The sequence below is a fragment of the Janthinobacterium sp. GW822-FHT07A03 genome, assembly GCF_058798815.1.
Window position 1 is genome coordinate 54,834 of record NZ_JBXAKW010000006.1, and the last position, 226,556, is coordinate 281,389.

The window sequence follows — 226,556 nt, forward strand, 5'->3', positions numbered from 1 at the left end:
GGGATTTTTTACGGACGACGAACTGGGATCGATCAAGATTAACAACATGATTTTGCACGTAGTTGGAGGTGGCAACTTCGAGCCTGCGCCTGCACGTGAGGTTGAGCATGAAAGGTTTTTCCTAGACAGGATCACTAATACCGATGTCTCCCCCGTGTATAGCTTTGCCGACACGTCCGCCACGAAGGCTGAGGTTCAACGCATTTACAAGAAAGAAACGTCGTTCGAAGATGGCGCGCAAGCACTAGCCCGTGAGTTCTCTCGACTGCACGTAAAAACGAGCAGCGATGGTGCGCTCTTCATGTTTGAACTCACTGTTCGCGACCAAAACACAAAACTCTACAGCCTAATCAAGTATGACTATCGAGAAGCGATAGAGCAGCCTGAAGGTAATGGTGGGCTCCTTCGGCGCATCGTGCATGCCTTCATCGCCGACAAGAAGGCCATCCAGAAATCAGCCATCATTCGAGTGAAGGACGGAGTCGCCGATTCTGTGATTTCGACCACGGACCGAATGAAACCCGCACCAGCAATTGGCGACTATTTCGCTGCGTTCCTGGATGCAGCGCGCAGTCTGAGCGACGAGGAGCTAAATAAGAAGGTGGTAGAGATGCTTAGAGAGCTCCTTGCCGACAACAAAGAGGCCCTACCCAACAAAGACGTAGCGCTCGCATTCGGCATAGCGAAGGGCGTATTGCGGGACAGGCAGGAGATCAACGAAGACGCGATCTCAGATGCCGTTATCACTGCTGCAGGAAATCCCGAGGATGAGAATATCCAAGCGAAGTTGCGCCTGGCAACTCGGCGCAAGATTCGAGGCGCCAAGCTCGACGGACTTTCATTTAAGCCAGATCCAAAAGTGCTGAAACGCCCTATATTGCGCAAGGTGAAGACCATCGAGGGGGTAACGATTTTGTATCCAGACCAGGATGGCATGGTCACCGTTTCGCGTGAACGGAAAGGCAACGGAGGTGAGACAATTACGGTCGAGACCAAACAGGTAACGGAGGACACAGTTGTCCGAAATTGAACTAGCCACTGCTATTGATAAACTGGTGACATCCGGCGAGGCGTTCGTTTCAGAAACTGCAGACCGTGTCATAGTTTCGAAACTAGCGCTGGCCCCCGCCAAGCAGATAGTCGATCTGGTCAATAAGGCAGGTTTAGCCCCCCACGTCTATGACGGAGAAAATGCCGATTGGACGGACACGGACCTAGTAGCCGCGTTCGAACCATTTCGAGTAACCTTTTCCAAACCAACTCCAAACGACGGTGAGCTATTAATCCTCACCAACGATTCCTTTGCCGATTTCTTAAAGTCCGAGAGCACGTTTCCCGTGTGGCGAATTGCGTTAATTGGAGAGACAATAAGGACCGAAGGGCGAACATACATTAATTGGCATGAAAAGGTCGAAGCCCCTACTCCTCTGAAAAAGAAAAGCCCTCGCTCATTGGTGCGAGAGGCCACCGGCAATCGGATAGTTCCACAGGATATCAGTGCTTGGCTGCTGATCGATCCGACATTTTTACCTAAAACAGAAGCGGCCATGGTGTGGGCAGCCGAAAGTATTGCCTTGTGCCTAAAATCCTTGGCGGATGAGATTGATAGTGAAACTTCGGAGCTAAAGTTCAAGGGACCTCCGCGCTTGGTTCTTAACCTCGGCGATGAGCCAAAGGGCTACTTCGAGCACCTCGGTTCGCAGGCCTTTTCGACGCTACAACAAGCGACATCATGGGTCTTTGAAAATGAACGCGAGGCCGAGGTCCGCCATATCCTATTTGCATGCGAGGTAGCAAGGTCTAGTGGCGCTTCAGATGGAGACCTTGCGCACCTTGGAAAGAATTTGCTTCCCGCCTTCGAAGGAGCAAAAATAGCATATCAGATGTCAATCGCCGAGGTCGGCAAAGAAACTCTGAAAAGTTTGGCCGATTTACGCAAATCCGTTACCGAAGACACCTCGAAAGTTACGGAAGGAACCCGCCAACTTGCGGCCGCAGTAGCGGGCGCGCTTGCCCTTGGGTTTGGTCTCATTGCGGCTCGTTTATCGACAACAACTCCACGTTGGCTGCTCATTACCGTGATGGCTATTGTTGTCCTTTACGTGATCACAATCATTTTCTCCGGCTATGATTTTATTCGTTTGCAGCGGACTCTAAGAAAACAATGGCAATCGAGGCTGTATCGCTTTTTACCTCAATCCGAATACGACGTCATGGTGGCTCAGCCAACTGCACACGCGGAGCGCACTTTTGTTTGGACTGCAGCCATAGGGTTGTTTGCTGTACTCTTAATTGCGTGTGCAAGCGCATTCGACCTCCTTGGCGTGGAACCTCAGAAACAATCAACCGAGCCACGCAGCGGAGCCTCGCAGCCGGCGCAAAAACATCTCGCGCTGCCGCAGGCGCCTGAAATAAAGCCATTACAAGAACCCGCCAGGACCTCCCGTCAACCGATATCTAGTAGCAGAGCCGTCTTGTCTGCTTCGGTTACGTCATCAGCAACTTCATCTGCTCCGCCTGCTTCGGCTAAAGAGAAGTAAGTCGACGCCCCAGACGAGCGATCATCGCGTTGCCCCCCTTCCCCCGCTGCCTGACATATCCACCTTCATTAAAGGTAATTCGTCAACCTCCAAATGCTGGATTTCGAGGTCATCAAGCGTAAATATCGGAACATGATAGAAATAATGACCTACGACGACTTGCTGCGACGGCTCAACCAAACAATTGAGGCTCTTGGTCGCTGATCAACTTGCCATGAAATTTCAGCGACAAATTTGACTCAGTTGAGCGGCATGCCACTGACGATGTGCTTTACTGACACGTTCGGGCGAAGATCCGCAAAGTAAACCATGAGAAGGTGTAAATATGATTGGGGTACCACCCCTAGAATCGGCACGCGCAAGAACCCAGTGGGTGACGGCCTGTACCGCGGACGACTGCGCTTCCCATACCATTGATGTGCCTTCCGCTACAGTTACTTCGCTTTCGAGTGCGCTGTAGCTCGCTAAGCAAACGCTGGCAAAGATATGCGCAAGCATCCATTCCTTTCGCGCAATTGGCCATTCGTCCGGATATGGTGCAGGGCGAGCCTGCAGCCATCCCAATATCCCGTAGTATTCCTTACGCTTAGTAGCGTCGAGATATCTCGGCGTGCCGCATCCTTCCCAAAGCATGCGCCAACGAATGTACGCTGCCGCGCTCGGGCAAAAACTTGCCGTAGTGGCACCTCGCATGTCCCACCAGATATGCCTGCATGCAGCAAGAACGCAATGACGATGGCCGCCGAGTTTGTGTTTCATTCGCCGTTTTAAGGCCTGATAGACTTGCAGAACAACGCGCATCTCTTCGCTAGTCTGAAACCTATCCGGCGTTGTATTCCGCCCAAATCGCTCAAGCAGCCGGTCCTCGCTGGCAGAACCATACCCACAACCGGCCTTTGATAAAGGAGTCAGGGGCAGACAGTACTGGCCGTGATTGCTCGCCATCTCGTCGAGAACCTGCCCAACAAAAGTGATGTATCCAGTCGATTGGTGTTCGCGTTTGCCATGCAGGCCTAGGTCACCGCATTGGTCCGTGACCATCGGCACGGTCTGCGAAACAGCCTGAAGGTGGTCTATTTCGGTCACATACTTGTGCATCAGGCTAATTCTGGCGACGTGTTCCGACCGCACTTCCGGAACCCAGCTGCGCGCCGCCATGATCCTGGGTCCCAGTTCCTCTAAACACCGTGGGCATTTGAAAGGGTTGTCAAAAACAGCAGCACAGAGTTTATAGGGAATGGTTTCATTACATCGCCTGCAGCGGGAAATGAGAGGCTGGTTGTGGATTGGACATTGACTGACAGCGTTCATTTGAGTAAGGGGTAGATGCAAACCCCAAGCCATGCACTGCTCGCACCATTTTAAATTTTCGGAAGACGCACTATGGCCAGGGAACTGGCTGAAGAGAAATGCGTCGGCGAGTTTGGCCGGGCTGGTACTCATCGCAGCACCAATGGCGGATAAGTCGAAAACAGCGTCGTCACGCAGATCGATATTAACAGTTCGTAGCAGCACAGTTCGGCGCTTGCACGTCCTGCTCACGAATACGGTCGCAATCTCCTTTGCTGTTAGCGCATTAAGATATGCAAATTTCATGAGCAGGCCAAACGCTGAATCGTATCCAGTAGACCATTCAGGCCTCCAACACCACTGCGGGGTCTTGCGTGCGAATGTATCCAGAAGAATCTTCACCGCTACACCCATTTGGGCAGCGGGAGACCAAGCCTGATCTCTTCGCAAGCAAGCACATAGGTAGAGTCCAGCACTGCCGAATCCCAAATTACTGAAGAGAAGCTGAAGTCGTCGCTATCATATTCATGATACTCCGACAGAGCACATTCAACGGCCCTCGCAAAGTAGGCCATTGGAATTTCGATTGGCCCACTAAAACCAGCTCCTAGATGAGCTCGCTCGAACGCGGACCAAACCGCATCGGCCTGATCCGCGAGCCGCAATCCAGCCGCGTAGGCTCGCGGGTAAAAGAAGCGGGTAAATTGCCAGGCACTATCGGCTGGGAAGCAGGACTGATCATACGCGAGAAGACATGTGGCTACTTCCTCTGCCGATCTTATACCGCCGAATCTCATCTCGGTGACCATGAACCGCAAGACAATCTGGGTGTCAAGTGATTGGCGCAACGCTGATTTTTGATCGAGAATCTGCGGTTGACCGACCAAGATTGTGATCATCCGAATACCTTTGAGTTCAAGCTGATCGTGCACATCTCGCAACCACTCGTATTCCAATACTTGCAGCTTCTGCGCTTCATCGGCAAAAAACACGAACCAGTCCTTACCCGCGCGGTCTGCGAGCTCGCAGATTTGTTCAATCAGACGCATGCGCTTACGTGAGACTCGGCCGGCTAAGGGTTCAGTATGTCCGGCAGCAGCCAGCAGCGCAGAGAGAAACGCATCTTCCGAACCTGATTTGTGTGTTTCGCACCGGAAATTGATACAAACTGCATCCGGAAAAATTTCCATCAAATAACGAATGATGTATCTGATGGCTGAGGTTTTCCCAAACCGGGGATAACCGTACAGGATCGCACCAGGACTGCGAAGGCGGATTTGCTTGACAACGCGCTTTGTGACTTCGTCAATGGTCGGTGTCGGTACGAGGTAGCGTTTGCCGATAATCGGGTGATCATCAATACTGATAGGCCGCTGATATGTCATATCCATACTGCCTCCTAGAATGTGAACGTCTTGCGCAGCGTAAGATTGAGAGGCACCGCTTTGTCCTTAGGCAATGCTTCGCCAGTCTTCGCCGCTTTTCTCGTATTGTCGGTGGGCGGACGTTCGCCAAGCGGCGCCGGTCGCAAGGATATGTAGGGTTCCGTCTGATCGGCATCGGCAGGACTCAACTTTTCATTAGCATCCTCAAGTCTTTGTTGTTTAGCTAGTTGGCCGGCAACCAGCTTACGATCGCGCTGCCCCATTCGGAGGCGAACCCACGCTTCGACGGGGTTGTCACCTTCGCGGATTTCAAGTTTGCGTTCGGCGAGCAGGCGGAAAATTTCCTGTCGCACTTTAAGCGAGTGTGGTGGGATGCCCCACGGCCGCGCGGCAGTAAGAATGCCAAGTTCGGTACCGTCCTCGAAAAACACTTTCACTGTACGGATATCGCGAGGATCGAAGTACATTCGCAACTTTTTCCCGATCAATGCCGGACTACTCGCTAAAATCGGATTGGTATAGCGAACATTGCAAAAATTTATATGTGGCCGTAAGCCTTTGAGAGGCGTGCCTTTCACCGTGACCAGCTTTGCTTCTTGTAACAAGCATAGGTTTGTACGTGCGACGTTTGGCATCACACGTATTCGGTCTTTGTTTCGTGCCACCGAGATAGCCATAGCCTCAAGCGGTGTGTGTCCGTCTAGGCCGGGATGGGGCTCGCCGTTATAGTCGGCTAAAAGCACCTCGATCATGTCTTCGAGTTCGTCGAGCGTAACTAGCAAGCGAGTATTGCCTTTCGGGTCACTGAGCTCTCGTTCAATAGCTTGGGGATTGCTACCTAGATTGCCTGGCAACTTGTGCGCGAAATGGCGCGAAACCAAGTGAAAGAAACGTTCGATATGGGGACGGTCATTCGGCTGGCCTGGTGGGCCAAAGTGAGGCCAGCAGCCAATAGTGCGAGTTAATCGACTGATGGTGTCGGCCGCAAGATGCGACTTCGCATTATCGCATCTGAACCAGTCCCAGCAAGCAAATTGCGCTTCTTCGATCACTGCAGACGGGAATCCGCCGCCCTCGCGTATCGCAAGCGTTGGGATGCCATATTGCCGCGGCCTAAAAGGTGTGAGCGCCGCTTGAAGTGCGCAAGCAACATCATGCTTGGAGTATTCTCGACTGAGCGCCAGGTGGTAGCCGACGACGCACCGTGTCGCGATGTCGAGAATTACCAGGATCCAAATCCGGTGCATTTCCACAAGCTGCTCGATTCCCGTACTGCCGCGCAGTTTCACCGTCAGGCGGAGATCGATCTTGTGGCCATCGAATTCCACAACTTCAAACGCACGAGTCGCTGCCGGTACATGCGGCGTGATGGTGGGAACAGCGCGAGCGGACGAACCGCCAGAGTGTTTAACTGACATCTCAAATGACTCCTTTGCGAGGGAATCAAAGTAGGCGTACAAGGATCGAATGCCCAGCCTTGCCTCGGTGAACGGGTATTCGTTCGCTTTAACCCCCGCCTCTCGGCAGTGCTTCCGGAACGCCATGTGGATTGACCTCATGGACTTACGTATCTCACGTTCCGTGGTAATCTGACGACCTCGCTCCAGGAACGCACGCTTGAGCGAGGCTTCGATACTAGGGTAACGCTGCAGCAACTGCCTGAACGCGCCTGCCTTGCCCCGGCCGTTAAAGCTAACCGGAGCGTACCGCTCGTATTCCTTTATTCGCGCGTAGCGCAATGCGCCGCGGTATCCATATATTCTGCCATCCTCGTGCATGGACGTGCAACGACGAAAGATGCGGAGCAGCGTTGCACGGTCTATGCCTGTTTCCGAGCTGATCGCGGCGACCGACTTTTCGGGCACAGTAAGGTAGAGAGTGAGCGCTTTTACCCGCCGATCGAACACCTGGCGCTGCTCTTCGGAGAGCGCGGAGACGTCAACGGTCGGCCATGCATCCATAAGGCGAAAAGTATCTGGGATCGAAGCTCGATCAAATCGGTTACAACCGAATTCCAGTTCAATCTTCATATCACCACAAATGGCAAGGCCGATGAAAAGGGCTGTGAGGCCAAGCTTGGACACGTGGCCAACCCCTTATGAAGCAAGCTGAACAACGCGACTTTCAACAATAGCGGGTCGACTGACGGAAACAGCAGTTCAAGTTGCGTTAGGGTCTGAGGTACGGTGAGCTCGTGGCGGATTGCATCGACCAGTTGGACAGGAACATATCTGCCAAAAGCTGCCAGGTCACGTAGAAGCTGAGCCCAATTTTCAGTGGCCCAAGGATCGCCAAAAGTCGCTTGGGGACTGACGGTTTTGATCGCTATATTGCTCTGCCGGCACCAGTTCACAAAGCCTGGCCCGAAAGCGTCATCGACAGGCATATCTTGCGTCTCCGCTTCGGTGAGGACAAACAGTACTTCCTCCTCTCCATTTCGGATCGCATAAAAGTCGATGAGCCGCTTGAATGGTGCATCGTTGATTAGTAGAGGCCGTTCGCAATAATAGGTAACGGCCGGATCGCACTCCAACCCGATCCACGCGTTAACAGTGTTACGGTGAAACAGGGTCAGGGGACGGCAGATCTTGAGACCGAAAAGGTCGAAGCGCTGGGACTTGCCAGTGGGGCGACGAGTTTCCATCGGGAGGTCGAACCGAATTTGCATTCCGTACCGCCTTTCGTTTTCACAATCTGACCAATAGAAAATAGTTCAAGTTATCGTGATGTCAAGGAGGAAATGTCCGCTCAGTGCATCCCAGGTTTTTTTAGGGCAAAGGGAATGGTTGGAGTACCTACGGGAAGTTCTAGATTTATTGCAAATCTTCGGCCTGTATGGTAATCCCCTCACCAAATAATCGCGTTTAAAAGTAGAATTTTCCAAACTCAGATTTTTGAAAGTTCTGCATGAAGACGTCCCATTTTACCGATAGCCAGATCATCGCCATCCTCAAGCAAGCCGAGGGCGGCTCACCAGTCCCTGAGCTGTGCCGCGAGCACGGCATCAGCAACGCCACGTTCTACAAATGGCGCTCCAAGTTCGGTGGCCTGGACGCCTCGCTGATGGCCCGCATGAAGGAGCTGGAGGACGAAAACCGGCGTCTGAAGAAGATGTATGCCGAGGAGCGCTTGAAAGCCGAGATCGTCGCGGAGGCCCTGATAAAAAAATGGTAGCGGCTTCTCAGGCGGGAGATCGCGCAGTGGGCCGTGGCCCAGCGTTCAGCCACCATCGGACTGGCTTGCCAGGCGTTCGGCATCAGCCAGACCTGCTATCGCTATCGCGCCAAGCTCGATGCCGAGAACGCCCTGGTGGCCGATTGGCTGGTGCGCCTGACCAACAACCAGCGCAACTGGGGCTTCGGCCTGTGCTTCCTGTATTTGCGCAACGTGAAGGGGTTTAAATGGAACCACAAGCGCGTCTACAGGATCTATCGCGAGCTGGAACTGAACCTGCGTATCAAGCCACGCCATCGGCTGGTGCGGGAAAAGCCGCTGCCGCTGGCCGTACCTGCACAGATTAACGACACCTGGTCAATGGACTTCATGCATGACCAACTGGCCCACGGCAGAGGCATCCGATTGTTCAATGCGATCGACGACTACAACCGTGAGGGACTCGGCATCGAAGTCGATTTCTCATTGCCATCCGAACGCGTCATCCGCTCCCTCGACAGGATCATCGAATGGCGTGGCAAACCCCAGGTCATTTGCTGCGATAAACGGCCCGGAGTAAATCAGCGCCGTGACGCTGGCCTGGGCCGCCAAGCGCGGCATTCGCCTCGACTTCATCCAGCCTGGCCAGCCGCAGCAGAATGCTTATGTCGAGCGCTATAATCGCACCGTGCGCTACGATTGGCTGGCCCATCACATGTTTGAAACGCTCGATGAGATCCAGGATTTTGCAACCCGCTGGCTGTGGACTTACAATCACGACCGGCCCAACATGGCACTTGGCGGCATTACACCAGAACAGAAGCTTGCTTTGGCCACTTAACCTCTACTTTTAGCGCGCTCTAAAAATGGGGGGATTACCCAAGAAGGCACACGCACTGGGAGCACCAATGAAAGCAATTGCTCTCATTGGCTGCAGTGCTGCGTCACATCGATAAGAGAAATATGATTGCAGCGAGTAGATGGGAATGGCTGGACTTCGACGAAACCGAGGCCGAACAGGTCCGAGAATTTCTAAGTAATGACATCGATGGCGAGGGTGTGGATGCTCTACGTATCGGCTCTTCAGTCCGAGATCGCGTCGCTGAACTACTCTTCCCAGGCACATCCACACAGTACACCCGGCTACGCTATGTCATCCTGGTGGCGGCCCTGCTTCGTAAGCGCGGGACTACAACCGAGAACCTTGCGCGGGGACAGTTTGAGCTTAACTTAGCGCTAGACGCTGCTAACACTGATGAGACAGGGATAATCGGTCGTCGAACGCCAAGCCGCGACTTTGCACACCTGTACTGGACCGCGGTGCGAAAATGGAAGCTATTGGCTCCCATCACTTCGGACCAACGAGACGTCACGATAGCAAACGGAATTACAGCCATTCAATCCAAAGTTGAAAAAGACGAGGATGGTAGTGTCCTTTCGGAGCACCGCGTCAAGTGGGATGCCGAGGTAATTACACTCGCTGATCAGTTTTGGGCAGAACAAAAATCTACAGGATGGCCAAGCATTCATTGCAGTCAGGCTGAGGTTGATTTCATTCTCGGCCAATGGTCGAGCCTATCTGAGACCACACCACTTTCAGCTGTTGCGATTCAGATTCAAAATGGAAAAACGTTGTCCGATGCACGGTATCCATGGGATCTCAAAGTTGGACGTAATGATCCTGTGCGTGATGAACTGAACCGCGCAAAGATGGTCAGTCTGATCTGCTGGGCAATTCAACTCGCATATAACTTTGCGCTGCTCAAGAAAGCACGAGAGCTTGATACGCAGGGCATAGAGACAACTTGGCGCCAAAAGAACCGTAGTCTCGATACGACTGCTAATCGCATCAACAAGCTCTACAAAGAATGGAGAGCAGCGTTTGAAAAGGAAAAGTCGATGCTTCAAGAATGGGCGAGCCCTACATATTGGAAAGAGCTCGGCAGTGATGTCTCTCGTAAGTTCCTCGCCGAGTCAGCTCGTAAGCTCATTGCAGATGAGACCGACCTTGAATCGACCAATTGGTCGAAGTGGGTCGAAGAGCGTGAGAAAGTAAACCCGGCGCCCAAGTTAAGCAATCCTAATCACCTCGCGGGCTGGTCAGGCACGCCAGAGATGGCTCAGCGTTGGGATTTTCGATGGGGCGCAAGCGTCCAGCAATTTGTAAGAGATGCGGAGAATCCGCGTGGTTAAAAGACCTCTACCGCTCGACCCGTACGGACGCTCTACCCTTCGCAAGGTGCTCTCCCCGCCCGCAGGCTACAAGCTAGATCGCGCACTCGGCACTGCATACAGTCTGGATGCTGAAACGCTGGTCACCATTCCGTTATTTGCAGCTGGACTTGGGGCAGACGAACTTGATAAATCGGTCGGCATTTCAAAAATCTACGAGCTAGGTTCAAGAGTAACCTTATTAGTTCAGGGAGACCGCATTGCGATATCTCGCCGCTGGGCAACCTCAAGGCCATTGCTGAGACTTGTCGGGGATGTTGTAGTTCCCTGCTCTATTCCAGGCGGTTCATTTCATCCCAAATTGCTTGTTTTAGAATTCGTCTCCCTCGATCATCCGAGCAAGAGGCTCGTGCGTGTGGTTATCGCAACCAGAAACCTCACGACAGATAATTCATGGGACTCTATGGTGGTGCTTGACCAGTCGCAGGCAGGGGGTCATATTCCAGGACTGGCAGACGCGGTTTGTGATTTGGCGAATTTCGTGAACGATCAGGAACACGCCGCTGTTGAGCATTGCCGAGAATTGGGAAACGCTCTAAAAAACGTGCGCTTTCAACCAATACCTGGCCTCGTCGATCTTGAAGTGCGCTTGTTCCACCCAAAGAACGGAAATGCCAAATCAATTTTAGAAAAAATCAAGGGTGACGATCTCCTGGTTATTTCGCCGTTTTTGCGCAAGGGTTGGCTCGAGTCGCTCGCGACGCAGGCAGGAATCGGAGAAAAGCGGCGCTGGCTTATAACCCGACCGGTGGACATTCCTGACACCGCGTTTACGCATTACCAAGTGTACAAAATCACAGATGCTGCGTTGCCATTGCACACGTCAGACGATACTCAACGTCTGTCTGGAAAATTAATGGGGTTGCACGCAAAAATTTACCTCGCATCTTCCGCGAATAGTGGAACCCGAATCGTAGTTACCAGCGCGAACGCGACACCGTCGGGATGGGAACGCAACGTCGAGATAGCGTTTACCGCTACTACGAAATCTAAAGCGCTACAGGTCCCAGCCATACTTGCTGAAAATGCGTCCGCAGACGAAAAGACTTTCAGAAGCCTGCTTGAGCCCATCACATTAGGCGGAGTCGAAACCTCCCAGAAAGATCCGCCATGGATCACATCCGCTAGAAATGCTCTTGCTAGTGCAATCGTAACTGGCACCGTGCGCGCCGGCCCGGTGAGGCTACTTGAGGTTCTCGTGAATTTCTCTGCTTCAGGGCAAGTGTGGCCTGAGCATGTTTCGGTGACGATGCACCCCTTTGGATACGGCGCCAACTGCCAAAGTATGCGAGTTGAAAATAGCCGCATTACCGGCACTGTCGAGATTGCCGCGGGGATCGAGTTAACGCCATTCTTGTCCATAATGCTCACACACGGTGACGACGCATCAGTCGACATCGTAGTTGCAATGCAATTGAATGGTGATATCGATTGGGACAAAGAGGCAGCGCGCAAATCGCTCGCACAGTTGGCACGGCCAAATCTGTATAAAGAACTGTTGTGGTATTTCGGCTTGCGAGGTGAATCCAGGCCTACCGGAAAGGCGTCAGAAAAAAAGAAATCGCCTAAGAAAAAAACAGACGTGACTCATTTGCCTATCCTTGAAAAAGTGCTACTCCGCGTACATGGTCCGAACGCGGAAAGCGAGATTACGACAATAGATGGATTATTAGCGGGGCTAACAGATGATCCCGAAGACGCAGGTTTGGCCGCGATGTGGGATCTTGTAAAAAGGACGTTAAAGTGACCGCTCCTGACATTCTTGACGAGCTGCATCTACAGGATTTTCAGAAGCGCACTGTCCAGTACGTGTACAAACGCATGTTCGAAGCAAAACAACGCCGCTTTTTAGTCGCTGATGAGGTCGGGCTGGGCAAAACCAAAGTGGCTCAAGGCGTAATCGCCAGGGCTACGGCTGGGAAACGAGAAAGAAACGTTCTTTACCTCGCATCGAGCGGAAATATCGTTACCCAAAACCTCCAAAAGCTCAAGAGCAAAGAATTGACCCTCGAGAATAGCGGCTCACTTTGTTTGCTGGCACAGAGAGCCTATACCACTGGAGTCGAAGGTAGATTGATTGGCATCACTCCAATTAAGGATTTGCGGATTGACCATTTTGGATCCATCCGTGAGCGAGTGCTTCTGTACAGACTCGTCGTTAATCGTTATCGATCTCTGAGGGAGGACCAAGACTTACGCAAGTTCTTCATGGGCAAGCGAGATAGTGACGACGTGCTCGCACGTTTTGCTACGACCAGTTTGCCGAAGCAACTCCGGGATGATTTCGAAATGCAGCTTGGCGAGGAAACGATCGCCCAACTGAAAGATCCTCTCTTGCGTAAAAAACATAAGCGGGCCATTATCGGTGGACTGAGGGCGTTATTAAGTGCCTGTGTGCTTAAAAAGCTTAACCCGGTTTTGGTGGTGGTCGACGAGATCCAGCGGTTTTCAGAAGCGCTACTGGGAGGTTCGCCTTCGCCTCAGGTCAAGTACATTCTAGGACGTCCGATACTAGTGTTATCGGCGACGCCTTATCAGCCTGGCGACCCCGGTGACCACGGGAGCAAGGACCCGCACAATGGTTTTATCAGGCTTGTCAGTTTTTTGAATCAGGGTCAAACTGAAAAAGTAGCCAATGTGCGATTAGCCCTCACAGAGTTGCGGTCTGCTCTCACGGTTGGGAAAATTCGAAAAGAGGCGTTGCAGCAAGCGGTGGCTGGCCTCGGTGCTCATCTGCGGCAATTCATGGTTCGCACTGAACGGCCATTTGATGCTCATGTCGAACGAATCTCGGTAGATGCACCAATTAACGAGAGTGACCTTCAAGCTCTACAGCAGGCGGTGAAATTACTTAAAGAAGTTCCGTCGTCGGCCAAGAACAAACGTCACCGCTTCGGTGAACTCGTGGAGTTATGGAAATCTACTCCGTATGTAGTTAGCGCGCTGAGCAAGCGATATGTAACTGGCGCTGATTTTTCGAGGGTCGTTGGAACAAAACCTCCGTCACCGGCAGCGCTCTCGTCCGGCCAGCTTTATCGACGCACGCCCTTGGCAGCTCCTGCGAATGCGCGGTTGCGCGCCATGATCAAAGAGATGGGGACGGATGCTACTGAACGACGATTGTGGCTCCCTCCAAGCAAACCGTATATTAAAAATACCGATAGCGAACAGTGCACTCCAGCGTCAAAGACTTTGGTTTTCACATCCTGGGGAGCTGCGCCGCCAGCAATCGCTACAGCGCTCAATCTCTATATCGAACCACGGCTTGGGCGTGGTAAGGATCTTGAATTTTCTCGTGTAAATAAGCTTAGCCAGAAGCACAAACCTGTACGTTCCGTACTTGCTATTGGCGCGCCACTTTGGAAGTTTGCGGAAAACAGCGATCCCTTTGAGGTAATGAGGGGCGGTGAAAGCCCGCTGTCACAGGCTGATCTGATAGCTGGAATTCAAAAGCAACTCGTACGCGCCGGCATCATAAAAATATCTCGCTCCGCAAAGACGCAAAATACTGTCGACATTGCACTTGGGCTAAACACCAATGCGTCGTATCCCAAGCCGACATCCAATTCTGAATCATACGTGCAGCCGGCGCTGGATCTCATGGCGGAACTTGAAGAAGTCAGCCAGGTTACGCTCAGCAAATCTGACGCGAATGATTTGGCCGAAATGGCCGCAGCCGCCCCAGGCACTTGCGCGTATCGCGCCTTACGTCGTGCCATTCCAGCGTTGGATCAAGATAGACCTGCGCTGTTTGAAGCAGCGATCTCGATTGGAAGCAGCATAACGCGCATGTTTCAACGCCCATTAGCTGTGGCGATCGTTGGCGACACAAAAAAAGCACATCCTTACTGGCGACGTGTTCTTCGCTATTGCCTGCAGAACGATCTCCAAAGTGTATTGGACGAATACATATTCCTTCTAGTACGCGATAGCTCGGAGCGCCGGCCTGGAAAGTTAGCATGCGAAGTCGCCGACACAATCCATGCTGCACTTGGCACCGTCGGCACGCTGCAGGTGGCGCGCCCTCGTGCAAAGGAAAAAGCGCCATATGGTCCAGCGATGTACGCAAGATCGCTTGGTGAGAGCAACGGCCCTACGGAGGATATTGAACCGGCGCAGCAAGTCCGAAGAGATAAGAAGACACCTTTGAATCGGCTTCTTACAGCGTTTAATTCACCCTTCCCGCCTTTTGTCCTCACCACGACCTCAACTGGGCAAGAAGGATTGGACATGCATCGCTATTGCCGGCGGCTCGTGCACTGGAACCTGCCTAGCTCACCTATGGCATTAGAACAACGCGAAGGACGTGTAGACCGCTATCTCAGTCTTGGTGTGAGAACCAACATCGCCAAGCTTCAGTTCGCGCAGGAAGCGGATACAGCAGCTTCGCCGTCTCATCCTTGGGAACTCCTTCTGCAACAGGCCAAAAACCATACTGCGGCTCACACAAGCATCCTTGCTCCGCTCTGGCACTTTGGCGACAGCCAACCGATTAAAGCGATTGCCGTGAATATTCCTTTTTCAAGAGAGGCGACGGCATGGGACAGACTTCTTGAAGATGCAAGTATGTATCGGCTGGTATTAGGCCAACCCAACCCTCACGCCTTGCTTAAGCGGTTGTCCAACAGTAGTGAAGAGAACCGCCAAGAGATTGCAGGCATCAGGTTGGACCTATCCCCGCCCGTTGTCATTTAGAGCTGCTAACGCAACTGGACGGGAGTGGCGGCGACCGTGAGAATACTCAGCCAGGCGTTCGACATCAGCCAGACCTGCTATCGCTATCGAGCCAAGCTCGACGCGGAAAACGCTGTCGTGGCGGACTGGCTGGTACGCCTGACCAATAACCAGCGCAACTGGGGCTTCGGCCTGTGCTTCCTGTATTTGCGCAACGTAAAGGGTTTTAAATGGAACCAAAAACGCGTCTACCGGATCTACCGCGAGCTGGAACTGAACTTGCGGATCAAGCCGCGCCATCGGCTGGTGCGCGAAAAACCGCTGCCGCTGGCCGTGCCTGCACAGATCAACGACACCTGGTCGACGGATTTCATGCATGACCAACTGGCCGACGGCAGAAGCATCCGCTTGTTCAACGTAATTGACGATTACAACCGTGAGGGACTCGGCATCGAGGTTGACTTCTCATTGCCGTCCGAACGCGTCATCCGGTCCCTCGACAGGATCATCGAATGGCGTGGCAAACCCCAGGTCATTCGCTGCGACAACGGCCCGAATACATCAGCGCCGTGACGCTGGCCTGGGCCGCCAAACGCGGCATTCGCATCGACTTCATCCAGCCTGGCCAGCCGCAGCAGAATGCTTATGTCGAGCGCTATAACCGTACCGTGCGCTACGACTAGCTGGCCCATCACCTGTTTGAAACGCTTGAGGACATCCAGGATTTTGCAACCCGCTGGCTGTGGACTTACAATCACGACCGGCCCAACATGGCACTTGGCGGCATCACACCAAAACAGAAGCTTGCCTTGACCGCTTAACCCCTACTTTTAGCGCGCTCTAAAAATGGGGGGATTACCGGAGTACATACGGGAAGTTCTAGATTTATTGCAAATCTTCGGCCTGTATCACTTTTACTTCAAGAATTTATGAACTAAAAATGCAGCTCTCCGCGCTCAACACGGTGATTTTGGCAGGGGAATCGTACGGCAGGAAAGTTGCAGATTTACTTCAACGGACGCAGTTCCTCGAAAAAGTCTAGCTTTTTACGAAATTATGTAAAACGCCAAACACCCCTCTATTCCCCGCATTGCCGCCCCAAATCGCCGGGCAATATATCCGAATGAAAAAGACAACAACCCGCCGCAAGCCGAAGCCGCCAGCAGCTTATTTTTCCTACCAGCTACGCCAGCCAGCAATCGACCTCTTCGGAGAGATTGCCGTCATCGAGGACGATTTATACGATTGGGTGGCATCCGTCGCACCGCTACACCTCAGCCCACGAGCCTTCGCCAACTACGTGCGCGGCTACGATGTGGCCGCCAAGGTGCGCCATGCGAAGCTCCACGACCTGTTCGACGCAATCAAGGATCGCCCGTCCCGCCCATGGCATGCCCGCCTGGCCATGCACGCCATCATGTAAAAAGGCCCGCGATCTGCGGGCCATTTCTATGCTCGACGGACAATAGCCTGATTTATCGCTTCGACCACCTCGCTCACAAACGGCTTTACCTTGCTTTTCAAAGCACGGTGCTCGCCGGAAGCGCTTGCAAGCGTGACCGTATAGTGAGTTCGTTGAAGACACATCCAGATTAGCCCCGGGAGCAAGATAATGGCCCAGTGCCAGATAGACAGGTTTGCCAAGTTCTTGCCACTTGTGAGTACCAGCAATTCAAGAATTATTAGCGCTGCAGGCAAGATCCTGTTCGGCTTCTTCACGCCCAACTTGACCGATGTAATGCCACTTATTGCATGGGTTTCGCCATCGACCATGAAACGGGCATTTGTGACGGTTACCCTGTCATTCGTGTAATACGTGGTTTCTGCTGCACCGCTCATTGTTTCTCCCAAGTAATGAGATTCAATGTTATCAAGAATTCTCGATACGGCCTAGCTCTTGTACGCCATCGGGTAACGGTCGTTCAGCACGTTTTCCGCCTTGCGCTGCTTGTACATGACAGGTACCACGATGCCCTTGGAACGAAAGTAGCGTTTCTGGTCAAGCGCCCTGCACTGCATTTCCTTGCTGCAGTACTTTGCTATGTAACTGGCGATCTTGTGTGCCCCGGCCACGCCGAAGCCGAAACGGTGCGGGTTCCGGACCTGGACTTGGCCCATCTGTTCTGAACAGCTACGCCGGGCGTCTTCACACTGGTTGCGTCATACCTTCCCGAAGGCCGCCCTTCCTGCATGTCTGCACTTCCTGCGTCCCGCATGCGCTCGGCGTTTCGGAGGTCTGAATATCCAGCCTTTCACGCGGAATCACTGAGCGCTACTCATCCTGCTTGGTGGCACACGGCTTCGATGTTGTTGCCTTCTAAATCAATGACAAAGGCGCCATAGTAGTGGGGGTGATAGTCTGGACGGAGGCCAGGGGCGCCATTGTCTTTTCCTCCGGCGGTGATCGCTGCGAGGTAAAAAGCATCCACTTGCGCACGAGTTTCTGCGCGCCATGCCAGGTGGCAGCCGGTAGTCGCTGGTGAGCCCCCGTATGGTGATGGGCCATCGATGAACCATACATCGGCTTTCTTGCCGTCAGGCTCAGAGGCGTCAGGGTAAGCAAACCCCAGCATGTTCGCGCCGTAGTTGCCTTCGAAGCATAGGCTGTAGCCCAATGGCGCAAGGGCCGCGCTGTAAAACGCTTTAGCACGACCAATATCGGTCACGCGGAAAGTCATGTGGTCAAGCATGGTGAGTTACTCCCGAGGTAGATTGTTGTATCCGATTGAAGCACGTTAACTGTACATGCATACAGTACTGATAGCAAGACGTTAACACTACGGCTTGAGCAACGCTTCATCGCCCAGGACGCGCGAACTCGATACCGGATTGAAGCGGCCGTCAGCACGCAGTGCGTCAGGCACCGGTGAAAGCCGCCCGCCAGATGTTGTTCAATTTTTTATACAACATATTGCGCAATATATTGTATTCTTGAGTCTCACCGAGGAGAAACATCAGAATGCGCTATCACTCATGTCTGCTTCAAGCGCTGTCGGCGCTGTCCATCATTTGCGCATCGGGCGCTTTTGCCGAGGTACCGGGCATCTCACGGGACGAAAAAGGCGCGATCATCGCCTCCCTCGACAGCACCCTGAATACGAACTACGCGTTTCCGGACATCGCGCGAAAAATTGCGCCCGTGCTTCAGGAGCGTCTGAAAAAGGGAGATTATGATTCGGCGGCAACGAAGGCGGAGTTTGCGAGCAAGCTGACCGACGATCTCATCAAAGTCAGCGGCGACCTGCATTTCCTGGTGGGAGCCGACTCCCAATGGATTGCGGATTTCAAGGCGAAAGCCAACCCGGCGCTCAAGCCCAAGATACGAAAAGAAGAATTGAGCAGGCTGGAAGAGAGCAATTTCGGTTTCGACGAGGTCGCTCGCCTGAAGGGCAATATCGGTTATATACGGTTCAGCTATTTTGCCGATCCCGAGCTTGCCTATGATACGGCCGCGTCCGTTATGCGCTTCGTCGGCAATACGGATGCCGTCATCATCGATTTGCGTTATAACAATGGCGGACATCTGGAAATGGCGCAATTCCTGGCGAGCTATTTCTTCTCCAGCGAGAAAGACCAGCTGCTCTTCGACTACTATTACAATGAGGATGGCAAGCGTATCCAGCGCGGGCAATGGGTGCTGCCGGGCCTGCCGGGCAAGCGCATGGTGGGCAAGCCCGTCTATATCCTGACCGGCTCCACGTCGTTTTCCTCCGCAGAATGGTTTTCCTATGCGATGAAGAAACTCGGGCGGGCGACGCTGATCGGGGAGCGGACCGCCGGCGGTGCGCATCCGGTTGCGCGCAAGCCGCTGGATGACGATTTTTTCGTGCAAGTGCCGATCGGCCAGATCCAGGACCCCGTAGACCATGGCGATTTCGAAGGTGTCGGCGTGCAACCTGATATCCCTAGCCCCTCTATTCGCGCGCTTCCTCTGGCGCACAAGCTGGCGCTTGAACATCTGGCCAAGACCGATGACGCCAGCCGAACCGAACTTGCCTGGCTGCTCCCGAGCCTGACGGCAGCTATCGAGCGCCCGCACGTCGATGCCGCAGTGTTGACAAAAGCCGCCGGAAAATATGAAGGCCGCCAGATCATCCTGGACAATGGCTCGCTTTACTATCTCTGGCGCGAACGGTTCCGGGTCGCGCTTGAGCCGATCGGTCCCAACCTGTTCGCCGTGGAAGGCGTATCGGATTTTCGATACCGCCTGAATACCTTGCGCGGAAAAGTGACGGAGCTGGAACGCGTGAACAAGGATGGCAGCATCCAGAGGTACAAGCGCCTTGACTAAAGAGACACCTCACCCGGCCCCGATCGATGACGCCGTGTTTCTCGGCCGCGCTGTCGAACGGCTGAGCGTCCTGATCGCCGAGCAATCCAAGACTGTCTTCGACACGATGGGGATCGTCATCCCGGTCCGCTCGTGTTCGCTGATGACGGTTCTGGCAACGCTCGGCACGGCCTCCGCCGCGGATCTGGCGCGCGAACTCGGGCATTCGCACCAGCTGGTCATGCAAAAGATACCAAAGCTGCTCCGCCTGGGCCTCGTACGGTATCGGAACGATGACAATGATGCCCGGCGACGGCTATTGGAGCCCACGGAGGAAGGCTTGTCGCAGCTCGCGAAATTCGAGCAGTGCACGGTGCTGATCCGGGCAGCCTATGCCGGCCTGTTTGCCGAGGTGGGGGACGTCAGGCAATTCGTGGACCGGGTCGCCGATGCGCTCAACGAGAGGCCGCTGGACAAGCGCATCCATTCCCCGGCGCGTTTGACCTGACGCAAAAGCAGTTTTGTCTTCAGTTTTTACTGGCTATCCCCATGCTTTCCATGATCCTGGCTGTATTATCCTTGCAGTCCAGCTCATCGGGTTTGGCCTCGATCATCTGAATCACCGACAAAAGATGGGCCTTGTTCTGCGCCAGCCGCACTTCCAGGGACTCGATATCGGCGATCTTCTTCTTGAGCGCCACCATCAGCTCATCATGTTTCCATGATGAAATATCCTCCGGCAAGACTTGCCTGATTTCGTCCAGGGAAAAGCCCGCCTGCTGGGCGTCGGTGATGATGGACAGTACCGCCACCGCTTCCAGCGGATAGTCGCGGTAGCCGTTCGATTGCCGGTCCACGGCTTTCAGCAAGCCCTTGGCTTCGTAGAAACGTATCGTGGACGCCGCCAGGCCGCTGCGCTTGGCCAGTTCGCCGATTTTCATCGTTTTTCCTGCTCCCCTATTCTGGTGTGTTATTCCGCAAAGCCGCGAGCAGCGCTTGCGCCACTTCCTTGCCCGATCCGGGATTCTGGCCCGTGACGAGGCGGCCATCGGTCATCACGAAGCTGCCGAACGGGATGACGCCTTTGTCATACAGCGCTCCCCTGCCCTCGAGCTCGCTTTGCAGCAGATAGGGTACCTGATCCTTGATGCCGGCCAGCGATTCCTCCGTATTCGAAAAGCCCGTCACGCGGCGCCCTTGTATCAGCGGCTTGCCGTTTTCGTCCTGCAGGTCGAGCAGGCCGGCGGCGCCGTGGCAGACGGAAGAAACGATGCCGCCGTTGCGGTAGATCGCCTCGGCAATGCGCTTGAGGTCCTGGTTGCCCTTGAAGTCCCACATCGTGCCATGGCCGCCCGTGTAGAAAATAGCCTGGTAGCCGGCAGGATCGATGTCGGCCGCCGCTCGTGTCGACGCCAGCGCCGCCATGAAAGCGGAATCTTTCAAGTGGTTTTTTGCCGCGGCATCCATATACAGCCATCCCAGACTGCGCTCATCGAGCGGCACGGCGCCACCGTTCGGGCTGACGAAGTCGACGCCAAAGCCGGCGTCCTTCAGCGCGTCATACACGTGCGTCAGCTCCGTGAGCCAGAGCCCGGTATGGTCGTTTCTGCTCGGATACTGGGAATGATTGGTCATGACCACGAGTACCGTGCCTGGTTCCCGCTTTGGCGCCGCCGGTTCCGCAGCAACGATCTGCATGAACAGCAAGGGCATGAGCGCGAGGAAAAGCTGCTTGAAAACTGACATGGGATCGTCCTCCTGATGGTTGCGTGGCCTGCGCCATGTGAGCCACTATAAGCTTAAAGCCAACTTGAGTGTCAAGCGGCAGATGGGCGGTGCCAGGAGTTTGTTGTCTCAGGCTGCTGCGTTTCTTCCAGCCCGTGTTGCGAACGGGACGCAGGCAAAAAAAGTGCGTTTTAGAGCTTGACCTTCAAGTTAGCTTAAAGCTTATCGTGAGGTCATCGCAACCCTGGAGATAAGCATGAAACCTTTTACCCCACTGACGCTGCCCAATGGAAGCGTCATTCCGAACCGCCTCGCCAAAGCCGCCATGGAAGAGAACATGGCTGACAACGATCACGCGCCCTCACAGGAGCTGATCCGCCTGTACCAGTCGTGGGCCGACGGCGGCGTTGGCCTGATGATCACAGGAAACGTGATGATCGACCGCCGGGCCATGACGGGACCGGGCGGCGTGGTGCTTGATTCTGCGCAATTTGGCGCCCGCTTCGAGCAATGGTCGCGCACTGCCCGTTCACGCGGGGCGCAGATCTGGATGCAGATTAACCATCCCGGACGCCAGATGCCGGCCGCCATGGGACAGGAAACCATCGCGCCCTCGGCCGTGCCCATGGATATGGGCAACTTTTCCAAGCAATTTTCCGCGCCGCGTGCAATGACGGAAGCCGACATTGCCGACGTGAAGCAGCGCTTCATCGATACCGCCAAGCTGGCGGAGCAGTTCGGCTTTACGGGCGTGCAAATCCATGCCGCGCACGGCTACCTGCTCAGCCAGTTCCTCTCCCCTATCACGAACAAGCGCACGGACCGCTGGGGCGGCTCGCTCGAGAACCGGGCGCGGCTGTTGGTGGACGTCGTCAACGGGGTGCGGCAAGCCGTGGGCAAAGGCTTTGCCGTCGCCGTGAAGCTCAACTCGGCGGATTTCCAGAAAGGCGGCTTCAGCTCGGAGGATGCCAGGCACGTGGTTTCCATGCTCAACAGCCTGGGCGTGGACCTGATCGAATTGTCCGGCGGCAGTTACGAAGCCCCTGTCATGCATGGCCAGACCCGCGACGGCCGCACCTTGGCCCGCGAAGCGTATTTCCTGGAGTTTGCCAAGGACATCGCCACCGTGGCCCGGATGCCCATCATGGTGACGGGCAGCATACGCCGCTACCCGGTGGTCGAGCAGGTGCTGGGCAGCGGCATCGCCGTGGCGGGCATGGGAACGGCGCTGGCCATCGACCCGCACTTGCCGAAAGCATGGCGTGCCGATCAATCGGCCAGCCCATTGCTCAGGGCCATTACCTGGAAAAACAAGGTGCTGCCGTCGATCGGCTATATGGCGATGGTCAAGTATCAGCTGCGGCGCCTGAGCCAGGGCAAGCCAACGAAGCCCAATGTGGCGCCCGCCCTGGCGCTGGCGATGCAGCAATGGGAAACCGCCATCAGGAACCGGCAGTATCGCCGCCGGATGAACAGGCTGGCGCCCGGCGGCCTGTGACTCAATTAATTCCAATCCAACATGAAAGGTGCAAGCAATGAACATGAAAATTGCCGCGGCGGTATCCGCATTGATATTGTGGGGCGCCGCCGTCCCGTCGCGGGCCGACAGTCCTGCCGAAACCAAGCCGGTCATCATCAATATCGCCGGCCATGCCGTGCCGGTGGCGGCCGGCGGCCTGTACGACCGCTATCGCTCGAATCCGCCCTTGTCGGTGATCGCGGCGGAAGCGCCGGAGCTCGACTTGAGCTGGTTCAAGGGAATCAAAAAAGAAAAGGTCGCCATCGGCTTTGACTCGTATTCACCGAATTTCTATTATAAAAACAATAAAATCACGGCCGTCTTCACGGCAGACCTGGCCAGGCTGAAGGAACTGATGCCGCAAGACATACTGAAGCAGGTGCAGCCATTGCAAGTGTGGCCGGGCCGGGGCGCGGTGGCGTTGACGGCCTACGCCTATGAGTATTGCGACAACGACAGCTACAATGAAATTTCCCTGGCGATCGTGACGAACAAGCCCGGCACGTCCAGTTTCGGCCCTTTCACCTTGCTGGGGCAATCCCTGTCGAAGGATTTCTGGGGCTATGTGCTCAAGCTGCCCGTGAACACGGAACTGGCCAGGGTGCGCGGTGTCGTAGGCTACAACCTGCCGAAGTGGCTGACCGGCATCGAGCGCAAGGAAACGGACGCCGCCGTCTCCTTTGAAGTCATGGATAGCGCAACGGGCAAGCTCGATTTTGTCTTCGCGGGGAAAAAGCTGGATGGTCTGTCGCACCAGGCCGAGCTGGTGACGAACAGCTTCACCAACAAGGATCACGCCGGCCAGCTCACTTATGGCTATGCCGTTTCGCGCCAGCTCAGCCATGCAACGAGCACGAGCGCGGAAGCGGTCGACCTGGCACTGGGCGACGGCAGCTTCTCCAGCTATCTCAAGTCATTGAAGCTGGGGAAGATGATGAAATATGAATATGTGCCGGAATTCCAAAATGCGCTGTATGCGCCGAAACCCTTATTAATAGGTCAGTAACAGGCTACTTGCCCGGCGTCTCGTGCGCCATGGCCGCCGCGGCAAGGGCGCGCGCATCGAGCGGCATGGATTCCTTGCGCTCGCTGTAGCGGCTGGTCAGGTAATCCGAGCGGTCGCGCACAACCAGGGTGAATTTGTACAATTCTTCCATGACGTCGACCAGGCGGTCGTAGTACGGCGACGGCTTCATGCGGTCGTTGTCGTCGAACTCCTGGTAGGCCTTGGCGACGGACGACTGGTTCGGGATCGTCACCATGCGCATCCAGCGGCCCAGCACGCGCAAGCCGTTGACGGCGTTGAACGATTGCGAGCCGCCCGACACCTGCATCACCGCCAGGGTGCGCCCTTGCGTGGGACGCACGCTGCCCATTTCCAGCGGCAGCCAGTCGATCTGCGACTTGAACACGCCCGTCACGGCGCCATGGCGTTCCGGACTGCACCAGACCTGGCCTTCCGACCACAGCGACAAGGCGCGCAGCTCCTGCACCTTCGGATGGTCGGGGCCGACGCTGTCGACCATGGGCAAGCCATGCGGGTCGAAGACGCGTGTCTCGGCGCCGAAATGCTGCAGCAGCCGCTGCGCCTCCAGGGTCAGCAAGCGGCTGAATGAACGTTCACGCAGCGAACCGTACAGCAGCAGGATGCGGGGCGGATGCGTGGCCACCGCCGGCGGCGCCAGTTTATCGAGGGTCGGCGTGTCGAGGTGGGCTGCGCTGATGTTGGGCAAGTCATGCATGATGGTTTCCTTATTCAATAATTCCATAATAGTCGAATTATGGAATTGATGGAAGCCTGTTTTGCACCTGAGTAAACGCCTCCCTCCCGGCATATGTTGATGTAGATCAATCAATTTTTGAATCGTGTGCAGCAGAATATGATCATGCGCAAGCCGCTATTCAAGCGACGATGGTTCGGCCTGCACCCTGCACTACACGTACCCACTTCATAAGGAATACCATGATCCCCACTACCATGAAAGCCGCCGTTGTCGAGCAACTGGGCCAGCCGCTGGTGCTGCGCGACGTACCCGTGCCGGTGCCTGGCCCCGGCCAGATCCTCGTCAGGACGGAAGCGTGCGGCGTCTGCCACACGGACTTGCATGCGGCACGCGGCGACTGGCCCGTCAAGCCGACGCCGCCGTTCATTCCCGGCCACGAAGGCATCGGCGTGGTGGTGGAGTTGGGCGCGGGCGTGACCGAGGTGCGGCTGGGCGACCGGGTCGGCGTGCCCTGGCTCTATTCCGCTTGCGGCCATTGCGAGCATTGCCTGGCAGCCTGGGAGACCGTGTGCGCCGAGGCGCAGTTCGGCGGCTACACGAAGAATGGCGGCTTCGCCGAATACATCCTGGCCGACCCGCGCTACGTCGCGCATATTCCGGCCGGCTTGTCCGCCGTGCAGGCGGCACCCATCATCTGCGCCGGCGTGACCAGTTACAAGGGCATCAAGGAAACGGGCGCGCGGCCGGGCCAGTGGCTGGCCGTGTCCGGCATCGGCGGACTGGGCCACCTGGCCATCGAATATGCGGTGGCCATGGGCTTGCGCGTGGCGGCCGTCGACATCGATGAAGGCAAGCTCGAGCATGCGCGCGCCCTCGGCGCCGAAGTGACCATCAATGCGCGCCAGGGCGACCCCGTGGCGGCCTTGCGCGAAGCGACGGGCGGTGGCGCCCACGGCGTGCTGATCACGGCGCCGTCGATCGATGCCTTCCAGCAAGGCGTGGCGATGACGCGCAAGCGCGGCACCTGCGTGCTGGTGGGCTTGCCGCCGGGCGACTTCCCGACGCCGCTGTTCGACGTCGTCGCCAATTGCGTGACGATACGCGGCTCTTTCGTGGGCACCCGCCAGGACATGGCCGAGGCGCTGGCCTTTGCCGCCACCGGCAAGGTCAAGGCCGGCATCGAATTGCAGCCGCTGTCGGCCATCAATGAAATCTTCAGCCGCCTGGAACATGGCAAGGTTGCCTCGCGCGTGGTGCTCGATTTCAGCGGCAGCTGAGCGCGACTCCGGCCGCGTGGCCGCTGTGTCCTATGGTGCGACGGCAAGCAATTGCCGTTGTTATGATGGCATTTCAAAAAGACACAACAAGGACACAGCGATGAAAAAAATCCTCTCCGGCCTGCTGGCCTGCGCCGCCCTCGCCTGGCCGCTTGCCGCCGGCGCGGCCGAGCAAGCCCCGTCAACGCTGCCCGGACACTATTACCTGCAAGGCGTCATGGAAACGGGTTCCGAGCTGCTGCTGAAAAAGGACGGCACCTTCGAATGGACGCTCAGCTACGGCAATACCGACGAGCAAGCCAGCGGCGAGTGGCGCGTTGCCGGCGACACGGTGACCCTGGTGACGGGCAACGGCGGCAAGGAGCCGCAGTTCCGCGTGTTCGAGGAAGCGGAAATGCGCATCCAGAAGCCTGCCGAAGCGGGCCTGTGGGTGGCCATCGTCGGCTTCCCCAAAGTGGGGCCGATGGCCGGCGTGGAGGTAAAATTCGAGGCGCAAAGCGGCAAGACAGCCACGGCGGTAAGCGTGGCGAACGGCGACGCCATCGTCCGCATGCCGGCCTCGGAACGCTGGGTGCGCGCCGGCCTACGCCGCCAGGGCGCGAAGGCCGACTATCAATGGCTGACCGTGCCGCCCGCGCGCGCGCAGGAACGCATCGCCGCGTTCGCCGTCACCGACCCGCAATGGCTGCGGGGCCAGGCATTCCAGAAGCTGGCCTTGCGCGTCGTCAAGGGCGGCCTGAAAGTCGACGATGCGGACAATGGCCTGGCCAGGGGCCTGTACGCCAAACCGGCATCGAAGCCGTAGCCTTCTTCCCTCCTCCTTCCATTCTCCAAGCACGCTGTCCTGGTCAAGAATATCGGCCAGGACAGCGCCGTTTGCACCCGCGCACGCCCGTGCGCCGTTGACACCCTGCACCGTCTGTCCTATAGTCGCCGGGTTAACGACAAATGAGAATGAGAATCATGTTCAGTTCTATCAAGAAATGGCTCGTCTGCTATCCGCTCGTGGCTGCCAGCCTCAGCCTGTTACTGGCCGGAGGCGCGCAGGCGCAAGCGACCGATCCTGGCGCCGGCGCCAAACAATTGTGGCAACTCATTGATTATGTTGCCGTCGATTACAGCGGCGCCGTCGAGCACGGCAAGGTGGTCAGCGAGGCGGAGTACGCGGAAATGCTCGACTTTACCGATAATGCGACGACACAGATCGCCGCCCTGCCCGCCCACGCATCGCAGGCGGCCATCGCTGCCGCCATCGCCGACCTTCGCAAAGCCGTCGTGGCCAAGGCCGATGGCGTGGAAGTCAAGCGCCTGGCGCACCACGCGAACGGCTTGCTGATTGCCGCCTACCCGATCCCCGTGGCGCCGAAAGTGCTGCCGAACCTGGCGCGCGGCGCGGCCCTGTATGCGGCCCAGTGCGCTTCTTGCCACGGCGTGGCCGGCGGCGGCGACGGTCCGCTGGCGGCCAGCCTGGAGCCGAAACCGATCGCCTTCACGGATGGCGAACGGGCGCAGTCGCGCAGCCTGATGGCGCTGTACCAGGTCATTTCGCAAGGCGTGGCCGGCACCTCGATGGCCAGTTTCGGCCAGCTGTCCGAAAACGAGCGCTGGGACCTGGCTTTTTATATTGGCGGCATGTCGCACGATGCGGCGGCAAGCGCGCGCGGCGAAAAACTGTGGCAGGACGATCCGCGCAGCAAAAAACTGTACGCGGACCTGGCCGCCGTGACCACCCTGACGCAGGAAGCGGCGGCCGCCAAGCTGGGCGCGGACGAGGCGCAAGCCTTGACGGCATACCTGCGCAGCCATCCTGACAAGGCCGAAGCGCACAAGCCTACCGGCCTGGCCCTGTCCCGCCTGCGCCTGGCCGAAAGCCTGGCCGCCGTGCATGCGGGCGACCGCGCGGCCGCCACGCGCCTGGGCCTGTCCGCCTACCTGGACGGTTTCGAGCCGATCGAGCCGATGGTGGGCGCGCGCAACAAGTCCCTGCTGCTGGCCGTGGAAAACGCCATGCTCGCTTACCGCTCCGCCGTTGCCAAGGGCACGGTGGCCGACGCCGAGGCGGCCGGTGAAAAGCTGCAGCAACTGTTTACCCACGTGGAAACGGAACTGGGCGACGCCAAGGCCGACCCGATGACGACCTTTGTCGGCGCCCTGACGATCCTGCTGCGCGAAGGCGTGGAAGCGCTGCTGATCGTAATCGGCATCATCGCCTTCCTGCGCAAGGCCAAGCGCAACGACGTGCTGCCCTACGTGCATGCGGGCTGGGCCAGCGCCCTGGTGGCGGGCGGCCTGACGTGGGTCGCGGCAACGTATCTGGTGACCATCAGCGGCGCCAGCCGCGAGGTGAGCGAAGGGCTCGGTTCCGTGTTCGCCGCCCTGGTCCTGCTCAGCGTGGGCCTGTGGATGCACCAGAAGAGCAGCGCCGGGCGCTGGCAGGAGTATTTGCACGAGAAACTCACGGCAGCGATGACGCGGCGCTCGGCCTGGGGCCTGTTCGCCCTGGCCTTCATCGCCGTCTACCGCGAAGTGTTTGAAACCGTGCTGTTCTATTCCGCCCTGGCGGCGGACGGCAACGGCGGCGCCCTGCTGGGCGGCTTCCTGGTGGCCATCGTGCTGCTGGTCGTGATCGCCTGGGCCTTGCTGCGCACCAGCGCCCGCATGCCGATTGGCAAGTTCTTCTCGTGGACGTCCGCCTTCGTGGCCGTGCTGGCCGTGATTTTGATGGGCAAAGGCGTGGCGGCGCTGCAGGAAGCGGGCTGGGTCGGCGTCACCCCCGTCGACTTCATGCGCATCGACCTGCTGGGCATCCTGCCGACGGCGGAAACCCTGCTGGCGCAGGCGGCCATCCTGGCCATCATCATCGCCGGCTATGGCTGGAACCGCGTCTCCGCAGGCAAGCGCAAGCTGGCCTGAGCCTGAAGCTCCCCCTTGAAACGCGCCGGTACGGGCGTTTCCGCCAGCCCCCGATAGCAGCAGGCAGCTATCGGGGGCTGTTGCATTGCGGCAGCTTACTGCGCCATGGCGCCTGACGACTTGTTGCTGTGTACCTTCACCCCCGCCAGCCAGGTTTCTTCCACCACGATGTCGCGCAGCTTGCGCACGGTCTCGTCCAGCGGGTCTTGCGCCAGAATCACCAGGTCGGCCCGCTTGCCGGCTTCCAGCGAACCGACCAGGTGGTCGAGGTGGCAATGCCAGGCGGCATCGAGCGTGACGGCGCGCAAGGCCGCCATCCGGCTCAGGCGCTCATCCGGATTCAGCACCTCTTTCGCCGGCGCGCCTTCCATGGTGCGGAACACCGCCTGCTCCATCATGCGCAAGGGGCCCAGCGGCGAGACGAAATGGTCCGAATGCAAGCTGATGTGCATACCCGCTTGCAATGCCGACTGGCAACGATCCAGCAGCTGGGCGCGCGCCTGGCCAAAAATGGTGTGCTGGAACGTATGCCCCCAGTAGCCGACGTGGCCGATGAGGAAGCTGGGATTCAATTGCAGTTCCGCCATCCTGTCGATTGCCGCGTCATTCAGCAGCGATGCGTGCTCCACGCGCAGCCGCAGCTGGCGCCGCTTCCGCGCTTCCTCTTCGCTGGGGCCGCCCGGCCGTGGCGTCAAGACCTGCGCGTAGCTGTCCAGCACATATTCCACCGCCTTGTCGCCGTTGGCGTGCACCAGCACGGGCCAGCCGTGCGCCACCGCCTTGTCCAGCATGCGGGCGAACACGGACGTGTCGGGATAATTGCTCAGGCCGGTGTCCGGGACCTCGGGGACGGAGTGCTCGTGCGAACAGGCATAGGGCTCGCTCTGGTAGCCCGTCAAGCCCTGGTTGGAGCCATCGGCGATCAGCTTGATCGCCTTGATGCTGAAACGCTGGTCGCCGCGGCTGTCCAGATCCGGCGAGTAGCGCTGCAGCCAGTGGTCGAGCGCCTGTTCTTCGGGTTTGGTGAACAGCGCGGCGCCGATGCGCACGGGCCCCAGGTGCGCCGCCAGTTTGAGCAAGCCGATTTCCAGCTGCGGCTGCTCGGTGGCACCGAGGCCGGCGTCGAAGACGGTGGTAAAGCCCATGGCGGAGGCATTCTCCAGCACCTGCTTCAGGCAAACGACAAATTCCGCCAGCCTGGGCTGCGGCGCGACCAGCAGCGCCTTGGCGATATTGATCTCGGTCAATACGCCGGAAGGGTTGTCCGCGATGCCCGCCGCCTGCAGCGCGGCGGTATTCAGATAGGCAAGGTGGCCGGACGAGTTCATCAGCAAGATGGGCACCGTGCTGCTCAGCGGGTCCAGCTGCGTGACGGTGATGTCTTCCCAATCCAGCATCAGCGAGGGATCGACGCCGAAGCCGAGCAGCCATGGATTGCCATTCTTGTCTTTCGGCAGCGTGTCCGGCTGTGCCAGCGCTTTACCGATCCGCTGGCTGATGCTGTGGAAACTGTACTCCGGATCCAGCTCCTGTTGCCGGGGTGGCTGCTGGAAGGGCGTCAGCGGCAGCCAGCTCCTGTACAGCGCGCTGGGCAGCACGTGCATGTGGGGTTCGACGAAGCCGGGCAGCAAGGTGCGGCCGTCCAGGTCCACCTCGCGCGGCTGGTGCGCTTGCATGGCCTGGCGCACCGCTTGCAATGTGCCGGTGGCAACGATGCTGCCGCCGGCGATGCCCAGGGCCTCCACCTGCCCGCTGCCGCCGCTGGCCAGGGTATGGATGACACCACCATGGAAGATCACGGCTTGCGGCGCCAGTGTCCCGGCGTGCGGCGAATATGCTTGTTGAAACGCCGCATCCAGTTCACCGCCGAGTGCGGTTTCCGTCAACAGGCTGCTGGTCAGCGCGGGCAGGTGTGGCAGGTTGCAGCAGGCGCAACCGAGGTGGTCATGGCTCATGCAGATTCCTATCAGAAGTGAATGATTGACGAGGAAAGAATGAATGCATTCTTTATTCAAAGTCGCATATAACTTCGTCAGAGAATAACGAACTGATAATCAAAAAGACTCAAACATTGTCACGCCCATGGAAATAAGCGTCACTCGCCGCGGAAAACTCTCTGCCCCATATTTATTCTTCGCCGTATTTTACCCGCCACCTGTTTTTCCATTCGCTGCGCTCCCGTCCAGTTTCTCCGCAGAGGAAATGAAAATATTTTTTGCACGTGACAATTGGATAGTAATATTTTCAAAAACTTAACTATATTCAATATTGCGGCGATGATGCAAGTCGCCGGACACTGGCCGTATCACGCAGCATCTCCATTGCATGGACCACTAACGAAAGTTTATCGATGAACGCTCAACGCACAACAATCTGGTCGCTGGGTCTTATTGTGGCAGGCGCCCTGTTCTCAACCCATGCCTATGCGGCGAAAATCCCCGACTGCGGCAAAAGGGAACCGAGCAAGACCCTGCCCACCCCGAAGAACAGCGAATATGACGCATACCGCAATGCGAAGACGAGCGCGGTGGCCGGTGGTCCGGGCAATACCGTCTTCAATAACAATGAACGCCGCCTTCCCGCCGCCGGCAAGGACGAGGTTTATTATGAATACTATCTGGGTATCGGCGGCGATGGCGGGGCCGGCTCGCATCGCGCCGTATTGCTGGTACAAACACCGGCGGGCAAACGCAAGCTGGTGGAACGCTATTACACGCAGGACCACTATACTTCCTTCTGCAGCCTGAAAAGCTAATCTGTTCATTTAAAAATCAAACGGCGCCGGAAAAATACCGGCTGCCGCTTGAAATTCCTGCGTATCGGGTTCGATATTGTGCCGTGCCTGTTTCCCTGGCCTGGCCATATTCCGCGGAACAGGTTTTTTTATTCGCGGCAGTTGCGTGGCCGCCTATCGCCGCCGTCCCGCTTCACCGCAGCGCATCGCGCGCATCCACGTAGGCCCAGGCATGCATGCCCGACGCCAGGGTGACGCGCTCGCGCCGGTAGTCGGCCACCTCGTAGCCATCCGCCTGCCGCAATTCCTCGGGCGAAATAGCCAGCACGGCGCCCGGCACGCTATCCGTCGCTGCGCCGCGCGAGGCGATCGGATGATGCGTCTTGCCGCTGGTCGCCACCACCTGCGCATCATGGATGGCCAGCATCGCCAGACGATAGCCGGGCAACTGGTCGGGCCGGCTGTCGAGCAGGCGCCCGAAGGTGGCCAGTCGCACCTCGGGCTGCTGCAAGGTACCGTAGGAAAACAGCTGTTCTGTCGCTGCCGCTGGAATAATTGCCATCTGTCTCTCCTGTTCGCATGTCGATAGCGTGCATCGTAACGCCTTTTGCCGGCACAGGTCCTGCACGGTTTTGAAAACTGCGATATGATGACCATCATGCAAAACTCATCCAACAAATCATCTGACAAGAAACCTTCGGCGCAAAGCCGAAAGGAAGCCACCCATGAACGCATTGTCGAGGTGGCCACGCGCGCCATCCGCCGCAGCGGCTATGCGGGCACGGGCGTGGCCGACATCATGAAGGAAGCGGGCCTGACGCACGGCGGCTTCTATGCGCACTTCGCCTCGCGCGACGCGTTGCTGGCCGAAGCGGGCGACCGCGCGGGCGCCGAATCGGTGGCGCTGGCGGCCAGGGTGGCGGCAGCCGCCCCGCCCGGCCAGGCGCTGCGGGCGATGCTGGCCGCCTACCTGTCGCCCGAACATATCGCCGCCATCGAAGTGGGCTGTCCCGTCTCGGCGCTGGGCTCGGAAATGCCGCGCCAGGCGCCCGAGGTGCGGCGCGCCGCCACCATCCACATCAAGGAAATGATCGACCTGTTCGCGCGCCAGCTGCTCAACTGGGGCCAGCCCGAAGCGCACGCGCAGGCGATGGCGACGGTGTGCGCCATGATCGGCACCACCATCCTGGCGCGCGCCGTCGACGAACCGGCCCTGTCGGACGCCCTGTGCGCGGCCACCCTGGCGCAGTTCCAGGATACAAGCCAGCCGTAACGCCCATGGCCCGGGTCCGCCCCGGGCTTCTTTTCAAACAAAAATATGACGATCATCATATTCAACACTATCAACCACTGAAGGACTGCCATGAACGATAACAAGATTGCCCTGGTCACCGGCGCCTCATCCGGCATCGGCGCGGCCACGGCCCAGCGCCTGGCGCAGGCGGGCTACACGGTATACGGCACCAGCCGCCGCGGCGCGCAAGCCGATGCGGTCGGCTACACGATGCTGGCGCTCGACGTCACCAGCGATGCATCCGTCGCGGCAGCCGTGGCCGAGCTGATACGGCGCGAAGGTCGCATCGACTTGCTGGTGAACAACGCCGGTTTCGGCGTGGCGCCGGCGGGCGCCGAGGAAAGCAGCATGGCGCAGGCGCAAGCCATCTTCGACACGAATTTTTACGGCGTCGTGCGCATGACCCTGGCCGTGCTGCCGCACATGCGGGCTCAGGGCGGCGGGCGCATCCTCAATATCGGTTCCGTCGTCGGCTTCTTGCCCATGCCCTACGGCGCGCTGTATTCGGCCACCAAGCACGCCATCGAGGGCTACACGGAATCGCTCGACCATGAAGTGCGCGGCTGGGGCATCCGCGCCAGCGTCATCGAACCGGCCTACACGAAAACCACGTTCGAAGCCAATCTGCTGGCGCCCGATGCCCCGCTGTCCGCCTACCGGCAAGTGAGCGCGGCCGTCACGCGCCGGCTGCAAACGCTGATGGCCGGCGCCGATGACCCTGGCGTCGTGGCCGAGACGGTGTTGGCGGCGGCGCAGGCGCGCCAGGCGAAGTTGCGCTACACGGCCGGGCCTCTGGCGGCACGCTTGCGCCTGATGCGCCGTTTCCTGCCCGCCGCGCTGATGGACGCCGGCTTGCGCAAGGACTTGCGCCTGGCCTGAACGCCGGCCCCCTTTTCATCCTTCAGCGAGAACATCATGCAAGCATTGCAACTCAAACAATACGGCGGCCTCGATCACGTCGCGTTTGCCGAACTGCCCCGCCCCACTCCCGGCCCCGGCGAATTGCTGGTGCGGGTGCACGCCGTGGGCCTGAATCCCATCGACTACCTGATCCCCAGGGGCGACTTCAAGCCGATCTTGAAAATGCGCTTGCCGGCTACCCTGGGCAGCGACCTGGCCGGCGTGGTGGTGGAAGTCGGCAGCGGCGTCACGCGCTTCAAGGCCGGCGACGCCGTGTATGCGAGTATTTTCGACACGCCACATGGCAGCCTGGCCGAATTTGCCGTCGTGCCCGAACAGGCGGCCGCCCTGAAACCCGCCAACCTCGATTTCGTGCAGGCGGCGTCGATTCCCATGGTGGGCTTGACGGCGTGGCAAGCCATGCACGAGCGCATGCGGCTGCGGCCGGGCCAGAAAGTGTTCATCCCGGCCGGTTCCGGCGGCATCGGCACGTTTGCCATCCAGCTGGCCAGGCACCTGGGCGCCCGCGTGGGCAGCACCACCAGCACGGCGAACGTGGCGCTGGTGCGCAGCCTGGGCGCCGATGAGGTGGTCGACTACAAGCAGCAGCCGTTCGAGGACGTGCTGCGCGATTACGACGCCGTGCTGGGTACGGTGCGCGGCGACGGGCTGGAAAAGGCCTTGCGCATCGTCAAGCCTGGCAGCCGCGTCGTCTCGCTGATCGGCCCGCCGGACGCCGCTTTCGCCCGCGCGCGCGGCATGAATGTGGTGCTGAAACTGGTGTTCGGTTTGCTCAGCCGCAAGATCATCGGCCTGGCACGGCGGCGCGACGCCAGCTACGCCTTCCACTTCGTGCGTCCCGACGGCGGCCAGCTGGCGCAGATCGCCGCCCTGCTCGAAGCGGGCACCATCCGCCCCGTCATCGACCAGGTGTTTCCTTTTCTGGAGGCAAAACAGGCGCTGGCCTACCTGGCGCAGGGCCGCGCGCGCGGCAAGGTGGTGGTACAGCTGCCCGTGCCGTGAAGCACCTGTGAATTGCTTTCCACGCCGTGACTATGTGTGAGTTTTTTGTTGGCAATTTCCTCCATACTCGTTGTCAACCCCATACCTATTGATACCGGTCAACTTCAATAAAGGTAGCTCATGCGCTTTTTCCCGGAATGCTGCTGGCTCGCTCTCACCCTTGCGGCCGGCATAGTCCAGGCCGCCGAACCGGGCGTCACCGATACGCAAATCCGGCTGGGCATGGTCAATGCCCAGACGGGCGCGGCCTCGGGGCTGGGGCGGGCCATGCTCGATGGCGCCACGGCCGTGTTCCAGGAAGCGAACCGCAGCGGCGGCATCCACGGCCGCAGCGTCGAGCTGGTGGTGGCCGACGATGGCTACGATCCGGACCGCGCCATCAGCGAAACGCTCAGGCTGGTCGAGGAAAAACAGGTATTCGCCCTGTTCGGCAACGTGGGCACGCCCACCACCAACGCCGTCATCCCGATCGTCCAGGAAATGAAGGTGCCGCTGGTGGGCGCATTTACGGGCGCGATGACCTTGCGCCGTCCCGTGGTGCATGAAATCATCAACTTTCGCGCCAGTTACGACGATGAGTCCGATGCCCTGGTGCAGTACTTCGCCAGCCGCGGCATCCAGCGCTTCGGCGTGCTGTACCAGGACGACGGTTTCGGCAATGCCGTGCTCGACGGCACCGTGCGCGCCCTGCAGCGGCGCGGCATGGAACTCGTCGCCAAGGGCTCGTTCCAGCGCGGCACGACGGCCGTCAAGGCGGGCCTGGCGGCCCTGATCGGCCACGACCTGCAAACGGTGATCATGGCCGGCCCCTACACCCCGGTGGCCGCATTCGTGCGCGAGGCAGGCCAGACCGGGCTGAAGGCGGCGCTGGCCACCGTGTCCTTCGTCGGCACCGACAGCCTGCTGCAGCTGCTGGGCACGGAAGGCAACAACATTGTGATTTCGCAAGTGGTGCCCCTGCCGGAAGACCGCCAGCTGCCGATCGCCGCCGACTGCGCCGCCCTGCTGGCCCGGCACGTGCCGTCGGCCAGGCTGTCTTTCGTCAGTTTCGAAGGCTGCATCTCGGCCACCCTGATGGTGGCGGCGCTGCGCCGCACGGGCGCCGACCTCACGCGCGAGCGCCTGATCCAGAGTTTCGAGACGTTCGACCGGTTCGATCTGGGCGGCTTGCGGGTGACGCTGCGGCCAGGCGACCACCAGGCGTCGACGGCCGTTTTCCTGACCCGTATCGCCGACGGCAAAATCGTTCCGGCGGACCTGGCGCCTGGCGCCAAGTGATGCGCGCCCACTTTTCCGGCCTGCCCTGGAGCCTGGCATGAAAATCAGGACCAAGCTGATCATCAGTACCACCGTCCTGCTGGCCGGCGTGGCGGCCATGGCGGCGGCCGGCCTGCTGCTGGTGAAAGGCATCGAAACCCATGTCCACGGCTTGACCGACGAGACGGTGCCGCTGTACACGGACGTATTGCGCCTGCGCTATACCGTGCAGGATATGGCTTCGGACTTTTTCGAGCTGGGCAAGGCGGAAGACATGGCGCAGCTGGAGCAGGTGTCGAACAAGATCGTCGCCAATATCCAGGCCGCCGAGAGCATCAGCGACGATTTGCGGCACCATGGCGAATTGCAGGCGCCCCGCTACCACGCGGCCTTCGAGCGGGAATTCCAGCGCATGCGCGTCGCCGTGCGCAAGCGCCTGGAAAACGAGGCCTATTACAAGGCGCAGGCGACGGAGATGCGGCAAGTGCTGGCCCAGATCAAGGCCGCCGCCAAGGGCGCGCGCAGCAAGATCCGCGTGGTCGACAGTCAGGCCCAGGCCACGGCCGCCGAGGTGCAGCTGCAAAGCCAGCGCCTGAACCAGAATGCCCGCTACCTGACCGACCTGCGCAAGAGCATCCACGACATGCAGATTGCGCTGGCCGAAACGGAAGCCGTGAAGAACCGTTTCCGCATCGCCCCCCTGCGCGAGCGGCTGACGGCGGCCGTCGCGCACCTGGCGGGAACCAGCGAGCGCGACATCAGCCCGGCCCAGCAGGCGCTGCGGGCGAAACTGCTGGCCACGGCGCAGCAGATGCTCGATCCCGCCGCCGGCCTGCTGGCCTTGCGCGCCGGGCTGCTGGCCGAGGGCGGCGCCGGCGCGGCGCAGCAGGCGCAATATGCGGCGCTCAAGGAACAGATCAGCACCGCCCTGGCCACTGCCCACCTGCGCCTGGCCGAGGAACTCGACCCCATCGAGCTGCAGCTGGCCGTGGGGCGCGACCGGCTGGCCGAGGCGGGCCGCTACATGCGCACCTCGGCCCGCATCGAGGATGCCAGCGGTGAAATCAACCTTGCCGTCGACGCCATCAGCATCGACGTGGGCGAAGTCATGCTGGCCACGGCCGCCGGCGACGTCACGCGCCTGGGCCAGGATATCGCCCGGCGCATCAGCGCCCTGCACCGCGACATGGCCACCATGCAGGCCTTACAGCAAAGCATAGGCCAGCTGGGCTTGCTGGCCGAAACGAAGGCCGTCAACACTTACCTGGACGCGGTGGAGCGCTCGGGACAGCGGCTGGTGCAGGCCAAGGGCAGCGTGCTGGACAGCCAGACGGCGCTGAACGACGTCATTGACCATGTGCGCGCCTTCGAGCGCGAACAGGCTGCCTATTCCGCGCAGCAGGTGGCGCGCATCACGGGGCAGCAGCAGGATGCGGTAGCCAAGGTGCGCGACGGCGTGCGGCGTGCCTTCGTGCTGATCCTCGGCATCGCGCTGGTCCTGCTGCTGGCCTGCGTGATCATCACGGGCCTGATCAGCGCCTCGATCGCCAGGCCGCTGGCGCGGTTGTCCTACGCGATCGCGCATATCCGCGACGGCAAGGCGCTGTCGGTGCGCGTGGCGCAGCACGGCAGCGATGAGCTGGGGCAGCTGATCACGGGCTTCAACGGCATGCTCGAGCACGTCGAACAGCGCGACCTGGCGCTGACGCAGGCCAAGGCCGAGGCCGATGCCGCCAACCGCGCCAAATCCGAGTTCCTGGCCAAGATGAGCCACGAAATCCGCACGCCGATGAATGGCGTGCTGGGCATGACGGAATTGCTGCAGCGCACGGAACTGAGTCCCAAGCAGCAGCGTTTCGTGCACACGGTGCACCGTTCGGGCGAAAGTCTGCTCAGCATCATCGACGACATCCTCGACTTTTCCAAGATCGAGGCGGGCAAGCTGGTGCTCGAACACATTCCGTTCGACCTGCGCCAGGTGATCGACGACGTGGTGGCGCTGTTTGCCAACGGCATCCAGCGCAAGGCCATCGAATTTACCTGCCGCATCGCTTCCGACGTGCCGCAGCACGTGCGCGGCGACCCCGTGCGCCTGCGCCAGATCCTCACCAACCTGCTCAATAACGCCACCAAGTTCACGGAACGGGGCGAAATTTCCGTCGATGTCAGTTGTCCCGCTGCCGGCCAGATCCGCCTGGAAGTGCGCGACACGGGCATCGGCATGGCGCCGGAAGCGGCAGCGGCCGTCTTCCAGCCGTTCCGCCAGGCCGACAGCACCACCTCGCGCAAATACGGCGGCACGGGTCTGGGCCTGGCCATCATCAAGCAGCTGGCGGAAATGATGGGCGGCAACATCGTGCTCCAATCCGTGGCGGGACAGGGCTCCAGCTTCGCCGTCACCGTCGTCGTCGGCGAGGTGGCGCCCGAGGATGCGCCGGCGGCGCCGCCGCCGCGCGTGTCGCTCCATGCCTTGAACGTGCTGATCGTGGACGACAACGCCACCAACCGCAGTATCCTGCTGCAGCACGCGATCGAATGGCAGATGGCCACTGCCAGCGCCGCCGACGGCGCCGAGGCGCTGGACCTGCTGCAAGGGGCGCTGCGCAGCGGGCGCCCGTTCGATCTGGCGATCATCGACATGCGCATGCCCGTCATGGATGGCGCCGAGCTGGTGCGGGCAATCAAGGACGACGCGCGCATGGCGGCGCTGAAAATCATCATGCTCAGTTCACTCGACGCCTCGGCCGATCTGCGCCAGATGACGGCGTTGGGCGTGGAATACTGTCTGACCAAGCCCGTGCGGGCGCTGGAATTGCGCCACTGCATCGAGGCCGTCGGCGGCTTCGGCACTCTGGCGCCAGCGACGGCTGCCATGCCTGCCCCGCCCGCCGCGCCGGACATGGCTGGCGCAGCCCCGGGCCAGGCCCCGCTGCGCATGCTGCTGGTGGAAGACAACGCGATCAACCAGGAAATCGCCCTGGCCATGCTGGAAGATACTGCTTACGAGGCCACGCCGGCCGACAACGGGCGGCGCGCGCTGGCCCTGTGGGAGCGCTACCCCTTCGATGTGATCCTGATGGATTGCCAGATGCCGGAAATGGACGGCTTCGAAGCGACCCGGTGCCTGCGGCGGATGGAAACCCAGCAAGGCCGCAGCCGCACGCCCATCATTGCCCTGACGGCCAACGCCATCCTGGGCGACCGCGAACTGTGCCTGGACGCGGGCATGGACGACTACCTCGCCAAGCCGTACACGCGCGCCGCCCTGCTGGCCATGCTGGCCCGCTGGCGCCCGTCGGCGGCAGCGGAGACGGTGGAGACGGCGGCGGAAGCCGTCCCGGCGCAGGCTGCCCCGGCAGCGCCGGCTGAAACAAGCTCCATCCTCGACGCCGCCGCCCTGCAAAACCTGCGCGCCATGCGGCGTCCCGGCCGTCCGGACGTCCTGGGCCGCATCATCGACCTGTTCTACAGCGATGCCCCGCGCCTGCTGGGCCAGCTGGAAGTGGCGGCCGAGGCCAGCGACGCCGCGGCGCTGCAGCTGGCCGCGCACACGCTCAAGTCCAGCTGCGCCAACGTGGGCGCGCTGGGCCTGTCGGCCACCTGCCGTGAAATCGAACAATATGCGCGCGGCAATGACGTCGGCAGCGCGCTGCACCATATCCGCGGCATCCAGCAAGAACTCGACCGTGTCCTCGCCGCCCTGGCCATTGAGAAGGAAGCCATATGAATACCGCACAAGCCCCGCAAGCACTGGTCCTGGTGGTCGATGACGACACCATGACGCGCATCCTGGTGACGGAAGCGCTGGAGCCGGAAGGCTTCCGCATCGAGGAAGCGGCCAGCGGCCTGGAAGCGCTGGCCGCCTTCCAGCGCGGCGTGCCCGACCTGATCCTGCTCGACGTCGCCATGCCCGGCATGAGCGGCTTCGAATGCTGCGCGCAGCTGCGCCGGCTGCCCGGCGGCGCGCACGTGCCCATCGTCGTACTGACCGGCAACGATGACGATGACTCCATCAAGCAGGCGCTGGAAGCGGGTGCCAGCGATTTCATCTCCAAGCCGATGCAATGGCGGCTGCTGGCGCACCGCTTGCGCTACCTGCTGCGGGCCAGCAGCGCGCTCACCGAGCTGAGCCGCATCCAGGATAGCCTCAGCCACGCGCAGGCGCTGGCCCGCCTCGGCAACTGGGAATACCGGGGCACCGGCGGCGACGGCTACTGGTCGCCGGAACTGCTGCGCATCCTGGGGCTGGACGCCGATTCCGGCCCCACCAGCTTCGACCGTCTGCTGCAATGCCTGCCCGAAGACCAGCGGCCCCTGCTGCTCGAAGCCTTCATGGAACTGCATGCCAACGGCACCAGCTACAGCCTGGAGCACAAGGTGCTGCAGCCCGATGGCGGCGAGTGCATCGTCTTTCACCAGGCCGAGGCCGTGCGCGAAGGAGGCGAAGTGCAGCTGATGCGCGGTACCGTGCAGGACATCACGGAACGCAAGCTGCAGGAATTGCGCATCGAATACCTGGCCAACCACGATGCGCTGACGGACTTGCCCAACCGCCAGTTGCTGAACGACCGCATCGGCCAGGCCATCGCCCATGCCCGCCGCACCCGTTTGCACCTGGCGACCCTGATGCTGGACCTCGACCGTTTCAAGTTCGTCAACGACAGCTATGGCCACCCGGTGGGCGATGCGCTGCTGCAGGAAGTGGCCCGCCGGCTGAAGCTGGCCGTGCGCGAAGGCGATACCGTGGCCCGCCAGGGCGGCGACGAGTTCGTCATCCTGCTGACGGACTTGCCCGACATCGAGACGGCCGAAGAAATCGTGAAAAAAATACTCGAGGTGTTCACCGAGCCCTTCTTGCTGGGCGAGCATACCTTGCACGTCAGCACCAGTATCGGCGCCAGCGTCTTTCCCTCCGACGGCGACAGCGCCGACATGCTGCTCAAGACGGCCGACGCGGCCCTCTACAGCGCCAAGGACAAGGGCCGCAACGGCTACCAGTTCTACAACCACAAGATGGGTGTGCTGGTGGAAGAGCGGGCCGAAATCGAACATGCGCTGCACCAGGCGCTGGCGCTGGGCGAGCTGGAATTGCATTACCAGCCCAAGGTCGACCTCACCAGCGGCAAGATCTACGGCATGGAAGCGCTGCTGCGCTGGCGCCGCGACGGCATCGGGCTGGTGCCGCCGGACCGCTTCATTCCCCTGGCCGAGGAAACGGGCATGATCGTACCCATCGGCGAATGGGTGCTGCGCACGGCTTGCGCGCAGCTGGGCGTCTGGCATGCCTACGGCTTTACGCATCTGACGATGGCCGTCAACGTGTCGGCACGCCAGTTCCGCCAGGCCGACATGCCGCAACTGGTGCGCGAAGTGCTGGCCGACAGCGGCGTGCCGGCCCACTGCCTGGAACTGGAGCTGACGGAGAGCGTGCTGATGCAGAACCGGGACCTGGTGGTGCGGGCGCTGGAACAGTTGAAGGAAATCGGCGTCATCCTGTCGCTGGACGATTTCGGCACCGGCTATTCCAGCCTGTCCTACCTCAAGCAATTCCCCATCGACGTGGTCAAGATCGACCAGTCGTTCATCCGCGACGTGACCGACAGCGTGGATGGCGCTTCGCTGACCCGCTCCATCATCGCCATGGCCAAGTCCCTGCACATGACCACGGTGGCCGAAGGCGTGGAAACGGAGGGTCAATTGGGGTTTCTCAATACCAACCGCTGCGACGCCATGCAAGGCTATTACTTCAGCCGCCCGCTGCCCGGCGCCGAGATGGACCTGATGTTGCATGCAGGCACTCATTTGCCGCCCGACAACTGCCATGCCGAAGCGCCCCAGCGCGTGCTGCTGCTGGTGGACGACGAGGAGCATATCCTGTCCGCCCTGCGCCGCTCGCTGCGCAAGGAAGGCTACCAGATACTCAGCACCACCAAGCCGCAGGAAGCGCTGGAACTGGTCGCCTCCCATGCGGTGGGCGTGATCCTCACGGATGCGCGCATGCCGGGCATGTCCGGCAACGAACTATTGCGCCGCATCAAGGGCATCTATCCGGAAATCGTGCGCGTGATGCTGTCCGGCTACCCTGAGCTGCATTCGGTCACGGCCGCGATCAACGAAGGCTCGGTGTACAAGTTCATCACCAAGCCGTGGGACGAAACCCTGCTGAAGGACCACTTGCTGGAAGCCTTCCAGCGCTTCGAATCGGGCGTGCAACGGCCGCCGCGGGGCCCCCATGGCATCGAGATCAGCAACCGCGCCGCCTAGCGCGCCACCAGGAGCCATCATGCAGGAGCAGCTGTTCTTCGAAGGCTTGCGCGCCCTGGCCGAAGCCGCCTTTCCCAAGCATTGCGCCTGCTGCGGGCGCGTCTTCGCCACGGCGGACGAGTTCATTTTGCAGACGCAGGCGATGCGCAAGGATGTCTCCGGGCTGAAGCAAAGTTTCGATGACAACAACGTCGCCATCGTCGAGGTCTACCGCAATTGCCTGTGCGGCTCGACCCTGATGGATTTCTTTTCGGACCGCCGCGACACTTCCGAGGCATCGCTGCAGCGGCGCCAGCTGTTTGAACGGCTATTGCCGCTATTGCAAGAAAAAGGCATGGAGCGGGCCGCGGCGCGCAACTATCTGCTGCAAGTCGTGCGCGGCCAGTTGCCATAACGGCGGTGCTTGCATATATGATGCCGCCTGCACACACAAACAGCGAAAGGCAGGCGGCGGAGAATGACAACGATCACTGGGCGATTGCAGGAAGCGGGCTTCGATGCGGCACAGGCCGCTGCCCTGGCGCAGGATATTGAACAGAAGAAATATGGTCCCTTGCTGCAGCAGTTGCTGCTGCGCGGCCTGTGGGCCGATGTCGTCGATGACAGCTTGCCGCGGCCCCAGTGGCTGGAACGCTGGCGCGCGCTGGGCGAGTCGGGCTTTCCCTTCATCAACGCCCCTGCCCTGCAGCGTCTGCTGGACGCGGGTGTCGACGTGCACGACCTGACGGACGTCGTGCGATCCGCGCAGGTGTTGACTATCTACAATATCGCCCAGCTGATCGACGAACCCTGCCGCGACCTGGGCTACGACCTGGAAGAAACGCCCGACCTGGCGCTGGCGGCCGTCGATGACGGCGGCGCCCTGCACCGTTACGGCAGCCTGCACGACGCGCTGGAAGAACTCGACCCGGCGGGCCGCCACGGCCAGCCCCGCACGCTGGAACTGCGCCAGTTCGGCGGCTTGCCGGCAGCGCAGCAGGAAGAACTCCGGGACTTGCTGGCGAAAAAAGCCTGGTCGCAGGCGGCCGTCCTGTGGAAGCGCGCCGTGGGCGGCGAGCTGGCGCACTGCCTGGCGGCTATGCGGCAGCTGGCGCCGCAGCTGTAGCAGCCTCTTACCAGTAGCCGAGCACCTTCCACCAGGTCGTGCCGACGACGGCAAAGATCAGCAGTTCCACCACGCACATGATGAAGCCAACCCGCCACCAGTTGCCCATCGTCACGAAGCCGCTGCCGAAGATGATGGGCGAGGTGCCCGTCGCATAGTGGGTCAGGGTCATCATGATGGCCGAGCCGGCCGTCATCATCAGCATGAACGGCACGTGGTATTCGGCCGGGATCAGGTGCAGGCCCACCGTCAGGAAGGCCAGCAGCATGGCGCTGATGTGGGCCGTCGTGCTGGCAAAGAAGTAATGCGAAAAGACAAACACCAGCACCAGGACACCGGCAATCGGCAGCCAGTCCATGCCGCTGGCAACAATCGCTGCCTTCATGCCGGCCGAAAACCAGGCGATCACGCCCGTCTTGTTCAATTGCTCCGCCATCATGACGAGCGCGCCGAACCACACGAGAGTATCCCAGGCGCTCTTTTCCGACAGCACGTCGTCCCAGTCGATGGTGCCCGTGATGATCAGCACGAACAAGCCGACAAAGGCGACCACCGTCGCATCGAGCGAAAACGCGGGGCCGAACAGCATGGCCGGTACGTTCGCCCACAGCAACAGCAACAGGCCGAAAGTGCCCAGCATGACTTTTTCCGACGGCGACAGCGGGCCCATGCCTTTCAGCTCCGCCTTGGCGTAGGTGACGGCGTCCGGTGTGGCCTTCAGCTCCGGCGGCGACAGCCAATAGATAATCAGGGGCATCACCAGCAGGCAGACCAGGCCCGGCAGCAGCATGCACAGGGCCCAGGTGGTCCACGTCAGGTGGAAACTCTGGCCGCTGGCCTTGGCCACGAAATCGACCACCAGCGGGTTGGGCGCCGTGGCCGTGAGGAACATGGCCGAGGTGATCGGGTTGGCGTGGTAGTTGACGAGGGCCAGATACGTGCCCACCTTCTTTTCCGTGCCCTTGGCCGGGTCCGAATCGAAGGCGTTGGCGATCGATTTCATGACGGGGTGGACGATGCCGCCGCCGCGTGCCGTGTTACTGGGCGTAAATGGCGCCAGCACCAGTTCGCAGATCGCCAGGCCATAGCCGATGCCCATGGTGCGCTTGCCCAGCAGCGAGATGAACAGCAGCCCGATGCGGCTGCCCAATCCCGTCTTCTTCAGCCCGCGCGATATCAGAATCGCCACGACGATCAGCCAGATCAATGGATTCGAGAAACTGCTGAGCGCATCCGTGATGGCGCCCTTGGACGAGGTCGACGTCACTTGTGACAAAGAAACAATGACGATGGCCATCATGGCCATCACGCCGATCGGCATGACTTTTAATATGATCGCCAGAATCGTGGTGAGGAAGATCGCCACCAGGCCCCAGGCCTTGGGCGTCAAGCCTTCTGGTGCCGGCAGCAATAGCATGCCAACAAGCAAGGCGGTGCAGATCAGGGCGGGAACGAGGCGGAATGGGACGGCTTCCTTGAAATGCAGGAACAGGTCGCGCACTGTTTTATACATCATGATTTCCTTTTGCTGGACAGGCATCCGGGCGGGCAATCGCGCCCGCACAGATTGTGATAATTCTTTTTAGCAACATCATACAAGCTCATACGCCAGTGCCCTGCTCCATTACGCCCGCACGCGCCTGGAAATTCCGGAATCGTTGACTTGAGCGCTATCACAGGAGAAGAAAATATTGCTGGCAAGTGACAATGGGTGACTTTTTTGTCAATTTTCCTCTGTATCGTTCCCCGTAGCTGCCGCCAGATGTGCCACCAGGATTACCAACCTTTTAAGGGGAAAACTTGATGAATAGCACGGAACAGTACTCGATCCACCCGTCCATCGGCATTGCCCGCGTGGGCAACAGCCATGATTCGTTTTACCTGGCGCCGGAGACGATCGGCGGGCTGCCGATCGAAGCGGACGGCAATAACGATCCCGTGCTGGCCAATGGCAAACCGGTCCACGTTGCCCAATTCAAGGATGCGGCCGGCCGCGTGCGGCGCCAGGCAGCCAGTTTCCGCATCTACAAGTCCGTGGCCGGACGTCCCGGCGAAAAAGTCCTGGTCGACCTGCAAGACCCGAGCATTGCCAAGATCGAGTGGACAGTGCACGTGGCCAACAAGAAGGCGGCCTGGTGGAACTTCATTCCCCTGCTGGGCGACTTGATGTTTGGCCCATACAACAGCTATGAAACCTGGGAAAATACGCCGCCCGCCTGGAACCTCACGCCCACGTCCTGGACCAATTTGCGCAACGGCGATGTCACGGACCCGGCGGCACGGCAAAAACTGATCGTCGATCCGGGACCGCGCACGCTCGACGCGCCGCTGGGCAAGGCCCATTTCGACAAGGATGGCGCCGGCGCGTACAAGCACGTGTCCTTCCCCGATCCGCAGGGGATCACGCAAGGCTATCCGGTGCGCACCCTGGGCGAAATGCGCACGGATTCGCGCGGCAACCTGCTGGTGATCGGCGCCTATGGCCGCGCCGGCGGCTCCGAAAGCATCACAGGCTTCGGCGGCGGCGATACGTGGAATGACGACGTGGGCGACGGCCCCGTCAGCGCGACCATCCATTTCAAGGATGGCAGCACGCCCGTCGTGCTCAAAGCCTGGGTGGTCATCGGTTCGCCGAAGTTCGCGCCCGAACTGGTGAATATTTCCACCTGGGATGATGTCGTGGCCGACATGGCCATCAAATACAAGAATGCGCTGCCCGAAGCCTACGACGCGGCCCGCTGGAGCGCCAGCGATGGCTGGAACCCCGACTATGTCGTCAATTACGCGCAGGATATCCAGCCATTTCTCGCAAGGATAGGCGATTACCAGTGGGTGGCGACGGTGCCGTCGATGACGGCCTTCATCCGCCCCGCCTTCGACGTGGCCGATGCCTCGGAAGCGAACCGGCCCCAGCGGGAAAAATTCCTCAGTTATTTCCGCAAGCCATCGGCCATCCGGCCCGGGACCAACGAACAGGTGCCGGGATTCACGGGAGGCCAGGGCGGACAATTGTTCAGCGCCGCCACCACGGACAATCCCGGCGCCGGCATTCCCCTGGTGCCCCTGAATTCGGGCAGCAATTCCGTGCGCAACAACGTCATCAGCAAGTTTTCGGTATTGACGGATACGCAATATTTTGCCTTGCAGCAATGGGCGGCCGGCAAATTCTCGCCGGAAGCGCCGGGCCTGGCCTTGCCGGGCATCGACCCGCTCGACCACGCGACCATCGGCAATTGCGTGGGCGAACCGATGTGCCCCGGCATCGAAGTGACGTGGAGCGTGCGCAATCCCGTCATCTATGAAAAACCGTACGCCATCCTGCACCGCGTGGATGCCGACTACGCGAAAAACGGCCTGTCGCCGGGCCGCGACGAGTGCGAACCGCTGGACTGGAACCATCCGACCGTCGGCACCGGCTGCGAACCGGGCGACCTGACCAAGCGCATGGCGATTCCATGGCAGGCCGATTTCTATGACTGCTCCGTGCAGATGATCAACTTCGACAATCCGGACATCGTCAAGAATCCCGACTCGCTCATTCCCGTGCCGCCCACCTACTACGCCTACTGGTGGCCGCCGCAAAGCCCGTGGAACGTGATCAACGGCGCCACCACCAAGGAAGAACAGGCGCTCGCCGGCGTGCCGGCCGGCATGCAGGTGATGTACAGCCGCGGCATGAACAGTTTTTCGCAGATGATCAGCTCCTGGCACTATCTGGGTTTCATCGTGAACCAGAACGAGGATGCCGAATCGGGCCGCCAATACCCGTACTTTGTGGAAAAGGAGCGCAATCACGCGAAATTCATGGCAGCCAGCGTCGGGGTCGGCAATGCCAGCAGTTTCGTCACGGGCGACGATGCCAACTACCTGCCCGCCTGGTTCCTCAAGGACGAGGATCCGCAGACGGCGCCCGAGAAGGCCTCGCAGCTGTTTGCCAGCGGCGGCGCGCAAGTGGCGCTGCATGACACGCCGAAGAAAATCATGCCGGCCAACCGGCGCCGGTTTTCCCATTGAGCATGCCGATGAGCGTGCCGTCATCGCGCGGCTATGACGTGGCCATTGTCGGCGGCGGTGCCGCCGGCACGGCCGCCGCCCTGACCCTGGCCCGCTACACGGGCTTGCGCATCGTCTTGCTGGAAAAGCAGCTGTTCGACGATTACCGGGCCGGCGAAACGGTCTCGTCGTCCATCTTCTCGATGCTCGATTTTCTGGGCGTGGGCCGCGACCTGCTGGACGGCGCCCAGCTGCCCGCGTTTTCCCATGCGGCCGCGTGGGGCAGCGCGGAACTGGTGTCGCGCGACGCCGTCTTCAGCAGCCATGGCCACGGCTTGCACCTGGACCGCCGGCAGTATGACGCCATCCTGCTGGAGCAGGCGCGCCAGGCCGGCGTGGAGCTGTTGCGCCCCGCGCAACTGGTGCAGCTGGAACACGGCGACCCGTGGCGTTTGCGCGTGACGGCCGGCGGGCAGGAAGTGGCCCTGACGGCCCGCTACCTGATCGATTGCAGCGGCAAGCAGGCGGCCATCGTGCGCCAGCGCAAGCGCCCCATCCACACGGAAGACTCGCTGGTGGCGCTGTACGCCTATTATCAGTTGCAAGAACCGCAATTCCTGCCGCACCGCACCCTGGTGGAAACGACGCAGCACGGCTGGTATTACGCGGCGCCCCTGCCCGGCGACCGCGTGGCGCTGGCCTTCATCACGGATGCCGACATCCTCAAGCGCCTGCGCCTGAAGGAAGCGGCGCCCTGGCGCGACGCCGCCATGCGCACGCAGCACGTGCGCGATATCGTGCCGCGCCTGCCCGCGCCGGGCGCCCTGCGCCACTACGCCATCCACAGCCGGGTGGCCTCGCTGCCCGCCGACGAGAACTGGACGGCGGCGGGCGACGCGGCCGCCTGCTTCGATCCGATCTCCTCGCTGGGCATCGGCCAGGCCATGGCGTCCGGCATCCATGCGGCGCGGGTGGCGGAAGCCTGCCTGGCGGGCGACCGCGGCATGGCGGCGGGCTACCGGCGCAGCATCTTCGCCTCGTTTGAAACCTATCTGCAGATGCGGCGCGGCTTCTACGGCGCCGAACAGCGCTGGCAGGAGGCGCCATTCTGGCAGCGCCGGGCCGCGTCCTGATGCCGCTGGCGAAAAACTGAGCCAGGTCAAGAGTCCGCATGTCCACCGCCCGTTTCCGGGCGAATTCCAGCCCGAAATTACCATCCGCACTATAATGTTGGCACCGTGTGCGGCAGCATTGGCGGCGATAGACGGTAACAATTTCGTGTGGAGGCCGGTACAATAGCGTCTGGGCCTACACAGGGTTTCACTTTTGCCAGCAGTTGCCAGCAACTAACCATTTTTTTGACCAGCCAACAAACACTATGAGTTCGATGAATGAAGAGCGCGTATTAAGCGTGCACCACTGGACGGATACCCTGTTCTCCTTTACCACCACGCGCGACCCGTCGCTGCGTTTCTCGAATGGCCATTTCACCATGATCGGCCTGCGCGTCGATGGCAAGCCATTGCTGCGCGCCTACAGTATCGCCAGCGCCAATTACGAAGACCACCTGGAATTTTTCAGCATCAAGGTGCCGGGCGGCCCATTGACGTCGCGTTTGCAACACTTGCAAGTGGGCGACACCGTCATCGTCGGCCGCAAGCCGACCGGTACCCTGGTCTCCGACTACCTGCTGCCAGGCAAGCGCCTGTACATGCTGTCGACGGGCACGGGCCTGGCCCCTTTCCTCAGCATCGTGCGCGATCCGGACATCTACGAGCGCTTCGACCAGCTGATCCTCGTGCACGGCGTGCGCCAGGTCGACGAGCTGGCTTACCACGACTTGCTGGAAGAGCACCTGCCGAAGCATGAGTTCCTGGGCGAAATGGTCAGCGACAAGCTGCGCTACTACCCGACCGTGACCCGCGAAGACTTCCGCAACATGGGCCGCATCACGGAACTGATCGAGAACGGCAAGCTGGCCGAAGACCTGGGCGTGCCGGCGCTGAACCCTGCCGAAGACCGCGTCATGATCTGCGGCAGCTCGGAGATGCTGCGCGACCTGAAAGAAATGCTGGAAGCACGTGGCTTCAAGGAAGGCAATACCTCGACGCCTGGCGACTTCGTGGTCGAGCGCGCATTCGCCGAGAAGTAATCCAAAGCAAATCCGCAGCAAATTCAGGGGCCCGGCCCCGCCGCTTCCCGCGGCGGGCCGGGCCTTTTCATTGCCGGCTCAGCGGGCCAGCGCAGCCCCGCGCTGATACTGCAAGCCATTCATGAAGCGCTGCACGGGCGTAAAGGCGCTGCTGAGGATATCGTCATGCGCCGCGTAATAGCGCGTTTCGATCTTCAGCAAGCCCAGCACGGTCGCATCAAGCTTGTCCGTCTGATACGGCCGGCTTTCCAGCGCGGCGCGCGCGGCCGTCGACTGCGGCGCTTGCTGGTTGTTCCAGATCAACATGGGAATTTCATAGCCGCTCTTGTCCGACGCGGAATGGCCCGCGTGATTGCGGCTGTAGCCCACCTCCTGCCCATGGTCGGAGACGAACAGCAGCGAGGCGGCGCGGCCGGTCTTGGCTTGCTCCGCCATGCGGATCAGGGTGCCCAGCACGTAATCGCCGTAGCGGATGGCGTTGTCGTACTCGTCGCGCTGGTTGCGTATCCAGCTGGACCTGCCCTGGCTGGCCATCTGCGCGCTGACGGCGTCATGCGCCCGGTCGAAATGGGCGAAGCGGCGGGGATAGCGCATGTCATAGCTGGGATGCGCGCCCAGCAGGTGCACGACGATGAGCTTTTTCGGCGCCGCGTCGCGCAGCGCATGGGCGAACGGCTGGAACAGGTTGCCGTCAAAATTGTTTTCGCCGCGGCCAGTGCCGTAATTGATGAAATCGCTTTCGTCGGCCTCGCCCGCCAGCAGCCCGATCCAGCCGTCGTTGCGCGTCTGGTTCGAGACCCAGAACGTCTTGTAGCCGGCCGCCTCGGCCAGCATCAGCAGATTCGGCTTGGCCATCCACGCATCGGGGTTGCCGATATCGGCCGGCGTGAGCATGGTCATCATCGATTCCACCGTGCTGGACGCGGGCGAAATCACGTCATTGAATACCAGCAGCTTAGCCCGCATGGCGTCGAGCTGGGGCGTGGTGGCGCGCGGGTAGCCATACAGCGACATCGAGGCGCGGTTGGTGCTCTCGCCGATCACCAGGATGACGGTGCGCGCCTCCTCGCCCGCATAGCGCACATTCCAGTCGCGCGGCGCGGCCATGGCCGCCGTCAGCGCGTGCTGCATCGATTTCATCGCATCCAGCTGCGCGCTGTACTGCTGGTAGCGCAGCGGCCAGAACAGGGCCGGATTTTCACGCCGCATGGTGGTGTTGACGTGCAACAGCACGAGAAACACGGCCATGCCGGCGGCAAAGGCTTTGTGCGGCAGGCCCGGCGCGCTGCTGGCGCGCGCGCCCTGCCAGCGCAGCAGCTGGCGGTCGGCCAGCAGCACGGCCGCCGTCACGAGCACGAACCAGCCGGCCGATTGCGCCAGGGCGACGCTGTTGTGCAGGAAGAATTCTCCCGTTTCCGCTTGATCTGTCGCAAACATGGCCTGTAAAACGGCATTGGGATTCGGCCGCATGCCAAAATAGCCACGCAAAAAGCCCTTGATGGCGGCATCGAGGTAAAACAGGGGCACGACGACGCGCACCAGCACGCTGATCGCGCCGGCGCCGGTATTGCCACGCCACGCGTGCAGCACGCCGCCCACGCCCAGCAGGAAGGCCGCCAGCAAGACGCTCAATTTCAGGCATTCGTTCGCGCTTAACTGATCGAAGAGGAAGAACAGCAACAGGCCAGCAATGCTGAACAGGACACGGCAAAACAGAATCAGCATGGAGGCGATAGAGAGTAAGCATTGAACAGGGGCAAGCCCGCGCGAACGGGCCAGCGATTGTAGCGTAGTCCCTTGCAACTTGTACCATCATTTCATGTGCGCTCCTGACAGAAATTGTCAGTGCTTTTCGTTATGCTTTCGTCACCAGCAGGCCAGCCAGCCTGTACCATTGATATCTCCACCTGCGACAGGACTTTTCATGACACGTGCCATCACCATACTGACCGAGAACTTTGCCGATTGGGAAACCGCCCTGATCAACTCCACGGCGCGCCTGTACTACGGCTTCTACACGCAGTTCGCCACGCCGGGCGGCTTGCCCGTCACCTCGTCCGGCGGCATGCTGGTCACGCCGCAACTGGCGCTGGAAGCCATTTCACTCGAGGAACTCGATTTGCTGATGGTGTGCGGCGGCAGCCACTGGCAAAGCGGCAAGGCGCCCGACCTGGGCCCCCTGCTGCGCGCGGCGCGCGACAAGGGCGTGGTGCTGGCCGGTATCTGCGACGGCACGCGCGTGCTGGCGCAGGCGGGCGTGCTCGACACCGTGCGCCATACGTCCAACAGTGCGGACAACCTGACCGATACCGGCTATGCGGGCGCCGCCCTGTACCAGGACGTACCGTGGGCCGTGGCCGACCAGCGCGTCGTCACGGCACCGGGCACGGCGCCCGTCACCTTCACCAAGGAAGTCTTGCGCGCCCTGGGCATTCACGACGACAACCTGACGGCCTACCTGGCCATGCACGGCGCCGAGCACGGCCAGGCCGCGGCAGCGCGCTAATCGGCGGCCAGCACGCGCAAACGCGCCACGGCGTGCGTGTTGCCCGGGTCCAGCTCCAGCGAACGCCGGTAATGCGTGACGGCCAGCGCCGTGGCGCCATCGGCCTCGTACGCTTCGGCCAGGCTGTCGTGGCCATTCGCCCCTTGCGGGTACAGCTGCACGCCCAGCTGGAAGACGGCGACCGCCTGTTTCGGCTGTTGCCGGCCCAGCAGGCGGTAGCCCCAGGCATTCAGGTCGCCTTCGGCGGGTTCAGGCAATCCATGCTGGCGCCGGATGGCGGCCAGTTTCTGTTCCAGCCCTTCAAAGCCCGTGCTGGCCGCCTTGTTGCGCAATAAATGCGCGGCATACGCGCCGCCGCGCTGCTGGCGCAGGGCGGGAAGGTAAAAGCCGGCGACGGTGTCGATCAGCTGCTCCGGCTGGCCGCCGGCCAGGTTGCTGAGGATAATGACGGCCAGGCCATCGTCGGGATACACATAGAAGGCCGAGCGGCCGCCGCCGATGCCGGCCACGGCGCGGTGGCCATCGCGGCCGATGGTGGGCCAGCCCAGCGCCCACGGCGCGGGCTTGCCGTCGTTCAAGCTGGTCGGCTGCCACAGCCGTTCCACTGTGGCGGGCGCCAGCAAGCGTCCCGACTGCAGCGCGATGAGCCAGTTGACCAGTTCGCCCGCATTGCTGTTGATGCCGGCCCCGGCGCGCATGAAGACGGGAAAGTCCTCGATCACGTTGCGGTAACCGTTGCCGCCCCGGTCCAGCACGTAGGAACTGGCCTTGCCCACGACCACGTCCTTCGCGTCGCCAAAGCCGCTGTGCGGCATGCCGGCCACGTCGAACTGCCGGCGCTGGATGAAGCTGGTAAAGGGCTGGCCGCTCTGGCGCTCGATCAATTGCGCCAGCAACACGTAATTGGTCTGGTTGTAGCGGTAGCGCTGGCCTGGCGGGGCTTCCACGGCCAGCGCCTGCACGGCCGTCCACGCCGCAGCGGCATCGTCCGGTTGCGGCCCCACCAGCTTGCCGCTGCGCTGGTCCAGCACGTCGGGCAAGCCCGAGGTATGGTTGAGCAATTGAGTTACCGTCACGGCTTGCCAGGCTACAGGCAGCCCCGTCAGGTACTGGCCGATGGGCGCGGCCAGGTCGATCTTGCCCTCTTGCACCAGCTGCATCACGGCCACGCCCGCAAACGCCTTGGTGGCCGAATTGATGGAAAACAGGCTGGCATCCGTCACCGGCACCTGGTATTGCAGGCTGGCCAGGCCGAAATTGCGCTTCAGCACGACCTTGCCACCCTGGATCACGGCCAGTTGCAGCCCGGGAATCTGGCGCTCCTGCATTTCGCTGCGCACAAAGGCGGCAATTTCCTGTTCCGCGCGCGATGCCTGCGATGGGTTGGCGGGGGCGGCAATGGCGATCGAGGTGAAGGGAGCTGCCACGGCGGCAAGCGCCATGACGAGCAGGACGGACGGGAGGCGTGGCTTCAAGATGCGGCTTTCGACAGTTGAAAACGGAAGCGCAGCATCCCATACCTATTTGTCAACGTCAACGACAATCTTGCCGACTAGAAAGTTACTCTTCCAGCCACACATCTTCATACCCTTGCCGGTCGAGGATGAACTTGGCGCCGCTGGGCAAGGCCAGGTAATCGACCACTTGCGGCAGCATCTCGTGCAGGTGTTCCGCGTGCAGGGGCTGGTAAAAGCCGCTGGCATCGTCGTGTTCGCCGCAGTGGATGAACCAGCTGATGGTGCCGTTTTCCGGCAGCACGATGCGCGTGCCATAGATGGGCGATTGTTCGAGGCTGCCGATGGCCAGGGCCACCATGGCTTCCGGCGCCTGGGCGGGCATGCCGTATTTGTCGCAGATGCGCTGCTGGTCTTCGTTGATCTGTTCGTTCATCAGCTCGTTCATGGCGTCCTCAGGATCCGATGTATTTGTAAGTCAGCCGCAATGCGCCGTCGTGGCCCGCCACTTCCAGGTGCAAGATCGCTTCGCCCGGCTTGCCGTCGGCCAGCAGCAGGCATTCCAGGCCCAGCGGGCCGGCGTCGGTGGCGTACACGTCGACGGGCGGACGGCCGCCCTTGCCTGGCACAAAGGCTTGCGCCAGGGGCGCCAGCGACAGGCGCTGCTGCGCGGCAAAATAACTGTCCAGCATGTCGCAGATTTCCCCGGCCAGCGCCGGCGACATGGCCCACTCGCGTTGCAGCGCAACAGGATCGCGTAAATCGAGGGTCCCGACGAACGCGGTGGCCAGCGCATGCGCCTGCCGCCGCTGGCTGTCGCTCACTGCTGCTGCCATGGCCTGCCTCCCTTGCGAAAAGGCGACATTATAGTGCGTGATGTGCCGCATGCGCGTCCGGCTTGCCGATATCGAGCGCCTACACGCCGCGCCATACTGCGGCGCAATAATATCGCCCCCTGCGCATTTAAATCACTGCCATTATTATCGATGGCACGGAAATAATAAACACGGCCGCGTGATATTTGGTGAGTATTGCGTGAATATCAGCGCCCGTACGATTCAATTTCAAGTTGACGCCTATTTATTCCGGCGCTAATATCGGATGGCCATATACCATGGCATACAGCGCAAGCAGTACTTAACCATCACAAGAGGATAGTACAATGCAAAAACAGAACCAACCAAAATTGTTCGCGTTTAAACTGGCTGAAAAACAGGTAGAAAAACAAACGGCGCCCGCCACTGCCTGGAAAGTGCGCGACGGCGTCGCCGTGGCCGGCTGCACGGCCGTCGGCACCAATGACCAATACCGCGATTCCTCGCGCTTCCAGCCGAACGATGGCGGCCAGTACTGCTGATCACGGCATCGCGGCATCGCGGCATAACCTCGCCGCAGGCGGGGTTATATTGAATTCCCTTCCGGGTCCCTTTTGATTCGTCTGCCGGGCGTGCGGAGCAGTGCATGCTTGCGCGGAGTGCAGCGGCATTCGATCAGGCGAATACGCACGATTCACCTCACCTCGCCTGGCCAACAAGCGGTGCTGCCGCTTTTTCCTGCCCGACATATTAATATCAGGCTATTTCAACCATATATGATTCATGGGTTGACGCATTATTTTTTTAAACTTAATATTTAAAAGCCGAATCACCGGCAAATGACAAAGCAGTACTTAACCATTACAAAAGGATAGTACGATGCAAAATCAAACCAAGCTGTTCGCTTTCAAACTGGCGGAAAAAGAAGTCAAAAAAGAAGACAAGCAGCCATGGCAGGTGCGCGACGGTGTCGCCACGGCAGGCTGCACCTATTATGGCGACCCTGAAGATTACAACCTGCGTGATAGTTCGCGTTTCGCGCCCAACGATACCGGCATCTATTGCTGACCTTCGCCGCGCCATCAATACGGCGCTGAGCGGAGTTTTCATACCATCCCATATATTCAAATTGGCGCCAATTGCAGCCCGGCTTGCCGTGCGCTCGCAATGAATACGCGGGATATAACCCTCACAATAGGACAGAATCATGCACAAGCAAAAAGAAACCAGGCTGTTCGCCTTCAAACTGGCGGAAAAGAAGGAACAGGAAAAACCTGTCCGTCCCGCGCCCTGGAAAGTACGCGACGGCGTCGCCGTGGCCGGCTGCACGGCCGTCGACAGCGACGAGCAATACCGCTATTCGCGTATGGGTTCCAGTGACGGCGGAGAGTTTTGCTGATACTAACGGCCAGCTGAAAGCCTTGCCATGGCAAGGCTTTTTATTTTCTTTCGCCGCAGGGCCCTGAATGCATAAACAGATTTTAATTGTCAGCCATAGCGGCGACCTGCACGCCGACCTGGTCGCATCGATTCTTGCCGACCGCGGCCACGCCCCCATGCGCATCGATCTCGACGCCTTTCCCCGCGATTACCAGCTATGCCAGCGCCTGCTGGGCGGCCAGGCCAGCGCGCGGCTGCGCCGCCTGCCCGACGGCGACTGGCTGGACCTGCGCCAGGTAGGCGCCGTCTGGCTGCGCAAGGCGGCCGAATACGCGTATGCCAGCGGCGACCTGACACAGCAAGAGCGCGCCTACGCGCGGCTGGAAACGGAACAGGCCATCTTCAGCGTGCTGTACACGCTCGATTGCTACTGGCTCAGCCATCCGCTGGCCCTGCGCGGCGCGCAATGGAAGGGCGAACAGCTGGAACGGGCCGCGCGCATGGGCTTTCGCGTGCCCGCCACCCTGATCAGCAACGTGCCCGACGACGTGCGCGCTTTCCGCGCCGCCGTCGGCGGACCCATCATTTTCAAGAGCATGTCCACGCCCACCCTGGCGGCCGAAACGGTCGAGGATGCAGACAGAGTCAGCGGCGGCATCGGCACCACCGTCGTCGACGACGCCATGCTCGACAGCCTGGACGCCGTCAGTGAGCTGAGCTGCCAGTTCCAGGAATATATCGCCAAACAATACGAACTACGGATCACCGTGATCGGCAAGCAGCTGTTTGCCGCCCGCCTGTATTCGCAGGACGATGCGCGCACGGCCATCGATTCGCGCGACATGTCGGCGCCCATCCGCTATGAGGCGGCCACCTTGCCGGACGACATACATCAGCGCTGCCTCGCTTTCGTGCACAGCTATGGTCTCGAGTATGGCGCGCTGGACCTGATCGTCACGCCCGAGGGCGAATATGTTTTCCTGGAAAACAATCCTGTCGGGCAATTTTTATATGTGCAACAACTGGTGCCCGCCCTGCCCCTGCTGGAAAGCGTGGCAGACAAACTGATCGAAGGAGCGCTATGCCGCAGCCAGACCTGAACTTGCTGCCGGCGCAGCTGCGCGCACTGGAGCAGGCGCGCGACAGCCGCGCCATCGTCCTGGCCGCTTCGCACCTGGACATGGAACTGCTGCCCGCCCTGTATGAGTTGTGCCAGGGCATCGGCCCCGTGGCGCGCCTCGACGTGGTGCTGCACGGACGGGGCGGCATCGTCAACGCGGCGCGCCGCATCGCCCTGCTGCTGCGCCAGCATGCGCGCCACCTGAGCTTTATCGTGCCCTTCCACTGCCAGTCGGCCGCCACCCTGCTGGCCCTGGGCGCCGACGAAATCATCGCCGGCGACCTGGCCCTGTTCTCGCCCATCGACCCGCAGCTCGACGGCGTGGACGGCGGCGCCTTTTCCAGCCTGGACATCAAGGTCTTCGGCGACATGGCGCAGCAGTGGTTCGGCGTGGATGCCGGCGAAGCGCGCCAGCAATCCTTGTCCCTGCTGTGCGGTAGCATCTTCCCGCCGTCCCTGACGGCCTTTTACCGCACCACGCTGGAACTGGCGCAGATCGGCGAGGAATTGCTGGCGTGGCAATTGCCCGATGCCACGCAAGAGGCGCGGCGCGCCATCGTCGCCCAGCTGGTCACAGGTTATCACTCGCATAACTATGCGCTGACGCGCGAAGAGCTGGCCGGCCTGGGCCTGAACATGACACGCGATGCCCAGGCTGAACGGCTGGGCTGGGCCATCTCGACCCAGTTGCAGGCGCACATAGGCGGCGCCCTGCGTAGCGCGCCCGACGAGCCGTGGAATGACGCCCTGCTCGCCTCGCGCGACGGCGTGCAGCTGCGGCGCCAGCGTCCGGGCGGCTTCGCGCCCGTGTGGCGCATGGCAGCGGAGCCAGCATGCTGACGCCGCTTTTGGCGCCGGCCCTGGCGGCCTTGCTGTCCGCTACGGCACGCAATTGCATCGCCCTGTTGCTGCTGACGGCCGGCGTGGGCAAGCTGCGCGGCTACGCGGACTTTCGCGGCAACCTGTCCACCTCGTTCGGCTTGCCGCCCGCCGCCGCCGCCCTTGCCGCGCCCGCCCTGGTGGCGGTCGAACTGCTGCTGGCCGGCTGGCTGCTGACCGGCGGCACCGACGCGCCCATGCTGCTGGCGCTCATGCTGCTGGGCCTACTCACGGCCGTCCTGGCCTACCGCTATTTCACGCTCAGCGTGGTGCGCTGCAGCTGCTTCGGCGAGGCGGCGCGGCCCGTGTCGCACTACGACCTGCTGCGCAATGCGCTGGTGCTCGCCATCAACGGCGCCTACTTTGCGCTGGCGCCAGAGGCGGCCCTGCCCGTGGCCACCAGCGTGCTGGCCGCCGGCTTGGCGTCCATCGTCTGCGTGGCCGCCATTTCCCTGCACGACATCGCCACTGTGGCAAGGGCGCACTGATGGATGACACGACCCTGCAACTGGTGCTGGCGGCGCTGGCGTTTGCCCTCGCCGGCAATGTCTGGCTGAGCCTGGCCGTGCTGCGCGCCAGCCGCCGCGAACGCATCGTGCCCGCGGCGCTGGCGCCGGGCGAGCCCCTGCCCGCCGTGCCAGCCCGCGCGCTGGCTGGCGGCGCGCCTTTTCAGCCGGGCGCCGGCGGCCAGGCGGCCGTGCTGCTGTTCCTCGCCAGCCGCTGCCCGAAATGCGCGGAAAAGCTGGCCGGCATCGAACGGCTGCTGCCGCTGGCGCGGGATGCGGGCCTGGCCGTGTGGCTGCTCAGCGAGGAAGCGCCGCGCCGCCTGCGCGCCTTCCTGCCCGACGGCCCCTTGCGGGCGGCGGCGGCACGCGTCAGCCTGCGCGACTACCGGCGCCTGAATCCGCTGATGAGCTCTCCATCCTATCTTTTTGTCAACCATGAGGGCATGCTCGAGGCGAGCGGCCTGATCGGCGACGAAGACTGGCTGGCCCTGGCGCAGCAGCTGGAACAGGAAGCACGCCCCGAGGAGCAGGCGGCATGAATGCCGCTCCCCACCTGGAACGCCTGCGCCTGCTGTACCCCGTGCGCTGGCGCATCGCCGCCGGCCTGCTGTGCATGGCACTTACCGTGGGCGCGCAGCTGGCCTTTCCGCAAGCCATCGCGTATTTCATCGACCACGTGGCGGAACTGACCCGGCGCGGCGTCACGCCGGGCATGGCGGCCGCCATGCTGGCCTTCAGCGTGCTGTATGCGCTGGCCTCGGCCGCCCGCTTCTACCTGCTGCAGTCGAGCGGCCACATGGTCGTCATGGGCGTGCGCCGGCGCCTGTTCGACGTGGTGATCAACCAGCCCATCGCCTTCTTCGACAAGCACCATGGCGGCGAGCTGAACAGTCGGCTCACGTCCGACGTGTCGGCCCTGCATGAAAGCCTGACCATCGGCGCGGCCAATGCCTTGCGCTCGCTGTGCGTGTTTTTGGGCGGCATCGCCATGCTGCTGCAGCTGTCACCCATGCTGAGCCTGCCGCTGGCCCTGTTCATTCCCATCAGCCTGTATTTCGGTAAGTTGTCTGGCAGCAACTACCGGTTGCGCGCGCGGGCCATTTCCGCCAGCCTGGCCGCCAGCGGCAAGGTGGCGCAGGAATATTTTGCCCATGCGCGCCTGGTGCAGGCGTTCAACCAGCAAGGCGGCGCCATGGCCCGCTATGCGCAAGCCATGCGGCAACTGCTGGAGGTGTCGCTGGCCGGCACGCGGCTGCTGGCCGTGTTCCAGGGCGCGCAGGGGCTGCTCGCCTTCGTGGCCCTGCTGACCACCCTGTGCTTCGGCGGCCATCTGATCGGCCAGGGCCAGCTGACGGTGGGCCAGCTGACGGCCTTCGTCATCTATGCCAGCATGGTGACGGACACGGCCGGCTCCATCAGCGAATTCTGGAACACCTGGATGCGCACCATGGGCTCGACCGACCGCATCTTCGAGATCCTGCGCAGCCACCGTCCCGTGCCCGAGGCGGCGCCGCAGCCGCCGCTGGCCGGCCATATCACGCTGCGCGATGTGCGCTTTTCCTACCCGGAACGGATGCAGGCGACGGCCCTCGACGGCGTCAGCCTGTCCATCCGGGCCGGGGAAAAGATCGCGCTGGTGGGCGCCTCGGGCGCGGGCAAGTCCACCATCGCCAGCCTGGTGCTGGGCCACTACCAGCCAGGGGCCGGCAGCCTGCTGTTCGACGGCATCGATGCGCGCGTGCTGGGCCTGGCGCAGCTGCGGCGCCAGATGGCCGTGGTGGAGCAGGAACCGGCCCTGTTTTCCGGCAGCATCGCGGACAATATCGCCTTTGCCGTGCCGGACCGCCAGGTGACGCGCGACGAAATGCTGGCGGCGGCGCGCCTGGCGCACGCGCACGACTTCATCGAGGCGTTTCCGGATGGCTACGACACCGTGGTGGGCGAACGGGGCGTGCAATTGTCCGGCGGACAGAAGCAGCGTATCGCGATTGCCCGCGCCATCCTGCGCACGCCGAAAATCCTGATTCTAGACGAAGCCACCAGCGCGCTCGACGCGGCCAGCGAACAGCTGGTGCAGCGCGCGCTCGATACGCTGATGCAAGGGCGCACCACCATCATCATCGCCCACCGCTTTTCCACCATCGTCAAGGCCGACCGCATCATCGTCATGGACAAGGGCCGGATTTGCCAGCAAGGCACGCACGCCGAGCTGCTGCGCGCGGGCGGCCAGTATGCGCGGCTGATGCAGCAGCAACTGTCGCAATTCCAGCAGTTGCATGACAGTACGGCAACCCTGTAGAGTGGGCACGATGAAAAAAACCTACCATGGCAGCTGCCACTGCGGCGCCGTGCGCTTTGCGGCCGAGATCGACCTGGCGGCCCCCAGCCTGCGCTGCAACTGCTCCTATTGCCTGAAGATCCGCTGCTGGGCCAGCCAGGTGCCGCCAGCGGCCTTCCGCCTGCTGGCCGGTGAAGGGGATTTGAGCGTATACCGCTTCGGCGCCGGCCGCGAACGCCACTATTTTTGCCGCCACTGCGGCGTACGGCCGTTCGGCTACGGCGATTCGCCCCGCAGCGGCCCGTTTGTCGGCATCGGCGTGAACTGCCTCGACGATGCGGCGGTGGCCGAGCTGGCCCGGGCGCCCGTCACCTTTGTCGATGGCTGGCATGACGACTGGGACACGCCGCCGCAGGAAACGCGACATCTGTAATCATGAAATTAAGAAATGGTTGTCAGCGACCACAGAGTTTTCCTACGTGGCGACAGGAAGTGTCCCTATGGTGAAGCCAGCGACAGGCCGGGAGAATGGCCTCAACGGTGCAAGGCAGCACCGGATGTCAGGCAGGAACATCCGTGACGGGATGACCACCCATAGCGTATCAACCATAGAGGAAACCACCATGACTTCGAACAGCAACGACAAAACCGGTAGCCAATCGGACAAGCAGCAATCGGGCAGCCAGCAGTCGGACAAGCAATCGGGCAGCCGCCAGTCGTCCGGCGGCACCCAGGGCGGGACGCACGAGCAGCATGTGGAAGCGGGCCGCCAAAGCCACAAGAATGACGCCGACAAGCAATCGGGCTCGCAAGGTTCGCAGCAGTCGGGCCAGCAATCGGGCCAGGGCAAGAGCGGCAGCGGCAGCCAGCAATCGGGCTCCGGCTCCGGCATGCGCGGCGGCACGCATGAGCAGCACGTGGAAGCGGGACGTCAAAGCCACAAGAATGACGACAAATCCTGATTCCCGGGCAGTGTGATTGCCGGCAAGTCAGCCGGCCATCCGTAGCAGCATGGACGGTGCGGCATGGCCGTGCCGCTCCATGGCTATCCTGCGGACGCCCCGCCATTTTGCACTCGGCCACACAGATGGCGTGCGAAAGGCCGTTGTCTGGATCGGCATTCTGGGCGATAATTACGCCCATGAACGATACCACTACCTTACCCCCATTGCCCGATCGCCTGTCGATCGACCCGAGCAGCCCTTACCACGTTGCAGCCGTGTTCGAGAACGACGTCGGCATCCGCTTCAACGACAAGGAACGCCTTGACGTGGAAGAATATTGCATCAGCGAACGCTGGATCAAGGTCGCTTCCACCAAGTCCCTCGACCGCCGCGGCCGTCCGCTGCAGATCAAGCTGAAGGGCAAAGTCGAAGCGTTTTACCGCTAAGCAACACCTGCAGTTGTCATCGAGGCCGATTTTCATCGGCCTTTTTTGCGTCCGCCGCTTTCCGCTCACGCCTCGCCGCTGAAGACCAGCCCGGCCGCGGCCGCCATGGGCAGCCACAGCATGGCGTCGGCCAGCACCTCGTCCGGCGCCCTGCCGCAGGACTGCGCCGCCTGCTGCGCGCACTGCGCCAGCGGCGCGCCCCCGCCAAGCGCCTGCAGGCAGTCAAACTGCCAGGGCTGCAGCTCGTGCATGGCAAGCCGGTAATGCATGCGAGAAATGGCCACAAAGGCGGGACTGGCCTGCGGCTGGGCCGGCACGGCAGCGTCCGGCGCCGCCTGCACCTGTTGCCAGAATGAACACAAGGGAAATGACAGGGCCAGCAGCCGCGTGCACGGCGCCAGGCGCCAGGCCGGTGCATTTCCCAAAAGCAAGTCCAAGCCGGACGGCAGGACGGCCGGCGCCAGTTTTTCCAGCCCCGGCGCCCTGCCCGCCTCGCTGCGCGCCCGCTCCAGCTGCGCCAGTTCGACGGGAAAGCGCAAGACGTCCCCCTGCGCGCCGGAGGCACCCTGGCTGGCGGCGAGAAAATCGGCAAAGCCGCCGCCCAGGTCATACAAGGTCGGAGAAGCGGACGGGTGGCGCCAGACATAAGCGCGGGCAAAGAACGCGAACAGCTCGTCGCCCATGACCTTGCGCAAGACGGGATAGTCGGCTTGCAGGCATTCGAGCAGGCGCTGCACGTAGCCGTCCGCATGGATGTGCAGCGGCGCCGGCCCGCCCCGCGCCCGTTTCAATACCTGCTCCTGCGTCAAGCCGTGGCGCTCGCTGGCCAGCTGCGCACCGCGCGCCGCACCGCCCGGCGCCGTCATGGCCGTCAAAAACCACGCCTGCAATTGCGCCAGCGGTGCGTCCGCGCGCGCGTCGCCGTCGGCGCTACGGGGCATGGGCCGCCTCCAGATGAAAGCCCAGCGGCGCCGAGACGGCGGCGGCCAGGCTCGCCGTGGCCGTGGCTGGTACGGCATCGGAAAACTCGCCCCGCCCGGCCGCGCGCGCCTTGTCCAGTTCAGCCAGCAACTGCGGGTAAGCCGGAATGTCCGCATCCCATTCCAGCAGGGCCGAGACGCCGCCCGTCAGCTGCTGCGCCAGCGCGTACAGGCGCCAGACGGCCGCCGGCACGGGGGCGTCGTGCGTGTCGATCAGCATCGCGCCGCAGACGGTGGGTCCGGCCAGGTGGATCTGCACGATGTGGTCGTGCGGCAACTGGCGGATGTAGGCGGCCGCGTCATAGCCGTGGTTATGCGCGCTGACGTGGACATTGTTGACGTCGAGCAAGAGTCCACAGCCCGTGTCCTCGGCCAGGCGGCCCAGGAATTCCCATTCCGGCATGCTGGACTGGGCAAACTCCACGTAGCTGCTGGGGTTTTCCAGGACCAGGGGACGGCCCAGGAATTCCTGCACTTGCCGCACCCTGCCCGCCACGTGGCGCAGGCTGGCCTCGTTCAGCGGCAAGGGCAGCAAATCGTGGCTGTTGAGCGAGGCGGCGCCCGTCCAGCACACATGGTCGGAAATCCACGCGGGGCGGATCTCGGCGGCCAGTTGGCGCAGCTTGCGCAGGTAGGCCAGGCTCAGGGGATCGCTGCTGCCGATCGACAGCGATACGCCATGCATGACGATGGGCACCTGCGCCGCCACCTGCTCGAGCACGTGGCGCGCATAGCCGTGGTTGTCGATGAAATTCTCGCTGATGATCTCGAACCAGTCCACTTGCGGACCGTGTTCCAGGATGTACGCGTAATGGGGCGGACGCAGCCCCACGCCCAGGCCCAGGTTCGGCAGGCCCAGGCGCGGAAGCGCCGCTGGCTTGACGGCCGCCATCAAGTCGACGGCGGCAAGGCCAGGCGCAGGTCGGTGGGCGCCGGCGGCGCGCCCACCGGCGTGCCGCGCGCCGCCATCACCTTGCCGTAGGCTTCCCAGGCCTTGTCGTAGACATTGTCGCCGAGGGCAAAACTCATGCTCTGGCCCAGCGGAATGCTGCGGTGCTCGGGCGCGGGACCGAAATCGTACAGGGTCATGGTGGCGGGTTCGGGCGGGTCCTTCTTCGTGGTGTTCGGATACAGCTGCGAGGCCGAAATCGGCACGGCGCAGCCGCCGAAGCCGCCGCATTTGTTGTCGCTGGGCGCGCTGTAGACTTTATCGTCCTGCGGCGGCGGTGGCGGCACGTAGCACTCGCTGCCAGGCGCCGCGGCAGCCTTGACCGAGTGGCCGCAGGACGAGCCGCCCGTGTCGGCCTGGGCAAACCCGCAGCCGCCCTGGGCATGGCAGCCGTTGGAGCCGCGGCAGGTGTGGTAGACGGCCAGCGCGGCGCAGGTGGACGACGCGTCGCCTTCCAGGTGCATGCCCTGGCAGGCGTGGTACAGCACGCCTTTCTCGGCCAGCGGCACGCCCGTCGCCAGGTTCGGCGCCTGGCCCAGCACGGCCCAGCAGATGGCCATGCGGTCGCCCGCGCCCACCATCGACGGATACGGAAACTCCAGTTTCTGGTTCAGCCAGTACTTGTCCAGCACGGAAGTGATGCCATAGATGGCGCCCGTGGCCACCGTGCTCAGCATTTGCAGGGTGCCGCTGGCGTCCTTCAGGCGGTTCAGGGCGCCCGCCACGGCCGCCGGCGCGGGGATGTTCTTCGGCGCGGTGGCCGGATTGTAGCGCTCATTGGTCAGCATGGCCTCGCTCCAGCGCCCGCCTTCCTTGTGCCAGCCGGCCCAGGTCTGCACGGGCAGCATGGCCTTGACCTGGCCGAAGCGCTCATAGTGGTCGAACGGGGCGCTGTCGTGGCGCGCGGCCGCATCGCGCGATTCGGCGTCCTTGCCATTGTTCGCGTACGACGGGTAATCGCACTTCAGGGCGGCCAGGTCTTCGCGGTAGTCGGGCTGCACGGCCATCAGGCGTTGCGCCGCGTCGCGGCGGTAGCGCTGGATGGCCGTATCGCTGCCCTCGCCCTGGTCCGTGATGGCCGCCATCATGTCGATGGCCTTGTTGAACGAACCCGTCTGGCCGCCATCCTGGTCCTGCGGGCCGAAGCAGGTGTCGAACTTGGGAAACTCGGCCCGCGCATGGCCCTGCACCTGGCTGTTGAACATGTCCTGCTGCACCGAGCCGTTGACGAACAGCTTGTGCCACAAGGTCTGGCCATCCGTGTATGCGATGCTGATGTAGCGCGCATAGCATTCATACATGTAGCCGATGGTGCCGAACAGGGGCAGGTCATGCACGTGCTTGCCCGGCGTCCAGCCCACGAACGGTACCTCGGGGAAATATTTGGTGTGGTTATGCTTGTCGAACTCGGCCAGCTGGGCGCGCGCCTGCTGTTCCGGCTGCTCGATGGCGAGGAACAGGTCGCACTGGTTGTCATTCAGTTCTTCCAGGTTGACGCGCACGTGGCGGTAGCCGGCCGTGTCCTGCAAGTCGACGATGTGCGGGATCACCGTGCAGCTCTTGCCGTAGCAGGTCCAGCCGTGGTCTTGCGACTGCAGCTCCGAGCCCGTGAAGCATGGCGCCGTGCCGATGGCCGTAGCCAGGTTGGCCGCCATCTGCAGGTGCAGCATTTCCTGGATGAAGACACTGAAGATGATATTGAAAGCCTTCTGCTCCTTCAGTTCGGGCCGCGCCGTGGTACCCATGCCCGGCCACTGGCGGCCTTCGTAATAGGTGATGCCTTTCGAGTTGATCTGGTGCGTGCCGTGGATCGAATACATGGTGGCCATGTACAGGGGAATCGTGAACAGTTCCACGCTGACGGCCGCCTGGGCGATGGCGCGCACGGCGGCCGTATCGGTGGCCAGCATGTCGAGCGGACGGTTGGTGATGGCGGCCTGGGTGCTTCCTAAAACGGGCATTTTCATTCTGTCTCTCCACAGGAAGGATGCGTTTCGGATATCGGGCCGGACCGCGCCATCTGCGTGCGCTGCTCACGGCACGGAAATCATACGCCTGAGAAAGATATTTTTGCGGCAAGATTTATGCGCTGGCCGCGGTATTGATCTGCGTCAATTCAGCCGGGGTTTCAGCGCATAAATAAGCGTTTTACGCCGCCATTCGATGACAATTGAATAGAATCGGCAAAACGCGCGCGTGTATAAGCGCCGCACCGTCCAACGCCGGCGCGGCGCTTGCATGATGATAGTCAGGCGGCCGGCGGCGGCTGGAAGGCGCAAAAGCCGGGCCACTGCTCGCGGCTGTCGCACACTTTCAGGCAGCCTTGATTGCCCTTGAAGGTGGCGACGACCTTGATGGGAAAGCCATACAGTGGCGTGGTGGCCAGGAAGGCGGACGGGCAGCTTTGCTCGTTGCTGAAGCGGAAAGTGATTTCTTCGCGGCGGCCCTTGCGCGCAAAGCTCAGCATGAAGGTTTCATTGCTGTTCCACTGCGCCTTGCCCGGCACGCGGAAACGGTAGCGCGGGCTGCCCGGCTGCTGGCCGTCAAGTTTCTGGCCGAAGACGCGGCTGCTGGCCGTGGCCGTTTCCACCTTGGCGATCGGATAAGGCACGGCAAACATGTAGGTGCCGGCGAAACCCTGGTCAAAACCGAGTCCCTTCTGGTAGAACGGCACGACGATATGCGGCGCGCCCCCGTACTCCACGCTGTTGCGGGACGTGGTGCGCGACGTCAGCTTGTCATCGGGCGCTTGCCCGAAGACGACGTCCACTTCCACCAGGGCCTGGCTCTTGTCGATGTCCTGCGCCAGATAATCCCTGGGGGCGATCTCGCTGTGCACGCAGCCGGCCAGCAAGGCTGCGGCGAGGCAGCCGGCGATGAGTTGAGGGTAGCTCATGGCTGTTTTCCTTCCGGCGGCGCGGAAGCGAGGCCCAAGCCCGTCACTTGCCAGCCGCCCTTGCCTTGTTTCCATTGAAATTGCTGGCCGAACCAGGCCAGTTCCAGCTCGCGCCGGATGCGGTTGCTATCCGTGCGGCCCTGGCGCGCCTTGATGGCGGCGCCCGCCTGCGCGGAAGCGGCCTGCGACAAGGGCTTCAGCCACCGTTGATACGTGTCTGGCGGCAAGGCCAGCACACCGGCCACGCCGTCGTCGCGCGTGGCGACGATGATCCCCACCTTCGTCAGCGCATTCGTCAGATACGCGCCGCGCCGCCCGTCGGGCGAGACGGAAACCAGCATGGCGGGCGCGTAATCGCCCGTGACGCCGCCAGCCACGTCAAACCACAGCAGCTCGCCCGTGTCCGTATCGAGCGCGCGGCCGTCGCGGGCAAACAGCAGCACCTCGGGGCGGCCCGGCTGCGGCACGCCCCATTCGGGGTCGCGCTCCGTGCGCACCATGCTGTCGCGCTGCAGGGGGCTAATGGGACGCATCAGCGGTTCGCCATTCTGCACGCCGATGAGGATGGTGCCCTGGCCCGTATAGCCTTTGGTAAAGGCCAGCAGCATGGGCTGGCCCTCGCGCGTCGCTTTCAGCGGGCGCACCTCCACCACTTCGCGCGCGCCACCGGGCCAATAGCCGTGCTGGCGGAACGACAAGGTGACGAGCGCGTCGTGGCGGTCACGCGTGACGACGAAGTCGCCGTATTGCTGCATCACCGGCACGTATGATGTTTGCGCCTGCGCGGCGGGCACGATGGCGGCGGCCAGCGCGGCGGCGACCGCCAGGCGGTGTAAAGGAAAGAACAGCATGGCATCCTGTCAAGGTCGCGCTGGGCGAAGAAACGCCATCATAGACGATTCATCGCCAACAATACTGTCCAATAGGAAACATCAGCGGCGCTGGATTTCGATCAGTTCGATCTCGAACAGCTTCGGCCACAGTTTCCCCGTCACAAACAAGCGCTTGCCCCGTGCATCCCAGGCGATACCGTTGAGCACGGCGTCGGGATTGGCCGTGCCCCGCTGCTCGGGCGGCAGCAAGCCCGTCAGGTCGATCCAGCCCACGACCTTGCCGCTGGCCGGGTCGATGCGGGCGATCACATCCGCGCCCCACACGTTGGCGAACAGTTGCCCGTCGACCATTTCCAGCTCGTTCAGCCGGTCGATGGGGCGGCCCTCGGCCTTCACCTCGAAGCGGCGCACCTCGGCCATCGTTTTCGGATTCAGCACGCGGATGGCGGACGTGCCGTCGCTCATGTAGACGAATTGATTGTCGCTGGCCAGGCCCCAGCCTTCGCCCTGGTAGCTGAACTTGCGTTTCAATTTGAAGGTCTTCAGGTCGAAGACATAGCCGGTCTGCGAAATCCACGTCAGGCCCAGGATCTCGTCGCCCACGTCCGTGATGCCTTCGCCAAACACGTTTTTATCGAGCATGCTTTTCTGCAGCACCTTGCCCGTCGTCAGCTCCACCTTGCGCAGCGAGGACTGGCCATTCTGGCCCGTGCTTTCATACAGATGGCCATCCTTGAACAGCAAGCCTTGCGTGAACGCCTGGGGATCGTGCGGATAGGTGTTCTTGACGAAATAGCCATACACGGGAAGGGCGGCCTGGGCATAGCCCATTTCGCTCATCAGGCCCACGGTGCATAACAATCCCAGCAGCAATGAGCCGGCCGTGCGTTTGAGTCTGGTATTGACGTTGATGTTCATCGGGTCGGGCGGAAGTTGGGATTCGCCTATTGTAAACGTGCCGCGTCCGCCATGCGCGCCCTGACGAGCTCCAGCCAGGCGCGCGCCGCGAACGACAGCCGCCCGCCCCGGCGCCAGGCCAGCATCAAATTCCACTCCACGGGCGGGCCGGCCAGGGGGATGACGTCAAATTGCGCCGGCTCCAGGGTGTCGCAATACATCTTCGGCAGCAGGCAGATGCCCACGCCCAGCCGCACCAGCGAGGCAATAAAGTCCCACTGGCCGCTGCGGCCCGTGATGCGCGGCGCGAAACCGGCCCGCTGGCAGGCATCCTGCACGATGTCGTTCAGGGCGAACGCGGCGCCGTAGAAAATGAAGGGGCTGTCGGCCAGCTCGGCCAAGGCCACGGCAGCGCGCCCGTGCCACGGCGAGCCGGGCGCGGCCAGCAGGCACAGCGGCGAGCGCACGAGGGGCAAGGCTTCGAAATCCTGCCAGGTGGCCGCGTTGCCCGGATAGTCGAGCATGGTGCCCAGTTCCACCGTGCCGGTGCGCAAGTCGCGCTCGATGGCCTGCGTGCCGCTTTCGTACATCTTCAGTTCGATGCCCGGATAGCGCTGGTGGTATTCGGCCAGCCATGGCGCCAGGGTCGAGTGCGTCTGCGGCGACACGCCGACCCGCAGTTCTCCCCGCTCCAGATGTTGCAGGTCGCGCAATTCCACCTTCAGTTCCGCATGCAGGGCCAGCAGTTCATGCGCGCGCGACAGCACCACCTTGCCCGCGTCCGTCAGGGTAAAGCGCTTGCCGGCGCGGTCCAGCAGGGCCAGGTCCAGCGATTGCTCCAGCTGTTGCACCATCTTGCTGACGGTGGGCTGCGTCACGTGCAGCTTGCTGGCCGCGCGCGTAAAACTGTTCTGTTCGACCACTTCGACGAAGTAGCGCAGGGAGCGGATATCCATGATGCATTCCAAAATAGAATGATAATCATGAGTTTAAGTCATTTTATCTTTTGATGTGGGCTCACTACAATGAAAACCTCCCCTATCCGTTTGAAAGCCCGCCGTGAAAGCCGTCCCTTGTTCCACCGCCGCCCCACTCTCCATCCCCGTCTGGCGCCAGCCCGCGCAGACCGCGTGGCAAGTGGGCATCCTGATCGCCGCCTGGTGGCTGGCCGACGCAGCCGCGTCCGCCCTGCACTTGCCGTTTTCCGGCGGCGTCGTGGGCCTGTTCGTGCTGGTGGCCCTGCTGCTGGCGGGCTGGGTGCGCCCCGCCGCCATCGAACTGGGCGCGAACTGGCTGCTGGCCAACATGCTGCTGTTCTTCATACCGCTGGTCGTATCCGTGGTGCAATTTACGCAACTGTTGAAGTCGCAGGGCTTGATGCTGTTCGTAAATATTGGCCTGGGCTTTGCCTGCGTGATGCTGGCGACGGCGCTGACGGTGGAAGGGGTGTGCCGCTATGAACGCAAGTTGCGCCTGAATAAGCTGCTGCGCCAGCGCGCCGCGAGGGCGGCCGCATGAGCACCCTGCTGCTGTCGCTGCTGTTCCTGCTGCTGACCCTGGTGCTGTTCTACGCCAACCAGGCCGTGCACCGCCGCCACCCGCACTTCTTGCTGACGCCCGCCATCTGCACCTCGGCGATATTGATCGTCATCGTGCAGGCCACGTCGACCCCGTTCGCCACGTATTTCGGCGAGACGCGCTGGCTGCCGTGGCTGCTGGGCCCGGCCACCATCGCGTTTGCGCTGCCCATCTTCCAGGAGCGCAAGCTGATCCGCAAGCACTGGCTGGCCTTGTCGCTGGGCAGCTGCGCCGGCATCGTGGCCTCCGTGGCCGCCACCCTGCTGCTGGACCGGGTATTTGGCGTGCACGGCGACATGGCGCGCAGCCTGCTGGCCCGTTCCGTCTCCACGCCGTTCGCGCTGGAAGCGTCGCGCCACATGGGCGGCTCGGCCCAGCTGACGGGCATCTTCGTGGTGATGACGGGCTTGTTCGGCCTGATGCTGGGCAAGCCGCTGCTAAAACTGCTGCCCTTGCGCATGCGCATCGCCCGCGGCGCCCCGTATGGCGCGGCCGCGCACGGCTTCGGCTTATCCGTGGCGCGCCGGGTCGGCACGGAAGAAGGCGCCGTGGCCAGCCTGACGATGATCTTTTCCGGCGTCGTGACGGTGCTGCTGGCGCCGCTGCTGGGACATTTGCTGGGCTAGCTGCCCCCTTGCAGCGCCTGCATGCCATGCACGATCAGGTCGATTCCCGCCAAGAAATCCGCGCGGTCGTCGTGCGCGCGCAGCTGGCCCGCCACCTTGCGGGCAAACGGAAACGCCTGCGCATCGAGGCGTGACCAGGCGCCCGCCAGGGTGTCGAGGAAATGCGCGCGCTCCAGACCCTGTTCCCGGGCAATGACGGCATTGGCCGCATTCTGCCCGCTCACGCCCAGCAGATAATTGAGCAAGGCGCATGCCGCCATCCACTGCCGGTCCTGCGGCACGCCCAGCGCATCGACCTGCCGGCCCAGGCGTTCCAGGATGCGCACGGTGGGCAGCTGGCCCGGCGCGCGCGACAGGGCCGAGCCCAGCCACGGATGCGCATCCATGGCCTCGAACATGGCCAGCGCCACGGCGCGGATGCCCGCCTGCGGCGTATCGCCGGGCGGGGCGGCCTGCATGGCGCGGGCGACGATGGCGTCGCTGGCGGCCGTGAACAGATCTTCCTTGTCGGCCACGTGCCAATAGATGGCGCCCGCCCCCGTGGCCAGGCGCGCGGCCAGGGCGCGGAAGGTCAGGCCGCCCTCGCCCGCTGTGTCGAGCAGGGCGATGGCGGCGTCGATGATGGTGTCGCGCGTCAGCGAGTCGGCGCGTCGTGGTGGGTTCGCTACGGTATGGGGCATCGCTTATCTTGACACAGATGCTGGCTTGCCGCAAAATTCTTCTGGAACGGCGTTCCACTACTATTTTGAAGACCACCTCAAGGATCACCATGCATATCGCCATCATCGGCGCGGGCCTGGGCGGGCTGATGCTCGCCCGCGTGCTGCACGTCCACGGCATCGCCGCTACCGTGTATGAAGCGGATGCGTCGCCGCAGGCGCGTCGCCAGGGCGGCATGCTCGATATCCACGAGGAAAGCGGCCAGCAAGCGCTGCGGGCGGCCGGCCTGCATGACGCCTTCCGCGCCCTCATCCATGCGGGCGGCGAAGCGAGCCGCGTGCTCGACCAGCATGGCACGGTCCTGCACGACGAGGGCGACGATGGCACGGGCGGGCGTCCCGAAGTGCCGCGCGGCGAGCTGCGCCGCATCCTGCTCGATGCCTTGCCTGACGGCTGCGTGCGCTGGGGCCACAAACTGACCAGCATCGCAACGCTGGACGGCGGCAGGCACATGCTGAGCTTTGCGCATGGCGCCACGGCGGCCAGCGACCTGCTGGTAGGCGCGGACGGCGCCTGGTCCCGAGTGCGGCCGCTGCTCTCCAGCGCGCAGCCCGCCTACAGCGGCATTGTTTTCATTGAAACGTATCTGTTCGACAGCGACCGCCGCCATCCGGCCAGCGCGCAAGCCGTGGGCGCCGGCGCCCTGTTCGCGCTGGCGCCAGGCAAGGGTATCCAGGCCCACCGCGAAGCCGATGGCGTGCTGCATGCGTATGTGGCCCTGAGTAAACCCGTGGAGTGGCTGGCCGGCATCGATTTTACCGACCCGGCCGCCGCGCGGGCAGCCATCGCCGCCCAGTTTGCCGGCTGGGCGCCGGCACTCACGGCCCTGATCACGGACGCGGACACGCCGCCCGTGCCCCGTCCCGTGCACCTGCTGCCCGCCGACCACCGCTGGCAGCGCGCGGCGGGCGTGACCTTGCTGGGCGACGCGGCCCATTTGATGGCGCCGGCCGGCGAAGGCGCCAACCTGGCCATGCTGGACGGCGCCGAGCTGGCGCAGGCGCTTGCCGCGCACCCAAGCGACGTGGCGGCGGCCCTGCTGGCGTATGAAACGGCCCTGTTTGCGCGCAGCAGCGCGGCCGCGGCGGAGTCCGAACGCATCCTGCGCCTGTGCTTTGACGACGACGCGCCGCATAGCCTGGTGCGGTTCTTCACGGGCATGCAAGATGGCGGCCCGGCACGCGCAGTGTGAAAGGCGGCGCCAAAGCCCCACGCCGGCGGCCTTTATCGGGGATAATACGTCTTTCCCCATTCCAAGCAGCCGCGCCACGATGAAATACCCCGCAGTCCTTCCCTTCAGCGACATCCTGCCACGCCTGCACGAATTCGACGCCATCATCGACGTGCGCAGCCCGTCCGAGTTCGCGGAAGACCACTTGCCGGGCGCCATCAACCTGCCCGTGCTCGACGACGAGCAGCGCGTGCGCGTCGGTACTTTATATAAACAGACCAGTGCCTTCGAGGCGAAGAAGCTGGGCGCGGCGCTGGTGGCGAAGAATATCGCGCGGCATATCGAAGACGGTTTCCTCGCTCATCCGCAGCATTGGAAGCCGCTCGTCTACTGCTGGCGCGGCGGCAACCGCAGCGGCGCCATGGCGCACATCCTGGCGCGCATCGGCTGGCCCGTCACGCAGCTCGACGGCGGCTACAAGGATTACCGGCGCCACGTGAACGCCGAACTGGCCACCCTGCCCGAGCGCTTCGATTTCATCAACGTGCTATGCGGTCCGACAGGCAGCGGCAAGAGCCGCTTGCTGCAAGTGCTGGACCGGCAAGGCGCGCAAGTGATCGACCTGGAACAATTGGCAGCGCACCGCGGTTCCGTGCTGGGCGGCTTGCCCGAGGAAGAGCAGCCGTCGCAAAAGGCGTTCGAAAGCGCGCTGTGGCAGCAATTGCGCCAGTTCGACCCGGCATTGCCCGTCTTCATCGAATCGGAAAGCAAGAAAGTGGGCCGCGTGCGCGTGCCCGACGCGCTGATGGACAAGATGCGCGCGGCCGCCTGCACGGACGTGCGGCTGGCCACGGCCCAGCGCGTGCAATTGCTGATGCAGGACTATGCGCATTTCGTCGGCGATGCACAGCGCCTGAACGTGCAGCTGGCCCTGTTGACGCAGCTGCATGGCAAGGAGAAAATTGCCCATTGGCAGCAGCTGGCGACGGCAGGCCAGATGGCCGAGCTGGTGGAACAGTTGCTGGTCCAGCATTACGACCCCGTCTACCGGCAATCGATCGCCCGCAACTTCAGCCGCTACGCCCAGGCGACGCCGCTGGTCTTGCCCGATATTTCAGAACATGCCTTTGAGCAAGCCGCGCGTGCATTATGTGCTATCGTCGGCGAACCCCGTACCGCCAGCGCCGCGTAAGCGCCGGCGCAGCTTTTAGTGACCTTTTTCAGCAGGATGACGACCATGTCCGATAGCGCAGCAACATCCAATACACCCATCCGATTGACCGAATTTGCCCATGGCGGCGGCTGCGGCTGCAAGATTGCGCCCGGCGTGCTGGCCGACATCTTAAAGGGCAGCGGCGGCTTTCCCCTGCCGAAGGAATTGCTGGTCGGCATAGAAACCTCCGATGACGCGGCCGTCTACCAGCTCAACGACGAGCAGGCGCTGATCGCCACGACGGATTTCTTCATGCCCATCGTCGACGATCCGTTCGACTTCGGCCGCATCGCCGCCACCAACGCCATTTCCGACGTGTACGCCATGGGCGGCACGCCTATCATGGCGCTGGCCCTGGTCGGCATGCCGATCAACAAGCTGCCCGTGGAAACCATCGGCCTCATCTTGAAAGGCGGCGAAACCATCTGCGCCCAGGCCGGCATCCCCATCGCGGGCGGCCACACCATCGATTCCGTTGAGCCGATCTACGGCCTCGTCGTGCTGGGCCTGGTCCACCCGTCGCAGGTCAAACGCAACGCGGGCGCGCGCGCCGGCGATAAATTGGTATTGGGCAAGCCGATCGGCGTGGGCATCCTGTCGGCCGCGCTGAAGAAGAATGCGCTCGACGCGGACGGCTACGCCTCGCTGATCGACAACACCACCAAATTGAATACCCCGGGCAAGAAACTGGCCCTGCTCGACGGCGTGCATGCGCTGACGGATGTGACGGGCTTCGGCTTGCTGGGCCACACCCTGGAACTGGCGCGCGGCGCGAAGTTGCAGGCGCGCATCGCCATGGATGACGTGCCGCTGCTGCCGCAAGTGCAGCAACTGGCGCAGAATGGCAACATCACGGGCGCCTCGGGCCGCAACTGGCAGGGCTACGGCGCGCAAGTGGCGCTGGCCGACAGCCTCAGCGCCATCGACAAGGCGATCCTGACGGACCCGCAGACGGCCGGCCCCCTGCTGGTGGCCTGCGCGCCGGAAGCCGTCGAGCAAGTGCTGGCGATTTTCCGCGCCGAAGGCTTTGGCGACGCCGTCGTCATCGGCGAGATGCAGGAAGGCAGTACCGGGGTTTCCGTATTTTAATGAACAATTTTTTCAAAGGCAGTCCCATGACCACGTTCTCCAACAAGTTCCCCGCCATCCTGGCCACCGTCGCCGCCACCCTGGCCATCCACAGCGGCCTGGCGCAGGCGCAGCAAGTGTTGCGCGTGTCCGCCATCCCCGACGAAGCGCCGACGGAATTGCAGCGCAAGTTCAAGCCGCTGGGCAGCTACCTGGAGAAAAAGCTGGGCATGAAGGTGGAATTTACGCCCGTCACCGATTACGCGGCCTCCGTGGAAGGCTTGATCAATCACAAGCTCGACATGGTCTGGTTCGGCGGTTTTACTTTCGTGCAAGCCAACGTGCGCAGCGGCGGCAAGATCGTGCCGCTGGTGCAGCGCGAGGAAGACACGAAATTCCGCTCCGTGTTCGTGACCACCAGCAAGGACATCAATCAATTGTCTGACCTGAAAGGCAAGAATTTCACGTTCGGCTCGGAATCGTCGACCTCGGGCCACTTGATGCCCCGTTACTACTTGCTGGCCGCCAAGATCAACCCGGACACGGACATGAAGCGCATCGCATTCTCGGGCGCGCATGACGCCACCGTGGCCGCCGTCGCCGGCGGCAAGGTCGATGCGGGCACCTTGAACATTTCCGTGTGGGAAAAGCTGGTCGAAACGAAAAAAGTCGATCCAGCCAAGGTGCGCGTGTTCTACACGACGCCCGGCTACTACGATTACAACTGGAGCGTGCGCGCCGACATGAATCCCGTCGTGCGCAAGAAGCTGACGGACGCCTTCCTGGCGCTGGACCCATCGACGGCCGAAGGCAAGGAAATCCTGGAGCTGCAGCGCGCGACCAAGTTCATTCCGACCAAGGCCGAGAACTACAAGGATATCGAAGCGGCCGCGCGCGATGCCAAGTTGTTGAAGTAATTGCTGAAACTTGTCGGATGACGTCCTGCGGACGCATCCGGCACACTCCCCCATACCGAAACATCGCATGACATTCCAACTTCACAAGGTCTGCGTCCACCACGCGGGCGCCGCCGGCCATGCGCTGGCCCTGCGCGACGTGGACCTGGACGTGGCCCAGGGCGAGCAGATCGCCCTGATCGGCCCTTCCGGCGCCGGCAAGACCAGCCTGCTGCACACCTTGGCCTGCGCGCTGCGCCCCGAGTCCGGCAGCTTGAGCATACTCGGCAGTTCTCCCTGGCAACTTGCCAACGGCGAACGCCACGCCTTGCGCGCGCGCTTGTTCCTGGCGCCGCAAACGCCGCCCTTGCCGCCGCGCCAGCGCGTCGTCAACGCGGTGCTGGCGGGCCGCTTGCCGCAATGGAGCTTGTGGACGGCGATGCGCTCGCTGCTGGCGCCCGTCGACCCCCGCGCCGCGTGGGAAGCGCTGGGCAAATTCAACCTGCAGGATAAGCTGTACGCCAGGGTCGACCGCCTGTCCGGCGGCGAACGCCAGCGCTGCGGCATGGCGCGCGCGCTGGTGTCGGATGCGCAAGTGTTCCTCGTCGACGAACCGCTGTCCGCGCTCGACCCCACCCTCGCTTTGCAAACGATCCATGTGCTGCAGGCGGAAGCGACGGCGCGCAACGCCACCCTGATCTGCAGCCTGCACCAGGTGGAGATCGCGCGCGCCTGCTTTACGCGCATCGTTGCCTTGCGTGACGGCAAGATCGTCTTCGACTTGCCTGGCGCCGAGGTCAGCGACGCCATGATCGCCGAGCTGTACCGCAACAAGGCCGATCCGGCGCCCCAGTTCGAGGCGGTGGAGGCGAACCTGGACGCCGCGAGGCCCCTTTGCTGAAGAGCGCCGACGCCGCCATGCCGCGCGACCCCGCCTGGCGCGGCCGCCTGACCGGGGCTGCCATCGTGCTGCTCGTGCTGTGGCCGATGCTGGTGCAGGCCGAGTTCAAGCCGTGGATACTCTGGGATGCGCAAAGCCTGGCGGCCACCTGGCAATTCATCGCCAGCTTCGTGCCGCCCGCCCACTCGCTGGAATTTTTGCAGCTGGTGGCCATTTCCAGCTGGGAAACCATCGCCATGGCCACGGCCGGCATGGCGCTGGCCATGCTGGGCGCCATTCCCTTGACCTTGCTGGTGACGGAGCGTTTGTCGATTTCGCGCATCGGCTCCGGCAAGGTTTCACCGCTGGCCGCCAGCGTGCGCCATTGCGTGCGCGCGTTGCTGGTACTGCTGCGCAGCGTGCCGGAGCTGGTCTGGGCATTGTTGCTGGTGCGCATCGTGGGACTGGGGCCGACGGCCGGCGTGATCGCCATCGCCCTCACGTATTGCGGCATGCTGGGCAAGGTGTATGCGGAAATCCTCGAATCGTCGGACGCCGCCGCCTGCAACGCGCTATTGCACAACGGCAGCGGCAGATTAAAGGCATTGCTGTACGGCGCCCTGCCCGAATCGGCCGCCGAACTGGTCTCGTACACGATCTACCGCTGGGAATGCGCGATCCGCGGCTCCGTCGTCATGGGTTTTGTCGGCGCGGGTGGCCTGGGCCAGCGCATGGATGAATCGATGAAGATGATGGCAGGCAATGAGCTGGCCAGCATGCTGATGGTGTTCGTGCTGCTGGTGGCGGGCGCCGACGCCGTGTCCGCCATGCTGCGCCGGAGGCTGGCATGAAGACGGAACCGATGTTGCCCACACCTGCCCCCGTGCGCTGGTCGACCTGGGCCTTGCTGGCCGGTCTGTTGCTGCTGGTCATCGCCAGCTTCGCCACCCTGCCCCTGAAATGGGGAGAATTCTTCAGTGCCGACGCCGTGCGCACGAGCGCCGATTTCCTGCACGGCTTTGCCCCGCCCGAGCTGGCCAGCCCCTTCCTGATGAAAGTCGGCGTGGCCACCTTCGAGACCCTGGCCATGTCGGCCATCGGCACGGTGATTGCCGCTATCCTGGGCGCGCTGCTGGCCCTGCCCGCCAGCGGGCGTTTCGGCAGCCTGGCGCGCAACGCCACGCGCGCCGTGTTGAATGTGCTGCGCTCGATCCCGGAACTGGTATGGGCCTCGATCCTGCTGATCGCCGCCGGCCTGGGTCCGTTCGCGGGCACCCTGGCCCTGGCCCTGCACACGGTGGGCGTGCTGGGGCGCTTGTTTGCCGATGCCTTCGAAAATTGTCCGCCCTTGCCGGCCGCCACCTTGCGCATCAATGGCGCCCGGCCCGCCGTGGCCTTTTTGTATGCGACCTTGCCGCAGTGCGGGCCGCAGATGATGTCCTACACCCTGTACCGCTGGGAAAACAATATCCGCGCCGCCGCCATCCTCGGCGTCGTCGGCGCGGGCGGCCTGGGGCAGATGCTGAAATACCATCTGTCGCTGTTCCAGATGCAGAACGCCGCCACCGTCATCGTCGCCATGCTGCTGATGGTGGCCGCCGTCGATGGCCTCAGCTACCTGCTGCGCCGCGCCATGACCCGTTGATTTTCACTTTTCACAAGGAATGCCCATGTCAGGCTGGTGGACGATTATCTCGACGGAAACGCCGGAGCAGATGGCCGATATGACGAAAGTCAACAAGGAAGCGTTTCTCGCCAGCTGGGAAGCGGGTCTGGTCGGCGTGGACTGGATCGCGCAATTGTGCCAGCAAGGCAAGGCGACCCAGCTGACGTTCAACGGTTTTCCCAACCGCTACACGGCCTCGGCGGACGTCATCGCGCCCCTGCTGCAGGCGGGCATCGCCGAAGCGCAGGATGCAGAATTTCCGCAAGACAAGCTCACGGGCTGGCCCGGCAGCATCACCGTGCACGGGGAGCGCATCGCCGCCTGCGCGCCGGGACAGTTATTGACCATCGAAGTGTGGGACCAGTCGTAGACACGTTACGCGCACACCCGCCTTTTTAAAAAGAGCTTTGCCGGACCGGGCCTTCAGGATAATCTTGCAGACTGTTCACTACTTTCCAGAGCCGTCATGAAAATCCTCGCTTCCGTATGTATTGCCGTTGCCTTGTCGACGTCCCTGCCTGCTATGGCGCAAGAAGCGCAGGAAGTGGCGGCTGCCAAAATTGCCGCGGAAAGTTGGCTCAAGCACATGGATGCGGGCGACGACGCCGGTACCTGGGACGCCAGTGCCGCAGCGCTGCGCAGCGAAATGTCGAAATCAGGCTGGAAGATGGTCATCACCGCCGTGCACTGGCCGCTGGGCGAGTTCAAGTCGCGCAAGCTGAAGTCGGCTGCGCTGCAAAAGGCGACGGCTGGCAAGCCAGGGGTGGACAAGATCGTTATCGATTATGTGAGCCAGTACGAAAACAAGGCCAACGTACTGGAAACCATCACGACGGTACTCGAAAAAGGTTCTGGCTGGAAAGTTTCCGGGTATAACATCAACGGCTAGTCATCCACCTTGACTAACTCGCTCCCCACTGCGTACTGACTGTCCCTGGCATCCGGAGTCAGCGTATGACTACCTAAAGGCATTGCAAGATTGAACAACATTATCATCCGCCCCACCACCGCCAGCGACTGGCCGGCACTGAAAGCCACGCGCCTGGCCGCCCTGCTCGACGCCCCCATGGCCTTTGGCGCCAGCCACGCCAGCGCGGCCCGCTTTTCCGATGCCGACTGGCAAGAGCGCGCCATCAGCACGCCGCAGCGCACGTTTTTCCTCGCCTTTGACGGAGAACAAGCCATCGGCCTGGCCGCGCAAGTGGTGGCTGGCAATGGCGAATGCCACCTGATCGCCATGTGGGTACAGTCCGCATATCGGGGCCTGGCCGTGGCGCAAGGCCTGGTCGACGCCGTGAAACAATGCGCCGTGGACAACGGCCATCCGCGCATTGTGCTCGGTGTGGCGCCGGAAAATGCCCGGGCGGCCGCGTTTTACCGGAAGCTGGGCTTTGTCTTTTTACCGGAATGGGAAGCGCTGGAAAGCCATCCGCATATCCGCGTGCAGAAGATGGAGTGGCTGGCGCCGGCTAGCCGGTAGTTTGCTGATAGTGGCCCAGGCCCTGGCGCCGCTGGAACTGTCGGGGCGCGCATACAACACGATGTGAGCAAAATTGTGGGGACGGCAGCAAACGACGCAATGATCCTGTTAATATTGCCAAATACTTAAATGCCTGGCGCCATCCGACGGACAAGCGCCACGCCATTCAAGCATGACGGATGTATTTTCCTGCCCCGCAGGCCACTCTTGCATAGACTGTCAACACCATGAAAAAACTGCTCCTGGGCGCCGTCGCCGCCTGCTGCGCGCTGCATGCCGGCGCCGCCCCTGTCGAAGACTTCATCGGCACGTGGAAACTGGAACGCACTACCGTGCCAAATTATGTCGTCATCAAGCAGGAGGGCGAGCGGCTCGTGGCGCTGCGCTACTCACGCAATGTGCTGACCAACAAGATCACCGAACGGCGCTTTCCCGCCAGCTATGCGAACGGCGACGTCACCATTGCTGCGGGCGAAACAGTCATCGAGGCGCGCAGCGTGAACGACGTGGCGACCGTCACGATGCTTGCACAAGCGTACAAGAAGATATCCTCGTCCACGGCCGCGCCCGCCAGTTAAGGAATGCCGCAGCGTTGAAACCCATACTCATCCGCCCCACCACCGCCAGCGACTGGCCGGCGCTGAAAGCCACGCGCCTGGCCGCCCTGCTCGACGCACCCACGGCCTTTGGCGCCAGCCACGCCAGCGCGGCCCGCTTTTACGATGCCGACTGGCAGCAGCGCGCCACCAGCACGCCGCAGCGCACGTTTTTCCTCGCCTTTGACGGAGAACAGCCCATCGGCCTGGCCGCGCAAGTGGTGGCCGGCGACGGCGAATGCCACCTGATCGCCATGTGGGTACAGTCCGCATATCGGGGCCTGGCCGTGGCGCAAGGCCTGGTCGACGCCGTGAAACAATGCGCCGTGGACAACGGCCATCCGCGCCTCGTGCTCGGTGTGGCGCCGGAAAATGCCCGGGCGGCCGCATTTTACCGGAAGCAGGGTTTTGTCTTTTTACCCGAATGGGAAGCGCTGGAAAGCCATCCGCATATTCAGGTGCAAAAGATGGAGTGGCTGGGCGCGGCATGAAGGCTTTTCTGGAAGTCCTCGCACGTGGTGGAACTTTCAGGGTACGGTGTCTATTTAAAAACTGCACCGGATTGGTCCTGAACAGGCGTTTCATTTGCTCTGCCTACTTGCAGCAATCCGCCAGGAATACCACCGCTGGGGATTTTGCCATTGTTTTGCCCCTCCACACTCAGCATTCCCATTCATCGACATTCTTTTCCACACTCACGTTTCCATGAATGCGCAGGAAAACAGGTATTTCCTGGCGTGATAAACAGTCACTTGAGATTCAAATGAACGGGATGAATATGCGTGCAATAGCTGGTCTTCTTCTATGTGTATGCGGCGCAGCCGTCCAGGCTCGGACGGATGCGGAGCCGGCCGTCGAGCATAGCCCCTGACATGACAACGCCTAGCTGACCTTGAATCACAGGGCGGGGCCCCTACGTCAGGAGCGCGGCCACCAGTGACGCCATCCGACGCCTAGGTGCCTTGCCGATCAGTTTCAATGGAAGAGCCCGCCCGCGACCTTCAGCAGTTCGTCGTTCACGCCGCCGCTGCGGGAACAGGACTGGAGCAACGACAGGGGCTTGAAAATGGTTTTATCAATACTCAAGGAATTACATTATGCAAAATAAGAAAAACAAAGGCCACAAAATTGGTTTCTTTGGTTTCCTGACCGGGATAATCGGCTATTTGACGATCAGCTACTTATCCGAATCTTTCGGATTTTTCCTGATCTATCTGGGATTTATTCTGTCGCTCTGCGGTGTCGTCATGGTGTGGATTAACATGCTTGCCAAGGATAAATCCAACTGATGCGCCATGCCATGCCGGGCCATCGCTGCGCGATACGTGCCTACTTGACCCGTTGCTTTTCCAGCTTGCGCGCCAGGGTGCGCCGGTGCATGCCCAGCCTTCTTGCCGTTTCCGAAATATTGAAATCCGTCTCGGCCAGCATTTCGTGGATGCGTTCCCATTCCAGGGTCTTGATGTTGGTGGCGCGATTCGTCAGTTCGATGTCGGCGTTGCCGGCCACGTGGCCGAAGGCCGCTTCGATGTCGTCCGTGTTCGACGGCTTCGCCAGGTACTGGCAGGCGCCCAGCTTGATCGCTTCGACGGCCGTGCCGATGCTGGCGTAGCCCGTCAGCACGACGATCAGCATCTCCGGGTCGTGCTGGTGCAGCATCTGCACGCAGGCCAGGCCGGACGTATTGCCATTGAGTTTCAGGTCAACGACGGCGTAGTCGGGGCAATGCTGCTCCAGCAAGGCGCTCGCCTCGTCGAAATTGGTGGCCAGGATGACCTGGTAGCCACGCCGTTCGAACGAGCGGCCCAGGGTGCGGGCAAACGCGGCATCGTCTTCCACGATCAGTAACAGACGGTCATCCTGCATGGTGGTCGCTTTCTCTTTCCAGTTTGATGGCCGCCAGCGGCAAGGCCAGGTGCACCACCGCCCCGCCCTGCACCCGGTTGCGCGCCGTCACCGTACCACCTAAAGTACGCGCGACATTCACCACCAGGAACAGGCCCAGGCCGCCGCCGGGCTTGCCCTTGCTGCTTTGATATGGCTTGCCCAGGTGCGTCAGCATCGACGGCTCGAAACCGGGGCCCGCATCGGTAATGACCAGGTGCAAGGCATCCGCTTCGCGCGTCGCTTCGAAGCGCAGCCATTCGGGCGACGCCTCCAGCGCATTGTCGAGCACATTGCAGATGGTTTGTTTCAGGGTCGAATCGAAGACGACGGGCACGTCGTGCTCGATGCGGTTATCGTACTCGAAATCCTGGATCGGGCGGCTGCTGCGCCACTCGTCGACCAGGTCGTTGAGGAAGGTATTGATCGTCGTTTTCACGGAAGATTCGCCGCGCGCCTCGCCCGCCGACAACAGGATGCCGCTGACGATGCTCTTGCAGCGCTGCAACTGTGCCTGCATTTCCGTGATTTCTTCCAGCAATTCGCTGTTCTTGCTCAGTTCCGGCATGCGGCGCCAGTCGCCGAGGATGACGGACAAGGTCGCCAGCGGCGTGCCCAGCTCGTGCGCGGCGCCCGAGGCCAGCAGGCCCATGCGGATGATGTGCTCTTCTTCCGCCGCGCGCTGGCGCAAATCGGCCACCTTGGCGTCGCCGGCGCGCTGGTTGCGGTTGATGCGCGTGATGAACACCACCAGCAAGGCGGCGTTCAAAATAAAACAGATCAGCAGGCCCTGCACGTACAGGCTGGAAAAGCCCCGTTCGGGGTCGATCGGCAGGATCAGGGGGCCGGGCAGCAAGGCCAGGCCGGCCAGGCACAGGCTGGTAATGGCCACCATGATCCAGGTCGACCACACTTCCAGCAGCACGGCGCTGAGGATGACTTGCAGTAAGTACAGGAAGGCAAACGGGTTGCTGATGCCGCCGCTCAGGTAGAGCTGGGCCGTCAGCACGGTCACGTCAACCAGCAGGGCCAGAAACAGGGCCGTATTGGAAACGGGCTGGCGTTCGTGCCAGCGCAAGAGGCTGGCCAGATTGAAGGCGATCAGGCAGGACAGCACTTCCAGCATGTAGGGCACGGGCAAGGCGATGCCCAGTCCCACCCCCACGCCGAAGATGGTGCTGATCTGGCCGATCACGGCCAGCCAGCGCAGCTGGATCAGCAGCTTCATGTTCTGGTGGCCGGCCGGATGTTCCATCTCGGCCGCCACCGCGCCGCGTTCTAAGACCTCGCGGTTGGGCAGGATCTCAATCCTGCCCGGCATGGTCGCTTTCTTGCGATGGATCAAGCTTCTTGCCACGCGCGCGGCGGCGCTTGTCCTCGCGCACGATCCACCACGTGATACCGGCTACCATCAAGGCAAGCGCGAACCACGTCAAGGCATAAACCAGATGGTTGTTGTGGAACGAGATCACGGTCAGGCCGCCGACGGGGGCGTCACTGGCCGTTTCCGATTTTTCTTTCGCGTCGACGAAATATGGCGCCACGTTGGTGAGCATGTGCGAGCCGGCGATGGCGGCCACATCGCGCGAATACCAGTGCTGCGTGGCAGGACTGTTTTCGCGCAAGAAACCGCCGCCCGTCTCGCTGATGCGCAGCAAGCCGTCGACCTCGACGATGCCGGCCGGCGTGCCGGCGCCGATGCTGGCGCGTTTCGGCACGAAGCCGCGGTTGACCAGCACGGTGCTGCCATCGGCCAGGCGCAATGGCGTGATTAACCAATAACCGCTGCCCAGTGCCGTCGTTGCCTGCACCAGGGTATTGAAAATGGGGAGATAGGTACCGGAGAGTCGCACATGGCGGTATTCATCCGTTTGCTGCGTGATGCTGGCCCAGGCTGCGGGTCCAGGTGCGTCCGTTGCGGGCGCATGTACGCGTTGTTCGACGCGCTCGATCAGGTCAAGCTTCCAGAACAGGCGCTTGACTTGCCAGGTTCCCAGGACACAGAAACCGGCAAACAAGATCCCCGCCAGCAAGGCCAGTGCAATTTTTGAATAATGCACAGCCATGCCGCGTGGGCCTGGCGCGGCATCTTGCGATGCGGCGCCAGGGGCGCGCCCGGTGTTGCTTGGGCGCGTATTACTCATCATGGAGCCGTTTTCGTATGCATGTACTCAGGCATCAGATCCGGCATCATGTTGTGGTTCATGTGGTACATCACCCACAGGGAACCGGCCATGGCAATGCCCACGATCATGATCGTGAAGATCAGCGCCATCATGTTCCAGCCGCCTTCCGACTTGGTGTTCATGTGCAGGAAGTACACCATGTGTACCACCACTTGAACCGCCGCGAACGCCAGCAGGACCAGGCCCATGGTGCCCGAGTTGGTGATGGCTTTCGTCATCACCAGCCAGAACGGAATGGCCGTCAGGATCACCGACAGGATGAAGCCGATCGTGTAGCTTTTCAGGCTGCCATGATCGTGGTTGTCATGGTGGTGGCTATCGCCGTGTGTGTGGTGGTCGCTCATGGCAGCACTCCCATCAGGTAGACAAAGGTGAAGACGCCGATCCAGATGACGTCCAGGAAGTGCCAGAACAGCGACAGGCACATCATGCGGCGGCCGTTTTCCGGGGTCAGGCCATGCTTGTTCAACTGGAACATCAGGGTCACGAGCCAGATCACGCCGAACGTCACGTGCAAGCCGTGGGTGCCGACCAGGGCAAAGAACGACGACAGGAACGCGCTGCGCTGCGGACCGGCGCCTTCGTGGATCAGATGAATGAATTCATACATTTCCAGCGACAGGAAGGCCAGGCCGAACAGGCCCGTGATGGCCAGCCAGACCAGGGTGCTGCGCAATTGCTTGCGCTGCATGGCCAGCATGGCGAAGCCGTAGGTGATCGACGACAACAGCAGCATGGCCGTGTTGACGGCCACCAGCGGCAGGTCGAACAGCGCGGCGCCCGTCGGGCCGTCCGCGTAGCTGCGGCCGACCACGGCGTACGTGGCGAACAGACAGGCGAAGATCAGGCAATCGCTCATCAGGTAGAGCCAGAAACCCAGCAAGCTGCCGTTTTCCGGGTGGTGCTCGCGCACAAAGTAGCTGCGCGTGCTTGGTGCGGCGCCAGCGGCGCCGGTGTTATGGGCGATGGTATCAGACATGGCTGCTCAGCAATTTAGTATAAGCGTCTTCGGTACGGACCACTTCTTCCGCAGGAATGTAGTAATCGCGCTTGTAGTTAAAGGTATGGACGATGATCGTAATCATCATGACCACGAAGCCAACGCTGGCGACGAGCCACATTTGCCAGATCAGGCCAAAACCGACCAGTGCGGACAGTGCGGCGATCACGAAACCAGCCCAGGTGTTCTTCGGCATGTGGATCTTCGTGAAACCGGACGTCGGACGCTGGTAACCGTGTTTCTTCATGTCGGTCCATGCATCGAGTTCGTGCACTTGTGGCGTGAAGGCGAAATTATAGTCTGGCGGAGGCGACGAGGTCGCCCACTCCAGCGTACGGCCGCCCCATGGGTCGCCGGTCACGTCGCGCAGGGCGTGACGGTTGCGGAAACTGACATAGAACTGCATCAGCAGGGAACCGATGCCCAGCGCGATCGAGACGGCGCCAAACCAGGCGATGATGGTCCAGATTTGCAAGGATGGATCTTCAAAGTGGTTGACACGACGGGTCACGCCCATCAGGCCCAGCACGTACAGCGGCATGAAGGCCAGGTAGAAGCCGACGAACCAGAACCAGAACGAGCACTTGCCCCAGAACGCGTCGAGCTTGTAGCCGAAGGCTTTCGGGTACCAGTAGTTGATTGCAGCAAATACACCGAACACCACGCCGCCGATAATCACGTTATGGAAGTGGGCGATCAGGAACAGGCTGTTATGCAGCACGAAGTCCGCAGGCGGTACGGCCAGCAGCACGCCGGTCATGCCGCCGATGGTGAAGGTGACCATGAAGCCGATCGTCCACAGCATTGGCAGTTCAAAGCGGATACGGCCGCGGTACATGGTAAACAGCCAGTTGAAGATCTTCGCGCCCGTCGGGATCGAGATGATCATCGTCGTGATGCCGAAGAACGAGTTGACGCTGGCGCCCGAACCCATGGTGAAGAAGTGATGCAGCCATACCAGGTACGACAGGATCATGATGACGCAGGTGGCGTACACCATCGAGGCGTAGCCGAACAGGCGCTTGCTGCTGAACGTGGCGACCACTTCCGAGAACACGCCGAACAGCGGCAGGATCAGGATGTAGACTTCCGGGTGACCCCAGATCCAGATCAGGTTGACGTACATCATGGCGTTGCCGCCCAATTCCGTCGTAAAGAAGTTAAAGCCGGCAACGCGGTCCAGCGACAGCATGGCCAGAACAGCCGTCAGCACCGGGAAAGCGGCGACGATCAGGATGTTGGTGCACAGTGCGGTCCAGGTGAAGACGGGCATTTTCATCCAGGTCATGCCTGGTGCGCGCATCTTGACGATGGTGGCGATCAGGTTGACACCGGACAATAGCGTCCCGACCCCGGCAATCTGCAAGGACCAGATGTAATAGTCTACCCCCACGTCCGGACTGCCGACGATGCCCGACAGCGGCGGATACGCCAGCCAGCCCGTGCGGGCGAATTCGCCGACGAACAGCGAAGCCATGACCAGGGCGGCGCCCATGGTGGTCATCCAGAAGCTGAAGTTGTTCAGGAAAGGGAAAGCCACGTCGCGCGCGCCGATCTGCAGCGGCACCACGTAGTTCATCAGACCCGTCACGAAAGGCATCGCGACGAAGAAGATCATGATCACGCCGTGGGCGGTGAAGATCTGGTCGTAGTGATGCGGTGGCAGGAAGCCGGCATTGTCGCCAAAGGCGATCGCCTGCTGGGTACGCATCATGAGCGCGTCGGCAAAGCCGCGCAGCAGCATGACCAGGCCCAGGATCATGTACATGATACCGATTTTTTTATGGTCGATACTGGTGATCCAGTCGCGCCACAGGGTACCCCAGACGCGGAAATACGTCAGTGCCGCAACGAGTGCGATACCGCCCAGGGCGACCATTGCAAAGGTCGCCAGCAGGATAGGTTCGTGAAATGGAATTGCATCCCAAGTCAGACGGCCGAATATAAGCTTCGTCAGATCAATATGGTCTAGCATTGTTACTCTCAGAGAAAAAAGGGAGGCGCCAGGCAAGCGGCGCCAGTATCTGCAGCGCAATGCGCTGCGGGATTCATGCAGTCGTTACTTGGCTTGAACGCCCTTTTCAACCACTGCATCGCTAGCGACTACTGCCGTTACGGCCGCTACCGGGCTTTTTGCCATCGTCAATTTGTATGGCTCGACCGGCGTCACGCACAGGGCGTCGGAAACGATGGTGCGGTTCAGAATTGCCTTGTACAGATCGCTAGGTACGGCGCTGTAGCGGCGAACAGGGTCGCGTTCGCTAGGCTGGGCCAGCGACAGGTAGTCGTCGCGGTTCAGCGCGCCGCCACCGGCACGTGCCGATTCCACCCATTTGTCGAAGTCCGCATCATTGACGCCGTGGAACTTGAAGCGCATGCCCGAGAAACCGGCACCGCTGTAGTTCGCGGAGAAGCCTTTATAGACACCCGGCTTGTTGATGACGGCATTCAACTGCGTTTCCATGCCCGGCATGGCGTAGATCTGACCTGCCAGTGCGGGGATGAAGAACGAGTTCATGACGGACGACGCGGTGATCTTGAAGCGGATCGGACGATCGACGGGCGCGTACAGTTCATTCACGGAAGCGATGCCTTGCTCCGGGTAGATGAACAGCCATTTCCAGTCCAGGGCCACGACTTCGACGATCATCGGCTTGTGGCTGGCAGGAATGGGGCGGTTGGCGTCGATACGGCTCAATGGGCGGTATGGATCGAGGGTGTGGGTGCTGATCCAGGTCAGCAGGCCCAGCACGATGATGATCAACAGGGGCGCGCCCCAGATAATCAGCTCGAGGCGAGTCGAGTGGTCCCAGTCCGGCTCGTATTTGGCCGCGGTGTTGTTTTTTCTATAGCGCCATGCGAACAGCAGGGTCAGGGCGATTACCGGAACGATAATCAACAGCATCAGCAATGTCGAGATGACAATCAGATTGCCTTGCTGAACTGCGATGTCACCAGACGGATTCAGTACCACCGTATTGCAACCAGCCAACAATGCGAGAGGTAAAAGAAGCAGTCCGCGACGAACTTTTAATGAAAACATACAGGAAAGTCCAGTACAGGGGATGAAGATATGGTACTGTATTCTCACTGGAGCGCGTTGGCAATTGGACGTTTTGTCCTACCCCTTGCTCGGATTTTCACTCGGTGGTTGCGGAGTTTTCCTACAACTATCTATTGAATAGTCCTACTCCGGGCGTGAGACACCCGGGGTATGTTACGCGTTGGCCGAACTCGAAACTATATTGGAGACGATCATCATGTCCAGCACGCGCATACACAGCGGGGATGTACCCGCTGACTTTTCCCCCCATTCCCTGCGCGACGCAAGCGGGGCCGGCACGGTCGAATCGCATATCGACCCCGGTGAGATCGCCGTTGGCGTGATCATCGGCCGCGCTTCCGAATACTTTGACTTCTTTGTTTACGCCATCGCCTCGGTGCTGGTGTTTCCGCGTGTCTTCTTCCCGTTCGAAGAACGCCTGGAAGGTACCTTGTATGCCTTCCTGATCTTCTCGTTCGCCTTCATCGCCCGTCCGTTCGGCACCGTGATCTTCATGGAGATCCAGCGCCGCATGGGACGCAGCGCCAAGCTGACGTTCGCCCTCTTCCTGCTGGGCGTGTCGACGGCCGGCATCGCCTTCCTGCCGACCTACTCCCACCTGGGCTTTGCCGCCATCATCTGGCTGTCCGTGCTGCGCATCGGCCAGGGCGTCGCCCTGGGCGGCTCATGGGATGGCTTGCCATCGCTGCTGGCCCTGAACGCGCCGGAAAACAAGCGCGGCTGGTACGCCATGCTGGGCCAGCTGGGCGCGCCCGCCGGCTTCCTGATCGCCGCCGGCCTGTTCTGGTTCATGCTGACCAACCTGACGGATGAAGACTTCCTCGACTGGGGCTGGCGCTATCCGTTCTACGTAGCCTTCGCCATCAACGTGGTGGCCCTGTTTGCCCGCTTGCGCCTGGTGTCGACGAATGAATATGCGCGCCTGCTCGACGAACGCGAACTGCAGCCCGTGAGCGTGTTTGAAATGAGCCGCGGCCAGGGCCGCAACGTGCTGATCGGCGCCCTCGCCGCGCTGGCCAGCTACGCCCTGTTCCACCTGGTCACCGTGTTCCCGCTGTCATGGATTTCCGTCTACCAGACGCGTTCGGCCCCGGACTTCCTGCAAATTCAGATGGTCGGCGCCGTGCTGGCCGCCATCGGCGTGGTGATTTCCGGCTTGCTGGCCGATAAAGTGGGCCGCCGCACCACCCTGGGCGTGCTGGCCGTGCTGATCGCTATCTTCAGCGCCTTCGTGCCGACCCTGATGGGCGGCGGCAATACGGGCCAGGACGTGTTCATCCTCGTGGGCTTCAGCCTGCTGGGCCTGTCCTACGGCCAGGCTGCCGGCGCCGTGACGGCCAACTTCCCTGCCCGCTTCCGCTATACGGGCGCGGCCCTGACGTCCGACCTGGCCTGGCTGGTGGGTGCCGGCTTCGCTCCGCTGGTGGCGCTGGGCCTGTCGGCCAACTTCGGCCTCGCCTATGTCAGCTTCTACCTGCTGTCAGGCGCCGTCGCCTCGCTGGCCGCCCTGAGCCTGAACCGGGCGCTGGAAATCCGCGACTGACATATATATAGTGTGCAGCCCACACTGCACTGAAAAACGCCGGCACTGTCCGGCGTTTTTTCATGCCCAGGCCCGGCTTACTGTATCGCCAGCTGCCGCCCGCCCGTGCCCTCCTTCTTCGGCAAATCCAGCAGCAGCACGCCATTTTCATAGCGCGCCTGGGCGCCGGCTTCGTCCACCTCGTGCGGCAGCACGAAGCTGCGGTATTGCTGGCCATATTCGCGTTCGCTGCGCACGGTCTTGCCGCCGCCGTCGCGCGTCACCCTTTCATCCTTGAGTTCGGCACTGATGGAGACGCGGTTGCCGTCGATGGACACCTTGATATCGTCCTTGTTAACGCCTGGAATGTCTGCCTGCACCTGATACGCTTGCTCGGTTTCGGAAATGTCGACGCGCATGCGTGACGAACCCCCATCGCGCAGGCGCAAGGCGGGCGCGAAAAAGTCGTGCATGAATTCTTCCATGTCGCTGAACGGGTCGAAACGTGCCAGCGGGTTTTGCGGATCGCGACGCATCAATTGATTAGCCATGATGTCCTCCTGCATGGGCTGGTTTGCGGACGGCGGCCGTCCGCAGGGACGCCGCCACCTCCTGCATCTTAGGATGCGAACCGCTTGTCTCTTTGATCTGCCTCAATCGCGGCCAGCTTGATTTTTCCCCGACGATCATCTGTGCGCTGGCGCGCTTTGCACCGCCTCGCGCGTCGGCAATTTGGCGCAAGGCTGTTATGCTAGCGCACGCCATGCTTGACCACCAGAAACCTTGCATTTCAATTAAAATTGACTTTTTCGCGACAGCCTTACACGGACATGATGAATACCAAGACCCCGATCGACTCCTTCAGCTTTCGCCGCATCCTCGCCCGCAACGTCACCTTGCCGCTGGTTATCGGGGTCGTCACGGCCCTCGTGTTTGTCGGCCTGATCGCCTACCTGCTCTCGGCCCTGCGCTCGGTCGAGCATTCCGAACGGGTGATCGGCAACGCGAATGAAGTCATGAAGCTGTCCGTCGACCTGGAAACAGGCATGCGCGGCTATCTGCTGACGGGCGATGAAACGTTTTTGGCGCCGTATAAATCGGGCAAGGCAAAGATCGCCGTGGAAATGAGCACCCTGCTCGAGCTCGTGTCCGACAGCCCCATCCAGGTGGACCGCTTGCGCCGCATCCGCGCGCTGCAAGGCCAGTGGATGGAGTACGCGGAAGCCGTGATCGCCCAGCGCCGCAACAATCAGGAATTCCTCGCGCGCGTGCGCCAGGGCGAAGGCAAGCTGGAGTTCGACGAAATCCGCCGCGAATTTCTCACCTTCCTGTCCATGGAGCAGCGTTTGCGCCAGGAACGGGGCGACTCGGCCGAGGGCCGCACCATGCTGGCCGTGGTGGTGTTCCTGATCCTCAGCCTGGGCATGTCCGGCTTGCTCGCCTACCTGGGACGTCGCGAACTGCTGCGCCTGTCCGATATCTATAACGATGCGCTGGAGCAGCGCGGCAAGGACAACGACGTGCTGCAGGAGCAAGCATGGCTGCGCACGGGACAGACGGAGCTGGCGGCCCACACAAGCGGCCAGCTGGGCTTGCCGCAGCTGGGACGGCACGTGCTCGATTTCCTCGCCCACCGGCTGGAAGTGGCCGTGGCCACCCTGTACGTCGTCGACGAGGATGGCAGCCTGCGCCGCACGGCCGTGTACGGCTTCAACGAACAGGGCGTGAAGGAAAAACAGGTGTTCAAGCTGGGCGAAGGCCTGGTAGGCGAGACGGCGCGCGAAAAGCGCCTCAAGCATGTGCAGCAAGTGCCCGAGAATTACCTGACCGTGACGTCGAGCCTGGGCAGCGGCGCGCCGCTGGAACTGGTTTTGGCGCCCGTCAACAATGAAGGCGTCGTCAACGGCGTCATCGAACTGGGCTTTACGCATCCCGTCAGCGCCCGCGCCAAGGAATGGCTGAACCTGATTGCCGCCAATATCGGCACTTCGCTGGAAGCGGCCCTGTACCGCCAGCGCCTGCAAAATGTGCTGGAAGAAACCCAGCAATTGAATGAAGAACTGGAAGTGCAGCAGGAAGAGCTGCGCACGGCCAATGAAGAGCTGGGCGAGCAGTCGCGCGTGCTGGAACAGTCGCAAGCCCACCTGGAAGAGCAAAAGGCGGCGCTGGAGCAGTCGAACGAGCAACTGGCCGTGCAGGCGCTGTCGCTGGACCAGAAGAACATGGCCATCGGCCAGGCGCACGCCCAGCTGGAAGCGCGCGCGGAAGAGCTGCAGCGGGCCAGCCGCTATAAATCCGAATTCCTGGCGAACATGTCGCATGAGCTGCGCACGCCGCTGAACAGCTCGCTCATCCTGTCGAAGCTGCTGTCGGACAACAGCAGCGGCAACCTGACGCCCGAGCAAGTGACGTTTGCACAAACCATCTATTCGGCCGGCAACGACCTGTTGACCCTCATCAACGATATCCTCGACATTTCCAAGGTCGAGGCGGGCAAGCTGGAATTGACGCCGGAAGCCGTGCCTTTCGACGAACTGCTCAGCAGCATGAGGATGCTGTTCGGCGCCCAGGCGCAGCAAAAGAAACTGGTATTTGACGTCAAGGTGGCGCCGGACACGCCGCCGTCCTTCGTCAGCGACCGCCAGCGCCTGGAGCAGATCCTGAAAAACCTGCTGTCGAACGCCATCAAGTTTACCGATGCGGGCACGGTGTCCCTGCACGTGAGCGCCGATGCAGCCGGCCAGGTGCGCTTCCAGGTGCAGGATTCGGGCATCGGCATCGCCGACGACCAGCAGCACAAGATTTTCGACGCCTTCCACCAGGCCGACGGCACCACCAGCCGCCGCTACGGCGGCACGGGCCTGGGCCTGTCGATCTCGCGCGACCTGGCCGCCTTGCTGGGCGGCAGCATCGAGCTGGCCAGCACGCCGGGCCAGGGCAGCACGTTTACCCTGGTGCTGCCGGCCGTCATGCCGGAACGCGCGGTGGAAGCGGCGGCAGTGCCCGCCGCCGCGCCGCAAGCGCCCGCCAAAACCGCGGCCGCCGCGCCGAAGGCGGCGCCTGCCGCCAAGCCCGTGCCGCTGCCCACCTTCCAGGATGACCGCGATAGCGTGCCCCCGGCCAAGACGGGCCAGCGTTCCGTGCTGGTGATCGAGGATGAGCCGTCGTTTGCCGGCATCCTGTTCGACCTCGCGCATGAAATGCAATACCGCTGCCTGGTGGCGCACGGCGCCGACGAAGGCTTGCGCCTGGCCGAAGAATTCCTGCCCGACGCCATCCTGCTCGACATGGGCTTGCCGGACCGCCCGGGCTTGCTGGTCTTGCAGCAATTGAAGGAAAACCCGCTGACGCGCCACATCCCCGTGCACATCGTCTCCGGCAACGACCAGATCCAGGAAGCCATGCAGCTGGGCGCCATCGGCTACGCCACCAAGCCGCGCACGCGCGAACAGCTGAAGGAAGTGTTCCGCAAGCTCGAATCGAAGTTCACGCAACAGATGAAGCGCATCCTGCTGGTCGAGGATGACGAACGCCAGCGCGAAAGCGTGGTCCACCTGATCAGCGACGACGACGTGGAAATCACGGCCGTGGCGCTGGGCGAACAGGCGCTGGAATTGCTGAAGACACAGATTTTCGACTGCATGATCATCGACTTGAAGCTGCCCGACATCCAGGGCAACGAATTGCTCGAACGCATGGAACATGAAGAGCTGTGCTCGTTCCCGCCCGTCATCGTCTACACGGGCCGCAACCTGAGCCGCGAGGAAGAAGCGGATTTAATGAAATATTCGCGCTCGATCATCATCAAGGGCGCCCGTTCGCCCGAGCGCCTGCTCGACGAAGTGACCTTGTTCCTGCACAAGGTGGAATCCGAACTGTCGAGCGAGCGCCAGGGCATGCTGCAGCAGGTGCGCAGCCGCGAGCGCGTGTTTGAAGGACGCAAGATCTTGCTGGTGGATGACGACGTGCGCAACATCTTTGCCTTGACGAATGCGCTGGAACAGAAAGGCGTGGTGGTGGAAATCGGCCGCAACGGCTTCGAAGCCATCAGCAAGCTCAACAGCGTGGACGATATCGACCTGGTGTTGATGGATGTCATGATGCCCGGCATGGATGGGCTGGAAGCGACGCGCTTGATCCGCGCCGATGGCCGCTACAACAAGCTGCCCATCATCGCCATTACGGCCAAGGCCATGAAAAATGACCAGGAAGAATGCCTGCAGGCGGGCGCATCCGACTACCTGGCCAAGCCGATCGACCTGGACCGCCTGTATTCGCTGCTGCGCGTGTGGATGCCGAAGATGGAACGCATCTGATGCCACGCCACTCAATGGACAGTCGCTGATGTCCCCGCGCTACACGGACGCGCAGCTGCACGCGCTGATGGAAGCGATCTATCAGCGCTACAGCTACGACTTTCGCGACTATTCCCTGCCCTCGCAGCGCCGGCGCCTGAACCAGGCGCTGGAGCGCTTCCATTGCGCCGACTTGCCTGCCTTGCAGCAACTGGTGCTCGATGACGCGGCCAGCTTTGGCCGGCTGCTGCAGATTTTGACCGTGCCCGTCACGCAGATGTTCCGCGACCCGGCCTTTTTCCGCACCTTGCGCGAGCACGTCGTGCCCGTGCTGAAGACCTACCCGTCGCCGACCATCTGGGTGGCCGGCTGCTGCACGGGCGAAGAGGCACTGTCGCTGGCCATCGTGCTGCACGAGGAAGGCTTGCTCGAACGCAGCACGATCTACGCCACGGACATCAATCCGCAAGCGCTGGCCACGGCCGCGCGCGGCGTGTATCCGCTGCACCGGCTCGAGGAGTATGGCGCCAACTACCTGGCCGCTGGCGGCCTGGGCCGGCTGGACGAGTACTACACGGTCGAGCATGCCACGGCGCGTTTCCAGCAGCACTTGCTCGACAGGATCAATTTTGCCGACCACAGCCTGTCCACGGACAGCGTTTTTATCGAAACGCAATTGATTTGCTGCCGTAACGTGTTGATTTATTTCAACAAAACCTTGCAGGAGCGGGCCCTGGGCCTGTTCCACGAGTCGCTGTGCCACCGGGGCTTCCTGGGCCTGGGCAGCAAGGAAAGCACGCATTTCACGCGCTTTGCCGCCGACTTCGAGCCATTGCCGGGTCCCGAAAAGCTCTACCGCAAGCGTGCGCCGTCGCACGCCGCTTCCCATTACGCTGGACGGCACATGCCAGGAATGAAACATGATGAATGAAACAAGCACCAAACTGCTGATCGTCGACGACTTGCCGGAGAACTTGCGCGCGCTCAATGCGCTGATCCGCGAGAGCGACCGCAGCGTCTACCAGGCCTCGTCGGGCGAAGAAGCGCTGGCCCTGCTGCTGGAACACGATTTCGCGCTGGCCATCCTCGACGTGCAAATGCCGGAAATGGATGGCTTTGAGCTTGCGCAATTGATGCGCGGCACGGAAAAGACGCGTCACATTCCCATCGTCTTCGTCACGGCGGCCGGCAAGGAAATGAATTTCGCCTTCCAGGGCTATGAAAGCGGCGCCGTCGATTTCCTGCACAAGCCGCTCGACATCAATGCCGTGCAAAGCAAGGTCAACGTCTTCGTCGCCCTGCACCAGCAGCGCAGCGAGACGCGGCGCCAGGTGCAGGCGCTCGAGCACAGCCGCCAGCAGCAGGAAGCGTTACTGAAAGAACTGCGCGCCACCCAGGCGGAACTGCAGCGCTCGCTGCGCCTGCGCGATGAATTCATGTCCATGGTGGCGCACGAGCTGCGCACGCCGTTAAACACGCTGTTCCTCGAGACGCAGATGCGCACCGTCAACCTCGAACGGGGCAACCTGGCCGCCTTCGAGCCGGATAAGCTGAACAAGATGGTGGCGCGCGACGGGCGGCAAATCCGCAGCATGGTGCGCCTGATCGACGACATGCTCGACGTCTCGCGCATTACCAGCGGCAAGCTGTCGATCCGCCGCGAAGCGGTCGACCTGACCAGCCTGGTGCGCCGCGTGGCCGACGACCTCGGCCCATATGCGGCCGCCACGGGCAGCGTGCTGGAAGTGCTGGCCTTCGAACCCATCCAGGGGTACTGGGATGCCTTCCGCGTCGAGCAGATCGTCGTCAACCTGATCAGCAATGCCGTGCGCTACGGCCAGGGCCAGCCCGTGGAAATCAGCCTGGCGCACACGCAGAACAGCGCCGTCATCGAAGTGCGCGACCATGGCATCGGCATCAATGCGCGCGACCAGGAACGCATCTTCGACGCGTTCGAGCGCGTCATGCACCAGGACCGCACGGGCGGCCTGGGCCTGGGCCTGTTCATCACCAAGCAGCTGGTCGATGCGCATGGCGGCGCCATCACCCTGCAAAGCCAGCCCGGCAATGGCGCCCTGTTCAGCGTCACCCTGCCGCTGGCCGGCAGCTGAGGCCCGCATGAGCAGCACACCCGCCCCCCGCAGCCAGGCCGGCGCCAGCGGCGTCGCCTTCTTGCTGCAGCTGGAACGCCGGCTGCGCCTGCTGCAGGACACGGGCGAGATCCTGTCCCTGTCGGCGCAGCTGCTGGGACAACGCCTGGGCGCCCAGCAAGTGGCCTGTTTCGATATCGACCAGACCCTGCAATGCCCCACCCTACAGCATGCATGGAGCGACGGCCTGGCGCCGGGCGCCACGGGCGAGTATTTCCTCGGCGATTATGCCGCCCGCCTGGCCGATGCACTGGCCGCCGGCCAGGCGCTGGCCGTCAGCGATGTGGCGAGCGACCCGCGCACGGCCATGCCGGCCGCGCTGGCCACGTTTGCGCGCCTGGGCATCCGTGCCTTCCTGAACATTCCCATTGCCAAGGAAGGCCGGCTGGCGGCCCTGTTCGTCGTGCACAGCAGCGCGGCGCGCCTGTGGCATGCGGACGAGATCGAACTGGCCGTGCAAGTGTCGGAACGGGTCTGGTCGACCATCTTGCGGGCGCAGGCGGAATCGCGCCTGCGCGCCCTCAGTGCCAGCATGGAAACGCAGGTGGCCGAGCGCACGCGCGAGTTCGGCCGCACCTGGAACGTCAGCCCCGACTTGCTGGGCGTGCTCAACCTCGACGGCTATTTCGAGCACTCGAACCCCGCCTGGCAAGCCACCCTGGGCTGGTCGGCGGAGGAAATCCGCACGACGAAATTTTTTGAACTGATCCACCCGGACGACTTGCCGCGCACCTATGCGGCCTGGGAAGCGGCCAACCAGGGCCAGCCGGCGCTGCGCTTCGAAAACCGCTACCGCCACAAGCTGGGCGGCTGGCACTGGCTGTCGTGGGTGGCCGTGCCCGAGGGCGAGAAGGTGTATTGCAGCGCGCGCGACATCACCGTGGAAAAGAAGCTGGAAGCGGACCTGGCCGCGCGCAACAGCGAGCGCGAGCGGCTGTGGCGCAGCGCGCAAGACCTGATGGTGGCCATCGATGCCGAAGGCTGCTTTGCCGCCGTCAACCCGGCCGCCGGCGCCATCCTGGGCTGGCTGCCCGAGGAAATGCTGGGCCGCAGCCTGTTCGACTTCGTGCTGCCCGAGGATGCGGCCGCCACGCGCCAGGCGCTGGCGCAAGTGTCGCAGGAAGCCATGCCCAGCTTTGAAAACCGCTACCGGCACCGCGATGGCGGCCACCGCTGGCTGTCGTGGGTGGCGGCCACCGAAGGCGACCTGGTGTTTGCCACGGGGCGCCACGTCACCCTGGAAAAGGAAGCGGAAAGCACCTTGCGCCGCATGCAGGAATCCCTGCGCCACAGCGAGATGGCCCTGCTGCAATCGCAAAAGCTCGAAGCACTGGGCAAGCTGACGGGCGGCGTGGCCCACGATTTCAATAACGTGCTGCAAATTATCTCGGGCAACCTGCAACTGCTGCAGATGACCCTGGACGGCGACCCGCTGGCCGCCAAGCGCATCGCCAGCGCCTCGTCCGCCGTGGAACGGGGCGCCAAGCTGTCTGCCCAGCTGCTGGCCTTTGCGCGGCGTCAACCATTGAAACCGCTGGTGACGGACCTGGCGCAACTGCTGCGTTCGACGGAAGAGCTGCTGCGGCGCGCCACGGGCGAAACCATCGAGACGCGCCTGCTGCTGGCCGACGACTGCTGGCGCGCCCTGGTCGACCCGCACCAGCTGGAAAACGTCATCCTCAACCTGGCCATCAACGCGCGCGACGCCATGGCCGGCCAGGGCCAGCTGACCATCGAACTGAGCAACAGCGTGCTGGGCAGCGACTATGCGGCCCGCCACGCGGACGTCACGCCTGGTGACTACGTGCAGCTGGCCGTCTCGGATACGGGCACGGGCATTCCAGCCGAGCTGCTGGACAAGATTTTCGAACCGTTCTTCACGACCAAAAGCGAGGGCGAAGGCACGGGACTGGGTTTGAGCATGGCGTACGGCTTCCTGCGCCAGAGCGGCGGCCACCTGACGGTGGACAGCCTGCCGGGCCACGGCAGCACCTTCCGCATCTACCTGCCGCGCTCGCTGGAAGCGGAAACGGAACTGCCGCTGCAGCTGGGCGGTCCCGTGCTGGGCGGCAAGGAAACCATCCTCGTCGTGGAAGACGACGTGCAGGTGCAGACGACGGTGGTGGACATGCTGCGCGGCCTCGGCTACGTCGTGCTGCGCGCCAGCGATGGCGAAAGCGCGCTGGCCATCGTCGGCAGCGGCGTGCCCATCGACCTGCTGTTTACGGACGTGGTGATGCCGGGCAAGGTGGCCAGCACGGAACTGGCGCGCCAGGCCCGCTTGCTGCTGCCGCAGTTGGCCGTCTTGTTTACCTCGGGCTACACGCAGGACGCCATCATGCAGGGCGGCCGATTGGAACCGGGCGTGGAACTGTTGAGCAAGCCTTACCGGCGCGAGGACCTGGCGCGGCGCATCCGCCACCTGCTGGCCAATGGCCGCCACGTGACGGCCCTGCACCAGTACCGCGCGCAGCTGGCGCCGCAGTCCGCGCCGGCACGGCCGGAGGGGAGGCACATCCTGCTGGTGGAAGACAATGCCGATGCGCGCGCCATGACGAGCGAACTGCTGGCCATGCTCGGCCACACGGTGCTGGCCGTGGGCACGGCCGAGGAAGCCTTGCCCCTGCTGGCCACGCCGGGACTGGAACTGCTGCTGACCGATATCAGCCTGCCGCAGATGTCGGGCGCCGAGCTGGCCGAACTGGCCGCCCGCGAGCAGCCGCAACTGGAAGTGGTGTTTTCCACCGGTCATGCGCCCGCCAATTCCGGCGTACTGGATCCGCAGGCGCGTTTTCTGGTGAAACCATTTACCCTGGAGCAATTGCAGCGGGCCTTGCTGCCGCCAGGTCAGTAGACGTCGAGCTGGCGCGCCTTCAGGGCGCCGGCCAGCTCTTCCAGGCCAAACGGCTTGCGCAGGAAGCGCGCGCTGGCGTCCTGCATCAGGCTGGCGCCCCAGTCGTGCCCGGAAGCAAACACCACGTCCAGCTGCGGCCAGTGCGCGCGCGCATGGCGCGCCAGTTCCAGGCCCGACATGGTGGGCAGGCTGATATCCGTCACCAGCACGTCCAGGCCCGGCATGGCCAGGAGCGGCATGGCCGCTTCCGCGCTGGCCACGCCGTGCACGGTGTGCCCCAGCATATTGAGCATTTCCGTGGTCATTTCGCGCGCATCGTCATTGTCTTCCACCAGCAGGATGCGCCGCCCGGACGGGTCGGGCGCGCCCACCAGGCGGCGGTCGGCCAGCAGATGGCGGATGCGCCGCGCCAGGTCTTCGCGCTGGTAGGGTTTACTCAACAGTTCCACGCCCGGGTCCAGGCGCCCGCCCTGCATGATGGCGTTATGCGTATAGCCCGAGGTAAACAGCACGGCCAGCTCGGGCAGCAGCAGCCTGGCTTGCTGCGCCAGCTCCTTGCTGCTGACGGGACCGGGCATGACCACGTCCGTAAACAGCAGGTCGATGGCCACGCCCGTGCCCAGCAGGGCCAGCGCCGAGGCGCCGTCGTCCGCATGCAGCACGTCGTAGCCGAGGCCGCGCAGCATGTCGACCACCGTATGTTGCACGGGGGCATCGTCTTCCACCACGAGAATGGTCTCGCCGCCGCCCAGCACGGGGCCCGTCAGGCCAGGCGGCGGCTCGGCCAGCTTTTCCAGCGAACGGGGCAGATAAATCTTGAACGTCGTGCCCGCACCGGGCGCGCTGTGCACCTTGATGTGGCCCGCGCTCTGGCGGATGAAGCCGTACGCCATGGACAGGCCCAGGCCCGTGCCCTCGCCTTCCTTTTTCGTCGTGAAGAACGGTTCGAATATCTGGTCGATCACGTCGCGCTCCATGCCGTGGCCCGTGTCCGTGATGGTCAGCAGCACATATTGCCCCTCCAGCACATCGGCATGCAGGCTGGCATAGGCGGCGTCGAGCGTGACATTGCTCAAGGTGAAAGTGAGGCGGCCGCCCTTGTCCATCGCGTCGCGCGCGTTGATGGCCATGTTCAGCAGCACGTTTTCCATCTGGTTCGGATCGACCAGGGTATGCCACAAACCTTCGCTGATGAAGGTTTCCTCGGCAATCGCCTCGCCCAGGGCGCGGCGGATCAGCTCGTGCATGCGGCGCAGCAAGCGTCCCAGGTCCGTCACCAGCGGCTTCAACGGTTGACGCCGCGCAAAGGCCAGCAGTTGCGACGACAGCTTGGCGCCCCGCTCGACGGCCGAGGCGGCCGAATCGAGGCGCCTGGCCGCCTGCGGATTGTCGGCCACCGTCAGCTTCAGCAACTGCAGATTGCCAGAGATAATTTGCAGCACGTTGTTGAAATCGTGCGCCACGCCGCCCGTCAGCTTGCCGATCGATTCCAGCTTTTGCGCCTGCAACAAGGCTTGCTCGCTGCGCACGAGCGCCAGACGCGCCTCTTTTTCATCGGTGACGTCGCGGCCGATGGCGTGGATCAGCTTTTGCGCCGGCACGGCCGTCCAGGAAATCCAGCGGTAGCCGCCATCGCGCCGGCGGTAGCGGTTTTCCATGCGCAAGGTGGGTGCGCCGTGGGCCAGGCGCGACAAGTCCTGCAGGGCCGCCATGCGGTCGTCGGGATGCACGAGACTGATGAAATCCATGCCCAGCGACTCGATTTCCGGGCGCTCGAGGATCTTGCTCCAGGCGGGATTGACGGCGATGATCATGCCGGCCAGGTCGGCCACCAGCATGATGTCGGTCGACAGCCGCCACATGCGGTCGCGGTCGGCCGTGCGGTTGGCCATTTCCAGTTCCAGCGAGGAATTCAGGTAGGCCATCTTTTCCAGCACGTTCTTCTGTTCCTGCACGTCCGTGTTCGTGCCCACCCAGCGCAACACCGTGCCCGCCTCGTCGAACAGGGGCAAGGCGCGCGCCAGGAACCAGCGGTAAGCGCCGTCGCTGGCGCGGCGCATGCGGAATTCGTGTTCGTAGGCGCTGGCGGTGGCGACGGCCCGCTCCCAGCTGACCTGCGTGGCCTGCACGTCGTCCGGATGCACGCAATGGCGAAAGCCGCTCGATACGAGCGACTTCATCGATTGCCCCGTGTATTCGCACACCTGTTCGTTGACCCAGTAGGTGGCGCCGCTGCCATGCGCCAGCCAGGCCTGGTTGGGCATGGTCGAGGCGAGCGAACGGAACTGCGCTTCGCTGTCGAGCAAGGCATTGCGCGCCTGCCAGTGCTCGTCGATATCCTCGCACGAGCCATACCATTTCACGGGCTTGCCCCGCTCGTCGAGCCGGCAGTACGCGCGCGAATGCACCCAGCGGTACAGGCCGTCCTGCCGGCGCACGCGCATTTCCGCGTCAAAAGGCTGGCAACTGCCCACCGATTCGCTCCAGGCCGCCAGGGAATGGCGCACGTCCTCGGGGTGGACGGCATCGAGCCAGCTGGTACCGAGGCCGCTGCAGCCCGTCCATTCGCGCCAGCGCTGCGCCACATAGTCGAGCTTGCCGTCGATGTCGGCCGTCCACAGCACTTGCGTGTTCAGTTCTATGGCGTAATGAAAGTGTTCGCGGCTGTCATGCAGCGCCTGTTCCAGCTGGCCCCGCTCGATGACATGCGCGGCCACGCGCGCGGCCAGCGCCAGCAGTTCGATTTCGGGTTGCGTGGGATGGCACGTCGCCTGGAAAAACAGGCCCAGCACGCCCAGGATATGCCCCTTGGCGCCGAAGACGGGGGCGACCCAGCAGGCGCGGTAGCCGTGCAGCATGGCTTCCTTGCGTCCCGCGCTCCAGTGCACGTCGCGCGAGATGTCGCCGCAATACACGGGCGCGCCGGAAAAGGCCGCCGTGCCGAACGGGGACGGCTGTTCGCCGCCGTGGCGCAGGGCCAGGCACAGGTCTTGCGGCAGGCTGGGCGCGGACAAGCCGCAAAAGCGGTCGGCCTCGTCGATGAGCACCAGGCAGGCATGCGCACCGCCCTCGGCCAGGTCTTGCAGCGCCAGCAACAAGTGTTCCAGAGCATGGGCCAGGTCGGCGCCTGCCGCGATGCTGCCCAGCGCACTATGTTCGGCGTCCAGCAAGGAAAGAATGTTGTTTGCGTGCACCGTGTCGATATGGGGAAAACTGATGCCCGAAATATACCATGGGGCAACGCTCTTGCAGGAGGAAAACAGCGCGTTGCTTGATCTCCGCGGCCACGCAGCCCTATGCTAAAGTGTTGCTCTCTTCTCAAGCGAATCCCAGCATGCCTACTTCATTGCCGTCCACCCTGCTCGCCTCCGCCCTGCTTGCCTCCGTCCACGGCGCCGTCGCCGCCCCCATGAGCCTGGACGACTACCTGGCCCTGAACGGCCCCGCGCCCACGGCGCAGATCGCCTATGGTTCCGCGCCGTCGCAATACGCGCAGCTGTTCCGGCCCGAAGGCAGCGGGCCGTTCCCCGTCGTCGTGCTCGTCCATGGGGGCTGCTGGACGGTGGCCTTCGGCGGCATCAAACAGATGCGCAACGTGGCCGGCGCCCTCGTCGCGCAAGGCATCGCCGTGTGGAACGTAGAATATCGCCGGGTCGACGAGCCGGGCGGCGGCTACCCAGGCACGTATGAAGACATGCACGCGGCGCTCGACAGCCTGCAGCAGCACGCGCCCCAGTACCAGCTGGACGTGAACCGCATCCTCGCCATGGGCCACTCGGCCGGCGGCCAGCTGGTGCAATGGATCGCCGGCCGGGAAAAGCTGCCCAAGACCAGCCCCCTGTACCGCGACACCTACCTGCCGGTAAAAAACATCGTCAGCCTGGGCGGCCTGGCCGACCTGCGCCATGAGAAGGAGTTGATCAAGAGCAGCTGCGAACGCGACATCGCGCAACTGGCAGGCAGCGCCAGCACTGAGCGCCCGGACATCTACAGCGACACCAACGCCGCCGACCTGATCCCCAACGGCAGCCGCACCGTCCTGGCGACCGGAGAACTCGACACCATCTCCCCTCCCCGCGTCGCGCACGACTATGCGGCCAAGGCCAAGCTGGCCGGCGACCATGCGGAGGTGCTGATCTTGCCGGGGGCCAGCCATTACGACGAGATTGCGGCGACGTCGAATGCTTGGAAGATGATTTTGCCGGTGGTGAGGGAGATGCTGGGGATCGGCGCGCAATGATGACAGTGTTGCCTGAAGCAGGCGACATAACAAAGGTAGTGCCTCTTGCTAAGCCGTTCTGTTTTCAGCGTCGAGAAGAATCTTCCAATCGCGGCGTTGTCCCAGAAGGTTCCGCGCCTGGTGATGACTTGGCGATCGTCTATCGAAGCAGTACTGGAGAATGCATTGATTGGCACATACGAAATAACAGACTTGCACTCGATAGGCATACCTGGAGTTGAAGTTGCAGGGAGAGAGTTTCACCTGCGCGACCTGCACGAGATGATTGGTATTGAAAGGAACATGACCTGTTTTATGTTTCGGCACAACAGCAAAGCTGAAACTGACTACGGACACATGGTTACCGGGGTTCTGTTCAACAAAGTTTACATGAACGAGCAAACAAACGAGCTTGCGAATAGTAACTCAGCTTATAACGATCTAGCGGTTCTACGGATAGACTGCCGAGATCCTGCGCTAACTGTTCAACAAAGAAAGACTTTAAAGTACAAGGGCGTCGCTATCAAAGACCTCTTTAAGATATCTTACGCAACCTTTAACCGCCAGCCGCTCCGTCACCCAACAGGCAAGAAGATTGTGCCGAACATTGTTTTAGTTGAAGCTGACTTTTCAAAGCTAGACGCACAGAAGCTACTAGTAAATTATCTGGTCATGAAACATAACGGCGGAACTGCATTGATCGATTATGAAAAAGAAGACCAAGTCGGAACAATGCTGGGGATGCGAAACAATACGATCGATAGCCGCATCCTTGAAACTTTTGGCTTTACTGTGAAGTCTGCAAGCGAGAACGTCAACATTCAACTTGCATCGTTAAACGCGAAAGCTGCACGAAATGCACTGACCAAGGAAGAGCTAGAAGCCAAAGCCAGCTACGAATTCGTTAAGCGAGTAGCGGCACTTGGCGCTGTATGCGCTGAGTTTGAGAGAGCGAGATTAGGAGACCGGTCATTGACGTTAGACAGTGATGTTGCGAAAAGGATACTTGCTAACGCCATCGGGTTTAACCCGTCCGTTATACTGCACGGGAAAAAGCAAGTCTTTTGGGATTTGCAATCCTACCTGCACATCGTAATGCGACACATAGATGCCTATCAGGTTGGTAATTTTAAGGGAAAGACTGTCCTTCCTTATGAGCTGACGGACCTTAAGGACCTAATCGAGAAAGTCTTAGATAGTATTCGCGAAGAGCTTGCTCTTCACTTCGCGACGAACTCGGGAGAGTTTGTCAGATCAGGGCGCATGGCAGTACTCTTCAACGGCGATTACTTCATCTTAAGGATCGATCCTAATGGACGCCTTAGCCAGTTCTACAGTCCTTAGTACTTATTACTTTCCATACGCGACCAAGAGTAGATTAGTCAGACTTGCACAGGTAACCCGAACCTAGGCGAGTTGGACCAATTCAATTTCCGGTTTGGGGCGCAAGCAGACGTTCCTCAACCGCGAACCGGCAACGAGAGCATGAACCCGCCCGCGCCTCAACAAAGGCTCCCCGGGCCCAGCGGGCCTGAAAAATGGCCAGGGCAAGGCGCGCGGGCGAAGACAGTACGCATGTACGGCGAGCCCAAGCAACGCAGCCATGGGCATTTTCTCAGGCCCGCGGCTCTGGCCCGCTGTTCAAAACAATACCCTCACTGAACACGCGCAAGGTACTGTGCCAATTGGGCAAAAGTAGCCTTGAACCCCTGCGTCATCGACTCATGCCCTTCCAGGAAAGTCTCATGCTGCTCATCGGTGGCCTTGTGCGGTGTGGAACGCAAGGTCATCGTCGTCTTGCCGTTTTCTTCCGTGAGGGTCATGACATTGAACGATTCCAATGGCCAGGTCGCGCTGACGGGGTGCTGCACGGCAGTGCCCTGCTTGTCGGCGAATGACAAAATCGAGACGATCTTTTCCGGCGCTTCGATGGCCTGGTAGGTGAACTTGCCCCACATCTCGTAGCCATTGTCGGCGCGCATGCCGTAGTGGAAGACACCGCCCGGGCGCAAGTCCAGCGCCAGCACGCTCAATTCGAAGCCGACGGGGCCCCACCATTGGGCCAGGCGCTCGGGCTCCACCCACGACTGGAACACCAGTTCGCGCGGCGCGTCGAAGGTTTGCGTGATGACAAAGTCGCTGCTGTCGCGGTGCTGTCCATCCTGCTTCTGTTTTTCCGTCGTCATGCTGTCTCCTGATGGTGGTGGGCTGACTGTTAATGTACCAGCGGCGCCGACAAACGGAAAGGCCTGTACGCCTGTCAAACCAGCATGCTAGAATATTAGTTAGACACCTAACTATTAGACGACTCACCTTATGATTTCTATCGAAGAGCGTTTTTCCGCCGCGCTCCACAAGACGGCGCGCGGCTGGCGCCATGCGATCGACCGGCGCCTGAAGGACCTGGACCTGGGGCAAGCGAGCTGGATGGCCATTGCCATGATCGCCAAATCGCCGCAGCCGCCCTCGCAAAGCGAATTGGCCCATCAGCTGGGCGTGGAAAACCCCACCATGGTGTCGATGCTGGACCGGCTCGTGAAATCGGGCTTCGTGCAGCGCCAGCCGTCGGAAACGGACCGCCGCGTGAAACTCGTCGTGCTGACGGAAGCTGGCCTGCAGGTGTATGACACCGTGCGCAAGGAAGCGGACGGTTTCCGCAAGGAACTGCTGCAGGGCATTGATCCCGATCAACTGCGGGCCGCCACCGAACTGCTCGAAGCGCTACAGGCGGCCACGGAGAAATCCGCATGAGTTCGGCCACAGCCAGCGCCACGCCGGCGCTGCCCGCTTCACAGGACCCCACCCTGAACCGGCGCATGATCACGATTTCGATCATGCTCGCCACCATCATCCAGGCGCTCGACGGCACCATCGCCAACGTCGCCCTGCCCCACATGCAGGGCAGCCTGTCCGCCTCGCAAGACCAGATCACCTGGGTGCTGACCTCGTTCATCGTCGCCGCCGCCATCGCCACGCCCCTGACGGGCTGGCTGTGCGATCGTTTCGGCCAGAAAAACACCTTTCTCGTCTCCGTGGCCGGCTTTACGCTCGCCTCCGTGCTGTGCGGCCTGTCCGGTACCCTGTCCGAGATCGTTGCCGCCCGTTTGCTGCAAGGCGTGTTCGGCGCGGCGCTGGTGCCCCTGTCGCAGGCGGTCTTGCTCGACATCAATCCGCGCGAAAAGCACGGCTCGGCCATGGCCATCTGGGGCATGGGCGTGATGATCGGCCCCATCCTGGGACCGACCTTGGGCGGCTGGCTGACGGACAGCTACAGCTGGCGCTGGGTCTTCTTCATCAACATCCCCATCGGCGCCATGGCCTTCTATGGCATCTGGCGCTACATCCGCAAGGACCCGCCCAACCGCCGCATGAACTTTGACATGTTCGGCTTTGCCACCCTGAGCCTGTCCATCGGCGCGCTGCAGATGCTGCTGGACCGGGGCGAGCAGAATGACTGGTTTTCCTCCACCGAAACGTGGATCGAAGCCATCGTGCTGGCCATGAGCCTGTGTTATTTCGTCGCCCACACGGCGCTGCGCCCGGCCGGCAAGTCCTTCCTCGACTACCGCCTGCTGAAGAATTCGAACTATGTGAGCGGCTTGCTGTTCATCTTCATCGTCGGCATGGTGCTGTTCGCCACCCGCGCGCTGACGCCGTCCATGCTGCAAGGCCTGATGAATTACCCGGCGGCCATCGCCGGCCTGGTGACGGCGCCCAGCGGCCTGGGTACGATGCTGGCCATGCTGATCGTCGGCAGGCTGACGGGCAAGATCGATACGCGCATCCTGCTGGGCGTAGGCTTTTCGATTACCGCGTTTTCGCTGTGGCAAATGGCCAATTTCACCCTGGACCTCGTACCGAAGACGGTCGTATGGAATGGCATTATCCAGGGCATCGGCCTGGGCCTCGTCTTCGTGCCCCTGAGCGCGGCCACGTTCGCCACCCTGTCGCCGCAGATGCGGGCGGAAGGCACGGCGATCTACAGCCTGGTGCGCAATATCGGCAGCAGCATCGGCATCGCCCTCGTGCAAACCTTGTTGGTGCGCAATACGCAGATCGCCCATGCCTCCCTGACGGAACACATCACGATCGCCAATCCGGCCCTGCATGACCCCGGCATCGCCCAGGTGTTCGACCTGGGCACGAGCACGGGCATGGCGGCGCTGAATGGCGAAATCACGCGGCAGGCGTCGATGATCGCCTACCTCGACGACTTCTGGCTGATGATGTGGCTGACCATCCTCGTGCTGCCGCTCTTGCTCCTGATCAAACCACCGAAGAAAAATGCGCCTGTCGTGGTCGACCACGCGGCCATGGAATAACCCACATGCACACACCGATGAAACTCTCCCTGAGCGTCCTGGCGCTAAGTTTATCCCTGGCCGGCTGCGCCAGCATCCCGCCCGACACGCAACAGCTGCCGCAGCAAGACCTGGCCACCGTGCAATTGGCGGCCGACATCCACCTGGCCAGCGAAGGCTGGCCCGCCGCCCAGTGGTGGCGCCAGTTCCAGGACGATCAGCTGGACCAGCTAATCGACCAGGCGCTGGCCGCCAGCCCGAACCTGGCGGTGGCGAATGCCCGCATCGGCTCGGCCCTTGCCGCGTTTGACGCGCAACACGCGCAGCGCGGCCCCAGGGTCGACCTGGACGCCAACGCCAGCCGCCAGCGCTATTCGGGCAACGGCTTGATGCCCGCCCCCATCGGCGGCAATTACTACAACGAGGTCACGGTGGGCGTGCAAGCCCATTACGACCTGGACTGGTGGGGCAAGCACAAGGCGCAGATCGCCGCCAGCCTGGGCGAAGTCAACGCGCGCCGTGCCGAGTATGCGATGGCGGAACAGATGCTGGCGGCCGAGATCGCACGCCACTACTTCAGCATGCAAAACGGCTGGGCCCGCATGGACAATCTGCATGCGCTGGTGGCCCTGCAGCAGCAACTGGTGCTGGACAAGGAAAAGCGCATCGCCAACGGCCTCGGCGTCAGCGACGACCATCTGTCCGCGCAAACGCGTTTGAGCTTGCTGCAGCAGCAGATCGCCCTGCTGGAAACGCAGGTCGTCACGGAACGGGAAGCCTTGCGCGCCCTGCTCGGCGGCGACAGCTCGGCGCTGGCCAGCCTGCAGCCGAGACAGGCCCAGGCGCTGCCGCATGCCCTGCCCGGCAAGCTGGGCATGGAATTGCTGGCGCGCCGGCCCGACTTGCAGGCGTCCCGCTGGCGGGTACAGGCATCGATGAGCAAGATCGAGGCGGCGCAGGCATCGTTCTACCCCGATATCGACCTGGGAGCCTCGTTCGGCCTCGATGCGATCAAGCTGGGCAAGCTGCTCGAGTCCGGCAGCCGCACCCTGTTCATCGGCCCGGCCCTGTCCTTGCCCCTGTTCGACAGCGGCCGCCTGCAGGCGCAGCTTGCCGGCGCGCGCAGCGAACGCAACGAACTGATCGCCGACTACAACCAGAACGTCTTCAATGTCGTGCGCGACGTGGCGCAGGCGGGCGCCAGGGTGCAAGGCGTGGAAAACCAGCTGCGCCTGCAGCAGGAAAACCTGCGCGCCAGCGAAGCGCAGCTGCGCAACGCCAACGCCCGGCTGAAACAGGGATTGGCCGACCGCGCCACCCAGCTGAATGCGGAAATGACCGTGCGCGGCCAGGTGGACCTGGGCATGCAGCTGCAAAACCAGCGCCAGAACGCGGAAATCAGCCTGAGCGTGGCCCTGGGCGGCGGCTACCGGGGCAGCAGCGACTTTGCCGGCACGGCCAGCACCAACACCACCAAACAATAACAATCGATTACGGAACACATCATGAGCAGCGAAACCACAGCCACCACCACTTCCACCGAACAGCCGGGCAAGCGCAAGGCCGTCCTGATCGCCATCACGGCCGCCTTTCTCGTGGCGGGCGCCGCCTGGGCAGCCTATTATCAATTAGTGCTGGCCAAGGAAGAAGTCACGGACAACGCCTACGTGGCCGGCAACCTGGTCACCCTGTCCGCGCAAGTGACGGGCAATGTCGATGAAATCCGCGCCGACGAGACGCAGATGGTGAAAGCGGGCGCGCCGCTGATCACCCTGAACGCCATCGATGCGGACCTGGCCCTGAGCCAGGCGCAGGCGCGCCTGGGCAACGTCGTGCGCCAGGAGCGCGAACGCTATGCCAGCGTGGCGCAGTACGACGCCGTCATCGAGCAGCGCCGCCTGGCGCTGGCCACGGCGCAAGGCAACCTGGCGCGCCGCGCACCGCTGGCCGCGGACCACACGATCTCGGGCGAAGACCTTGTTCATGCGAAACAGGCCGTTGACGACGCGAAAGCAGCCTTGACGGTGGCGCAGCGCCAGGCCGAGTCGGCCAAATCGGGCGTGGCAGGCGTGAACCTGGCCAGCCATCCGGCCGTGCTGTCGGCCAAGGGCGACGTGCTGCAAGCGTGGCTGGCCGTGCGCCGCAACGCCGTGGTCGCGCCCGTCTCGGGCTATGTCGCCAAGCGCAACGTCCAGCTGGGGTCGCACGTGACGCCGGGCACGCCCCTGATGTCCATCGTGCCGCTCGACCAATTATGGATCGATGCGAACTTCAAGGAGTCCGAATTGCGCAATATCCGTGTCGGCCAGGCGGCCACGATTGAAACGGATTTGTATGGCAGCAAGGTGGTCTACCACGGCAAGGTGCTGGGCATGTCGGCCGGCACGGGCAGCGCGTTCTCCCTGCTGCCGGCGCAAAACGCCACGGGCAACTGGATCAAGGTGGTACAGCGCGTGCCCGTGCGCATCACGCTGGACCCGAAGGAACTGGCCGCCCACCCGCTGCGCATCGGCCTGTCGACCACGGTGACGGTCGATACCAGCCACGGCGAAGGGGCAACCCTGGACCAGCCGATGGCGGCGTCCACCGTCTACACGACCCAGGCGCTGAGCCAGCCCGTGGACGAGGCGGAGAAGATGGCCGATGCGATCATTGCGCAAAACCTCGCACACTAAACCCAACTGCGACGACTGGGGTCATACCCTGCAGGGTACGACCCCGGCATTTGCCATTCGGGTTTGATTACATTTACTTCGCCTTCCCCGCCGCCGCCACCTGGTCCAATATATGCTTGGGCACGGCCGCATAGTGCTTGAATTCCATCGTGTACGTGGCGCGGCCCTGGGTCAGCGAGCGCAGGGTGGTGGAATAGCCGAACATTTCCGCCAGCGGCACCAGGGCCTTGACGATGCGCCCCGCGCCGCCGGGGATGTCGTCGACGCCCTGTACCATGCCGCGCCGGGCCGTCAAATCGCCCATGACGTTGCCCATGAATTCTTCCGGCGTTTCCGCCTCCACCTGCATCATCGGTTCCAACAGCACGGGCGACGCTTTGCGCATGCCATCCTTGAAGGCGATGGAGCCGGCCATGCGAAACGCGTTTTCATTCGAATCGACGTCGTGGTAGGAGCCGAACGTCAACGTGGCCTTGACGTCCACCACGGGATAGCCGGCCAGCACGCCCGATTTGAGGGTTTCGATGATGCCCTTGTCGACGGCGGGAATGAATTCGCGCGGCACGACGCCGCCCTTGATGGCGTCGACGAACTGGTAGCCCGTGCCTGGCTCCAGCGGTTCGAGTTTCAGCACCACGTGGCCGTACTGGCCCCGTCCGCCCGATTGCTTGACGAACTTGCCCTCGATATCTTCCACCGTGCGCGTGATGGTTTCGCGGTAGGCCACCTGCGGCTTGCCCACGTTCGCTTCCACGCCGAATTCGCGCCGCATGCGGTCGACCAGAATTTCCAGGTGCAATTCTCCCATGCCCGACATGATGGTCTGGCCCGATTCCTCGTCCGTATGCACCCTGAACGACGGGTCTTCCTGCGCCAGGCGGTTCAGGGCGATGCCCATCTTTTCCTGGTCCGGCTTGGTCTTCGGTTCGACCGCCTGGGAAATCACGGGTTCCGGGAAGATCATCTTTTCCAGCACGATGATGTGGTCGATGGCGCACAGGGTGTCGCCCGTGGTCACGGCTTTCAGGCCCACGGCGGCGGCGATGTCGCCCGCATACACTTCCTTGATCTCCTTGCGCTCGTTCGCATGCATCTGCAAAATGCGCCCCAGCCGCTCGCGCGCGCTCTTGGTGGGGTTGTAGACCATGTCGCCCGAATTCACCACGCCCGAATACACGCGGAAGAAGGTCAGCTGCCCCACGAACGGGTCCGTCATGATCTTGAAGGCCAAGGCCGAGAAATGCTCGTCGTCGGCCGGATGGCGCTCCACCTCGTTGTCGTGCTCGTCATGCCCCATGATGGGCGGCACTTCCAGCGGCGACGGCAGGTATTCGATGACGGCGTCGAGCATCGCCTGCACGCCCTTGTTCTTGAAGGCGCTGCCGCACAGCATGGGCACGATCTCGTTGCGGATGGTGCGCGCGCGCAAGGCCTGCTTGAGTTCCGCTTCCGTGAACGTGTCGCCGTTCAGGTAGCGCTCCGTCATCTCGGTGGTGGCCTCGGCCGCGTGTTCGACCAGGTGCTCGTGCCACTCCTGCGCCTGCGCCAGCAGCTCGGCGGGAATCTCGCCATAGCTGAACTGCACGCCCTGGCTGGCGTCGTCCCAGGTGATGGCGCGCATTTTCAGCAGGTCGATCACGCCCGTGAAATGCTCTTCGGCGCCGATGGGCAGCTGGATGGGCACGGCCACGCCCTTCAGGCGCTCGGCGATCTGCTTGCGCACGCGCAAGAAATCCGCCCCCACCCGGTCCATCTTGTTGATGAAGGCGATGCGCGGCACATGGTATTTATTGGCTTGCCGCCAGACGGTTTCCGATTGCGGCTGCACGCCGCCGACGGCGTCGTAGACCATCACGGCGCCGTCGAGCACGCGCATCGAGCGTTCGACCTCGATCGTGAAATCCACGTGGCCGGGCGTGTCGATGATGTTGATCCGGTGTTCGGGGAAGTTGCCGGCCATGCCTTTCCAGAACGCCGTGGTGGCGGCCGAGGTGATGGTGATGCCCCGTTCCTGCTCCTGCTCCATCCAGTCCATCGTGGCGGCGCCATTGTGCACTTCGCCGATCTTGTGATTGACCCCCGTATAAAACAGGATGCGCTCGGTGGTGGTGGTCTTGCCGGCGTCGATATGGGCGCTGATGCCGATGTTGCGGTAGCGCTCGATAGGTGTTTTGCGGGTCATCACAATCTCCATGGCTAGCCCGGCGCGCCAGTGTTTGCACCGGTTTTCCAGTGTAGCAGACATCGATTTGAGCGGCACGGCAGCGGGCCGTTTACCACGCGTACAACACTTGCCGTCGCGCGCACGTCAGGCGCACGGAGGCTAATTGCGGATTCGGCTATACTTCCCGGACTTTAATTTTTGAACTTTAATTCAACAAAGATTAATAAAAATCAATACGCACCGTAAATTATCGTGCAAGGCGACGCCGCCGGCATGCCAGCCCAGGTGCGCACCGAATGACATGCCCCACTCAGCCTATGACTATCCGACTAAGAAAAATAATCCTCTCCTCCCTGCTGGCGTCGCCGGCGCTGGCTATGGCCGGCGAACTGGAACAGCAAATGCAGCGTTGCGCCGTGCTTGGTGACGCCAGCGCCCGCCTGGGCTGCTTCGACACCCTGGCCAAGGCGGCGGAAAAAGCCACCATCGCCGCCGGCGGCGACCCTGCCACGGCTGCCGTGACCCTGGCGGCAGCCGCCGAGGTCGCCCCCATCACGCCCGTCAGCCCGCCGGGCGTGGCCACGCCGGATGCCGTCAACGCCGCCATTCCCGCCATCGCGCAGGCTGGCGCGGCGCCGCCGGAAGCGCCGATTTCGCGCACGCAGCAATCGTGGGAACTCAACGACGCCTCGAAGCGGGGGCTGTTCAACTTCCGCCCGCACCGCGACACCTATCTGCTGCTGGCCAACTACAGCGACGCCTCGAACGACGAACCGTTCCAGGACTTCACGCCGGCCGGCATCAAGAGCCAGCACGTGGAATTGACGTTCCAGCTGAGTTTCAAGATGAAGCTGCTGGAAGACATCGCCGGCACGCCCATCGACATGTGGTTCGGCTACACGCAGCAAAGTTTCTGGCAAGCGTATAACCGCAAGGCATCGAGCCCGTTCCGCGAGACCAATTACCAGCCGGAGCTGATGCTGATCTTGCCGATCAACAAGAATTTCGCGGGCCTGGAATTCAATTACCTGAACTTCGGCCTGGTGCACCAGTCGAATGGCCAGACGTCGACCCTGTCGCGCAGCTGGAACCGCGTGTATGCGGAACTGGGCGTGGAAAAGGACAACCTGGCGATCACGGGCCGCGTCTGGCACCGCCTCGACAATAGCGCGACCGACAACGACAATATCGACATCACCGATTACATGGGGCATGGCGATTTGCGCGTGAGCTACCGCAACAAGGGCCATGAATACGCCGTGACGGCACGCCGCAATTTCAGCAAGAGGCATGGCTCCATGCAGGCCAGCTGGGCTTTCCCGCTGAAAGCCAACCTGAAAGGCTATCTGCAGCTGTTCTCCGGCTATGGCCAGAGCTTGATCGACTACAACTATTCGCAGAAATCGATCGGCGCCGGTTTCATGGTCGACCTGTAAGCGGTGTAAACGGTACATGCATAAAAAAATGGCGCCGACGGCGCCATTTTTTATGGGAAATCCAGTTCAGTGCCGCCCGCCACCAAGCACGCGGGCCGGCAGCATGACGATGGCGCGCAGCAACTCGAACACGCCTTCCACGCCGATGCCGATCAGGCGGAATGGCAGCAACAGCAGCCAGGCCAGCGGATACAGCACGAGGGCCAGCAAGGCCAGGGGCCAGCACACCAGCAAGAGCAGCAGCCACAGCACAAATCCCAGCATCGCGTTCCCCTTGAATGAAATGTGCGGAGCAAGCCGTGCTTGCCCCGCTACCGTGACGGCACTATAGTCAAGCGCCGCCGCGGCGGCAACGGCCATGCGATGAACGGCACAATGGGAGGATGGACGGAGTAAACGCGGGGATGAACGGGGACTTACTGGCCGACGCAAATCACTTTCGTGATGTACTCGTGCGCGTTCGGCTTCTTGCTGGCGGCCCATTTGATGGCCTGGTTGGCCTCTTCGATGGTCAGGATGGAGGCCTTGTCCTTCGACTTGATGAAGGACACGCCTTCAAACACGCCTTCCTTGCTGCGCATTACCTTGGCAAACACGGGTGGCCTGGTCTCGCCATCGCTGATTTTGTTCTGTTGCACGAGGTAACGCTGATCGATCTGTTCCATGATAATAAAGCTGTCCAGTGGGTAAAAGACGAAATATACCCTGAATGAACGAACGCCGCAGGATGAAATCGCTGCGGCGTTAGCTTTAAATCAATGATGCTCAGGCGTAGACAGGGTTCTGCGTGACGGGCTGCAGGTTGACGTCATAGATCACCTGTGCGCGGATCGACGCTTCCAGCGACGGAATCGAGCCGCCGGCGCGGTACTGGAAACTCACTTGCAGCACGTCGCCCGCCTTCACGGCCAGCGGCGCGGCCAGCGGCAGGCACATGTAGTGGTTCAGCCAGTCGATGGTGGTCGAGCGCTCGGGCACCACGGCCAGGATGTTCTTGGTGACGAAACGCAAGGCGTTCAGGGTGCCGCTGCGCTCGACGACGAACTTGCCGTCGAAGCCGAACACGCTGTCCGTCGGCTGGCTGAAGTCGATGATGCTGTAGACGGACGGCGGCGCCAGTTCCTGCACGCCCGGGTGGATGGCCGTGGTTTCCTGGAATTGCACGATGGGCGCATAAAAACCCTCGAAATCGTATTCCTGCTGCATCGGCTGCACGGCCATGATGACGGCCTCGGGCAGGAAGATGGGCAGCGGGCCGCCGAAGCGGGCCAGGTAGCGGCGCTTGAACGATTCGATCACTTCCACCTGCTTTTCGCGCAGCATACCCACATGGATCATTTCGCAGATGACCACGTCGACGGGCTCGGGCGGCAGATATTCGAAGGCGTCCGCGTGGACGACTTCCACTTTTTCACCGTTCGGGTTGAGCGCCAGCATCTTGCGCGCTTCCTTGACCATGTCCGGATTGAACTCCACGCACCAGACCTTGTCGGCGCGCGCGGCCGCAAACCACGACAGCACGCCCGTGCCGCCGCCCAGTTCCAGCACCTTCATGCCGGGTTTCACCGCGTAATCGATCGCCGACTTGAACCCGTGCATGCGGTTCTGGTCCATCAGCATATTGTGGTGGTAATGGACGGGGATAAATTGCCCCAGGTAACAACTCTCGATTTCTCGTTCATTCAGCATGTCTGTCCTCTTGGAGTCTGGCTCCGATGGCCGATCGGTTTTGTCATTCCAGAAAGCAGTGATGTCGCACGGGCTGCGCGAGGGGCGGCGACAATACAGCCGGCGCCTGACGGTGGTGTGATGGCCCATGCGAAAAATCTCCTGATTAATGCGACACGATCATTATCGTTAATCGCCAGGGAGAACAAAGGGCTGAGGTGAGAGGCAATTCCATGCCAGTTTCAGCGCTGGCATGGAAAATATTGAAATTAATACATTATTTGCAGGTACTTATTTACGTGCTGCGCGCGCCTTCTGGGCCGCCTCGATGATGGCCACCACGCCCGGCTTGTCGCCGGCCTGGGCGAACTGCGCGGCCGTCCAGCCATGGTCGCTCTTCAGGCTGGCGTCCGCGCCCCAGGACAGCAGCAGCTTGACGGCGCCCTCCTGTCCTTCGCGGGCGGCAAACATCAGCGGCGTGACGTTGGCGGGCGCGCGCGCATCGACCACGGCATCGCGGTCCAGAAAAATCTTCATGATGGGCAGGTCGCCGGCCGAGGCCGCATAGTGGAGCGCCGTCCAGCCGCTCTGGTTGACCTTGGCGCCCTTGGCCAGCAAGGCGTTCACCGCGTCCAGCTTGTGCTTGTAGGCGGCCATCATCAGCGCCGTGTTGCCGTTGGCCGAACGGGCCTCGATGTCGATGCCGGGAGCGTCGAGCAGCACCTGGAAAACCCGGTCCGCATCGTCGCGCAGGGCCAGCACGAGCGGTATGTCGCCGCGCTGTGCGTCAGGCTGGTTCGGATTCATGCCCTCAATCAGCATGCCGCGCACGCCGCTGGCGTTGTTGACGGACACGGCGCGGAAGAATGCATCGGGTTCCGGCGCCGCCTGGCTGGCGGCGGCACAGCACAGCAGCATCGCCAGCGCGAGTTTTTTCATCATGTTTTACCTTAAAAAGTTATGGCAACTGATTGAATAACTTGAAGAAATTTTCCGTCGTCTGGCGCGCCACCTGGTCCAGGGGGATGCCTTTCAAGATCGACAGGTATTCCGCCACGTGGGCCACGTAGCCCGGCTCGTTCATGCGGCCGCGGAACGGCACGGGGGCCAGATACGGCGAATCCGTTTCGATGAGGATGCGCTCGAGCGGCACTTCCAGCGCCACGGCCTGCAAATCCTTGGCGCTCTTGAACGTGACGATGCCGGAAAACGAAATGTAGAAATCCATGGCTATGGCGGCGCGCGCCACTTCGAGCGACTCCGTAAAGCAATGCATGACGCCGGCCACGCCGCCGTCGGCCACGCCCGCGCCCTCTTCGCGCATGATGCGTATCGTGTCTTCGCTGGCCGCTCTTGTGTGAATAATCAAGGGCTTGCGCGTGATTCTTGATGCTTTGATGTGAGTCCTGAAACGCTCGCGCTGCCACTCCAGATCGCCCGTCAGGCGGAAATAGTCGAGGCCCGTCTCGCCGATGGCGATGATCTTCGGATGGTCGGCCAGGCGCACCAGGTCTTCCACCGATGGTTCAGGCGTGTCTTCGTAGTCCGGATGCACGCCGACGGAAGCGAAAATATGTGGATACTGCTCGGCCAGGGCCAGCACCTGCGGGAAGTCCGGCAAGTCGACGGACACGCACAGCGCGTGCGTCACCTTGTTCTCGGCCATCTTGGCGAGGATCTCGGGCATGCGAGCGGCCAGCTCGGGGAAATTGATATGGCAATGGGAATCGATATACATAAGGCGGGATTGTACCGGAGGGAGCAAAAACTGGCAGGGGAACGGCGGCGGCGCGCGTCCCCTGCCGGGGCGGTTCGGATGCTGGCAGCCGATTACATCTGCGAGGCCGGGTGTTCGGCCAGCGGAACGAAGTTGCCGGTCGATTCGTCGAGCGCGTCGAGCGAGCCGTTCTCGATGTCGTACACCCAGCCATGCAGGGTCAGACGATGTTGCGCCATGGCCAGCGCCACCGAGGGATGGGTGCGCAGGTTATTCAGTTGCGCCACCACGTTGGCGCGCACCATGCCGTCGATGCGCGACTGTTCCGTCGGATGGTCGACCGATTCGTTGATCATGCGCGCCGCGTCCGCATGGTGCAGCCAGCTGCGCACGGCCGGCATGTGATCGAGGCAGGCGCAGGTGGCGATCGCCTTCATCGCGCCGCAATCGGAATGGCCGCAAATGACGATGTCGGTCACGTTCAGGGCCGACACGGCAAATTCCACCGTGGCGCTGACGCCGCCCGGCTCCGGCCCGTAGGAAGGCACGATGTTGCCCGCATTGCGGATCACGAAGAGTTCGCCTGGTTCGCGCTGGGTCACCAGTTCGGGCACCATGCGGCTGTCCGAACAGGAAATGAACAGGGCCTTCGGGGTTTGTCCCGTGGCCAGGGTCTTGAACAACTCGCGGCGCTCAGGAAAAACCTCTTTTTGGAAACGTAGGAATCCAGCAATAATGTCGCGCATAAATAAATGAAATGGTTAGCCGAACCCGTATTATCGCTGATCTGGCGCCTGCATTGCCTATTGCCCCCGCCTACTGCCCCTTTGGCGGCTGCCACAGCTCCACCTTGTTGCCCTCAGGATCGATGACCCAGCCGAACTGGCCGTATTCCGAGTCCGGCGCCTTGTCCAGCACCGTGCAGCCCTCGTCGCGCAAGGCTTGCAGCAGCGCATCGAGGTCGTCGACCCGGTAATTGATCATGAAGGACGCCATGCCGGGCGCAAACTGCTCGCTGTCCTTGGCTGCCACGGACCAGATGGTGGTGCCTGCCGTGGGTTGGCCGGCGGCATCCGTCCAGGTAAAGGCGGCGCCGCCCCAGGGCTGCACGTCCAGGCCCAGGTGGCGCTGGTACCAGGCGCGCAGCGCGGCCGGGTCTTGCGCGTGGAAAAAGATGCCGCCAATGCCAGTGACTCGTTGCATGTACGCCTCCGTTGCTGTCCAGTGCCTTGACTGTAACACCGGGGGTCAAGCGTGGCAAACGATACCGTGAGTCTGGGGGCCAAGTCATTCAAATCGCGCCAGGAAGGCTACAATTTACTTTAACTTGGCAATGCAAGCCATTGATTTCATTGGCAACTGGATGCGTAGTCGAGCAGCATGTCTTCCAGGAACAGCTTGGGCGACAAGGGGTGTTCGGCAATCGCGCGGCGCTCGTTGGCGGCCTTGATGGCGGCCATCAGGCGGCTGACGTTGATGCGCCCGGCCAGCGCTTCCAGCTCGCGCCGGTGGCGCGGATAGTAGCGGATGGTGCCCGATAATTTGACGGAGAACACGTCGTACAGCCAGCGCTGCAAAGACGCCACCAGGGGCGCCAGCGGCGCCTTCTGCAATTTGTCGGCCGCCTTCAGGGCCGCTTCCACGCCGGGATGGGCCAGCACCTGCAGCAACTGTTCCGTTTCTTCGCGGCCGCCCGATTCTGACTGGGCCAAGGCGGCCAGCGGCGCGCCGCCCTGCTCGCGCAGCCAGCTGTCCGCGTCGTTCAAGCCTTGAGCCTTGAGCCACGTCAATGCCTGCTCGTGGCTGGGCATGGGCAAGGCGAACTTGCGGCAGCGCGACAAGATCGTCGGCAGCAAGCGGTCCAGGCTGTTCGATGCCAGCAGGAACAGGGTGCCCGGCGGCGGCTCTTCCAGGGTCTTCAGCAAGGCGTTCGACGCGGGCGTGTTCAGCGCCTCGGCCGGGTACAGCACCACCACGCGCAAGCCTTGCCGGTGCGTGGAAATGTTCATGAAGTCGGCCAGGTTGCGGATCTGCTCGATCTTGATGTCTTTCGACGGCGTCTTGCTCTTGGCGCTTTTCTTCGCGCCCTCGCCCTCTTCGCCGTCGTCGGCCACCTCGTCTTCCAGCGCTTCCGGACGCACGCGGCGGTAATCGGGATGGTTGCCCTGGCTAAACCAGCCGCACGAGGCGCAGGTGCCGCAGGCATGGCCGTCGGCGCGCACGTCTTCGCACAGCAGCGCTTGCGCAAAATGCTCGATGAAGTCGGCCTTGCCGATGCCTTGCGCGCCATGGAACAGGATGGCATGCGGCATGCGCGGGCGCAAGGCTTGCAACTGCTGCCAGGCGTCCTGTTGCCACGGATAGAGAGAACTGGTCATATCTTCTTCTTTTAAATCAGCGCGTTACAGTGCTTTGTGCAAGCAATACATCAAGCAGTTGCGCCAGCTGCACCTGGATATCGGCGATGCTTTGCGTGGAATCGATGATGCGGAAACGCTGCGGGAACTGGGCCGCGCGGCGCAGGTACTCGTTGCGCGTGGCGGCAAAGAAGTCCGATCGCTCCTGCTCGAACTTGTCGAGTTCGCGCGTCGCGTCCAGGCGGGCGCGTGCCACGGCCAGCGGCACGTCGAACAGGAAGGTGATGTCCGGCTGCAGGTGCGGGTGCACCCACGCTTCCAGCTGTTCCATCTTGCGCAAGTCCATGCCCCGGCCGCCGCCCTGGTAGGCGAAGCTGGCATCCGTAAAGCGGTCGGAAATGACCCACTCGCCCCGTTCCAGGGCGGGCGCGATGACTTGCGCGATGTGTTCGCGGCGGCTGGCGAACATCAGCAGGGCTTCCGTTTCGAGGTGCATCTTTTCATGCAGCAGCAGTTCGCGCAGCTTTTCGCCCAGGCTGGTGCCGCCCGGTTCGCGCGACGAGACGAGGCTCACGCCCCGCTGCCGCAGGTAATCGGTAACAAAGCCGATATGCGTCGACTTGCCCGCGCCATCGATGCCTTCGAAGGTGATGAAGCGGGGTTGATAGTGTTGTGTCATGAAACTCTTGATCTGATAAGGATATTAGCGCTGGTACTGGTTCACGGCGCGGTTATGGTCGGGCAAGTTGGCCGAGAACTGGCTGGTGCCGTCGCCGCGCGCGACGAAATACAGCGCCTGCGTGCGGGCCGGCGCCAGGGCCGCCGTCAGCGATTGCGCGCCAGCCAGGGCGATCGGCGTGGGCGGCAGGCCGCCGCGCGTGTAGGTATTGTACGGGGTGTCCGCTTCCAGGTCGCGTTTGCGGATCTTGCCCTGGTAGTTGTCGCCCATGCCATAGATCACGGTGGGGTCCGTCTGCAGCAGCATGCCCGTCTTCAGGCGGTTGACGAACACGCCGGCGATCATGGCGCGCTCGGACTTTTGGCCCGTTTCCTTTTCCACGATGGACGCCATGATCAGCGCCTCGTACGGGTTTTTATACGGCAAGGCCGGATCGCGCTTGAACCACGCTTCGGACAGCCGGCCGATCATGGCCGTGTGCGCCTGCTTGAAAATCTGCATTTCGCTGGCACCCTTGGCGAACAGATACGTGTCCGGGAAGAACAGGCCTTCCGGCAACATGTATTCCGGGCTGATCTTCGCCATCAGTTCCTTGTCGGACAGGCCCACGGTATCGTGCTTGAGGCCGGGATGATTCGCCATCGCCGCGCGCATCTGCTTGAAAGTCCAGCCTTCGATGATGGTCAGCGACTCCTGCGCGAACTCGCCGCGCGCCAGCTGCGTGATCAGACGCTGCGGCGTGGTGCCCGGTTTCAGCTCGTAGGAACCGGCCTTGATCTTCGAAGTCTTGCCTTCGATGCGCGCCAGCATGTTGAACAGGATGGGCACGATGGGCACGCCCGCGTCCGCGATCTGCTGGCCGGCCGCATGCGCGCCACTGCCCGGGCTGATCGTAAACGGAATCGCTTCGCCGTCCGTGGTGATGGGCTGCTGTGCCCAATACACAAAAGTACCGCCCACGCCGATGGCGGCGATGACTGAACTGACTACAAGTTTTTTAAAGAAAGCCATTGTTCCGATTCTTGTGATGCGCTCGCTGACGGGCAACGCGCGCTTGTTATGATCGTTCATTTGTGAAGCAAGTGCGCGCAAAGCGGCGCCAACACTGGCAATCTTGCCGCTGCCGACGCAATCTGCGCGACATCACTATAATGAACCCGTAATGATAATGCTTAATCGCTGATCTAATGGAAATTATGAATAACTGGAATCAATTTTTAACTGCCCAAGGCGCCCGCCCCCTTGCCGCCGAGAACGCGCCTGACGGCACCGCGCTTGCCACCAGCGTCTCCCCCATCGCCGATTTTGGCCACTCCCTGACAGTGCCCCAGCTGCAAGAAGGTTTTGTCGCGGCCATCACGGACCAGGGCTTGATCGGCCTGACCGGCGACGAGGCAGCCAGTTTCCTGCACGGCCAGCTGACCAACGACGTGGAACACCTGAACCAGGAGCAAGTGCGCCTGGCCGGCTACTGCACGCCGAAGGGCCGCCTGCTGGCCAGTTTTTTGATGTGGCGCAACGCCACCACCATTTATCTGCAATTGCCGCGCGCCATACAGCCCGCCATCCAGAAGCGCCTGCAGATGTTCGTGCTGCGCGCCAAGGCCAAGCTGCACGATGCGACGTTTGATGACGCGAACCAGGTCATGCTGGGCCTCGGCGGCAGGCAAGCCGGCGCGGCCCTGTCGGCCTGGTTCCCCGCCCTGCCCGCCACGCCGTTCAGCAAGGTCGAGCATGCGCTGGGCACCCTGCTGCGTGTGGCCGATGCCTTCGGCAGCGCCCGCTATGAATGGCTGACGTCCGCCGCCACGGCGCGCGACGTGTGGCCGCAATTGACGCAACAGCTGGCCAAGGGCGGCAATGACGTTTGGCAATTGTCGGACATCCATGCGGGCATCCCGCAGATCACGGCCGCCACGCAAGAGCAATTCGTGCCGCAGATGGTCAACTTCGAGCTGCTGGGCGGCGTCAATTTCAAGAAAGGCTGCTACCCGGGCCAGGAAATCGTCGCGCGCAGCCAGTACTTGGGCAAGCTCAAGCGCCGCACCACCCTCGTCAGCATCGCTGACGCCAGCGTCGTGGCCGGCGGCGAACTGTTTGCCGTCAGCGACCCCGAGCAGCCTTGCGGCATGGTCGTCAACGCCGCGCCGAACGGCGTGGGCGGCTTTGACGCCCTCGTCGAAATGAAGTTGGGGGCGATAGCAGAAGGTTCAAGCGCCGCCGGCGCCGTGCGCTACGGCTCGGCCCAGGGTGCGGCCGTGCATTTCCTGCCCATGCCTTACGTGCTCGACGCACTCGACTTGTGAGAATGCCATGAAAGATTTGTACATTTACTATCAAGTGAAGGAAGAGCACGCCCAGGCGCTGGAAGCGCGCGTGCGCGCCTTGCAGGCGAAACTGGCGGCCGCGTCCGGCGTGGCGCCGCAACTCAAGCGCCGTCCCGAGGCCGAGGATGGCTTGCAGACGTGGATGGAAATCTATCCCGTCGTCGGCGAAGGTTTTGCCGAACAACTGGCCGCGGCCGCCGAGGAAGCGGGCTTGCTGTCCCTGACGGCGGGTGCACGCCACACGGAAGTGTTCATGGATTTGCCCCCATGTGCCTGATCGTTTTTGCCTGGAAAGTCAATCCGCACATCCCGCTGATTGCCGCCGCCAACCGCGACGAATTCTATGAACGCGCCAGCGCCCCCGCCGGGGCCTGGCCCGAACACCCGCAAGTGTATGCGGGCCGCGACCTGCAGGCGGGCGGCAGCTGGATGGGCATCACCCAGGCCGGCAGCGGCAGCTCGCGCTTTGCCGCCATCACGAATATCCGCAGCCCGCAAGACCGCAACCCGGACGCCCCCTCGCGCGGCGCCCTGGTGGCCGACTACCTGGCCGGCAGCATGTCGCCGCAGGACTATATCGCGCAGATCCGCCCCGGCTGCAAAGCCTACAACGGTTTTAACCTGGTGCTGGGCGACGCCACTACGCTGATCTGGTTTTCCAACCGGGGCGATGGCGATGCGCGCAATGGCCAGCCATTGGAACCGGGCATCTACGGCCTGTCGAACGCCCTGCTCGACGCGCCGTGGCCCAAGGTGCTGAAGACCAAGGCCCAGTTCGCCAGCCTGCTGTGCCAGGGCGCGCCCGACGAAGCCTACTTCGACATGCTGGCCGACACCACGCGCGCCCCGGACTTCCGTCTGCCCGACACGGGCGTGCCGCTCGACCTCGAGCGCGTGCTGTCCGCCGTCTGCATCGAAACGCCCGGTTACGGCACGCGCACCTCCACCGTCGTCAAACTGTTCCCGGACTCTCCCGGCGAACTGCATGAGCTGGTGATTCAGTAGGTCGGGTTAGCGCGCAAGCGCGTAAGCCGACACCACCACACCGGCATCATCACCATCCCCGCTGTCGGATTACGCGCGCCTGCGGCGCGCTAATCCGACCTACGCAAGCTTCCCCTATCCTCATCGAAAACCCACCCACCACCCATCCGCACAAAAAAGAAAGCGCTTGCGCAAGCGCTTTCTTTTGTTTACGATGGATTCCAACGCGGCGACACAGCCGCACACTATCGCAGCACACAATAAGAATAAAACCATCAGGAGACACCATGGCCACCATGGAAGATGTAGCGCGCGCGGCGGACGTATCGCTGTCGACCGTTTCGCACGTACTCAACGGCACCCGCAAGGTCAGCCCGAAAACCGTCGCCGCCGTCAACGCGGCCATGCAGCAGATCGGCTATGTGCCGAACATGCTGGCCCGCGCGCTGGCCGGCTCGTCGTCGGGCACCATCGGCGTGGCCATTTCCGCCTTCACCAATCATTACTTCAGTGAAACCGTGCGCGCCATCGAGGCCGCCTGCACGCGCCACGGCCTGATGATGCTGTTTTCCGATACGCATGACGATCCCGAACAGGAACTCAAGGTGGTGCAGAACCTGCACCAGCGCCGGGTCGACGGCATCGTGCTGGCGCCGTCCGGCGACGCGCACAACCGCACCCTCGACTATTTGACCAGCAACAAGATCGCTTCCGTACTGGTCGACCGCATGTCGCCGCAGCCGTTCGACCAGGTGGGCGTGGAAAACATCGAGGCGACGGCAGAACTGGTCAGCCATCTGATCGCGGCCCACGGCCACCGCCGCATCGGCTTCATCAGCGGCGCGCCCGGCCTGTCCACGACGCACGAGCGTATCGAAGGCTACCGCCTGGCATTGCAGCGCGCCAACATCGCCTTCGATCCGGACCTGCTGCGCTCGGGCGACTCGAATCTGGAGCGCAGCGGCGCGGCCACGCGCGAACTGCTGGCCCTGCCTGCTGGACAGCGCCCGACGGCCATCGTGGCCGGGAATAACCTGATGACCATCGGCACCATGCACGCCTTGCGCGACGCACAGATTGCGGTACCGCAAGACGTCGCGCTGGCCGGTTTCGATGATTTCGACTGGGCCGATTACTTCAGCCCCCGCCTGACCGTGATGGCCCAGCCGCTCGAAGAGCTGGGCGCCATGGCCGTCGACCTCCTGATCGACCGTATCGCCAACCCGGGCCGCGCCCAGCATGTGCAACGTTTGTCGCCGACCTTGCGCGTGCGCAACTCCTGCGGCTGCCCCTGACCTTTCACTGTAAATCAACATGCATCCAGCGATTTCCCTCGGTATCGACCTCGGTACCTCCGAACTGAAAACCGTGCTGATGGACGGCACCGGCGCCGTGCGCGGCCAGGCGTCCGTGCGCATCGATACCAGCCGCCCGCAGCCGGGCTGGTCCGAACAAGCGCCGCAGGATTGGTGGGCCGCCTGCGTCAACGCCCTGGCGCAGCTGCGCGCCGGCTGGCCGCAGGACTACGCGCGCATCGCCTGCATCGGCCTGTCGGGCCAGATGCATGGCGCCGTGCTGCTCGACAGCAACGACAACGTGATCCGTCCCGCCATCCTGTGGAACGACGCGCGCGCCGAAGCCGAAGCGGCCAGCCTGGCGCGCGACTATCCCGCCTACGCGGACGTGACGGGCAGCCTGCCCATGGCGGGCCTGACGGCGCCGAAACTGCTGTGGCTGCAAAAGCATGAGCCGGCCGCGTTTGCCGCCATCGCCTGCCTGCTGTCGCCGAAAGACTATCTGCGCCTGCGCTTGACGGGGATCAAGCTGACGGACATGTCCGACGCGGCCGGCACCCTGTGGCTGGACGAGGCCGCTCGCGCCTGGTACGCGCCCATGCTGGCCGCCTGCGGTTTGCGTGCGGAACAGATGCCGGCGCTGGCCGAAGGCGACGCGGCCACGGGTACCGTGCCGGCCGCCATCGCCGACAAGCTGGGCTTGCCCATGGACGTGGTGGTGGCGAGCGGCGGCGGAGATAATCCCGTCTCGGCCGTGGGCATCGGCGCCGTCAACGGCGGCGACAGTTTCATTTCGCTCGGTACCAGCGCCGCCATCGTCAGTGTGACCGAAGCGCCCCTGGGCAACCCTGCCGGCGGCGTGCACAGCTTTTGCCACGCCCTGCCCGGCCGCTGGTATGCGATGGGCGCGATCCTGTCCGGCGCCAGTTGCCTGCGCTGGGCCACTGGCGTGCTGGGCCAGCCCGACGAGGCCGCCCTGCTGGCGCTGGTGGAAAGCGCCCTGCCGCTCGATGCGCCCATCGCGCCATCGGCGCCCCTGTTCCTGCCCTACCTGTCGGGCGAACGCACGCCGCACAACGACCCGCAGGTGCGCGGCGCCTTTTTGCAGCTGGGCCACGACAGCACGCCGGCGCAGCTCGGTTACGCCGTGCTCGAAGGCGTGGCGTTTGCCTTGCGCGACGCCATGGCGGCCGTCACCTCGACGGGCGCCGTGGTGCCGCACTGCATGCTGGTGGGCGGCGGCGCGCGCAGCCAGTACTGGGCGCAGCTGCTGGCCAATGTGCTGGGACGCGAAATGCGCACCTTGCACAACAGCGAGCTGTCGGCCAGCCTCGGTGCGGCCAAGCTGGGCTTTGCCGCCATCGGCGACGCCAGCCTGCTGACGCAGGGCTTACCTATCAAAAACACTTTCCTGCCCGATGCCGCGCACAGCGCAGCCTTGAGCATCCGCTACGGCCGCTACCGTAGCCTGTTTCCCGCCGTGCAAGCTCTGCACCAACTCAGTGATAAGGAATAGCAATGAATCAGCTGCAACAATTGAAGCAACACAGCACCGTCGTCGCCGACACGGGCGACTTTTTGCAACTGGCCCGTTTCGCGCCGCAAGACGCCACCACCAATCCGTCGCTGATTTTAAAAGCCGTGCTGCAGCCCGATTACGCGCCCTTGCTGGAAAGCACGGTTGCCGCGCACAAAACCGCGTCGCTGGACGATATCGTCGACCAGGTGCTGGTGCGTTTCGGCCTGGAAATCCTGAAAGTGGTGCCGGGCCGCGTGTCGACGGAAGTCGATGCCCGTTTGAGCTTTGACCGCGATGCCACCGTGGCCCGCGGGCGCCGCCTGATCGCCCTGTACGAGCAAGCCGGCATTAGCCGTGAGCGCGTGCTGATCAAGGTCGCCGCCACCTGGGAAGGCATCCAGGCCGCGCGCGAACTGGAAAAAGATGGCATCTTTTGCAACCTGACCCTGCTGTTCGCGTTTTGCCAGGCCGTCGCCTGCGCCGATGCCAAAGTGCGGCTGATTTCGCCGTTCGTGGGCCGCATCTACGATTGGCATAAAAAATCGCTGGGCGCGGCATGGGACGAAGCGGCGCGCAGCCTGTCCAACGATCCAGGCGTGCAATCGGTCACGCGCATCTTTAATTACTACAAGCAACATGGCATCGCCACGCAAGTGATGGGCGCCAGCTTCCGCAACGTGGGGCAGATCACGGCACTGTCCGGCTGCGATCTGCTGACCATCAGCCCGGACTTGCTGGCAAAGCTCGAAGCGTCAAGTGCGCCGTTCGAGCGCGCGCTGGGCGGCGACCTGGGTGCGGCGCAGCCGGCCGTCACGTATGACGAGGCCGCCTTCCGCTACGCCCTGAACGACGATGCGATGGCGACCGAGAAGCTGGCCGAAGGCATCCGCGGCTTTGCCGTCGATGCGGGCAAGCTCGATGCCATGATCGAGAAATTGCGCAGCCAATAAGTTTGCACCCAGTTTTTTACCCGTAGCACCGTTTGTTTTTACAATAAAAACCCTTGGAGATCCTCATGAAAAAAGTCATTACCGCCACCCTGCTGCTGTCCGCCGCCTGCGGCGCCTTTGCCGCCGACAAACCGCTGAAATCGATCGGTGTGAGCGTGGGCGACCTGGCCAACCCGTTTTTTGTCGCGATTGGCCGCGGCGCAAAAGAAAGCGCGAAAAAGCTCGGTGGCCCCGGTGTGAAAGTCACCACTGTTTCCAGCAAGTATGACCTGAACACCCAGGTGGACCAGATCGAGAACTTTATCGCCAACAAGACCGACATCATCATCCTGAACGCCGTCGATTCCAAGGGCATCGCTCCGGCCATCAAGAAGGCGCGCAATGCGGGCGTGGTCGTGATCGCCGTCGACGTGGGCGCCGTGGGCGCTTCGGCCACCGTGATGTCCGACAACACCATGGCGGGCGACGTGTCGTGCGCCTACCTGGCCAAGCAGATCGGCGGCAAGGGCAACGTGGTGATCCTCAACGGCCCGCCCGTCACCTCCGTGATCGACCGCGTGAACGGCTGCAAGAAGACCCTGGCCGCGTTCAAGGATATCAAGATCCTGTCCGACAACCAGAATGCGGGCGGCAGCCGCGACGGCGGCATGACCGTGATGTCGAACCTGCTGACGGCCCATCCGAAGATCGACGGCGTGTTCGCCATCAACGATCCGACGGGCATCGGCGCCGAACTGGCGATCAAGCAATCGAAACGCACGGACGTGAAACTGATCACGGCCGTCGATGGCGCGCCGGACGGCCAGAACGCCCTGAAAAACAAGGCCGGCCTGTTTGCCGCCACCTCGGCGCAAAATCCGTACCGCATGGCAACGGACGCCGTGCAGATGGGCTACGACATCATGAACGGCCGCACGCCGAAACAGACCATGGTGCTGTTGCCGACCCCGGCCATCACCAAGGAAAACGTCGCCACCTACACGGGCTGGGTAAAGAACTGATCTGCCTGACCTGAACCACGTGTTGCCCGCCCCGGCCATGGCCCAAGGGCGGGCAGCAGTTTCACCAGCAAGGATATTCCCATGAGCGACGATATTATTTTTGAAATGCGCGGCATCGAGAAGCGCTTTGGCGCCACGCGCGCGTTGCGCGGCGTGCACCTGACGGTGCGCAGCGGCGAAATCCATGCCGTAATGGGCGAAAATGGCGCCGGCAAGAGCACCCTGATGAAAATCCTCTCGGGCGTGTACACGCCGGATGCGGGCGAAATCATTCTCGACGGCAAGCCGATCAAGATCCGCAACCCGGGCGAGGCCCGCGCGCTCGGCATCAACCTGATCTACCAGGAACTGAGCGTGGCCAAGAACATGACGGTGGCGCAGAACGTCTTCATGGGCAGCGAACCGCAAGGACCGTTCTGGACCGTCAAGGGCGGCGAGATGCGTGCGCGCACGAACGCCATCCTGGCCGACCTCGGTTCCCGCTTCGATGCCGACACGATGGTAGCTACCCTGTCGATCGCCGAGCAGCAGCAGGTGGAAATCGCCCGCGCCCTCGTGCACGAAAGCCGCATCCTGATCATGGACGAGCCCACTGCCGCCCTGTCCGACCGGGAAACCGAACAATTGTTCCGTATCATCGAAGAACAGCGCGACAAGGGCCTGGCCGTGCTCTACATCAGCCATCGCATGGCCGAGGTGGAACGCCTGGCGCGCCGCATCACGGTGCTGCGCGACGGCGCCTATGTGGGCGAGCTGGGCAAGGATGAGCTGGATCAAAAGAAAGTCGTGCAAATGATGGTAGGCCGTCCCGCCGACGACTTCTATTCGCACCAGCGCCGCACCACGCGGGGCGCCGAGCGCTTGCGCGTGGAAAACGTGGGCGGCGGCAAGGTCAAGCCCGCCTCGTTTGCCCTGCATGCGGGCGAAGTGACGGGCCTGGCGGGACTCGTGGGCGCGGGCCGCACGGAACTGGCGCGCCTGATCTTTGGCGCGGACAGGAAGCAATCGGGGCAAGTGTGGCTCGACGGCCAGGAAGTGCACATCCAGCGGCCGCTGGCAGCCATCCGCCACGGCATCGGCTATTTGCCGGAAGACCGCAAGAGCCTGGGCTTGTTCATGCAGTTGTCGGCCATGGAAAACATGTCGATGAATATCCTGTCCAGGCATTCCACGGCGGGCGTGGTCAACCGTGGCGCCCTGACGCAGCTCACGCGCGAGGCGATTACCAACCTGAACGTCAAGGTCTCCGGCCCGGACGGCATCGTCGGGGGGCTCTCCGGCGGCAACCAGCAGAAAGTCTTGCTGGCACGCTGGCTGGCCATCGCGCCGAAAGTCCTCATCCTCGACGAACCGACGCGGGGCGTGGACGTGGGCGCGAAGAGTGAAATCTACAAGATCATCCACCAGCTGGCGGATGCGGGCACGGCCGTGCTGTGCATTTCCAGCGAACTGGCCGAGCTGGTCGGCATCTGCGACCGCGTGATGGTGATGTGCGAAGGACGCCTGACGGGCGAAGTGACGGGCGACGATATTACGCAGGAAAACATCCTTGCCTACGCCACCCAGCTGGAAGCGGCATAAGAATAATCATTCAGGAGATAGACCATGACAACTAGTACCACCCGCGGCGCCCCGCGCGCCGGCGAACCCTTCAATGCCTCGAACCTGATGCGCCGCCTGGGCATGCTGCCCGTGCTGGTCGTGCTGTACCTGGCCATGTATGGCCTGACCGTGTATTTCTCGGCCGACGGCACGTCCACGTTCATGACCAGCAACAACACCATGAATATCTTCCGCCAGGTCTCGATCAATATCGTGCTGGCCTCGGGCATGACCTTCGTCATTTTGACCAGCGGCATCGATTTATCGGTCGGCTCCGTGCTGGCCGTCTCGGCCGTGGCAGGCATGCTGATGTCCTTGTCGGCCCAGTTCGCCGGCTTTTCGATTCCCGCCTTCCTCATCGTCGGCTTGCTGCTGGGCGCGCTGAACGGCGTGCTGGTCGCCCTCGTCGGCCTGAACCCCTTCGTCGTGACCCTGGGCACCATGACGGCCCTGCGCGGCGCGGCCTATCTGCTGGCCGATGGCACCAGCGTGCTGAACACGGAAATCCCCAGCTTCGAATGGATGGGCAACGGCAGCTTCCTGGCCGTGCCCTGGCTGATCTGGCTGGCGGCGGCCGTCGTTCTGCTGACCTGGTTTATTTTGCGCAAGACGACGCTGGGCCTGCATATCTACGCCGTCGGCGGCAATATCCAGGCGGCCCGTTTGACGGGGATCAAGGTCGGTCTCGTGCTGATGTTTGTCTACACCATCAGCGGCCTGTTCGCGGGCCTGGGCGGCGCCATGTCGGCCAGCCGCCTGTATGCGGCCAACGGCAACTGGGGTACCGGTTATGAACTCGACGCCATCGCGGCCGTCGTGCTGGGCGGAACGAGCCTGATGGGCGGCGTCGGTTCCGTCTGGGGCACCGTCATCGGCGCCCTGATCATCGGCGTGATGAACAATGGCTTGACGATCCTGGGATTGTCGTCGTTCTGGCAGTATGTGGCGAAAGGTGTCGTGATCGTGCTGGCTGTCATCCTCGACAAATGGCGCCAGAGCCACGCGCAGAACTAATGGCATTGCATACGGCGTCCAGCTCCCCGGACGCCGTGCGGCGCACCCTGCCCTGATCAATCAGGCAAACTGCAGGCGCATTTCCACATGCGCAATCCCCGCCTCTTCAAACACGTCCCCCTGCTGCACGAAACCGTGGCGCGCATAGAATGGCGCGGCCACGGTTTGCGCGTTCAGCACCACCGCCGCATCACCGCGTTCGCGCGCCTTGTCCATCAGCAAGGTCAAAATGGCGCCGCCCACGCCCGTGCCGCGGCCCGGCAGGCGCACGGCCATGCGGCCGATGTGGCCATCGGGCAATAAGCGGCCCGTGCCGACGGCGTTGCCGGCGTCATCATAAGCCACGGCATGCAGGCAGACGACGTCCATGTCGTCGAGTTCGATCTCGGCCGGCACTTTCTGTTCATCGACGAATACTTCAAAACGGATGGCGGTGGCGTCGGGGCCCAGGGTGGTCCAGTCGCCGAGGCGGATGGTGTGCTTGGTCATGGTGTAATGTAGAAAGAGACAGGCCGTTATTGTCGCACGACCTGCCTTTCCACAGAGAGATCAGCTGAGCTTGACCAGCTGCTTGCCGAAGTTGCGGCCTTTCAGCAAGCCGATGAAGGCTTCGGGCGCGCTGGCCAGGCCGTCGGCCACGGATTCGCGGAATTTCAGCTTGCCCGTCGCCACCAGCGTACCCAGTTCCGCCAGGCCCTGCGGCCAGAATTCCGGCTGCTCGGAAACGATGAAGCCGCGCACGGTGAGGCGGTTGGTGAGGATCAGGCGCGCATTGTCGAGCGGCGTCGGCTCGCCGTTGTAGCCGGCGATCCAGCCGCACACGGCCACGCGGCCAAAGGCGTTGGTGCGGGCCAGGGCCGCGTCGAACACGGCGCCGCCCACGTTTTCAAAGATGGCGTCGATGCCATCCGGCGTGGCCGCCGCCAGGTCAGCTGCCAGGTTGCCCGCCTTGTAGTCGATGCAGGCATCGAAACCCAGCTCCTCGACGACGTACGCGCATTTCTCCGCCCCGCCCGCGATGCCGACCACGCGGCAGCCTTTCAATTTCGCCAGCTGGCCCACGACGCTGCCCACGGCGCCGCTGGCGGCCGATACCACCACGGTTTCGCCCGCTTTCGGCGCCATGATCTGGTTCAAGCCATACCAGGCCGTCATGCCCGGCATGCCGACGGAACCCAGGTAGGCCGAGGAGGGGATATGCGTCGTGTCAACCTTGCGCAGCATGGTGCCGTCCGACACGGCCACTTCCGTCCAGCCCAGAGTCCCGACCACCGTGTCGCCGACGGCGAACTTCGGATGCTTCGATTCCAGCACCACGCCTACCGTGCCGCCGATCATGGTTTCATCGAGCGCCTGCGGCGCCGCATAGCTTTTATTGGCGCTCATGCGCCCGCGCATGTAGGGATCGAGCGACAGGAACTGGTTGCGCACCAGCAATTGCCCATCCGTGATGGCGGGAATATCTTTGGTTTCCAGACGAAAATGTGCCGGCTGCACTTCCTCATTCGAGGCGGGGCGCGCGGCGAGGACGATGCGTTGGTAGGTGGTCATGAATGCTCCTTATTGGATGAACAAGCTGAACCCTAAAGCGAAGGGCTGGGGTAATTCAATCATTAAATCTCATAGTCCATACACTGCCGCGCTTCGCGCACAGCGCCAAAAAACGGCTTGATCTTCACGTGCTCGGGATGGTTCTGGTAGGCATCGAGCGCCTCGCGGCTGGCGAACTCGCTGTACAGGACGATGTCGTAGGTGGCTTCCAGGCCGGGCTGGGCCACGGCTGCCTCGAATTTCAGGATGCCGGGCACCAAATCCGAACAGGAATCGAGCAGGGCCTTCAGTTTCAGGGCATTCGTGGCGCGGTCGGCGCCTTCGGCGTGGTCTTTGAGTTTCCAGAAAACGATGTGCTTGATCATGGCGGCAGGCTGGTTGTTTATAAATGAAGCATTACTGTACCCGCTATCGGCGCGCCTTGCAGGCAATGGGCGCGGAATGCAAACGGGCGGCCCTGGAAGCCGCCCGCAGACTGGGTTTGATCTACATCACAGCACTTCGAACAGCCCGGCCGCGCCCTGGCCGCCGCCGATGCACATGGTCACCACCACGTATTTGACGCCGCGGCGCTTGCCTTCGATCAAGGCGTGGCCCGTCAGGCGCGCGCCCGACACGCCGTACGGGTGGCCCACGGCAATCGCCCCGCCGTTGACGTTCAGGCGGTCCATGGGGATGCCCAGCGTGTCGGCGCAGTACAGCACTTGCACGGCGAACGCTTCGTTCAGTTCCCACAGACCGATGTCGGCCACCGTCAAGCCCGCCTTTTTCAGCAGTTTCGGGATGGCGTAGACGGGGCCGATGCCCATTTCATCGGGTTCGCAGCCGGCCACGGCAAAGCCGCGGAAGATGCCCAGCGGCTGCAAGCCTTTCGCTTCGGCCACTTTCGCGTTCATCACGATGGCCATGGACGCGCCGTCGGAGAACTGGCTGGCATTGCCGGCGCTGATGACGCCGCCCGGGATGGCCGGGCGGATCTTCGCCACGCCGTCATAGGTCGTGTCGGCACGGATGCCTTCGTCGCTGGAAATCGTCACTTCGCGCGAGACCAGCATGCCGCTGGACTTGTCGGCCACGCCCATGATGGTGGTCATCGGCACGATTTCCGCGTCGAACAGGCCGGCGGCCTGGGCGCTTGCTGCGCGCTGCTGGCTTTGCGCGCCATACACATCTTGCCGCTCGCGCGAAATCTGGTAGCGCTTGGCCACGGTTTCCGCCGTCTGCAGCATGGGCCAGTACACTTCCGGCTTGTGCTGCTGCAGCCAGACCTCGCGGTACATATGCGTATTCATTTCATTTTGCACGCAGGAAATCGATTCCACGCCGCCCGCCGCATAGATATCGCCTTCGCCCGCGATGATGCGCTGCGCCGCCAGGGCGATCGCCTGCAAGCCCGAGGAACAGAAACGGTTGACGGTCATGCCCGCCGTGGTGACGGGGCAGCCGCCGCGCAAGGCCACCTGGCGCGCGATATTGCCGCCCGTGGCGCCTTCGGGGAAGGCGCAGCCGACCAGCACGTCTTCCACTTCCTCCGCCTCGATGCGCGCGCGCTCGACGGCGGCGGCCAGCACATGGCCGCCCAGGGTGGCGCCATGCGTCATGTTGAACGCGCCCTTCCAGGACTTGGCCAGGCCCGTGCGGGCGGTCGATACGATGACGGCTTCATTCATGCTGTGTCTCCTTGTGGGAATGTTATGTGGTCAATGATGTTAGCTCGGAAGCAGAATAGCACATTTAAGTACGGTCGTTCGCAAAGTTCCGGCGCATGGCGATTTGTAAGCTTGGTGTAAGTTTCAAGCAAGCATGACGTAAGGTTCGGAGAACACACTCGCCCCAAGCTGTTGCAAGAATGGTCAAAAAGACCTCGGCACCAGTTCACTATAAAACATAGGGAGACAAACCATGGCATCATCATCCGGCCCGGCCGACGTACGGAAAATGTCCACCAAGGGCACGCCGATCACGCCCGAGGAACGCAAGGTCATCTTTGCGTCCTCCTTGGGCACCGTTTTTGAATGGTACGATTTTTACCTGTACGGTTCGCTGGCATCCATCATCGCCAAGCAATTCTTCATCGGCGACCCCACCACCACCTTCATTTTCGCGCTGCTGGCCTTTGCCGCCGGCTTCATCGTGCGTCCGTTCGGCGCGCTGGTCTTCGGCCGCCTGGGCGACATGATCGGCCGCAAGTACACCTTCCTGATCACGATTCTGATCATGGGCGGCTCCACCTTCATCGTCGGCTTGCTGCCGGGCCATGCGTCCATCGGCATCGCCGCACCGATCATCCTCGTCATCCTGCGCATCCTGCAAGGCCTGGCGCTGGGCGGCGAATACGGCGGCGCAGCCACCTACGTGGCCGAGCACGCGCCTGAAGGCAAGCGCGGCGCGTTCACGGCGTGGATACAGACGACGGCCACGCTGGGCTTCTTCCTGTCGCTGATGGTCATCCTGGGCACCCGCCTGGCGACGGGCGAGAAGGATTTCGAGGCCTGGGGCTGGCGCATTCCCTTCCTGGTCTCCGTCATCCTGCTGGGTATTTCTGTGTGGATCCGCCTGGCCATGAATGAATCGCCGGCATTTGCCAAGATGAAGGCCGAGGGCAAGACCTCGAAGGCGCCGCTGACGGAAGCGTTCGGCAAGTGGAAGAACCTGAAGATCGTCATCCTGGCCCTGATCGGCCTGACCGCCGGCCAGGCCGTCGTCTGGTACACGGGCCAGTTCTACGCCCTGTTCTTCATGATCCAGACCCTGAAAGTGGACCTGGCCACGGCCAACGTGCTCGTCGCCATCGCCCTGCTGCTGGCCACGCCGTTCTTCCTGTTCTTCGGCAGCCTGTCGGACCGCATCGGCCGCAAGTACATCATCCTCGGCGGCTGCCTGATCGCCGCCCTGACCTACTTCCCGATCTTCAGCGGCCTGACCCACTTCGCCAATCCGCAGCTGGAAGCGGCACTGAAGAACTCGCCAGTGGTGGTGGTAGCCGATCCCGCTTCCTGCCACTTCCAGTTCAACATGACGGGTACCAAGAAGTTCCCGTCGTCGTGCGACATCGCCACGGGCTTCCTGTCGAACAGCTCGGTGAACTACACGAAGGAAGACGCGCCGGCCGGCTCAATCGCCAAGGTGCGCATCGGTACGAAGGAATTCACGTCGTTTAACGCCGTCATGACGCCCGATGGCCTGAACTTCGATGCGGAAAGCAAGGCCCATGAAGCAGCGCTGAAGAAGGAAATCGGCGCCGGCATCAAGGAAGCGGGCTACCCTGCGAAAGCCGATCCGGACCAGATCAACAAGCCGATGGTCGTCTTGCTGCTGTTCATCCTGGTGCTGTACGTCACCATGGTGTACGGCCCGATCGCCGCCATGCTGGTGGAAATGTTCCCGACGCGTATCCGTTACACCTCGATGTCCCTGCCCTACCATATCGGTAACGGCTGGTTCGGCGGCTTGCTGCCGACCACGGCCTTCGCGCTGGTGGCTTTCAAGGGCGACATCTATTACGGCCTGTGGTATCCGATCGTCGTCGCCCTGGCGACTGTCGTGATCGGCACCCTGTTCGTCAAGGAAACCAAGGACAACAATATCTACGCCGACGATTGATCCGTTGCAAGCCCTGGCCGCCAGGCCGGGGCCCGCAAAGCAAAACGCCGCTGACTGGTCAGCGGCGTTTTTTTTATGCGGCGTATGCGGCGCAGGCGGCGGCAGGCTTATTTGTCGCTCTTGCCCTTTTTTACCTGGTCGCGCTGCTGCACGTATTCCTGGTAGCTGGTCTGGTTGCGCTTGCGGCAGGCATTGCGGTCGTCGAAATTGTTCAGGCTATTGCAGTACTCGCCGATCTTGTCCCGGTTCGCGTCATACAGTACTTCGCAGCCGGTCATCGCCAGCAAGAAGGGAACGATCAGATATTTCATTGCTACTCTCATGGATAGGGACGGATTGCGCGAAAAAACACCAGATTGCCCGCTGGATAAGCGTGCGGCTTTATCTTAACGCGATCCCGGCGGAAAGTACAAGCGCTCGGTATTACTTAATAGAAAGGATTGAGGACAACGGGGCATCCTGCCCGTCCAGCTCCCCGTTCAGCAGCGGATTGGCCGCCGCAAACGCCGCCAGGTGCTCGAGCAGCACGCGCACGCGGGCCGGCAGGTAGCGTCGCTGCGTCCACACGGCATACACGTGGCGCGGCTGCGGCATCCAGTCGGGCAGCACGCGCACGAGCGAACCGCGCGCCACCTCGTCGCGGCACTGCAAAAGCGGGCACAGCAAGATGCCGATGCCCGCGTCGGCCATTTCCACGGCCAGGCGCATTTCATTGACGCGCAGGCGCGCCTGCGGTTCGATCAGCATTTCGGCGCCGTCGCCGGGCCGCCGCAAGCGCCAGCTGCGCAGCGGTTCGGCCACGATCAGCTCGTGCCGCTCCAGTTCCTGCAAGTCGCGCGGCACGCCGGCGCGCGCCAGGTAGGCTGGCGCGGCCACCATCACCAGCGCGGCGCTGCCCAGGCGGCGCTGCATCAGCGAGGAGTCGTCGAGCGCGCCCACGCGGATGGCCAGGTCGGCGCCGCTGCCCACCAGATCTTGCAGCAGGTTCGACAGTTCCAGTTCCAGGCGGATGTCCGGATACTGCTGCATGAAGCTGACCCAGGCGGGCGTCAGCAAGCCGCTGGCGAAGTTCACGGGCGCCAGCACGCGGATGCTGCCCGAGACGGCCGACAGGCTGGCGTCGAGCTGCTGCGTCGCCTGCCGCAAGGCGTGCACCAGGGGACGGCACTGCTCGTAGTATTGCCAGCCTTCCGCCGTCGGCTGCAGGCGGCGCGCGCTGCGGTTGAGCAAGCGGTAGCCTAGCTGGCTTTCCAGCTTCTGCAGCCGGCGCGTGACGGTGGCGGCGGGCAAGTCTTCCTTGACGGCCGCCGCATGCAGGCTGCCCGCCTCGACGATGGCGACAAACAGGGCTAGGTCATCAAGCATGATTCGTCGAACATGATTGCATTTTCGGAATTTGAAATTAAAAATATGGCTCTAGTATAGATTGCTGCAAGTCGTTACGCTGCATATCTTCACCATTTTGAAAGTGTCCCATGTCCGACGCCCTGCGCCTGCGCTGCGTATTTGCCTTCCTGATGTCGCTGGTCATGACCCTGCTGATGAGCGCCTGGGTCACCTGGCTCAATATCGGCCTGCAGGCAGACTTCCTGCCCCGCTGGCGCCACGCGTTCCTTGCCGCCTGGCCCGTGGCCTTCTGCGCCGTGATGCTGTTCGCGCCCCGCGTGCAGCTGATGAGCCGCAGTATCGTGGCGCGGCTGGCCCGCCGCCCTTAACCGGCAGTCGGCCGCCGGCGGTATCACTCGGTCACTCCCGCCCACAGCCGCCGTGATCCGGGCTATGCTATGGCCGTCCTTGTTTTTACAGCGGAGTGCCCATGCTCGATCACGTCTCCCTCACCGTCAGCGACCTGGAACGCGCCGAGCGCTTCTACGACGCCGTCTTCGCCGCGCTGGACGTGCCCAAGGTGGGCAGCGACCATGCCAATGCCTGGATAGGCTATGGCCAGCGCAGCGATGCGGAACACCCCGAACGCAGCTATTTTTCCGTGCGCCTGGGCCCGCAGCCTGACGACGCGCCGCGCCGCCATTGCTGCTTCAAGGCCCCCTCGCGCGCGGCCGTGGAAGCGTTCTGGCACGCGGGCCTGGCGCATGGCGGCATCGACCTGGGCGCACCCGGTCTGCGCCACTACCACGCCAGCTATTACGCGGCCTTTCTGTTCGATCCGGACGGCAACCGCATCGAAGCCGTCTGCCACCAGGCCGACGCCGGCTGACAGGTGGGGAAATCCGCTTCTGTTCGGCATTTCCACTTCCATATGGTTTTGCCTATAATGGCTGGCACGCCATACTGGTCCCCGGTCCCCGCATCAAGAAGGAGATTCATGCATCATCTATTCGTCGGCCGCCCCGCGCGCACCATGCTCCTCTCCAGCGCCGGCCTGCTGCTCGCAGGCTGTTTTTCCGGCTGCTCCCTGTTGCCATCGACCCCGGTCATGCCCGGCGTGCCGGCCACGGCCGCCCTGCCCGACGCCAGCATCGCGTATACCCTGAGCGGCCAGGGCGGCTTGCCCGTCGTGTTCCAGTCGGCCATGGGCGACGGCAAGGATGTATGGGCCAAGGTGGTGCCCGAAGTGGCCAGACAGCACCGCGTGCTCGTGTACGACCGTCCCGGCTATGGCGACAGCCAGAAGACCACCACGCCGCGCGACCCCTGCACCATCGCCGCCCAGCAGCGCGCCCTGCTGGCGCAGGCGGGCCTGAAGCCGCCGTATGTGCTGGTCGGCCACGGCTTGGGCGGACTGTACCAGTATGTGTATGCCCGGCTGTACCCGCAGGACGTGGCCGGCCTGGTCCTGCTCGATCCCACGCACCCGCAGCAGTGGAACCGCCTGCAGACGGACGCGTCCACCTACGCCATGCTCGTGAAGACGCGGCGCAAACTCATGTTCAACAGTACGGAATCGGCCGAATTCGATGCCCAGACGCAATGTCTGCAGCACGTCGACATGAACAGCCCGCTGCGCGTGCCCGCCATGCTGCTGGTGCGCGACAAGTTCGGCATCGAGGAAATGGGCTCGTTCGAGAACGTCGTGCGGGCCCAGGAAAAGGATTGGCAGCGCCTGTCCGGCGCGCCGGCCATCGAGCGCATCACGGGGGCCGGCTACTACATCCAGAAGGACAACCCTGTCATCGTCAACGAGGCGGTCAAGATGGTGGCGAAGAAGAAATAAAAAAAGGGCAGAGAAATCTGCCCTTTTTGCATTCGGCACCTGAATCAGCTATTGAAACCCTTGCCCTCGCCCGCCAGTTTCACCAGCAGGGGCGCCGGCGTCCACGCTTCGCCGTGGCGGCCTTTCGCGTAGCCATTGATGGTATCGAGCACGTTCGGCAAGCCCACCGTGTCCGCGTAGAACATCGGGCCGCCGCGGAACAGGGGGAAGCCGTAGCCCGTCAAATACACCATGTCGATATCCGAGGCGCGCAGGGCGATGCCCTCTTCCAGGATGCGCGCGCCTTCATTAACCAGCGCATACACGAGGCGTTCGACGATTTCCTGGTCGCTGATCTTGCGCCGCGTCACGCCGATGTCGGCGGAATGCTGAACGATCATCGCGTTGACCTGTTCCGACGGATACGCCTTGCGGTCGCCCGCCTTGTAGTCATACCAGCCGGCGCCCGTCTTCTGGCCATAGCGCCCCAGTTCGCACAGCAGGTCGGCCGTCTTCGAATACGTGACGTCCGGTTTTTCCACGTAGCGGCGCTTGCGGATGGCCCAGCCGATATCGTTGCCGGCCAGGTCGCCCATGCGGAACGGGCCCATGGCAAAGCCGAATTTCTCGACGGCCTTGTCGACCTGCTCCGGCAAGCAGCCTTCTTCCAGCAGGAAACCGGCCTGGCGGCTGTACTGCTCGATCATGCGGTTGCCGATGAAACCGTCGCATACGCCCGAGACGACGCCCGTCTTCTTCAGTTTTTTCGACAGCGCCAGCGCCGTGGCCAGCACGTCCTTGCCCGTTTCCTTGCCGCGGACGATTTCCAGCAGTTTCATGACGTTCGCGGGGCTGAAGAAATGCGTGCCGATCACGTCTTGCGGGCGCTGGGTGAACGCGGCGATCTTGTCCAGGTCCAAGGTAGACGTGTTCGAGGCAAGGATGGCGCCCGGCTTCATGACGGCGTCAAGCTGTTTGAAGACGGTTTCCTTCACGCCCAGCTCTTCGAACACGGCTTCGATGACGATGTCGGCTTGCGCGATGTCGGCATACGCCAACGTGCCGCTGACCAGCGCGATGCGCTGCTCGGCCTTGTCCTGCGTCAACTTGCCCTTCTTCACCGTGTTTTCATAATTCTTGCGGATGGTGGCCAGGCCCTTGTCCAGCGCTTCCTGCTTCGTTTCCAGCAGTATCACGGGGATGCCCGCGTTGGCGAAGTTCATGGCGATGCCGCCACCCATGGTGCCGGCGCCCACGATGGCCGCGCTGGCGATCGCGCGCACGGGCGTATCGGACGGCACGTCGGGCACCTTGCTGGCGACGCGCTCGGCAAAGAAGGCGTGGCGCAGGGCTTTCGATTCCGGCGACTGCACCAGCTGCATGAACAGTTCGCGCTCGTATTTCAAGCCATCGTCGAATTTCATCGTCACGGCGGCCGCCACGGCATCGACGCATTTCAGCGGTGCCGGGAACGGGCCGGACATGGCCTTGACGGTATTGCGCGAAAACTGCAGGAACGCTTCATGGTTCGGGTAGTCGACCTTGCGCTCGCGCACTTTCGGCAGCGGGCGCACGTCGGCTATCTTCGTGGCGAAGGCCACGGCGGCGGCCAGCAAGTCGGCGCCGGGGGCGATGACTTCATCGAACAGGGCCGTGCCGGCCAGTTTCTCGGACGCCACGGGCGTGCCCGAGACGATCATGTTGAGGGCCATTTCCAGGCCCAGCACGCGAGGCAGGCGCTGCGTGCCGCCCGCGCCCGGCAAGATGCCCAGCTTGACTTCCGGCAAGGCCATCTGCGCGCCGGGCGCGGCCACGCGGTAGTTGCAGCCCAGCGCCAGCTCCAGGCCGCCGCCCATGCAGACGCTGTGGATCGCCGCCACGACCGGCTTGGTCGACTGTTCGACGACGTTGATCAGGGTGTGCAGGGTCGGTTCCGTGAGCGCCTTGGGCGAATTGAATTCCTTGATATCGGCGCCGCCGGAGAAGGCCTTGCCGGCGCCCGTGATGACGATGGCTTTGACGGACTCGTCTGCCAGCGCCTGGCGGATGCCGGCCACGGCGGCCGTGCGCGTCGCCAGGCCCAGGCCATTGACGGGCGGATTGGCGAGGGTAATGACGGCAACGGCGCCGTTCACTTGATATTCAGCACTCATGTCTCTTCCTTATTGGTTTTGCTCAATGTATGAGGTGGTTGCAAGGGATGAAGCTTTACTATACCGCATAAAAGAACGCTCGTATTATTTTTGTCGTGTGCGCGCGGCCGCCAGCATGCTACGCCATGGTACAACATCATTTACGGAAAGATTCTGCTGCAAGCAGCAAGCTCCGGGAGAAGCTATCACTTGGATATTCATTTAAATAATAAAACCGCAATAATAATAACGGCGTTTTATTATGCGAAAGAAGGCGTTTGTTATATGCCGGCATGGGTCAATTGCGACAATTTTTACATTATTTATTCCCACCCCTTGTTTTTCGCCGGATGCTGGGGAATAATAAAATTGTTGATACAAATCAATACTCTATAATTTATTTACTATAAGGCAAACTGCAGGGTAAACACTGGCGGCCGTTGATCGCGCACATTCTCACCGATTATCACCATAGGTAGACCGCTGCAATAACATCCCTGTCTTATATAAATAGCAGAAAAATAATAACAGCAGCCTATCGCTCCCATTCCTCTTCTCACCCCGAAGGAAATACTATGGACGCAGCCAGCCATGTCAGCCACTCCCAGGATCTGGACTTACAAGCGATAAATACTGCATTGAACCGTGTCCAGGCCGTCATCGAATTCGAACTCGACGGCACCATCCTGCATGCGAATGACAATTTCCTGCGCGTCGTCGGCTATACCCTGGCCGAAGTGCAAGGCAAGCACCATGCCATCTTCTGCGACCCCGAGTATGTGAAAACGGCCGAATACGCCGACTTCTGGGCCAAGCTGGGACGCGGCGAGTTCGACCATGGCGAGTACAAGCGCCGCGCCAGGGATGGGCGCGAAGTGTGGATCAACGCGTCCTACAACCCCATCCTCGACGCGGACGGCAAGCCGTATAAAGTCATCAAGTTTGCCACCGACATCACGGCCAGCAAGCGCCGCAACGCCGATTACGAAGGCAAGATCGAGGCCATCAGCAAGGCCCAGGCCGTGATCGAGTTCCGGCTCGACGGCACCATCCTCGACGCCAACGACAATTTCCTCAAGTCCGTCGGCTACACGCTCGACGAGATCAAGGGCAAGCACCACCGCATGTTTTGCCTGCCCGAGTACGCCCAGAGCGAGGAATACGCGCAGTTCTGGCAGAAGCTGGGACAAGGCCAGTTCGACGCGGGCGAATACAAGCGCGTCACCAAGGACGGCCGCGAAATCTGGCTCAATGCCTCGTACAACCCTATTTTCGACGCGGAAGGCCGGCCCTTCAAGGTGGTCAAGTTCGCCAGCGACGTGACGGCCCTGAAAAAGCGCAATGCCGAATACGAAGGCAAGGTCAGCGCCATCGGCAAGGCGCAGGCCGTGATCGAATTCGACATGCAGGGCAATGTGCTGGACGCGAACGACAATTTCCTCGCCGTCATGGACTACGACTTGAGCGATATCCAGGGCGAGCACCACCGCATGTTCTGCGAACCCGAGTATGCCGGCAGCGCCGAGTACAAGAAATTCTGGCAAAAGCTCAACCGGGGCGAATTCGACGCGGGCCGCTACAAGCGCCTGGGCAACCATGGCAAGGTGGTCTGGATACAGGCGACCTACAATCCCATCCTGGACCTGAACGGCAAGCCATATAAAGTGGTCAAGTTCGCCATCGACATCACGGACCAGGTGAACCTGGAAAACAGCATCCAGGCCAAGGCCGCCAGCGACAGCCGCAAGGTCGACGCCCTGCTCGGCTCGGTGGCGCGCGCGGCGCAAGGCGACCTGACCTGCACTATCGTGCCCGAAGGCGACGAGCCGATCGACCTGCTGGCCGGCGGCATCAGCAAGATGATCGTCGACTTGCGCGGCGTGATCGGCAACGTGGTGTCGGCGGCGAACGGCTTTGCCGACGCCTCGCACACGATCGCGGAACGGGCCACGGGCGTGGCCGTGGGCACGCAGGCGCTGGGCGCGACGGTGGAAGAAATGAACGCGTCCATCGACGGCTTGACGTTTTCCATCAATTCCATCGCGGAAAACACCTCGAACGCCGACTTCCTGGCGAAAGCCACGCAGCAGGAAGCGGAAGCGGGCGCGCGCGCCGTCGCCAAGTCGATCGAGGCGATGGACTTGATCAACCGCTCGTCGGAAGACATCGGCGAAATCGTCAAGGTCATCAGCGAGATCGCCAACCAGACGAACATGCTGGCCTTCAATGCGGCCATCGAGGCGGCGCGCGCGGGCGAGCACGGCCTGGGCTTTTCCGTCGTCGCCGACGAGGTGCGCAAGCTGGCAGAACGTTCCTCCCAGGCAACAAAAGAGATTTCCAAGCTGATCAACGAATCCGTCAAGCGCGTCTCGACGGGCAGCGAAATCTCGCGCCAGGCCAGCGATGCCTTCGACAAGATCGTCTCGGGCGTGGCGAAGACCACCTTGGCCATCTCGGATATCTCGAAGGCGGCCAACGAGCAGCTGCTGACGGCGCGCGAAGTGTCGACGGCGATCCAGTACATCGCCGAGGAAACGGAAAAGTCGGCCGCCAACTGCGACAGCATCGCCCGTTCGACGGATGGCTTGAACGAGCGCGCGGGCAGCCTGAACCAGACTGTCTCCGGCTTCGTGGTGTAGGCCATGAGCCACGCGGCCACCTTGACGCCCGAAGTGCTGACGAACCTGATCGCGCTGGTGCGCCAGCATACGGGCATCGCCATGACCGCGCGCAAGAGTGTCTTGCTGGAACGGCGCTTGCAGCCACGGCTGCGGGCGCTGTCCCTGCACAGCTACCAGGCTTACCTGGACCGGGTGGCCAGCGACCGCGACGAGGTGGCCCACTTCATCGACCTGGTGACCACCAACGATACCCTGTTCTTCCGCACGCCGCAGGTCTGGGATTACTTCCGCGACCGCTACCTGCCCGCCTGGGCGCGCGCCCATCCCGATGGCTGCCTCGCCATCTGGTCGGCGGCGGCGGCCAGCGGCGAGGAGCTGTATTCGATCGCCATGCTGTGCGAGCAATTCAGGCTGCAAACGCCCGCTTTCCGCTACCAGATCCTGGCCAGCGACATTTCGCAGCAGATCATCGGTGCGGCGCGGGCCGGCCAGTACAGCGGGCGCTCCGTCGAACGCATCCGGTTGTCGCACCCGGACTTGCTGCGCAGATATTTCACACCCTCGCCGTATGGCGTCAAGGTCAACGAAGAGCTGCGGCAACACGTCAGCTTTGCCCAGCATAACTTGCTCGAAGCGCTGCGCCCGGCGCGGCAGTTCGACCTGGTGTTCCTGCGCAATGTACTGATTTATTTCGATGCCGAGCACCAGGAAACCGTGCTGCGCCAGGCGCGCCTGAGCCTCAAGGATGAGGGCCGGCTGATCCTGGGCGAGTCGGAAACCATCGCGCGCCTCGGTACCGGCTATCAATTCGAATTTCCCATGATTTACAAGGCGGGTAGCGCATGAGCATCATCATCGAGCATGGCCTGCCGCTGCACCATGTTGGCATGGGGCAACTTAGCGTGGGCACGCCGGGGCAACAGCTGCAAGCGCTGCTCGGCTCCTGCATCGGCATCGGCTTCATCTGGAAGAATGGCCCCTGCTGCGGCCTGGCCCACTGCCTGCTGCCGGAGGCGCCGGGGGCCGAGCATGCCCTTGGCGCGCGCTATGTCAGCCAGGCCGTGCCTTCGCTGCTGCGCCTGATGGGCGTGCGCCAGGCCGATTACGCCGATATCGACGTGGTGCTGGCGGGCGGCGCCAGCATGTTCGGCCCCGCCCACGTCCATGGCCGCCTGCAGGTGGGCCGGCAAAACGCGGAAGCGGCGCAAAAATACCTGGCCCAGTGCGGCTTGCACGTCAGTTTTTGCGCGCTGGGCGGGCGCCACGGGCGCCAGCTGCTGATCGATTGCGCCCGGCACAGCTACGCCGTCACCGATGTGGTGGCGCCACCCGAATTGATTCCACGCAAGGAAGGCGCATATGGAGATGCATGAAGCGACGGGTTTGCAGGCGCAGGGCACAAGCGATACGGCGACCGAACTGTTCGGTTCATTCCACCTGGGCGACGATGAATTCGCCCTGCCCGCCAGCTGCATCCGCGAAGTGGTGAATTACCCAGCGAAAGTCACGGCCCTGCCCCTGTCGCCCGCCTATCTGGAAGGCATGTTCACCTTGCGCGGCAGCGTCATTCCGGTGGTCAACCTGGGCCGCTTGTTCCGCGCCGATGCACCGCGCGCCGTCGCCACCGACAAGATCGCCATCCTCGATTTCCAGCAAGTGCTGATCGGCATCGTCTTCCAGGACACGGGCGAAATCCTGCGTGTGCCCGCCAGCGCGCGCAGCGCCCTGCAATATGCGGCCGGCGACAGCCACGCCGTCATCGCCGGCACGATTTTGCTCGACGGCGGCGCGCGCCTGCTGCAGGTACTCGACCCGCACGCCCTGCTGCGCATCGAAAACGTGCCCCATGTGCTGGCCCTGCAGGCGACGGGCGCCAAGCTGAGCACGGCCCGCTACCATGCGCAAAGCGAACGCCGGCAGTGCGTCAGCTTCCATGCGGCCGGCGCCACGTTCGCCTTCGAAATGCTGGCCATCCAGGAAATCATCAAGGTGCCGGAGCTGCACAGCTCCCTGCTAAACAGCGAGCTGTGCCTTGGCCGCATGCATTTTCGCGGCAGCCAGGTGGCCGTCGTCGATTTCGGCGCCCTGCTGCAGGCGCCCGCGTCCGGCACGACGGCCACGGCCGCAACAGGCGATCAGCGCATCATCGTCGTGCGCCTCGATGACACGACCGTGGGCTTCCTCGTCGACTCCGTCGACAGCATCGTGCATTTCTTTGGCGACGAAGTGCTGCCGATTCCCCTGCTGAGCAAGGCGCGCGCCGCCATGTTCGCCGGCTGCATCACGAAAGAAGGCTTGGGCGACATCATTTTCCTCGATCACAAGGGCATCCTGTCGCAAGCGGAGATCGTCGAGATGCGCGACGGCCACGCGCGCCTGTATCCGGCCGACACGGAAACGGCCAGCGCCGCCACGCACAAGGCGCGGCGCCGCGTCTACATCACGTTTACGGTGGAAACCCGCTTCGCCGTGGAAATCGGGCAAGTGCGCGAAATCATCGATTTCAGCGGCGCCATCACGACGCCGCCGGGCATGCCGGCCTGCATGCGCGGCATGCTCAACTTGCGCCAGCAAATGATCAGCATCATCGACTTGCGCCAGCTGTACGCGATGCCGGCCCTGCCGGACGCCAGCGCGGGCAAGATCCTGATCGTGGAACGGGGCGCCGAACGCTACGGCTTCCTCGTCGACCACGTCGATAACATCATGACCATTTCCGACAGCCAGCGCTTTGCGGCACCGCAAATCATCCGCACGGGCGCGCACGACGACTTGCGCAGTGAAATGGATGAAATGATCGATATCGGCACGGATGCGCAGCGCCAGACCCTGTCCGTCTTCCAGTGCGATCATCTGCTGGAAAAGCTGGGAACGGCGCTGCCGCAAGCGGCCTAGCTTGCCTTACATCCCGGGCAGCCGGTGCCCCTTGAACTGCTCGCGCAGCTTGTTCTTCTGGATCTTGCCCGTGGCGCCCATGGGCAAGGCGTCGATGAACAGCACGTCGTCGGGCGTCCACCACTTGGCGATCTTGCCTTCAAAGAACTGCAGCAAGGCGTCGCGCGTGACCGTCATGCCGGGACGCAATACCACCACCAGCACGGGGCGCTCGTCCCATTTCGGGTGGAACACGCCGATGCAGGCCGCCTGCAGCACGGCCGGGTGGGCCATGGCCAGGTTTTCCAGGTCGATGGTGCCGATCCACTCGCCGCCCGACTTGATCACGTCCTTGCTGCGGTCCGTGATCTGCATGTAGCCGTCCGCGTCGATGGTAGCCACGTCGCCAGTGGGGAACCAGCCATCCTGCAGCACCTCGCCGCCCTCGTTCTTGTAGTACGAGGAAATGATCCACGGCCCCTTCACCAGCAGATGCCCGTACGCCACGCCATCCCACGGCAATTCCTTGCCGTCGTCGTCGACGATCTTCATGTCCACGCCGTAGATCGCATGGCCCTGCTTTTGCAGGATCTTGCGCTGCTCGTCCTTCGGCAAGTCCAGGTGCTTGGTCTGCAAGCCGCCCGCCGTGCCCAGCGGCGACATTTCCGTCATGCCCCAGGCGTGGATGACCTCGATGTCGAACTTGTCGATCAGGGTATCCATCATGGCCGGCGGGCACGCCGCGCCGCCGATCACCGTGCGGCGGAAGGTGGAAAATTTCAAGTCATTCTGCAGCGCATGGTTCAGCAAGCCCAGCCATACGGTGGGCACGCCGGCCGAGAACGTCACTTTTTCCGCCTCGAACAATTCGTACAGCGACTTGCCGTCCAGCGCCGCGCCGGGAAACACCATGCGCGCGCCGGACAGGGGCACGGAATACGGCAGGCCCCAGGCATTCACGTGGAACATGGGCACGACGGGCAGCACCGTGTCCGAGGCGCGCACGTTCAGGGCGCTGGGCATGGCCGAGGCATACGCGTGCAGCACGGTCGAACGGTGCGAATACAGGGCGCCCTTGGGATTGCCCGTGGTGCCCGACGTGTAGCACAGGGTGGCGGCCGAGTTCTCGTCGAACAATGGCCATGCGTAGTCGTCGGAATGCGTGGCGATCAAGTCTTCATAGCACAGCAGGTCGGGAATGGTGCTGCTGGCGGGCATCCGCTCGCGGTCGCACATCAGGACGAAATGGCGCACGAAGGTGCAGTCGGCGGCGATTTTCTCCACCACGGGCAAAAAGGTCAAATCAAACAGCAATACCTGGTCTTCCGCGTGGTTCGAGATGTAGGCGATCTGGTCGGGAAACAGGCGCGGGTTAATCGTGTGCAAGACGGCACCCGAGCCGGACACGGCATAGTAGGCTTCCAGGTGGCGATAGCCATTCCAGGCCAGGGTGGCGACCCGGTCGCCCATGCCGACGCCGAGGCCATGCAGGGCATTGGCCAGCCGGCGCGCGCGCTGGTGGCAATCGCGGTAGGTGTAGCGGTGCATATCGCCCTCCACCCGCCGCGAAATGATTTCGCTGCCTCCATAATGACGCGCTGCAAACTCGATAATGCTGGAAATCAGCAGGGGCTGATTCATCATCTGGCCCATCACTGGACTCAAGGGAAATGCCGACATCGTGTCTCCTGGGGTGGATACTCGGTTATTGTTGGAATTTAAAGATTTTTCCTAGTTTCGTACGGTCGTGCGGAAATCGTCAACGCATTTCGATATTGCATTGCAGCATGGAATTTTTGATTCCGTTTTTCACCCTGTCCAGGCCCGCCACGGCAGGCCCGAAGGCGCCCGCCGCACGCCCTGGCGCTGTGCGGTAAAATCGTGTTCCAGGCTGGCGCATCCTGCCGCCACATCTTATTTGAATGGAACTGCCATCACCGCTCATACCTTACCACTGGATAACGCCTTTGCGGCCTTGCCGCCCGCGTTCTATACGCGCCTGATGCCCACACCCCTGCCCTCGCCCTACTTTGTCGCCGCCAGCGCGCCGGCAGCAAGCCTGGTGGGGCTCGATGCGGCGCGCCTGGCCGAGCCCGACTACGTGGCGCTGCTGAGCGGTAATGCCGTGGCCGAGCGCTCGCAGCCCCTGTCGGCCGTGTATTCGGGTCACCAGTTCGGCGTCTGGGCCGGCCAGCTGGGCGACGGCCGCGCCATCCTGCTGGGCGATATCGCCACGGAAAGCGGTCCGATGGAGCTGCAATTGAAAGGCGCCGGCGCCACGCCGTATTCGCGCATGGGCGACGGACGCGCCGTGCTGCGCTCGTCCATCCGCGAATTCCTGTGTTCGGAAGCCATGGCGGCGCTGGGCATTCCCACCTCGCGCGCGCTGTCCATCATGGGTTCGCAGCAAGGCATCATGCGCGAAACGGTGGAAACGGCGGCCGTCGTCACGCGCATGGCGCCCACGTTTGTGCGCTTCGGCTCGTTCGAGCACTGGTTTTACCGCAAGAAGCCGGACGAGCTGAAAATCCTCGCCGATTACGTGATCGACGGTTTTTATCCCCATTTGCGCGCCGCAGCAAATCCATACCAGGCCTTGCTGGCCGAAGTCTGCGTGCGCACGGCGCACATGATTGCGCAGTGGCAAGCCGTGGGCTTCATGCATGGCGTGATGAATACGGACAATATGTCTATCCTGGGATTGACGCTCGATTATGGCCCCTTCGGCTTCATGGAAGCGTTTGACGCGGAACACATCTGCAACCATACGGACCAGCAGGGCCGCTATTCCTATGCGAACCAGCCGCAGGTGGGCCACTGGAACTGCTATGCGCTGGGCCAGGCGCTGCTGCCGCTGATCGGCGAAGTGGAACTGGCGCAGGCGGCGCTGGACAGCTACCAACCCGCCTTCGCCGAGAAGATGAATGCCTTGCTGCGCGCCAAGCTGGGCTTGCAAACGAGCCAGGACGACGATACGGCCCTGTTCGACAACATGTTTGCGCTGATGCAAGCCAATCACGTGGATTTCACCAACTTCTTCCGCGCCTTGTCTACACTGCAGGTGGCGGCGCCCGAACATGACACCATGCTGCGCGACATGTTCATCGACCGCGCCGCCTTCGATGCGTGGGCCGCGACGTACCGGGCGCGCCTGTTGCTTGAGAATAGCGTCGATGCAGAACGGCAAGCGGCCATGAACGGCGTCAACCCGAAATACGTGCTGCGCAACTACCTGGCGCAAGTGGCCATCGAGAAAGCCCAGCAGCAGGACTACACGGAAGTGGCGACATTGCTGGAAGTTTTGCAAAAGCCATTTGACGAACAGCCCGAACACCAGCACTATGCGGCCCTGCCGCCCGATTGGGCCAGCCACCTTGAAGTCAGCTGCTCATCCTAAGGAGTCATTATGACCACGAATAAAGTCAAGAAAACCGACGCCGAATGGCGCGCCATGCTCGATTCGATGCAATACGAAGTCACGCGCCACGCCGCCACGGAACGGGCCTTCACGGGCAAGTTCTGGGACCACCATCAACACGGCATCTACACCTGCGTCTGCTGCAACACGCCCCTGTTCGCGTCGGACACCAAGTTCGACTCGGGCTGCGGCTGGCCCAGCTATTTCCAGGCGCTCGACCCGGCCAACGTGACGGAAATTGTCGACCGCAGCCACGGCATGGTGCGCACGGAAATCGTCTGCGCCGTCTGCGACGCCCACCTGGGCCACGTCTTCCCGGACGGCCCGCCGCCAACCGGTTTGCGCTATTGCATCAATTCGGCCTCCTTGCGCTTCGATCCGCAGCCGTGAGACACAGGATCGCCTGGGAGCAACTCGGTTGCTCCTAAGCCATTCCTAAGATGATTTTAATAAGACCAGTGTAAAGTCTCGCCATGAAATTTCTATTCGACCTCTTCCCCCTGATCGCCTTCTTCGCCGCCTTCAAACTGGGCGGCATGTATGAAGCGGCCACGCACGATTTCGTGCAGCAATATTTGTCCGGCTTCGTGTCAGGCGGCCTGATCAAGGCCGACCAGGCGCCGTGGATACTCGCCACCCTCGTCGGCATCGTCGCCACCGCTTGCCAGGTCAGCTATCTGCTGCTGCGCGGGCGCAAGGTGGACGGCATGCTGTGGCTGTCGCTGTTCATCTTTGTCGTGTTCGGCGGCGCCAGCATCTACCTGCATGACGATTTCTTCCTGAAATGGAAGCCGACCCTGATCTACTGGCTGTCCGGCCTGGCCCTCTTGATCGCCCACGTGGGCTTCAAGAAAAACCTGATCCGCAAGACCATGGAAGCGCAGGTGCAATTGCCCGATGCCGTCTGGAACCAGCTGCTGGCCGCATGGATCATCTTCTTCGGCGCCATCGGCGCGCTGAATCTGTTCGTGGCCTTCGTGCTGTACAAGGGCGACATGGCCGCCTGGGTCAGTTTTAAAGCGTTTGGCGCGACGGGCATCTTCTTTGCCTTCATCGTGGCGCAAACCCTGTTCCTGGCCAAACATATCAAGGAAGACGCATGATGCATACCACCACCGAAAATACTTCGCCGGAAACGCGCATGCAGCGCATCCGCACCCGCCTGGAAACGGCACTTTCCCCTCTGGAATGCGTGCTGGAAGACGACTCGGCGCGCCACCGGGGCCATGCGGGCGCCGCCTCGGGCGGAGGTCACTACAATCTGCGCATTATTTCTAGCCGATTTGAGGGGCTCAGGCTCGTCATGCGCCATCGACTGGTGTATGATTCCGTGCACGATATGATGCATAATGAGATACATGCATTGGCGATTGTGGCCCTGGCGCCGTCCGAAGTAGTGTAAGGATGGCGTTTTGGCGTACCCGAGCCATGTTATAGATTTCTTCCCATGCGTTTTTTACGAAACTTTCCCTAACAGGATTTAATAATGACTTTTAAGCCAGCCCGCTTGCTGATCGCACTACTCGCCGTTGTCGCGGTACCTGTTTTTGCGCAAAATGTTGCCGTTGTTAATGGCAAGCCTATCCCATCGTCGCGCGTTGATGCAGTCGTCAAGCAAGTCGTCGCCCAAGGCCAGCAACCGGATTCGCCGCAATTGCGCGAAATGATCAAGAAGGACTTGATCGGCCGTGAAGTGCTGATGCAAGAAGCGGAAAACAAAGGTTTCGGTAAAGATGCAGCCGTCAAGCAGCAAATCGAGAATGCGCGTCAGGCCATCGTCATCAACGCCCTGGTCGGCGACTACCTGAAAAAGAACCCCGTCAACGACGCTGAAATCAAGGCCGAGTACGACCGCTTCGTGGCGCAGACGGGCGACAAGGAATACCACGTACGCCACATCCTGGTGGCCACCGAAGCGGAAGCGAAAGACATCATCGCCAAGCTGAAAGGCGGCGCCAAGTTCGAAGATCTGGCCAAGCAATCGAAAGATGCCGGCTCGGCCGACAACGGCGGCGACCTGGACTGGGCAGCCCCATCGTCGTTCCCGAAAGTGTTCTCCGACGCCTTCGTGAAACTGCAAAAAGGCCAGGTCACCGATACCCCGGTGCAAACGCCTAACGGTTTCCACGTGATCAAGCTGGACGACACCCGCGCGGCAAAACTGCCGACCCTGGAAGAAGTCAAGCCACAGATCGCCGAAGCGCTGCAGCAAAAGAAATTGCAAGCGTATCAGGAAGAAATGATCAAAAAAGCGAAAGTTCAGTAAGAACTGACCTCCCCGGCGCCCTTTTCGGCGCCGGTCGTGTATTCTGCGCCTGAATGCGCACTGCGCGACAGTCGCGTATATCGATTTTTAGTATATTTATTAGGAATGAACATGATTTTGAAGCCAGCCCGCCTGATCTTAGCCTTGATCGCCGTAGCCGCGATCCCTGCGTTCGCGCAAAACGTCGCCACCGTGAACGGCAAGGCCATCCCATCGTCGCGCGTCGACCAGGTCGTCAAGCAAGTCGTCGCCCAAGGCAAGCAAGCCGATTCGCCGCAATTGCGCGAAGCCATCAAGAAAGACCTGATCGGCCGCGAAGTGCTGATCCAGGAAGCCGACAAGCAAGGCTACGGCACGCGTCCGGAAGTCAAGTCGCAGATCGACAATGCCCGTCAAAGCATCATCATCAACGCCCTGCTGGCCGACTACGTCAAGAAGAACCCTGTCAAGGACGCTGAAATCAAGGCCGAATACGACAAGTTCAAGGCACAAGCGGGCGACAAGGAATACCATGCACGCCACATCCTGGTGGCTACCGAAGCGGAAGCGAAAGACATCATCGCCAAGCTGAAAGGCGGCGCCAAGTTCGAAGAACTGGCGAAAGTATCGAAAGACGGTTCCGCAGCCAATGGCGGCGACCTGGACTGGGCCAGCCCAGCTTCCTACGTGAAGCCATTCTCCGACGCCATGGTCGCCCTGAAACCAGGCCAGGTCACGCAAACGCCCGTGCAGTCGCAATTCGGCTTCCACGTGATCAAGCTGGAAGAAACCCGTCCGACGAAGCTGCCGGCACTGGAAGAAGTCAAGGGCCAGGTGGCCGAGTCGCTGCAACAGAAGAAACTCGCCGCCTACCGCGATGAGTTGATGAAGAAGGCCAAGATTCAATAATATTGGATCGGCATGAAAAAGCGCTCCCTGTGAGCGCTTTTTTTACGCCTGAAGGAAAGCGAGATACCATGAATCTACATGAAGAACTAAAAATCGCGCTGGAAGCGGTTGCCGAACCGGGCCGCGCGGCGCCCATGCAGGCGTATATGCGCGGCCAGTTCGTGTTCCTGGGCGTGGCGGCACCGCAGCGGCGGCTGGCCGCCAGGGGCTTGCTGGCGGGCTTGCAAGGCGTGGGGGCCGATGTGCTGCTGGACCATGCGCAACTGCTGTGGCAGCAGCCCGAGCGCGAATACCAGCACGTGGCGCTCGACATGCTGGCCCTGCACCGGCGGCAACTGGACGTCGAACACCTTCCCGCCCTGCTGGCACTGGCGCGCCAGCGCGCGTGGTGGGACAGCGTCGATGGCATGGCCGGCATCGTGGGCGAGGTGCTGCAGGCGGAGCACCAGCGCGGCGGCGACGGCCATGCGCACATGGATGGCGCCTTGCGCCACGCAGACTTCTGGCTGCGCCGCATCGCCATGCTGCACCAGCTGGGCTGGCGCGCCGACACGGATGCCGGCTGGCTGTTCGGCGCGGCGCTGGCGCTGGCCCACGAAGACGAGTTTTTCATCCGCAAGGCCATCGGCTGGGCCCTGCGCGATTACGCGCGCCAAGCACCCGCGGCCGTGGCGGCGTTTGCCGGCGCGCACCGCCAGCAACTATCGCCGCTCAGCTACCGCGAAGCGCTGAAGCACCAGCGACCTTGAACGACTGGCCGCCCAGCAATCGCAGCGCCGTATCGATGCGCGGTGCCGCATCCCAGGCCGGCACGGGCGCCAGCAAGCCCAGCGCCATCTGCCGCAACGGCTCGGCGATCACCATGGCCAGCAGCAAGCCGGCCATTTCGTGCCCATCGTGCCCATCCTGCAGCGCCAGGTGGCCGCGCGCGCCCTGGCGCTGCAACCACTCGGCCAGCATCGCCGTGCCCCGCTCGATGCCGTTGCGCTGATACACGGCCAGCAAGTCGGCGCGCGCGGGAAACTCCGTGCACAGCAGGCGGAACAGGCCGACGGCGTCCGGCGTCAGCACGCGCGCCGCCATCACCTGCAATATTTCCTTCAATAGCGGCAAAACGTCGCCGGGCGACGCCGCATCGTGCGCCATCGCCGGCAAGAAGGCGTCCGTCCAGCCGCGCACCACGAGGGCCACGAGTTCCTCGCGGTTGGCCGCGTATTGATACAGCGACTTCTTTGCCATGCCCGCGTGGCGCGCCACCGCTTCCATGGTCGTGGCGGCATAACCTTCATTCAGCAGCAGCCAGGTGGCCGCCTGCACGGCCGCCTCGCGCGCTTCCTCGGGCGGGCGCGCCGGACGGCCCCGTCCACGCAATGCCTTGCTCTCTTCTTCCTGCATGCCGGCTCCAAGCTTGATCGATGGGCAATTTTACACTGAAACACATTTAGGAAACGCTAAACGTTTCTTTAATATATAATTGGCTCACCCCAACAAAGGAGAACGACATGACGAGCTACACGCATATTGAATTCCCATGGAGCATCACCGGCACGGGCAACTTGCTCGACCCGTTTCCCCTGCCCCTGGAAACGGGCATCACGCGCCTCGACGATGGCTGCCTGCTGGTGGCGGCGCGCACGGAGCTGCACGGCTGCAGCGGGCGCATGCTGGACTGGTGGTTTACATTTTTCGAGACGACACAGCACATCAAGTGGTGGCATCCGCACGACCACGTGGCCCATCACGGCTGGAACAGCGCATGGAAAAAGGGAGAAAGTTATTACGGTGCCTCGATCGAGGCGGTGGAATCGCTGGGCGACATTCCGCCCGTGAAAGCCAAGCTGAAGTTCCATGATCCGAAGGAAGTCTTTGACCCGGCGCAACTGCAGCAGGCAAGGGACAGCGGCGCCCTGTCGGCCGCCATCTGCGCGCGCATCGGATTTGGCGACCATGTACAGCTGGATCCGTACGGCGATCCCCTCGATGGCGAAATGCTGCACCTGACGCGCGACACGCCCACGGGCTGCGTGCTGCGCAGCCGCTTCTTGCTGGGCCGCAACAGCCTCAATCCCGTGCGCGACGTGCCCGACGTGCTGGGCCTGAATTTGCTGCGCCATTGCTACAGCGAATTTACCTATCTGTCGCGCTTTTTGCCGTCGCTGTACTACGGCGAGCATGCCAATGGAGAAAAGGCGCCGCTGCCCTGGTAGGCTGCCTTACAGCCGCTTGTGCATGCGCGCCAGCGGCAACTTGATGTCGTCGGGCAAGTCGAGGTAAAAATCTTCCGTCACGGCAAAGCCGCTGGCCAGGTACAGGGGCACGCCCGGCAAGGTGGCGGCCAACTCCAGTGCCGTAAAACCGGCGGCCCGCGCCTGCCGTTCGCAGTGGCGCATCAGCATGCTGCCCAGGCCCTGACGCGCCGCGGCCGGTTCCACGAAGAATGCGCGGATACGGCCCGGCTGGCTGGCCGGATCGAGCAGCGGGTCCGGTCCGCTCTTCGCGCGGTCGGCACCGTACAGGGTGGCGCGCCGGCTCCAGCCGCCGCAAGCCCGCATGGCGCCATCGCGTTCGATGACGAAATACGTCTGGTCGGCAACGAGCTGCGTATCGACGCCGAACACGTGGCGCGTCACGGCCTCGGCCTGTTCCGGCGTATAGAATCCCGCGCTCAGCGCCACGCCGGAACGGGCGATCAGCGCATTCATGGCGGGCACATCGGCAGGCAACGCCACGCGCAGGCGCGTCAGGGCGCCAAAACTGAACCAGGCACGGCTGATGCGCCCCTGCTCCACCTCATAGGTCGCCACCAATTCCTGCGCGGAAACACCGTCCGGCGTGTCGCCATGGACGATTTCATGGTCGATCACCAGCTTGCCGCAGGCGATGCGATTGAGCAACTGCGCCCGGGGCTGGCTGGCGGCGAAACGGTCCGTGAAGCGGGGGCCGATCTGCGCGCTGCCCGTGGCCAGCAAGGTATCGGGGTGCTGGAATTGCTGTGCGTCATCGGCGTAAATGGCCAGCAAGGCCGCCACATCGTGGGCATTGTAGGCGTCCAGTTGCGCCTGGACCACCGCGACGGGAGAAATGCGTGTATCGTTGGCAAGCGCCATGCGTGTACCTGTTGTGGAGTCGATAGAAAGTTGCAAAGGGTAACATTGTCGTCCCTGTCGCGGCGTGGTTTACTGCGATAATAACAAGATTCGTCGCAAGAAGCATATGCAGGCGTCACCAATCAATCGCAGCAGGAGTAAATATCATGAAATGGGAAGGCAATCGCGAAAGCGACAATGTGGAAGACCGCCGTGGCGAAGATGGCGGCGGGGGCGGCGGTGGGGGCGGCTTCGGTTTTGGCGGACGCTCGATCGGCATCGGCACCATCGTCATCGCCCTCGTCGGCTCGTATGTGCTGGGCGTCAATCCCTTGACCCTGCTCAACTTGCTCAGCGGCGGTGGCGGCCAGGTCAGTACCCAGCAAAGCCAGTCCCCGGCGCGCCAGCCGCCCGAATCGGACGAGATGGCCCGCTTCGTGAAAACCGTGCTGGCCGATACGGAAGACACGTGGGGCGCCCTGTTCAAGGCCGAAGGCGGCAGCTATGTGAAGCCCAAGCTGGTCCTGTACTCGGGCAGCACGCCGACGGCCTGCGGCACAGGCCAGAGCGCCAGCGGGCCCTTCTATTGCCCCGGCGACCAGAAAGTCTACCTGGACCTCGATTTCTTCAACCTGATGCAGCAGCGCTTCAAGGTCTCGGGCGAATTTGCGGAAGCGTATGTGATCGCGCATGAAGTGGGCCACCACGTGCAGAACCTGCTGGGCCTGTCCGAAAAGGTCGACCAGGCGCGCCGCACGCAATCGGAGCGCCAGGCCAACGCCATGTCCGTGCGCCTGGAATTGCAGGCCGACTGCTTTGCCGGCGTGTGGGCATTTCATGCGAACCAGGACCGCAAGATCCTGGAGCAAGGCGACGTGGAAGCGGCCCTGAAAGCGGCCACGGCCATCGGCGACGATGCGCTGCAGCGCCAGTCGCAAGGCCATGTCGTGCCGGACTCGTTTACGCATGGCACCTCGGATCAGCGCGTGCGCTGGTTCAGCAAGGGCATCGAGAGCGGCCAGATTTCCCAGTGCAACACGTTCGAGGCGCGCCAGCTGTAACGGCGGCACGCTGATCCATGCGGCAGGCCAGCTTGCCGCATGGACACTTGGCTGGCCCTACTTCAAATCGATGCGCCCGTATTGCCCATGCGTCTCGTCATCCGGCCCGGCCGCATAGAACAGCGTATTGACGGGCTGGCTGTTAAGGCCATTGCCGAAGGCGATGCCCCACAAGCCATCGATCACCAGCGGCGTGCCATCCGTCTTGAGCAGCGCGCCCCCGGCAGTACCCGTGTCGGGATCATAGGCATTGATCTTGCCATCGCCAAAATTCCCTACCAACAACATATTGCTGGCCGTGCCAAAGTTGGCGGGCGCCAGCGCCATGCCCCATGGCGCATTCAGGGCGCCGCCGCTCACCAGCCGCTTGATCAGTGTGCCGCCCGTGTCATACACATTGACCATGCCCAGGCCGGCGCCGGCCTGTTCATCGTCGCCGCTGGCCTGGCGCATGGCATAGGCGACATAGATGCGCTGGCCGATGGCCTGGATGCCGAACGGCGCATAGCCGGCCGGCAAGCCGGGATCGCTGAACGCGCCGGGCAAGCTGACTTTGGCGAAATTAGCATCGAAGACATCGACGCGGCGGTTATGGAAATCGGCCGCATACAAGTAGTTGGCGCCCGCATACACGGAAATCGCCAGGCCCTTGTAGACGCTGCCGCCAGCACTACCATCGAACACGACCACGGCCGTCGTCGGGCTGACCGTGGGCGACCAGGCCGAGATGCTGCCGCTTTCGCTGGCAAAGATGAAGGGGCTGGGCGCCGTCACGCCGTTCAGGCTCAGCTTGAAATCCTGCGTGCCGTTGAATACGATGCCCGTCGGCCCCGCCGGCGTGCTGACCACCAGCGATTGCGGCACGCCGTTGCCATCGTACAAGGTGGACTTCGCCGTGCCGTTATCGGTCACCCAGACGAAGCCGCGCGGATTGAAGGCCACGCCCCAGGCGTTGACGAGGTTGGCGTCCGTGTGGGCGGCGGGCAAGGCTGTCGTGTCCGACACGAGGCTGGTGGCCGCATAGGCACTGCTGCTGGGCGGCATGTGATTCCTGCCGTCATCGTGACCGCCGCCGCAGGCAAACAGCGATGCGGCGATGCAGGCGCAGGCTATCCTGCTGACATGGTGCGTATTCATGGCGCTTCCTTTCGGCGTGGTGGGCAAAATGTCGCTGCCCGTTGATACCCGCGCACGCCTGAAAGGTTTCGCCTCCGCGAAAAAATGCCAATTTATCATTCAGAAAGAATAAGCAGCGCTGAGTACCACTGCCCGCGACGCCGCTTCCACGTAATAGAGCGAGCGCGGCGCGCCGCCTGAGCTGGCCACCCAGGCCAGTTGCGCATGCCAGTCGCCCAGTGCCGCTGCCAGGCCGATGCTGCCGTCGCGGCGCATGCTGGCCGACTCCATGCCAGGGTGCGACAGCGGGCGCAGCACACCAATGTGGGCGACCAGCTTGAACCCGTCTTGCAAGGGATGGAATCCGTTCATTTCGGCGTACAAGGTGCGCATGTCGCGTCCAAGATAATGGGGCGCGAAATAGAGTCTGACGCCGATGCGTTCGGCAGCAAGTCCGGCATACCATTCACCGTAGTCGCTGCCGTGATCGTGGGTCAGCACCGACCTGCTGGCGCCCGCTTCCCAGCTCCAGCCGGACGCCAGGCGCCGTGCCATGCCCGCATACGCAATCAGCTGGGTGCCGCCCCGTTCGTGCGAGCTGGCGCCCGAAGCTTGCACGCCCCAGTACCAGCTGTCCGGGTCGTCATAGTTCAAGGTGAACTGCGGCACGGGGTGTCCATCGCTCATCGAAACGCCGCGAAAGCGGTAATCGGAGAGCAGCGCGATGTTGCCGCCAACCTGGGCGGAGGCAGCGCCGGCGCACAGCAGCAGCACGGCACCGGCAATGGCAATCACGGACCCGGGCCGGCAGGCAGGATGGCGGAGGCTGTTGCGCATGAGCAGGGACACGCGCCAGCGGCGCGCGCGATGGTGGCACAGGCGTCGATAGTAGCATCCAGGCGCGTTTCCGGCATGAGCAAACGCTCCAGTTGCGCTGGCATGGCGCCGGGCCGCAATTCGGCCAGCAAGGCCAGCAAGCCAGTGACGTGCGCCGCCGCATACGAGTTGCCGGAGACGAAGCGCCAACCGCCGCCAGGGATGCTCGTGGGAATGTCGCGTCCGGGCGCCAGCCGGACGGCATGCTGCGGCGCCTCAGGCGGCGCCGCGACGGGGGCTGCGCGCCCCTGTTGCGCGACCACAATCACACCGGCATGCGAGGCGGGAAAATCCCGCGCCCCGCCATGGGGATCGAGCGCGCCGACAATACTGATGCCGCGCGCCAGGGCGGCATCGAGCAGGCGGTCCAGCAGGCGGTCGGACGGTCCGGACAGGCTCAGGTTGATAATTTTTGCCTGGTGCACGATGGCGAAGTTGAGCGCTTTGCCCAAGGTAAAGCTGTTGCAGCGGGTGCTGAGGTCCAGTTGCTGCCAGCAGGCACGCAAACCCATCAGCCGCGCGCCCGGGGCGATGCCGAGCATGCCGCCATTGCCCTCGCGCGCCGCGATGATGCCAGCCACGGCGGTGCCGTGCGCCTCCGCCGCGTAAGGGCTGCCATCGACAAAATTTTCCGTGAGCGCCACCTGCCCCGCCAGGTCCGGATGCCTGCTGTCGATGCCGCTGTCGACCACGGCGACCGCCACGTCGCGCCCCGTGGCCGTGCGGTGCAGCGCGTCCACATGCCAATAGCGGCCGCCGGGTTGCACCGGATACAGCGGATCGGCATCCCCCATGCCGGAAAAAAGCCCGACCGGCTGGGCCCATTCCACGCGCGGATCGCGCGACAACAGGTCGGCAAGGCGCTGCGGCTGCTCTCCTTCCCCGTACTCCAACAGGTAGCAATCGAGGCCCAGCGCCGGCATCGGCCAGTCGGCGACCAGTTTCAGGCCGTGGCGCCGCGCCAGATCTTCGCTAATGCGGCGGCGCGCGCTGCGGCCGCCATCGTCGATGTAGCGCCCGCCGTAACTGGCGTCCGGCCGGTAGTGCGGGGCCGGCAGGCGCAGCATGACCAGCAATTGGCGCGGCGGCACGGCGCCATTTCTGCCGGGAACGGATGCCACGGCATCATCAAGTGCCGGGGCGTCGTGGGCCGGCGCGCTGCCGGCAAGCAGTGCCAGCAAGGCAAGCGCAGGCATGGTCAGGCGCGGCAGGATCACGGCGGGCCTCCCCCATCCAGCGTTTCGGCCAGCACGACCGCCGGCTCGGCGCGCAGACGGGTCCGGGCGCGCCGCGGCTCCGGCACGTTGAGCAGATAGGCGTCGGTCACGGTCGGGCCGTCGACCAGACGCGCGTCATTCGCTTGCAGGATGCGGCGCAACTCTTTCTCTGCGGTATCCGGCTTGAAAACGACAACCAGGTTGCCGGCGCCGGCCGCGCCGCCCAGGCCGCGATAGGCGCCCTCATCAAAGGCAGGCCTGGCCAGCAGGAGAGCCAGGCCAAGGATGGCGACGAACTGCAGCGCCAGCGCCCAGGGCATCCAGGCCAGGCGATGGAAGGCCGGCCAGCGCCACCGTGGCGCAGGCCGTTCCCGGGCCTCTTGCCTGGGCAGTCGTGGCAATAGTTGCGCCAGCGCCCGCTCGACATCGCATTGCGCAGGCTGCAGGTCCGCATCCGCTTCGGCGCGGGTCGCCGCCAGCAGCTGGCGCTCGTTCTCCAGCTCACGCTGGCACAGCTTGCATGTGGACAGGTGCTGCTCGAGCATGCGTGCATCGCGCGCTGGCAATTGCCCAGTCGCAAGCCATGGCAACAGCGCGTGCGCGGCCTGATGTGCAGGCTCGCCCGGCTTGACGGTGCGTCCGTTCATTCGTAGTCCTCCCGCGCCCGCTCGAGCAGCTCCTGCAACTTGCGCCGCGCATGGAACATGCGCGTCTTGACCGTGTTGACCGGACAGTCGATGATCGCGGCGATATCGTTATAGCCCATGTCGTGATAATAGGTCAGCAGCACCACGATGCGCTGCGGCAGCGGCAATGCGCCTATCGCCGCTGCCAGGGCACATCCCAATTGCCGCTGGCTAAGTTCGTGCTCCGGCTCCAGCTCCGGGCCGCCCGGATACAACTCCATGTCGGACTCCAACGGTTCGTCGCAGGTGCGGAAACCTTTCAATGCCTTGCGGTAGGCAATCGCGAAGATCCAGGTCGACACCTTGCAACTCCCATCATAGCGCTGCGCTGTTTGCCATACCACCAGCATGGTGTCGTTGACGATTTCCTCGATCAATGGCGCGCTGCGCGTCATCCGGCCCAGAAACCGGGTCAGACGGGGGAAGTAGGCACGGTACAGCGTCTCGAAGGCGCGCCTGTCCCCGGCCACGACACGGCCGAGCAGCTGCGCCTCGTCCAGGTTGGCAGCGGTTGCGCGCGCGTCCTCCCCGTGTCCTTCCCGCATGGACATTCTCCTTTGTTGCCTGTAAATACCTTACGGCAGGCCAATGGTTCTACGCCGCGCAAAAAAATGCACGGCAATCCATGGTAGCGCGCAGAGGCCTTATCAGGGTAACAATATTCTACGGGAACGGCGGGCGCCTTGAGGAAAGCCAAGGCCGCAGCATCAGGGCACGCCGACGTCGTAACGCTTGCCCAGCCGTTTCAGTTCGCCCGTCTCGATCAAGTTATTCAATTCCTGGTCGAACTGCAGGCGCAGCTTGTCGAAAGTGGGCGAGCGGGGATAGGCAAAATAACCGTTTTGTATGTCGATGACTTTAGGCAGCGGCTTTACCTGGCGGCCATAGCCGAGACGGGCGACGACGGGGTCGGTATTGCGGCGGTTGCTGATGAACACGTCGACGTGGTTGTGCACCAGCATCTTCAAGCCATTTTCCACGTTATTGGCCACGCTGACCTGCAAGCCGGGCCGCACGCGCTCCCATTCCGCGCCATAGGCCCAGCCATTGAGCAGCACCACCCGGCGGTTCTTCAGCGTCGCGTAGTCGCCATCCCAGCCGAAGCTGGCGTCCTGGCGCGTATAGAAGACCATCTGATCCTGGTAGAACGGCTTGTCGGAAAATGCCATGCTGGCGATGCGCTCGGGCGTCTTGTAGGGACCGATCAGGATATCGGCCTGCCCCTGCACCAGCATGGCTTGCGCGCGCGCCCACGGCACCATGCGGAAACGCACGGTGTTGCCCGTGCGCGCCGCCATCAGGCGCAGCAGCTCCGCGCCCAGGCCGCCATACTCGCCGCCGTCCTGGTACTCGAACACGCGCTCGAACTGCGCGCCCACGGCCAGCAGTTCCCGGGCTGGCGCCCGCGATGGCACAAGCAGCGCCGGCCACAGCAGCGCCAAGGCCAGCAGGCGCCGCCCTGCTCTACTCATCAGCCGACGATGCGCAAGGAGTAATCGGTGGCCCGCACATCCTTGGTCAGGCTGCCGATCGAGATGCGGTCCACGCCCGTTTCGGCGATGGCGCGCACGGTGTCGACATTGATGCCGCCCGACGCTTCGAGCAAGGCGCGGCCGTTGGTGAGGGCCACGGCCTCGCGCATCATGTCGTTACTGAAGTTGTCGAGCAAGACGGAGACGGCGCCCGCGTCCAGCGCTTCCTGCAATTGCGCCAGGGTTTCCACCTCGATCTGCACGGGCACGCCCGCGTCGAGGTTGCGCGCGTTTTCCAGGGCCTGGCTGACGCCGCCGGCCGCCGCGATATGGTTTTCCTTGATCAGGATGCCGTCATACAGGGCCAGGCGCTGGTTCTTGCCGCCGCCCACGCGTACCGCATACTTTTGCGCCAGGCGCAGGCCAGGCAAGGTCTTGCGCGTGTCCAGGATGGACGCCTTGGTGCCGGCGATCACGTCCACATACCGGCGCGTGGCCGTGGCCACGGCCGACAGCAGCTGCAGGAAATTGAGGGCGCTGCGCTCGGCCGTGAGCAAGGCGCGCGCCGGCGCCTGGATCGTGCAGACGACGCTGTCGGCCGTCATCATGTCGCCTTCGGCGTAATGCCAGGCAATATCGATGCTGCGGTCCAGGCTTTTCATGATGCCTTCGAACCACGGCGCGCCGCACAGCACGGCCGCTTCGCGCACGATGACACGGGCCGTGACGATATGGTCGGGCGGCACCAGTTCGCCCGTCACGTCGCACTGGCCCACGTCTTCCAGCAAGGCGGCCAGCAAATTGCCCTCGAAGGCGCGCGCCAGGGCGGGATCGAAGGGAGCGAAAGAATTAACGAGGGTACTCATGCTGGACCGATTCCTTGGAACAATGTGGTTTCTTTTGCCAGGTCCGCGCCCGGCTTGAGGCCCGCCTTCTTGGCGGCGGCGAAGTCGAGCATGCGATTGATCGAACGCACGGCCAGCTGGCCGACGGCGGGATCGACGTGGATTTCGTTGTGCATGTTTTCCAGCGTCTGCGCCAGGTTCAGCAAGCCGTTCATGGCCATCCACGGGCAGTGCGCGCAGCTTTTACAGGTGGCGCTGTTGCCGGCCGTGGGCGCTTCGATGAAACGTTTTCCTGGCGCAGCCGCGCGCATCTTGTGCAGGATGCCGTTGTCGGTGGCGACAATAAAAGTGTCCGTATCCATGGTTTGCGCTGCCGCAATCATTTGCGACGTGGAACCGACCATGTCGGCCAGGGCCACCACGTTGGCGGGCGACTCCGGATGCACGAGCACCTTGGCTTGTGGATACTCTTCCTTGAGCAAATCGAGTTCGATGCCCTTGAATTCGTCGTGCACGAGGCAGCTGCCCTGCCACAGCAGCATGTCGGCGCCCGTCTGCTTCTGGATGTACGAACCCAGGTGCTTGTCGGGTGCCCACAGGATTTTCTTGCCCTGCGCATGCAGGTGGGCAACGATGTCGAGGCCGATCGACGAGGTCACCATCCAGTCCGCGCGCGCCTTGACGGCCGCGCTGGTGTTGGCGTAGACGACGACCGTGCGGTCCGGGTGGGCGTCGCAGAAGGCCGTGAACTCGTCCACAGGGCAGCCCAGGTCGAGCGAGCAGGTCGCGTCGAGGTCGGGCATCAGGACGGTTTTTTCGGGACTGAGGATTTTCGCCGTTTCGCCCATGAAGCGCACGCCGGCCACGACCAGGGTCTTGGCCGGATGGTCGCGCCCGAAACGGGCCATTTCCAGCGAGTCGGAGACGCAGCCGCCCGTGGCTTCCGCCAGGTCTTGCAGGTCAGCATCAACGTAATAGTGGGCAACGAGCACGGCTTCGCGCTCGATCAGCAGGCGCTTGATGCGCGTGATCAGTTCGGCTTTTTCAGCCGGGGACGGCGTCGCTGGCGTGCGTGCCCAGGCGTGGGCAGTGCAGCTGGCTCCGTCTTGTGGATGTTCGTACTCGACGGATTTGATGGCTAAAGTTTGCATGGCTGTGTCAAACAAAAACGGGATAGACCGGCACGATTGCAATGAAGCAGGTGCGCCGGAACGAAATAACCGCGGCGCGTCGGTGTGGTGATACCAGAGTACACCACCAGCTTTCCAAACGCCTGATAAAACCGTAGCGAGCGGCAGCGAGGCTCGGCGCCCCCTTGTGGCCGAGAAGCGCAACCGTGCTAAAGCACGGTGAGCATCACAGGCCGCAAAGCGCGACGCGCAGTAGGTTTGATCAGGCGTTTAATCGATACCCTGGCTCTTGAGGTAATCCTCATAGTTGCCACGGTAATCGACCACTTCATCTTCCTTGATTTCGATGATGCGGTTGGCCAGCGAAGAGACGAATTCGCGGTCATGCGACACGAAAATCAGGGTGCCCGCGTATTTTTCCAGCGCGATGTTCAAGGATTCAATCGATTCCATGTCCATGTGGTTGGTCGGCTCATCGAGCATCAGCACGTTGTGGCGGCCCAGCATCAGCTTGCCGTACATCATGCGGCCCTTTTCACCACCGGACAGCACCTTGACGGCCTTCTTGACATCGTCGCCGCCGAACAGCAAACGGCCCAGGATGGAACGCACGGCCTGGTCGTCGTCGCCCTCTTTCGTCCACTGGCCGATCCAGTCGGTCAGGTTCGTATCCTTGGCGAAATCTTCCGTCGGATCTTGCGGCATGTAGCCCACGTTGGCGTTTTCCGCCCACTTCACGCGGCCCTGGTCCGGCTGCAAGCCGGCGATGTCGCCCGCGATGCAGCGCAGCATGGTGGTCTTGCCCGCGCCGTTGGCGCCGATGATGGCGATGCGCTCGCCCGCCTCGACCATGATGCTGAAGTTCTTGAACAGCTGGCGGTCGAAGCCTTTCGAGATGTTCTCGACTTCCACGGCCAGACGGTGCAATTTCTTTTCGCCGTCGAAACGCACGAACGGATAGGCGCGCGACGATGGCTTGATGTCGTCGACCTTGATCTTTTCGATCTGCTTGGCGCGCGACGTGGCCTGGCGGGCCTTCGATTTGTTGGCGGCGAAGCGGCGCACGAACTCTTGCAGCTCGGCAACCTTGTCTTTCGCTTTCGCGTTGTTGGCCAGCTGCTGGTTGCGCGCCTGGGTCGAGGCGAACATGTATTCGTCGTAGTTGCCCGGATAAATCTTCAAGGTGCCGTAATCCATGTCGGCCACGTGGGTGCACACCTGGTTCAGGAAGTGGCGATCATGGGAAATGATGATCATGGTGGAGTTGCGCTCGTTGAGCACGTCTTCCAGCCAGCGAATCGTGTTGATGTCCAGGTTATTCGTCGGCTCGTCGAGCAGCAGGATGTCCGGATTCGAGAACAGCGCCTGTGCCAGCAGCACGCGCAGCTTCCAGCCTGGCGAGACATTGCTCATCGGGCCTTGATGCAGGTCAATGGCGACACCGGCGCCCAGCAGCAGTTCGCCGGCGCGCGATTCGGCCGTGTAGCCGTCGTATTCGGACACTTTGCCTTCCAGTTCGGCGGCCTGCATGTAGTCGTCGTCCGTCGCTTCCGGGTTCGCGTAGATGGCGTCGCGTTGCTGGATCGCGGCCCACATTTCCGTGTGGCCCATCATGACGACGTCGAGCACGCGCATGTCTTCAAACGCGAACTGATCCTGGCGCAGCTTGCCCAGGCGCTCGTTGGTATCGAGCATGACGTTGCCGCCCGACGGGTCCAGGTCGCCGCCCAGGATCTTCATGAACGTCGACTTGCCGCAGCCGTTGGCGCCGATCAAGCCATAGCGGTTGCCGTCGCCGAACTTGACGGAGATATTCTCAAACAATGGCTTGGCGCCAAACTGCATCGTGATGTTAGCTGTAGAAAGCATTAGTGAGGTCTTTATCCAGTGAAAACAGGTAGTTAGGTACTTTTCTCCCATTATACAGTACCCACCCCCATCCCTCTATAGCACCCGGCCCCTTGAAAAAACAGGACAGGGTTCCGCCGGACAACATCACTATCTGCTGGCACAACATTGCATGATAAAAATATCATAGCAAATGATCTATGTTTTGTTACAATCAATTGCTCCCCTTCAACGAATGCGTATCATCACGAAAGGTAATAAGCATGAAAATGTTTTCTGGTTACCATTATTTATTGATCAGCATTGCCGCATTGTCCCTGGCGGGTTGCGCCGCCCCCGAACCCGCCGCGGACGATGGCGCACCCAAGCTTGCCGCCCGCAAGTGCAAACCGAACTCCAGCGTGTCGCTCGGCACCATGATCGCCAAGAATTGCGGCGGCAATGCGGAAGCCAGGAATGTCGATCCCAGGGAGTTCATGGATGCCCTGCAATCCCCAGGGACGATTCAAAGCAAGCAATAGTCCCAGGCCGCAATTGACCCGCTGCGCTGGAACGCCGCCTTTACCTGGCCGGACGTGACTAACGCATCGCTTGCGACCCGCTATCGGCCTGCGGCGCGACCGGGTCTGCAGCGCACGCCATCATGGCGTCGCGCCGCCAGGCGCACAGTACAATGGCAAGACGAGTACTCCTTCACCTTCACCCCACAGGCATCACTTGAAAAAAATCACCATCGCCGCGGCCGTGGCCGCCATCGCCGTCACCGCCTATGCTTCGCCGTATTACACCTTGCAGCAGATCAAGAGCGCCCTGGCCGAGCGCAACGCCGAAGCCCTGGCCGGGCACGTGGACTTCCCCGCCCTGCGCACCAGCGTCAAGGCGCAGCTGGAAGCGAGCATGGCGCGCAGCATCGCGGCAACGGCCGGCAGCGACAATCCGCTGGCCGCCTTGGGCCAGTCGATCGCCAGCGCCATGCTGGGCAAGATGGTCGATGCCATGGTCTCGCCCGCCGGCGTGGTGGCGCTGGTCAACAAGAGCGCCCTCAGTCCGCAGGCGGATACGGATACGCGTGCGGACGCGCCCGCCAGTGGCGCACAGAAAAAGGCCGAGTATTCCGCAGGCTATGCCGGCGTGAACACGTTTGTCGTGCGCACGAAGGATGGCAATGCGCAGGAAGGCGCGCTGGTCCTGCTGCGCCATGGCGTGTGGGACTGGAAACTGAGTTCGATCGAGATTGCGTCGGCGATGGCTGCACGTTAGCAAGGAACACGCATGCGCAGGCAATCTGAGACACAATGCGTGTCATTTGTATCAGATTGCAGGAAATTTCATGCTGAAACACACGGCCTTATCGCTGGCGATGGCCCTTGCCGGCGCCGCGCCATTCGCCCACGCCCTCGATGGCACAGCCGGGAGCAGCCACTCCGTCGTCTCGCGCATGCAGGCGGAAACATCGAGTGCGGCCGACCCCGACGCCCCGGCGCCGCTGCCCGTACCCAGCGACATTTCGCTGGCCGAACTGGAGCGCCGCCTGGCGCTGGGCCAGGCGCAAGCGGCCGAAAAGCACCTCAGCAGCGCGCTCGATCCGGCCACGCTGACGTCCCTGGCGCAGCAGATGGATTGCCGCGATATCGTCGGCATGCAGCCGTTCGGTTTCCCGCTGGACCAGACGCAGCCCACCGTCCTGAGCGGCGCCCACCTGCTGGCGCGCTGCCCGGACCGCGCTTACGTGACGATCACCGCGATGTCGATGGCGGGCAAGGCGGGCAAGCGCGCCTCCCTCAGCCCGCAGGCGTTCAGGCACACGGTCGATGGCCGGCCCGCGCGGCGCCTGTATTACAAGGCGCCCAACGGCCGCCAGAAGGAATCGCTGACCATCGTCGATGGCAGCTATGCGTATGCGCTCGAATACTGGTCGCTCGATGACAGCCAGCACAGCGGCATGGTGGGCATGCGCCGCATGGAAACATTGACGTTGCCGCAACTAGACGGGCAAAAATAGCCGGAATACTGTATATTCATACAGTTATCGACTATTCTCCTGTCCGCCGCGACAGGCAGGTATTGAGCGTGGTCGTGCGCGACCGCGACAGCCAGCGCGTGCTGGGCGGCGCCATGGGACGGACCTCGCTGGGCCTGCTGTTTCTCGATTTGTTTTATTTGCCCGCCGCCTTGCGGGGGCTGGGACTGGGCAGCCAGGTACTGGCGCAGTTCGAGGAAGAAGGACGCCGGCGCGGCTGCGCCTCGGCGGTGCTGTACACCATCAGTTTCCAGGCGCCCGAATTTTACGAGCGTCGCGGCTGGCGCCGCTTCGGCAAGATTGCCTACAGTCCCGACGGCACGAGCCGGGCCTTCATGAGCAAGGCCCTGTAGGCTGCATACGGCAGCGGCCGGCGGCAAGATGCCGCCGGCCGCTCTCAGACACCGCTGCTTACATGCCCAGCGATTTGAGCAGGTCGGCGTTGTCGTCGTCTTCCGGTTCCGCCGCAGGGGCCGGGGCGGCATCGCGTTCGCGGTTCGCGTATTCGCTGTCCATCAGCGAATCGGCGTCGACTTCGCGCGAATCGAAATCGTGCAGCTTGATGAACTCGGTACGGTCGATCGCCAGTTCCAGGTAGAAAATATTGTTCTTTTCCGTGTAGAAAGTGACGCGGCGCATTTCCGGACGGTCCAGCGGCGTGTCGACGCTGAGCATCACCTGCTTGTTCAGCACCAGCATCTTCGGCTGGCTCTGGGTGATGTTCGTTTGCAGCTCGCGCCGCACCTTGCCCGTGAAGTCGCCCACGATCTGGTTCATCAGCTCGCCCATGATGTTCGACACTTCATCCGACGTGTAGAAGCTGGCCAGCTCCGACTTCGGCATACCCATGTGCAACATGTAGCGCTCGTAGATTTCCATCGCCGTATCGGCGGCGAAATTGAGCACCACCAGGCCCGTGAAACCGCCATCGAACATGACGAAGCAGCCGATGTCCGGCTTCAGCCCCGTCTTGGTGATGCGCTGCACCATGCCTGAATAATTGACCTTGCTTTGCGTTGCCACGTTGAGCACCCGAACCACCGAGTTGCACAAACTCATCAACAAATCTTCTGTACCGTACACAACATCCTTTTCTGCATCCATGAGCAACCTCTCCTACTATTTTAAAGATGACAGCACTGTTCCCTGCCCGCCGCGAGCCGAAACACGAGCGTTTCGCTCAGCAAGCGGACGACTTCACCTTTGCATGCCTGACCTTGCCTGGCAGCGCGCGCCGCGTTGCCGCCGACGCTGACCGCCCTCTTACCTTTTTCTGTATAGAAATAAGTATCAGATGCGCAGAATACCCAGATGTAACATTTCCGTCCAGCCATACCTGCATTTACTTGACGATCTGTGCGGAAATACCATATCTGGCCTGAGCAGGGGCGCCGGCACTGGAAATAGTAACTAAAAATCAAGTGCGCGCAAGACCACGCTGCTGACCAGCAGATCCCGGCTCAGGTAAGCGAAGGCGCGCTGGCCGATGCGCAGGCGGTGAGTGTCGAAAATGGCCAGCAGATCGCCGCCCTGTCCCTGGTCCAGGCTGTGCAATGCCGTCACGGTGATGCGGCAGGTCTTCTCCGCCCCGAAGGCGGTCAGATGGAAGCGGATGGCGTCGCCCGCCTGCTCGAGGGCGATGCTGTCGTGCAAAATTTCATAGGGCATGGCCGGGCACCCCGCTATGCACACGCTCCGCCGGCCCCAGGCACCACCTGGCTGACGGAATGGCCGAACAGCGGCGCTCAAGCTGGGCGCGATTTTTCGCTGGGAATAAATGCATCATGGCGTTTCCGGCAATATCAATGTTCAATAACGGGCAAGCGTAGCGCGATGACTAGTCAACTACCGTCTGTTACCGTACATATTTAACCGCGCTCCTGCCTGGCGCCGTGCTGGCCATTCCCTGTGCTATCGGCATCAGCCACTTCGCCGCGCCCTCCGGACCACCGTGCGCCCCTTGTCCCATCCAGGCCCGGCCACCTAAAATAGTGCCTTATATTAAACATGATCGTGACGGCAACCGGCGGCACTGTCGCGCACAAGGCAAGGAAGTCAATGAGCACACTTTTAGAACAGGCAACGGCGGAAATGATGGCGGCCGTGGAGGCGTGGTTTGTCGAGCGCCTGAAGCGCACCGACCTGGAAGACGCCGTCAACCGGACCACCTTGCAGATGGGTATCTTCAATGATTTATTACTCGACTACAAACCCGGACGCACCACGGCGGACGATTTCCATCTGACCGATGCCGCCGATGTCGCAACGCGGACGCCATCGCGCCTCGATGAAGCCGTCGTGCGCGACAGCATCGCACCCCAACTCGCTGCCATGGTGCAAGCGAAGCTGGAAACACTGGCCGACACGCCCTTCGTCGATTACCGATTCAGCTTTCGCGGCAAGTTCCGGACGGCGCAGGGTACGCTGCACCTGAACCTGCTCGAGTATGTCAACGAAGGCAAGCGCACAACCTTGCTCGAGCACATACACAACTACGTCACGCAAAAACTCGAGCGCGGCAAGCGGCCGACGAAAAAGCTGGAAACCTTCTTCCTGGCGCGCCACCTGCTCGACCCCCACCTGTTCCCACAACCCGATCTCGCCTGGACGATCGCCCAGTTCCAGCGCATCGAGCAGCTGAACAAGTCGCGTCCGCAAGCGCTGGCCGAACACCGCGGCGATATCATCCAGGCCGTGTCGGCATGGGCGGAAAAGCAGTTCCTGCCGCGGTTCTATGATATGCAGCAATCAAGCTACCGTGCCACCGAATACACCTTGAAAGCGGGCGCGGCGCCCGATGCGCAGGTGCAGCAAGGCATCGACCTGCTGCTGTACGGCGCCGTGATGATACTGCGCCACGAACCGAGCTACGCCAAGTCCAGGGGCCTGAAATTCCTGGAAATCGCGCGCGAACTGGGCAGCGAGCGGGCCGTGCGCATGCTCAAGGAAGGCAGCGGCACCTTCGCGCCCGACGCCATCCACCTGAAAAACGCGCAGCTGGAATGCCGCGCCAACGACGTGTTTGCCACCATCAGCATCACGATTGTCCGGGAAGAGGAAGAGGCGTATGCGCAGGCGCTGGCCTTCATCACGCATTTGCTGAACAACGGCTTCCCGAAAAGCTGCCAGATCAAGCTCAAGTCCAAGGTCAAGGCATACCTGCCGATCAAGGGACTGGCGAAATCCGATACGCACCGCTTCTTTGCCAACGCCCTCGCCTATCCCGCCCTGCAGCCGCAGCTGGAAGCGTATGCGCGCGCCGCCATCGAGCAATTCGAGTTCTATGCCGACACGGAAGGCGAAAAGAATTGCATGCCCGGCAGCTATGCCACGTTCGGCCTGGGCCTGCTCGACGCGCGCTATTTCCCGCTGGTGCAGCACTACATGGCCAACGTCGACGAGGAACATCAGAGCGTGCAGGACCAGTTCACGGCGGCCTTTGCTGAAAAGCATGGCGTGACGCGCGATTCCGCTCCCGTGCTGGCCGCATGCCTGCGCGCCTGCACGGACAACGCAAAGGTCAAGATCCAGGCGGAACTGGAAGAGGTGGAGAAACTGGAACTGTTCTGCCAGCAACTGCAAGGGCTGGAAGGTTATCTGCTCGAGCACATGCTGTATCCCATCTGGGGCAAGCTGGAAAAACTGGCCACCCTGGCGCGCAAGGCGCAAGGCCGGCGCAAGGAGCTGCTGCTGGCCTTGCTGGAAGCGGCCAGCAAGGCGGACGCCTGAGGTGTGCAACCTTCCGTGCGCAACGTTATGACTTTTACCATCTATAATGCGCGCGCCATAGTTGCTATAAAGCATTTTTTGGCGCCTGACATTGAATCGTGGAGAAAATACATGCACCAAACACAAGAAACATCGCGCACTGCCCTGCTGGCGGCAGCCTTGGCCGCCGCCGTGGCACTGGCCCAGCCCGCCATCGCCGCGGAAACCGCCGTGGAACTGGCACCCATCGACGTGGCCAACCTGTACATCAAGACCATCATCAACCAGGATGAAGCGAGCGTCGCCAAGCTCAACGCCTATCTGCGCCCCACCCGCCTGGCGGGCCAGCAGAGCGCCGAATACGCGTCGTACAGCGGATTGAAGGCGGCCGATGCCAAGTTCCCGACGGAAACCGGCAAGCTGATCGCCGACCTGTTCCCCGCCGCCATGCGCGCGGCCGTGACGCCTGCCGCTGAACAGCTGGCCGCGAATGTCATCGCCGCCAAGAATGGCGCCGTGTGCCAGGCCACCAAGGCGGACCCGGTGACGGTGGAAAACGGCATCCAGACGGCTGCCGTCAGCTTCGAATGCCAGGTCGTCAAGGTGCCGGTGGCATGGGCGCCTGCCGCCCAGCAACTGGCGAAGAGCGGCTGCAAGGTTGAACAATGCACGGCCGGCCTGCAAAAGATCGCCGCCACCTACACGAGCTCGCCGAAGCAGGCGTGGCGCGCCGTGTTTGCCGTCAGCCGCGAAAAGAACTCGGAAGCCTGGCGCAACGATTTCGCGCGCGAAACCTTCGATGAAATCTGGGAATACCTGTAATCCCGGCCTCGTTTAGAATGGCTGGATGGACAAATTGACACCGGCACCACAGCCCGCGGGCCTGGCCTTGCTGCGCTTGATCGACCCCGAGCATGTGGAAGGCGCGGTGGTCGCGCAAGCGCTGGCGCAAGACTTGCCCGCCCTGCACGCCAGGCAATTGCTGGCGCTGCTGCGCCGGCTGCGGGCCGCGCAATCGAATCAGCAGGATTATGCGGGCGCCAGCCCCGCGCAGGCCGAACAGCAGTTCGGCGCCGCCATCGCCGCCGTCAAGGCGGAGCTGGCCACGCGCCCGCACATTCCCAACAAGCAGGAAGCCAAGGCCCTGCGCCAGGCGGCGGCAAAGAAGCGCTGAACGGGCCTGCGGTGCGCGGGCGGGCACGGCCCGCCTTCTATAATCGGTGACGATACCTTGTTTCCCGCACTGAAAGGACTCCCCATGCCCACATCAATCTCCCGCCATGTAGCCGGTTGCGCCGTATTGGCCTTTTCCGGTTTGGTCGCCATGCAGGCCGTCCATGCCGAAGAGACGGGGCCCATCGATGCGCGTGCCGTGTGGCAGGAACGCTCGCTGTCAACCTGCCGCAGCGGGCAATCGCACTCCGCGCCCGACGTCTGCATGTTGCGCACCATGCAGCGTACCGGTGCGCACCCGCAAGCCATCGCCGCCGCCAGGATGCTGGTCAGGGCAAACATGGCAGGTTACATCTCTGCCTGGCGCCCGCTGGGCAAGGTGGCGCTGGCCACCGTCACCTATCCTTTTCGCGCCAACACGAATGAAAGCACCTTGCTGATCGGCAGCGATGGCGCCGCCATCGACGTCGACGAGCACTCCGTGCGCGAGGAAGACCGCGCCACGCCTGCATGGCAAGCGTTTACCGCCGCCCACCCGGATGCCATGCCGTTTGCGCCCGCCGAGTTCGTCGGCAGCACGGCCACCAGCGATGGCGGCCAGAGCGTGCTGTTTTCCACGCCCCTGATCACCTGCCACGCCTGCGCCGACGATGGCGCGCTGCTGGTCGCCTACACGATCGACAAGGCCGGTATCGTGCTCGAGCGAAAACTCTTGACGATCAAGTAATGCTGCACCAAAGATAAGATAGAATTGCTTGGTGGCATGTCTATACGAGTACATGCCATCCATCCAACTTATTTATCACGGGAAAACATGCGCCGCTCTTGCCTTGCACTGCACCTCACCGCCGCCCTGCTGCTGTCCAGCTCCTTCCACGTCGCCACCGCCGCACCCGCCGCTACGGCTAACACTGCCGCCAGCGCGGCCACGCCGCTCGTCATCGGCGAAAGTTTCACGATCGACTCGCAGGCGCTGAAGGAACAGCGCCACATCAATGTGTACATGGCGCGCGCCTGGGATACGCCGCCCGACGCGCCCCTGCCCGTGCTGTACATGCCCGACGGCGGCGTGGCGGAAGACTTTTTGCACGTGGCCGGCTTGCTGCAGGTGTCGGTAGCCAACGGCACGATGCGCCCGTTCATGCTGGTCGGCATGCAAAACACGCAGCGCCGGCGCGACCTGACGGGGCCGACCGATAATGCGCAAGACCGCAAGATCGCGCCCGTCGTGGGCGGTTCGCCAGCCTACCGGGCCTTCATCCGCGATGAACTGATGCCGGAAGTCAAACGCCGCTACCGCACGACGGGCGAGACGGCCATCGTCGGCGAATCGCTGGCGGGCCTGTTCGTGGTGGAAACGTATCTGCTGGAACCGCAGCTGTTCGACCACTACCTGGCCTTCGACCCCAGCCTGTGGTGGAACCAGGGCGCCCTGCCCCGTCAGGCGGCGGACCTGCTGACCAAGGGCAAGCCGGGCAAACGCAGCCTGTACCTGGCGTCCAGCAGCGAAGCGGGCATCGCCAGCGAGGTGCAGCGCCTGGCCGACGTGCTGCAAAAGCAGGCGCCGTCCGGCTTGCAATGGCATGTAGAGAAGATGCCGGAAGAAAGCCATGGCACCATCTACCATCCGGCAGCGTTAAAAGCGTTCCGCGCCGTGTTCAAGCCGGCCGCCGCGCCGCAGTAAGCGACACGGCTACGCCACCGGCAGCGCCTGTCCCATCTGCTCGCGCAGCCAGCGCAGCAAGGCGGTGCGGCGCGCATCGCCGTCGAACGGCAGCGGCGACAGCAGGAAATAGCCGCTGCCGTCGCGCCGGAAACCCAGCGGCGCGACGAGGCGCCCGCTGTCGAGGTCTTCGCGCGCCATGAAGACGGAGCCGATCGCCACGCCCAGGCCGGCGCACGCGGCTTGCAGGCTCAGATAGAAATGCTCGTAGGTCTGGCTGTCGCCGTGGCCGCCATGGCCGTCGTCCGTGCCGGCGGCGCGCCAGTGCGCCCAGGCGGCCGGGCGCGACGCCGTGTGCAGCAGGCGTTGCGCGGACAGATCCAGCTTGCCTTGCCGCAGCAGGGCCGGCGCGCACACGGGCGCGATCCATTCATCGCACACCTTTTCCACATGCAATCCCCCATCCCACGCAAAATCGTTGCGCCGCAGCGCCACGTCCACCGCATCGCGCTGGAACGCCACCGGCCCGCCCGAGGCGAACAGGTGCAGCGGTACTTCGGGATGACGCTGGTAAAAGTCGCCGAGGCGCGGGATCAGCCATTTCATGGCGATCGTCGGCTCGCATGACACCACCAGCGGCGCCGGGCGCACCGGCTGGCGCACCGCATCGAGGGCGGCGTCGAGCCGTTCGAACGCCTGCTGGACGGCATCGCGCAACTGCGCGCCCGGCGCGGTCAGGAAGACGCCGCGGTTGCGGCGCTCGAACAGGGCCGTGCCCAGTGACGTTTCCAGCAGGCGGATTTGCCGGCTGACCGCCCCGTGCGTCACGTGCAGCTCGTCCGCCGCCTGGACAAAACTGCCCAGCCTGGCCGCCGCCTCGAAGAAACGCAAGCTGCCGAGTGCTGTCTGTCTGCTCATGATCTGTTATTTTTTCTCACACATATCGGCAAGATAACATCGTTTTTCATCGGCCGCCAGTACCTTGATAATGCGTCTTCCGGCCACCGGCACGCACACAGGATCTTGCCCATAAAGGCAATGAATACTCACCGATTGCCATGTGGCCGCCACTCCCCAAGGAAGACACATGATTGCATTGCTTGCCGTTACATTGATTACCCTGCTGGCCGCCATCGTCCCCGGCCCCGATTTCGCGATGGTCACGCGCAACAGCTATCTGCATGGCCGCCGCGCGGGCCTGCTGGCCGCGCTCGGCATCGCGCTGGGCGTGCAAGTGCACGTGTTCTATACGATGTTTGGCGTGGGCCTGATCATCGCCAGCTCACCGGCCTTGTTTACGGTGATCAAGACCGTGGGCGCCGTGTACCTGATCATCATCGGCTGGAAGACCTGGAGCAACCGCGCGGGCCTCGTCATCGACCTGCAGGGCGGCGCCCGCGTGCCCCGGCATAAGATTTTGCTCAACGGCTTGCTGACGAATGCCCTGAACCCGAAAACCACCTTGTTTGTCATCAGCACCTACACCCAGGTGGTGCAGCCCGGCACGCCATTGAGTGTGCAGTTCGGCTACGGGCTGTGCATGTCCGCCATCCACCTCGCGTGGTTTGCCCTGGTGGCCATCTTTTTCTCACAAGCAAGCTTTCGTTTGCGCATGATCAGCCACCAGCGGACCATCGACCGCCTGATCGGCACGCTGCTGATGGCCCTCGGCGTGCTGCTGGCCTGCTCCAACATGGACAAACTGTAATGGCGCGCACGGCTCGGGCACACGCTACGGCGGGTAAAATCGGCGGCCCTGCTTTTCCCGCCTGAGTGCCGTCCGCCATGAGCTTTTTGCAATTATTTATCCTTTCCATCGTCCAGGGCTTCGCCGAGCTGCTGCCCGTGTCCAGCTCCGCCCACGTCATCATGGCGGAAAAACTGATGGGGCTGGACCCCACGTCGCCCGAACTGACCATGCTGCTGGTAATGTTGCACACCGGTACCATGTTCGCCGTCATCGCATATTTCTGGAAATCCTGGCGCGCCACGTATTTCAGTTCGGCCGGCGCCTTCCGCAGCAATGTGCTGCTGCTGGTGGCCGCCACGGCCCTGACGGGCATCGTCGGCTTCGGCTTGCTCAAGGGCATCACCCATGTCATGAGCAAGGATGCACCCGGTTTTGAAATCGAGCACCTGTTCGGCAACGCGAAACTGATGGCCGCCGCGCTGGCCGCCGCCGGCGTGCTGATCATTGTGTCGTCGCGCCTGCAGGCGCGCCAGCATGGCACCTTGTCCATCGGCAAGGCGATGGTGATTGGCGCCGTGCAGGGCCTGTGCCTGCCCTTCCGCGGCTTTTCCCGCTCGGGCGCCACCATTTCGGCCGGCATCGCCATGGGCGTGCCGCAGCGCCGCGCCGAGGAATTCAGCTTTGCCCTGGCCGTCGTGCTGACGCCGGCCGTGCTGGTCAAGGAAGGCTGGCGCTTCTACCAGGCCGTGGCAAATGGCAGCCTGGACCATCTTGAACACGGCAACAGCCTGCTGCACCTGCTCGGTCCCAGCCTGCTGGGCATGCTGCTTTCGTTCCTGGCCGGCTTGCTGGCCTTGCGCTGGCTGTCGCGCTGGCTGGAACAGGGCCGCTGGCATTTCTTTGGCGCATATTGCCTGTTGGCCTCGTTGGTGGTGCTGTACGTAGGGTAGAATCGCCGGGTTTGTCATTTGCCACTCACCATCCCAGCCAGGTTCTACAGAAAGCCAACGATGAATTTCGCCGCCACCGCCGCCCTCTCCCTAGCCATGTCCACCGATGCCTTCGCGGCTGCCGTCGGCAAGGGCGCCGCCCTGCACAAGCCGCAATGGCGCGAGGCGCTGCGCACGGGGCTGATCTTCGGCGTCATCGAGGCGATCACGCCCATCATCGGCTGGGCCCTGGGCAGCGTGGCCGCGCCGTACGTGGAAGCGTGGGATCACTGGATCGCCTTCAGCCTGCTGGGCATCATCGGCCTGTTGATGATACGCAATGCCCTCTCCGACGCCGACGAGGAAGAAGCCCCCGCGCAATCGCACTCGTTCTGGGTGCTGGCCGTCACGGGCCTGGCCACCAGCATCGACGCCATGGTCGTGGGTGCGGGCCTGGCCTTGCTGGGCGCCAACATCGTCGTCACGGCCGCCGCCATCGGCTTTTCCACCTTCGTCATGGTGACCCTGGGCGTGATGCTGGGCCGCGTGCTCGGCACCATCGCCGGGCGGCGCGCCGAACTGGTGGGCGGCCTGGTGCTGATCATCATCGGCTGCGTGATCTTGTACGAGCATATCGGCCATCCGGCCTGAAGCCTGGCCGCGCACGGCACAAGCGCCGGCGTGGCCGGCAGCGCGCTTTGTGCTACATTCATTACTCTGCATCCCTGTCTCGCAAGGTGACCACCATGGAAACTCTGGAGCTGATTTTTGCCTCGATGGTACGCGAAACGGCCGAGTCGATACGCGACCACCACGTCCCTTTTGCCATCAAACACGACGAGCGCGCGTATTTCGAGTGGATGGACGGGCACCCGATCAATGGTTATATCCAGGAAGCGTATCGGGAGATCGAAGAAACCGCCCAGCAGATCCGCGCCATTCGCGCTGGGTGAGGACGCTTGCCGCAAGCTACTGCGCGGGGGGCTTTGCGGCTGGCGATGCTCACCGCACCAAAGTGCGGTTGCGCTTCTCAGCCACACATCCCCTCCGCTCGCTACGCTTGCAGCAAGCGTCGATACGCTAGTTGAATGCGTTCAAGGGACGTATTGATACAAATCAAACACTCTGCTGTTCGATACGCGTGGCATGGTCTGGCCCATGACAATCAGGTCGGGAGGCGGCAAACATGGATCAGGAACAAAAACACCAGATCAGGGGCTATGAATTTCATGTGGCGGGGGCGCTGGAGAAGGATGGGCGCTACCGGGGCATGATCTTGATCAGCAAGCGCGGCGATACCCTGCAGGTGTACGCCAAGCCCGTGCTGATTGAAACGCCCAGCAGTTTCAAGTCCGTGCATGCGGCCTTGATCGAGGCGTCGGCGTATGCCCAGGAACTCATCTATAACGGCGCCATCAAGGCGCTGCTGCCGGCCGATGGGCCGCTGGCCGGAAAACAGGCGCCGCAGCCGCCGGATTTCGTCGGCAACTGACGCTGGCAAGCGCATCCGGCATCCAGGGGCGCGCGTATAATGACGCGCTTTCCCGGATGAAAACTCAACACCATGGAATTTGTGAATTTACCGCTCGTCTTCCTGGTCGGCTGCGCGCTGATCGCCTTGCTGGCCAAGAAAAACGGCTACTCGTGGTACCTGTTTTTCTTTGCGATCGCCGTGCCCGCGCCCCTGTTGCTGCTGGCCTTGCCCCATGTGCTGGGCGTGGAGGTCGCGTCGCGGACCTCCGTACGGCTGGGCGCCGCGCTGCTGCTGCCGCTCGCAGGCTTGCTGCTGGCCCTGCGAGGCAAGCGCTAAGGCCGTTTCAGCGTGCAGGCACTCCATCGGCCAGGCGCCAGCCTACCGACAAGGCCACTTGCTGCGCTTCTTTTTCATTGCTGCAATCGTCGTAATCGCAGGTGTCCGCATACGCGCCGCACGCCTGGTTCTGGCTGACATACGAGCCGACCCAGCGGCCATCACGGCGCTGGCTGGCCGTGGCACTGATGGTAAAACCTTTGTGGATGGTGGGATTTTCAAAAGGCATAATTCCTCCGATGCAAGAAGCGTCAGGGATCTGACTGGGTTCCACTGTGCGCCTTGCGGCCGCCCAAGTCTGTACGTTTGACCACACTCACGAAAAGGGCGCGCGCCGCGCTCGCGGCACCAGGCGATCGGGTATGATTTCAGCATGTGTGGACGATTCGATCAAAATGACACGGCGCGCGTGCTGGCGTCATCCTTCGGCTGGACCGACGCGGTGTTCGACAGCGAGGCCGAGCCGCACCTGAACGTCTCGCCCGGCACGTACCGGCCCGTGCTGCATATCCAGGATGGCGTGCAGCGGGTCGACGATGTCTTCTGGGGCTACCGCCCCGCCTGGGCCGCGCAAGCCGTGCCCGCCCCCGGCAAGAAAAAAATCCCCATCGCCATCAATGCCCGGCTGGAAAAACTCGCCGGCGCCTATTGGAAACCCTTGCTGCGCGCGGGGCGCGGCATCGTCTGCGTCGATGGCTGGTATGAATGGACAGGCGAAAAAGGCAGCAAGCAGCCGTGGCACATCCACCGCAAGGACCGCGCGCCCCTGTTCCTGCTGGCGCTGGCCCAGTTCGGGCCGTACAAATTCAACCGGGAAGAAGCGGGTTTCGTGCTGGTGACGGCCGACAGCCTGGGCGGCATGGTCGATATCCACGACCGCCGCCCCGTCGCCGTCAGCCTGGAAGACGCGCACCGCTGGCTAGCCCCCGCACTCACGCCCGAACAGGCGCTGCACCTGGCGCGCACCTGCATGCTCGACGTGGATGTGTTCGAGTGGCATGCCGTGGATAATCCCCTCGTGCCGTCCGCCAAACCCAGGGCGCCGCCGCCGGCATCGCCGCAAGGCGCGTTCGACTGGGGCGCCGACTAGCTCAAGCGGGCAGGCGCGCCAGCCGGCGCCACAGCGCTTCCATCGGTCCTTGCCGGAAGTGCCGCAGCCAGTAGCGGCTCAGCAGCACCTGCCCCGCCATGATGATGACCGCCAGGCCCAGCATCTCGGCGGGACGCAGCGTGGCGCCCCAGCCCAGGCCCGGCCCCTGCAGCAGCCAGGTGCTGAGCAAGGATTGCAGCAGATAATTGCTCAGCGCCATGCGTCCCACGGGCGCCAGCCATGCACCGAGCCAGCGCAGCATGAAGGGACCGGCCAGCATCAGCGCCGCCACATAGCCGGCCGCCAGCACGGGACCGCCGGCAAACAGGCCCACTTCGAACAGGGCCGTATCGAACACGGTTTGATACGGATCGGCCACCTGCCACGCGACGGCCCCTGCCGCCAGCAGGTTGAACGGCAAGCCCGCGCCCAGGCCCACGGCACGCACGCGCCGCCACACGCGCTGGTGACGCCGCGGCTGCGTCAGCCAGCCGAGGCGCACGGACAAGATGCCCAGCAGGAACAGCACGATGATATGCGGCAGCATGACGGCGGCGTACAGCAAGGAGACGAGGAAATCGTTGGCGCGCAGCCTGGCCACGGCCCACGCGCCGCCTTGCGTGTAGGTCGCGTAGCGGGCGGCGAAGTTTTGCAAGTCATGCGCCGTGTCCGGCGCGCCGCCCTGCTGACCCACGGGAATGAGCAAACACATGAACAGCAGGAAACCGGCCGCCACCAGCCAGGCGCGGTTGCGTACGCGGCTCAGTTTAGCGGCTGCCAGGGGCAGGACCAGCATGCCGGCGACGGCATACGAAGTCAGCACGTCGCCGCTCCAGATGCCGAAACCGTGCAGCAGGCCGAACACGAGCAGCCAGCGCAACCGGCGTTTATACGCCGCTTGCGCCGCTTCCCAGCCGCCCAGTTGGCGCTTCAGGGAACGTGTCTGCAGGGCAAATCCGGCGCCAAACAAAAACGCGAAGACGGGATAGAACTTGAATTGCGCCAGCGCCGCCACGCCGAAAATGACGAGCTGGTCGAGCACGGGCGGCTGCGCCGGCAAGGTGCCGTAGCGCAAGGACAGCGTGCCCCAGGCAAAGCCCCAGATATTCACCAGCAGGATGCCAAACACGGCGATGCCGCGCAGCACGTCGAGCTGCAGCAACCTGCCGGGCCTGGCGCTCATGGAGTTCAGGGGCGCGCCAGGGTCGGGTAATCGCTCACCTGCAGGCGGAAGCCGGACGCATCCGATTGCAGCCGCGCCTGGCCGCCGAACGGCAAGGTGACCCGCCGGCGGATGTGGCCGAATTCGAGCCCCGTCAGCACGGGCACGGGCAGGCGCTCGCGCACATAGGCCAGCATGACGTCGAAATCGTAGCCCTTGTCCATCGGACTCAATTTATAGGCGGAAAAGTCGCCGAGCACGACCGCCTGCTGGCGCTGGAGCACGCCCGCGTGCAGCAATTGCAGCAGCATGCGCTCGACCCGGTACGGGTGCTCGTTGACGTCTTCCAGGAACAGGATGCCGCCGTCGACCTGGGGGAAATATGGCGTGCCGAGCAGGTGCACGAGCATGGCCAGGTTGCCGCCCCACAGCGTGCCTTGCAAGTCGACCTGCGGATTGCCGGCTGCCGTGGCCATGACCGTGTGCACGGGTCCGGCCAGGCATGACCACAGTTGATCGAGCGTAAATTGCTCGGGCTCGTCGCGCGTAAAATCATCACAGATCATGGGGCCGGCAAAGCTGGCGCGGCCCGTTTTCGCCAGCAAACCCATGTGGAAGGCCGTGAAATCGCTGTAGCCGACGAACAGCTTGCCGCTGGCGGCCATGCGGTCGAAATCGATGTCGGGCAGGATGCGGCTGATGCCGTAGCTGCCGCGCAAGGCGATCACCACCTGCACGTCCGGGTCGGCGGCTGCCGCGTTGAGCTGCGCCAGGCGGCCCGCATCCGTGCCGCCGAAGCGCTGGAAGGTGTGTTCGGGGTCATAGTAAGTGTGGACGGTGGCGCCTTGCGCCTGCAGGCGGGCGATGCCGCGCGCCACGGCTGCGTCATCGGGCGCGCAGCCGCCGGGCGCCACGATGGCGATGCCAATCTCGGGTGTCTTCAAAATATGCCTGGCTAATCAAATGGTGGGCGCGCCAGGTTACTTTCAAGCTGGCTGGGAGCGCATCTGGGGCGCCATCTTACCTTGCAGATGCACATCGATCAAGGCGAGCAGGCGCTCGATCAGCTGGGGCGGCATGTCGTGCCCCATGCCTTCGATCACTTCGAGCGTGGCGCCCGGGATCAGCGCCGCCGTATCGATGCCGCAGGCGACGGGGATCAGGGGATCGGCCGCGCCATGGATCACCAGCGCCGGGCAGCTGATGTTGGGCAATAGCTCCGTGCGTTCGCCCGAGGCGGCAATGGCCACCATTTGCCGCGCCACGCCTTCGGGGCAGCTGCCCCGCTCCAGCGCCGCTTCGATGCGCTGGTACAGCAGTTTTTCCGAGACGGGATAAGCGGGACTGCCGATCACGCGCACGGTGGCCGCCATGTGGGCCATCAGTTCGGCGCGGCTGGCGTTGCGCTTCGGGCGTTGCAATAAAGCATTGCGCGCCGCCCGCGTGGGGCCGGGCAAGCCGCGCCGGCCGCTGCTCGACATGATGGAAGTCAAACTGAGCACTTGCAGCGGCGCGCGCGCCGCCATCACTTGCGCGATCATGCCGCCCATCGACACGCCGATCACATGCGCCTGGGCAATGCGCAAGGCCGCCAGCAAGCCCAGCGCGTCGTCCGCCATGTCATTCAAGGTGTAGGAAGTTTTCAGGGGCCAGCCCAGCAGGTTTTTCACGTAGGCCAGCGGCAGATACGGTTTGCCCGCCTGCGCCATCTTGCTCGACAGGCCGCTGTCGCGGTTGTCGAAACGCACGACGCGAAAACCTTGTTCGACGATGCCTTCGACGAAGTCCGCCGGCCAGGCAATCAGTTGCATGCCCAGGCCCATGACCAGCAGCACGCACGGATCGTCCGGGTTGCCGTGGCTTTCATAAGCTATGTTGAGGCCGTTCGCCATGATGGTTGCCATGATTGCCTCTCTTCAGGAACCAGCACGCAGGCACGATCGCTGCGGCCTTGCAATCAGCATACCACTATTGTGCTTCAGACATGAGACCGGCACGCGGCACCCACACTGAAGTGTTGCCGCGCCGGTACGGCGCGCGGCAACTCTGCTGCTACCTACTTGGCCTTAGGCAAGGAATCAGCCAGGTCCACCCACGCTTGCGGCTGCGGCTTGCCGCGCTCGCGCACGCCGAAGAAGGAGACCACTTGCGTGCCGTCGTTGTCGAAGAATTCGACGGACGTGACGCCGCCCCGCTTGACGACCCAGCCGCTGCGCAGGGCCGTGTCGCGGATGTGCAGATTGAAGTCCGGGTCCAGCACGTTGAAGAAGCCGCCTGCGGCCATGGTTTTCTCGATCTTGCCGCTGTAGATCTGCGTCAAGCCGTCGTTGCCCAGGAACACCATGATGGCGACCTTGTCCTTCGCCGCGTTTTCCAGCAGGGTGCGCAGCGCTTGCGGCGTCACGCGCTCGACCACGCCGGCCGGCGCCAGGCGCAGGGCCTGTTCGCGCGTCAGGTGGAATTCGCGCATGATTTGCGCAAACTGGTGCACGTCCGTCATGTCTTTCCAGGCCAGCTGGAATTCCTTGACGTCGATCTCGCTGTCCGGCTTTTCCGCCGCTTTCGGCGCCACGGCCAGCACGTTCAGTTCCGCGCTTTGCTGCGGCAGGCGGAAGGTGGCCACCAATTTATCGTAGACGGCCACGCCCGCATCGCTGCGCACATAAATCTTGTGCACGGCGGTGCCGTTGGCATCGAAAAACTGCAGGCTGCGCGTGGCCTTGCCGTCGCGGCCTGCTTGCTCCACGGCAAATGCGTATTTCCAGTTTTCAAAGTGGAAACGCAGGTCGATCTGGCCGCCCAGGTAGCCGCCCGCGATATTGCGCTGGCGCGCTTCCGTTTCCGGATCCTTGGCATCAGCCTGTTCCGACTTGTCGCCCGCCTGCTTGAACTTGCTGGCGACGCCCGTCGTTTCGATGACGCCGTTTTCATTGCGCGTGATCGCTTGCACCAGGCCCAGGTCCAGCGCGGCGCGCATGATTTCGCGCGGCTGGTTGCCGTCCGCCTGCAGGCGCGTGACGCCCTTGCCGATGTTGGTTGCCAGCAATTGCGCTTCGGACACACCCAGCGCGCGCGCCGCGTCGCGGATCTGCAGCTTCGGCTGCTCCGTGCGCAAGGTGGACCAGCGTTCCGCCAGGTTGGCTGGGGCCGCGTATGCGTTTGCAATCAGCAGGCTGCCTAGCAGGGAGAGAACGAGTTTGGATAACTTCATAGAGAGACCATTCAATCAAACATGGAAAAAAAGAGGGGCAGGCGCCCCTCCCCGGTAAACCTTTAGAAATTGACGCTGAGGCTGGCTGCGATGTTGCGGCCCGGCTTGGCATAGCGCTCGATCTCGGCGCGGCTGGCGGCAGTCGTGCCGGCGGCCAAGCTGCGCGAGGCGGCGTAGTCCCAGTACTTGCGATCCGTCAAGTTGTACACGCCGACCACGATCTTCGCGTTCTTGTGCACGTTCCAGTACGTCGACAGGTCGAAGATGGTGTACGACGGCACGGTAAACAGCGGGCCGGCATCGCCGACGAGCAGGTTTTCCGGCGCCTGCTTGGCGCCCGCATGCACGGCCGTCAGCGCCAGGCCGAACAGCTCGTTTGCATGGTCGTAGCCGAAGGTCAAGGCCGACTTGGCCGGCGCCACCGAGTTCAGGCCGCCGCTCTCGCCCGTCTGGGTATTGAAGGAGCGGCCCTTGGCCACGCCGGTGGCCAGGTCGACGTGGTAGCCCTGCATGGCCGGCGCCCAGGCGCCCAGCTCGGCGCGCAGGGTCAGCTCGGCGCCCCAGGTGCGGGCATTGCCGATGTTTTCCGGGCGGAACAGGCCGCGCGTGATGGTCGGGTAGTTCACCGGATCATCTTTTTGCATCACGTAGTCGACCATGTCCGTGTATTCCGTCTGGTAGACGGACGCGTGCATGCTCAAGCCCCTGGCGACGTCGCCCTTCAGGCCCAGTTCATACGCCTTGCTGGTTTCCTTGCGCAAATTCGCATTGCCCAGCACGGCATAGCCCTGCCCCGTGCCCGTATAGCTGAACGAGTCGTAGGTGCCCGTGCGTTCGGCCGCCGTCGGCAGGCGCGTGCCGCGCGTGAAGGTGGCGTAGGCGTTCATCTGCGGCAAGACTTCCACGGACAGGCTCAGGCTGGGCGTGAAATAGGTGTCGCTCTCTTCGCGCACTTCCTTGGCTGCGTTCGGCACGGCGATCACATAGGTTTGCAGGTTTTTCGGCGTGTTCTTGCGGTAGTCGGCACGCAGGCCCGGCGTCAGCACGGCTTTCTTGCCCGCCAGATCAAAGCTGAGATCGTCGCGCACGTACAGGGCCAGCTTGCTCGTGTCCATGTCGGCCATGCGGTTCTTGTTGGTGACCTGATGCTGGCCCGTGGCGACGATGACGCGGTCTTCGCGCCACGGACGGCGCGTTTTCAGCTGTTCCAGCTGCACGCCGTACAGCAGCGCATTGTCCGCATTGAGCTGCTTGAACGCTTCCGACGTCAAGCCGATGCTGTCATTCTTGAAATTGGTATCGATCGAGCGCCGGGCCGGACTGCCGAACGTGTAGAGGCCTTGCGTCTTGTCCTCGGTTTTCGCATTCTGCAGATACACTTTCGACGTCAGGCGGTCGAACAGGGCAAAATCCTTGAGCACCACGTCGTGGCCCAGGCTGACGCGCGTGCGCTTGGTGGTGGAATCCTGCTGCACGCCCGTCGGGTAATACGTGCTGACCTTGCTGCGCAGATCGCGCTTGTTCTTGCGTTCGAACATGTCGACCGTCAAGTCGAGCTTTTGTTCGCCAGGCAAGGTCCACACGAGCTTGGACAGCAAGGCGTTCGAATGCCAGTCGTCCGGGTTGACGGGCGTGCTGCCGCGGCTGTCCATCTGCTCGCCGTCGCGGTGCACATAGACGGCCAGGCCCTGCAGATTGGCGCCAATCCTGGCGGCGCCCGTCAGGGTGTGCGCATTGCTGCGGTCGGCCGTGGCGCGGCCGTATTTATAGGCCACGTAATGGTCTTTCCCCTCGCCCAGGTAATCCTCGGGCGACTTGGTGATGAAGGCCACGCCGCCGCCCAGGCCCGGATTGGCGCCGCTGGCAGCCGTCGTGCCCGAATCGATGCGCACTTCGCGGAAGGTTTCTGGGTCGAAATAATCGCGGCCCGTGGCGAAGGCGTTGAGGGTGTTGCCGTCCGGCTTGGGTGCCGCGTCGGGCAGCGAGATGCCGTCGAGCTCCAGGCTGACCCGGTTGCCTTCCAGGCCGCGGATGTTGTAGCCCGTATTGCCCGAACCATCCCACACGCTGCCGCTGCCCGAAGCCGCCGCTGGCGCGCTGATCAAGGGCAAATAGCGCACGATGCCGCCCATTTCCGTGACATTGCGGCGCTCCAGGTCGTCCGCCGTGACGACCGTCTTGGTGCCGGCGCGGCGTTCATAGTCTTGCTTGGCGTTCACGACGATTTCCGGGAAGACGGGCAGCTTGGCCGGCTCCTGGGCCGCCGTGCCCGCATTGATGGCGGCCGTTTGCGCCTGCGCGGGCAACAAGGGCGCCGCGAACAGGCCCAGCAACGCGGCGCGCAGCACCAGGTTATGGCGGCGGACAGGCAGGCGGGGTGAGGATACGACGGGGGCAGCGGAGCGCTGCGGAAGCACAGTAGTCATGATGATCCGGTCTAAGAGTAAAGGCTGGCTCTTGAACCCGGATCGATAACGAAAGTGTTAACGATGCATAAGGAAAGTTTGCTGGCGAAAACAATACTGTAACACGAATCATTCTCATTTGAGAATGACAATTGGTCTAGACAGATGTTATTTCGCAACAATTATAAAAATGCCAGCCGAAGGGCTGGCAAGGCACGGCGCACCTACCGGCAAGGCCATGGAAGCCCTGCCCTGTCCGCTGTCAGGCCGGCGGATTGGCCAGCTTGCGCGCTTCCGCCTGCGCGCGGCGGCGCTCGGCAAAGAAACGCTTGAGGAAGGCGCCGCACTCGTCGGCCAGCACGCCCCCTGCGATGGCCGTCTGGTGGTTCAGCGCCGGCTGTTCGAACAGGTTCAGCACGGAACCGCAGGCGCCCGTCTTCGGGTCGCCCGCGCCGTACACCACGCGCGCCAGCCGTGCATGCAGCATGGCGCCCGAGCACATCACGCACGGTTCCAGGGTCACATACAGCTCGCAGCCGGGCAGCCGGTAGTTGCCCAGCTTTTCGGCGGCCGCGCGCAGTGCCATCACTTCCGCGTGCGCCGTGGGGTCGTGGCGGCCGATGGGCTGGTTGTAGCCGACGGCAATGACTTCGTCATCCTTGACGACGACGGCGCCGACGGGCACTTCGCCCAGGTCCCACGCGTGCTGGGCCTGCTCCAGGGCCAGCTGCATGTAGCGCGCGTCGCGCGCGCCAGCGTGCATTTCAGTCATCGGTCACTTCTGCCCAGCAATTCGGGGTTTCATGCAGCACCAGCTTATGCAGGTGCAAGCCCGTGCCGAAATGGTCGGTAAACGCCGCCTTCAGGATCTCGAAGGCGATGCGGGCCAGGTTTTCCACCGTCGGGATGCGGTCGATGACGACGGTCTTGTGGTCGGGCAGGCTGGCCAGGAAGTCGCGCACGGCCGTATCCTTTTCATACACGAGGAAGGCGTGGTCCCAGACATCGACCAGGTGCTGCTTGGCCAGGGTTTTCACGTCGGAAAAGTCCATGATCATGCCATTATCGGAATTGCCTTCCGCTTCGATGACCTTGCCGACCAGGGTGATTTCCACCGTGTAGCGGTGGCCGTGCAGGTTGCGGCACTGGCTTTTGTGGTCGGGAATGCGGTGGCCCGCGTCGAATTCGAGCTTGCGTGTGATAGTCAGCATATTGTTTTATTAAGGAATTTGCAGGAGTTTATGGGTTTGCAGGCTCAGCTTCCACTTCGGGTTGCTTTTGCACGTCTCGATGGCCAGCTTCATGTTGTGCGCGGCCAGGGGGCCGTCCATCGCCTGCACGAAGAAGTTCTCGAAGTCCAGTTGTTCGTAGGCGGCCAGGTCTTGCTGGAACTGGGGAATGACGACCTTGATTTCATTGCCTTTGTGGACGACCAGTGTCGAACCCATCTTCGGGCTGACGCAGATCCAGTCCACGCCGGCCGGCACGGGCAAGGTGCCGTTGGTTTCGATGGCGATGGTAAAGCCGACCGCGTGCATGGCGTCGATCAGGGCCGTGTCCAGCTGCAGCAGCGGCTCGCCGCCCGTAAACACCACGTATTTGCTCGGCGCGTAGCTGGCCGGCCACAGGCTGTCGATCAGCGCGGCCAGTTCCTGCGGCGTCTTGAACTTGCCGCCCAGTTCGCCATCGGTGCCGACGAAATCCGTGTCGCAGAACTGGCACACGGCCGTGGCGCGGTCGCTTTCGCGGCCCGTCCACAGGTTGCAGCCGGAAAAGCGGCAAAACACGGCCGGACGGCCCGCGTGCGCGCCTTCGCCCTGCAGGGTGTAAAAAATCTCTTTGATGCTATAAGTCACTGTATTTCCTAAGAGCTGGCTGGCGTCATCGCGCAGGGCAAACGCATCGAGGCCGGCGCACCGCACCGTCACCGCAAAAGCCGATTGACAACCCTCTATTATATGCCGCCGCGACACTTTCCGTGCAAATGCCGTGCCCGCCACCTGCCGCCATGCCATCCGGGGACAAGAAAGCGGCACCGGCAGGCATAACTGCGCAGCTTTTGCGTTTAGACAATATAAATATCCCCAAGCCAATGTATTTTCTGTAATAAAATTGCCTGATGGAAAACATTTAGGAAGCGAGGAAATGATGCAACGCTGGCTACGCCTGCCGTACCGCCTGTGCATTCTGGCCTGCCTGGCGGCCGGCGCACTCGCCTCCCTGCACGCCGCTTACGCCGCCGGACCGCTGCTGCAGATGGGCCTGCCCTCCCCGCTGATGCTGGCCTGCGCCATCCTGTCCGGTGCGCTGGCACTGCTGCTGTGGTGCCAGCACCGCCTGGCGCTGCGCCTGCAGGCGCTGGAACAGCTGCGCGCGGAGGCCGAGCAAGACCGCCTGGCCAGCGGGCAGCAGCAGGCGCGCGAACAGGAACGCCTGCGCATCGGGCGCGACATCCATGACGACCTGGGCCAGCACCTGCTGACCTTGAAGATCGACCTGTCCATGCTGCAGACCAGCACGCATGGCGTGGCTCCCCAGCTGGCGCAGCAGCTGGCCGTGATCGTGCGCAATGTCGACCTCAGCATCGCGGCCTTGCGCTGCGTCATCCATGACCTGCGCCCGCCCGCCCTCGATGCCGGCCTGCAGGCGGCATGCGAGGAACTGCTGGCCGACTTCAAGCGCACGACGGGCATCGATGGCCGCTGCGAATACCGGCTCGACGCCGCCGCCGGCCGCGCGCACGGCGTCTTGCTGTACCACGTGGTGCAGGAAGCGCTGGCCAATATCGCCCGCCACGCGCGCGCCACGCATGTCCAGCTGTGCCTGCAGCAAGCGGGCGCCAGCGTGGAATGCCGCATCGGCGACGACGGCGTCGGGCTGTCGGGTTCGCCGCCGCGCCTCGGTTGCGGCCTGTCCGGCATGCATGAGCGCGTGGCCGCCGCCGGCGGCAGCCTGCACATCGACAGCCGCAGCGGCGCCGGCACCACCTTGCGCGTCTCGCTGCCCTTGCCTGTCTGCCACGACGAGGCGATGCGCCATCGCTGAAAATATTGCTCAATATCAACACCTTCGGCCCGCCACGCTGCATCATGGCCAACGAGCCAGCCCCCATTCACGCCCAAGAAGGATGCTTTCATGCCGGATAGCCACGCACCTGCCAGCGCCTCGCCGTATGGTGAAGCCCAGGGTTTCGCCGTCAAGATGATGGAATTGCTGGTCGTGCCCACCTTTGTACTCGATGTGCATGGCAAGGTGATGATCTGGAACCGCGCCTGCGAGCAACTGACGGGCGTGCCGGCGGCCGAAGTGCTGGGCACCTGCGAGCCGGGCCGCTGCTTTTACAACGACGAGCGCCCCACCCTGGCCGACCTGCTGCTGGCCGGACGGGGCGGCGACATGCGCGCCCTGCATGCCCAGCAGCAATACCGCAGCAGCACGGGCAACAATCTGTGCGCGGAAAACTGGTGCGACATGCCGCGCACGGGGCGGCGGCGCTACCTGGCCGTCGATGCCAGTCCCATCTACGGCAACCATGGCGAGCTGATCGCCGTCGTCGAAACCCTGCGCGACATGACCGATGAAAAACGCGCACAGGTGGAACTGGAACGCCTGGCCACGCGCGACGGCCTGACGGGGCTGGCAAACCGGCGCTGCTTCGACGACACCATCCTGGCCGAGTGGCAGCGCGCCCAGCGGCAGGACCAGCCCCTGTCGCTGCTGATGGTCGACGTCGACAATTTCAAGGAGTACAACGACAGCCACGGCCACCAGGGCGGGGACCTGTGCCTGCGCAAAGTGGCCGGCGCCGTGGCCAGCGAAATGCGCACGAACGACCTGGTGGCGCGCTATGGCGGCGAAGAGTTCGCCGTCATCCTGCCGAACCAGTCGCTCAAGGGCGCGGCCATCGTGGCCGAACGCATCCGCCAGCGCGTGGAGCGGCTGCAGCTGCCGCGCAAGCGTCCCGATGGCGCCTGCGTCACCGTCAGCATCGGCGCCGCCACGGCCCTGCCCGGCCCCGGCACGGAACTGGGGCAGCTGATCCATACGGCCGACTGCGCCCTGTACCGCGCCAAGCACCTGGGCCGCAACCGCATCAGCCTGCCGGAAACGACGCTCACGTAAGCGGCAAGTGCCGGCATCAGGAAACACGACCAAATTTGGTGTATATTTAGTCCTATCCCATTCACATTCAATCGCGGAGCCGCCATGGACCTCAAGGAACGCATCATGCCGATCTCCTACCTGAAGGCCAACACGACGGAAATCGTCAGCAGCTTTGACGCGGGTCAGGATGAACCGCTGATCATCACGCAAAATGGTGAAGCGAAGATGGTCGTGCTGTCGATGCACGCCTACCAGGAAGGCAAGCGGCAGGCGCGGCAGATGCAGGAACAGCATGCGTTCATGAAGCTGATCGCCATGGGCAACCAGGACATCGCGCGCGGCGACGTGGTATCCGAAGAAGATTTCCTGGCCAGCCTCGGCCAGGATTGAGATGACGCGCATCGTCGTGCTGAAAAGCGCGGAGGCCGACTTCAGGGAATTGCGCAGCGACTTCAAGGCATGTCATACGGCGGCAGCCCATGCCCAATTCCTGTCGGCATTCCGGCAACTATTTACCGATCTCAAGACCTTTCCCGACAGCGGCGCCCCCATCGAGGCGGCCCGTGAAGTCGGCATGGATGTACGGCAACGCCTGTGCGAAGAGATTCGCGCCGTGTATCACCATGACGCCGTGCAAGGCATCGTGTATATCCGCATGTTCCTGCCGACCCGGCGCGATTTTCTCAGCCACCTCACCACGCGCATCCTGCGGCCCGACTTTTAATTTGGCTATGTCACCGTCAAATGTGGGAACGCTCCCAGTGTTGCCTTCAATAATGTTTCCGGGGAGCGGATGCGCCTGGCATCCAGTATCCAGCGCCACCCCAGGTAATTCGGCAGATAACGGCTGGCCACGCCATGGAAGATGCGCAGCCAGCCGCGCAAGCGGCCGTGATACGCGTTGACGTTCTGCACATGGGCGGCGCCCTGCACGCGGATGCCGGCACGCAAGTTGACGGCCTGGTGACTGATGCCCGCTTCACGCGCGAAAGCGCGATAGGCAGCGTGGCCGTCGGTCATCAGCAAGACGTCCTTGTCGATCACGGGTGGCAGGCAAGCATGCAGCTGCGCCTTGGTCAGCGCCCCTTTCCCCGCGACGAAATCGAGGGTTTGTCCCGTGCGGTCGCGCGCCACCAGGATGCAGACTTGTTCACTGGAAATGTCGCGCCTGTGGGCATGGCCGCCACGGCGGCGCGCCGGACGCGTCAGATGCCGCGCGCCCTTTTCTGACTCCAGCACATACAGCTCGTCCGCTTCGGCGATGCCATGCAGGCAATGGGGCCGGTCCGTCCTGGCCAGGCTTAAAAACCGGTGGCGCCAGCGAAAGGCGGTGTTGCGGTGCACGCCCAGCTGGCTTGCTGCCTTGCGCACGGAAGCCGACTCGAGCAGGCAGCCGGCGTAGGCTAGCCACAAGGTCTTGTGGCGCAAGCGGGCCAGCGGCGTGCCGGTGAGCGCATTGAAGGTGCGCCCGCACGGCACGCAGCGGTAGCGCTGCAGTCCGTGCGCATGACCGTGCCGGTGCGCATGGCTGCTGTTGCAGGCGGGACAGTGTAGCCGCTGCCGGGCCACGCTTTCGACCAGTGCCACGGCGGCGTTCTGCGATCCGGCCCCGCGCAGCAGAGCAGTGCTTGCCAGGCGCTGGCGACGGCTCAGTGCGGCAAACTGGGCGATGAAGGTTTTCCATTCGGCTGGCTGCATGGAAGGCTCCCGTTTGTCTGATAGGTACCGTCAGACAGCCGGGGCTGGGGAAGATTCCTTGAGTTCCCCTATTTGCCGGGGACAGAGCCTTTAATTTACCCCACTGCGCCTGCCCGGAAGCACCCTGCCCCTATGCACGGCGGCATGAATATTCTATGCTGCGGCGTTGCACTTTCATAACATCCAAAAAAGAAGGAGCCCTCGTGTCAAGAATCATGCCCGCTTTATTACCCGCTTTCGCCCTGGCCCTGTCGGCCATGGCGGCCTCGAACCTGGGCGCCGCGCCCGTCAAGCCGGCCGCCGCCCACAGCGCCGCCGCCGGCAAGGCCGATCTGCTGCCGTTCAAGGCGACGGAAAAGACCCTGGCCAACGGTTTAAAAATCATCATCGTGCCGACGGGCTTCCCCAACCTCGTCTCGCTGCAGATTCCCGTGCAGACGGGCTCGCGCAATGAAGTCGAGCCGGGCAAGTCCGGCTTTGCCCACTTCTTCGAGCACATGATGTTCCGCGGCACCAAGGCCTATCCGCCCGAGAAATACCAGGAAGTCATCACCCGCGCCGGCGCGCGCCAGAACGCCTACACGAGCGACGACCTGACCAATTACCACACCACGTTTGCCAAGCAGGACCTGGAAACCGTGCTGAAGGTGGAGGCGGACCGCTTCCAGCACCTCGATTACGCGGAAGACGCGTTCAAGACGGAATCGCGGGCCGTGCTGGGCGAATACAACAAGAACAGCGCCAATCCCGTCTCGAAACTGTTCGAAGTCATGCGCGACAGCGCCTACACGACGCATACCTACAAGCATACGACGATGGGCTTCATCCAGGACATCGAAGACATGCCGAACCAGTACGCGTATTCGAAACTGTTCTTCGACCGCTGGTACCGCCCCGAGCGCACCACCATCATCATCGCCGGCGACGTGGAGCCGCAGCAAGCCATTGCGCTGGTGGAAAAATACTGGAGCGCCTGGCAGCGCGGCAAGCAGCAGGCGGCCGTGCCCGTGGAACCCGCGCCGCGCGGCCCCGTCTACAAGCACGTGGCCTGGCCCACGCCGACCCTGCCGTGGGTAGCCGTGGGCTTCCACGCGCCCGCGTTTTCCGTGAAGGACAAGGACCAGGCGGCGCTGGCGACCTTGCTGTCGCTGTCGTTCGGCCGCACCTCGCCCCTATATAAACGCCTGGTGCAGAACGAACAGAAGGTCGATCAATTGTTCGAGATGACGCCGGACCGCGTCGACCCGACCCTGGCCGTGCTGGGCGCGCGCGTGAAAAACATCGATGACGCCGTCTACGTGCGCGACGCGATATTGGCCACCGTGGCGCAGCTGCGCGACACGCCGGTGAGCGAAAAAGACCTGGCGGACGCCAAGTCGGCGGAAAAATACGGCTTGATCCGCTCGCTCGACAATACGGAGCAGATCGCCGGCACCCTGGCATCGTTCGTGCATTTCGACCGCTCGTATGCCACCATCAACCAGTACTACCGCCTGATCGACACGCTCACGCCGGCCGACCTGCAGGCCGCCGCGCGCAAATACCTGACGGATGACGGCCTGGTGGTGACCACCCTGTCGCACCAGCCGATGGCGGCCGCCATCGCCACCACGCCGAAGCTGGCCAGCCTGCTGCCGGCCGCCTCGAACGCGAAGTTCGACGTGCTGGTGCAAAAGTCAGCGCTGCCGCAAATCCGCTACAAGCTGCTGTTTACGGCCGGTTCCGCGCAGGACCCGCAGGGCAAGGAAGGCCTGGCCGCGCTGACGGCGGCCATGGTGGCGTCGGGCGGCTCGTCCGAGCGCAAGATCGACGAAGTCAACCAGGCCCTGTTCCCGCTGGCCGGCAGTTTCAGCCAGCAGACGGACAAGGAAATGACGACGTTTACGGGTTCCATCCACAGGGATAACTGGACGCAGTTCAACGCCATCGCCCTGCCCCTGCTGCTCTCGCCGGGTTTTCGCGAAGACGACTTCCGCCGCCTGAAGGATGCGCAAAAGAATGCGCTGCTGCTGGACCTGAAGGACAATAACGAAGAGGAATTCGCCAAGGAACGCCTGCAGACCAACGTCTACGCAGGCACGCCGTATGGCCACCCGGTGCTGGGCACGGTCGCCGGCATCGACGCCATCACCCTCGACGACGTGAAACAGTTCTGGAAGACGGCGTATGCGCAAGGCGCCGTGAAGGTGGGCATTTCCGGCGACGTGTCCGACGCCATGACGGCCTCGCTGACGCAGGCGCTGGGCAAGCTGCCGGCCGGCCCCGGCTTGCCGGCTACCGTGAAACCCGCGGGCCGCAAGGCGCAGGGTCTGGAAGTGGAAATCATCGAGAAGAATACGCGCGCCACGGCCATTTCCTTCGGCCTGCCTTTGGAAGTGACGCGCACGCACCCGGACTTCCCCGCCCTGTGGCTGGCGAAAACCTGGCTGGGCGAGCACCGCGCCTCGAATTCCTACCTGTACCAGCGCATCCGTGAGATTCGCGGCATGAACTACGGCGATTACGCCTACATCGAAGCCTTCCCGCGCGGCATGTATCAGTTCTTCCCGAACCCGAACCTGGGCCGCAAGGCGCAGCTGTTCGAAATCTGGATCCGCCCCGTGGCGCCGGACAATGCGCATTTCGCCCTGCGCGTGGCCCTGACGGAATTGGGCAAGCTCGTCAACAACGGCTTGACGCAGGACGATTTCGCCACCACGCGCGACTACCTGATGAAGAACGTCTTCGTCATGACCTCGACGCAGGACCAGCAGCTCGGTTATGCGCTCGATTCGCAATGGTATGGCACGCCCGAGTTCACCAAGCTGATGCGTGACGGCTTGTCGAAGCTGACGGTACAAGACGTCAACCGCGCCATCAAACAGCACCTGTCGGCGCAGAACCTGTCCGTGGTGATCGTCGCCAAGGATGCGGCCGGCCTGAAGGCAAAGCTCGTCAGCGACGCGTTTTCTCCCATCAAGTACGACGGCAACAAGCCGCAGGCCTTGCTCGATGAAGACAAGGTCATCGGCGCGATGAAGCTGAACCTCAAGCCGGAGGCCGTCACCGTGACGCCGGCGGCACAGGCGTTCGCGAAGTGAAGGCGCCAATAGGCGCACCAGCAAGGGGCATCCATAAGCGCACCAATTAAAAACAGACGCACCAAGTAATTGCAAGAATGGCCGCCAGCATAATGCTGGCGGCTTTTTTTTATGTACGGGAATGGCGCACCGCAACATCCAATGGCGATTATCGGCCGATATTATCTCACCTCGCCGGGGACGTCATAGAGGCTCCCGCGCCGCACCAGAACGGTGCATCTGCAATATATTACAAATGTAAAAATTTGCAACTTAGGTGGACATGCGTAGAACAGTAGAAATTCACTTTGAACGAGAATAATTAAAATTTATTCCTTATAAAACAATAACTTAACATATTAATGGTGCATTTTTTTCATTGATTATTTATCAATTTTCGAATATTTCTTAACATAAAAACTCTTGCCTGCCATCAATTTTTTACCGAATATGTAAGCATGAAAATATTCTGGATAAACTGTTGTGACAACGTGACAATGTTGAAAAAAAGCATGGCACAACTTTTCTGAAAATGTTTTGATAAAGGTCTAGGCAATACTGTTTATACGGTTTTGCAACAAAAATCGCTGAAGCGATCCACTAGACCGGGAAAGTCGGACATCGCATAACGATGAACGACCATGTGTTCAGCAGTTGAAATTCGATGGAGAATATTTTGCTTAAAAAAATAGTCTTAAAACAAAGCGTAATCGCAGTCGCCCTGACCTTGTCTTCCTCGCAGCTGGTCTACGCGCAACTGGCGCCGCAGGAGCCGGCGCTGCAGAAAATCCTCATTACCGGGTCCAACCTGAAACGCGCCGACAAGGAGGGCACCTCCCCCGTCGACGTGATCACCGCCAAGGACATCAAGGACAGCGGCGCATCGACCGTGGCAGAACTGATGAAACTGGTGCCATCGATGGGCACCGACACCAACCAGGACCAGGGCAGCGGCACCGGCTTTGCCAAGGGCGTCGCCACCGCGTCGCTGCGCGGCCTGGGTTCGAGTTCCACCCTGATCCTGCTGAACGGCCGGCGCATGACGCCATCGGCGTATGCCGACCCGAACAACGGCAACTCCACGCTGTATGACTTGAACAGCATCCCGCTGTCCGCCCTGGACCGCGTCGAAATCCTCAAGGATGGCGCCTCGGCCGTCTACGGTTCGGACGCCATCGGCGGCGTCATCAACTTCATTACCAAATCGAACTACCGCGGCGCGCAAATCGCCGGCAACGCGGGTGCCAACGACGATGGCTTGTTCCGCCGCAAGAACGTGAATGGTTTCTTCGGCACGGGCGACCTGGAAACCGATGGCTACAACATCTTCGCGGCCGTCGACTTCTCGCAACGCGACCGCGTTGCCCGCCGCGACGCCAAGGATGTCGCCTACTCGACCTACCAGGACTTGAACGGCCGCTTCCGCTCCAATTACTCGAGCTCCATCTCGAAATATGCGACGGTGTACCGCGAATCGGCGCCAGGCTCGCGCAACTTCGGCGTCACCCAGGCAACCGCGCCGGCCCGCGTCACGTTCAATCTGGGCTGCGACCCGTCGGAGCGCATCACGGGCAGCACAAACGATGGCCTGCTGCCAACCAGCATCCTCATTGGCCGCACCTTCTGTAACTATGACGCCGATCAATTCCTCGAAAGCCAGGGTGACGGCCGCGATGCCAGCGTGTTGAGCCGCGGCACCTTGAAGCTCGGCAATGGCATCACGGGCTACGCCGAAGCGGCTTACACCCGTTCCTCGCGCTCGTACACGGGCGCGCCGATCACCCTCGGCACGACCTCCGTCACCAACTACATGGCGACGGGCCTGGCCGATCCCTTCCAGGTCATCCTGCCGATCGGCCATCCCGACAACCCGTTGACGAATGCCCGCGCTTCGGTTGCCTACCGCTTTGAAAACCTGCGTGCCGGCTCGGAAACGGTCAACCAGAACACACGCCTGCTGACGGGCCTGCAAGGCGATCACTTCGGCTGGAGCTGGGACACGGGCCTGCTGTGGAACCGTTCCGAACGCGATGAAACGCAATATGGCCGCCTGTACCTGCCGACCTTGCGCAAGCTCAATACCGGCACCTCGCTGGCCCAGCTGGCGGCCGATCCGACCATCGGCTACGATCCGAAAAGCGAAGGCCTGGCGGAAATCTTCCAGCTGGACGGCAAGGCCAGCACGGAATTCGGCAAGCTGGGCGGCGGCGCCATGGGCCTGGCCATCGGTTTCGAACTGCGCCAGGAAAAAATCCGCATCGATCCGGATCCGGTGGTCGCCGCCGGCCAGATCTACGGACAGTCCAATACCATCATCGACGGCCAGCGCAACGTCAAGTCGGCCTTCGTCGAGCTGCGCACGCCATTCACCAAGAGCTTCGAGATGGACTTCGCGGGCCGGGTAGACAAATATCCTGGCATCAAGACCAACTTCGTACCGAAAGTGGGCGCCAAGTGGACGGCCACGGATACGCTGGCCTTCCGCGGCACGTATGCCGAAGGCTTCCGCGCTCCCGCGCTGTCGCAAGTGACGCCAGGCGGCGCGCAATTCTTCCTGTCCGGCGTGTGGGATCCGAAACGCTGCCAGGAAGATGAAAGCACCCCGCGTCCAGGCGGCGTGACGGCCGACTGCAGCAAGTCGATCTCCGGCGTCGGCGGCGCCAATCCGGACCTGAAGCCGGAAACGTCGAAAAGCTATTCGCTGGGCCTGATCTACTCGCCGACCTCGAACATCGACGTGGTCGTCGACGTGTACCGCGTGCGCAAGGAAAAAGAAGTGGCGCTGGGTACGGCCAGCGAAGCGCTGAAGAACGAAGACCGCTCGCCGGAAAACGTCCTGCGCGACCAGAACCCGGCCAACTTCATCACCGATGCGAACGGCAATCCGATTCCCGGCACGGGCACCTTGTTGTCGGTCAAGACTCCCTGGTCCAACCAGGGTTCGACCGAACTGCGCGGCGTCGACTTCGAGGGACGCCTGCGTAACAAGCTCGGCGAGTGGGGTTCGCTCAGCACCGCCTTGCGCGGCACCTACGTCTACAGCTACAAGCTGGAGCAGCACGAAGGCGACACGGTCAGCAATGTGACCGGCACGCGTCCTGGCCTGTATGACTGGCAGCTGTCGACCGGTACCGACATGCCAAAGGTCAAGGCTTCGCTGACCACCAACTGGACGCGTGGCGACCATAGCGTCAACGCCTCGCTGAACTTCGTCGGCAGCGTATCGCTCAAGCGTAACCGCGATGGCGCCGAGATCTACGACCAGCCTTTCTGCTACTACGGCACGAAGAAGCCGACGGACGCGGCGCCGGACCGCAATACCACGATCCCGGGCTATGAAGCGGCCTTCCCGGACTGCAAAGTGGCCAGCTGGACGACGGTTGGCCTCGGCTATACATACACCGGCTTCAAGAACCTGAGCCTGGGCATCAATATCCAGAATCTGTTCGACCGCGCCGCACCGTATGATCCAGGCTACCCGGCAGTCGGCTACAACGAAGGCCTGCATAACGCCTATGGCCGTTATTTCACCTTCAATGCGCGCTACACGTTTTAATTAAACGCAAGCAAGCAGCAAACGCCTCCTGCGGGAGGCGTTTTTTTTGGGCGCTATTCGAAGGGATTGGCCACCGAGGTCACTTCGGGCGGCGGCAGCTGGTCCGGCAACTCCTGCTTTTCCAGCTGCGCCACCACGTCGCCCAGCAGTTTTTGCAGCTGTTTCGCCAGGGCCAGGCCCGGCTTGTCCAGGGTCAGGTCGATGTCGCCGCTGATGCTGATGCGGTCGATCCTGTTTTCGATGCTCAGGCTGCCGATCTCCAGCACATCGCTTTCATTGGCGTAAGGGACGAATTTCTTTGCGCACATGGCATTTCCTCTCAAGGCGATTATTTTTTGGACTTGCTATTGATCTTCGGCAAACTCAGCATGCGCAGTTTCTGCTGCCGCGTCAGCGACGGTAACAGATCGATGCCGATCCTGTCTTCCAGTTGCGCGATGCTCAGCACTTCATACGCCTTGGTGTCGACGTTTTCAATGAAGTAGGCGGCGCCGGCGCGCTGGCGCGGGCTGTACACGGCCTTGTACAGATGGCTGGGCACAATGACTCTTCCCACCTTGCGCAAGTTGCCGCCAATGAACGCCGGTCCCGTGATCACGTACAGGTCGCCCTCTTTCTTCGCCATCTTGCGCACGGCGCCCTCGATGCCGGCCCACACATAGCGGTTGTTGCGCGCGTCTTGCGGCACCATATTGGCCAGGGTAAAGCTGTCGCGCTGACTCTGGCGGTCCGGCATGTCGCCGTTGGGCGCCATGTGACCACGGTCGAAACCGCTGCGCGCATAATCGGCCAGCTCCGCGCGCTGGGCGGCGGGCAGCTTGCGCTCGGCATGGAAGGAGTTTTCACGCGACAAATCCTGCGCCGCTTCCAGGTTGTTCGCCGTCAAGTGCTCGGCCGACCACAAGGGCGTACGGGTGATACCCGAGTGCATCACGCCAAACACGTTGTAGCACAGCTCTTTCGTCGCCACGTCCAGCTTGGGGTTGGTGATTTCCGGCTTGCGGCCATCGACGTAATGGGCAGGACAGGCATCGGCATGCGCCAGGTTCGCGGCAAAGGCGGAAGCCAGCACGCCGCACGCCAGGGTCAGCCTGGCGATCGATCGTTGAATCATATTTCCCTAGTTGAAATCTTTGCAGGCCAGCATTCTAGCGGACGCCGGCCTTCACCACAAACCTGCACCAGCCTGGCGTGCGCGGCGGCGAACGGGCATGCAGGCGGGCCTGCGGGCGGCCCTGCGCAAAGCAGATGCAAATAAAGGCCAACAGGCCGCGCACAGCCATTCATATCTGCTAAGATTGCCTTGATTCGTTCGCATCGACCATTCAAGATTTGGAGAGCATATGATCAAAAAAACCCTGCTGCTGATCGTTGTCGTCGTCGCCGCCATCCTTGGCTATGCCACCACCAAGCCCGACACCTTCAGTGTCCAGCGCGAAATCACCATCAAGGCGCCGCCCGAGAAAATCGCCGCCCTGATCACGGACTTCCACTACTGGGCCGCCTGGTCGCCGTGGGAAAAGCTCGATCCTGCCATGCGCCGCACGTTTGCGGGCCCGGCCAACGGCCTGGGCGCGCAATATGCGTGGCAAGGCAATGACAAGGTGGGTGCGGGCCGCATGGAAATCACGGAAGCGGCCCAGCCCGAGCGCACCGTCATCAAGCTGGACTTCCTGAAACCGTTCGAAAGCCACAACACCACCACCTTCAGCATGACACCCGAGGGCGACGGCACCAAGGTGAACTGGACCATGACGGGCCCCAGCCCTTACGTCAGCAAGGTCATGACGGTCTTCGTCAGCATGGACCGGATGATCGGCAAGGATTTTGAAAAGGGGTTGAACAACCTGAAGGCGGCAGCGGAGCGCTAAGCCCGCTCGCAGCAAGCAGAAACAGGGCCGCATGGCCCTGTTTTATTTGGCGCCCCCCTTGCCGCTTGATCCGCAGCAAGGGATGGACCGTCAGAACTGTTCGATCCAGGCCGCCAGATGGTCCGGCGTGAGCGCCGGTTCCGCCTGCACCACCTTGCCCTGCAAGCCCAGTTCCGTTTTGCTCAGCTGCAAAGACCAGCCGCGCCGCGCCAGCCACAGCAAGCTGGCCAGCCAGAAGGCGTGGATGGCCGAGACGGGCGTGGTGGTGGGCGTTTCCAGGAATTCCGTCAGCAGGCGGCCGTCGAGGAACAGCGCCGTGCCGCCCTGGTTTTGCAGCGCCGCGCCAAACACCGGCAGCAGCATGTCGATCGCCTGCTCCACGCCGCGCCCCGGATACTCGCGCTCGAGCGTGTCGAGCTGCTGGCGCACGGCGGCGGCAAAGGCCGTGCCGCGGAAGGCTTCCGAACTGACCAGGTCGGCGTAATCCATCAGCAGCCAGTCCGGCTCCGGCGGCGTGACGCCGGCCGTCAGGGCCGCCGACAGATACGCTTCCACGGGCAGCTGCTGTTCCGGACCGGCCAGGCTGGCGCACAGGGCGTACAGGGTGCCGATGCGGTTGGCGACGGCTTGCCGCTGGCGCACCATCAGCTTTTCGCGCAGCAATTGCGCGTGTTCATTGCGCAGGCGCGCCAGTTCCAGCGCCTGTTTCAATTCCATGCGCAGCGCCGCGATATCCCACGGCTTCTGGATGTAGCGGTGGATCTGCCCCTGGTTGACGGCTTCCACCGTGTGCTCCAGCTCGGAATACGCGGTGGTGAGTATGCGCACGATGTGCGGATGGCGGTCCCAGGCGTACGACAGCAGCTCGTTGCCGTAGGCGCCAGGCATGCGCTGGTCCGATACCAGCACGGCGATGCGGTCGGCCTGCTCGTCGAGGATGCGCTTGCCTTCCTCGACCGAGGTGGCCGTCAGCACCTCGGCCAGCGGCGCGATGGCGCGCTGGAAGTATTTGAGGGCGTTGGCCTCGTCATCGACGTAAAGTATCGTCGGCAAGCCTTGCGCCGGCTCACGCTGAGCCGGTAAACGCAGATTGGCGTCAATCATGCTCGTTCCTTATATGTACTGGAAAATTCAGGGTTACCGTGGTGGAACTGCCAAACTCGGTGGCGATATCGAGGTTGCCGCCGAACGACTGCATCATGCGGTGGCAAAACACCATGCCCCAGCCCTTGCCTTCGCCGCCGCTGCTCACGGGGTCGATCAACAGCTGTTCGACGATCTCGGGGGCGATGCCGGCGCCATTGTCGCGCACCGTGATGCGGCCCGCGTCGATGCGGATGCCGATCGCCGGATGGGCTTGCTCGCCGGCCGAACGCAAGGCATTCGCCAGCACGGACGACAGAATCAGCGCGACGCAATTGGGTGACTCGGCAATGGAGAAATCGTCCCCCACTTCCACCGTAATGGCGGCGCGCTGGGCCGTGCTCAAGGGATAGCTGTCAAGCAAGGCGGCCAGCAGCTGGCGCGCGCTGCCGGCGCGGCGCCCGCCCTGCATGCCGGGACCGGCGCTGGCCAGGCGCACCGTGTCGACAAAGCTGGCCAGCACGGACAGACAATAACGCGCATTATCGTGCATCAAGGCGGCCGCCTCGCCGATCTCGGCCTGCGGTGCGGCGTCCGCCTGCGCGCGCCGCGCGATGCCGCGCGCAAAATTGGCGATGGCCGCCAGCGGCGTGTTCAATTCATGCGCGAGGAAAGCCAGCGATTCCTCCATCGCCACCAGGCCCTGGCGGCGCGCGGCGCGCTCGCGTCCCGTCTGCACGGCCAGCTGCAGCGCCGTTTGCATGGCGGCCAGGTCGAGCGGCTTTTCCAGCAGGCGGAACAGCGCCCCCCCGTTGATCAGTTCCAGCAGCACGTCCTTGTCCGCATACGCGGTCACGAGCATGCAGACGATGTGGGGATAGCGCTGCGCCACTTCCTGCAGCAACTCGCTGCCCAGGCGGTCCGGCATGCGGTAATCGGTGACGAGTACGTCGATCTGGCCGGCCTCGTCTTCCAGCAGGGCCAGCGCCGCATCGACGCTCTGCGCCGTCAGCACGCGGTAGCGGGGACCGACGGCGCGCTCGAAATACTTGCAGGCAAGCGCTTCGTCGTCCACGTACAGCACGCTGGCGCGGCTATCGTTGTCCATGCTAGCGGCCCTCCCAATCGGAGCGCTGCAAGTCGAAATTCATGCTGGCCCATTCGCCGAGCACGCTTTCGGCGGAAAGGGTGCCGCCGTGGCGCTCGATCACGCCATAGCTGATGCTCAGGCCCAGGCCCAGGCCCTGCCCCACTTCGCGCGTGGTAAAGAACGGCTCGAACACGCGCGCCAGGTTTTCCGGGGCGATGCCGGGGCCGTTGTCGCGCACGCTGATGCGCAGGCGGTTGTCGTCCCAGTGGGCCGTGATGCGGATCTCGAACGGCGGCGCATTGCCCTTGCGCATGGACAGCACGGCATTGCCCAGCAAATTGATCAGCACGCCCACGATGGCCGCCTCGTCGCCGCGCACCAGGGTGTCGACGGGCAAGTCGTGGCTGATGCTGACGTTCTTCGTTTCGTGCCCCACCAGGCGGATGGCCGCGTCGAGCGCGCTGCGGAACTGGAAGTGCCCCGTTTCCAGCTGGTTGCCGCTCTTGCGGTAGGCAAAGGTCTTTAAATCGGACACGATGTGCTGCACGCGCAGCATGCCCTGCTTGGCGTCGGCCAGGCATTCGCTGACCAGCGCGCTTTGCTTGGCGGCCGGGTCTTCGATGGCCACCTCGATGGCCATCATGCAGAAATTCACGGGATTATTCACTTCGTGCAGCATCCCGGCGGCCAAGGTACCGATGGCAGCCATTTTCTCCTGCTGCAGCATCTGCCCCTTGATATCGGCCAGGCTTTTATTCGTTTCTTCCAGCTGCGTGTTCTTTTGCGCCACTTCCGCCTTCAGCTGGAACAGCATGAAGCGGGCGCGTTCATTGAAATACGTAAATACGGCGCTGATGCTGGCCGACATGATCAGGAACAAACAGTTGACGACAAACGTGCTCGGCAAGTCGAAACCGCCCGCATGCCAGGCGCAGGCAGCCACGTACAGCAGGCAGGAAATGGCGCCGAAGACCATATTTTGCCACAGGCCGAAGGCCAGCACGATACCCGACGAATAGATGGCCAGGGTCATGCCCACATAATAGATCGAGGTGGCGCCTTCCGTGACGGCGATCATCCAGGCGATCATGATTTGCGGCAGGATCAGCCAGACAAAGGTCAATCCCTGGATGCGGTCTTGCGCCCAGCGCGTGCGCATGGCCAGCACGACGCAAAAGATCAGCACGGACACAAGGATGCGCGCGCTGGTAAACGCCGACTGCTTGTCCGGATACAGGGCCGAATCGAGGCCCATGCCCAGCAGGATCAGCACGATGCCCGTGTAGGCCCCGCCGCGGCTGAATTCCAGGCGGAAGTCGCGCAAAACGGCCGTATAGCCGGCGTGCAGGCCTGGGGTATCCATCATCAAGGAATGCTCACTTCCGCAAACACATTCACGCCCGTGGCGTCGACATAGATTTTCGGGTCCGTCGCATGCTCGGGCAGCAAGGCCGACAGGCCCGCTTCATTGCGATAGATCAAATGCCATTCCAGCAAATGCTCCATGCCGAACTTGCCCGGATTATCCGCGTGCACATTCGTCACCAGCAGACGCCCGCCGGGGCCCACGCGCGAAGCGAAGTGCATCAGCAGGCGCGCGCACACCTTGTCGGACAGATAGTCGAACAGGCCGGCGCAATACACGGCATCAAAACTGCCGGGCAAGCCCGTGGCGCCCGAGCCGTGGCGGCGCTTGAGCAGGTTGTGCACGGAATCGTGCACATAATCGATCTCGACCACGCGCCCCGTGCGCTGCATGATGGTGGTCAGGCGCGCGCGCGTCCAGTCCAGCGTCTCGCTGCTGAAGTCGACCAGTTCGAAGGCCAGCCATTGCGCATCGGGGCACGTTTCCAGGAAACGCTGCACCTCGATGGCGGGGCCGCAACCCACGTTGAGCACTTTATACACACGCCCGGCGGCGCGCGCGGCGGCCGCCTTCTGTGCCAAAAATTCCGTCAGGATATCGATGCGGTTGCGGTGCGCCGTGGCCACGGCCGCCTGCAGGAAGGCCGCATTGACGATCTGAAAATAGGTGCTCGGGCCCTGGCGCGGATCATCGAGCAGCTGGTTGACCATCTGATAGTCGCCCGCATAGCCGAGCGGCTTGGTAAACGTGCGGAAGACGAACGGGGCGCGCAGGATCAATGGATGGAGCGCCGCCTGGGCAAAGGCCCGGTGGGCCGGCGCCCGCTCTTCCTCGACCAGCGAGGCTTCCACCTCGAGCTGGCGCAAGTACAGCTGGGTTTGCTCCATCAGGGGCAAGGCCAGTTCGTCGAAGATATCGGGACGCAGGCGGCCGTTTTCCTTGGGCAAGGAGTCGGACAGGTCGACCTGCTCGACCCAGCGCGCCACTTCCGACAGGAAGGCGCGCATTTCGTTGACGACGATCTGGTAATCGCGGCGGATGCGGAAGCGCTCGCCCCAGCCGGCGACAAAGGCGCTCGACTCTTTCAACACGGCGCCCTTGACCACGACCACGTCGCTCAGCTCGCGCCACTCGTCGATCAGGGTCACGGAAACGATGGCGGTCAGGCCCGTGTTGACGCTGCTGATGACGACGGCCTTGCCCACGTAGGCGTTCTTCGCCCCCATGCGCACCGTCACGTCATTGAGCACCTCGCTGACCTGCACAATCGAGTATGGATTGTAGATTTCCATGACCAGCGAATTGCGCTGCAAGTTGAAAATCGTGCCGCGCACCGCCTCACCCTGGGTGTTGCGGAAGCTGACGACTGGATCGATCTGCGATTGTGAATACACGATTGAGCATTATCAAGTTGCCCGGTTTCCGGCGCACCACACTGGTGACGCCAACTTCCAGGCTGGGTTAAGGCACGGCACACCGGTCGTCTGCCGCCGGCCCGCCATAGCAATGGCGGTGTTGCGGCGTCGCGTGACGCCGTGCCGGAGCGCCTCAAAGCGCGTCTGTTCGCTCTCTGATCGAGTGTACTATGGATGTAGCAGAACGGGCAATTGTTCCCTCAGGAACAACTGTCCGTGGCGCTGGCGCGCAACGCCCTCGTTCATCCCGCGACGAACAAGGCCAGCGCGTGGCGCAGCAACTGCGGCGTTTGCCCCGTCCAGCGCTTGAACGAGCGGCGGAAGTTGGTGGCATCATGAAAGCCGAGGTAGGCGGCCACGGCATCGTTGTCGTAGCCATGCGCCTGGAACAGATAAATCGCCTTGTGCGCGCGCACCTGGTCCAGCTCGGCCTGGAAATGCGTGCCATGGCGCGCCAGGTGGCGTTTCAGGGTGGCGGGACTGACGCCGAATTCCTGCGCCGTGCGTTCCAGCGTGGGCGCGCAGCGGATGTTCGCCAGCAGATAGTCGTACAGCGCACCCAGCAGGCTGGCTGCCGGCACGGGCGCCACGGCCGCCGCGCGCAAGGCCAGCGCCGCCGCCGTGGCATTGCCGCGCGGCCAGGGACGGTCGAGCCAGCTGGAATCGATGAGCATGGCGTCGACCTGGCAATCGAAACGCAGCGCCTGGCCCAGGTGCACTTCGTGTTGCTCCACGTGGCGGGGCCGCGCGCGGTTGAAACAGAAGCGCCACGGCAAGGACTCGCCCGCCAGCCAGCGGCACATGGCCGCCAGCGCCGTCATGTGCATTTCCACCAGAAACGGCAGCTGGCTCGGCGCGCCGAACGCATCGACCCAGTACAGCACGTGCATGTCGCCCGCCTCGCGCAGCCGGGGCTGCAGCAGCGGACACAGCAAGGTATGGAAGTTGCACAGGATGGTCAAGGCCTGGCGCAGATTCTGCGCCTGCAGCAAGGCGTGGCTGGCGGCGCCGTAATGGCCGGGCAGCATTTGCTGGCCCAGCATGAAGCTGGTGTCGGCACTATCGAGGCCGCGCGCCACGTTGGCCAGCAACTGCAGGTATTGCGCGGCGCTGACCTGGCTTTCCGCGGACGGCAGCGCGCCGCCATCGAGGCCCGTGCCCTTGAGCAGCGGCGCCGTGGCCAGCTCGCGGCTGCGCGCATAGTCGAGCACCAGCGCCGGCTGGTGATGGGCCGCGATGCTGGGGTCGCCCTGCTGGTTCAGCGGCATCAGGCAGGCGCGGCGCTGCCGGCCCTGGGACTGGCGCTGCGGCCCGGCGTTTCCACGGCCCGGCTCAGCTCGGCCAAGACCACTTCCGGCACGCCATCGGTCAGCGAGCAGGCATGCCGCAGGCTCAGGCGGATTTCGCGGTTGTCGTTGGCATGGTGGCGCATCTGTCCCACCATGGCGCACAGGTGGCGTGCCTTGACGGCCGCATCCTCGCGCGACACGCCAGGCATCAGCACGGCAAAGCGGTCGCCCGCATAGCGGCACAGCAAGTCGTCATTGCGCAAGTTCAACAACAGCATGTGGCCCACGGCTTGCAGCACGCGGTCGCCTTCGCGGTGGCCGTATTCCCGGTTAATCAGGTGAAAGCTATCGATGTCAAGCAAGACCAGCGCGCAATCGAAGCCGGGCCGGCGTTCCTGCTCCAGGCGCATCTGCGTGCGCAGATAGCTGGCGTCGGCCAGCTGCGTGATGCGGTCGAAGGCGCGGTGGTCGCGGAACAGGCGTTCGCGCTTTTGCAGGTGTTCGTTCAGGCGAAACTGCTCCTGGCGCCAGTAATACATGCCGATCGTCAACACCAGCATGCCAAACGGAATCAGGGCTTCCAGCCAGTTGTCCCACACGGCGCTCTTGTCGACGGCAAAGAATTCGTCCAGGCAATCGGCCCAGGAGCCCAGCATGATGGCGCACAGGCCGCCGGCGATCAGGCTCGTCACCCGGCCCCGTGGACGACTGCTGAGGGTAAACAAAAACCAGATGCCCGCCATGACGGCCGTGCCGCCTTCGCAGACGATATCCATCCACTTCCAGATGGCAAACGGTTTAACGTGGCCCAGTGTGGCGTACAGGAATAAAAACAGGGGCAATGCCAGCGCGGCGGCAATCAGACTGTTACGGTGCAACGGCAGCATGTGGGGAACCTTTAAAAGTGGTGCTGTCGCCACGATAGCGCCCGCCCATGACGGCACGATGACATGCGCCACGCCCGTGCGGCAGGTGCAAACGGCTCATCATTACCAACGCGGCGCAGGCAAATGCGGCAAGCCATTGCCCATGCGCCTTGCGGCGGCAGGTCATTTCAGCTCACCACGATTCATTTCCGGCCGGAAAGCGTTCACCCGCCGTTGTTTTCAGGGTGGCAAGCCCTTGCCTGTCACGCAACCGTCATATTTGCTGCCTAGAATCCGCCCGGTTCCTTCCTCCCTAACCGAGCCCTTCATGAAAACCACGCACACTTCCTTCCCCTCCCCGCTGCGCCTGACGGCCCTGTCCCTGGCCGTCATGGCCGTCTTCAGCGGTCAAAGCCATGCGCAAGCGCAAGATGCGGATGGCCAGCCGGCCGCCACCGTCGTCGTCAGCGGCCAGCGCGCCAGCCTGCGCAACGCCATCGCCGCGCAAGAGAAAGCCGACAACATCATCAGCGTCATCAGCAGCGACGATATCGGCGGCTTGCCCGATAAAAATGCGGCCGAGGCGCTGGCCCGCTTGCCGGGCGTATCCGTGCAGCGCGACCAGGGCGAAGGCCGCTACATCACGGTGCGCGGCCTGGGGCCGGACCTCAATGCCGTCACCATCAACGGCGCGCTGGTGCCGTCGCCGGAAGCGGGCCGCCGCGCCGTGGCGCTGGACATCCTGCCTGCCGGCCTGATCCGCACGCTGGAAGTCTCGAAGACCTTGCTGCCGGAAATGGACGCCAACTCGCTGGGCGCCACCATCGAAGTCAAGTCGCTGTCCGCCTTCGACTTGCCGGGCACGCTGCTGTCGGCCAACGTGGCCGCCAGCCACGATGAAAAGACGGGCAAGACCAGCCCCAGCGGCGGCGCCCTGTGGGCCCAGCGCTTTCTCGACGGCAAACTGGGCGTGGCCGCCGGCCTGAGCGCGGAAAAGCGTTCGTTCGGCTCGGATGACGTGGAAACGGGCGGCGCCTGGAGCAAGGGTAAATTGTCGGGCCTGGAATTGCGCGACTACCTGCCCGTGCGCAAGCGCGGCGCCCTGGCCGTCAATCTCGATTACCGCCCGGAAACGGGCAACAGCTGGTTCTTGCGCTCGTTCGTCAGCGAATTTTCCGACAATGAAGTGCGCGACCGTTTGACCATCAGCAATATCGCGGGCGGCAGCCTGGCCGAAGACCAGACGGCCAGCGCGCGCGCCGAGCGCCGCATCCGCCAGCGCAAGTACACGCAGCAAGTGCGCTCCCTGGTGCTGGGCACGCAGCAGAAATCGGGCGACTGGACGCTGGACGTGAAAGGCGGCCTGAGCCGCGCCACGGAAGACACGCCGGAATCCCTGAACGACGGCCGTTTCCGCGGCATCAGCAATTTCGCCGGCATCAGTTTTGATGGCACCGAGCAGCCATTGCTGAGCGGCCCCGCCTCGCTGTACGACCCGGCCAGCTACGCGCTCAACGCCATCACCCTGCAAAAGCGCTACTCGAAGGACAATGAACACCACGCGCGCATCGACCTGGCCCGCAAGTTCGACATCGCCACCCTGAAATTCGGCGCCAAGGTCAGCCGCCGCGAAAAGACCAATGACACGGATCAATGGGCGTATAACAGCAGCAAGGCCACGAGCGGCAATTACTGGGGCGCCGGTTCCACCTCGATGAGCAATTTCGTGCAAGGCCACAAGCTTGACTATGACCTGGGCAACATCGGCGCGGCGCTGGACCCGGCCCTGATCCGTGCCCGTGTGTCTGGACTGGACCGCGACAAGGCGCGCCTGGCCACGGAATCCATCATCAACGATTACCGCATGCATGAAGACATCAACGCCATGTATGTGCAGAACAGCTACGACTTCGACGCCTGGCACATCCTGGGCGGCGTGCGCGCCGAACGCACCAGTTTCGAGGCAGCCGGCTCGCAAGTGGACAGCGCCGGCGCGGCCACGGCCTTGACGCGCGAACGTTCGTACACCAACTGGCTGCCGAACCTGCAAGCCCGTTACGACCTCGATCACAAGACCAGCGTACGGGCCGCCTGGACGCAAGCCGTGGTGCGCGCCAATTTCAGCCAGCTGGCGCCCGGCATCAGCCTGGCCAGCAATACGGAAGCCGTGATCGGCAACCCGGACTTGAAACCCTTGAAGGCGAACAACCTGGACCTGGGCATCGAAAGAGTGCTGGGCAACGACGGCGTGATGTCGGCCTACGGTTTCTACAAGGACATCAAGAATTTCACCTACACGACGAACCTGGCCGGCACGGGATCATGGGCGGGCTACACGACGGCCACCTCGTATGCGAATGGCGACGCGGCCAAGGTCAAAGGCATCGAACTGGCCTACATGCAGCCGCTGCGCATGCTGCCGGCGCCATTCAACAAGTTGCTCGTCGGCGTCAACGGCACCCTGAGCACGTCGAGCGCACAAATCGGCCGCTTCGACAAGGCCAGCAACAAGCAGATCAACCGCGACATCCGCCTGCCGGGCCAGTCGAACCAGGTGATGAACTTGATGCTGGGCTATGAAACGGGACCCGTCAGCGCCCGCCTGGCCCTCAACTACAAGTCGCCATATCTGCTGGAAATGGGCGGCGATATCCTCGACCCAAGCCAGGACCATATCGTCGCCAGCCAGAAGCAGCTCGATTTCTCGCTGTCCTATCAGATCAGCAAGCAATTCCAGGTCGTGTTCGAGGCGGCCAACCTGAACAACGAAAAATACTATGTCTACCAGGGCACGAAGCAATACAACGTGCAAAACGAACAATATGGCCGCACCTTCAAGGTGAGCCTGAAAGCCAGCGCCTTCTGATGATGATTCTCAATAACATGAAAAAAACCGTACTCTGCAGCGCTGTGCTGGCTGCCTTTTGCCTCGGCGGCATCGCGCAGGCCGCCCCTGCCCAAGCCGTCCCCACTTTCACGCAGGAAGCGGAAGAACTGGCGCGCCTGCCCGGCGGCGGCTGGCTGCTGCTCGACAAGCATGGCTTGCGCCTGTTCGACGCTGCCGGCCAGGAACAGGACCGCATCGCCGTGCGCGCCAAGCAACTGGACACGCGCAGCGATGGCGGCAAGGTACTGGCCGTGTTCCTCGAAGCGGACACGCAGCGCCCCCTGCCCGTCTCCGTAGACGTGCAGGCCGGCAAGCTGGTGAAATTGGCGCCGTTTCCCGTGCCGACGTTTTCCGTGGAAGCGTCGTGCCTGTACCGCGACGCCCAGCAGCTAGCCCATCTGTTCTTGATCGGCAAGGATGGCCAGGCGGAACAGTGGGTGATGCAGGGCGAGCAGCGCCAGCTGGTGCGCAGACTCGCTTTGCCGCCGCACGCCAAGCATTGCCGCGCCGACGATGGCGCCCAGCGCCTGCTGGTCAGTGAAGCCAACATGGGCGTGTGGGCGTATGACGCGGAGTCCGAAGGCATGGGCAAGCGCGAAGTGGTGGCCCTGCGCAAACCGTATGGCCAGCTGGACGGTGGGGCCGGCGCGCTGGCCGTGCTGCCCGGCGGCGTGGCCGTGCTCGACGGCAAGGCGGAAAAGCTGCACCTGGTCACCCATCAGGGAGATACATGGACGGCCCTGCCTGCCCAAACGGTCGCCCTGAACGTGCGCAAGGGCGACAGCCAGCTGGCGCTGGACAAGGACGCCTTGCTGCTGCGCAGCAAGAACGGCTGGCAAGCGCGGCCCTTGAAATGGGCCGCCAAGGCGGAAACGCAGCCTGCGGTGGCCATCATCGCCCCGCAAGCGCAGACGGAACCGATGGCGCGCCAGGGCGACGCGGCCGACGATCCGGCCATCTGGCTGTCCAGCAATCCCGCCGACTCTCGCATCCTCGGTACCAACAAGAAACAGGGGCTGCTCGTCTACGACTTGCAAGGCAAGCAGACGCAGCTGCTGGAAGTGGGACGCCTGAACAACGTCGACGTGCGCCAGAACATCCAGTTGGGTGGCAGCAAGGTCGACCTGGCCGTGGCCACCCAGCGCGACGACAACAGCATGATGCTGTTCACCATCAATGCCGATGGCGTGGTGGCGGAAGCGGGCCGCTTCCCTACGGGATTGAAAAGCATCTACGGCATGTGCTTGTACCAGCCGGCCAGCGGCGGCGTGCAAGCGTTCATCAACGACAAGGACGGCACCTTCCAGCAATACAGCATCGGCCTGGAAGGCAGCAAGTTCAAGGCGACGCTGTTGCGCAGCTTCAAGGTTGCCACGCAACCGGAAGGCTGCGTGGCCGACGATGCCAACGCCCGCTTGTTCCTGGGCGAGGAAACGCGCGGCGTGTGGACCACCTCGGCCGATGCCGCCAAGCCGGACGCGCTCGCCATGGTCTTGCCCGTGGGCGCACACCTGACGGCCGACGTGGAAGGCATGGCCATCTACCGCCAGCCTGGCGCCAAGGCCAACACGGGCTACCTGATCGCTTCCAGCCAGGGCGACAGCAGCTACGTGGTGCTCGACGCGCAAGCGCCGTACAAGGTGCGCGGCCGCTTCAAGGTGGGTTTCAATTTACCCGCCGGCATCGACGGCACCTCGGAAACGGACGGCCTCGACGTCACCTCCGCCAACCTGGGCGGCGCGTATGCGCAAGGCATGCTGGTGATCCAGGATGGCTACAAGCGCCTGCCCGATGGGCCGCAGAACTTCAAGTATGTGGCATGGGGGGATGTGGCGAAGGCCTTGAAGCTGGACTGATGCAATCGGGGCGGCCCGCACAGGCTGCCCCAGTTCACGAAGTAGGTCGCAATAAATTATTGTGATTTCTGACTTCCATAACCGGCGCTCTGCGGCGTTACCCGCTGCTAGCAGTGCCTGCACTGCGTCGCAACGGGCGCCTTGCAGCGCATCCCGTTCTGTTCGTCATAACTTCACAATAATTTCCCACGACCTACTTAGCTGCGCTGAAGATTGCCGCTAGCTTGCGCGCGGCATATCGATGGCAAAAGGCAGGCGTTTGCCATCGAACTCCACCTTGCCCGTAATGGCCAGCCGCTGCGCCGACAATTCCACCAGGTGCAGATCGGCCACGTCGCGGTATTCCATCATGTAGAGCGCGGACTCGCAATCCGTATTGCCGGCGTCAACGGCAAGCATCTGCACGGGCGCCGCGTCCGTTCCCGCAACGAGCAAGCCCTGCAAAAGGAATGCCGGCGGATACAGCGCCCACGACCAGGGCGCATCGTCGTCTTCCGTCAACCGCATGAACACCTCGTCGTCGGCCTCGATCCTGATATTGATTTCCCGCATGCCGTCGGCATGTGCCGCCACGCTGATCCGGGATTTCGCGACATCCACTTCGAAATTGGTGTCGCCGATACTAAATACATTCATTACCCTGCTACTCCTGATTGACACGTTAATGCACCGTTCGACACGCCGGCAGAGGGCCGGCATCGGCCAGCAGCCAGGCACGGCCAATCCATCAATCGCCCTGCTGCTGCCACACCGCCTTGCCACCCTTGATATAGATCAAGGCACTGGCGGAGCCCTCTTTCGCCACCACGATCCCGTCCGTCTTCAGCCTCAGCGATTTTTCATGATAGCTGTGCTGGAGCGAGCCCTTGTCTTCCACCTGCCACACTTCCAGCCAGGCGAAATCGTCGCCGCCGTTGGACAATGCGTGACCCGCCCCCACGATGAGCGGCGCCGTCTTTTGCCGGAACAGGAAGACGATGCCCTCCTTCTTGCTGTCCTTGTTCCTGATCAGGACAGCCAGGTCGCCCTTGCCGTCGCCGTCGAAATCGCCGCGCAGGACGAAGGGATTCATGCGCGCATTGACTTCGATGGCCTCGCGCTTGGCCAGGCTATCGAATTGCTGCGTTGCCCAGACCGGTAATTGCGCCTGCGGCGGCAAGGCCTGCGCACCGGCCATGCCGGCGGCACACGCCAAAGCGACTGTCGCTGCCATGCTTCTGCCATTCATGGGACGGCTCCATCAAGATGAAGAATCGGAGTGGCGCCCGGGTGTTCCGGGTGTGCAGGCAGAATAGCATTATCAGAAAATACTTGCACTACCTCAACAGTGTCCGCTCTGCATCGCCTGTCACTGCGGGCGGCTAAATTGCCGGGCGTTGCAGATCTGCCAGCGACTGGCGGCCTGTGGCGTATTAAAATACCGTCCCATGACCTCCCCCGCCTCGACCTCCTCGCTCCCCGACAGCATCCTGCTCCCTTCCCTGGCCGTCCTGGGAGGGCAGATTTCCGTCAATCTGGGGGCGGCGATTGCGAAGAATCTGTTTCCTGTCATTGGCGTGGAGGGAATTACGGCGTACCGCGTGGGGTTTTCGGCGCTGATCCTGCTGGCGATTTTCCGGCCATGGCGCTACCGGCTGACGCGCAAGGATGTGCTGAACTTGCTCATCTATGGTTCCGTGCTGGGATTGATGAACTTGCTGATTTACCGGGCGTTTGCGCTGATACCGATCGGCATCGCGGTCGCCATCGAGGTGACGGGGCCGCTGGCCGTGGCCATGCTGTCGTCGCGCCGGCCCCGCGACTTATTCGCCGTCGCCTGCGCCGCGTTCGGATTATATTTGCTGCTGCCCCTGCAAGGCAGCCCGGGCAGCCTGGACCCCGTCGGCGTGGCGTATGCGCTGGGGGCAGCCCTGTGCTGGGCGCTGTATATCATCTTCGGCAAGCGTGCCTCGACCTTGCAGGGAGGGCAAGCCGTGGCCTGGGGCATGACGGTGGCGGCCATGGTGACGGTGCCCATCGGCGTTGCGTACTCGGGCACGGCCCTGCTGGCGCCATCGATTGCATTGATGGGCCTGGCAATCGCCATGCTGTCCAGCGCCCTGCCATATTCGCTGGAAATCTTTGCCCTGCGGCGCTTGCCGCAAGGCGTGTTCGGCATGTTCAGCAGCGCGGCACCGGCCGTCAGCGCGCTGGCCGCGATGGCGGTGCTGGGAGAACTGCTGAGCCTGACCCAGTGGCTGGCCATCGCCTGCATCGTGTTCGCGTCGGCCATGGCGGCGCTCGGCGCACAGGGCGGCAAGCGCTAGCGGTATGAGCCTGTTACGCTGTGCCTACTGCGCCTTGCCCTCGCTTACCCGTTCGGCGTGGCTGCATAGCTGGCGGGCAGGTTTGGATGCCCGCCTGTAAAATATGCCATCGCTTGCCATCCAGTCCCATTTGAGTATCACCAATGACATCTACCTTTCGCTTGCTTTCCCATCTAACCGCGACAGCCCTGCTGCTGGCGCCAGCCGTCATGGCCAACGCGGCCGCGCCTGCCGCTGCGCCTGCCTTGCAGGGCAATGCGGAAGCGGGCAAGGCCGCGTTTCGCAAGTGCGCCTCCTGCCACCAGGTGGGGCCATCGGCGCGCGGCGGCTTCGGCCCCAAACTGACGGGTGTGATCGGCCGCAAGGCTGGCAGCACCACCGACTATAAATACTCGGCGGCCATGAAAAACGCGAATATTGTCTGGACCGAACAAAACCTGGCCAGCTTCCTGAAAGCGCCGAGCGACTTCATTCCCGGCAATAACATGCGCTTCTGGGGCATCGGCAATACCCAGCAAGTGGCCGACTTGCTGGCCTACCTGCGCACGCAGTAAGACGCAAAACCGCAAAACGCAAGAAGCAAAGTCTCATCCCCAGCACAAGCAAAACAGAAGCATGGCGCAGGCAGCAAGCCTGTGCAATCCAGCGCCCCATGTTTCAGCCGACACTACAGGCGCAACGCGACTGACGCCAGACAAGCAGGCAATGCGCGCCCCTGCAGATAGATCCGCAACGCGCCGCTTAGCTATCCAAGGCCTCCAGCACGCCCTTGCGCCTCTTGTGCGTCGCCTCATACTCGCGCAGGCGCTTGCGCTGGGCAGCAGACAGGCCGCCCAGCTTGTCGCGGATCTGCGCCACCGTCAGGTGCTGGTAGCCGGCGATCGGCAAGTCGCGTGCCGCCGGTGCGGCAGCCGCCTTGACCGCAAGCTTGCCCGCCCCTCCCTGACCATGGGCCTCCTGCGTTTCACCCGCCTGCGCCCGTTGCTTGTTCACGATGCGCGCGGCGACTTCGTCCTCGCGGCCCGGATAGCGCCCTTCCTGCTTGAACTCTTTTTCCAGCTTCCTGAATTCGCGCTCGCGCTTGGGACTGGCACCGACAGGCATGTCTCCTCCCATCTAGGGCTTGGCCGGCAGCTTGCGCACGCACAGATAGATGGAATACAGCGCCGCCAGCCCCACCAGCACGTACACGCCGCGCGACGCCGTCGTCATGGCGCCCAGGATGCGGGCCACGATGTCGATATCGAACAGGCCCACGAGCGCCCAGTTCAAGCCGCCCACGATCAAGAGGATCATCGAGATCCAGTCGACCACGTTCAGGCGCTTTGCCGTCATTTCCTCGTTTGCCGCACCGTCCGATCCTGCCTGGATATTCGCCATATCAACCTCCTGTGAGAAGAAAGAACCCGCCGCCGGGTCTGTGCAATTAACAGTGTAGGCACGGCACCGGTATACGCCAGTCAGATAATGCCGACGATGGAGGTAGGACGAGTCTGTAATAAGGTGGGTGATTTTATCTGGCAACAAGCCAGGCGCCAGGCAAGACGGCCAGGCGTTGCGGCAATCGTTGCCGGCTGTTGCTAAACAGGCAGTGACTAATTCCAATATGGAAATATTTATAGATTACTTAGTATTGCACTGCTACACTCATTTCACCCCAGCAACGTCAGGGGCAACAGCGCCGCGCCGTGCCGCCCGCATGGGGTGCGCCCACCATGGGACAACAGCTGAGGGGACATGAATATTTCAAACATACGCATCGGTGTACGCCTGACCACAGGTTTTTTGCTGGCATCGCTGTTGCTGGCGGTCGTCGTCGGCATCAGCACGTGGCAACTGGCCACGGTGAGCGGGGAAATCGATAACAGCGTGAACCAGCGCTATGCGCGCATCGCGCAATTGCAAGCCACGCGCAACAGCACGCAGGAACAGCCTGCCCTGCGCGACATCGACCGGCAGATCGCGGCGCAATCGGCGCAGATGCGCGCGGCGGCCGAGGCGGCCATGGCCCGCGCGCACGATACCAGCGTGCTGATCATCGCGCTGGGCCTGGTCGGCGGCGTGCTGAGCCTGGTCACGGCCTGGTTCATCAGCAGCGGCATCGTGCGGCCCCTGCGGCATGCCGTCAAGGTGGCGCGCAAGGTGGCTGGCGGCGACCTGAGCGGCCATATCCGCGTCGAATCCGGCGACGAGGTGGGCCAGCTGCTGCAGGCGCTGAAAGACATGAATGCCAGCTTGATCCATATCGTGGGCGACGTACGCGGCGGCACGCACGATATCGCGGGCGCCTCGGGCGAAATCGCCGCTGGCAACCTGGACCTGTCGCAGCGCACGCAGGCGCAAGCCAGTTCGCTGGAACAGACGGCCGCCTCGATGGAAGAACTGACGGGCACCGTCAAGCAAAATGCGGACAATGCGCGGCAAGCCAACCAGCTGGCGCAATCGGCCGCCGACGTGGCCGGCAAAGGGGGCAAGGTGGTGGCAGAAGTCATCGATACCATGAGCTCGATCAATGCGTCGTCGAAAAAGATCGTTGACATCATCGGCGTCATCGACGCCATCGCGTTCCAGACGAATATCCTGGCACTGAATGCGGCCGTGGAAGCGGCGCGGGCCGGCGAGCAGGGGCGCGGCTTTGCCGTCGTGGCGTCCGAGGTGCGTACCCTGGCCCAGCGTTCGGCCGGGGCCGCCAAGGAAATCAAGCAATTGATCGGCGACTCCGTCGAGCGGGTCGACGCGGGCGCGCGCCTGGTCGATACGGCGGGCGCCACCATGCGCGACATCGTGGCCAGCGTGCACCGCGTCACGGACATCATGGGCGAGATCAGCCTGGCCAGCGGCGAGCAATTGTCGGGCATCGAGCAAGTCAATGCCGCCATCGTGCAGATGGAACATGTGACACAGCAAAATGCCGCCCTGGTGGAACAGGCGTCGACGGCGGCGGCAAGCATGCAGCAGCGCGCCCGGCAGCTTTCGGGCACGGTGGGCATCTTCACCTTGGGCAATGAGACAGCGCCCCGGCATGCGGCGCCGGCCATCAGCCTTGTGGCGAGGCATGACATAACGCAAGACGAGGCCGCGCCGGCACGGTCGCGCCGTCCTGCCGTTAGAGCGCGCCTGAAAGCCTGAGTTCCCGCTTATCGCTTATTGCTCATTGCTCATGGATAGTGCCTTGCTGCAGCTGCTTGTACATGATGGTGGTGGCGTCCAGCCGGTCGCCGGCCGGCGCCAGCGCGTAGCCGGGGATGCTGCCCGCCACCACGTAGCCGAGCGACAAATACAGCGCTTGCGCATGGTCGCTGCTGCGCGTGTCCAGGGTCAGCAGGCTGCGCGGCAGCTGCCGCGCCTGCTCTTCCAGCGCCCGCATCAGCTGACGGGCGATGCCGTGGCGGCGGAACGCGGGCGCGACCAGCAGCTTGCGCACTTCGGCCCGGTGCGCCTGGTTGGGATTGGTATCCCAGTCCAGCTGCACGGCACCGGCCACCCTGCCTTCCACTTCGGCCACCAGCAGCAGGCGCACGCCGTGCGTCACGGCCGGCAACACATTGTCCGTCCAGAACGCCTGGCTGGCCACCGCGTCGAAGGGCAGGATAAAACCGATGCTGGCGCCGTCGTGCACGCACGCCAGCAGCAAGGCGCCCAGTTCCGGCAGGCGTTCGAGAATATCGGCGGGCGAAAAATGGCGTAGCGATACGGACATGTCAACCTCAGACAAGAAAGAGAAAATAGCGGGCGCCGCTGTCCGGCGGGGTCGTAAACGCGCTGGCGCCGTGCAATTGATAGCGCAGGCAATCGCCGGGCAGCAAAGCGTGGGAGCGGCCGTCGACCGTTACGTTGAGCTTGCCCTCCTGCAGCAGCAGATGGTGTTCCATGCCGGGCCGGGGCGAAGCGGCATAGCTGATCGTCACGCCCGCGCCGAGCTCGCATTCGAGCGCTTCGCCGGCCAGCACGCGCGACGGGGGCGAGACGGAACGGCGGACAAAGCCGGTGTCCGCATCCGTCCACACGGTCTGTTCCGCCCGCCGCAGCAGGGGCGGAAAATCGTCCTCGACCATGCGCAACAGGCGCGACATGGCCAGGCCATACGCGGCGCACAGCTTGCCCAGCACGGCTGTGGTCGGGCTGACTTCGCCATTTTCCAGGCGCGACAGGGTGGCCCGGCTGACCTGGCTGGCGCTGGCCAGCTGGTCCAGCGACCAGCCCCGCTCCACGCGCAACTGTTTTAAACGCGCGGCCAGGCGCTGTTCTGTGTCGTTCTCTGTGAGCGTTGAATTTTCCATATATGGGAATTTATCCCTTATATGGAAAACAGTCAAGCCATACGCGACGCGTGGCGGCACAGCTCCAAAAATCCCGTCAAACGGGGCGAGAGGATCTTCTTCGACTGGCGGATCAGATAAAAGTTGCGCTCCAGGGGCGGCAGCATGGTTTCCAGTTCTACCAGTTGCCCGCTGGCCAGCAGATCGGCCACCACCACCCGCGACAGGCAGGCGATGCCGAGACCGGCCGCCGCGCCATACTTGATGGCTTCCGAGTTGCTGAATTCGCCTGCGGCGCGCAGATAGTGCAGGTACGGCACCAGCGCCTGCTCCACGGCTTCGCGCGTGCCCGAGCCCGCCTCGCGCAACAGCCAGCCCGCCTGGTTCAGCTCCGCAAAGCTGAGCAGGTGGCGCAGTTGCGCCAGCGGATGCGTGGGCGCGGCCACGATCAGCATCTGGTCCGTCAGCCACGGCTCCACCAGCAAGCCCGCTTCGTGGCATGGCCCTTCGATGAGGCCGATATCGACACGGAACTCCGCCACGGCGGCCGCGATGTCGGCCGTGTTGGCGATCGTCACCTGCGGGATGCTGCGCCCGTACTGCTGCGCCGCCTGGGCCAATATCTGCGGCAGCAGATAGATGCCGATGGTCGTGCTGGCGCCGATCTGCAGGCTGACGGGCACGGACGGATCGGCGCCCGCAAACTGGCGCTCGATGCTGGCGGCCCCGTCGCGCATCTGCCGCGCCTGCGGCAACAGCAGGCGGCCATTGTCGTTGAGCAGCAATCGCTTGCCCACGCGGTCGAACAGTTGCGCACCGAGCAAGGTTTCCAGCTCGTTCAGGGCTGCGCTGGTGGCCGATTGCGACAGCGCAATCAGCTCGCCGGCCGCGCTGGTGCTGCCCGTGTCTGCCACGGCCAGGAAAATCTGCAGTTGCCGCAATGTCAAAGCCATGCCGTTCCTCCACTCAATTTACCTATTTTTCAGGTTAAACATACAAAAACAATCCGTTTTACCATTTAATCAGCGAACTGTACAGTCATGCCATACGAACCAAGAACCATGGAGTACGGCATGTCTTCCCTCTCAAGCACCAATACAACCAGTTTCAGCGACCGCTACGGCCGCCTCCTGCCCGGCCTGCTGCTCAGCGGCGTGATCGCCTGGGGCGCCATCGCGCTGGGCAAGCTGGAATGGATGCAAAGCCACGGCATGAGCGCCCTGACCCTGGCCATCATGCTGGGCATTGTGCTGGGCAACAGCGTGTATGGCGGCCTGGCGCCCACCTGCGGCGCGGGCGTGGCTTTTTCAAAGCAGACATTATTGCGTCTTGGCATCATCCTGTATGGCTTCCGCTTGACGTTCCAGGATATCGGGCAAGTGGGCCTGGCCGGCATCGCCATCGACGCGCTGGTGCTGGCGTCCACGTTTGGCCTGGCCATGTTCCTCGGCACCAGGGTGTTCAAGCTGGAACGCAACAGCGCCATTCTGATCGGCGCGGGCAGCTCGATCTGCGGCGCGGCGGCCGTGATGGCGACCGAGCCCGTCGTCAAGGGGCGCAGCGAGGATGTCACCGTGGCCGTCTCCACCGTCGTGGTGTTCGGCACCATCGCCATCTTTTTGTACCCCGTGCTGTACCAGCTGAATCAAGGCTGGCAAGTGCTGGGCGCCACGCCCACGGCCTTCGGCGTGTACATCGGTTCGACCGTGCATGAGGTGGCGCAAGTGGTGGCGGCCGGCAAGTCGATCGGGCAAGAGGCGGCGAATGCGGCCGTGATCGCCAAGATGGTGCGCGTGATGATGCTGGCGCCGTTCCTCGTCATCCTGTCGGCGGTGCTGGCGCGCGGCAAGGCCAAAGATGGCAGCCACGACAAGGCGGCCAAGCTGGCCATCCCCTGGTTCGCCTTCATCTTCATCGGCGTGGTGGCCTTCAATTCGCTGGGCCTGTTGCCAGCCAGCATGGTCGCCACCATCACCGACATCGACACGGCCCTGCTGGCCATGGCCATGGCGGCCCTGGGCTTGACGACGCATATGTCGGCCATCCGCCGCGCCGGCATCAAGCCCCTGTTGCTGGCCGGCCTGCTGTTCTGCTGGCTGATCGCCGGCGGCGCCGCCATCAACCATGTGGTGACGGGCCTGTTTGCCTGAGAGTTAATCTGATACTTGCCGGGGCCGCCGGCGCGGGAGCCGAAAACTTCGTACAATAGACGTGTTTTGACTCCCCAATCCGGCTTCGGCCCCACCCAGGAACACCCATGCACCTCTCGAACTGGCTGCTTTTCTGCAGCGTCGCCCTGCTCGTCACGTTTTCTCCCGGCCCGGCCGTCTTGCTGGCCATCTCGAATGCCATCGCCGTCGGCCCGCGCCGCGCGATGATCAGCAGCATGGGCAATGGTTTTGGCTTGTTCATCATTTCCGGCGTGGCCATGGCCGGCATGGGCGTCGTGCTGGCTACCTCGGCCACGGCCTTCATGCTGCTGAAACTGGCCGGTGCCCTGTATCTGGTGTTCCTGGGCATCAAGCAATGGCGCAGCAAGACCAGCGTCGTGGCCGATGCGCCCGTGGTGCAAGGCGCGGCGAATCCAAATTCCTTCTGGAAACTCTTCCGCCAGGGCTTGACGGTGGCGCTGACCAATCCGAAAGCCATCCTGTTCTTTTCGGCCCTGTTTCCGCAATTCATCACGCCGGGCGAGCCGGTGGCCATCCAGTTCACCGTGCTGACGACCTCGTTTGTCGCCTGCGCCATGCTGGCCCACCTGTTCTACGCCAACCTGGCGCGCCTGCTGAAAACCCAGCTTGCCACGCCGGGACGCGCAAAGCTGTTTAACCGCATCACGGGCGGCGCCTTCGTGCTGCTGGGCCTGAGCCTGCTGCGCCTGCGCAGCAAGGCAGCATAAGGTCACTGCGCCGATAGAAACGCCTCGATGCTGGCCGCCAGGGCCAGCGGCGTTTCATTCATCGGATAGTGTCCCGCATTGCCCAGCACCTCCAGCCGGGCTTGCGGGTACCACGCCAGATACGTGCGGCGCATCAGGTCCGCATCGAAGCGGGGGTCGTGTTCCCCCACCAGCGCCAGCAAGGGCAGTTTCGACGCCATTGCCTGCACTTCGCCGCTGAAATCCGTTTCGCTCCACGCGAGAAAGTAGGCGGCGAACGCGGCCTGATCCGAACTTTCCCACGAATACTGCGCCTTCCAGTCCAGCCAGGTAGCTGACAAGCGCCCGCCCGTGCTGCGGGCGATGATGGCGCGCCGCGCATCGATGTTCGCGCTGGCATCGAGAAACAGTTGCCGGGCCGCCCCATCGAACGCCACGCCGCAGCTGGGCACGGGCGCCACAGCCACCAGCTTGCGCAAACGCAAGGGTGCCAGCAAGGCCAGCCGTTCCAGCGCCATGCCGCCCATAGAGTGACCGACCACGCTGAAGGTGGCAAAGCCCAGCGCATCGGCCAAGGCCAGCGCGTCGCGGGCGACCTCTTCCATCGAATACTCGCCCGCCGCGCCGCGCATGCCGCCATAGCCGCGGTTGTCCATGAAGACATAGCTGAAGGCGCCGCCATCGAGGGCCGCTTCCATCGGCGCAAACGCGTGCGCGTCGCCGAACCAGCCGTGCAGGACGATGACGGCGTGCGGGCCATGGCCCACGCGATGATAGCTGTTGTGCATGTTCACTCCTGAGAAAGAGTGTAATGGTAAGCGGCCAGCGAACGGCCCGCCTTCGATGCCAGGTCAAATACTGTAGAGTACGGGCCATGGATGATTTTTATACGGAAGTGCCGCGAGAATTGATCGCCACCGCGCGCGACTATGCCCCCGGCGAGATATTTCCCAACCACAGCCATGCGCGCGGGCAATTCGCCTATGCGGCGCGCGGCGTCATCAGCGTGCACACGCCGCAAGGCAACTGGCTGGTGCCGCCGCAACGGGCTTGCTGGGTGCCGGCCGGACTCGTCCACGGCATGCGCATGCATGGCGCCGTGAGCATGCACAACGTGTTTATCGACGCACCGGCCATCGCCGGGATGGGCTTGCCATCCCACTGCCAGGTGCTGGACGCCTCGCCGCTGCTGCGCCAGCTGCTGGCCGAAGCCGTGACCGTGGAAGCCTTGTATGTGCAAGCGTCGCGCGCCGGGCGGTTGATGGCCTTGCTGCTTGACGAGATCGCCGCTGCCAGTCCCCTGCCCCTGAGCGCACCCCTGCCGCAGGATGCCAGGCTGGCGCGGCTGTGCATGGAATTGCTGCGGCAACCGAGCCTGGACAGCGGCCTGGACGCGATGGCGGCGCAGGCGGGCATGAGCCGGCGCACGTTCACGCGGCAATTCCGCGCCCAGACGGGGCTGGCCTTTGCCCAATGGCGCCAGCAAGCGTGCCTGCTGGCCGCCATCACGCGGCTGGCCGAAGGACAAGCCGTCACCCGCGTGGCGCTCGACCTCGGTTATGCCAGCCCCAGCGCTTTTACGGCCGCCTTCCGCCGGGTGCTGGGCCGGGCGCCCAGCGACTATTTAGCCTAGGCAATGATGGCGGCGATGCGCTGCGCCAGCGCCTGCGCCAGTTTCTGCACGTGGTAGCCATCGACAAAGCCATGGTGGGCCTGCGCGGAAAACGGTACCCGCATGCGGCCATCCTGCTGCGCGGGGCCGAATTTGCCCCAGGTAAAGGTCGGGATGTCGGCGTCGCGGTGGCGGCAGATCGGGTGCTCGATGGCCGCCAGCTCCAGCCATGGCAGGCAGGTGATGAAGATATTGTTGCGCTGCTCGCGCTCGGTCTCTCCCTCGCCCGTATTGATCAGCGCGCAGCTCGCCTCGGCGATGCGTTTCGCTTCCAGGCTGCGTTCGATGAAGAGATCGAGCCGGTCCGTCATGGTAAAACGCGTGTAGTTGAGGTTCTCGTCGCCGTTGATGACGGTGTAGGACGCGGGAAAATCGTCGATACGGATCACTTCGCCCTTGCAGATGCGGTACATGAAATTATCGATTTCCTTGACCGTATTGAGCAGGCAAAACAGGAAAAAGTGAAATACGGGAATGTTCCGTTCCTTGCACCAGGGCCGGAAATCCGGCACGTCGAGCTGGAAATTGATGTTGACGAGGGGATTGTCGAACGCCCGGAACAAGTCATAGCGGTCGCGCCGCTTTTCAAAATTTTTCATGCGGCGAGTGTAGACGATGGAAGTGCTGGCGGGCAAGTCACGCCATAGGCGCATGAAACGTTTTTTTGATATTCGTCATTCGACAGTAAATGTGTTCAGATTTTTATCTGAAGTTCACTGCCGACCGGGATAGCCCGGTCGGCAGCCTCCCTGTACCGGGAGGCATATTTTCGCCGGGATTTTACCCGGCCTGATTAATCTCGTCGTCCAGCATATTGGCGAACAGGTCGAAACTCAGGATACCCGTGCCGATGCATGAAAATACTGTCGTACCCGCCGCATCCTTGATCGTCAGTTTCTCGGTCCAGTCATTCTGATGCATGCACTGCAGGCTGGCGCCAGGCCAGGTGACGCCGTCCACATGCAAACCCTGCGCCGACAAGGCCAGTTCCTGTGTCTTGACATTCAGGAAATTACCGAACAAGCGCTTCTTGTACACGTCGCCACTGCTGATGTAGCGGAAACTCACGCGCTCGCCGTCTGCAAGCTTCTGCTGTAATACAGGCAGACGGTATTCCAGATAACGGGAACGAAACGCGTCCATGAACTCGTCAAAGCGTTTGAGTTCTCCGGTAGCCCATATCCAGGGCTGGTCGGCGCCCGTGCGGTAGGCAAGGTTATTGATCATGCCGGTCATGGCGGTGGAGCCGCCGGCAAACAGATACAAGTCCTCGATATCGGCAAAGGCAGCGTAGCTGCGAATGCCGTTCAATTCATGCACCACACCATCTTCATGCAATTCAAAGCGGCTTTTCCGCCGCTTGAGCATCACCGCGCGCATGACCAGCACCAGCAGTGCGAGCAGCAATAGAAAAGCCGCCGTGCCATAAAGAATAGTCAAATTACTGTGCGTGCCCAGCCTGGCGCCATTACGCAAGGTCATGGCCTGCGTATCAGTCAGTGTCTTCTGGGGCAAGGTTGTGCTCAGGTACAGCA

217 protein-coding genes and 2 pseudogenes (2 of these 219 cut by a window edge) are annotated in these 226,556 nt (G+C 62.5%); 123 read left to right on the forward strand and 96 right to left on the reverse strand.

Annotation, left to right across the window (positions count from 1 at the left end; translation table 11 throughout):
- A protein-coding gene (locus AC1RJW_RS17675) for a nucleoid-associated protein (protein WP_493046137.1) crosses the window boundary here: on the forward strand, positions 1–1,030 show its 3' portion. Its footprint begins 2 nt before the window's first position; the window shows 1,030 of its 1,032 coding nt (coding positions 3–1,032); only part of the start codon is in view: it crosses the left edge, with 1 base visible at position 1; the stop codon is at positions 1,028–1,030.
- A complete protein-coding gene (locus AC1RJW_RS17680; protein ID WP_493046138.1) occupies positions 1,017–2,540 on the forward strand; it encodes a hypothetical protein in 1,524 nt (507 codons plus the stop codon). Before AC1RJW_RS17675 ends, AC1RJW_RS17680 begins: the two co-directional genes overlap by 14 nt.
- A 222-nt stretch (positions 2,541–2,762) precedes the next feature.
- Here AC1RJW_RS17680 and AC1RJW_RS17685 read toward each other — a convergent pair whose 3' ends face one another.
- From AC1RJW_RS17685 to AC1RJW_RS17700, 4 genes are all read right to left on the reverse strand, one after another.
- Positions 2,763–4,136, reverse strand: coding sequence for a hypothetical protein (locus AC1RJW_RS17685; RefSeq protein WP_493046139.1), 1,374 nt, complete (start codon positions 4,134–4,136; stop codon positions 2,763–2,765).
- Between the two features lie 98 nt (positions 4,137–4,234).
- Positions 4,235–5,221, reverse strand: coding sequence for an ATP-binding protein (locus tag AC1RJW_RS17690; RefSeq protein WP_493046140.1), 987 nt, complete (start codon positions 5,219–5,221; stop codon positions 4,235–4,237).
- 8 nt (positions 5,222–5,229) lie between these two features.
- Positions 5,230–7,299, reverse strand: coding sequence for a TnsB C-terminal domain-containing protein (locus tag AC1RJW_RS17695; protein WP_493046141.1), 2,070 nt, complete (start codon positions 7,297–7,299; stop codon positions 5,230–5,232).
- Positions 7,242–7,883: a hypothetical protein gene (locus AC1RJW_RS17700; protein ID WP_493046142.1), complete on the reverse strand. Its 642-nt coding sequence runs from the start codon at positions 7,881–7,883 to the stop codon at positions 7,242–7,244. Before AC1RJW_RS17700 ends, AC1RJW_RS17695 begins: the two co-directional genes overlap by 58 nt.
- Before the next feature lie 239 nt (positions 7,884–8,122).
- Here AC1RJW_RS17700 and AC1RJW_RS17705 point away from each other — a divergent pair.
- The 6 genes and pseudogenes from AC1RJW_RS17705 to AC1RJW_RS17730 all read left to right on the forward strand — a co-directional run bounded on the left by AC1RJW_RS17705 (position 8,123) and on the right by AC1RJW_RS17730 (position 16,697).
- Positions 8,123–9,209 (forward strand): annotated as a pseudogene (locus AC1RJW_RS17705) (IS3 family transposase).
- A gap of 122 nt (positions 9,210–9,331) precedes the next feature.
- A complete protein-coding gene (locus tag AC1RJW_RS17710) occupies positions 9,332–10,561 on the forward strand; it encodes a DUF6361 family protein (RefSeq protein ID WP_493046143.1) in 1,230 nt (409 codons plus the stop codon).
- Positions 10,554–12,347 carry a phospholipase D-like domain-containing protein gene (locus tag AC1RJW_RS17715; protein ID WP_493046144.1) on the forward strand — a complete coding sequence of 598 codons (1,794 nt, stop codon included), beginning with the start codon at positions 10,554–10,556 and terminating at the stop codon, positions 12,345–12,347. Before AC1RJW_RS17710 ends, AC1RJW_RS17715 begins: the two co-directional genes overlap by 8 nt.
- Complete coding sequence (locus AC1RJW_RS17720) at positions 12,344–15,295, forward strand: DEAD/DEAH box helicase family protein (protein WP_493046145.1); 2,952 nt, start codon at positions 12,344–12,346, stop codon at positions 15,293–15,295. Before AC1RJW_RS17715 ends, AC1RJW_RS17720 begins: the two co-directional genes overlap by 4 nt.
- Before the next feature lie 54 nt (positions 15,296–15,349).
- Positions 15,350–16,095 (forward strand): annotated as a pseudogene (locus AC1RJW_RS17725) (IS3 family transposase); the annotation flags it as partial.
- Positions 16,096–16,397: 302 nt separating this feature from the next.
- Positions 16,398–16,697 carry a hypothetical protein gene (locus AC1RJW_RS17730; RefSeq protein WP_493046146.1) on the forward strand — a complete coding sequence of 100 codons (300 nt, stop codon included), beginning with the start codon at positions 16,398–16,400 and terminating at the stop codon, positions 16,695–16,697.
- A 26-nt stretch (positions 16,698–16,723) separates the two neighbouring features.
- On the opposite strand, the gene AC1RJW_RS17735 is transcribed toward AC1RJW_RS17730, so the two are convergent.
- The 3 genes from AC1RJW_RS17735 to AC1RJW_RS17745 form a co-directional block, all read right to left on the reverse strand.
- Positions 16,724–17,113 carry a DUF6232 family protein gene (locus AC1RJW_RS17735; protein WP_493046147.1) on the reverse strand — a complete coding sequence of 130 codons (390 nt, stop codon included), beginning with the start codon at positions 17,111–17,113 and terminating at the stop codon, positions 16,724–16,726.
- Positions 17,114–17,164: 51 nt separating this feature from the next.
- Positions 17,165–17,392, reverse strand: coding sequence for a hypothetical protein (locus AC1RJW_RS17740; protein WP_493046148.1), 228 nt, complete (start codon positions 17,390–17,392; stop codon positions 17,165–17,167).
- 158 nt (positions 17,393–17,550) lie between these two features.
- Entirely contained in the window at positions 17,551–17,964 is a 414-nt protein-coding gene (locus AC1RJW_RS17745) for a VOC family protein (protein WP_493046149.1), read from the reverse strand.
- A gap of 269 nt (positions 17,965–18,233) precedes the next feature.
- On the opposite strand from AC1RJW_RS17745, the gene AC1RJW_RS17750 reads away from it, so the two are divergent.
- Together AC1RJW_RS17750 and AC1RJW_RS17755 are read left to right on the forward strand one after the other, a co-directional pair.
- Complete coding sequence (locus AC1RJW_RS17750) at positions 18,234–19,565, forward strand: S41 family peptidase (RefSeq protein ID WP_493046150.1); 1,332 nt, start codon at positions 18,234–18,236, stop codon at positions 19,563–19,565.
- A complete protein-coding gene (locus AC1RJW_RS17755) occupies positions 19,558–20,052 on the forward strand; it encodes a MarR family winged helix-turn-helix transcriptional regulator (RefSeq protein WP_493046151.1) in 495 nt (164 codons plus the stop codon). The genes AC1RJW_RS17750 and AC1RJW_RS17755 overlap by 8 nt, the downstream gene beginning before the upstream one ends.
- 19 nt (positions 20,053–20,071) lie before the next feature.
- On the opposite strand, the gene AC1RJW_RS17760 is transcribed toward AC1RJW_RS17755, so the two are convergent.
- The gene (locus AC1RJW_RS17760) at positions 20,072–20,485 is read right to left on the reverse strand and encodes a MerR family transcriptional regulator (RefSeq protein ID WP_493046152.1); all 414 of its coding nucleotides are present in this window, start codon (positions 20,483–20,485) and stop codon (positions 20,072–20,074) included.
- Positions 20,486–20,501: 16 nt separating this feature from the next.
- Complete coding sequence (locus AC1RJW_RS17765) at positions 20,502–21,290, reverse strand: type 1 glutamine amidotransferase domain-containing protein (RefSeq protein ID WP_493046153.1); 789 nt, start codon at positions 21,288–21,290, stop codon at positions 20,502–20,504.
- A 235-nt stretch (positions 21,291–21,525) separates the two neighbouring features.
- Between AC1RJW_RS17765 and AC1RJW_RS17770 the strand changes: the two genes are divergently transcribed.
- Positions 21,526–22,767, forward strand: coding sequence for an NADH:flavin oxidoreductase/NADH oxidase family protein (locus AC1RJW_RS17770; RefSeq protein WP_493046154.1), 1,242 nt, complete (start codon positions 21,526–21,528; stop codon positions 22,765–22,767).
- Positions 22,768–22,810: 43 nt separating this feature from the next.
- Positions 22,811–23,794 (forward strand): acetoacetate decarboxylase (ADC), encoded by a 984-nt coding sequence (locus tag AC1RJW_RS17775; RefSeq protein ID WP_493046155.1) that lies wholly within the window; start codon positions 22,811–22,813, stop codon positions 23,792–23,794.
- Positions 23,795–23,798: 4 nt separating this feature from the next.
- Here the strand turns inward: AC1RJW_RS17775 and arsH are convergent, their stop codons facing one another.
- The gene (gene arsH / locus AC1RJW_RS17780) at positions 23,799–24,533 is read right to left on the reverse strand and encodes an arsenical resistance protein ArsH (protein ID WP_493046499.1); all 735 of its coding nucleotides are present in this window, start codon (positions 24,531–24,533) and stop codon (positions 23,799–23,801) included.
- Between the two features lie 218 nt (positions 24,534–24,751).
- Between arsH and AC1RJW_RS17785 the strand changes: the two genes are divergently transcribed.
- The 3 genes from AC1RJW_RS17785 to AC1RJW_RS17795 all read left to right on the forward strand — a co-directional run bounded on the left by AC1RJW_RS17785 (position 24,752) and on the right by AC1RJW_RS17795 (position 28,702).
- A complete protein-coding gene (locus AC1RJW_RS17785; protein ID WP_493046156.1) occupies positions 24,752–25,789 on the forward strand; it encodes a zinc-dependent alcohol dehydrogenase in 1,038 nt (345 codons plus the stop codon).
- Between the two features lie 100 nt (positions 25,790–25,889).
- Entirely contained in the window at positions 25,890–26,594 is a 705-nt protein-coding gene (locus AC1RJW_RS17790; RefSeq protein WP_493046157.1) for a hypothetical protein, read from the forward strand.
- A gap of 158 nt (positions 26,595–26,752) precedes the next feature.
- On the forward strand, positions 26,753–28,702 hold the full coding sequence (locus AC1RJW_RS17795; RefSeq protein WP_493046158.1) for an FTR1 family protein: 1,950 nt from the start codon (positions 26,753–26,755) through the stop codon (positions 28,700–28,702).
- Positions 28,703–28,797: 95 nt separating this feature from the next.
- On the opposite strand, the gene AC1RJW_RS17800 is transcribed toward AC1RJW_RS17795, so the two are convergent.
- A complete protein-coding gene (locus AC1RJW_RS17800; RefSeq protein WP_493046159.1) occupies positions 28,798–30,657 on the reverse strand; it encodes an amidohydrolase in 1,860 nt (619 codons plus the stop codon).
- Positions 30,658–31,052: 395 nt separating this feature from the next.
- On the opposite strand from AC1RJW_RS17800, the gene AC1RJW_RS17805 reads away from it, so the two are divergent.
- Positions 31,053–31,457: a ribonuclease domain-containing protein gene (locus AC1RJW_RS17805; protein WP_493046160.1), complete on the forward strand. Its 405-nt coding sequence runs from the start codon at positions 31,053–31,055 to the stop codon at positions 31,455–31,457.
- 172 nt (positions 31,458–31,629) lie between these two features.
- Here AC1RJW_RS17805 and AC1RJW_RS17810 read toward each other — a convergent pair whose 3' ends face one another.
- Positions 31,630–31,998 carry a gamma-glutamylcyclotransferase family protein gene (locus AC1RJW_RS17810; protein WP_493046161.1) on the reverse strand — a complete coding sequence of 123 codons (369 nt, stop codon included), beginning with the start codon at positions 31,996–31,998 and terminating at the stop codon, positions 31,630–31,632.
- Positions 31,999–32,082: 84 nt separating this feature from the next.
- Between AC1RJW_RS17810 and AC1RJW_RS17815 the strand changes: the two genes are divergently transcribed.
- From AC1RJW_RS17815 to AC1RJW_RS17850, 8 genes are all read left to right on the forward strand, one after another.
- Positions 32,083–32,709, forward strand: coding sequence for a TetR/AcrR family transcriptional regulator (locus AC1RJW_RS17815; RefSeq protein ID WP_493046162.1), 627 nt, complete (start codon positions 32,083–32,085; stop codon positions 32,707–32,709).
- A gap of 90 nt (positions 32,710–32,799) precedes the next feature.
- Positions 32,800–33,609 (forward strand): oxidoreductase, encoded by an 810-nt coding sequence (locus tag AC1RJW_RS17820; protein WP_493046163.1) that lies wholly within the window; start codon positions 32,800–32,802, stop codon positions 33,607–33,609.
- A 36-nt stretch (positions 33,610–33,645) separates the two neighbouring features.
- Positions 33,646–34,653, forward strand: coding sequence for an NADP-dependent oxidoreductase (locus AC1RJW_RS17825; protein WP_493046164.1), 1,008 nt, complete (start codon positions 33,646–33,648; stop codon positions 34,651–34,653).
- Between the two features lie 120 nt (positions 34,654–34,773).
- Positions 34,774–35,931: an ABC transporter substrate-binding protein gene (locus AC1RJW_RS17830; protein ID WP_493046165.1), complete on the forward strand. Its 1,158-nt coding sequence runs from the start codon at positions 34,774–34,776 to the stop codon at positions 35,929–35,931.
- Between the two features lie 37 nt (positions 35,932–35,968).
- On the forward strand, positions 35,969–39,637 hold the full coding sequence (locus AC1RJW_RS17835) for a response regulator (protein WP_493046166.1): 3,669 nt from the start codon (positions 35,969–35,971) through the stop codon (positions 39,635–39,637).
- On the forward strand, positions 39,634–42,174 hold the full coding sequence (locus tag AC1RJW_RS17840; RefSeq protein WP_493046167.1) for an EAL domain-containing protein: 2,541 nt from the start codon (positions 39,634–39,636) through the stop codon (positions 42,172–42,174). Before AC1RJW_RS17835 ends, AC1RJW_RS17840 begins: the two co-directional genes overlap by 4 nt.
- Before the next feature lie 19 nt (positions 42,175–42,193).
- Positions 42,194–42,568: a hypothetical protein gene (locus AC1RJW_RS17845; protein WP_493046168.1), complete on the forward strand. Its 375-nt coding sequence runs from the start codon at positions 42,194–42,196 to the stop codon at positions 42,566–42,568.
- A 63-nt stretch (positions 42,569–42,631) separates the two neighbouring features.
- Positions 42,632–43,279 carry a hypothetical protein gene (locus AC1RJW_RS17850; RefSeq protein ID WP_493046169.1) on the forward strand — a complete coding sequence of 216 codons (648 nt, stop codon included), beginning with the start codon at positions 42,632–42,634 and terminating at the stop codon, positions 43,277–43,279.
- 7 nt (positions 43,280–43,286) lie between these two features.
- Here AC1RJW_RS17850 and AC1RJW_RS17855 read toward each other — a convergent pair whose 3' ends face one another.
- Complete coding sequence (locus AC1RJW_RS17855) at positions 43,287–44,792, reverse strand: anion permease (protein WP_493046500.1); 1,506 nt, start codon at positions 44,790–44,792, stop codon at positions 43,287–43,289.
- Between the two features lie 290 nt (positions 44,793–45,082).
- Between AC1RJW_RS17855 and lodA the strand changes: the two genes are divergently transcribed.
- The 3 genes from lodA (at position 45,083) to AC1RJW_RS17870 (ending at position 49,424) form a co-directional block, all read left to right on the forward strand.
- The gene (gene lodA, locus AC1RJW_RS17860) at positions 45,083–47,293 is read left to right on the forward strand and encodes a CTQ-dependent lysine 6-oxidase LodA (RefSeq protein ID WP_493046170.1); all 2,211 of its coding nucleotides are present in this window, start codon (positions 45,083–45,085) and stop codon (positions 47,291–47,293) included.
- Positions 47,294–47,301: 8 nt separating this feature from the next.
- Complete coding sequence (locus tag AC1RJW_RS17865) at positions 47,302–48,405, forward strand: tryptophan 7-halogenase (protein ID WP_493046171.1); 1,104 nt, start codon at positions 47,302–47,304, stop codon at positions 48,403–48,405.
- A 245-nt stretch (positions 48,406–48,650) separates the two neighbouring features.
- Entirely contained in the window at positions 48,651–49,424 is a 774-nt protein-coding gene (locus tag AC1RJW_RS17870) for a ferredoxin--NADP reductase (protein ID WP_058051074.1), read from the forward strand.
- Positions 49,425–49,502: 78 nt separating this feature from the next.
- On the opposite strand, the gene AC1RJW_RS17875 is transcribed toward AC1RJW_RS17870, so the two are convergent.
- Entirely contained in the window at positions 49,503–51,149 is a 1,647-nt protein-coding gene (locus tag AC1RJW_RS17875; protein ID WP_493046172.1) for a phosphoethanolamine transferase, read from the reverse strand.
- A gap of 199 nt (positions 51,150–51,348) precedes the next feature.
- Between AC1RJW_RS17875 and AC1RJW_RS17880 the strand changes: the two genes are divergently transcribed.
- Entirely contained in the window at positions 51,349–51,930 is a 582-nt protein-coding gene (locus AC1RJW_RS17880; RefSeq protein ID WP_493046173.1) for a type 1 glutamine amidotransferase family protein, read from the forward strand.
- Here AC1RJW_RS17880 and AC1RJW_RS17885 read toward each other — a convergent pair.
- The 3 genes from AC1RJW_RS17885 to AC1RJW_RS17895 all read right to left on the reverse strand — a co-directional run bounded on the left by AC1RJW_RS17885 (position 51,927) and on the right by AC1RJW_RS17895 (position 54,220).
- A complete protein-coding gene (locus AC1RJW_RS17885) occupies positions 51,927–53,405 on the reverse strand; it encodes a serine hydrolase domain-containing protein (RefSeq protein ID WP_493046174.1) in 1,479 nt (492 codons plus the stop codon). The genes AC1RJW_RS17880 and AC1RJW_RS17885 overlap by 4 nt on opposite strands.
- A gap of 85 nt (positions 53,406–53,490) precedes the next feature.
- Complete coding sequence (locus tag AC1RJW_RS17890) at positions 53,491–53,832, reverse strand: immunity protein Imm33 domain-containing protein (RefSeq protein WP_493046175.1); 342 nt, start codon at positions 53,830–53,832, stop codon at positions 53,491–53,493.
- A gap of 7 nt (positions 53,833–53,839) precedes the next feature.
- On the reverse strand, positions 53,840–54,220 hold the full coding sequence (locus AC1RJW_RS17895) for a hypothetical protein (protein ID WP_493046176.1): 381 nt from the start codon (positions 54,218–54,220) through the stop codon (positions 53,840–53,842).
- A gap of 326 nt (positions 54,221–54,546) precedes the next feature.
- Here AC1RJW_RS17895 and AC1RJW_RS17900 point away from each other — a divergent pair, with 326 nt between their 5' ends.
- The 11 genes from AC1RJW_RS17900 (at position 54,547) to AC1RJW_RS17950 (ending at position 61,752) form a co-directional block, all read left to right on the forward strand.
- Positions 54,547–54,741 carry a hypothetical protein gene (locus AC1RJW_RS17900; RefSeq protein WP_493046177.1) on the forward strand — a complete coding sequence of 65 codons (195 nt, stop codon included), beginning with the start codon at positions 54,547–54,549 and terminating at the stop codon, positions 54,739–54,741.
- A 337-nt stretch (positions 54,742–55,078) separates the two neighbouring features.
- Positions 55,079–55,267 (forward strand): hypothetical protein, encoded by a 189-nt coding sequence (locus AC1RJW_RS17905; protein ID WP_493046178.1) that lies wholly within the window; start codon positions 55,079–55,081, stop codon positions 55,265–55,267.
- A 139-nt stretch (positions 55,268–55,406) separates the two neighbouring features.
- Positions 55,407–55,598, forward strand: a complete 192-nt coding sequence (locus tag AC1RJW_RS17910; protein ID WP_493046179.1) for a hypothetical protein — start codon at positions 55,407–55,409, stop codon at positions 55,596–55,598.
- Between the two features lie 67 nt (positions 55,599–55,665).
- Entirely contained in the window at positions 55,666–56,679 is a 1,014-nt protein-coding gene (locus tag AC1RJW_RS17915) for an ATP-grasp domain-containing protein (RefSeq protein ID WP_493046180.1), read from the forward strand.
- Positions 56,661–57,539: an SDH family Clp fold serine proteinase gene (locus AC1RJW_RS17920; protein WP_493046181.1), complete on the forward strand. Its 879-nt coding sequence runs from the start codon at positions 56,661–56,663 to the stop codon at positions 57,537–57,539. Before AC1RJW_RS17915 ends, AC1RJW_RS17920 begins: the two co-directional genes overlap by 19 nt.
- Complete coding sequence (locus AC1RJW_RS17925; RefSeq protein ID WP_493046182.1) at positions 57,533–58,066, forward strand: MauE/DoxX family redox-associated membrane protein; 534 nt, start codon at positions 57,533–57,535, stop codon at positions 58,064–58,066. The genes AC1RJW_RS17920 and AC1RJW_RS17925 overlap by 7 nt, the downstream gene beginning before the upstream one ends.
- The gene (locus AC1RJW_RS17930) at positions 58,066–58,623 is read left to right on the forward strand and encodes a hypothetical protein (RefSeq protein WP_493046183.1); all 558 of its coding nucleotides are present in this window, start codon (positions 58,066–58,068) and stop codon (positions 58,621–58,623) included. Before AC1RJW_RS17925 ends, AC1RJW_RS17930 begins: the two co-directional genes overlap by 1 nt.
- Positions 58,620–60,383, forward strand: a complete 1,764-nt coding sequence (locus tag AC1RJW_RS17935) for an ABC transporter ATP-binding protein (RefSeq protein WP_493046184.1) — start codon at positions 58,620–58,622, stop codon at positions 60,381–60,383. Before AC1RJW_RS17930 ends, AC1RJW_RS17935 begins: the two co-directional genes overlap by 4 nt.
- Positions 60,384–60,393: 10 nt before the next feature.
- On the forward strand, positions 60,394–60,795 hold the full coding sequence (locus tag AC1RJW_RS17940) for a GFA family protein (RefSeq protein WP_493046185.1): 402 nt from the start codon (positions 60,394–60,396) through the stop codon (positions 60,793–60,795).
- A gap of 190 nt (positions 60,796–60,985) precedes the next feature.
- Positions 60,986–61,324, forward strand: coding sequence for a hypothetical protein (locus AC1RJW_RS17945; RefSeq protein ID WP_493046186.1), 339 nt, complete (start codon positions 60,986–60,988; stop codon positions 61,322–61,324).
- 179 nt (positions 61,325–61,503) lie between these two features.
- The gene (locus AC1RJW_RS17950; RefSeq protein WP_010398340.1) at positions 61,504–61,752 is read left to right on the forward strand and encodes a DUF3297 family protein; all 249 of its coding nucleotides are present in this window, start codon (positions 61,504–61,506) and stop codon (positions 61,750–61,752) included.
- A 65-nt stretch (positions 61,753–61,817) separates the two neighbouring features.
- Here AC1RJW_RS17950 and AC1RJW_RS17955 read toward each other — a convergent pair whose 3' ends face one another.
- From AC1RJW_RS17955 to AC1RJW_RS17985, 7 genes are all read right to left on the reverse strand, one after another.
- The gene (locus tag AC1RJW_RS17955; RefSeq protein ID WP_493046187.1) at positions 61,818–62,693 is read right to left on the reverse strand and encodes an HvfC/BufC family peptide modification chaperone; all 876 of its coding nucleotides are present in this window, start codon (positions 62,691–62,693) and stop codon (positions 61,818–61,820) included.
- Positions 62,683–63,624, reverse strand: coding sequence for an MNIO family bufferin maturase (gene bufB / locus AC1RJW_RS17960; protein WP_493046188.1), 942 nt, complete (start codon positions 63,622–63,624; stop codon positions 62,683–62,685). The genes AC1RJW_RS17955 and bufB overlap by 11 nt, the downstream gene beginning before the upstream one ends.
- Entirely contained in the window at positions 63,624–65,648 is a 2,025-nt protein-coding gene (locus tag AC1RJW_RS17965) for a ferritin-like domain-containing protein (RefSeq protein ID WP_493046189.1), read from the reverse strand. Before AC1RJW_RS17965 ends, bufB begins: the two co-directional genes overlap by 1 nt.
- A 281-nt stretch (positions 65,649–65,929) precedes the next feature.
- The gene (locus AC1RJW_RS17970; protein WP_493046190.1) at positions 65,930–66,577 is read right to left on the reverse strand and encodes a hypothetical protein; all 648 of its coding nucleotides are present in this window, start codon (positions 66,575–66,577) and stop codon (positions 65,930–65,932) included.
- Positions 66,574–67,428 (reverse strand): hypothetical protein, encoded by an 855-nt coding sequence (locus tag AC1RJW_RS17975; protein ID WP_493046191.1) that lies wholly within the window; start codon positions 67,426–67,428, stop codon positions 66,574–66,576. The genes AC1RJW_RS17970 and AC1RJW_RS17975 overlap by 4 nt, the downstream gene beginning before the upstream one ends.
- 81 nt (positions 67,429–67,509) lie before the next feature.
- Positions 67,510–68,328 (reverse strand): glutaminyl-peptide cyclotransferase, encoded by an 819-nt coding sequence (locus AC1RJW_RS17980; RefSeq protein ID WP_493046192.1) that lies wholly within the window; start codon positions 68,326–68,328, stop codon positions 67,510–67,512.
- Between the two features lie 26 nt (positions 68,329–68,354).
- Positions 68,355–69,263: a LysR family transcriptional regulator gene (locus tag AC1RJW_RS17985; RefSeq protein ID WP_493046193.1), complete on the reverse strand. Its 909-nt coding sequence runs from the start codon at positions 69,261–69,263 to the stop codon at positions 68,355–68,357.
- 103 nt (positions 69,264–69,366) lie between these two features.
- Here AC1RJW_RS17985 and AC1RJW_RS17990 point away from each other — a divergent pair, with 103 nt between their 5' ends.
- Positions 69,367–69,825 carry a CidA/LrgA family protein gene (locus AC1RJW_RS17990; protein WP_493046194.1) on the forward strand — a complete coding sequence of 153 codons (459 nt, stop codon included), beginning with the start codon at positions 69,367–69,369 and terminating at the stop codon, positions 69,823–69,825.
- Positions 69,822–70,511, forward strand: coding sequence for an LrgB family protein (locus tag AC1RJW_RS17995; protein ID WP_070288450.1), 690 nt, complete (start codon positions 69,822–69,824; stop codon positions 70,509–70,511). The genes AC1RJW_RS17990 and AC1RJW_RS17995 overlap by 4 nt, the downstream gene beginning before the upstream one ends.
- Here AC1RJW_RS17995 and AC1RJW_RS18000 read toward each other — a convergent pair.
- Positions 70,508–71,191 (reverse strand): TetR/AcrR family transcriptional regulator, encoded by a 684-nt coding sequence (locus AC1RJW_RS18000; protein ID WP_493046195.1) that lies wholly within the window; start codon positions 71,189–71,191, stop codon positions 70,508–70,510. The genes AC1RJW_RS17995 and AC1RJW_RS18000 overlap by 4 nt on opposite strands.
- An 89-nt stretch (positions 71,192–71,280) precedes the next feature.
- Between AC1RJW_RS18000 and AC1RJW_RS18005 the strand changes: the two genes are divergently transcribed.
- From AC1RJW_RS18005 to AC1RJW_RS18065, 13 genes are all read left to right on the forward strand, one after another.
- Positions 71,281–72,423 carry an FAD-dependent oxidoreductase gene (locus tag AC1RJW_RS18005; RefSeq protein WP_493046196.1) on the forward strand — a complete coding sequence of 381 codons (1,143 nt, stop codon included), beginning with the start codon at positions 71,281–71,283 and terminating at the stop codon, positions 72,421–72,423.
- 79 nt (positions 72,424–72,502) lie between these two features.
- Entirely contained in the window at positions 72,503–73,594 is a 1,092-nt protein-coding gene (mnmH, locus tag AC1RJW_RS18010; RefSeq protein WP_493046197.1) for a tRNA 2-selenouridine(34) synthase MnmH, read from the forward strand.
- Positions 73,595–73,639: 45 nt separating this feature from the next.
- On the forward strand, positions 73,640–74,704 hold the full coding sequence (gene selD / locus AC1RJW_RS18015) for a selenide, water dikinase SelD (protein ID WP_493046198.1): 1,065 nt from the start codon (positions 73,640–73,642) through the stop codon (positions 74,702–74,704).
- A 26-nt stretch (positions 74,705–74,730) separates the two neighbouring features.
- The gene (locus AC1RJW_RS18020) at positions 74,731–75,600 is read left to right on the forward strand and encodes a putative selenate ABC transporter substrate-binding protein (protein WP_493046199.1); all 870 of its coding nucleotides are present in this window, start codon (positions 74,731–74,733) and stop codon (positions 75,598–75,600) included.
- A gap of 67 nt (positions 75,601–75,667) precedes the next feature.
- Complete coding sequence (locus AC1RJW_RS18025; RefSeq protein ID WP_493046200.1) at positions 75,668–76,480, forward strand: phosphonate ABC transporter ATP-binding protein; 813 nt, start codon at positions 75,668–75,670, stop codon at positions 76,478–76,480.
- A 17-nt stretch (positions 76,481–76,497) separates the two neighbouring features.
- Positions 76,498–77,310 (forward strand): PhnE/PtxC family ABC transporter permease, encoded by an 813-nt coding sequence (locus AC1RJW_RS18030; protein ID WP_493046501.1) that lies wholly within the window; start codon positions 76,498–76,500, stop codon positions 77,308–77,310.
- On the forward strand, positions 77,307–78,104 hold the full coding sequence (gene phnE, locus AC1RJW_RS18035) for a phosphonate ABC transporter, permease protein PhnE (protein WP_493046201.1): 798 nt from the start codon (positions 77,307–77,309) through the stop codon (positions 78,102–78,104). Before AC1RJW_RS18030 ends, phnE begins: the two co-directional genes overlap by 4 nt.
- 25 nt (positions 78,105–78,129) lie before the next feature.
- Positions 78,130–78,495 carry a hypothetical protein gene (locus AC1RJW_RS18040; protein WP_493046202.1) on the forward strand — a complete coding sequence of 122 codons (366 nt, stop codon included), beginning with the start codon at positions 78,130–78,132 and terminating at the stop codon, positions 78,493–78,495.
- Between the two features lie 96 nt (positions 78,496–78,591).
- Entirely contained in the window at positions 78,592–79,014 is a 423-nt protein-coding gene (locus tag AC1RJW_RS18045) for a DUF4019 domain-containing protein (protein ID WP_493046203.1), read from the forward strand.
- 90 nt (positions 79,015–79,104) lie between these two features.
- Positions 79,105–79,605: a GNAT family N-acetyltransferase gene (locus tag AC1RJW_RS18050; RefSeq protein WP_493046204.1), complete on the forward strand. Its 501-nt coding sequence runs from the start codon at positions 79,105–79,107 to the stop codon at positions 79,603–79,605.
- Positions 79,606–79,832: 227 nt separating this feature from the next.
- The gene (locus AC1RJW_RS18055) at positions 79,833–80,183 is read left to right on the forward strand and encodes a hypothetical protein (protein WP_493046205.1); all 351 of its coding nucleotides are present in this window, start codon (positions 79,833–79,835) and stop codon (positions 80,181–80,183) included.
- A 14-nt stretch (positions 80,184–80,197) separates the two neighbouring features.
- Positions 80,198–80,692: a GNAT family N-acetyltransferase gene (locus tag AC1RJW_RS18060; RefSeq protein ID WP_493046206.1), complete on the forward strand. Its 495-nt coding sequence runs from the start codon at positions 80,198–80,200 to the stop codon at positions 80,690–80,692.
- 606 nt (positions 80,693–81,298) lie between these two features.
- Entirely contained in the window at positions 81,299–81,490 is a 192-nt protein-coding gene (locus AC1RJW_RS18065) for a hypothetical protein (RefSeq protein WP_493046207.1), read from the forward strand.
- A 40-nt stretch (positions 81,491–81,530) separates the two neighbouring features.
- Here AC1RJW_RS18065 and AC1RJW_RS18070 read toward each other — a convergent pair whose 3' ends face one another.
- The 7 genes from AC1RJW_RS18070 to cyoA all read right to left on the reverse strand — a co-directional run bounded on the left by AC1RJW_RS18070 (position 81,531) and on the right by cyoA (position 88,314).
- Positions 81,531–82,067, reverse strand: a complete 537-nt coding sequence (locus AC1RJW_RS18070; RefSeq protein ID WP_034788474.1) for a response regulator transcription factor — start codon at positions 82,065–82,067, stop codon at positions 81,531–81,533.
- On the reverse strand, positions 82,057–83,406 hold the full coding sequence (locus tag AC1RJW_RS18075; protein WP_493046208.1) for an ATP-binding protein: 1,350 nt from the start codon (positions 83,404–83,406) through the stop codon (positions 82,057–82,059). Before AC1RJW_RS18075 ends, AC1RJW_RS18070 begins: the two co-directional genes overlap by 11 nt.
- Positions 83,390–84,232, reverse strand: a complete 843-nt coding sequence (locus AC1RJW_RS18080; RefSeq protein ID WP_493046209.1) for an SURF1 family protein — start codon at positions 84,230–84,232, stop codon at positions 83,390–83,392. Before AC1RJW_RS18080 ends, AC1RJW_RS18075 begins: the two co-directional genes overlap by 17 nt.
- Positions 84,229–84,615: a cytochrome o ubiquinol oxidase subunit IV gene (gene cyoD, locus AC1RJW_RS18085; protein ID WP_034748058.1), complete on the reverse strand. Its 387-nt coding sequence runs from the start codon at positions 84,613–84,615 to the stop codon at positions 84,229–84,231. The genes AC1RJW_RS18080 and cyoD overlap by 4 nt, the downstream gene beginning before the upstream one ends.
- A complete protein-coding gene (cyoC, locus tag AC1RJW_RS18090; RefSeq protein ID WP_251348656.1) occupies positions 84,612–85,250 on the reverse strand; it encodes a cytochrome o ubiquinol oxidase subunit III in 639 nt (212 codons plus the stop codon). The genes cyoD and cyoC overlap by 4 nt, the downstream gene beginning before the upstream one ends.
- Positions 85,243–87,246: a cytochrome o ubiquinol oxidase subunit I gene (cyoB, locus tag AC1RJW_RS18095; protein ID WP_493046210.1), complete on the reverse strand. Its 2,004-nt coding sequence runs from the start codon at positions 87,244–87,246 to the stop codon at positions 85,243–85,245. The genes cyoC and cyoB overlap by 8 nt, the downstream gene beginning before the upstream one ends.
- 84 nt (positions 87,247–87,330) lie before the next feature.
- The gene (gene cyoA, locus AC1RJW_RS18100; protein WP_170909664.1) at positions 87,331–88,314 is read right to left on the reverse strand and encodes a ubiquinol oxidase subunit II; all 984 of its coding nucleotides are present in this window, start codon (positions 88,312–88,314) and stop codon (positions 87,331–87,333) included.
- A gap of 217 nt (positions 88,315–88,531) precedes the next feature.
- On the opposite strand from cyoA, the gene AC1RJW_RS18105 reads away from it, so the two are divergent.
- Positions 88,532–89,878, forward strand: coding sequence for an MFS transporter (locus tag AC1RJW_RS18105; RefSeq protein WP_493046211.1), 1,347 nt, complete (start codon positions 88,532–88,534; stop codon positions 89,876–89,878).
- Between the two features lie 77 nt (positions 89,879–89,955).
- On the opposite strand, the gene AC1RJW_RS18110 is transcribed toward AC1RJW_RS18105, so the two are convergent.
- Positions 89,956–90,408: an Hsp20/alpha crystallin family protein gene (locus AC1RJW_RS18110; RefSeq protein ID WP_493046212.1), complete on the reverse strand. Its 453-nt coding sequence runs from the start codon at positions 90,406–90,408 to the stop codon at positions 89,956–89,958.
- 282 nt (positions 90,409–90,690) lie between these two features.
- On the opposite strand from AC1RJW_RS18110, the gene AC1RJW_RS18115 reads away from it, so the two are divergent.
- The 4 genes from AC1RJW_RS18115 to AC1RJW_RS18130 are packed head-to-tail and all read left to right on the forward strand — an operon-like array spanning position 90,691 to position 99,156.
- A complete protein-coding gene (locus AC1RJW_RS18115; RefSeq protein ID WP_493046213.1) occupies positions 90,691–94,173 on the forward strand; it encodes a response regulator in 3,483 nt (1,160 codons plus the stop codon).
- 28 nt (positions 94,174–94,201) lie between these two features.
- On the forward strand, positions 94,202–95,083 hold the full coding sequence (locus AC1RJW_RS18120) for a CheR family methyltransferase (protein WP_493046214.1): 882 nt from the start codon (positions 94,202–94,204) through the stop codon (positions 95,081–95,083).
- Entirely contained in the window at positions 95,073–96,263 is a 1,191-nt protein-coding gene (locus AC1RJW_RS18125; protein WP_493046215.1) for a hybrid sensor histidine kinase/response regulator, read from the forward strand. The genes AC1RJW_RS18120 and AC1RJW_RS18125 overlap by 11 nt, the downstream gene beginning before the upstream one ends.
- A gap of 7 nt (positions 96,264–96,270) precedes the next feature.
- Positions 96,271–99,156, forward strand: a complete 2,886-nt coding sequence (locus AC1RJW_RS18130) for a hybrid sensor histidine kinase/response regulator (protein WP_493046216.1) — start codon at positions 96,271–96,273, stop codon at positions 99,154–99,156.
- Here AC1RJW_RS18130 and AC1RJW_RS18135 read toward each other — a convergent pair.
- On the reverse strand, positions 99,150–102,350 hold the full coding sequence (locus AC1RJW_RS18135; protein ID WP_493046217.1) for a PAS domain-containing protein: 3,201 nt from the start codon (positions 102,348–102,350) through the stop codon (positions 99,150–99,152). The two genes, AC1RJW_RS18130 and AC1RJW_RS18135, sit on opposite strands and share 7 nt — an antisense overlap.
- A gap of 140 nt (positions 102,351–102,490) precedes the next feature.
- On the opposite strand from AC1RJW_RS18135, the gene AC1RJW_RS18140 reads away from it, so the two are divergent.
- A complete protein-coding gene (locus AC1RJW_RS18140; RefSeq protein ID WP_493046218.1) occupies positions 102,491–103,396 on the forward strand; it encodes an alpha/beta hydrolase in 906 nt (301 codons plus the stop codon).
- Positions 103,397–103,441: 45 nt separating this feature from the next.
- Positions 103,442–104,719 carry a hypothetical protein gene (locus AC1RJW_RS18145; protein WP_493046219.1) on the forward strand — a complete coding sequence of 426 codons (1,278 nt, stop codon included), beginning with the start codon at positions 103,442–103,444 and terminating at the stop codon, positions 104,717–104,719.
- A gap of 311 nt (positions 104,720–105,030) precedes the next feature.
- On the opposite strand, the gene AC1RJW_RS18150 is transcribed toward AC1RJW_RS18145, so the two are convergent.
- Positions 105,031–105,561 (reverse strand): SRPBCC family protein, encoded by a 531-nt coding sequence (locus tag AC1RJW_RS18150; RefSeq protein WP_493046220.1) that lies wholly within the window; start codon positions 105,559–105,561, stop codon positions 105,031–105,033.
- A gap of 130 nt (positions 105,562–105,691) precedes the next feature.
- Here AC1RJW_RS18150 and AC1RJW_RS18155 point away from each other — a divergent pair, with 130 nt between their 5' ends.
- The 4 genes from AC1RJW_RS18155 to AC1RJW_RS18170 are packed head-to-tail and all read left to right on the forward strand — an operon-like array spanning position 105,692 to position 110,351.
- Positions 105,692–106,126, forward strand: a complete 435-nt coding sequence (locus AC1RJW_RS18155) for a MarR family winged helix-turn-helix transcriptional regulator (RefSeq protein WP_493046221.1) — start codon at positions 105,692–105,694, stop codon at positions 106,124–106,126.
- Positions 106,123–107,697, forward strand: a complete 1,575-nt coding sequence (locus tag AC1RJW_RS18160; protein WP_493046222.1) for a DHA2 family efflux MFS transporter permease subunit — start codon at positions 106,123–106,125, stop codon at positions 107,695–107,697. Before AC1RJW_RS18155 ends, AC1RJW_RS18160 begins: the two co-directional genes overlap by 4 nt.
- Before the next feature lie 5 nt (positions 107,698–107,702).
- Positions 107,703–109,160: an efflux transporter outer membrane subunit gene (locus AC1RJW_RS18165; protein WP_493046223.1), complete on the forward strand. Its 1,458-nt coding sequence runs from the start codon at positions 107,703–107,705 to the stop codon at positions 109,158–109,160.
- A gap of 21 nt (positions 109,161–109,181) precedes the next feature.
- Positions 109,182–110,351, forward strand: a complete 1,170-nt coding sequence (locus AC1RJW_RS18170; RefSeq protein ID WP_493046224.1) for an HlyD family secretion protein — start codon at positions 109,182–109,184, stop codon at positions 110,349–110,351.
- 73 nt (positions 110,352–110,424) lie between these two features.
- On the opposite strand, the gene fusA is transcribed toward AC1RJW_RS18170, so the two are convergent.
- Entirely contained in the window at positions 110,425–112,533 is a 2,109-nt protein-coding gene (gene fusA / locus AC1RJW_RS18175; protein ID WP_493046225.1) for an elongation factor G, read from the reverse strand.
- Positions 112,534–112,892: 359 nt separating this feature from the next.
- On the opposite strand from fusA, the gene AC1RJW_RS18180 reads away from it, so the two are divergent.
- Complete coding sequence (locus AC1RJW_RS18180; protein WP_493046226.1) at positions 112,893–113,951, forward strand: phospholipase A; 1,059 nt, start codon at positions 112,893–112,895, stop codon at positions 113,949–113,951.
- A 66-nt stretch (positions 113,952–114,017) separates the two neighbouring features.
- Here AC1RJW_RS18180 and AC1RJW_RS18185 read toward each other — a convergent pair whose 3' ends face one another.
- The 10 genes from AC1RJW_RS18185 to mltG form a co-directional block, all read right to left on the reverse strand.
- Entirely contained in the window at positions 114,018–114,215 is a 198-nt protein-coding gene (locus tag AC1RJW_RS18185) for a hypothetical protein (RefSeq protein ID WP_070218341.1), read from the reverse strand.
- Between the two features lie 152 nt (positions 114,216–114,367).
- Positions 114,368–114,616 carry a hypothetical protein gene (locus AC1RJW_RS18190; RefSeq protein WP_086144550.1) on the reverse strand — a complete coding sequence of 83 codons (249 nt, stop codon included), beginning with the start codon at positions 114,614–114,616 and terminating at the stop codon, positions 114,368–114,370.
- Between the two features lie 100 nt (positions 114,617–114,716).
- Positions 114,717–115,640: a class I SAM-dependent methyltransferase gene (locus AC1RJW_RS18195; protein ID WP_493046227.1), complete on the reverse strand. Its 924-nt coding sequence runs from the start codon at positions 115,638–115,640 to the stop codon at positions 114,717–114,719.
- 270 nt (positions 115,641–115,910) lie between these two features.
- Entirely contained in the window at positions 115,911–116,561 is a 651-nt protein-coding gene (locus tag AC1RJW_RS18200; protein ID WP_493046228.1) for an ankyrin repeat domain-containing protein, read from the reverse strand.
- 16 nt (positions 116,562–116,577) lie between these two features.
- Positions 116,578–117,357 carry a TatD family hydrolase gene (locus AC1RJW_RS18205; protein WP_493046229.1) on the reverse strand — a complete coding sequence of 260 codons (780 nt, stop codon included), beginning with the start codon at positions 117,355–117,357 and terminating at the stop codon, positions 116,578–116,580.
- Positions 117,358–117,449: 92 nt separating this feature from the next.
- On the reverse strand, positions 117,450–118,082 hold the full coding sequence (locus AC1RJW_RS18210) for a carbonic anhydrase (protein WP_099408551.1): 633 nt from the start codon (positions 118,080–118,082) through the stop codon (positions 117,450–117,452).
- Between the two features lie 70 nt (positions 118,083–118,152).
- Complete coding sequence (locus AC1RJW_RS18215) at positions 118,153–118,539, reverse strand: VOC family protein (protein ID WP_493046230.1); 387 nt, start codon at positions 118,537–118,539, stop codon at positions 118,153–118,155.
- Between the two features lie 146 nt (positions 118,540–118,685).
- Positions 118,686–119,714, reverse strand: coding sequence for a DNA polymerase III subunit delta' (locus tag AC1RJW_RS18220; protein WP_493046231.1), 1,029 nt, complete (start codon positions 119,712–119,714; stop codon positions 118,686–118,688).
- Between the two features lie 16 nt (positions 119,715–119,730).
- Positions 119,731–120,372 (reverse strand): dTMP kinase, encoded by a 642-nt coding sequence (gene tmk, locus AC1RJW_RS18225; RefSeq protein WP_493046232.1) that lies wholly within the window; start codon positions 120,370–120,372, stop codon positions 119,731–119,733.
- Positions 120,373–120,396: 24 nt separating this feature from the next.
- Positions 120,397–121,383 (reverse strand): endolytic transglycosylase MltG, encoded by a 987-nt coding sequence (gene mltG, locus AC1RJW_RS18230; protein WP_493046233.1) that lies wholly within the window; start codon positions 121,381–121,383, stop codon positions 120,397–120,399.
- Between the two features lie 176 nt (positions 121,384–121,559).
- Between mltG and ygfZ the strand changes: the two genes are divergently transcribed.
- The 9 genes from ygfZ (at position 121,560) to AC1RJW_RS18275 (ending at position 131,064) form a co-directional block, all read left to right on the forward strand.
- Positions 121,560–122,678: a CAF17-like 4Fe-4S cluster assembly/insertion protein YgfZ gene (gene ygfZ, locus AC1RJW_RS18235; RefSeq protein ID WP_493046234.1), complete on the forward strand. Its 1,119-nt coding sequence runs from the start codon at positions 121,560–121,562 to the stop codon at positions 122,676–122,678.
- A 7-nt stretch (positions 122,679–122,685) separates the two neighbouring features.
- Positions 122,686–122,976, forward strand: a complete 291-nt coding sequence (locus tag AC1RJW_RS18240) for a DUF4936 family protein (protein WP_493046235.1) — start codon at positions 122,686–122,688, stop codon at positions 122,974–122,976.
- Positions 122,967–123,704 carry an NRDE family protein gene (locus tag AC1RJW_RS18245; RefSeq protein WP_493046236.1) on the forward strand — a complete coding sequence of 246 codons (738 nt, stop codon included), beginning with the start codon at positions 122,967–122,969 and terminating at the stop codon, positions 123,702–123,704. Before AC1RJW_RS18240 ends, AC1RJW_RS18245 begins: the two co-directional genes overlap by 10 nt.
- 266 nt (positions 123,705–123,970) lie before the next feature.
- The gene (locus AC1RJW_RS18250) at positions 123,971–124,978 is read left to right on the forward strand and encodes a LacI family DNA-binding transcriptional regulator (protein ID WP_493046237.1); all 1,008 of its coding nucleotides are present in this window, start codon (positions 123,971–123,973) and stop codon (positions 124,976–124,978) included.
- A gap of 31 nt (positions 124,979–125,009) precedes the next feature.
- Positions 125,010–126,494 (forward strand): xylulokinase, encoded by a 1,485-nt coding sequence (xylB, locus tag AC1RJW_RS18255; protein WP_493046502.1) that lies wholly within the window; start codon positions 125,010–125,012, stop codon positions 126,492–126,494.
- 2 nt (positions 126,495–126,496) lie between these two features.
- Positions 126,497–127,447 carry a transaldolase gene (gene tal / locus AC1RJW_RS18260; protein WP_493046238.1) on the forward strand — a complete coding sequence of 317 codons (951 nt, stop codon included), beginning with the start codon at positions 126,497–126,499 and terminating at the stop codon, positions 127,445–127,447.
- A gap of 65 nt (positions 127,448–127,512) precedes the next feature.
- Positions 127,513–128,448: an ABC transporter substrate-binding protein gene (locus AC1RJW_RS18265; protein WP_493046239.1), complete on the forward strand. Its 936-nt coding sequence runs from the start codon at positions 127,513–127,515 to the stop codon at positions 128,446–128,448.
- A gap of 81 nt (positions 128,449–128,529) precedes the next feature.
- Positions 128,530–130,029, forward strand: a complete 1,500-nt coding sequence (locus AC1RJW_RS18270; protein ID WP_493046240.1) for a sugar ABC transporter ATP-binding protein — start codon at positions 128,530–128,532, stop codon at positions 130,027–130,029.
- Positions 130,030–130,053: 24 nt separating this feature from the next.
- Complete coding sequence (locus tag AC1RJW_RS18275) at positions 130,054–131,064, forward strand: ABC transporter permease subunit (protein WP_070311868.1); 1,011 nt, start codon at positions 130,054–130,056, stop codon at positions 131,062–131,064.
- A gap of 60 nt (positions 131,065–131,124) precedes the next feature.
- Here the strand turns inward: AC1RJW_RS18275 and AC1RJW_RS18280 are convergent, their stop codons facing one another.
- The 4 genes from AC1RJW_RS18280 to AC1RJW_RS18295 all read right to left on the reverse strand — a co-directional run bounded on the left by AC1RJW_RS18280 (position 131,125) and on the right by AC1RJW_RS18295 (position 134,285).
- Complete coding sequence (locus AC1RJW_RS18280; RefSeq protein ID WP_493046241.1) at positions 131,125–131,553, reverse strand: GNAT family N-acetyltransferase; 429 nt, start codon at positions 131,551–131,553, stop codon at positions 131,125–131,127.
- Between the two features lie 60 nt (positions 131,554–131,613).
- Positions 131,614–132,615 (reverse strand): NADP-dependent oxidoreductase, encoded by a 1,002-nt coding sequence (locus AC1RJW_RS18285; RefSeq protein ID WP_493046242.1) that lies wholly within the window; start codon positions 132,613–132,615, stop codon positions 131,614–131,616.
- Positions 132,616–132,677: 62 nt separating this feature from the next.
- Positions 132,678–132,980 (reverse strand): Dabb family protein, encoded by a 303-nt coding sequence (locus tag AC1RJW_RS18290; protein WP_289897829.1) that lies wholly within the window; start codon positions 132,978–132,980, stop codon positions 132,678–132,680.
- A 126-nt stretch (positions 132,981–133,106) separates the two neighbouring features.
- On the reverse strand, positions 133,107–134,285 hold the full coding sequence (locus tag AC1RJW_RS18295; protein ID WP_493046243.1) for an acetyl-CoA C-acyltransferase: 1,179 nt from the start codon (positions 134,283–134,285) through the stop codon (positions 133,107–133,109).
- Between the two features lie 232 nt (positions 134,286–134,517).
- Here AC1RJW_RS18295 and AC1RJW_RS18300 point away from each other — a divergent pair, with 232 nt between their 5' ends.
- Positions 134,518–136,218 (forward strand): MFS transporter, encoded by a 1,701-nt coding sequence (locus tag AC1RJW_RS18300; protein WP_493046244.1) that lies wholly within the window; start codon positions 134,518–134,520, stop codon positions 136,216–136,218.
- A 107-nt stretch (positions 136,219–136,325) separates the two neighbouring features.
- On the opposite strand, the gene AC1RJW_RS18305 is transcribed toward AC1RJW_RS18300, so the two are convergent.
- Both AC1RJW_RS18305 and AC1RJW_RS18310 read right to left on the reverse strand, forming a co-directional pair.
- Entirely contained in the window at positions 136,326–136,529 is a 204-nt protein-coding gene (locus tag AC1RJW_RS18305) for a hypothetical protein (RefSeq protein WP_475414353.1), read from the reverse strand.
- 112 nt (positions 136,530–136,641) lie between these two features.
- The gene (locus AC1RJW_RS18310) at positions 136,642–137,583 is read right to left on the reverse strand and encodes a LysR family transcriptional regulator (protein WP_493046245.1); all 942 of its coding nucleotides are present in this window, start codon (positions 137,581–137,583) and stop codon (positions 136,642–136,644) included.
- A gap of 110 nt (positions 137,584–137,693) precedes the next feature.
- Between AC1RJW_RS18310 and AC1RJW_RS18315 the strand changes: the two genes are divergently transcribed.
- The 3 genes from AC1RJW_RS18315 to AC1RJW_RS18325 all read left to right on the forward strand — a co-directional run bounded on the left by AC1RJW_RS18315 (position 137,694) and on the right by AC1RJW_RS18325 (position 139,390).
- Positions 137,694–137,933, forward strand: a complete 240-nt coding sequence (locus AC1RJW_RS18315) for a DUF2798 domain-containing protein (protein ID WP_493046246.1) — start codon at positions 137,694–137,696, stop codon at positions 137,931–137,933.
- A 101-nt stretch (positions 137,934–138,034) separates the two neighbouring features.
- Positions 138,035–138,433 (forward strand): VOC family protein, encoded by a 399-nt coding sequence (locus tag AC1RJW_RS18320; protein ID WP_493046247.1) that lies wholly within the window; start codon positions 138,035–138,037, stop codon positions 138,431–138,433.
- Between the two features lie 108 nt (positions 138,434–138,541).
- The gene (locus tag AC1RJW_RS18325) at positions 138,542–139,390 is read left to right on the forward strand and encodes an alpha/beta fold hydrolase (protein WP_493046248.1); all 849 of its coding nucleotides are present in this window, start codon (positions 138,542–138,544) and stop codon (positions 139,388–139,390) included.
- Positions 139,391–139,434: 44 nt separating this feature from the next.
- Here the strand turns inward: AC1RJW_RS18325 and AC1RJW_RS18330 are convergent, their stop codons facing one another.
- The gene (locus tag AC1RJW_RS18330) at positions 139,435–141,522 is read right to left on the reverse strand and encodes a 3-hydroxyacyl-CoA dehydrogenase NAD-binding domain-containing protein (RefSeq protein WP_493046249.1); all 2,088 of its coding nucleotides are present in this window, start codon (positions 141,520–141,522) and stop codon (positions 139,435–139,437) included.
- A gap of 554 nt (positions 141,523–142,076) precedes the next feature.
- On the opposite strand from AC1RJW_RS18330, the gene AC1RJW_RS18335 reads away from it, so the two are divergent.
- Genes AC1RJW_RS18335 through AC1RJW_RS18350 form a run of 4 tightly spaced genes read left to right on the forward strand, consistent with a single transcriptional unit; the run spans position 142,077 to position 147,017 of the window.
- The gene (locus AC1RJW_RS18335) at positions 142,077–144,140 is read left to right on the forward strand and encodes a methyl-accepting chemotaxis protein (RefSeq protein WP_493046250.1); all 2,064 of its coding nucleotides are present in this window, start codon (positions 142,077–142,079) and stop codon (positions 144,138–144,140) included.
- Positions 144,141–144,143: 3 nt separating this feature from the next.
- A complete protein-coding gene (locus AC1RJW_RS18340; RefSeq protein WP_493046251.1) occupies positions 144,144–144,968 on the forward strand; it encodes a CheR family methyltransferase in 825 nt (274 codons plus the stop codon).
- Positions 144,965–145,495 (forward strand): chemotaxis protein CheD, encoded by a 531-nt coding sequence (locus AC1RJW_RS18345; RefSeq protein ID WP_493046252.1) that lies wholly within the window; start codon positions 144,965–144,967, stop codon positions 145,493–145,495. Before AC1RJW_RS18340 ends, AC1RJW_RS18345 begins: the two co-directional genes overlap by 4 nt.
- On the forward strand, positions 145,482–147,017 hold the full coding sequence (locus AC1RJW_RS18350) for a chemotaxis protein CheW (RefSeq protein ID WP_493046253.1): 1,536 nt from the start codon (positions 145,482–145,484) through the stop codon (positions 147,015–147,017). The genes AC1RJW_RS18345 and AC1RJW_RS18350 overlap by 14 nt, the downstream gene beginning before the upstream one ends.
- A 6-nt stretch (positions 147,018–147,023) precedes the next feature.
- Here the strand turns inward: AC1RJW_RS18350 and AC1RJW_RS18355 are convergent, their stop codons facing one another.
- Complete coding sequence (locus tag AC1RJW_RS18355) at positions 147,024–148,676, reverse strand: 3-(methylthio)propionyl-CoA ligase (protein WP_493046254.1); 1,653 nt, start codon at positions 148,674–148,676, stop codon at positions 147,024–147,026.
- A gap of 322 nt (positions 148,677–148,998) precedes the next feature.
- Here AC1RJW_RS18355 and AC1RJW_RS18360 point away from each other — a divergent pair, with 322 nt between their 5' ends.
- The 7 genes from AC1RJW_RS18360 to AC1RJW_RS18390 all read left to right on the forward strand — a co-directional run bounded on the left by AC1RJW_RS18360 (position 148,999) and on the right by AC1RJW_RS18390 (position 154,317).
- Positions 148,999–150,393 (forward strand): protein adenylyltransferase SelO, encoded by a 1,395-nt coding sequence (locus tag AC1RJW_RS18360; protein WP_493046255.1) that lies wholly within the window; start codon positions 148,999–149,001, stop codon positions 150,391–150,393.
- Positions 150,394–150,402: 9 nt separating this feature from the next.
- Entirely contained in the window at positions 150,403–150,804 is a 402-nt protein-coding gene (msrB, locus tag AC1RJW_RS18365) for a peptide-methionine (R)-S-oxide reductase MsrB (protein ID WP_493046256.1), read from the forward strand.
- An 83-nt stretch (positions 150,805–150,887) separates the two neighbouring features.
- On the forward strand, positions 150,888–151,517 hold the full coding sequence (locus AC1RJW_RS18370; RefSeq protein WP_046682773.1) for a septation protein A: 630 nt from the start codon (positions 150,888–150,890) through the stop codon (positions 151,515–151,517).
- Complete coding sequence (locus tag AC1RJW_RS18375; RefSeq protein WP_475414341.1) at positions 151,514–151,816, forward strand: BolA family protein; 303 nt, start codon at positions 151,514–151,516, stop codon at positions 151,814–151,816. Before AC1RJW_RS18370 ends, AC1RJW_RS18375 begins: the two co-directional genes overlap by 4 nt.
- Before the next feature lie 84 nt (positions 151,817–151,900).
- Positions 151,901–152,680 (forward strand): peptidylprolyl isomerase, encoded by a 780-nt coding sequence (locus AC1RJW_RS18380; protein ID WP_077404793.1) that lies wholly within the window; start codon positions 151,901–151,903, stop codon positions 152,678–152,680.
- 111 nt (positions 152,681–152,791) lie between these two features.
- Positions 152,792–153,568, forward strand: coding sequence for a peptidylprolyl isomerase (locus AC1RJW_RS18385; RefSeq protein ID WP_070311883.1), 777 nt, complete (start codon positions 152,792–152,794; stop codon positions 153,566–153,568).
- Between the two features lie 68 nt (positions 153,569–153,636).
- Positions 153,637–154,317 carry a DNA alkylation repair protein gene (locus AC1RJW_RS18390; protein ID WP_493046257.1) on the forward strand — a complete coding sequence of 227 codons (681 nt, stop codon included), beginning with the start codon at positions 153,637–153,639 and terminating at the stop codon, positions 154,315–154,317.
- On the opposite strand, the gene AC1RJW_RS18395 is transcribed toward AC1RJW_RS18390, so the two are convergent.
- Positions 154,280–154,963: a TetR/AcrR family transcriptional regulator gene (locus AC1RJW_RS18395; RefSeq protein ID WP_493046258.1), complete on the reverse strand. Its 684-nt coding sequence runs from the start codon at positions 154,961–154,963 to the stop codon at positions 154,280–154,282. The two genes, AC1RJW_RS18390 and AC1RJW_RS18395, sit on opposite strands and share 38 nt — an antisense overlap.
- 107 nt (positions 154,964–155,070) lie before the next feature.
- On the opposite strand from AC1RJW_RS18395, the gene AC1RJW_RS18400 reads away from it, so the two are divergent.
- Positions 155,071–155,775, forward strand: coding sequence for a DAPG hydrolase family protein (locus tag AC1RJW_RS18400; RefSeq protein WP_493046259.1), 705 nt, complete (start codon positions 155,071–155,073; stop codon positions 155,773–155,775).
- 6 nt (positions 155,776–155,781) lie between these two features.
- On the opposite strand, the gene AC1RJW_RS18405 is transcribed toward AC1RJW_RS18400, so the two are convergent.
- Entirely contained in the window at positions 155,782–156,675 is an 894-nt protein-coding gene (locus AC1RJW_RS18405; RefSeq protein WP_493046260.1) for a GNAT family N-acetyltransferase, read from the reverse strand.
- Between the two features lie 146 nt (positions 156,676–156,821).
- Here AC1RJW_RS18405 and ypfJ point away from each other — a divergent pair, with 146 nt between their 5' ends.
- The gene (gene ypfJ / locus AC1RJW_RS18410; protein WP_493046261.1) at positions 156,822–157,715 is read left to right on the forward strand and encodes a KPN_02809 family neutral zinc metallopeptidase; all 894 of its coding nucleotides are present in this window, start codon (positions 156,822–156,824) and stop codon (positions 157,713–157,715) included.
- Positions 157,716–157,772: 57 nt separating this feature from the next.
- Here the strand turns inward: ypfJ and AC1RJW_RS18415 are convergent, their stop codons facing one another.
- The 9 genes from AC1RJW_RS18415 to AC1RJW_RS18455 all read right to left on the reverse strand — a co-directional run bounded on the left by AC1RJW_RS18415 (position 157,773) and on the right by AC1RJW_RS18455 (position 166,926).
- Positions 157,773–158,852 carry a TIGR03118 family protein gene (locus tag AC1RJW_RS18415; RefSeq protein WP_493046262.1) on the reverse strand — a complete coding sequence of 360 codons (1,080 nt, stop codon included), beginning with the start codon at positions 158,850–158,852 and terminating at the stop codon, positions 157,773–157,775.
- Positions 158,853–158,951: 99 nt separating this feature from the next.
- The gene (locus tag AC1RJW_RS18420; protein ID WP_493046263.1) at positions 158,952–159,626 is read right to left on the reverse strand and encodes a TorF family putative porin; all 675 of its coding nucleotides are present in this window, start codon (positions 159,624–159,626) and stop codon (positions 158,952–158,954) included.
- Positions 159,623–160,924: a S8 family peptidase gene (locus AC1RJW_RS18425; protein WP_493046264.1), complete on the reverse strand. Its 1,302-nt coding sequence runs from the start codon at positions 160,922–160,924 to the stop codon at positions 159,623–159,625. The genes AC1RJW_RS18420 and AC1RJW_RS18425 overlap by 4 nt, the downstream gene beginning before the upstream one ends.
- Positions 160,921–161,571: a zf-HC2 domain-containing protein gene (locus AC1RJW_RS18430; protein ID WP_493046265.1), complete on the reverse strand. Its 651-nt coding sequence runs from the start codon at positions 161,569–161,571 to the stop codon at positions 160,921–160,923. The genes AC1RJW_RS18425 and AC1RJW_RS18430 overlap by 4 nt, the downstream gene beginning before the upstream one ends.
- Positions 161,568–162,155 carry an RNA polymerase sigma factor gene (locus tag AC1RJW_RS18435; protein WP_493046266.1) on the reverse strand — a complete coding sequence of 196 codons (588 nt, stop codon included), beginning with the start codon at positions 162,153–162,155 and terminating at the stop codon, positions 161,568–161,570. The genes AC1RJW_RS18430 and AC1RJW_RS18435 overlap by 4 nt, the downstream gene beginning before the upstream one ends.
- Positions 162,156–162,317: 162 nt before the next feature.
- On the reverse strand, positions 162,318–163,082 hold the full coding sequence (locus tag AC1RJW_RS18440) for a substrate-binding periplasmic protein (RefSeq protein WP_493046267.1): 765 nt from the start codon (positions 163,080–163,082) through the stop codon (positions 162,318–162,320).
- A complete protein-coding gene (gene nadC, locus AC1RJW_RS18445; RefSeq protein ID WP_493046268.1) occupies positions 163,082–163,948 on the reverse strand; it encodes a carboxylating nicotinate-nucleotide diphosphorylase in 867 nt (288 codons plus the stop codon). The genes AC1RJW_RS18440 and nadC overlap by 1 nt, the downstream gene beginning before the upstream one ends.
- The gene (gene nadA, locus AC1RJW_RS18450; protein WP_034756048.1) at positions 163,945–165,078 is read right to left on the reverse strand and encodes a quinolinate synthase NadA; all 1,134 of its coding nucleotides are present in this window, start codon (positions 165,076–165,078) and stop codon (positions 163,945–163,947) included. Before nadA ends, nadC begins: the two co-directional genes overlap by 4 nt.
- A 249-nt stretch (positions 165,079–165,327) precedes the next feature.
- Positions 165,328–166,926: an ABC-F family ATPase gene (locus AC1RJW_RS18455; protein ID WP_034756044.1), complete on the reverse strand. Its 1,599-nt coding sequence runs from the start codon at positions 166,924–166,926 to the stop codon at positions 165,328–165,330.
- A 242-nt stretch (positions 166,927–167,168) separates the two neighbouring features.
- On the opposite strand from AC1RJW_RS18455, the gene AC1RJW_RS18460 reads away from it, so the two are divergent.
- The 4 genes from AC1RJW_RS18460 to AC1RJW_RS18475 all read left to right on the forward strand — a co-directional run bounded on the left by AC1RJW_RS18460 (position 167,169) and on the right by AC1RJW_RS18475 (position 169,278).
- Complete coding sequence (locus AC1RJW_RS18460; protein ID WP_493046269.1) at positions 167,169–167,426, forward strand: hypothetical protein; 258 nt, start codon at positions 167,169–167,171, stop codon at positions 167,424–167,426.
- A gap of 196 nt (positions 167,427–167,622) precedes the next feature.
- Positions 167,623–168,165 carry a DUF2939 domain-containing protein gene (locus AC1RJW_RS18465; protein WP_493046270.1) on the forward strand — a complete coding sequence of 181 codons (543 nt, stop codon included), beginning with the start codon at positions 167,623–167,625 and terminating at the stop codon, positions 168,163–168,165.
- 70 nt (positions 168,166–168,235) lie between these two features.
- A complete protein-coding gene (locus AC1RJW_RS18470; RefSeq protein ID WP_493046271.1) occupies positions 168,236–168,907 on the forward strand; it encodes a hypothetical protein in 672 nt (223 codons plus the stop codon).
- A 68-nt stretch (positions 168,908–168,975) separates the two neighbouring features.
- On the forward strand, positions 168,976–169,278 hold the full coding sequence (locus AC1RJW_RS18475; protein WP_493046503.1) for a GNAT family N-acetyltransferase: 303 nt from the start codon (positions 168,976–168,978) through the stop codon (positions 169,276–169,278).
- 58 nt (positions 169,279–169,336) lie between these two features.
- Here the strand turns inward: AC1RJW_RS18475 and AC1RJW_RS18480 are convergent, their stop codons facing one another.
- Together AC1RJW_RS18480 and AC1RJW_RS18485 are read right to left on the reverse strand one after the other, a co-directional pair.
- Positions 169,337–170,029, reverse strand: coding sequence for a DUF3334 family protein (locus AC1RJW_RS18480; RefSeq protein WP_092708686.1), 693 nt, complete (start codon positions 170,027–170,029; stop codon positions 169,337–169,339).
- Between the two features lie 306 nt (positions 170,030–170,335).
- A complete protein-coding gene (locus tag AC1RJW_RS18485; protein WP_493046272.1) occupies positions 170,336–170,593 on the reverse strand; it encodes a DUF1488 family protein in 258 nt (85 codons plus the stop codon).
- Between the two features lie 390 nt (positions 170,594–170,983).
- Here AC1RJW_RS18485 and AC1RJW_RS18490 point away from each other — a divergent pair, with 390 nt between their 5' ends.
- From AC1RJW_RS18490 to AC1RJW_RS18510, 5 genes are all read left to right on the forward strand, one after another.
- On the forward strand, positions 170,984–172,654 hold the full coding sequence (locus AC1RJW_RS18490) for a DUF6138 family protein (protein WP_493046273.1): 1,671 nt from the start codon (positions 170,984–170,986) through the stop codon (positions 172,652–172,654).
- 111 nt (positions 172,655–172,765) lie between these two features.
- Positions 172,766–173,455, forward strand: coding sequence for a hypothetical protein (locus tag AC1RJW_RS18495; RefSeq protein WP_493046274.1), 690 nt, complete (start codon positions 172,766–172,768; stop codon positions 173,453–173,455).
- Between the two features lie 25 nt (positions 173,456–173,480).
- Positions 173,481–173,807 (forward strand): hypothetical protein, encoded by a 327-nt coding sequence (locus AC1RJW_RS18500; RefSeq protein WP_493046275.1) that lies wholly within the window; start codon positions 173,481–173,483, stop codon positions 173,805–173,807.
- 84 nt (positions 173,808–173,891) lie between these two features.
- Entirely contained in the window at positions 173,892–174,533 is a 642-nt protein-coding gene (locus tag AC1RJW_RS18505) for a hypothetical protein (RefSeq protein WP_493046276.1), read from the forward strand.
- Between the two features lie 87 nt (positions 174,534–174,620).
- Positions 174,621–175,490: an alpha/beta hydrolase gene (locus AC1RJW_RS18510; RefSeq protein ID WP_493046277.1), complete on the forward strand. Its 870-nt coding sequence runs from the start codon at positions 174,621–174,623 to the stop codon at positions 175,488–175,490.
- Positions 175,491–175,499: 9 nt separating this feature from the next.
- Here the strand turns inward: AC1RJW_RS18510 and AC1RJW_RS18515 are convergent, their stop codons facing one another.
- Complete coding sequence (locus tag AC1RJW_RS18515) at positions 175,500–176,387, reverse strand: LysR substrate-binding domain-containing protein (RefSeq protein WP_493046278.1); 888 nt, start codon at positions 176,385–176,387, stop codon at positions 175,500–175,502.
- Positions 176,388–176,556: 169 nt separating this feature from the next.
- On the opposite strand from AC1RJW_RS18515, the gene AC1RJW_RS18520 reads away from it, so the two are divergent.
- The 6 genes from AC1RJW_RS18520 to AC1RJW_RS18545 all read left to right on the forward strand — a co-directional run bounded on the left by AC1RJW_RS18520 (position 176,557) and on the right by AC1RJW_RS18545 (position 179,898).
- Positions 176,557–177,177, forward strand: coding sequence for a LysE family translocator (locus AC1RJW_RS18520; RefSeq protein ID WP_493046279.1), 621 nt, complete (start codon positions 176,557–176,559; stop codon positions 177,175–177,177).
- 77 nt (positions 177,178–177,254) lie between these two features.
- On the forward strand, positions 177,255–178,109 hold the full coding sequence (locus AC1RJW_RS18525) for an undecaprenyl-diphosphate phosphatase (RefSeq protein ID WP_493046280.1): 855 nt from the start codon (positions 177,255–177,257) through the stop codon (positions 178,107–178,109).
- 60 nt (positions 178,110–178,169) lie between these two features.
- The gene (gene mntP / locus AC1RJW_RS18530) at positions 178,170–178,739 is read left to right on the forward strand and encodes a manganese efflux pump MntP (RefSeq protein ID WP_086136917.1); all 570 of its coding nucleotides are present in this window, start codon (positions 178,170–178,172) and stop codon (positions 178,737–178,739) included.
- Positions 178,740–178,834: 95 nt separating this feature from the next.
- Positions 178,835–179,041 carry a hypothetical protein gene (locus AC1RJW_RS18535; RefSeq protein ID WP_326459674.1) on the forward strand — a complete coding sequence of 69 codons (207 nt, stop codon included), beginning with the start codon at positions 178,835–178,837 and terminating at the stop codon, positions 179,039–179,041.
- A 233-nt stretch (positions 179,042–179,274) separates the two neighbouring features.
- A complete protein-coding gene (locus AC1RJW_RS18540; RefSeq protein ID WP_475415053.1) occupies positions 179,275–179,580 on the forward strand; it encodes a hypothetical protein in 306 nt (101 codons plus the stop codon).
- A gap of 72 nt (positions 179,581–179,652) precedes the next feature.
- Positions 179,653–179,898, forward strand: a complete 246-nt coding sequence (locus AC1RJW_RS18545) for a hypothetical protein (protein ID WP_099411823.1) — start codon at positions 179,653–179,655, stop codon at positions 179,896–179,898.
- A 7-nt stretch (positions 179,899–179,905) separates the two neighbouring features.
- On the opposite strand, the gene AC1RJW_RS18550 is transcribed toward AC1RJW_RS18545, so the two are convergent.
- Entirely contained in the window at positions 179,906–180,127 is a 222-nt protein-coding gene (locus tag AC1RJW_RS18550) for a hypothetical protein (protein ID WP_099411824.1), read from the reverse strand.
- Positions 180,128–180,271: 144 nt separating this feature from the next.
- Here AC1RJW_RS18550 and AC1RJW_RS18555 point away from each other — a divergent pair, with 144 nt between their 5' ends.
- Positions 180,272–180,988, forward strand: coding sequence for an SOS response-associated peptidase (locus AC1RJW_RS18555; protein ID WP_493046281.1), 717 nt, complete (start codon positions 180,272–180,274; stop codon positions 180,986–180,988).
- Between the two features lies 1 nt (position 180,989).
- On the opposite strand, the gene AC1RJW_RS18560 is transcribed toward AC1RJW_RS18555, so the two are convergent.
- The 8 genes from AC1RJW_RS18560 to queE all read right to left on the reverse strand — a co-directional run bounded on the left by AC1RJW_RS18560 (position 180,990) and on the right by queE (position 189,622).
- Positions 180,990–182,171, reverse strand: coding sequence for a DUF418 domain-containing protein (locus AC1RJW_RS18560; protein ID WP_493046282.1), 1,182 nt, complete (start codon positions 182,169–182,171; stop codon positions 180,990–180,992).
- 5 nt (positions 182,172–182,176) lie between these two features.
- Positions 182,177–183,094 carry a muramoyltetrapeptide carboxypeptidase gene (gene ldcA, locus AC1RJW_RS18565; protein ID WP_493046283.1) on the reverse strand — a complete coding sequence of 306 codons (918 nt, stop codon included), beginning with the start codon at positions 183,092–183,094 and terminating at the stop codon, positions 182,177–182,179.
- Positions 183,095–183,136: 42 nt separating this feature from the next.
- Positions 183,137–184,054, reverse strand: coding sequence for an alpha/beta fold hydrolase (locus AC1RJW_RS18570; protein ID WP_493046284.1), 918 nt, complete (start codon positions 184,052–184,054; stop codon positions 183,137–183,139).
- Positions 184,055–184,206: 152 nt separating this feature from the next.
- Entirely contained in the window at positions 184,207–185,361 is a 1,155-nt protein-coding gene (locus AC1RJW_RS18575) for a hemin-degrading factor (RefSeq protein ID WP_493046285.1), read from the reverse strand.
- A 62-nt stretch (positions 185,362–185,423) separates the two neighbouring features.
- Positions 185,424–187,787, reverse strand: a complete 2,364-nt coding sequence (locus AC1RJW_RS18580; protein WP_493046286.1) for a TonB-dependent hemoglobin/transferrin/lactoferrin family receptor — start codon at positions 187,785–187,787, stop codon at positions 185,424–185,426.
- 241 nt (positions 187,788–188,028) lie between these two features.
- Positions 188,029–188,538, reverse strand: a complete 510-nt coding sequence (gene tadA, locus AC1RJW_RS18585) for a tRNA adenosine(34) deaminase TadA (protein WP_493046287.1) — start codon at positions 188,536–188,538, stop codon at positions 188,029–188,031.
- Entirely contained in the window at positions 188,531–188,977 is a 447-nt protein-coding gene (queD, locus tag AC1RJW_RS18590; RefSeq protein WP_035819191.1) for a 6-carboxytetrahydropterin synthase QueD, read from the reverse strand. The genes tadA and queD overlap by 8 nt, the downstream gene beginning before the upstream one ends.
- Before the next feature lie 9 nt (positions 188,978–188,986).
- On the reverse strand, positions 188,987–189,622 hold the full coding sequence (gene queE / locus AC1RJW_RS18595; RefSeq protein WP_034785949.1) for a 7-carboxy-7-deazaguanine synthase: 636 nt from the start codon (positions 189,620–189,622) through the stop codon (positions 188,987–188,989).
- A 289-nt stretch (positions 189,623–189,911) separates the two neighbouring features.
- Here queE and AC1RJW_RS18600 point away from each other — a divergent pair, with 289 nt between their 5' ends.
- The 4 genes from AC1RJW_RS18600 (at position 189,912) to AC1RJW_RS18615 (ending at position 192,594) form a co-directional block, all read left to right on the forward strand.
- The gene (locus AC1RJW_RS18600) at positions 189,912–190,811 is read left to right on the forward strand and encodes a sensor histidine kinase (RefSeq protein ID WP_493046288.1); all 900 of its coding nucleotides are present in this window, start codon (positions 189,912–189,914) and stop codon (positions 190,809–190,811) included.
- Between the two features lie 90 nt (positions 190,812–190,901).
- Positions 190,902–191,888 (forward strand): sensor domain-containing diguanylate cyclase, encoded by a 987-nt coding sequence (locus AC1RJW_RS18605; RefSeq protein WP_493046289.1) that lies wholly within the window; start codon positions 190,902–190,904, stop codon positions 191,886–191,888.
- Positions 191,889–191,972: 84 nt separating this feature from the next.
- On the forward strand, positions 191,973–192,260 hold the full coding sequence (locus tag AC1RJW_RS18610) for a type II toxin-antitoxin system Phd/YefM family antitoxin (protein ID WP_493046290.1): 288 nt from the start codon (positions 191,973–191,975) through the stop codon (positions 192,258–192,260).
- Between the two features lies 1 nt (position 192,261).
- Positions 192,262–192,594 carry a type II toxin-antitoxin system RelE/ParE family toxin gene (locus AC1RJW_RS18615; protein ID WP_493046291.1) on the forward strand — a complete coding sequence of 111 codons (333 nt, stop codon included), beginning with the start codon at positions 192,262–192,264 and terminating at the stop codon, positions 192,592–192,594.
- 5 nt (positions 192,595–192,599) lie between these two features.
- Here the strand turns inward: AC1RJW_RS18615 and AC1RJW_RS18620 are convergent, their stop codons facing one another.
- Entirely contained in the window at positions 192,600–193,568 is a 969-nt protein-coding gene (locus tag AC1RJW_RS18620) for an IS1595 family transposase (protein WP_493046292.1), read from the reverse strand.
- 203 nt (positions 193,569–193,771) lie between these two features.
- Here AC1RJW_RS18620 and AC1RJW_RS18625 point away from each other — a divergent pair, with 203 nt between their 5' ends.
- Together AC1RJW_RS18625 and AC1RJW_RS18630 are read left to right on the forward strand one after the other, a co-directional pair.
- Complete coding sequence (locus tag AC1RJW_RS18625; protein WP_493046293.1) at positions 193,772–196,648, forward strand: M16 family metallopeptidase; 2,877 nt, start codon at positions 193,772–193,774, stop codon at positions 196,646–196,648.
- Between the two features lie 655 nt (positions 196,649–197,303).
- Positions 197,304–200,183, forward strand: coding sequence for a TonB-dependent receptor plug domain-containing protein (locus AC1RJW_RS18630; RefSeq protein WP_493046294.1), 2,880 nt, complete (start codon positions 197,304–197,306; stop codon positions 200,181–200,183).
- A gap of 53 nt (positions 200,184–200,236) precedes the next feature.
- Here the strand turns inward: AC1RJW_RS18630 and AC1RJW_RS18635 are convergent, their stop codons facing one another.
- A complete protein-coding gene (locus tag AC1RJW_RS18635; protein WP_251348577.1) occupies positions 200,237–200,491 on the reverse strand; it encodes a nucleotidyltransferase family protein in 255 nt (84 codons plus the stop codon).
- A gap of 20 nt (positions 200,492–200,511) precedes the next feature.
- The gene (locus AC1RJW_RS18640; protein ID WP_493046295.1) at positions 200,512–201,297 is read right to left on the reverse strand and encodes a DNA/RNA non-specific endonuclease; all 786 of its coding nucleotides are present in this window, start codon (positions 201,295–201,297) and stop codon (positions 200,512–200,514) included.
- A 229-nt stretch (positions 201,298–201,526) separates the two neighbouring features.
- On the opposite strand from AC1RJW_RS18640, the gene AC1RJW_RS18645 reads away from it, so the two are divergent.
- Positions 201,527–202,054: an SRPBCC family protein gene (locus AC1RJW_RS18645; RefSeq protein WP_493046296.1), complete on the forward strand. Its 528-nt coding sequence runs from the start codon at positions 201,527–201,529 to the stop codon at positions 202,052–202,054.
- A gap of 90 nt (positions 202,055–202,144) precedes the next feature.
- On the opposite strand, the gene AC1RJW_RS18650 is transcribed toward AC1RJW_RS18645, so the two are convergent.
- From AC1RJW_RS18650 to AC1RJW_RS18675, 6 genes are all read right to left on the reverse strand, one after another.
- The gene (locus AC1RJW_RS18650) at positions 202,145–203,158 is read right to left on the reverse strand and encodes a response regulator (RefSeq protein WP_493046297.1); all 1,014 of its coding nucleotides are present in this window, start codon (positions 203,156–203,158) and stop codon (positions 202,145–202,147) included.
- On the reverse strand, positions 203,151–204,245 hold the full coding sequence (locus tag AC1RJW_RS18655; protein ID WP_493046298.1) for a hybrid sensor histidine kinase/response regulator: 1,095 nt from the start codon (positions 204,243–204,245) through the stop codon (positions 203,151–203,153). Before AC1RJW_RS18655 ends, AC1RJW_RS18650 begins: the two co-directional genes overlap by 8 nt.
- Position 204,246: 1 nt before the next feature.
- Positions 204,247–205,590, reverse strand: a complete 1,344-nt coding sequence (locus AC1RJW_RS18660; protein WP_436497417.1) for a sensor histidine kinase — start codon at positions 205,588–205,590, stop codon at positions 204,247–204,249.
- A gap of 2 nt (positions 205,591–205,592) precedes the next feature.
- On the reverse strand, positions 205,593–206,987 hold the full coding sequence (locus AC1RJW_RS18665) for a class I SAM-dependent methyltransferase (RefSeq protein WP_493046299.1): 1,395 nt from the start codon (positions 206,985–206,987) through the stop codon (positions 205,593–205,595).
- Positions 206,988–207,250: 263 nt separating this feature from the next.
- Positions 207,251–208,276 carry an AraC family transcriptional regulator gene (locus AC1RJW_RS18670; RefSeq protein ID WP_493046300.1) on the reverse strand — a complete coding sequence of 342 codons (1,026 nt, stop codon included), beginning with the start codon at positions 208,274–208,276 and terminating at the stop codon, positions 207,251–207,253.
- Positions 208,276–209,184: a GGDEF domain-containing protein gene (locus tag AC1RJW_RS18675; protein ID WP_493046301.1), complete on the reverse strand. Its 909-nt coding sequence runs from the start codon at positions 209,182–209,184 to the stop codon at positions 208,276–208,278. Before AC1RJW_RS18675 ends, AC1RJW_RS18670 begins: the two co-directional genes overlap by 1 nt.
- 307 nt (positions 209,185–209,491) lie before the next feature.
- On the opposite strand from AC1RJW_RS18675, the gene AC1RJW_RS18680 reads away from it, so the two are divergent.
- Both AC1RJW_RS18680 and AC1RJW_RS18685 read left to right on the forward strand, forming a co-directional pair.
- Positions 209,492–212,029 carry a TonB-dependent receptor gene (locus AC1RJW_RS18680; protein WP_493046302.1) on the forward strand — a complete coding sequence of 846 codons (2,538 nt, stop codon included), beginning with the start codon at positions 209,492–209,494 and terminating at the stop codon, positions 212,027–212,029.
- 17 nt (positions 212,030–212,046) lie between these two features.
- Entirely contained in the window at positions 212,047–213,906 is a 1,860-nt protein-coding gene (locus AC1RJW_RS18685) for a phytase (RefSeq protein ID WP_493046303.1), read from the forward strand.
- Between the two features lie 219 nt (positions 213,907–214,125).
- Here the strand turns inward: AC1RJW_RS18685 and AC1RJW_RS18690 are convergent, their stop codons facing one another.
- On the reverse strand, positions 214,126–214,542 hold the full coding sequence (locus AC1RJW_RS18690) for a hypothetical protein (protein ID WP_493046304.1): 417 nt from the start codon (positions 214,540–214,542) through the stop codon (positions 214,126–214,128).
- 91 nt (positions 214,543–214,633) lie between these two features.
- The gene (locus AC1RJW_RS18695) at positions 214,634–215,119 is read right to left on the reverse strand and encodes a hypothetical protein (RefSeq protein WP_493046305.1); all 486 of its coding nucleotides are present in this window, start codon (positions 215,117–215,119) and stop codon (positions 214,634–214,636) included.
- 214 nt (positions 215,120–215,333) lie between these two features.
- Between AC1RJW_RS18695 and AC1RJW_RS18700 the strand changes: the two genes are divergently transcribed.
- Positions 215,334–216,212: an EamA family transporter gene (locus tag AC1RJW_RS18700; RefSeq protein ID WP_493046306.1), complete on the forward strand. Its 879-nt coding sequence runs from the start codon at positions 215,334–215,336 to the stop codon at positions 216,210–216,212.
- Positions 216,213–216,355: 143 nt separating this feature from the next.
- Positions 216,356–216,766, forward strand: coding sequence for a c-type cytochrome (locus tag AC1RJW_RS18705; RefSeq protein WP_493046307.1), 411 nt, complete (start codon positions 216,356–216,358; stop codon positions 216,764–216,766).
- Positions 216,767–216,953: 187 nt separating this feature from the next.
- Here the strand turns inward: AC1RJW_RS18705 and AC1RJW_RS18710 are convergent, their stop codons facing one another.
- Positions 216,954–217,316: a hypothetical protein gene (locus AC1RJW_RS18710; RefSeq protein WP_493046308.1), complete on the reverse strand. Its 363-nt coding sequence runs from the start codon at positions 217,314–217,316 to the stop codon at positions 216,954–216,956.
- 12 nt (positions 217,317–217,328) lie between these two features.
- The gene (locus AC1RJW_RS18715; RefSeq protein WP_212592353.1) at positions 217,329–217,592 is read right to left on the reverse strand and encodes a DUF378 domain-containing protein; all 264 of its coding nucleotides are present in this window, start codon (positions 217,590–217,592) and stop codon (positions 217,329–217,331) included.
- Positions 217,593–217,949: 357 nt separating this feature from the next.
- On the opposite strand from AC1RJW_RS18715, the gene AC1RJW_RS18720 reads away from it, so the two are divergent.
- The gene (locus AC1RJW_RS18720; protein WP_493046309.1) at positions 217,950–219,341 is read left to right on the forward strand and encodes a methyl-accepting chemotaxis protein; all 1,392 of its coding nucleotides are present in this window, start codon (positions 217,950–217,952) and stop codon (positions 219,339–219,341) included.
- A 22-nt stretch (positions 219,342–219,363) separates the two neighbouring features.
- Here the strand turns inward: AC1RJW_RS18720 and AC1RJW_RS18725 are convergent, their stop codons facing one another.
- From AC1RJW_RS18725 to AC1RJW_RS18735, 3 genes are read right to left on the reverse strand one after another with little or no spacing between them, the layout of a single operon-like run.
- Positions 219,364–219,912, reverse strand: coding sequence for a GNAT family N-acetyltransferase (locus AC1RJW_RS18725; RefSeq protein ID WP_493046310.1), 549 nt, complete (start codon positions 219,910–219,912; stop codon positions 219,364–219,366).
- Between the two features lie 7 nt (positions 219,913–219,919).
- Positions 219,920–220,492 carry a helix-turn-helix domain-containing protein gene (locus AC1RJW_RS18730; protein ID WP_493046311.1) on the reverse strand — a complete coding sequence of 191 codons (573 nt, stop codon included), beginning with the start codon at positions 220,490–220,492 and terminating at the stop codon, positions 219,920–219,922.
- Positions 220,493–220,524: 32 nt separating this feature from the next.
- Positions 220,525–221,424 (reverse strand): LysR family transcriptional regulator, encoded by a 900-nt coding sequence (locus AC1RJW_RS18735; RefSeq protein WP_493046312.1) that lies wholly within the window; start codon positions 221,422–221,424, stop codon positions 220,525–220,527.
- Between the two features lie 120 nt (positions 221,425–221,544).
- On the opposite strand from AC1RJW_RS18735, the gene AC1RJW_RS18740 reads away from it, so the two are divergent.
- Both AC1RJW_RS18740 and AC1RJW_RS18745 read left to right on the forward strand, forming a co-directional pair.
- Positions 221,545–222,621, forward strand: a complete 1,077-nt coding sequence (locus tag AC1RJW_RS18740) for a YeiH family protein (RefSeq protein ID WP_493046313.1) — start codon at positions 221,545–221,547, stop codon at positions 222,619–222,621.
- 107 nt (positions 222,622–222,728) lie between these two features.
- A complete protein-coding gene (locus AC1RJW_RS18745) occupies positions 222,729–223,370 on the forward strand; it encodes a LysE family translocator (protein WP_070218425.1) in 642 nt (213 codons plus the stop codon).
- A 2-nt stretch (positions 223,371–223,372) separates the two neighbouring features.
- Here the strand turns inward: AC1RJW_RS18745 and AC1RJW_RS18750 are convergent, their stop codons facing one another.
- Positions 223,373–224,137: an alpha/beta fold hydrolase gene (locus tag AC1RJW_RS18750; protein ID WP_493046314.1), complete on the reverse strand. Its 765-nt coding sequence runs from the start codon at positions 224,135–224,137 to the stop codon at positions 223,373–223,375.
- An 86-nt stretch (positions 224,138–224,223) separates the two neighbouring features.
- On the opposite strand from AC1RJW_RS18750, the gene AC1RJW_RS18755 reads away from it, so the two are divergent.
- Positions 224,224–224,982 carry an AraC family transcriptional regulator gene (locus tag AC1RJW_RS18755; protein WP_493046315.1) on the forward strand — a complete coding sequence of 253 codons (759 nt, stop codon included), beginning with the start codon at positions 224,224–224,226 and terminating at the stop codon, positions 224,980–224,982.
- Here AC1RJW_RS18755 and AC1RJW_RS18760 read toward each other — a convergent pair.
- The gene (locus tag AC1RJW_RS18760) at positions 224,979–225,674 is read right to left on the reverse strand and encodes a CatA-like O-acetyltransferase (RefSeq protein WP_493046316.1); all 696 of its coding nucleotides are present in this window, start codon (positions 225,672–225,674) and stop codon (positions 224,979–224,981) included. The two genes, AC1RJW_RS18755 and AC1RJW_RS18760, sit on opposite strands and share 4 nt — an antisense overlap.
- Positions 225,675–225,801: 127 nt before the next feature.
- A protein-coding gene (locus tag AC1RJW_RS18765) for a hypothetical protein (RefSeq protein ID WP_493046317.1) crosses the window boundary here: on the reverse strand, positions 225,802–226,556 show its 3' portion. 118 nt of this gene lie beyond the right edge of the window; the window shows 755 of its 873 coding nt (coding positions 119–873); the start codon falls outside the window, past its right edge — the gene reads right to left on this strand; the stop codon is at positions 225,802–225,804.

Coding starts and splice junctions, on each gene's coding strand:
- AC1RJW_RS17685 (WP_493046139.1), bottom strand. CDS start 4,136: ATGAAATTTGCATATCTTAATGCGCTAACAGCAAAGGAGATTGCGACC.
- AC1RJW_RS17690 (WP_493046140.1), bottom strand. CDS start 5,221: ATGGATATGACATATCAGCGGCCTATCAGTATTGATGATCACCCGATT.
- AC1RJW_RS17700 (WP_493046142.1), bottom strand. CDS start 7,883: ATGCAAATTCGGTTCGACCTCCCGATGGAAACTCGTCGCCCCACTGGC.
- AC1RJW_RS17710 (WP_493046143.1), top strand. CDS start 9,332: ATGATTGCAGCGAGTAGATGGGAATGGCTGGACTTCGACGAAACCGAG.
- AC1RJW_RS17730 (WP_493046146.1), top strand. CDS start 16,398: ATGAAAAAGACAACAACCCGCCGCAAGCCGAAGCCGCCAGCAGCTTAT.
- AC1RJW_RS17735 (WP_493046147.1), bottom strand. CDS start 17,113: ATGAGCGGTGCAGCAGAAACCACGTATTACACGAATGACAGGGTAACC.
- AC1RJW_RS17740 (WP_493046148.1), bottom strand. CDS start 17,392: ATGGGCCAAGTCCAGGTCCGGAACCCGCACCGTTTCGGCTTCGGCGTG.
- AC1RJW_RS17745 (WP_493046149.1), bottom strand. CDS start 17,964: ATGCTTGACCACATGACTTTCCGCGTGACCGATATTGGTCGTGCTAAA.
- AC1RJW_RS17750 (WP_493046150.1), top strand. CDS start 18,234: ATGCGCTATCACTCATGTCTGCTTCAAGCGCTGTCGGCGCTGTCCATC.
- AC1RJW_RS17760 (WP_493046152.1), bottom strand. CDS start 20,485: ATGAAAATCGGCGAACTGGCCAAGCGCAGCGGCCTGGCGGCGTCCACG.
- AC1RJW_RS17765 (WP_493046153.1), bottom strand. CDS start 21,290: ATGTCAGTTTTCAAGCAGCTTTTCCTCGCGCTCATGCCCTTGCTGTTC.
- AC1RJW_RS17770 (WP_493046154.1), top strand. CDS start 21,526: ATGAAACCTTTTACCCCACTGACGCTGCCCAATGGAAGCGTCATTCCG.
- AC1RJW_RS17775 (WP_493046155.1), top strand. CDS start 22,811: ATGAAAATTGCCGCGGCGGTATCCGCATTGATATTGTGGGGCGCCGCC.
- AC1RJW_RS17785 (WP_493046156.1), top strand. CDS start 24,752: ATGATCCCCACTACCATGAAAGCCGCCGTTGTCGAGCAACTGGGCCAG.
- AC1RJW_RS17790 (WP_493046157.1), top strand. CDS start 25,890: ATGAAAAAAATCCTCTCCGGCCTGCTGGCCTGCGCCGCCCTCGCCTGG.
- AC1RJW_RS17795 (WP_493046158.1), top strand. CDS start 26,753: ATGTTCAGTTCTATCAAGAAATGGCTCGTCTGCTATCCGCTCGTGGCT.
- AC1RJW_RS17800 (WP_493046159.1), bottom strand. CDS start 30,657: ATGAGCCATGACCACCTCGGTTGCGCCTGCTGCAACCTGCCACACCTG.
- AC1RJW_RS17805 (WP_493046160.1), top strand. CDS start 31,053: ATGAACGCTCAACGCACAACAATCTGGTCGCTGGGTCTTATTGTGGCA.
- AC1RJW_RS17810 (WP_493046161.1), bottom strand. CDS start 31,998: ATGGCAATTATTCCAGCGGCAGCGACAGAACAGCTGTTTTCCTACGGT.
- AC1RJW_RS17815 (WP_493046162.1), top strand. CDS start 32,083: ATGATGACCATCATGCAAAACTCATCCAACAAATCATCTGACAAGAAA.
- AC1RJW_RS17820 (WP_493046163.1), top strand. CDS start 32,800: ATGAACGATAACAAGATTGCCCTGGTCACCGGCGCCTCATCCGGCATC.
- AC1RJW_RS17825 (WP_493046164.1), top strand. CDS start 33,646: ATGCAAGCATTGCAACTCAAACAATACGGCGGCCTCGATCACGTCGCG.
- AC1RJW_RS17830 (WP_493046165.1), top strand. CDS start 34,774: ATGCGCTTTTTCCCGGAATGCTGCTGGCTCGCTCTCACCCTTGCGGCC.
- AC1RJW_RS17835 (WP_493046166.1), top strand. CDS start 35,969: ATGAAAATCAGGACCAAGCTGATCATCAGTACCACCGTCCTGCTGGCC.
- AC1RJW_RS17840 (WP_493046167.1), top strand. CDS start 39,634: ATGAATACCGCACAAGCCCCGCAAGCACTGGTCCTGGTGGTCGATGAC.
- AC1RJW_RS17845 (WP_493046168.1), top strand. CDS start 42,194: ATGCAGGAGCAGCTGTTCTTCGAAGGCTTGCGCGCCCTGGCCGAAGCC.
- AC1RJW_RS17850 (WP_493046169.1), top strand. CDS start 42,632: ATGACAACGATCACTGGGCGATTGCAGGAAGCGGGCTTCGATGCGGCA.
- AC1RJW_RS17855 (WP_493046500.1), bottom strand. CDS start 44,792: ATGTATAAAACAGTGCGCGACCTGTTCCTGCATTTCAAGGAAGCCGTC.
- lodA (WP_493046170.1), top strand. CDS start 45,083: ATGAATAGCACGGAACAGTACTCGATCCACCCGTCCATCGGCATTGCC.
- AC1RJW_RS17865 (WP_493046171.1), top strand. CDS start 47,302: ATGAGCGTGCCGTCATCGCGCGGCTATGACGTGGCCATTGTCGGCGGC.
- AC1RJW_RS17870 (WP_058051074.1), top strand. CDS start 48,651: ATGAGTTCGATGAATGAAGAGCGCGTATTAAGCGTGCACCACTGGACG.
- AC1RJW_RS17875 (WP_493046172.1), bottom strand. CDS start 51,149: ATGCTGATTCTGTTTTGCCGTGTCCTGTTCAGCATTGCTGGCCTGTTG.
- AC1RJW_RS17880 (WP_493046173.1), top strand. CDS start 51,349: ATGACACGTGCCATCACCATACTGACCGAGAACTTTGCCGATTGGGAA.
- AC1RJW_RS17890 (WP_493046175.1), bottom strand. CDS start 53,832: ATGAACGAGCTGATGAACGAACAGATCAACGAAGACCAGCAGCGCATC.
- AC1RJW_RS17895 (WP_493046176.1), bottom strand. CDS start 54,220: ATGGCAGCAGCAGTGAGCGACAGCCAGCGGCGGCAGGCGCATGCGCTG.
- AC1RJW_RS17900 (WP_493046177.1), top strand. CDS start 54,547: ATGCAAAAACAGAACCAACCAAAATTGTTCGCGTTTAAACTGGCTGAA.
- AC1RJW_RS17905 (WP_493046178.1), top strand. CDS start 55,079: ATGCAAAATCAAACCAAGCTGTTCGCTTTCAAACTGGCGGAAAAAGAA.
- AC1RJW_RS17910 (WP_493046179.1), top strand. CDS start 55,407: ATGCACAAGCAAAAAGAAACCAGGCTGTTCGCCTTCAAACTGGCGGAA.
- AC1RJW_RS17915 (WP_493046180.1), top strand. CDS start 55,666: ATGCATAAACAGATTTTAATTGTCAGCCATAGCGGCGACCTGCACGCC.
- AC1RJW_RS17920 (WP_493046181.1), top strand. CDS start 56,661: ATGCCGCAGCCAGACCTGAACTTGCTGCCGGCGCAGCTGCGCGCACTG.
- AC1RJW_RS17925 (WP_493046182.1), top strand. CDS start 57,533: ATGCTGACGCCGCTTTTGGCGCCGGCCCTGGCGGCCTTGCTGTCCGCT.
- AC1RJW_RS17930 (WP_493046183.1), top strand. CDS start 58,066: ATGGATGACACGACCCTGCAACTGGTGCTGGCGGCGCTGGCGTTTGCC.
- AC1RJW_RS17935 (WP_493046184.1), top strand. CDS start 58,620: ATGAATGCCGCTCCCCACCTGGAACGCCTGCGCCTGCTGTACCCCGTG.
- AC1RJW_RS17940 (WP_493046185.1), top strand. CDS start 60,394: ATGAAAAAAACCTACCATGGCAGCTGCCACTGCGGCGCCGTGCGCTTT.
- AC1RJW_RS17945 (WP_493046186.1), top strand. CDS start 60,986: ATGACTTCGAACAGCAACGACAAAACCGGTAGCCAATCGGACAAGCAG.
- AC1RJW_RS17950 (WP_010398340.1), top strand. CDS start 61,504: ATGAACGATACCACTACCTTACCCCCATTGCCCGATCGCCTGTCGATC.
- AC1RJW_RS17955 (WP_493046187.1), bottom strand. CDS start 62,693: ATGCCCCGTAGCGCCGACGGCGACGCGCGCGCGGACGCACCGCTGGCG.
- bufB (WP_493046188.1), bottom strand. CDS start 63,624: ATGGCGGCCGTCAAGCCAGCGGCGCTTCCGCGCCTGGGCCTGCCGAAC.
- AC1RJW_RS17965 (WP_493046189.1), bottom strand. CDS start 65,648: ATGAAAATGCCCGTTTTAGGAAGCACCCAGGCCGCCATCACCAACCGT.
- AC1RJW_RS17970 (WP_493046190.1), bottom strand. CDS start 66,577: ATGAGCTACCCTCAACTCATCGCCGGCTGCCTCGCCGCAGCCTTGCTG.
- AC1RJW_RS17975 (WP_493046191.1), bottom strand. CDS start 67,428: ATGCTGTTCTTTCCTTTACACCGCCTGGCGGTCGCCGCCGCGCTGGCC.
- AC1RJW_RS17980 (WP_493046192.1), bottom strand. CDS start 68,328: ATGAACATCAACGTCAATACCAGACTCAAACGCACGGCCGGCTCATTG.
- AC1RJW_RS17985 (WP_493046193.1), bottom strand. CDS start 69,263: ATGGATATCCGCTCCCTGCGCTACTTCGTCGAAGTGGTCGAACAGAAC.
- AC1RJW_RS17995 (WP_070288450.1), top strand. CDS start 69,822: ATGAGCACCCTGCTGCTGTCGCTGCTGTTCCTGCTGCTGACCCTGGTG.
- AC1RJW_RS18000 (WP_493046195.1), bottom strand. CDS start 71,191: ATGCCCCATACCGTAGCGAACCCACCACGACGCGCCGACTCGCTGACG.
- AC1RJW_RS18005 (WP_493046196.1), top strand. CDS start 71,281: ATGCATATCGCCATCATCGGCGCGGGCCTGGGCGGGCTGATGCTCGCC.
- mnmH (WP_493046197.1), top strand. CDS start 72,503: ATGAAATACCCCGCAGTCCTTCCCTTCAGCGACATCCTGCCACGCCTG.
- selD (WP_493046198.1), top strand. CDS start 73,640: ATGTCCGATAGCGCAGCAACATCCAATACACCCATCCGATTGACCGAA.
- AC1RJW_RS18020 (WP_493046199.1), top strand. CDS start 74,731: ATGACCACGTTCTCCAACAAGTTCCCCGCCATCCTGGCCACCGTCGCC.
- AC1RJW_RS18025 (WP_493046200.1), top strand. CDS start 75,668: ATGACATTCCAACTTCACAAGGTCTGCGTCCACCACGCGGGCGCCGCC.
- AC1RJW_RS18030 (WP_493046501.1), top strand. CDS start 76,498: ATGCCGCGCGACCCCGCCTGGCGCGGCCGCCTGACCGGGGCTGCCATC.
- phnE (WP_493046201.1), top strand. CDS start 77,307: ATGAAGACGGAACCGATGTTGCCCACACCTGCCCCCGTGCGCTGGTCG.
- AC1RJW_RS18040 (WP_493046202.1), top strand. CDS start 78,130: ATGTCAGGCTGGTGGACGATTATCTCGACGGAAACGCCGGAGCAGATG.
- AC1RJW_RS18045 (WP_493046203.1), top strand. CDS start 78,592: ATGAAAATCCTCGCTTCCGTATGTATTGCCGTTGCCTTGTCGACGTCC.
- AC1RJW_RS18055 (WP_493046205.1), top strand. CDS start 79,833: ATGAAAAAACTGCTCCTGGGCGCCGTCGCCGCCTGCTGCGCGCTGCAT.
- AC1RJW_RS18065 (WP_493046207.1), top strand. CDS start 81,299: ATGCAAAATAAGAAAAACAAAGGCCACAAAATTGGTTTCTTTGGTTTC.
- AC1RJW_RS18070 (WP_034788474.1), bottom strand. CDS start 82,067: ATGCAGGATGACCGTCTGTTACTGATCGTGGAAGACGATGCCGCGTTT.
- AC1RJW_RS18075 (WP_493046208.1), bottom strand. CDS start 83,406: ATGCCGGGCAGGATTGAGATCCTGCCCAACCGCGAGGTCTTAGAACGC.
- AC1RJW_RS18080 (WP_493046209.1), bottom strand. CDS start 84,232: ATGATGAGTAATACGCGCCCAAGCAACACCGGGCGCGCCCCTGGCGCC.
- cyoD (WP_034748058.1), bottom strand. CDS start 84,615: ATGAGCGACCACCACACACACGGCGATAGCCACCACCATGACAACCAC.
- cyoC (WP_251348656.1), bottom strand. CDS start 85,250: ATGTCTGATACCATCGCCCATAACACCGGCGCCGCTGGCGCCGCACCA.
- cyoB (WP_493046210.1), bottom strand. CDS start 87,246: ATGCTAGACCATATTGATCTGACGAAGCTTATATTCGGCCGTCTGACT.
- cyoA (WP_170909664.1), bottom strand. CDS start 88,314: ATGTTTTCATTAAAAGTTCGTCGCGGACTGCTTCTTTTACCTCTCGCA.
- AC1RJW_RS18105 (WP_493046211.1), top strand. CDS start 88,532: ATGTCCAGCACGCGCATACACAGCGGGGATGTACCCGCTGACTTTTCC.
- AC1RJW_RS18110 (WP_493046212.1), bottom strand. CDS start 90,408: ATGGCTAATCAATTGATGCGTCGCGATCCGCAAAACCCGCTGGCACGT.
- AC1RJW_RS18115 (WP_493046213.1), top strand. CDS start 90,691: ATGAATACCAAGACCCCGATCGACTCCTTCAGCTTTCGCCGCATCCTC.
- AC1RJW_RS18120 (WP_493046214.1), top strand. CDS start 94,202: ATGTCCCCGCGCTACACGGACGCGCAGCTGCACGCGCTGATGGAAGCG.
- AC1RJW_RS18125 (WP_493046215.1), top strand. CDS start 95,073: ATGATGAATGAAACAAGCACCAAACTGCTGATCGTCGACGACTTGCCG.
- AC1RJW_RS18130 (WP_493046216.1), top strand. CDS start 96,271: ATGAGCAGCACACCCGCCCCCCGCAGCCAGGCCGGCGCCAGCGGCGTC.
- AC1RJW_RS18140 (WP_493046218.1), top strand. CDS start 102,491: ATGCCTACTTCATTGCCGTCCACCCTGCTCGCCTCCGCCCTGCTTGCC.
- AC1RJW_RS18150 (WP_493046220.1), bottom strand. CDS start 105,561: ATGACGACGGAAAAACAGAAGCAGGATGGACAGCACCGCGACAGCAGC.
- AC1RJW_RS18155 (WP_493046221.1), top strand. CDS start 105,692: ATGATTTCTATCGAAGAGCGTTTTTCCGCCGCGCTCCACAAGACGGCG.
- AC1RJW_RS18160 (WP_493046222.1), top strand. CDS start 106,123: ATGAGTTCGGCCACAGCCAGCGCCACGCCGGCGCTGCCCGCTTCACAG.
- AC1RJW_RS18165 (WP_493046223.1), top strand. CDS start 107,703: ATGCACACACCGATGAAACTCTCCCTGAGCGTCCTGGCGCTAAGTTTA.
- AC1RJW_RS18170 (WP_493046224.1), top strand. CDS start 109,182: ATGAGCAGCGAAACCACAGCCACCACCACTTCCACCGAACAGCCGGGC.
- fusA (WP_493046225.1), bottom strand. CDS start 112,533: ATGACCCGCAAAACACCTATCGAGCGCTACCGCAACATCGGCATCAGC.
- AC1RJW_RS18180 (WP_493046226.1), top strand. CDS start 112,893: ATGGCCGGCGAACTGGAACAGCAAATGCAGCGTTGCGCCGTGCTTGGT.
- AC1RJW_RS18185 (WP_070218341.1), bottom strand. CDS start 114,215: ATGCTGGGATTTGTGCTGTGGCTGCTGCTCTTGCTGGTGTGCTGGCCC.
- AC1RJW_RS18190 (WP_086144550.1), bottom strand. CDS start 114,616: ATGGAACAGATCGATCAGCGTTACCTCGTGCAACAGAACAAAATCAGC.
- AC1RJW_RS18195 (WP_493046227.1), bottom strand. CDS start 115,640: ATGCTGAATGAACGAGAAATCGAGAGTTGTTACCTGGGGCAATTTATC.
- AC1RJW_RS18200 (WP_493046228.1), bottom strand. CDS start 116,561: ATGATGAAAAAACTCGCGCTGGCGATGCTGCTGTGCTGTGCCGCCGCC.
- AC1RJW_RS18205 (WP_493046229.1), bottom strand. CDS start 117,357: ATGTATATCGATTCCCATTGCCATATCAATTTCCCCGAGCTGGCCGCT.
- AC1RJW_RS18210 (WP_099408551.1), bottom strand. CDS start 118,082: ATGCGCGACATTATTGCTGGATTCCTACGTTTCCAAAAAGAGGTTTTT.
- AC1RJW_RS18215 (WP_493046230.1), bottom strand. CDS start 118,539: ATGCAACGAGTCACTGGCATTGGCGGCATCTTTTTCCACGCGCAAGAC.
- AC1RJW_RS18220 (WP_493046231.1), bottom strand. CDS start 119,714: ATGACCAGTTCTCTCTATCCGTGGCAACAGGACGCCTGGCAGCAGTTG.
- tmk (WP_493046232.1), bottom strand. CDS start 120,372: ATGACACAACACTATCAACCCCGCTTCATCACCTTCGAAGGCATCGAT.
- mltG (WP_493046233.1), bottom strand. CDS start 121,383: ATGGCTTTCTTTAAAAAACTTGTAGTCAGTTCAGTCATCGCCGCCATC.
- ygfZ (WP_493046234.1), top strand. CDS start 121,560: ATGGAAATTATGAATAACTGGAATCAATTTTTAACTGCCCAAGGCGCC.
- AC1RJW_RS18240 (WP_493046235.1), top strand. CDS start 122,686: ATGAAAGATTTGTACATTTACTATCAAGTGAAGGAAGAGCACGCCCAG.
- AC1RJW_RS18245 (WP_493046236.1), top strand. CDS start 122,967: ATGTGCCTGATCGTTTTTGCCTGGAAAGTCAATCCGCACATCCCGCTG.
- AC1RJW_RS18250 (WP_493046237.1), top strand. CDS start 123,971: ATGGCCACCATGGAAGATGTAGCGCGCGCGGCGGACGTATCGCTGTCG.
- tal (WP_493046238.1), top strand. CDS start 126,497: ATGAATCAGCTGCAACAATTGAAGCAACACAGCACCGTCGTCGCCGAC.
- AC1RJW_RS18265 (WP_493046239.1), top strand. CDS start 127,513: ATGAAAAAAGTCATTACCGCCACCCTGCTGCTGTCCGCCGCCTGCGGC.
- AC1RJW_RS18270 (WP_493046240.1), top strand. CDS start 128,530: ATGAGCGACGATATTATTTTTGAAATGCGCGGCATCGAGAAGCGCTTT.
- AC1RJW_RS18275 (WP_070311868.1), top strand. CDS start 130,054: ATGACAACTAGTACCACCCGCGGCGCCCCGCGCGCCGGCGAACCCTTC.
- AC1RJW_RS18280 (WP_493046241.1), bottom strand. CDS start 131,553: ATGACCAAGCACACCATCCGCCTCGGCGACTGGACCACCCTGGGCCCC.
- AC1RJW_RS18285 (WP_493046242.1), bottom strand. CDS start 132,615: ATGACCACCTACCAACGCATCGTCCTCGCCGCGCGCCCCGCCTCGAAT.
- AC1RJW_RS18290 (WP_289897829.1), bottom strand. CDS start 132,980: ATGATCAAGCACATCGTTTTCTGGAAACTCAAAGACCACGCCGAAGGC.
- AC1RJW_RS18295 (WP_493046243.1), bottom strand. CDS start 134,285: ATGAATGAAGCCGTCATCGTATCGACCGCCCGCACGGGCCTGGCCAAG.
- AC1RJW_RS18300 (WP_493046244.1), top strand. CDS start 134,518: ATGGCATCATCATCCGGCCCGGCCGACGTACGGAAAATGTCCACCAAG.
- AC1RJW_RS18305 (WP_475414353.1), bottom strand. CDS start 136,529: ATGAAATATCTGATCGTTCCCTTCTTGCTGGCGATGACCGGCTGCGAA.
- AC1RJW_RS18310 (WP_493046245.1), bottom strand. CDS start 137,583: ATGCTTGATGACCTAGCCCTGTTTGTCGCCATCGTCGAGGCGGGCAGC.
- AC1RJW_RS18315 (WP_493046246.1), top strand. CDS start 137,694: ATGTCCGACGCCCTGCGCCTGCGCTGCGTATTTGCCTTCCTGATGTCG.
- AC1RJW_RS18320 (WP_493046247.1), top strand. CDS start 138,035: ATGCTCGATCACGTCTCCCTCACCGTCAGCGACCTGGAACGCGCCGAG.
- AC1RJW_RS18325 (WP_493046248.1), top strand. CDS start 138,542: ATGCATCATCTATTCGTCGGCCGCCCCGCGCGCACCATGCTCCTCTCC.
- AC1RJW_RS18330 (WP_493046249.1), bottom strand. CDS start 141,522: ATGAGTGCTGAATATCAAGTGAACGGCGCCGTTGCCGTCATTACCCTC.
- AC1RJW_RS18335 (WP_493046250.1), top strand. CDS start 142,077: ATGGACGCAGCCAGCCATGTCAGCCACTCCCAGGATCTGGACTTACAA.
- AC1RJW_RS18340 (WP_493046251.1), top strand. CDS start 144,144: ATGAGCCACGCGGCCACCTTGACGCCCGAAGTGCTGACGAACCTGATC.
- AC1RJW_RS18345 (WP_493046252.1), top strand. CDS start 144,965: ATGAGCATCATCATCGAGCATGGCCTGCCGCTGCACCATGTTGGCATG.
- AC1RJW_RS18350 (WP_493046253.1), top strand. CDS start 145,482: ATGGAGATGCATGAAGCGACGGGTTTGCAGGCGCAGGGCACAAGCGAT.
- AC1RJW_RS18355 (WP_493046254.1), bottom strand. CDS start 148,676: ATGTCGGCATTTCCCTTGAGTCCAGTGATGGGCCAGATGATGAATCAG.
- AC1RJW_RS18360 (WP_493046255.1), top strand. CDS start 148,999: ATGCCCACACCCCTGCCCTCGCCCTACTTTGTCGCCGCCAGCGCGCCG.
- msrB (WP_493046256.1), top strand. CDS start 150,403: ATGACCACGAATAAAGTCAAGAAAACCGACGCCGAATGGCGCGCCATG.
- AC1RJW_RS18370 (WP_046682773.1), top strand. CDS start 150,888: ATGAAATTTCTATTCGACCTCTTCCCCCTGATCGCCTTCTTCGCCGCC.
- AC1RJW_RS18375 (WP_475414341.1), top strand. CDS start 151,514: ATGATGCATACCACCACCGAAAATACTTCGCCGGAAACGCGCATGCAG.
- AC1RJW_RS18380 (WP_077404793.1), top strand. CDS start 151,901: ATGACTTTTAAGCCAGCCCGCTTGCTGATCGCACTACTCGCCGTTGTC.
- AC1RJW_RS18385 (WP_070311883.1), top strand. CDS start 152,792: ATGATTTTGAAGCCAGCCCGCCTGATCTTAGCCTTGATCGCCGTAGCC.
- AC1RJW_RS18390 (WP_493046257.1), top strand. CDS start 153,637: ATGAATCTACATGAAGAACTAAAAATCGCGCTGGAAGCGGTTGCCGAA.
- AC1RJW_RS18395 (WP_493046258.1), bottom strand. CDS start 154,963: ATGCAGGAAGAAGAGAGCAAGGCATTGCGTGGACGGGGCCGTCCGGCG.
- AC1RJW_RS18400 (WP_493046259.1), top strand. CDS start 155,071: ATGACGAGCTACACGCATATTGAATTCCCATGGAGCATCACCGGCACG.
- AC1RJW_RS18405 (WP_493046260.1), bottom strand. CDS start 156,675: ATGGCGCTTGCCAACGATACACGCATTTCTCCCGTCGCGGTGGTCCAG.
- ypfJ (WP_493046261.1), top strand. CDS start 156,822: ATGAAATGGGAAGGCAATCGCGAAAGCGACAATGTGGAAGACCGCCGT.
- AC1RJW_RS18415 (WP_493046262.1), bottom strand. CDS start 158,852: ATGAATACGCACCATGTCAGCAGGATAGCCTGCGCCTGCATCGCCGCA.
- AC1RJW_RS18430 (WP_493046265.1), bottom strand. CDS start 161,571: ATGAACGGACGCACCGTCAAGCCGGGCGAGCCTGCACATCAGGCCGCG.
- AC1RJW_RS18435 (WP_493046266.1), bottom strand. CDS start 162,155: ATGCGGGAAGGACACGGGGAGGACGCGCGCGCAACCGCTGCCAACCTG.
- AC1RJW_RS18440 (WP_493046267.1), bottom strand. CDS start 163,082: ATGAGTAGAGCAGGGCGGCGCCTGCTGGCCTTGGCGCTGCTGTGGCCG.
- nadC (WP_493046268.1), bottom strand. CDS start 163,948: ATGAGTACCCTCGTTAATTCTTTCGCTCCCTTCGATCCCGCCCTGGCG.
- nadA (WP_034756048.1), bottom strand. CDS start 165,078: ATGCAAACTTTAGCCATCAAATCCGTCGAGTACGAACATCCACAAGAC.
- AC1RJW_RS18455 (WP_034756044.1), bottom strand. CDS start 166,926: ATGCTTTCTACAGCTAACATCACGATGCAGTTTGGCGCCAAGCCATTG.
- AC1RJW_RS18460 (WP_493046269.1), top strand. CDS start 167,169: ATGAAAATGTTTTCTGGTTACCATTATTTATTGATCAGCATTGCCGCA.
- AC1RJW_RS18470 (WP_493046271.1), top strand. CDS start 168,236: ATGCTGAAACACACGGCCTTATCGCTGGCGATGGCCCTTGCCGGCGCC.
- AC1RJW_RS18480 (WP_092708686.1), bottom strand. CDS start 170,029: ATGGATGCAGAAAAGGATGTTGTGTACGGTACAGAAGATTTGTTGATG.
- AC1RJW_RS18485 (WP_493046272.1), bottom strand. CDS start 170,593: ATGCCCTATGAAATTTTGCACGACAGCATCGCCCTCGAGCAGGCGGGC.
- AC1RJW_RS18490 (WP_493046273.1), top strand. CDS start 170,984: ATGAGCACACTTTTAGAACAGGCAACGGCGGAAATGATGGCGGCCGTG.
- AC1RJW_RS18495 (WP_493046274.1), top strand. CDS start 172,766: ATGCACCAAACACAAGAAACATCGCGCACTGCCCTGCTGGCGGCAGCC.
- AC1RJW_RS18500 (WP_493046275.1), top strand. CDS start 173,481: ATGGACAAATTGACACCGGCACCACAGCCCGCGGGCCTGGCCTTGCTG.
- AC1RJW_RS18505 (WP_493046276.1), top strand. CDS start 173,892: ATGCCCACATCAATCTCCCGCCATGTAGCCGGTTGCGCCGTATTGGCC.
- AC1RJW_RS18510 (WP_493046277.1), top strand. CDS start 174,621: ATGCGCCGCTCTTGCCTTGCACTGCACCTCACCGCCGCCCTGCTGCTG.
- AC1RJW_RS18515 (WP_493046278.1), bottom strand. CDS start 176,387: ATGAGCAGACAGACAGCACTCGGCAGCTTGCGTTTCTTCGAGGCGGCG.
- AC1RJW_RS18520 (WP_493046279.1), top strand. CDS start 176,557: ATGATTGCATTGCTTGCCGTTACATTGATTACCCTGCTGGCCGCCATC.
- AC1RJW_RS18525 (WP_493046280.1), top strand. CDS start 177,255: ATGAGCTTTTTGCAATTATTTATCCTTTCCATCGTCCAGGGCTTCGCC.
- mntP (WP_086136917.1), top strand. CDS start 178,170: ATGAATTTCGCCGCCACCGCCGCCCTCTCCCTAGCCATGTCCACCGAT.
- AC1RJW_RS18535 (WP_326459674.1), top strand. CDS start 178,835: ATGGAAACTCTGGAGCTGATTTTTGCCTCGATGGTACGCGAAACGGCC.
- AC1RJW_RS18540 (WP_475415053.1), top strand. CDS start 179,275: ATGGATCAGGAACAAAAACACCAGATCAGGGGCTATGAATTTCATGTG.
- AC1RJW_RS18545 (WP_099411823.1), top strand. CDS start 179,653: ATGGAATTTGTGAATTTACCGCTCGTCTTCCTGGTCGGCTGCGCGCTG.
- AC1RJW_RS18550 (WP_099411824.1), bottom strand. CDS start 180,127: ATGCCTTTTGAAAATCCCACCATCCACAAAGGTTTTACCATCAGTGCC.
- AC1RJW_RS18555 (WP_493046281.1), top strand. CDS start 180,272: ATGTGTGGACGATTCGATCAAAATGACACGGCGCGCGTGCTGGCGTCA.
- AC1RJW_RS18560 (WP_493046282.1), bottom strand. CDS start 182,171: ATGAGCGCCAGGCCCGGCAGGTTGCTGCAGCTCGACGTGCTGCGCGGC.
- AC1RJW_RS18570 (WP_493046284.1), bottom strand. CDS start 184,054: ATGGCAACCATCATGGCGAACGGCCTCAACATAGCTTATGAAAGCCAC.
- AC1RJW_RS18575 (WP_493046285.1), bottom strand. CDS start 185,361: ATGAAGTTATCCAAACTCGTTCTCTCCCTGCTAGGCAGCCTGCTGATT.
- AC1RJW_RS18580 (WP_493046286.1), bottom strand. CDS start 187,787: ATGACTACTGTGCTTCCGCAGCGCTCCGCTGCCCCCGTCGTATCCTCA.
- tadA (WP_493046287.1), bottom strand. CDS start 188,538: ATGACTGAAATGCACGCTGGCGCGCGCGACGCGCGCTACATGCAGCTG.
- queD (WP_035819191.1), bottom strand. CDS start 188,977: ATGCTGACTATCACACGCAAGCTCGAATTCGACGCGGGCCACCGCATT.
- AC1RJW_RS18600 (WP_493046288.1), top strand. CDS start 189,912: ATGATGCAACGCTGGCTACGCCTGCCGTACCGCCTGTGCATTCTGGCC.
- AC1RJW_RS18605 (WP_493046289.1), top strand. CDS start 190,902: ATGCCGGATAGCCACGCACCTGCCAGCGCCTCGCCGTATGGTGAAGCC.
- AC1RJW_RS18610 (WP_493046290.1), top strand. CDS start 191,973: ATGGACCTCAAGGAACGCATCATGCCGATCTCCTACCTGAAGGCCAAC.
- AC1RJW_RS18615 (WP_493046291.1), top strand. CDS start 192,262: ATGACGCGCATCGTCGTGCTGAAAAGCGCGGAGGCCGACTTCAGGGAA.
- AC1RJW_RS18620 (WP_493046292.1), bottom strand. CDS start 193,568: ATGCAGCCAGCCGAATGGAAAACCTTCATCGCCCAGTTTGCCGCACTG.
- AC1RJW_RS18635 (WP_251348577.1), bottom strand. CDS start 200,491: ATGTGCGCAAAGAAATTCGTCCCTTACGCCAATGAAAGCGATGTGCTG.
- AC1RJW_RS18640 (WP_493046295.1), bottom strand. CDS start 201,297: ATGATTCAACGATCGATCGCCAGGCTGACCCTGGCGTGCGGCGTGCTG.
- AC1RJW_RS18645 (WP_493046296.1), top strand. CDS start 201,527: ATGATCAAAAAAACCCTGCTGCTGATCGTTGTCGTCGTCGCCGCCATC.
- AC1RJW_RS18650 (WP_493046297.1), bottom strand. CDS start 203,158: ATGATTGACGCCAATCTGCGTTTACCGGCTCAGCGTGAGCCGGCGCAA.
- AC1RJW_RS18655 (WP_493046298.1), bottom strand. CDS start 204,245: ATGGACAACGATAGCCGCGCCAGCGTGCTGTACGTGGACGACGAAGCG.
- AC1RJW_RS18660 (WP_436497417.1), bottom strand. CDS start 205,590: ATGGATACCCCAGGCCTGCACGCCGGCTATACGGCCGTTTTGCGCGAC.
- AC1RJW_RS18670 (WP_493046300.1), bottom strand. CDS start 208,276: ATGCCGCTGAACCAGCAGGGCGACCCCAGCATCGCGGCCCATCACCAG.
- AC1RJW_RS18675 (WP_493046301.1), bottom strand. CDS start 209,184: ATGCTGCCGTTGCACCGTAACAGTCTGATTGCCGCCGCGCTGGCATTG.
- AC1RJW_RS18680 (WP_493046302.1), top strand. CDS start 209,492: ATGAAAACCACGCACACTTCCTTCCCCTCCCCGCTGCGCCTGACGGCC.
- AC1RJW_RS18685 (WP_493046303.1), top strand. CDS start 212,047: ATGAAAAAAACCGTACTCTGCAGCGCTGTGCTGGCTGCCTTTTGCCTC.
- AC1RJW_RS18690 (WP_493046304.1), bottom strand. CDS start 214,542: ATGAATGTATTTAGTATCGGCGACACCAATTTCGAAGTGGATGTCGCG.
- AC1RJW_RS18695 (WP_493046305.1), bottom strand. CDS start 215,119: ATGGCAGCGACAGTCGCTTTGGCGTGTGCCGCCGGCATGGCCGGTGCG.
- AC1RJW_RS18700 (WP_493046306.1), top strand. CDS start 215,334: ATGACCTCCCCCGCCTCGACCTCCTCGCTCCCCGACAGCATCCTGCTC.
- AC1RJW_RS18705 (WP_493046307.1), top strand. CDS start 216,356: ATGACATCTACCTTTCGCTTGCTTTCCCATCTAACCGCGACAGCCCTG.
- AC1RJW_RS18710 (WP_493046308.1), bottom strand. CDS start 217,316: ATGCCTGTCGGTGCCAGTCCCAAGCGCGAGCGCGAATTCAGGAAGCTG.
- AC1RJW_RS18715 (WP_212592353.1), bottom strand. CDS start 217,592: ATGGCGAATATCCAGGCAGGATCGGACGGTGCGGCAAACGAGGAAATG.
- AC1RJW_RS18720 (WP_493046309.1), top strand. CDS start 217,950: ATGAATATTTCAAACATACGCATCGGTGTACGCCTGACCACAGGTTTT.
- AC1RJW_RS18725 (WP_493046310.1), bottom strand. CDS start 219,912: ATGTCCGTATCGCTACGCCATTTTTCGCCCGCCGATATTCTCGAACGC.
- AC1RJW_RS18730 (WP_493046311.1), bottom strand. CDS start 220,492: ATGGAAAATTCAACGCTCACAGAGAACGACACAGAACAGCGCCTGGCC.
- AC1RJW_RS18735 (WP_493046312.1), bottom strand. CDS start 221,424: ATGGCTTTGACATTGCGGCAACTGCAGATTTTCCTGGCCGTGGCAGAC.
- AC1RJW_RS18740 (WP_493046313.1), top strand. CDS start 221,545: ATGTCTTCCCTCTCAAGCACCAATACAACCAGTTTCAGCGACCGCTAC.
- AC1RJW_RS18745 (WP_070218425.1), top strand. CDS start 222,729: ATGCACCTCTCGAACTGGCTGCTTTTCTGCAGCGTCGCCCTGCTCGTC.
- AC1RJW_RS18750 (WP_493046314.1), bottom strand. CDS start 224,137: ATGCACAACAGCTATCATCGCGTGGGCCATGGCCCGCACGCCGTCATC.
- AC1RJW_RS18755 (WP_493046315.1), top strand. CDS start 224,224: ATGGATGATTTTTATACGGAAGTGCCGCGAGAATTGATCGCCACCGCG.
- AC1RJW_RS18760 (WP_493046316.1), bottom strand. CDS start 225,674: ATGCGCCTATGGCGTGACTTGCCCGCCAGCACTTCCATCGTCTACACT.